183 protein-coding genes and 10 pseudogenes are annotated in these 202766 nt (G+C 68.6%); 96 read left to right on the plus strand and 97 right to left on the minus strand.

The features are described from left to right. A partial coding sequence (locus C1I89_RS16725; RefSeq protein WP_102773805.1) for a helix-turn-helix domain-containing protein occupies window positions 1-660 on the plus strand: 660 nt, incomplete at its 5' end. A gap of 87 nt (window positions 661-747) precedes the next feature. Next, window positions 748-1644 carry a DMT family transporter gene (locus C1I89_RS16730; protein WP_102773806.1) on the plus strand — a complete coding sequence of 299 codons (897 nt, stop codon included), beginning with the start codon at window positions 748-750 and terminating at the stop codon, window positions 1642-1644. Between the two features lie 19 nt (window positions 1645-1663). Here C1I89_RS16730 and C1I89_RS16735 read toward each other — a convergent pair whose 3' ends face one another. Both C1I89_RS16735 and C1I89_RS16740 read right to left on the minus strand, forming a co-directional pair. After that, the gene (locus C1I89_RS16735; RefSeq protein ID WP_102773807.1) at window positions 1664-2146 is read right to left on the minus strand and encodes a MarR family winged helix-turn-helix transcriptional regulator; all 483 of its coding nucleotides are present in this window, start codon (window positions 2144-2146) and stop codon (window positions 1664-1666) included. 100 nt (window positions 2147-2246) lie between these two features. Next, window positions 2247-3146: a LysR substrate-binding domain-containing protein gene (locus tag C1I89_RS16740; protein WP_102773808.1), complete on the minus strand. Its 900-nt coding sequence runs from the start codon at window positions 3144-3146 to the stop codon at window positions 2247-2249. A 151-nt stretch (window positions 3147-3297) separates the two neighbouring features. On the opposite strand from C1I89_RS16740, the gene C1I89_RS16745 reads away from it, so the two are divergent. Next, window positions 3298-4068 (plus strand): sulfite exporter TauE/SafE family protein, encoded by a 771-nt coding sequence (locus C1I89_RS16745; RefSeq protein WP_102773809.1) that lies wholly within the window; start codon window positions 3298-3300, stop codon window positions 4066-4068. Between the two features lie 19 nt (window positions 4069-4087). Here the strand turns inward: C1I89_RS16745 and C1I89_RS16750 are convergent, their stop codons facing one another. Together C1I89_RS16750 and C1I89_RS34550 are read right to left on the minus strand one after the other, a co-directional pair. After that, window positions 4088-4867, minus strand: coding sequence for an SDR family NAD(P)-dependent oxidoreductase (locus C1I89_RS16750; protein WP_102773810.1), 780 nt, complete (start codon window positions 4865-4867; stop codon window positions 4088-4090). A gap of 162 nt (window positions 4868-5029) precedes the next feature. Further along, entirely contained in the window at window positions 5030-5185 is a 156-nt protein-coding gene (locus tag C1I89_RS34550) for a hypothetical protein (protein ID WP_181390972.1), read from the minus strand. A 148-nt stretch (window positions 5186-5333) separates the two neighbouring features. Here C1I89_RS34550 and C1I89_RS16755 point away from each other — a divergent pair, with 148 nt between their 5' ends. After that, entirely contained in the window at window positions 5334-5666 is a 333-nt protein-coding gene (locus tag C1I89_RS16755; protein WP_102773811.1) for a hypothetical protein, read from the plus strand. Window positions 5667-5669: 3 nt separating this feature from the next. Here the strand turns inward: C1I89_RS16755 and C1I89_RS16760 are convergent, their stop codons facing one another. Together C1I89_RS16760 and C1I89_RS16765 are read right to left on the minus strand one after the other, a co-directional pair. Further along, window positions 5670-6206, minus strand: a complete 537-nt coding sequence (locus C1I89_RS16760; RefSeq protein ID WP_102773812.1) for a GNAT family N-acetyltransferase — start codon at window positions 6204-6206, stop codon at window positions 5670-5672. A 7-nt stretch (window positions 6207-6213) separates the two neighbouring features. Then, window positions 6214-6786 carry a helix-turn-helix domain-containing protein gene (locus tag C1I89_RS16765; RefSeq protein WP_102773813.1) on the minus strand — a complete coding sequence of 191 codons (573 nt, stop codon included), beginning with the start codon at window positions 6784-6786 and terminating at the stop codon, window positions 6214-6216. An 80-nt stretch (window positions 6787-6866) separates the two neighbouring features. Here C1I89_RS16765 and C1I89_RS16770 point away from each other — a divergent pair, with 80 nt between their 5' ends. The 4 genes from C1I89_RS16770 to C1I89_RS16785 all read left to right on the plus strand — a co-directional run bounded on the left by C1I89_RS16770 (window position 6867) and on the right by C1I89_RS16785 (window position 10955). Further along, entirely contained in the window at window positions 6867-8411 is a 1545-nt protein-coding gene (locus tag C1I89_RS16770; RefSeq protein WP_102773814.1) for a phospholipase D family protein, read from the plus strand. Window positions 8412-8419: 8 nt separating this feature from the next. Then, a complete protein-coding gene (gene alkB / locus C1I89_RS16775) occupies window positions 8420-9079 on the plus strand; it encodes a DNA oxidative demethylase AlkB (RefSeq protein WP_102773815.1) in 660 nt (219 codons plus the stop codon). Window positions 9080-9170: 91 nt separating this feature from the next. Further along, a complete protein-coding gene (locus tag C1I89_RS16780) occupies window positions 9171-10160 on the plus strand; it encodes a formylglycine-generating enzyme family protein (protein ID WP_102773816.1) in 990 nt (329 codons plus the stop codon). 48 nt (window positions 10161-10208) lie between these two features. Next, complete coding sequence (locus C1I89_RS16785; RefSeq protein ID WP_102773817.1) at window positions 10209-10955, plus strand: SDR family oxidoreductase; 747 nt, start codon at window positions 10209-10211, stop codon at window positions 10953-10955. Window positions 10956-10962: 7 nt separating this feature from the next. Here the strand turns inward: C1I89_RS16785 and C1I89_RS16790 are convergent, their stop codons facing one another. Then, window positions 10963-11481, minus strand: a complete 519-nt coding sequence (locus C1I89_RS16790) for an MgtC/SapB family protein (RefSeq protein WP_102773818.1) — start codon at window positions 11479-11481, stop codon at window positions 10963-10965. 130 nt (window positions 11482-11611) lie between these two features. Between C1I89_RS16790 and C1I89_RS16795 the strand changes: the two genes are divergently transcribed. Further along, window positions 11612-12394, plus strand: coding sequence for an SDR family oxidoreductase (locus C1I89_RS16795; protein ID WP_102773819.1), 783 nt, complete (start codon window positions 11612-11614; stop codon window positions 12392-12394). A 4-nt stretch (window positions 12395-12398) separates the two neighbouring features. On the opposite strand, the gene C1I89_RS16800 is transcribed toward C1I89_RS16795, so the two are convergent. From C1I89_RS16800 to C1I89_RS16810, 3 genes are all read right to left on the minus strand, one after another. Then, on the minus strand, window positions 12399-13091 hold the full coding sequence (locus tag C1I89_RS16800) for an HAD family hydrolase (protein ID WP_102773820.1): 693 nt from the start codon (window positions 13089-13091) through the stop codon (window positions 12399-12401). Window positions 13092-13157: 66 nt separating this feature from the next. Continuing rightward, complete coding sequence (locus C1I89_RS16805) at window positions 13158-13400, minus strand: hypothetical protein (protein ID WP_102773821.1); 243 nt, start codon at window positions 13398-13400, stop codon at window positions 13158-13160. Between the two features lie 198 nt (window positions 13401-13598). Continuing rightward, window positions 13599-14486 (minus strand): prohibitin family protein, encoded by an 888-nt coding sequence (locus tag C1I89_RS16810; RefSeq protein ID WP_102773822.1) that lies wholly within the window; start codon window positions 14484-14486, stop codon window positions 13599-13601. Window positions 14487-14838: 352 nt separating this feature from the next. On the opposite strand from C1I89_RS16810, the gene C1I89_RS16815 reads away from it, so the two are divergent. Both C1I89_RS16815 and C1I89_RS16820 read left to right on the plus strand, forming a co-directional pair. Next, entirely contained in the window at window positions 14839-15900 is a 1062-nt protein-coding gene (locus C1I89_RS16815; protein WP_102773823.1) for a M4 family metallopeptidase, read from the plus strand. After that, window positions 15897-16226 carry a protealysin inhibitor emfourin gene (locus tag C1I89_RS16820; RefSeq protein ID WP_102773824.1) on the plus strand — a complete coding sequence of 110 codons (330 nt, stop codon included), beginning with the start codon at window positions 15897-15899 and terminating at the stop codon, window positions 16224-16226. Before C1I89_RS16815 ends, C1I89_RS16820 begins: the two co-directional genes overlap by 4 nt. A gap of 15 nt (window positions 16227-16241) precedes the next feature. Here the strand turns inward: C1I89_RS16820 and tam are convergent, their stop codons facing one another. Both tam and C1I89_RS16830 read right to left on the minus strand, forming a co-directional pair. Next, on the minus strand, window positions 16242-17015 hold the full coding sequence (gene tam, locus C1I89_RS16825) for a trans-aconitate 2-methyltransferase (protein WP_102773825.1): 774 nt from the start codon (window positions 17013-17015) through the stop codon (window positions 16242-16244). 120 nt (window positions 17016-17135) lie between these two features. Next, window positions 17136-18134 (minus strand): TerC family protein, encoded by a 999-nt coding sequence (locus tag C1I89_RS16830; protein ID WP_102773826.1) that lies wholly within the window; start codon window positions 18132-18134, stop codon window positions 17136-17138. Between the two features lie 108 nt (window positions 18135-18242). Between C1I89_RS16830 and C1I89_RS16835 the strand changes: the two genes are divergently transcribed. The 3 genes from C1I89_RS16835 (at window position 18243) to C1I89_RS16845 (ending at window position 20270) form a co-directional block, all read left to right on the plus strand. After that, on the plus strand, window positions 18243-19136 hold the full coding sequence (locus C1I89_RS16835; protein WP_102773827.1) for a LysR family transcriptional regulator: 894 nt from the start codon (window positions 18243-18245) through the stop codon (window positions 19134-19136). 83 nt (window positions 19137-19219) lie between these two features. Continuing rightward, entirely contained in the window at window positions 19220-19618 is a 399-nt protein-coding gene (locus C1I89_RS16840; protein ID WP_102773828.1) for a hypothetical protein, read from the plus strand. Window positions 19619-19670: 52 nt separating this feature from the next. Further along, entirely contained in the window at window positions 19671-20270 is a 600-nt protein-coding gene (locus C1I89_RS16845; RefSeq protein ID WP_246842445.1) for a hypothetical protein, read from the plus strand. A 28-nt stretch (window positions 20271-20298) separates the two neighbouring features. Here the strand turns inward: C1I89_RS16845 and C1I89_RS16850 are convergent, their stop codons facing one another. Beyond that, window positions 20299-20700 (minus strand): hypothetical protein, encoded by a 402-nt coding sequence (locus C1I89_RS16850; protein WP_102773829.1) that lies wholly within the window; start codon window positions 20698-20700, stop codon window positions 20299-20301. A 122-nt stretch (window positions 20701-20822) separates the two neighbouring features. On the opposite strand from C1I89_RS16850, the gene C1I89_RS16855 reads away from it, so the two are divergent. Then, the gene (locus tag C1I89_RS16855; RefSeq protein WP_102773830.1) at window positions 20823-21416 is read left to right on the plus strand and encodes a hypothetical protein; all 594 of its coding nucleotides are present in this window, start codon (window positions 20823-20825) and stop codon (window positions 21414-21416) included. Further along, a complete protein-coding gene (locus C1I89_RS16860) occupies window positions 21410-22453 on the plus strand; it encodes a histone deacetylase family protein (protein WP_102773831.1) in 1044 nt (347 codons plus the stop codon). Before C1I89_RS16855 ends, C1I89_RS16860 begins: the two co-directional genes overlap by 7 nt. Here C1I89_RS16860 and C1I89_RS16865 read toward each other — a convergent pair. Further along, window positions 22441-23340, minus strand: coding sequence for a LysR family transcriptional regulator (locus C1I89_RS16865; RefSeq protein WP_102773832.1), 900 nt, complete (start codon window positions 23338-23340; stop codon window positions 22441-22443). The two genes, C1I89_RS16860 and C1I89_RS16865, sit on opposite strands and share 13 nt — an antisense overlap. 142 nt (window positions 23341-23482) lie before the next feature. Here C1I89_RS16865 and C1I89_RS16870 point away from each other — a divergent pair, with 142 nt between their 5' ends. The 3 genes and pseudogenes from C1I89_RS16870 to C1I89_RS35600 form a co-directional block, all read left to right on the plus strand. Next, on the plus strand, window positions 23483-24811 hold the full coding sequence (locus C1I89_RS16870; protein WP_102773833.1) for an aspartate aminotransferase family protein: 1329 nt from the start codon (window positions 23483-23485) through the stop codon (window positions 24809-24811). Window positions 24812-24863: 52 nt separating this feature from the next. Next, window positions 24864-25814, plus strand: a pseudogene (locus C1I89_RS16875) (amino acid ABC transporter substrate-binding protein); the annotation flags it as partial. Continuing rightward, window positions 25807-26163 (plus strand): annotated as a pseudogene (locus C1I89_RS35600) (amino acid ABC transporter substrate-binding protein); the annotation flags it as partial. The pseudogenes C1I89_RS16875 and C1I89_RS35600, both read left to right, overlap by 8 nt. Before the next feature lie 95 nt (window positions 26164-26258). On the opposite strand, the gene C1I89_RS16885 reads toward C1I89_RS35600, so the two are convergent. Further along, window positions 26259-27593, minus strand: a complete 1335-nt coding sequence (locus C1I89_RS16885; protein ID WP_102773834.1) for an MFS transporter — start codon at window positions 27591-27593, stop codon at window positions 26259-26261. Window positions 27594-27815: 222 nt separating this feature from the next. Between C1I89_RS16885 and cyoA the strand changes: the two genes are divergently transcribed. The 7 genes from cyoA to C1I89_RS16920 all read left to right on the plus strand — a co-directional run bounded on the left by cyoA (window position 27816) and on the right by C1I89_RS16920 (window position 35373). Further along, entirely contained in the window at window positions 27816-28859 is a 1044-nt protein-coding gene (cyoA, locus tag C1I89_RS16890) for a ubiquinol oxidase subunit II (protein ID WP_102773835.1), read from the plus strand. A 48-nt stretch (window positions 28860-28907) separates the two neighbouring features. Then, window positions 28908-30914, plus strand: coding sequence for a cytochrome o ubiquinol oxidase subunit I (cyoB, locus tag C1I89_RS16895; RefSeq protein ID WP_102773836.1), 2007 nt, complete (start codon window positions 28908-28910; stop codon window positions 30912-30914). Beyond that, complete coding sequence (gene cyoC / locus C1I89_RS16900; protein ID WP_102773837.1) at window positions 30907-31548, plus strand: cytochrome o ubiquinol oxidase subunit III; 642 nt, start codon at window positions 30907-30909, stop codon at window positions 31546-31548. The genes cyoB and cyoC overlap by 8 nt, the downstream gene beginning before the upstream one ends. Continuing rightward, window positions 31545-31946, plus strand: a complete 402-nt coding sequence (cyoD, locus tag C1I89_RS16905) for a cytochrome o ubiquinol oxidase subunit IV (protein WP_102773838.1) — start codon at window positions 31545-31547, stop codon at window positions 31944-31946. The genes cyoC and cyoD overlap by 4 nt, the downstream gene beginning before the upstream one ends. After that, a complete protein-coding gene (locus C1I89_RS16910) occupies window positions 31946-32722 on the plus strand; it encodes an SURF1 family protein (protein WP_102773839.1) in 777 nt (258 codons plus the stop codon). The genes cyoD and C1I89_RS16910 overlap by 1 nt, the downstream gene beginning before the upstream one ends. Before the next feature lie 102 nt (window positions 32723-32824). Next, window positions 32825-33931, plus strand: a complete 1107-nt coding sequence (locus tag C1I89_RS16915; RefSeq protein ID WP_102773840.1) for a porin — start codon at window positions 32825-32827, stop codon at window positions 33929-33931. Window positions 33932-34050: 119 nt separating this feature from the next. Then, window positions 34051-35373, plus strand: a complete 1323-nt coding sequence (locus tag C1I89_RS16920; protein WP_102773841.1) for a ParB/Srx family N-terminal domain-containing protein — start codon at window positions 34051-34053, stop codon at window positions 35371-35373. A 96-nt stretch (window positions 35374-35469) separates the two neighbouring features. Here the strand turns inward: C1I89_RS16920 and C1I89_RS16925 are convergent, their stop codons facing one another. Next, window positions 35470-36099 (minus strand): DNA-3-methyladenine glycosylase I, encoded by a 630-nt coding sequence (locus C1I89_RS16925; RefSeq protein ID WP_102773842.1) that lies wholly within the window; start codon window positions 36097-36099, stop codon window positions 35470-35472. A 13-nt stretch (window positions 36100-36112) separates the two neighbouring features. Then, window positions 36113-36538 carry a lysozyme inhibitor LprI family protein gene (locus C1I89_RS16930; RefSeq protein ID WP_102773843.1) on the minus strand — a complete coding sequence of 142 codons (426 nt, stop codon included), beginning with the start codon at window positions 36536-36538 and terminating at the stop codon, window positions 36113-36115. Window positions 36539-36653: 115 nt separating this feature from the next. Here C1I89_RS16930 and C1I89_RS16935 point away from each other — a divergent pair, with 115 nt between their 5' ends. Further along, window positions 36654-37472: a metallophosphoesterase gene (locus C1I89_RS16935; RefSeq protein WP_102773844.1), complete on the plus strand. Its 819-nt coding sequence runs from the start codon at window positions 36654-36656 to the stop codon at window positions 37470-37472. A gap of 36 nt (window positions 37473-37508) precedes the next feature. On the opposite strand, the gene C1I89_RS16940 is transcribed toward C1I89_RS16935, so the two are convergent. Continuing rightward, window positions 37509-37940 carry a YciI family protein gene (locus C1I89_RS16940; RefSeq protein ID WP_102773845.1) on the minus strand — a complete coding sequence of 144 codons (432 nt, stop codon included), beginning with the start codon at window positions 37938-37940 and terminating at the stop codon, window positions 37509-37511. 109 nt (window positions 37941-38049) lie between these two features. Next, window positions 38050-39099 (minus strand): NADP(H)-dependent aldo-keto reductase, encoded by a 1050-nt coding sequence (locus C1I89_RS16945; RefSeq protein ID WP_102773846.1) that lies wholly within the window; start codon window positions 39097-39099, stop codon window positions 38050-38052. Window positions 39100-39232: 133 nt separating this feature from the next. On the opposite strand from C1I89_RS16945, the gene C1I89_RS16950 reads away from it, so the two are divergent. After that, window positions 39233-40009: a hypothetical protein gene (locus C1I89_RS16950; protein WP_102773847.1), complete on the plus strand. Its 777-nt coding sequence runs from the start codon at window positions 39233-39235 to the stop codon at window positions 40007-40009. Here C1I89_RS16950 and C1I89_RS16955 read toward each other — a convergent pair. From C1I89_RS16955 to C1I89_RS34555, 3 genes are all read right to left on the minus strand, one after another. Continuing rightward, entirely contained in the window at window positions 39981-40976 is a 996-nt protein-coding gene (locus C1I89_RS16955) for a Dyp-type peroxidase (RefSeq protein WP_102774156.1), read from the minus strand. The two genes, C1I89_RS16950 and C1I89_RS16955, sit on opposite strands and share 29 nt — an antisense overlap. 96 nt (window positions 40977-41072) lie before the next feature. Beyond that, entirely contained in the window at window positions 41073-42056 is a 984-nt protein-coding gene (locus C1I89_RS16960) for a tripartite tricarboxylate transporter substrate binding protein (RefSeq protein WP_181390973.1), read from the minus strand. 14 nt (window positions 42057-42070) lie between these two features. Continuing rightward, the gene (locus C1I89_RS34555; RefSeq protein WP_181390974.1) at window positions 42071-43057 is read right to left on the minus strand and encodes an esterase; all 987 of its coding nucleotides are present in this window, start codon (window positions 43055-43057) and stop codon (window positions 42071-42073) included. Between the two features lie 124 nt (window positions 43058-43181). On the opposite strand from C1I89_RS34555, the gene C1I89_RS16965 reads away from it, so the two are divergent. Beyond that, window positions 43182-44117: a LysR family transcriptional regulator gene (locus C1I89_RS16965; protein ID WP_168202174.1), complete on the plus strand. Its 936-nt coding sequence runs from the start codon at window positions 43182-43184 to the stop codon at window positions 44115-44117. Here C1I89_RS16965 and C1I89_RS16970 read toward each other — a convergent pair. The 5 genes and pseudogenes from C1I89_RS16970 to C1I89_RS16995 all read right to left on the minus strand — a co-directional run bounded on the left by C1I89_RS16970 (window position 44114) and on the right by C1I89_RS16995 (window position 47935). Then, window positions 44114-44896, minus strand: coding sequence for an alpha/beta fold hydrolase (locus C1I89_RS16970; protein WP_102773850.1), 783 nt, complete (start codon window positions 44894-44896; stop codon window positions 44114-44116). The two genes, C1I89_RS16965 and C1I89_RS16970, sit on opposite strands and share 4 nt — an antisense overlap. Window positions 44897-44957: 61 nt before the next feature. Next, window positions 44958-45557 carry a DUF1634 domain-containing protein gene (locus C1I89_RS35905; protein ID WP_440130642.1) on the minus strand — a complete coding sequence of 200 codons (600 nt, stop codon included), beginning with the start codon at window positions 45555-45557 and terminating at the stop codon, window positions 44958-44960. After that, a pseudogene (locus C1I89_RS16985) lies at window positions 45537-46373 on the minus strand (sulfite exporter TauE/SafE family protein); the annotation flags it as partial. The pseudogene C1I89_RS16985 and the gene C1I89_RS35905, both read right to left, overlap by 21 nt. After that, window positions 46370-47110 carry a GntR family transcriptional regulator gene (locus C1I89_RS16990; protein ID WP_102773851.1) on the minus strand — a complete coding sequence of 247 codons (741 nt, stop codon included), beginning with the start codon at window positions 47108-47110 and terminating at the stop codon, window positions 46370-46372. The gene C1I89_RS16990 and the pseudogene C1I89_RS16985, both read right to left, overlap by 4 nt. 60 nt (window positions 47111-47170) lie before the next feature. Beyond that, window positions 47171-47935 carry a class II aldolase/adducin family protein gene (locus C1I89_RS16995; RefSeq protein ID WP_102773852.1) on the minus strand — a complete coding sequence of 255 codons (765 nt, stop codon included), beginning with the start codon at window positions 47933-47935 and terminating at the stop codon, window positions 47171-47173. A gap of 175 nt (window positions 47936-48110) precedes the next feature. Here C1I89_RS16995 and C1I89_RS17000 point away from each other — a divergent pair, with 175 nt between their 5' ends. Further along, a complete protein-coding gene (locus C1I89_RS17000; protein ID WP_102773853.1) occupies window positions 48111-48821 on the plus strand; it encodes a hypothetical protein in 711 nt (236 codons plus the stop codon). A 4-nt stretch (window positions 48822-48825) separates the two neighbouring features. Here the strand turns inward: C1I89_RS17000 and C1I89_RS17005 are convergent, their stop codons facing one another. From C1I89_RS17005 to C1I89_RS17015, 3 genes are read right to left on the minus strand one after another with little or no spacing between them, the layout of a single operon-like run. Further along, entirely contained in the window at window positions 48826-49764 is a 939-nt protein-coding gene (locus tag C1I89_RS17005; protein ID WP_102773854.1) for a VOC family protein, read from the minus strand. 30 nt (window positions 49765-49794) lie between these two features. Further along, complete coding sequence (locus C1I89_RS17010) at window positions 49795-51570, minus strand: FAD-dependent monooxygenase (RefSeq protein WP_102773855.1); 1776 nt, start codon at window positions 51568-51570, stop codon at window positions 49795-49797. 54 nt (window positions 51571-51624) lie between these two features. Continuing rightward, window positions 51625-52464 (minus strand): fumarylacetoacetate hydrolase family protein, encoded by an 840-nt coding sequence (locus C1I89_RS17015; protein WP_102774158.1) that lies wholly within the window; start codon window positions 52462-52464, stop codon window positions 51625-51627. Between the two features lie 210 nt (window positions 52465-52674). Here C1I89_RS17015 and C1I89_RS17020 point away from each other — a divergent pair, with 210 nt between their 5' ends. Next, window positions 52675-53391, plus strand: a complete 717-nt coding sequence (locus C1I89_RS17020) for a GntR family transcriptional regulator (protein WP_102773856.1) — start codon at window positions 52675-52677, stop codon at window positions 53389-53391. Between the two features lie 8 nt (window positions 53392-53399). Here the strand turns inward: C1I89_RS17020 and C1I89_RS17025 are convergent, their stop codons facing one another. The 5 genes from C1I89_RS17025 to C1I89_RS17045 all read right to left on the minus strand — a co-directional run bounded on the left by C1I89_RS17025 (window position 53400) and on the right by C1I89_RS17045 (window position 60543). Then, window positions 53400-54485: a formylglycine-generating enzyme family protein gene (locus tag C1I89_RS17025; RefSeq protein WP_102773857.1), complete on the minus strand. Its 1086-nt coding sequence runs from the start codon at window positions 54483-54485 to the stop codon at window positions 53400-53402. A gap of 13 nt (window positions 54486-54498) precedes the next feature. After that, window positions 54499-56217 carry an arylsulfatase gene (locus tag C1I89_RS17030; RefSeq protein WP_258231462.1) on the minus strand — a complete coding sequence of 573 codons (1719 nt, stop codon included), beginning with the start codon at window positions 56215-56217 and terminating at the stop codon, window positions 54499-54501. A gap of 209 nt (window positions 56218-56426) precedes the next feature. Next, entirely contained in the window at window positions 56427-57035 is a 609-nt protein-coding gene (locus tag C1I89_RS17035) for a LysE family translocator (RefSeq protein ID WP_102773859.1), read from the minus strand. A 90-nt stretch (window positions 57036-57125) separates the two neighbouring features. Further along, window positions 57126-59609 carry a carbohydrate-binding family V/XII gene (locus C1I89_RS17040; protein ID WP_102774159.1) on the minus strand — a complete coding sequence of 828 codons (2484 nt, stop codon included), beginning with the start codon at window positions 59607-59609 and terminating at the stop codon, window positions 57126-57128. Window positions 59610-59694: 85 nt separating this feature from the next. Next, window positions 59695-60543: an IclR family transcriptional regulator gene (locus C1I89_RS17045; protein WP_102773860.1), complete on the minus strand. Its 849-nt coding sequence runs from the start codon at window positions 60541-60543 to the stop codon at window positions 59695-59697. 324 nt (window positions 60544-60867) lie between these two features. Between C1I89_RS17045 and C1I89_RS17050 the strand changes: the two genes are divergently transcribed. From C1I89_RS17050 to C1I89_RS17070, 5 genes are read left to right on the plus strand one after another with little or no spacing between them, the layout of a single operon-like run. Continuing rightward, complete coding sequence (locus C1I89_RS17050; RefSeq protein ID WP_102773861.1) at window positions 60868-61623, plus strand: substrate-binding periplasmic protein; 756 nt, start codon at window positions 60868-60870, stop codon at window positions 61621-61623. 51 nt (window positions 61624-61674) lie between these two features. After that, window positions 61675-62334 (plus strand): amino acid ABC transporter permease, encoded by a 660-nt coding sequence (locus C1I89_RS17055; RefSeq protein WP_102773862.1) that lies wholly within the window; start codon window positions 61675-61677, stop codon window positions 62332-62334. Then, the gene (locus tag C1I89_RS17060) at window positions 62331-63062 is read left to right on the plus strand and encodes an amino acid ABC transporter ATP-binding protein (protein ID WP_102773863.1); all 732 of its coding nucleotides are present in this window, start codon (window positions 62331-62333) and stop codon (window positions 63060-63062) included. The genes C1I89_RS17055 and C1I89_RS17060 overlap by 4 nt, the downstream gene beginning before the upstream one ends. A gap of 21 nt (window positions 63063-63083) precedes the next feature. Further along, a complete protein-coding gene (locus C1I89_RS17065; RefSeq protein ID WP_181390975.1) occupies window positions 63084-64370 on the plus strand; it encodes an NAD(P)/FAD-dependent oxidoreductase in 1287 nt (428 codons plus the stop codon). A gap of 33 nt (window positions 64371-64403) precedes the next feature. Then, complete coding sequence (locus tag C1I89_RS17070) at window positions 64404-65672, plus strand: NAD(P)/FAD-dependent oxidoreductase (RefSeq protein ID WP_102773865.1); 1269 nt, start codon at window positions 64404-64406, stop codon at window positions 65670-65672. Here the strand turns inward: C1I89_RS17070 and trpA are convergent. Both trpA and trpB read right to left on the minus strand, forming a co-directional pair. Beyond that, window positions 65663-66463 (minus strand): tryptophan synthase subunit alpha, encoded by an 801-nt coding sequence (gene trpA / locus C1I89_RS17075; RefSeq protein ID WP_102773866.1) that lies wholly within the window; start codon window positions 66461-66463, stop codon window positions 65663-65665. The two genes, C1I89_RS17070 and trpA, sit on opposite strands and share 10 nt — an antisense overlap. Then, window positions 66460-67668 carry a tryptophan synthase subunit beta gene (gene trpB, locus C1I89_RS17080; protein ID WP_102773867.1) on the minus strand — a complete coding sequence of 403 codons (1209 nt, stop codon included), beginning with the start codon at window positions 67666-67668 and terminating at the stop codon, window positions 66460-66462. The genes trpA and trpB overlap by 4 nt, the downstream gene beginning before the upstream one ends. 118 nt (window positions 67669-67786) lie before the next feature. On the opposite strand from trpB, the gene C1I89_RS17085 reads away from it, so the two are divergent. From C1I89_RS17085 to C1I89_RS17155, 15 genes are all read left to right on the plus strand, one after another. After that, window positions 67787-68659, plus strand: a complete 873-nt coding sequence (locus C1I89_RS17085) for a LysR substrate-binding domain-containing protein (protein ID WP_102773868.1) — start codon at window positions 67787-67789, stop codon at window positions 68657-68659. A gap of 100 nt (window positions 68660-68759) precedes the next feature. Further along, complete coding sequence (locus C1I89_RS17090) at window positions 68760-70841, plus strand: PIG-L family deacetylase (RefSeq protein ID WP_102773869.1); 2082 nt, start codon at window positions 68760-68762, stop codon at window positions 70839-70841. A 51-nt stretch (window positions 70842-70892) separates the two neighbouring features. Beyond that, on the plus strand, window positions 70893-71657 hold the full coding sequence (locus C1I89_RS17095; RefSeq protein ID WP_102773870.1) for a class I SAM-dependent methyltransferase: 765 nt from the start codon (window positions 70893-70895) through the stop codon (window positions 71655-71657). A 133-nt stretch (window positions 71658-71790) separates the two neighbouring features. Next, the gene (gene apbC, locus C1I89_RS17100) at window positions 71791-72879 is read left to right on the plus strand and encodes an iron-sulfur cluster carrier protein ApbC (protein ID WP_102773871.1); all 1089 of its coding nucleotides are present in this window, start codon (window positions 71791-71793) and stop codon (window positions 72877-72879) included. Between the two features lie 13 nt (window positions 72880-72892). After that, window positions 72893-73456, plus strand: a complete 564-nt coding sequence (locus tag C1I89_RS17105) for a DUF3305 domain-containing protein (RefSeq protein ID WP_102773872.1) — start codon at window positions 72893-72895, stop codon at window positions 73454-73456. After that, entirely contained in the window at window positions 73453-74019 is a 567-nt protein-coding gene (locus C1I89_RS17110) for a DUF3306 domain-containing protein (RefSeq protein ID WP_102773873.1), read from the plus strand. The genes C1I89_RS17105 and C1I89_RS17110 overlap by 4 nt, the downstream gene beginning before the upstream one ends. Continuing rightward, window positions 74016-76121 (plus strand): 4Fe-4S dicluster domain-containing protein, encoded by a 2106-nt coding sequence (locus C1I89_RS17115; protein ID WP_102773874.1) that lies wholly within the window; start codon window positions 74016-74018, stop codon window positions 76119-76121. Before C1I89_RS17110 ends, C1I89_RS17115 begins: the two co-directional genes overlap by 4 nt. Beyond that, window positions 76118-76747: a TorD/DmsD family molecular chaperone gene (locus tag C1I89_RS17120; protein ID WP_102773875.1), complete on the plus strand. Its 630-nt coding sequence runs from the start codon at window positions 76118-76120 to the stop codon at window positions 76745-76747. Before C1I89_RS17115 ends, C1I89_RS17120 begins: the two co-directional genes overlap by 4 nt. Before the next feature lie 130 nt (window positions 76748-76877). After that, window positions 76878-77081: a formate dehydrogenase gene (locus tag C1I89_RS17125; RefSeq protein ID WP_102773876.1), complete on the plus strand. Its 204-nt coding sequence runs from the start codon at window positions 76878-76880 to the stop codon at window positions 77079-77081. 13 nt (window positions 77082-77094) lie between these two features. After that, complete coding sequence (locus tag C1I89_RS17130; RefSeq protein WP_102773877.1) at window positions 77095-80061, plus strand: formate dehydrogenase subunit alpha; 2967 nt, start codon at window positions 77095-77097, stop codon at window positions 80059-80061. Between the two features lie 10 nt (window positions 80062-80071). Next, complete coding sequence (fdh3B, locus tag C1I89_RS17135; RefSeq protein WP_102773878.1) at window positions 80072-80713, plus strand: formate dehydrogenase FDH3 subunit beta; 642 nt, start codon at window positions 80072-80074, stop codon at window positions 80711-80713. Continuing rightward, the gene (locus C1I89_RS17140) at window positions 80713-80943 is read left to right on the plus strand and encodes a hypothetical protein (protein WP_102774160.1); all 231 of its coding nucleotides are present in this window, start codon (window positions 80713-80715) and stop codon (window positions 80941-80943) included. The genes fdh3B and C1I89_RS17140 overlap by 1 nt, the downstream gene beginning before the upstream one ends. Window positions 80944-80956: 13 nt before the next feature. Continuing rightward, the gene (locus tag C1I89_RS17145; RefSeq protein ID WP_102773879.1) at window positions 80957-82114 is read left to right on the plus strand and encodes a formate dehydrogenase subunit gamma; all 1158 of its coding nucleotides are present in this window, start codon (window positions 80957-80959) and stop codon (window positions 82112-82114) included. Between the two features lie 22 nt (window positions 82115-82136). Beyond that, complete coding sequence (locus C1I89_RS17150) at window positions 82137-82517, plus strand: hypothetical protein (protein ID WP_102773880.1); 381 nt, start codon at window positions 82137-82139, stop codon at window positions 82515-82517. Window positions 82518-82527: 10 nt separating this feature from the next. Then, complete coding sequence (locus tag C1I89_RS17155) at window positions 82528-83382, plus strand: formate dehydrogenase accessory sulfurtransferase FdhD (RefSeq protein WP_102773881.1); 855 nt, start codon at window positions 82528-82530, stop codon at window positions 83380-83382. On the opposite strand, the gene C1I89_RS17160 is transcribed toward C1I89_RS17155, so the two are convergent. Next, window positions 83383-84486: a substrate-binding domain-containing protein gene (locus C1I89_RS17160; protein WP_102773882.1), complete on the minus strand. Its 1104-nt coding sequence runs from the start codon at window positions 84484-84486 to the stop codon at window positions 83383-83385. A gap of 155 nt (window positions 84487-84641) precedes the next feature. On the opposite strand from C1I89_RS17160, the gene C1I89_RS17165 reads away from it, so the two are divergent. The 3 genes from C1I89_RS17165 to C1I89_RS17175 are packed head-to-tail and all read left to right on the plus strand — an operon-like array spanning window position 84642 to window position 86898. Continuing rightward, the gene (locus C1I89_RS17165) at window positions 84642-85379 is read left to right on the plus strand and encodes an ABC transporter permease (RefSeq protein WP_102773883.1); all 738 of its coding nucleotides are present in this window, start codon (window positions 84642-84644) and stop codon (window positions 85377-85379) included. Beyond that, window positions 85376-86086: an ABC transporter ATP-binding protein gene (locus tag C1I89_RS17170; protein ID WP_102773884.1), complete on the plus strand. Its 711-nt coding sequence runs from the start codon at window positions 85376-85378 to the stop codon at window positions 86084-86086. The genes C1I89_RS17165 and C1I89_RS17170 overlap by 4 nt, the downstream gene beginning before the upstream one ends. Then, a complete protein-coding gene (locus C1I89_RS17175) occupies window positions 86083-86898 on the plus strand; it encodes a substrate-binding domain-containing protein (protein WP_102773885.1) in 816 nt (271 codons plus the stop codon). Before C1I89_RS17170 ends, C1I89_RS17175 begins: the two co-directional genes overlap by 4 nt. Here C1I89_RS17175 and mobB read toward each other — a convergent pair. The 5 genes from mobB to C1I89_RS17200 form a co-directional block, all read right to left on the minus strand. Next, window positions 86892-87428 (minus strand): molybdopterin-guanine dinucleotide biosynthesis protein B, encoded by a 537-nt coding sequence (gene mobB, locus C1I89_RS17180; RefSeq protein WP_102773886.1) that lies wholly within the window; start codon window positions 87426-87428, stop codon window positions 86892-86894. The two genes, C1I89_RS17175 and mobB, sit on opposite strands and share 7 nt — an antisense overlap. Before the next feature lie 8 nt (window positions 87429-87436). Continuing rightward, window positions 87437-88717: a molybdopterin molybdotransferase MoeA gene (moeA, locus tag C1I89_RS17185; protein WP_102773887.1), complete on the minus strand. Its 1281-nt coding sequence runs from the start codon at window positions 88715-88717 to the stop codon at window positions 87437-87439. Then, window positions 88714-89307, minus strand: a complete 594-nt coding sequence (gene mobA, locus C1I89_RS17190; protein WP_102773888.1) for a molybdenum cofactor guanylyltransferase MobA — start codon at window positions 89305-89307, stop codon at window positions 88714-88716. The genes moeA and mobA overlap by 4 nt, the downstream gene beginning before the upstream one ends. 72 nt (window positions 89308-89379) lie before the next feature. Beyond that, on the minus strand, window positions 89380-90543 hold the full coding sequence (locus C1I89_RS17195) for a putative sulfate/molybdate transporter (RefSeq protein ID WP_258231464.1): 1164 nt from the start codon (window positions 90541-90543) through the stop codon (window positions 89380-89382). Between the two features lie 9 nt (window positions 90544-90552). Then, entirely contained in the window at window positions 90553-91314 is a 762-nt protein-coding gene (locus C1I89_RS17200; RefSeq protein ID WP_258231465.1) for a Crp/Fnr family transcriptional regulator, read from the minus strand. 149 nt (window positions 91315-91463) lie between these two features. On the opposite strand from C1I89_RS17200, the pseudogene C1I89_RS17205 reads away from it, so the two are divergent. The 6 genes and pseudogenes from C1I89_RS17205 to C1I89_RS17230 all read left to right on the plus strand — a co-directional run. Then, window positions 91464-91985, plus strand: a pseudogene (locus C1I89_RS17205) (ABC transporter substrate-binding protein); the annotation flags it as partial. Between the two features lie 13 nt (window positions 91986-91998). Continuing rightward, window positions 91999-92829, plus strand: a pseudogene (locus C1I89_RS17210) (ABC transporter substrate-binding protein); the annotation flags it as partial. A gap of 10 nt (window positions 92830-92839) precedes the next feature. Beyond that, window positions 92840-93754, plus strand: coding sequence for a 3-keto-5-aminohexanoate cleavage protein (locus C1I89_RS17215; RefSeq protein WP_102773889.1), 915 nt, complete (start codon window positions 92840-92842; stop codon window positions 93752-93754). A 14-nt stretch (window positions 93755-93768) separates the two neighbouring features. Beyond that, on the plus strand, window positions 93769-94545 hold the full coding sequence (locus C1I89_RS17220; RefSeq protein ID WP_102773890.1) for an SDR family oxidoreductase: 777 nt from the start codon (window positions 93769-93771) through the stop codon (window positions 94543-94545). A 97-nt stretch (window positions 94546-94642) separates the two neighbouring features. Beyond that, complete coding sequence (locus C1I89_RS17225; protein ID WP_102773891.1) at window positions 94643-96763, plus strand: LamG-like jellyroll fold domain-containing protein; 2121 nt, start codon at window positions 94643-94645, stop codon at window positions 96761-96763. A 104-nt stretch (window positions 96764-96867) separates the two neighbouring features. Then, window positions 96868-97134, plus strand: coding sequence for a hypothetical protein (locus C1I89_RS17230; RefSeq protein ID WP_102773892.1), 267 nt, complete (start codon window positions 96868-96870; stop codon window positions 97132-97134). Window positions 97135-97153: 19 nt separating this feature from the next. Here the strand turns inward: C1I89_RS17230 and C1I89_RS17235 are convergent, their stop codons facing one another. The 10 genes from C1I89_RS17235 to C1I89_RS17280 all read right to left on the minus strand — a co-directional run bounded on the left by C1I89_RS17235 (window position 97154) and on the right by C1I89_RS17280 (window position 107458). Then, on the minus strand, window positions 97154-98776 hold the full coding sequence (locus C1I89_RS17235) for a methyl-accepting chemotaxis protein (protein ID WP_102773893.1): 1623 nt from the start codon (window positions 98774-98776) through the stop codon (window positions 97154-97156). Between the two features lie 118 nt (window positions 98777-98894). Then, the gene (locus C1I89_RS17240; protein ID WP_102773894.1) at window positions 98895-99680 is read right to left on the minus strand and encodes an HpcH/HpaI aldolase family protein; all 786 of its coding nucleotides are present in this window, start codon (window positions 99678-99680) and stop codon (window positions 98895-98897) included. Between the two features lie 27 nt (window positions 99681-99707). Next, window positions 99708-100694 (minus strand): Bug family tripartite tricarboxylate transporter substrate binding protein, encoded by a 987-nt coding sequence (locus C1I89_RS17245; RefSeq protein ID WP_102773895.1) that lies wholly within the window; start codon window positions 100692-100694, stop codon window positions 99708-99710. A gap of 73 nt (window positions 100695-100767) precedes the next feature. Continuing rightward, entirely contained in the window at window positions 100768-101781 is a 1014-nt protein-coding gene (locus C1I89_RS17250; RefSeq protein WP_102774163.1) for a LacI family DNA-binding transcriptional regulator, read from the minus strand. Beyond that, a complete protein-coding gene (locus C1I89_RS17255; protein WP_102773896.1) occupies window positions 101778-102545 on the minus strand; it encodes an SDR family NAD(P)-dependent oxidoreductase in 768 nt (255 codons plus the stop codon). Before C1I89_RS17255 ends, C1I89_RS17250 begins: the two co-directional genes overlap by 4 nt. Continuing rightward, the gene (hisD, locus tag C1I89_RS17260) at window positions 102542-103861 is read right to left on the minus strand and encodes a histidinol dehydrogenase (protein WP_102773897.1); all 1320 of its coding nucleotides are present in this window, start codon (window positions 103859-103861) and stop codon (window positions 102542-102544) included. The genes C1I89_RS17255 and hisD overlap by 4 nt, the downstream gene beginning before the upstream one ends. A 145-nt stretch (window positions 103862-104006) precedes the next feature. Then, the gene (locus C1I89_RS17265) at window positions 104007-105089 is read right to left on the minus strand and encodes a flavodoxin family protein (RefSeq protein WP_102773898.1); all 1083 of its coding nucleotides are present in this window, start codon (window positions 105087-105089) and stop codon (window positions 104007-104009) included. Continuing rightward, complete coding sequence (locus C1I89_RS17270; protein WP_102773899.1) at window positions 105086-105556, minus strand: low affinity iron permease family protein; 471 nt, start codon at window positions 105554-105556, stop codon at window positions 105086-105088. The genes C1I89_RS17265 and C1I89_RS17270 overlap by 4 nt, the downstream gene beginning before the upstream one ends. A gap of 26 nt (window positions 105557-105582) precedes the next feature. Then, window positions 105583-106341, minus strand: coding sequence for an alpha/beta hydrolase family protein (locus tag C1I89_RS17275; protein ID WP_102773900.1), 759 nt, complete (start codon window positions 106339-106341; stop codon window positions 105583-105585). After that, window positions 106328-107458 carry a DUF3182 family protein gene (locus C1I89_RS17280; protein WP_102774164.1) on the minus strand — a complete coding sequence of 377 codons (1131 nt, stop codon included), beginning with the start codon at window positions 107456-107458 and terminating at the stop codon, window positions 106328-106330. The genes C1I89_RS17275 and C1I89_RS17280 overlap by 14 nt, the downstream gene beginning before the upstream one ends. A 226-nt stretch (window positions 107459-107684) precedes the next feature. Between C1I89_RS17280 and C1I89_RS17285 the strand changes: the two genes are divergently transcribed. Continuing rightward, a complete protein-coding gene (locus tag C1I89_RS17285; protein ID WP_102773901.1) occupies window positions 107685-110042 on the plus strand; it encodes a mechanosensitive ion channel domain-containing protein in 2358 nt (785 codons plus the stop codon). 19 nt (window positions 110043-110061) lie between these two features. On the opposite strand, the gene C1I89_RS17290 is transcribed toward C1I89_RS17285, so the two are convergent. Beyond that, entirely contained in the window at window positions 110062-111075 is a 1014-nt protein-coding gene (locus C1I89_RS17290; protein WP_102774165.1) for a helix-turn-helix domain-containing protein, read from the minus strand. A gap of 190 nt (window positions 111076-111265) precedes the next feature. On the opposite strand from C1I89_RS17290, the gene C1I89_RS17295 reads away from it, so the two are divergent. Continuing rightward, entirely contained in the window at window positions 111266-114583 is a 3318-nt protein-coding gene (locus C1I89_RS17295) for an autotransporter outer membrane beta-barrel domain-containing protein (RefSeq protein WP_181390977.1), read from the plus strand. A gap of 75 nt (window positions 114584-114658) precedes the next feature. Here the strand turns inward: C1I89_RS17295 and C1I89_RS17300 are convergent, their stop codons facing one another. The 8 genes from C1I89_RS17300 to C1I89_RS17335 all read right to left on the minus strand — a co-directional run bounded on the left by C1I89_RS17300 (window position 114659) and on the right by C1I89_RS17335 (window position 125809). Continuing rightward, entirely contained in the window at window positions 114659-115876 is a 1218-nt protein-coding gene (locus tag C1I89_RS17300) for a hypothetical protein (protein WP_102773903.1), read from the minus strand. Between the two features lie 412 nt (window positions 115877-116288). After that, entirely contained in the window at window positions 116289-118499 is a 2211-nt protein-coding gene (locus C1I89_RS17305; protein ID WP_102773904.1) for a TonB-dependent receptor, read from the minus strand. 100 nt (window positions 118500-118599) lie between these two features. After that, a complete protein-coding gene (locus tag C1I89_RS17310; RefSeq protein ID WP_102773905.1) occupies window positions 118600-119607 on the minus strand; it encodes a siderophore ABC transporter substrate-binding protein in 1008 nt (335 codons plus the stop codon). Then, window positions 119604-120380: an iron ABC transporter ATP-binding protein gene (locus C1I89_RS17315; RefSeq protein ID WP_102773906.1), complete on the minus strand. Its 777-nt coding sequence runs from the start codon at window positions 120378-120380 to the stop codon at window positions 119604-119606. The genes C1I89_RS17310 and C1I89_RS17315 overlap by 4 nt, the downstream gene beginning before the upstream one ends. Further along, a complete protein-coding gene (locus tag C1I89_RS17320) occupies window positions 120377-121324 on the minus strand; it encodes an iron chelate uptake ABC transporter family permease subunit (RefSeq protein ID WP_102774166.1) in 948 nt (315 codons plus the stop codon). The genes C1I89_RS17315 and C1I89_RS17320 overlap by 4 nt, the downstream gene beginning before the upstream one ends. Then, entirely contained in the window at window positions 121324-122265 is a 942-nt protein-coding gene (locus C1I89_RS17325) for an ABC transporter permease (protein WP_102773907.1), read from the minus strand. The genes C1I89_RS17320 and C1I89_RS17325 overlap by 1 nt, the downstream gene beginning before the upstream one ends. After that, window positions 122265-124019 carry an ABC transporter ATP-binding protein gene (locus C1I89_RS17330; protein WP_102773908.1) on the minus strand — a complete coding sequence of 585 codons (1755 nt, stop codon included), beginning with the start codon at window positions 124017-124019 and terminating at the stop codon, window positions 122265-122267. The genes C1I89_RS17325 and C1I89_RS17330 overlap by 1 nt, the downstream gene beginning before the upstream one ends. Beyond that, complete coding sequence (locus tag C1I89_RS17335) at window positions 124013-125809, minus strand: ABC transporter ATP-binding protein (RefSeq protein ID WP_102773909.1); 1797 nt, start codon at window positions 125807-125809, stop codon at window positions 124013-124015. The genes C1I89_RS17330 and C1I89_RS17335 overlap by 7 nt, the downstream gene beginning before the upstream one ends. Before the next feature lie 140 nt (window positions 125810-125949). On the opposite strand from C1I89_RS17335, the gene C1I89_RS17340 reads away from it, so the two are divergent. After that, entirely contained in the window at window positions 125950-126642 is a 693-nt protein-coding gene (locus C1I89_RS17340; RefSeq protein ID WP_102773910.1) for a TetR/AcrR family transcriptional regulator, read from the plus strand. Here C1I89_RS17340 and C1I89_RS17345 read toward each other — a convergent pair. Continuing rightward, on the minus strand, window positions 126639-126965 hold the full coding sequence (locus C1I89_RS17345) for a putative signal transducing protein (RefSeq protein ID WP_102774167.1): 327 nt from the start codon (window positions 126963-126965) through the stop codon (window positions 126639-126641). The two genes, C1I89_RS17340 and C1I89_RS17345, sit on opposite strands and share 4 nt — an antisense overlap. A gap of 145 nt (window positions 126966-127110) precedes the next feature. On the opposite strand from C1I89_RS17345, the gene C1I89_RS17350 reads away from it, so the two are divergent. Both C1I89_RS17350 and C1I89_RS17355 read left to right on the plus strand, forming a co-directional pair. Next, complete coding sequence (locus C1I89_RS17350; protein ID WP_219929590.1) at window positions 127111-127983, plus strand: LysR family transcriptional regulator; 873 nt, start codon at window positions 127111-127113, stop codon at window positions 127981-127983. Window positions 127984-128045: 62 nt separating this feature from the next. After that, the gene (locus tag C1I89_RS17355) at window positions 128046-129152 is read left to right on the plus strand and encodes a hypothetical protein (protein WP_219929591.1); all 1107 of its coding nucleotides are present in this window, start codon (window positions 128046-128048) and stop codon (window positions 129150-129152) included. Window positions 129153-129250: 98 nt separating this feature from the next. On the opposite strand, the gene C1I89_RS17360 is transcribed toward C1I89_RS17355, so the two are convergent. Beyond that, on the minus strand, window positions 129251-130207 hold the full coding sequence (locus tag C1I89_RS17360; RefSeq protein ID WP_146196917.1) for a LysR substrate-binding domain-containing protein: 957 nt from the start codon (window positions 130205-130207) through the stop codon (window positions 129251-129253). 120 nt (window positions 130208-130327) lie between these two features. Between C1I89_RS17360 and C1I89_RS17365 the strand changes: the two genes are divergently transcribed. From C1I89_RS17365 to C1I89_RS17375, 3 genes are read left to right on the plus strand one after another with little or no spacing between them, the layout of a single operon-like run. Further along, window positions 130328-131461, plus strand: a complete 1134-nt coding sequence (locus tag C1I89_RS17365; RefSeq protein WP_102773913.1) for an ABC transporter substrate-binding protein — start codon at window positions 130328-130330, stop codon at window positions 131459-131461. A gap of 26 nt (window positions 131462-131487) precedes the next feature. Beyond that, on the plus strand, window positions 131488-132702 hold the full coding sequence (locus C1I89_RS17370) for a thiolase family protein (RefSeq protein ID WP_102773914.1): 1215 nt from the start codon (window positions 131488-131490) through the stop codon (window positions 132700-132702). Then, window positions 132699-134210 (plus strand): AMP-binding protein, encoded by a 1512-nt coding sequence (locus C1I89_RS17375; RefSeq protein WP_102773915.1) that lies wholly within the window; start codon window positions 132699-132701, stop codon window positions 134208-134210. The genes C1I89_RS17370 and C1I89_RS17375 overlap by 4 nt, the downstream gene beginning before the upstream one ends. A gap of 54 nt (window positions 134211-134264) precedes the next feature. Here the strand turns inward: C1I89_RS17375 and C1I89_RS17380 are convergent, their stop codons facing one another. From C1I89_RS17380 to C1I89_RS17410, 7 genes are all read right to left on the minus strand, one after another. Next, complete coding sequence (locus C1I89_RS17380; RefSeq protein ID WP_102773916.1) at window positions 134265-136496, minus strand: heavy metal translocating P-type ATPase; 2232 nt, start codon at window positions 136494-136496, stop codon at window positions 134265-134267. Window positions 136497-136508: 12 nt separating this feature from the next. Continuing rightward, window positions 136509-137591 carry a c-type cytochrome gene (locus C1I89_RS17385; RefSeq protein ID WP_258231466.1) on the minus strand — a complete coding sequence of 361 codons (1083 nt, stop codon included), beginning with the start codon at window positions 137589-137591 and terminating at the stop codon, window positions 136509-136511. A 23-nt stretch (window positions 137592-137614) separates the two neighbouring features. Next, on the minus strand, window positions 137615-138409 hold the full coding sequence (locus C1I89_RS17390) for a c-type cytochrome (RefSeq protein ID WP_102773918.1): 795 nt from the start codon (window positions 138407-138409) through the stop codon (window positions 137615-137617). Window positions 138410-138421: 12 nt separating this feature from the next. After that, window positions 138422-139087, minus strand: a complete 666-nt coding sequence (locus tag C1I89_RS17395; protein ID WP_102773919.1) for a cbb3-type cytochrome c oxidase subunit II — start codon at window positions 139085-139087, stop codon at window positions 138422-138424. Then, complete coding sequence (locus C1I89_RS17400; protein ID WP_102773920.1) at window positions 139080-140654, minus strand: cbb3-type cytochrome c oxidase subunit I; 1575 nt, start codon at window positions 140652-140654, stop codon at window positions 139080-139082. Before C1I89_RS17400 ends, C1I89_RS17395 begins: the two co-directional genes overlap by 8 nt. Window positions 140655-140990: 336 nt before the next feature. Next, the gene (locus C1I89_RS17405) at window positions 140991-142346 is read right to left on the minus strand and encodes an ATP-binding protein (RefSeq protein WP_102773921.1); all 1356 of its coding nucleotides are present in this window, start codon (window positions 142344-142346) and stop codon (window positions 140991-140993) included. Continuing rightward, entirely contained in the window at window positions 142343-143011 is a 669-nt protein-coding gene (locus C1I89_RS17410; protein ID WP_102773922.1) for a response regulator, read from the minus strand. Before C1I89_RS17410 ends, C1I89_RS17405 begins: the two co-directional genes overlap by 4 nt. Before the next feature lie 157 nt (window positions 143012-143168). Here C1I89_RS17410 and dsbD point away from each other — a divergent pair, with 157 nt between their 5' ends. Genes dsbD through C1I89_RS17430 form a run of 4 tightly spaced genes read left to right on the plus strand, consistent with a single transcriptional unit; the run spans window position 143169 to window position 146900 of the window. After that, window positions 143169-144962: a protein-disulfide reductase DsbD gene (gene dsbD, locus C1I89_RS17415; protein ID WP_102773923.1), complete on the plus strand. Its 1794-nt coding sequence runs from the start codon at window positions 143169-143171 to the stop codon at window positions 144960-144962. After that, window positions 144959-145783, plus strand: a complete 825-nt coding sequence (locus C1I89_RS17420) for a TlpA disulfide reductase family protein (RefSeq protein WP_102773924.1) — start codon at window positions 144959-144961, stop codon at window positions 145781-145783. Before dsbD ends, C1I89_RS17420 begins: the two co-directional genes overlap by 4 nt. 1 nt (window position 145784) lies before the next feature. Continuing rightward, window positions 145785-146558 carry a thiol:disulfide interchange protein DsbG gene (gene dsbG / locus C1I89_RS17425; protein ID WP_102773925.1) on the plus strand — a complete coding sequence of 258 codons (774 nt, stop codon included), beginning with the start codon at window positions 145785-145787 and terminating at the stop codon, window positions 146556-146558. 33 nt (window positions 146559-146591) lie between these two features. After that, window positions 146592-146900 carry a hypothetical protein gene (locus C1I89_RS17430; RefSeq protein ID WP_102773926.1) on the plus strand — a complete coding sequence of 103 codons (309 nt, stop codon included), beginning with the start codon at window positions 146592-146594 and terminating at the stop codon, window positions 146898-146900. A 176-nt stretch (window positions 146901-147076) separates the two neighbouring features. On the opposite strand, the gene C1I89_RS17435 is transcribed toward C1I89_RS17430, so the two are convergent. The 3 genes and pseudogenes from C1I89_RS17435 to C1I89_RS35310 all read right to left on the minus strand — a co-directional run. After that, window positions 147077-147760, minus strand: coding sequence for a carboxymuconolactone decarboxylase family protein (locus tag C1I89_RS17435; RefSeq protein WP_219929594.1), 684 nt, complete (start codon window positions 147758-147760; stop codon window positions 147077-147079). Between the two features lie 97 nt (window positions 147761-147857). Then, window positions 147858-148352 (minus strand): (R)-mandelonitrile lyase, encoded by a 495-nt coding sequence (locus C1I89_RS17440; protein ID WP_102773928.1) that lies wholly within the window; start codon window positions 148350-148352, stop codon window positions 147858-147860. A 27-nt stretch (window positions 148353-148379) separates the two neighbouring features. After that, window positions 148380-148472 (minus strand): annotated as a pseudogene (locus C1I89_RS35310) ((R)-mandelonitrile lyase); the annotation flags it as partial. An 85-nt stretch (window positions 148473-148557) separates the two neighbouring features. On the opposite strand from C1I89_RS35310, the gene C1I89_RS17450 reads away from it, so the two are divergent. Beyond that, complete coding sequence (locus tag C1I89_RS17450; protein ID WP_102773930.1) at window positions 148558-149466, plus strand: LysR family transcriptional regulator; 909 nt, start codon at window positions 148558-148560, stop codon at window positions 149464-149466. Here C1I89_RS17450 and C1I89_RS17455 read toward each other — a convergent pair. Continuing rightward, window positions 149459-150109 (minus strand): annotated as a pseudogene (locus C1I89_RS17455) (LysR substrate-binding domain-containing protein); the annotation flags it as partial. The gene C1I89_RS17450 and the pseudogene C1I89_RS17455 overlap by 8 nt on opposite strands. A 45-nt stretch (window positions 150110-150154) precedes the next feature. Between C1I89_RS17455 and C1I89_RS17460 the strand changes: the two are divergent. Beyond that, window positions 150155-151426, plus strand: coding sequence for an IS256 family transposase (locus C1I89_RS17460; RefSeq protein ID WP_047350851.1), 1272 nt, complete (start codon window positions 150155-150157; stop codon window positions 151424-151426). A gap of 65 nt (window positions 151427-151491) precedes the next feature. On the opposite strand, the pseudogene C1I89_RS17465 reads toward C1I89_RS17460, so the two are convergent. Beyond that, a pseudogene (locus tag C1I89_RS17465) lies at window positions 151492-151794 on the minus strand (LysR family transcriptional regulator); the annotation flags it as partial. Between the two features lie 251 nt (window positions 151795-152045). Between C1I89_RS17465 and C1I89_RS17470 the strand changes: the two are divergent. The 7 genes from C1I89_RS17470 to C1I89_RS17500 all read left to right on the plus strand — a co-directional run bounded on the left by C1I89_RS17470 (window position 152046) and on the right by C1I89_RS17500 (window position 160341). After that, window positions 152046-153194, plus strand: coding sequence for an MFS transporter (locus tag C1I89_RS17470; protein ID WP_219929595.1), 1149 nt, complete (start codon window positions 152046-152048; stop codon window positions 153192-153194). A gap of 114 nt (window positions 153195-153308) precedes the next feature. Continuing rightward, on the plus strand, window positions 153309-153782 hold the full coding sequence (locus C1I89_RS17475; RefSeq protein WP_102773932.1) for a (2Fe-2S)-binding protein: 474 nt from the start codon (window positions 153309-153311) through the stop codon (window positions 153780-153782). Then, complete coding sequence (locus C1I89_RS17480; RefSeq protein ID WP_102773933.1) at window positions 153779-156070, plus strand: xanthine dehydrogenase family protein molybdopterin-binding subunit; 2292 nt, start codon at window positions 153779-153781, stop codon at window positions 156068-156070. The genes C1I89_RS17475 and C1I89_RS17480 overlap by 4 nt, the downstream gene beginning before the upstream one ends. Before the next feature lie 54 nt (window positions 156071-156124). Then, window positions 156125-157150, plus strand: coding sequence for an XdhC family protein (locus C1I89_RS17485; RefSeq protein ID WP_102773934.1), 1026 nt, complete (start codon window positions 156125-156127; stop codon window positions 157148-157150). Window positions 157151-157278: 128 nt separating this feature from the next. Next, window positions 157279-157566 carry a co-chaperone GroES gene (gene groES, locus C1I89_RS17490; RefSeq protein ID WP_006221616.1) on the plus strand — a complete coding sequence of 96 codons (288 nt, stop codon included), beginning with the start codon at window positions 157279-157281 and terminating at the stop codon, window positions 157564-157566. A 37-nt stretch (window positions 157567-157603) separates the two neighbouring features. Next, complete coding sequence (gene groL, locus C1I89_RS17495) at window positions 157604-159244, plus strand: chaperonin GroEL (RefSeq protein WP_102773935.1); 1641 nt, start codon at window positions 157604-157606, stop codon at window positions 159242-159244. 188 nt (window positions 159245-159432) lie between these two features. Then, window positions 159433-160341, plus strand: a complete 909-nt coding sequence (locus C1I89_RS17500) for a YihY/virulence factor BrkB family protein (protein WP_102773936.1) — start codon at window positions 159433-159435, stop codon at window positions 160339-160341. Between the two features lie 12 nt (window positions 160342-160353). Here the strand turns inward: C1I89_RS17500 and C1I89_RS17505 are convergent, their stop codons facing one another. After that, entirely contained in the window at window positions 160354-160842 is a 489-nt protein-coding gene (locus tag C1I89_RS17505; RefSeq protein WP_102773937.1) for a MarR family winged helix-turn-helix transcriptional regulator, read from the minus strand. A 139-nt stretch (window positions 160843-160981) separates the two neighbouring features. Between C1I89_RS17505 and C1I89_RS17510 the strand changes: the two genes are divergently transcribed. The 5 genes from C1I89_RS17510 to C1I89_RS17530 all read left to right on the plus strand — a co-directional run bounded on the left by C1I89_RS17510 (window position 160982) and on the right by C1I89_RS17530 (window position 165578). Beyond that, window positions 160982-162439: a 2-hydroxymuconic semialdehyde dehydrogenase gene (locus C1I89_RS17510; RefSeq protein ID WP_102773938.1), complete on the plus strand. Its 1458-nt coding sequence runs from the start codon at window positions 160982-160984 to the stop codon at window positions 162437-162439. Between the two features lie 22 nt (window positions 162440-162461). After that, window positions 162462-162911, plus strand: a complete 450-nt coding sequence (locus C1I89_RS17515) for a RidA family protein (protein ID WP_102773939.1) — start codon at window positions 162462-162464, stop codon at window positions 162909-162911. 3 nt (window positions 162912-162914) lie between these two features. Then, entirely contained in the window at window positions 162915-163880 is a 966-nt protein-coding gene (locus C1I89_RS17520) for a LysR substrate-binding domain-containing protein (RefSeq protein WP_102773940.1), read from the plus strand. A 127-nt stretch (window positions 163881-164007) separates the two neighbouring features. Beyond that, the gene (locus tag C1I89_RS17525; protein ID WP_102773941.1) at window positions 164008-164553 is read left to right on the plus strand and encodes a 3-hydroxyanthranilate 3,4-dioxygenase; all 546 of its coding nucleotides are present in this window, start codon (window positions 164008-164010) and stop codon (window positions 164551-164553) included. Between the two features lie 23 nt (window positions 164554-164576). After that, on the plus strand, window positions 164577-165578 hold the full coding sequence (locus C1I89_RS17530) for an amidohydrolase family protein (protein ID WP_102773942.1): 1002 nt from the start codon (window positions 164577-164579) through the stop codon (window positions 165576-165578). Between the two features lie 22 nt (window positions 165579-165600). Here C1I89_RS17530 and C1I89_RS17535 read toward each other — a convergent pair whose 3' ends face one another. The 11 genes from C1I89_RS17535 to C1I89_RS17585 form a co-directional block, all read right to left on the minus strand. Continuing rightward, on the minus strand, window positions 165601-166665 hold the full coding sequence (locus tag C1I89_RS17535; protein ID WP_102773943.1) for an Ldh family oxidoreductase: 1065 nt from the start codon (window positions 166663-166665) through the stop codon (window positions 165601-165603). Between the two features lie 39 nt (window positions 166666-166704). Continuing rightward, window positions 166705-168258: a mannitol dehydrogenase family protein gene (locus C1I89_RS17540; protein ID WP_102773944.1), complete on the minus strand. Its 1554-nt coding sequence runs from the start codon at window positions 168256-168258 to the stop codon at window positions 166705-166707. Window positions 168259-168261: 3 nt separating this feature from the next. After that, window positions 168262-169473: a D-mannonate dehydratase ManD gene (gene manD, locus C1I89_RS17545; protein WP_102773945.1), complete on the minus strand. Its 1212-nt coding sequence runs from the start codon at window positions 169471-169473 to the stop codon at window positions 168262-168264. Between the two features lie 46 nt (window positions 169474-169519). Beyond that, window positions 169520-171055, minus strand: coding sequence for a UxaA family hydrolase (locus C1I89_RS17550; protein WP_102773946.1), 1536 nt, complete (start codon window positions 171053-171055; stop codon window positions 169520-169522). 29 nt (window positions 171056-171084) lie between these two features. Then, window positions 171085-171951 carry a fumarylacetoacetate hydrolase family protein gene (locus tag C1I89_RS17555; RefSeq protein ID WP_102773947.1) on the minus strand — a complete coding sequence of 289 codons (867 nt, stop codon included), beginning with the start codon at window positions 171949-171951 and terminating at the stop codon, window positions 171085-171087. 29 nt (window positions 171952-171980) lie between these two features. Further along, window positions 171981-172727 carry an SDR family oxidoreductase gene (locus tag C1I89_RS17560; protein WP_102773948.1) on the minus strand — a complete coding sequence of 249 codons (747 nt, stop codon included), beginning with the start codon at window positions 172725-172727 and terminating at the stop codon, window positions 171981-171983. Between the two features lie 13 nt (window positions 172728-172740). Beyond that, window positions 172741-174147 carry a TRAP transporter large permease gene (locus C1I89_RS17565; protein WP_102773949.1) on the minus strand — a complete coding sequence of 469 codons (1407 nt, stop codon included), beginning with the start codon at window positions 174145-174147 and terminating at the stop codon, window positions 172741-172743. 27 nt (window positions 174148-174174) lie between these two features. Beyond that, window positions 174175-174804, minus strand: a complete 630-nt coding sequence (locus C1I89_RS17570; protein ID WP_102773950.1) for a TRAP transporter small permease — start codon at window positions 174802-174804, stop codon at window positions 174175-174177. A gap of 62 nt (window positions 174805-174866) precedes the next feature. Further along, window positions 174867-175841, minus strand: a complete 975-nt coding sequence (locus C1I89_RS17575; RefSeq protein WP_102773951.1) for a sialic acid TRAP transporter substrate-binding protein SiaP — start codon at window positions 175839-175841, stop codon at window positions 174867-174869. 58 nt (window positions 175842-175899) lie between these two features. Then, window positions 175900-176934 (minus strand): L-idonate 5-dehydrogenase, encoded by a 1035-nt coding sequence (locus tag C1I89_RS17580; protein ID WP_102773952.1) that lies wholly within the window; start codon window positions 176932-176934, stop codon window positions 175900-175902. After that, window positions 176931-177683 (minus strand): FadR/GntR family transcriptional regulator, encoded by a 753-nt coding sequence (locus C1I89_RS17585; protein WP_102773953.1) that lies wholly within the window; start codon window positions 177681-177683, stop codon window positions 176931-176933. Before C1I89_RS17585 ends, C1I89_RS17580 begins: the two co-directional genes overlap by 4 nt. A gap of 169 nt (window positions 177684-177852) precedes the next feature. Between C1I89_RS17585 and C1I89_RS17590 the strand changes: the two genes are divergently transcribed. Genes C1I89_RS17590 through pyrF form a run of 3 tightly spaced genes read left to right on the plus strand, consistent with a single transcriptional unit; the run spans window position 177853 to window position 180444 of the window. Beyond that, the gene (locus tag C1I89_RS17590) at window positions 177853-178251 is read left to right on the plus strand and encodes a diacylglycerol kinase (RefSeq protein WP_063960534.1); all 399 of its coding nucleotides are present in this window, start codon (window positions 177853-177855) and stop codon (window positions 178249-178251) included. 49 nt (window positions 178252-178300) lie between these two features. Then, window positions 178301-179620 (plus strand): NAD(P)/FAD-dependent oxidoreductase, encoded by a 1320-nt coding sequence (locus tag C1I89_RS17595; protein ID WP_102773954.1) that lies wholly within the window; start codon window positions 178301-178303, stop codon window positions 179618-179620. 5 nt (window positions 179621-179625) lie between these two features. Then, a complete protein-coding gene (gene pyrF / locus C1I89_RS17600; protein ID WP_102773955.1) occupies window positions 179626-180444 on the plus strand; it encodes an orotidine-5'-phosphate decarboxylase in 819 nt (272 codons plus the stop codon). A gap of 15 nt (window positions 180445-180459) precedes the next feature. Here pyrF and C1I89_RS17605 read toward each other — a convergent pair whose 3' ends face one another. The 6 genes from C1I89_RS17605 to ribBA all read right to left on the minus strand — a co-directional run bounded on the left by C1I89_RS17605 (window position 180460) and on the right by ribBA (window position 184857). Further along, entirely contained in the window at window positions 180460-180996 is a 537-nt protein-coding gene (locus C1I89_RS17605) for a CinA family protein (RefSeq protein ID WP_246842456.1), read from the minus strand. Then, complete coding sequence (locus tag C1I89_RS17610) at window positions 180993-181499, minus strand: phosphatidylglycerophosphatase A family protein (RefSeq protein WP_102774169.1); 507 nt, start codon at window positions 181497-181499, stop codon at window positions 180993-180995. Before C1I89_RS17610 ends, C1I89_RS17605 begins: the two co-directional genes overlap by 4 nt. A 63-nt stretch (window positions 181500-181562) precedes the next feature. After that, window positions 181563-182528 (minus strand): thiamine-phosphate kinase, encoded by a 966-nt coding sequence (gene thiL / locus C1I89_RS17615; protein WP_102773956.1) that lies wholly within the window; start codon window positions 182526-182528, stop codon window positions 181563-181565. A 158-nt stretch (window positions 182529-182686) separates the two neighbouring features. Further along, window positions 182687-183178, minus strand: a complete 492-nt coding sequence (nusB, locus tag C1I89_RS17620; RefSeq protein WP_102773957.1) for a transcription antitermination factor NusB — start codon at window positions 183176-183178, stop codon at window positions 182687-182689. Then, complete coding sequence (gene ribH / locus C1I89_RS17625; RefSeq protein ID WP_102773958.1) at window positions 183147-183671, minus strand: 6,7-dimethyl-8-ribityllumazine synthase; 525 nt, start codon at window positions 183669-183671, stop codon at window positions 183147-183149. The genes nusB and ribH overlap by 32 nt, the downstream gene beginning before the upstream one ends. A gap of 10 nt (window positions 183672-183681) precedes the next feature. Continuing rightward, window positions 183682-184857 carry a bifunctional 3,4-dihydroxy-2-butanone-4-phosphate synthase/GTP cyclohydrolase II gene (gene ribBA, locus C1I89_RS17630; protein WP_102773959.1) on the minus strand — a complete coding sequence of 392 codons (1176 nt, stop codon included), beginning with the start codon at window positions 184855-184857 and terminating at the stop codon, window positions 183682-183684. 147 nt (window positions 184858-185004) lie between these two features. Here ribBA and C1I89_RS17635 point away from each other — a divergent pair, with 147 nt between their 5' ends. The 6 genes and pseudogenes from C1I89_RS17635 to phnE (C1I89_RS17660) all read left to right on the plus strand — a co-directional run. Continuing rightward, on the plus strand, window positions 185005-185805 hold the full coding sequence (locus C1I89_RS17635) for an HAD-IIB family hydrolase (RefSeq protein WP_102773960.1): 801 nt from the start codon (window positions 185005-185007) through the stop codon (window positions 185803-185805). An 11-nt stretch (window positions 185806-185816) separates the two neighbouring features. Beyond that, window positions 185817-186635: an IclR family transcriptional regulator gene (locus tag C1I89_RS17640; RefSeq protein ID WP_168202179.1), complete on the plus strand. Its 819-nt coding sequence runs from the start codon at window positions 185817-185819 to the stop codon at window positions 186633-186635. 145 nt (window positions 186636-186780) lie between these two features. Continuing rightward, window positions 186781-187779: a phosphate/phosphite/phosphonate ABC transporter substrate-binding protein gene (phnD, locus tag C1I89_RS17645; protein WP_102773961.1), complete on the plus strand. Its 999-nt coding sequence runs from the start codon at window positions 186781-186783 to the stop codon at window positions 187777-187779. A 7-nt stretch (window positions 187780-187786) separates the two neighbouring features. Then, window positions 187787-188557, plus strand: coding sequence for a phosphonate ABC transporter ATP-binding protein (gene phnC, locus C1I89_RS17650; RefSeq protein WP_102773962.1), 771 nt, complete (start codon window positions 187787-187789; stop codon window positions 188555-188557). Continuing rightward, entirely contained in the window at window positions 188554-189441 is an 888-nt protein-coding gene (gene phnE, locus C1I89_RS17655; RefSeq protein WP_102773963.1) for a phosphonate ABC transporter, permease protein PhnE, read from the plus strand. The genes phnC and phnE (C1I89_RS17655) overlap by 4 nt, the downstream gene beginning before the upstream one ends. Beyond that, window positions 189438-190253 (plus strand): annotated as a pseudogene (gene phnE / locus C1I89_RS17660) (phosphonate ABC transporter, permease protein PhnE); the annotation flags it as partial. The gene phnE (C1I89_RS17655) and the pseudogene phnE (C1I89_RS17660), both read left to right, overlap by 4 nt. A 540-nt stretch (window positions 190254-190793) precedes the next feature. Here the strand turns inward: phnE (C1I89_RS17660) and C1I89_RS34110 are convergent. Together C1I89_RS34110 and C1I89_RS35605 are read right to left on the minus strand one after the other, a co-directional pair. Next, window positions 190794-197909: an autotransporter-associated beta strand repeat-containing protein gene (locus tag C1I89_RS34110; RefSeq protein ID WP_146196918.1), complete on the minus strand. Its 7116-nt coding sequence runs from the start codon at window positions 197907-197909 to the stop codon at window positions 190794-190796. Next, window positions 197908-199737: pseudogene (locus C1I89_RS35605) on the minus strand (autotransporter-associated beta strand repeat-containing protein); the annotation flags it as partial. The gene C1I89_RS34110 and the pseudogene C1I89_RS35605, both read right to left, overlap by 2 nt. 313 nt (window positions 199738-200050) lie before the next feature. On the opposite strand from C1I89_RS35605, the gene C1I89_RS17735 reads away from it, so the two are divergent. Continuing rightward, window positions 200051-201709, plus strand: coding sequence for a CYTH and CHAD domain-containing protein (locus C1I89_RS17735; protein ID WP_102773964.1), 1659 nt, complete (start codon window positions 200051-200053; stop codon window positions 201707-201709). Window positions 201710-201728: 19 nt separating this feature from the next. Here C1I89_RS17735 and ftsY read toward each other — a convergent pair whose 3' ends face one another. After that, window positions 201729-202730: a signal recognition particle-docking protein FtsY gene (gene ftsY, locus C1I89_RS17740; protein ID WP_440130643.1), complete on the minus strand. Its 1002-nt coding sequence runs from the start codon at window positions 202728-202730 to the stop codon at window positions 201729-201731. Window positions 202731-202766: the final 36 nt, after the last annotated feature.

Below are 202766 nucleotides of genomic sequence, written 5' to 3' on the forward strand. Positions count from 1 at the left end.
AGCGGCCGCGGCCAGGTCGAGGCCGGCCCGGGCCACGTCATCACCGTCAATCCGGGCGAAGTGCACGACGGCGCGCCGCTGGGCGACGGCCTGCGCGCCTGGCAGATGCTGTACCTGGACCCGCAGGTGGTGGCCGAAGCCGCCGCCGGACTGCCCGCCGCCCTGCGCGGCTACGAATTCGAACACCCCGCGCAGGACCGCCCCGAACTGGCCCGCGACGTGCTGGCGCTGTACGCGCAGGCGACGGCCGGCGCCGCGCCGCTGGCTTGCGACGTGCTGCTGCTGCGCATCCTGGCGCGGGCGGGCGCGGCGCCGGCGCGCGTCCGCGACCGGCCGCGCGGCGCGCCCGACGCGATCCGCCACGCGCGCAGCCTGATCGACGACGATCCGGCCGCCGCGCTGTCGCTGGCCGACCTGGCCGCGGCCAGCGGCCTGAGCCGCTATCAGGTGCTGCGGGCCTTCTCCCAGGCCACCGGCCTGACGCCGCATGCCTACCAGATGCAGCGCCGGCTGCTGCTGGCGCGCAGCCTGATCCGCCAGGGCACGGCGCTGGCCGCGGCCGCGGCGGCCGGCGGTTTCGCCGACCAGAGCCACATGACCCGGCTGTTCGTGCGCGCCTACGGCGTCTCGCCGGCGCGCTACGCCCGGGCCGCCGGCTGAGCGCGGGCCGGGCTGCAATTTCGTTCAAGACCTCGCGCGGCCGCCGCGCCTACGCTGCGGTTTTCCTGACTTCAAGCGTATCGAGACATGAACAGCCGGATGCAAGGCTATTGCTGCCTGGCGGCCGCCATGGCGCTGGTGGGCAGCACCGTGGTGGCCAGCAAGATCATCGCCACGGGCCTACCGCCCTTTACCGCCACCGCGCTGCGGTTCGCCCTGGCCCTGCCCTGTTTCGCCCTGCTGATGGCGCTGTCCGGCGCGCGGCTGCCGCGGCTGGACCGCCGCGACTGGCTGCTGCTGGCGGCGCAGGCCATCGCCGGCAGCGTGGGCTACACCGCGCTGCTGATCGCCGGGCTGCAGCGGACCTCGGCCGTGGACGGCGGCATCATCCTGGGCACGCTGCCGCTGGTGTCGGCCGCCATCGCCGTCGTGCTGCTGGGCGAGCGCCCGGGCAAGGCCACGCTGGCGGCCATCGCCGCCGCCGCTTTCGGCGTGTGGCTGATGACGCGCCACGCCGCCGATGACGGCGGCGGCTCGTCGCTCGCGGGCAACGCGCTGATCCTGGGCGCGGTGCTGTGCGAAGGCCTGTTCATCCTGCTCAACAAGCGGCTGCGCGTGCCGGTGGCGCCATTGGCGCTGTCGACCATCATGGCGGCCTGCGGCCTTGCCTTCTCGGCGCTGGCCAGCCTGGCCGAGGCGCCGTGGACCCTGTCCCTGCCCGGCCCGGCGCTGGCGGCCACGGCCTATTACGCCCTGGTGCCCACGGTGGGCGGCTTTCTGCTCTGGTATGCGGGAGCGGCCCGCGTGAAGGGCGCCGAGGCCGCGCTCTTCACGGCGCTGGCCCCGGTGGCCGCGGTGGCGCTGGCCGCCGGCCTGCTGGGCGAGACGCTGGCCGGGCAGCAACTGGCCGGCATGGCCTGCGTGCTGGGCGCCGTTGCGATGCTGGGCATCGGGGCAAGGCGGACCAGGGCCGGCTCACCCTGACTGGAGCCACGCACAGGCCCTAGCCGCGGCTGAAGGCCAGCGCGAACTCCTCGGAGAAGATCTCTGCCAGCGCGCGCCGCAGGGCGGCCGCGCGCTCGGCGCCATAGGCGGCCTCGAAGCGGCGCTGCGCCTCGCGCCACAGGCGCCGGGCCTGCGCCAGCTTGGCGCGCCCGGACTCGGTCAGCGCCACGCGGCGGCTGCGGCCGTCCAGCGGATCGCGCGAGGTCTGCACGTAGCCGTCGCGCTCCAGCGGCTTGAGGTTGTGGGCCAGCGCGGAGCGGTCCAGCACCATGGCCCGCGCCAGATCGGTCAGCGAGGGCGTGCCCGCCCGCGCGATGTGCAGCAGGATCGAATGCTGCGACACCTTCAGCCCGCAGGGCGCCAGCACCGAGTCGTACAGCTGCGATACGCGCCGCGTCGCCTTGCGCAGCGCGGCGCCGTTGCAGAGCTGCGGATCGGGCGCATGGAACGGGACGGCGGCGGGGGACGGATCGTCGGGCATGGCGGGCGCGAAAGAAAACCGGGGAGCGGAAGCCGGCCGCGGCGGCCGGCAAGGCCTTAACGCTAACGCCGGCTGGCGTCCGCGTCCAGCCGGGCGGCGTTCAGCCGGCCCGCGCGCCAGGCGCGTCGCGCAGCGCGTATTCCACCAGCTCGGCGGCATAGGCTGGCAGCGCGTCGCGCGTGCACAGCACCAGATCGCGCGCGGCCCAGCCGTCGGCCAGCGCCACGCGCCGCACGCCGGCCGCGCGCCCGTAGCGCGCCGCCGCCACGCGCGGGACGATGCCTATGCCCACGCCCTGCCCCACCATCCGGCACACGGCGTCGAAGCTGCGCAGCCGCACGCGGTAGGACAAGGCCTTGCCGCCGCGCCGCGCGTGATGCGCGATGTGCTCCTGCAGCGCGCTGCCTTCCACCAGGCCCACGAACTCCTGATCCGCCACCTCCGCCAGCGTGAGCGAGGCGCGCGCGGCCAGCGGATGGCCGGCGGGCACGATGAGGGCCAGCGGATCGTGGCGGAAGGTGACCGTGCGCAGGCCATGCAGGTCGGCCGAGTCCGCCAGCACGCCGATATCGCAGGCGCCGGCGCGCAGCGCGTCGGCGATCTCGTGGCTCAGGCGCTCTTCCAGGTCGACCGACACGCGCGGATGGTTCTTGAGGAAAGCGCCCAGCACCGGCGGCAGGTACTCGCTCATCGCGCTGGTGTTGCACAGCATCCGGACGTGGCCCTTGAGGCCCTGGCCGTAGTGGTCGAGTTCGCCGCGCATGCGGTCCATCTGCGCCAGCACCACCCGCGCATGGTGCGCCAGCGTGCGCCCGGCCGGCGTCGGCTCGACGCCGCGCGGGCCGCGCAGCAGCAGGGGCACGCCCAGCGTGTCCTCCATGCCGCGGATGCGCTCGCTGGCCGAGGCCAGCGTCATGTGCGTGCGCCGCGCGCCGGCCGTGATGGAGCCGGTCTCCTGTACGTTGAGGAAAAGCCGCAGGTCGGTCAGGTCGAATCGCATGCAAAAAGCGTAGCACGCCAGCCTCAGGCCAACCCATAGGCTTGCTACGCGAGATCCCGATTCCGGCCCGGCGATCTCCGGCGGAGAATGAAGTCCCTGCCACTCGAATGGCCCGCCCGACGCCCCTCGCCTCAGGCGCGGGCATAGCCTCATGACGACCTACGATCTGCTGCCCGGGGCCACGCCCGCCCTGTTCGCCGCCACCCTGTCCATCTTCATCCTGGCCGGCGTGGTCAAGGGCGTGGTGGGACTGGGACTGCCCACGATTTCCATGGCGCTGCTGGCGCTGCTGATGGCGCCGGCCCAGGCCGCCGCCCTGCTCATCGTGCCTTCGCTCATCACCAACCTGTGGCAGGCCCGGCCGTGGCCGTCGCTGCCGGCCGTGCTGCGCCGCGTCGCCGGCATGCAGGCGGGCATCTGCGTCGGCACGATAGGCGCGGCGCTTTGGCTGGGCGCGCCTTCCGGCCGCTGGGCCGGCGTCTGCCTGGGGCTGGCGCTGGTGGCCTATGCCGCCTGGGGCCTGTTCGGATCGCCGCCCAGCGTGCCGGCGCGGCGCCAGGGCTGGCTGGGCGCGGCGGTCGGCGCCGTCACCGGCGTGATCACCGCGGCCACCGGCGTGTTCGTGATTCCGGCCGTGCCCTACCTGCAGGCGCTGAACCTGGGCAAGGACGGCCTGATCCAGGCCATGGGGATTTCGTTCACGGTCTCGACCGTGGCGCTGGCCGCGGGGCTGGCGATCAACGGCGGCTACACGCCCGAGGCGGCCGGCGCGTCGGTGCTGATGCTCGCGCCCGCGCTGGCCGGCATGGCGCTGGGCCAGTGGCTGCGCGCCCGGCTCTCGGCGCGCGCCTTCAAGCTGGTCTTCATGATCAGCCTGGCGCTGCTGGGCGCGTACCAGGCCGCGCGCGGGCTGGCGGGCTAGCGTCCTGTCCCATCCCGTTTCAGGCGGCGATCCGCCTTTCGTCGGCCAGGCCGATGGACACCGACATCTCGCGCCAGCGCGCCAGTTCCTGCTGCACCGCGTGGATCTTGGCGCGCGCCTGGTCGAAGGCGTCGCGCCCCAGGAACAGATGCAGCGGCGCGTACTGCGCCTGGGCCGCGTCGATCAGCACCTGCGCCATCTTGGCCGGATCGCTGCCCTGCCCATGGGGCGCATCGGCCGCGCGCATCGCGCCCGGATACACCAGCGTCACGCGCAAGCCGTCGGGCGCGGCCTGCGCCGCCAGCGCCTCGGTCAGGCCGCTGACCGCGAACTTGGCGGCGCTGTAGGCGCCCCAGTCCGGATGGCCGCCGTCGAAGCCCAGGATCGACGAAATATTGAACACATGCCCGCCGCGCTGCGCGCGCAGGTGCGGCAGGGCTGCCCTGAGCACGTTCAGCATGCCGAACACGTTGACGTCGAAACTGCCGCGCAGCTCCCGGTCCGACAGGCCGTCCAGCGCGCCCTGCAGGCCGCAGCCGGCGTTATTGACCACGACGTCCAGGCCGCCGAAGGCGACCGCCGTGGCTTGCACCGCCCGCCGCACGCCGCGCTCGTCTGCCAGGTCCACCGTCAGCGGCAGAAAGCGGCCTTCCAGCTTTGCGCCCACCGCGTCCAGCAACGCGTCGCCGTCGCGCGAGGTCGCCGCCACTTTGTGTCCCTGCTCCAGCAACAGCCGGACCAGGCTCAGGCCCAGCCCCTTCGACGCGCCCGTCACCAACCAGATTTTCTCGGTATTCATGCAACCCCCTGCGTTTGCGGGCCCCGCCGGCCACATGCCGCGGGGCTGACGGACCGGGAGTCCCGATTCCGTACAGGGATGGTAAGAATCGCGAGCCGGGGCGTACAGGCTCGTTCTTGCTTGAAATCTGCCTATTCCTGCGCCGTTGCGGCGCAGGTTCCATCAGCCCAGCGCGCTGCGGTAATGCTCGCGATCGAAGCTGGGCGCCGTGCCCGGCCCCTGCGCCTCGGGCGCGGCGGCGGGTTCGTCGAAGACGGGCGCGGCGACGCCGAAAAGAGTCAGTTCCGCGCTCACCAGCGCCAGGATCAGATTAGACATGACAGCTCCTTGTCCAGGGTTCGAGGTGTCATGGTGCGCGCCACGGCGCGACGCGTCCATTTGGTTTGTTCAATGGCGGCGATTGGCGCAGGGCAAGCGCGCGGAATGGCGGATAATTCGGACTGAAACCAGATTTTGGAGCAACGCCATGTATCGCGGCATCGAGGCGATCGAACATTTCATGGAATCCATCGGCCTGCAATGGCGTCCGGGCGCGACCGAGCGCGCCGAGCTGAAGGCCAGCTACCGCATCGGCAATACGCGGCCGCTGGGCATCGACCGCACGCTGGTGGAGTTCCACTGCGATCCCAAGCGGCCCAAGGTCTGGGTGCCCGAGTTCTCGCGCACCAGCTTCCACCAATGGTTCGAAGTGCCCTACCAGGAATTCGAATTCACGCCCGGCGGCTCGATGCTGAAGATCAAGGCCGCCGCGCGCGGCAACGCGCCGCCCTACAGCGTGGGCATCAAGCCCCTGGCCTGAGCGTCACAGCTGCTTGTACATGACCGTGGTGGCGTCCAGCCTGGACGGGTCGCGCGGATCGCGGCTGAATCCCGGAATCCTGCCCGCCGTCCGGTAGCCCGCGGAAGCGTACAGCGGCTCCGCCTTGTCGCCGGTGCGCGTATCCAGCGTGATCAGGCTGCGGCCGCGCCGCGCCGCCATGGCCTCGGCCTCGCGCAGCAGCGCGCGCGCCAGGCCGCGGCGGCGGAAATCCGGATGCACCAGCAGCTTGCGCAGTTCGGCGCGGTGGGGCTGGTTGGGCGGCATGTCGCAATCGAGCTGCACCGATCCGGCGACCCGCCCGTCCAGGCGCGCCACCCACAGCGCCAGCGTGCCGGCGGCGACGCCCGGCAGCACCTTGGCGCGCCAATAGGCCTGCGCATCGGCCGGCGCGTAGGGCAGCACGAAGCCGACGCTGGCGCCGTCCTGCACGCAGGCGCGCAGCAGCTCGGCCAGATCGGCCAGCAGGGTCTCGGCGGCGTCGGCCGGCAGCAGCGTCAAGTCATATGTCGATTCGGGCATGGCGGCCTCAGACGATGAAAAGCAGATAGCGGGCGCCGGCGTCCGGCGGGGTGGAGAATTCGCTGGCGCCGAACAGCTGGTAGCGCAGGCAGTCGCCGGGAGCCAGGCGGTAAGCCTGGCCGTCCACGGTCAGGTCCAGCCGGCCCTCCAGCATCAGCAGATGGTGCTCCAGGCCCGGGCGCGGCGAGCGCTCGTAGGCGATGCGCGCGCCGGCCTGCAGCTCGCAGGCCAGCACTTCGCCGGCCAGCTGCTGCGCGGGCGGCGACACCGAGCGCCGGCGAAAACCGGCGCTCTCGTCCGTCCACACGGCCTGCGCCTGCTGCGGCACCAGCGGCGCGAAATCGTCCTCGACCATCAGCATCAGCCGCGACATGGTCAGGCCGTAGGCCGCGCACAGCTTGCCCAGCACGCTGGCGGTGGCGCTGACCTCGGCGTTCTCCAGCCGCGACAGCGTGGCGCGGCTGACGCCGGCGCGGCCGGCGAGTTCGTCCAGCGACCAGCCGCGCTCCTGGCGCAGCGTCTTGAGCCGGGCGGCGATGCGCCGGTCCAGCCCGGCGTCGGCAATCGGTGAATTTTCCATATTCGGGAATTTCTCTCAAATCAGGAATTCCGTCAAGAACCGGAGCGGGCCCGCCGCGCGATTTCGGCACAATACGGGGCATGCACCTGGCCAAACCCCTGATCATGACCGCCCTCTGCCTGAGCTTTCTGAGCGGCTGCGGCCTGCCCTCCCTGGACAAACGCAGCGAATCCCGCGCCCTGACGCCCGAGGCGTCGCAAGACACCGCGCTGGGCCGCGGCATCGCGCCGCTGGCCGCCCCCCATCCCGGCAAGTCCGGCATCCATCCGCTGGCCGACGCGCACGACGCCTTCGCCGCGCGCATGATGCTGGCGCGCGCGGCCCAGCGCAGCCTGGACGTGCAGTACTACATCTGGCACAAGGACATGACGGGCACCATGCTGCTGCAGGCCCTGCACGAGGCCGCCGGCCGCGGCGTGCGGGTGCGGCTGCTGCTCGACGACAACGGCACCTCGGGGCTGGACGAGGAGCTGGCCGCGCTGGACGCCCACCCCAACATCGAGGTGCGGCTGTACAACCCCTTCGTGCTGCGCTGGCCCAAGCCGCTGGGCTACGTGACGGAATTCCGCCGCCTGAACCGCCGCATGCACAACAAGTCCTTCACCGCCGACAACCAGGCCACCATCGTCGGCGGGCGCAACGTCGGCGACGAATACTTCGGCGCGACCAGCGACGTGCTGTTCACCGACCTGGACGTGCTGGCCATCGGCGCGGCGGTCAACGACGTCTCCACGGATTTCGACCGCTACTGGGCCAGCGAATCGGCCTATCCGGTGGACCGCCTGCTCAAGCGGCCGGAGCCCGGCAGGCTGGAGGAACTGGCGCAGGCCGCCGCAAGCGTCGAACGCTCGCCCCAGGCCGCCGCCTACGCCCAGGCCATGCGCGAGCTGCCCTTCATCCAGGATCTGCTGCAAGGCCGGCTGGAACTGGAATGGGCCGACACGCGCATGGTCAGCGACGATCCCCGCAAGACCCTGGGAACCGCGCCGCCCGAAGCCATGCTGCCGCATCAGCTGCACGAGATCCTCGGCGCGCCGGCCACCGACATGGAACTGGTGTCGCCCTATTTCGTGCCCACGGCCAGCGGCACGGAGGCGTTCGCGCAGATGGCGCAGGGCGGCGTCAAGGTCAGGGTGCTGACCAACGCGCTCGAAGCCACCGACGTGGCGGTGGTGCATTCCGGCTACGCCAAGCGCCGCAAGGACCTGCTGGCCAGCGGCGTGGAACTGTTCGAAATGAAGCGCATGGCCGGCGACGTGGAGCGCAGCAAGGGCGTGGGGCCGTTCGGCAGTTCCGGCTCCAGCCTGCACGCCAAGACCTTCGCCGTCGACGGCCGCCGTATCTTCGTGGGCTCGTTCAACTTCGACCCGCGCTCGGCCAAACTGAACACCGAGCTGGGCTTCGTCATCGACAGCCCTACGCTGGCGCGGCGCATCGCCGAATCCTTCGATCGCGACATGGCCAAGGTGGCCTACCGGGTCTGCCTGGACGACCGGGGCGGCCTGTACTGGCTGGAACAGCGCGACGGCCAGACCGTGCGGCACGATACCGAACCGGGCACCACGCTGTGGCAGCGCGTGTCGGTGTGGTTCGTGTCGCTGCTGCCGCTGGAGCCGCTGCTGTAGGCGCGCGCATGGCCCCGAACCTGGACCTCTTCGCCGACGACGCGCCCGCGCAGGGCGGCCGCGTCGTGCTGGGCCCGCAGTCGGTGGTGCTGCGCGGCTATGCGCTGGCGCGGGCCGAGGCCCTGCTCGCCGGCGTCGACGCCGTGACGGGCGAGGCTCCGTTCCGGCAGATGCAGACGCCGGGCGGCTACACCATGTCGGTGGCGCTGACCAACTGCGGCAGCCTGGGCTGGACCAGCGACGCCCACGGCTACCGCTACACCCACCGCGATCCGCTGTCGGGCCGGCCCTGGCCCGACATGCCCGCGGCCTTCGCCGAACTGGCCCGCGACGCGGCCGCCGAAGCCGGTTTTCCCGGTTTCGCGCCGGACGCCTGCCTGGTGAACCGCTACGAACCCGGCTCGCGCCTGTCGCTGCACCAGGACCGCAACGAGCGCGACTACGGCGCGCCCATCGTGTCGGTATCGCTGGGCATGCCGGCCGTGTTCCTGTTCGGCGGCCTGGCGCGCGGCGACAAAACCTCGCGCACCACGCTGTTCCACGGCGACGTGGTGGTCTGGGGCGGCGTCGACCGGCTGCGCTACCACGGCGTCATGCCCATGCAGGCCCTGCCGCACCCGCGGCTGGGCAGCCTGCGCATCAACTTCACCATCCGCAAGGCGGGCTGAGCCCGCCGGCGCGGCATGAGGGTTGTCCGCGGCTGGCCGGCGCGCCGCGGCCGCTCTACCATTGCGCACCTCCCCGCCGAGCCCCACGCCCATGCGATCCCTGTTGGCCCTGCTTTGCACCCTGATCCCCGCCTGCGCCTGGGCCGCCGCCCCGCCCGCGGCGCAGGTCGAGAACTCGCTGGGCATGACGTTCGTGCGCATCCCGGCAGGCAGCTTCCAGATGGGCAGCGACGAAACGCCCGAGGCGCTGGCGCGCGCCTATCCGCAGTACCCGCCCGACCGCTACGCCCAGCTGTCCGACGAGGCGCCGGTGCACACCGTGCGCATCACGCGCCCGTTCTACCTGCAGCGCACCGAGGTCACGGTGGGGCAGTTCCGCCGCTTCATCGAGGCCTCGGGCTACGTGGCGGAATCCGAGGCCGACGGCACCGGCGGCTACGGCTACAACCCGCAATACGATCCCGCCCGCTCGGAAAGCGGCGACGCCTTCGAAGGCCGCGACCGCCGCTATTCCTGGCGCAAGCCTGGCTTCGCGCAGGACGACGACCATCCGGTCGTGAACATCAGCTGGAACGACGCCGTGGCGCTGGCCCGCTGGCTCACCCAGCAGGAAGGCCGGACCTACCGCCTGCCCACCGAGGCCGAATGGGAATACGCCTGCCGCGCCGGCGCGCGCACGCGCTACCAGAACGGCGACGATCCCGCCGCCATGCCCGAAATCGGCAACGGCTTCGACGCGCAGGCCGCGCCGCGCTGGCCGCAATGGGCCGCGTTCGCCTCGGTCCGCGGCGACGGCCACGCCTTCACCGCGCCGGCGGCCAGCTACGCGCCCAACGCCTTCGGCCTGTACGACATGCACGGCAACGCCTGGGAATGGGTGGCGGACTGGTATGGCGAGGACTACTACGCGCAATCCCCGACGGACGATCCGCAAGGCCCGGACAGCGGCAACGTGCGCGTGCGGCGCGGCGGCTCGTGGCACACCTGGGCGCTGTACACGCGCGCCTCGTTCCGCAACTGGAATACGCAGCAGACCCGCTACCCGCTGGTCGGCGTGCGGCTGCTGCGCGAGGCCGACTGAACTTGCGGTTAGCATAGCCGCAGCACCGGATACGACCAGGAGAAAGCCATGTCCAAAGTCATGCTCGTCACCGGCGGCAGCCGCGGTATCGGCGCCGCCATCGCCAGACTGGCCGCGCGCCGCGGCTACGCGGTGGGCGTCAACTACCATGCCCAGGCCGGCGCGGCCCAGGCGGTGGTGGACGCCATCCGCGCCGAAGGCGGACGCGCCGTCGCGCTGCAGGCCGACGTCTCGCAGGAGGCGCAGGTGCTGCGCATGTTCCAGGCGCTGGATGACGAACTCGGCCGCATCGACGCGCTGGTGAACAACGCCGGCATCCTGGAGCAGCAGATGCGCGTGGAGGCCATGAGCGCCGAGCGCCTGCAGCGCGTGCTGGCCACCAACGTGATCGGCGCCTTCCTGTGCGCGCGCGAGGCCGTGCGCCGCATGTCCACGCGCCACGGCGGCCCGGGCGGCGCCATCGTCAACGTGTCCTCGGCCGCCGCGCGCCTGGGCTCGCCCAACGAATACGTGGACTACGCCGCGTCCAAGGGCGCGCTGGACACCATGACGATAGGCCTGTCCAAGGAAGTCGCGCCCGAGGGCATACGCGTCAACGGCGTGCGCCCCGGCACCATCTACACCGACATGCACGCCAGCGGCGGCGAGCCGGGCCGGGTCGACCGGCTCAAGAGCGCGATCCCGCTGCGCCGCGGCGGCACGGTGGAGGAAGTCGCCGGCGCGGTGATGTGGCTGTTCTCCGACGAAGCCGGCTACACCAGCGGCTCGTTCATCGAAGTGTCCGGCGGCAACTGAGGCGCGCCTATCCGGAGCCCGAGGAGATCACGCGCTTCTCGTGCCTGGACGAGATGCGCGCTTCGACCCGGCGCAGCACCGCCAGCACGAACAGGGCCAGCAGCGTGCTGAGCACGGCGGTGGCCTCGCGCCCCATGCCCGCGGCCACGCCGATGGCGGCCGTCATCCAGATGCCGGCCGACGTGGTCAGGCCGTGGATTTCGCGCTCCGAGCCGAGCTTGATGATGGCGCCTGCGCCCAGAAAGCCGATGCCGGCGATCACGCCTTGCAGCACGCGGCTGAGGTCGCCCACCGCCATGCCGCCCTGCAGCGGCACCAGCACGAAAATGGCGGCGCCCAGCGCCACCAGCATGTGGGTGCGCAGGCCGGCCGCCTTGCCGCTGCGCTCGCGCTCGTAGCCCAGCAGGCCGCCCAGCAGCACCGCCATGCCCAGCCGCAGCACGATGCGCGTGGCCTCGGTCACATCCGGGATGTCGGAGAACTCGCTGCGCGCCGCGGACCAGATTTCCAGCCAGACTTCAGACATCGCCGCCTCCTCGTGGGCCTCGATGCAGGCAGCATAGCAGGCGGCGCGCGCGCTGGCATGCCCGGCCCAACTGGTTTACAACCGACAGGTGTCCCGCAATGCCGCGGGCGCGTATCGACCGGAGGACTACATGGATCTGCAGCTGGGCGGTAAACGCGTGCTCATCACGGGCGCTTCCAAGGGCATCGGGCTGGCCTGCGCCATCGCGTTCGCGCGCGAAGGCGCGCAACCCATACTGGTGGCGCGCGACGACGCCGCGCTGCGCGCCGCCTCCGAGGCCATCGGCGAGCACACCGGCGAGCCGGTGCAGGCGCACACGCTGGACCTGGCGCAGACGGGCGCGGCGCAGCGCCTGGCCGAGATGGCCGGAGACGTCGACATCCTGGTGAACAACGCCGGCGCGGTGCCGGGCGGCGCGCTGGAACAGGTGCAGGACGAGCGCTGGCGCGCCGGCTGGGACCTGAAAGTGCACGGCTACATCGACCTGGCGCGCCACTACTATCCGCGCATGCGCGCGGCCGGCGCGGGGGTCATCGCCAACATCATCGGCATGGCCGGCTCGGCGCCGCGCGCCGACTACATCTGCGGCGCGGCGGCCAATGCCTCGCTGATCGCCTTCACCCGCGCGCTGGGCGGCGAGGCGCCGCGCCACGGCGTGCGGGTCTTCGGCGTGAATCCCTCGCGCACCCGCACCGACCGCGTGCTGACGCTGGCGCAGCAGCGCGCGCAGGCCCGCTGGGGCGATGAAAGCCGCTGGCAGGAAACGCTGACGGACCTGCCCTTCGGCCGTCTGATGGAGCCCGCGGAAGTGGCCGACATGATCGTCTTCGGGGCCTCGCCCCGCGCCGGCTACCTGAGCGGCACGGTGATCGACCTGGACGGCGGCGGGCAGTACGCCAACCAGGCGCGCTGAGCGCTCAGGCCGCGCGCCGGCCCCAGTCGGCCAGCAGCGCCGGCAGCTGCGCCATGTCGGTGAACACCTGCGCCACGCCCACGCCGCGCAGCGCCTCGGCGCCGCTATGGCCGTTGGCGCTCGGGCTGTAGCCGAACACCGTGGCGCCGGCGGCCACCCCGGCGGTCGCGCCGGTCACCGTGTCTTCCACGACCGCGCAGCGCCGCGGGTCCACGCCGAGCGCCTCGGCGGCGGCCAGGTACACGTCCGGATGCGGCTTGCTGCGCGGCATTTCGTGGCCGCTGAACACGCGTCCGTCGAAGCAGTCGGCGATGCCCACCTTGGCCAGCTGCAGCTCCACCTTGCGACGGTCGGCGCCCGAGGCGACCGCAATGCGTCCGCCCAGCGCCCCGTGCAGGGCGCGCACGGCGTCCGGCGCGCCGGGGATTTCCAGCAATTCCAGGTCCAGCGCGTCGTTGCGCCGCTGGCGGAATTCGGCGAACCATTCCGGGCCGAGCGCGGCGCCGGTGCGCGCCTGGATCAGCGGCAGTTCGTCCTTCACGGCCTTGCCGGTGAAGATGCGCATGGTTTCGTCGTGCGCGATGTCCCAGCCCAGCTCGTTGAGCATTTGGGTCAGCACGCGGCAGGTAATGGGTTCGGAATCGACCAGGACGCCGTCGCAGTCGAACAGCACGGCGTCAAAGGGAAAATCAGTCATCGGGGCCAGCCGGAAATAAGCGGAACAAGCGCGTAAGCATACTTCAGCCGCGGCGCGCGGCCGGCCCTAGTAGTCCATCGGCACGTGGCATTGCGCGGCCCGCAACGCCTCGATGTGCCTTTCGGCCTCCTGCCGCTCGGCCTCCGGCGGCAGCGCGCGCCAGCTGATCATGGTGCCGCTGGCCTTGGCCGGCATCCAGCCCAGCACGCTGTACAGCGTGATCGCGGTGTATCCGGTGTCGAACCGCGTTTCGTAATAGCCGTGACGGTCCGGCAGCGTATCGCCGGGCGTCCATTCCATTTGAGACATCCCCGTCTCCTTGTTGCTGAAGCTTATCGACCCCGCGGGATCGTGGCTATCGTATCGCCGCCCACGGCGGCTCGTGACACCACGATGCGCCGGCTTTGCCATTCTTGACAGAGGGATATCCCCTAGCTTGGGGACGGCCGCGGGAGAACCCCGCGGCCGGTGTGGCGAAAATCGGACGGAAACGCCCGACGCCGATGCTTACTTGATGCCGATGAACGGCAGGGCCGCGCCCGGAACCTGCGTGGCCGGCAGCACGCCGTCCCACTTTTCCACGGCATTCAGGCTCACCAGATTGGTGTTGGCGGCCAGCGCCTCGGCCTTGGCGCGGATCGCGGCGGCCTCGGCCTCGCCGCGCATGCGGATGCCGTCGGCCTCGGCGGTGAACTGCTGGCGGCGCGCGTCGGCCTCGGCCTTGGCCTTGACCACCTGGATCTCGGCGTTGATGGTCGCCGTTTCCTTTTGCTGGCGGGTCGTCTCGATCTGCACCTGGGCCAGCATGCGCTGCTCGATGGAATGTTCATAGGCCTGCGAAAAGCCCACTTCCTCGATCTGCACGCCCACCACCTGCACCGGCGCGCCTTCCATGGTCTTGCGCACGGACTCGTTCACGTCCAGGCCCAGCTTCTGGCGTTCCTGGATGGCGCGCACGGCCGTGTACTGGCCGAACACGTTCTTCACCGAGTCCGGCGTCTTGCGTTCCAGCACCCGCATCTGCAGATTGCTGATGGTGCCGTACTCCGAATACAGCTCGGCCACGTGCTCGGGCGGCACGCGATAGGTCACCGAAACCCGCAGCGTCGCCGGCTGCTGGTCATAGCTGTAGGCCTCCAGCTTTTCGAACACGAACGTGTGGTCGCGCACCGACACCATCATCACGTTGTCGATGAACGGCGTCTTGAAATCCAGGCCGGGCTCGGAAACGCGCACCAGCTTGCCGTTGCGCAGCACCACGCCGCGCTCGCCCTGGTCCACCTGGAACCACGAATCGAAGGCCAGGAACAGGATCAGCAGGAACAGCACCGCCGCGATCGCCGCCACCTTGAGGCTGCGCGGCTTGACCGCGCCTATCGATTTGACCACTTGCATGTCTGTCGGCTTCACTTCAAATCCCTTTCTGTTTTTGAACGTTTACGGTCCGAGAGCACGGCGGCTATGCCCCGCGCCAGCAAGTAAGCGACGACAGCCGCTCCCACCAAGATCAGGAAATACCTCATCGAGCGTCCCCCCCGGAAAAGAAGCACCGGATTCTAGCGGAAGTCCGCGCCGCGCCGAATTGTGACGATTGTTGCGCCGCGCCCCTTCGACGCCCGGTAAAGTTCCTAGCATCAGGCCGCAACCTGTTACGTCCCTGCGGCCGGCCCATCTGCTACCGTTGTCTGGCTTAGACCCTGACCTACGCGCCGCGGCCCCGGTCCGGCGCTCAAGACGGAGACCGCGCATGCCACGACCTTCCCAGTCCGCGCCCCTGATCGGTGTGATTCCCCCCTTCATGCTGGACCGCCTGGCGCAGCACGCCGACGCCCGGGTCAGCATGCCCGCCGTGAAGACGCTGATCATCGACCAGCAACAGCGCAGCCTGCGCGAAATGGCGGTGCAGCCGCCCCGCGCCAAGCCGGCGCCGGGCGCGCGCGCGGGTCCCGCCGGCAAGCCGCAGCGGTCCGTGCACGACGCCGGCAACAGCACCACCCTGCCCGGCAAGCTGGTGCGCGCCGAGGGCCGCCCTGCCACCGGCGACGCGGCGGTGGACGAAGCCTACGAGTACCTGGGCGCGACCTACAAATTCTTCTGGGAGGTCTACCAGCGCCATTCCATCGACGGCCAGGGACTGCCGCTGATCGGCACCGTGCATTACGGCGAAGACTACGACAACGCCTTCTGGAACGGCGCGCAGATGGTGTTCGGCGACGGCGACGGCGAAGTGTTCAACCGCTTCACGCTGGCGCCCGACATCATCGGCCACGAACTCACCCATGGCGTGATCGACGCCGAGGCCGCCCTGCTCTACCAGGGCCAGTCGGGCGCGCTGAACGAATCGCTGTGCGACGTCTTCGGTTCGCTGGTCAAGCAATACGCCCTGGGCCAGGACGCGCGCCAGGCCGACTGGCTGATCGGCGCCGGCCTCTTCACCGACAAGGTGCGCGCAAAAGCGCTGCGCTCCATGGCCGAGCCCGGCAGCGCCTACGACGATCCGGCGCTGGGCAAGGACCCGCAGCCCGCCCACATGGACAACTACGTGGACACGCCCGACGACAACGGCGGCGTGCACATCAATTCCGGCATCCCGAACCGCGCCTTTTACCTCGCCGCCACGGCCCTGGAGGGCCCCGCCTGGGCCGGCGCGGGCCGCGTCTGGTACGACGCGCTGCGCGACGAGCGGCTGCGCCACGACGCCGACTTCAAGCAGTTCGCCGCGCTGACGCTGCAGGTCGCGCAGAACCACGACGCCGCGGTGCGCGACGCCGTCGCTCAGGCCTGGCAGGCCGTGGGAGTCCGGACATGATCGAACTGCCGCCGCTGGACCTCGCCCACCTGGTGCGCCTCACGCGCCAGGGCGGCCTGGCATATCTGCCGGGCCTGGCGCGGCCGCGCACCATAGACCTCGCCACCTGCCCGCCCGACGTGCGCCAGGAGGCCTGCGACGCGCTGGAACGCGCCGCGCCCGTGGCCGTCGCGCGCGACGCCGGCGGTGGCGGCGACCAGCGCTATTTCCATGTGGAAGTGCTTTACCGCGGCGCCGGGGTCGCGGACGTCAGCTTCGACGTGCCGGAAAGCGAGGCGCCCGACACGCTGGTGCGGCTGTGGAAGGACAAGGCGCGCCAGGAATGAAGGGCTGGCCCGCGCTCAGCCTTCGCGCGCCGTCGCCACGATGAACAGCCGTGGGAACGGCAGCAGCACCGTGCCGTCGGCCAGCGCCGGGTAGGCCTCTTCGATCAGCGATTGATAGCGGGCCAGGAAGCCGGCCTGCCCGGCGTCGTCCAGCCTGTCCAGGTAGGGGCGCAGCGCCGTGCCCTTGAACCACTCCACCACGGCCGCCGCGCCCGCCAGCGGGTGGTGGTAGGTGGTGCGCCACACGTCCAGCCGGCCGCAATGCGGCTTGAGCAGTTCGTAGTACCAGGCCGCGCTATGCCGCGGGGGATGCTTGAAGCCTCCGATGCTGGCCGCCCACGGAGCTTCGCCGGCGACCTGGCGCGCCAGGCGATGGGCCGGCTCTTCCATGTTGTCCGGCGTCTGCACCGCCAGGCTGCCGCCCGGGGCCAGCTTGCCGAGCAGGCGCGGATACAGCGTGGCGTGGTCCGGCACCCACTGCAGCGAAGCGTTGGCCAGGATCACGTCGTAGGCCTGCGGCGGGTCCCAGGTGGCGATGTCGGCCAGTTCGAACTGCAGCGCGGGCAGGCGCTTGCGGGCGGCCTGCAGCATGTCCTCGGAATTGTCCATGCCGCTCAGCTCGGCGTCGGGGTAGCGCGCGGCCAGCACCTCGGTGGAGTTGCCCGGGCCGCAGCCCAGGTCCACCGCCCGCTGCGCCTGCAGGTTGGGCAAGGCGGCGACCAGGTCGCGCACCGGACGGGTGCGCTCGTTCTCGAAGGCGGAGTATTGCTTTGCTGACCAGGTGTTCATGGCGGTTCCCGACGGTGGAAAGACTCCTGGCCACTCTACGCCTGCCGCCTGCCGCCGACAAATCCCGGATGGGCGAGGCCGCCATATCCGGCGGATATGGCGGCCTCGCCGCGCCCGGGTTTACTCGGCCGCCAGTTCGGCCTTGCCGCGTTCGCCGCGCGTCTTCCACAGCGAGAACAGCACGCCGCCCGCGATCAGGCCGAAGGTCACCGACAGGGACACCACGGCCGGCACCTTGCCGATGAAGCCGACCAGGAAGATCTTGGTCCCGATGAACACCAGCACCAGGGCCAGCGCGTACTTCAGGTAGTGGAAGCGGTGGATCATCGCCGCCAGCGCGAAGTACAGCGCGCGCAGGCCCAGGATGGCGAAGATGTTGCTGGTGTACACGATGAACGGATCGGTCGTGATCGCGAAGATCGCCGGCACCGAGTCCACCGCGAACAGCAGGTCCACGAACTCGATCAGCACCAGCGCCAGCAGGAGCGGCGTGGCCCAGCGCACCGGCCTGGAAGTCGCCGGGTCCACTTCGCGCACCCAGAACGCGTTGCCGCGCAGGCCGTCGGTCACGCGCATGTGGCGCTTGAGGAACTTGAGGATGGGGTTGGACGCGATGTCCGGCGTCTGGTCGGCGATCATCCACATCTTGATGCCGGTGAACACCAGAAAAGCGCCGAACAGGTACAGCAGCCAGCCGAAGTTGCTGACCAGCGCGGCGCCCAGGCCGATCATGGTGGCGCGCAGCACGATCACGCCCAGGATGCCCCAGAACAGCACGCGATGCTGGTACTGGCGCGGGATCGCGAAGAAGCTGAAGATCAGCGCGATGACGAAGACGTTGTCCATGGACAGCGACTTCTCGATCATGAAGCCGGTGTAGTAGGCCATGCCGCTGGCCGCGCCCATCTGCCACCAGACCCAGGCGCCGAAAAGCAGCGCCGCGCTGATGTAGCCGGCCGACAGCAGCAGGCTCTCGCGCACGCCGATCTCGCGGTCTTCTTTGTGCAGCACGCCGAGGTCGAAGGCCAGTAGCGACACCACGATGCCGATGAAGAGCAGCCAGCTCCAGGTGGGGGTGCCGAGGAAATCGGCGGCCAGAAAGGTCAGTAGGGTTTCCATAATGTCCCGCTCGTGTTCGAAGGCCCTCATGATCCGGATCGCGCGCTTCCGTAAAAATCAGCCTGAAATTGAGTTATGGTTCGAAAAAACCGAAGCGAGCCCGAAGCCATGCTGAACTACCGCCACCTTTATTACTTCTGGATGGTCGCCAAGGAAGGCGGCTTTTCGCGCGCCGCCGAAAGGCTGGACATGGCCATACAGACCATCAGCGCGCAGGTCCGGGAACTGGAGAAAAGCCTGGGCCACCAGCTGCTCAAGCCGGCCGGGCGCGGCGTGGCGCTGACCGACGCCGGCCAGGCCGCCTTCGCGCGCGCCGAAGAGATCTTCCAGATCGGCCACGCCCTGCCGCAGGAAGTGCGCGCCGCCGCCACCAAGCCGGTGATGCGGCTGGCGGTCGGCCTGTCGGACGGCATTTCCAAGCTGGCCGCACACGCGCTGCTGGGACCGGTGCTGCACACGCCGGACCTGCGCCTGACCTGCCACGAGGGCGAGGTCCAGGAACTGCTGGGAGAACTGGCCCAGCACCACTTGGACCTGGTGCTGGCGGGCCAGGGCGCGCCGGCCAACCCCAACCTGCGCCTGACCAGCGACCGGCTGGTGTCCTCGCCGGTGGACTGGTATGGGCCGGCCAAATGGGTGCGCAAGGCCGATGCGCGCGATTTTCCGCGCTGCCTGGAGCGCCTGCCGGTGCTGCTGCCGACCGGGCATTCGGTGCTGCGCCAGACGCTGGACCGCTGGTTCGGCGAACAGGGCGTCCACCCCAACGTGGTCGGGGAGTTCGAGGACAGCGCGCTCATGTCGGTATTCGCCGCCCGCGGCCTGGGGGTGTTTCCGCTCAGCCGGCTGGGCGGCGGCGATATCGGACTGCTGCGCGGCCTGCGGCCGCTGGCCCGCTGCGACGACGTGCACGAGGAAATCCACGCCATCCGCAACCGCCGGGGCCAGCACCATCCGCTGGTGCAGGCCGTGCTGACGCATGCCCGGACTTCGGTTTTTTCTTAACGTTTGTCACATAGGCGCTGGTTTTTTAGAAATAGAATCGGCTTTATCGTGGCTTTCCCTTGAAATATCGGAGTACCACTTCAATGAAAAAAATTATCTGGCTCGCCTTTGCCGTGCTCGCCGCACTCTGGACCGGGCTGGTGGCGCTGACCCTGCAGCTGACCGATTGGGTGCTGGCCTCGGTGGCCTCGGCGCAGGTGCCGGGCACCGCGCTCGACACCTCGCAGTGGGTCGCGCCCGCGTGGGCGGCCGCCTGGGTCGACCCGGCCTGGCTGCAAGGCCTGCAATCCGCGCTGGTCTGGGCCGCGCAGGGCCTGAACCAGGTGCTGCCCATGGCCGGCAGCCTGGGCACGCTGATCTCGGTCCTGGGCTGGATCTTCTGGGGCTTCATCATGGCCGGCCTGCTGGTGGTGGCGCTGATCCTGCATTGGCTGGCGGGCAAGCGCGAACAGGCCGCGCCCGCCGGCCGTCAAGTGGTGTAATAGGGCAGGCAACGCGGCCGCCCCGGCGCGCTGCCCCGCAAAGGAGCCCGCCGTGTTCGCAGTCCGCACCCCCACCCTGTTCCCGTTTCTGGCGGCGCTGTGCGCCGTCGCCGCGGCCGGCGCCGCCCGGGCCGCGCCGGCCTACGGCGTGGCGGTGTGCACGGTGGCCGGCGTCGCCGGGGAATACAGCGTGCGGGTGCGCAACACGGGCAGCGCCGCGCTGCCGCGCGCCGACGTCGCCGGCGTGCGCCTGAACGCCAGCGGACAGGCCGGCGACACCATCGGCGCCACGCTCGATGACATCCCGGCCGGCAAGTACAAGACCGCCGTGCTGGGCCGCCGCGGGGATTCCGTCGCGCTGGCCAGCATCTCGACCTATGTTTCCGAACAGGGCGCCGAAACGCGCCGCGAAACCCTGTACGCGGGCAAGGTGGCGCACGTTTCCCCCGGCTCCGCCCTGCCCTATACGCTGGCGCCGCTGGCCGTGCGCGGCTGGACCGTGGCCTATGGCGCCAAGTCCGGCCCCGCGCTGGAGGCGGGCAGCGCCGTCCTGCTGGTCTATCCCGCGCGGCCGGGCAAGAAGCCCGATCCCTTGCAGCCCGAAGCCGGCCGCGCGCCGGCGGAGGTGGTGCCGCTGGAGGTGTGCCGGTAGCGGGGAAGATGGCGGCCCTGGCCGCCCCTCAAGTACCGTGCAGCAGATCGCGCTCGTTCAACAACGCATAAACGATTTCAGGACGGGTGTCGAAGCTGCGGCGGATGGCCGCCGGGATGGCGGCGCGCGTCTTGCGGCACAGGCCCGGCTGGTCGTCGAGCTGGATGGCGATGCCGCGCGAGGTGCGCACTTCGTTGTCGCTGGGGATGATCGTGACCACGATGCCCAGCTGCGCCTGCATGCGTCCCTGCATGGCCCGCAGGTCCTCCAGGCTGGCCAGGTTTTCCAGCCGCGCCACCAGGCGCTTTTCCTCTTCCCGGGTCAGGCGCAGCACGCGGATGTCCGCGACCGGATCGGCCAGCAGCCGCTCGCGGTCGCACACACAGGCGCCCGGCGGGCATTCTTGGCGGATGGGAAACGGAAAATTCATGGCGCGGGCGCGCTCCGTGTCTGGCCTTTCCGGAATTCTACCCACGATCGCGCGCGGCTCGTAAACCCTCGGCCGCCTGCGGCATAATCCCCGGCACGCCTGCCGGCGCCGAGGATAGCCACATGAAAACCATATTGCTGGGAGCCGTGCTGGCCACGATCGCCCAGAACGCCTGCGCCCGCGACTACCCGTACGAGATCGCCCCCGGCCTGCCCGCGGTGGTGAGCATCGCCGACCTGCCGCGGCAGCAACTGAGCGTGCGCGCCGGCAAGGGCCCGCGGCAGGCGCTGGCGGACTTCGGCGGCGACGAGGAAGTCGACCAGTTCCAGGACGTGGACGTGGACCACGACGGCTACCGCGATTTCGTCGTCGGCCAGAGCGGCGGCAGCGGCCAGGTCCACGCCCGCATCTTCCTGTACCGGCCCGGCGAGGGAGGATTCCGCGAGCTGCGGCATCCCGACAGCGCCGCCAGCCCCTGCCGCGGCTTCGTCAATCCGGTTTTCGACCCGGCCCGCCCCGCCTTCGCCGTGGCCTGCCGCTACGCCGCGGACAATTTCGGTTTCGAGGAATACACGGTGTGCCCCGACGGCACGGCGCGCGCGACCTCGTGGTCGCGGCGCAGCGGCGAGGACGAAACGCCCCTGCCGCTGCCGCCCGGGCCCGGCGCCCGCTATAGTGGCGCATCGCCATCGAACAGGACCGCCTCGCCGTGCTGATTTTCCATAACCCCGTCCATCACAAACATGCCGGCCGCCACGAAATGTTCCGCGGCAGGCTGGTGCCCTGCCATGAAACCCCGGCGCGCCAGGAGTACGTGCTGCAGGCGCTGCGCCAGCGGGGCATCGGCGAGCTGCGCGCGCCGTCGGCGCCGGACATGGACCTGATCGGGCGCGTGCACGCCCCGCGCTACCTGGATTTCCTGGCCGGCGCCTGGCAGGAATGGATTGCGCTGGACCCGGCCAACGCCGAATTCGACGTGCTGCCGTCGATCTGGCCGGTGCGGGGTTTCCGCCACGATGTGTCGCCCACCAACTTCGCGGCCCGGGTCGGCCTGTTTTCGTTCGACAGCGGCTGTCCGCTGACCGCCGGCACCTGGGAGGCCGCGCTGGCCGGCGCCGCCTGCGCCATCGACGCCGCGCGCGCGGTGACGGCCGCCGGCGGGCCGCGCGCGGCCATGGCGCTCACGCGGCCGCCCGGCCACCACGCCGGCCCGGATTTCTTCGGCGGCTACTGCTTCCTGAACAACGCGGCGCTGGCCGCGCAGGCGCTGCGCGAGGCCGGCGCCGCGCGCGTCGCCGTGGTGGACGTGGACTACCACCACGGCAACGGCACCCAGACCATTTTCTACGAACGCGGCGACGTGCTGACCGTGTCGGTGCATGGCGATCCGACCACGGAATATCCGTTCTACCTGGGCTACGCCGACGAGCGCGGCCAGGGCGCGGGCGCGCAATGCAACCTGAACCTGCCGCTGCCCGCCGGCACCGGCTTCGCCGGCTGGACGCAGGCGCTGCAACAGGGCCTGGACGCGGTCCGCGCCTTCGGGGCGGACGCGCTGGTGGTGGCCCTGGGCGTGGACACCTATGAAGGCGACCCGATCTCGCGCTTCAAGCTGCGCAGCGAGGACTACCTGGAAGTCGGCCGCCTGCTGGCCGGACTGGGCCTGCCGGCCGTGTTCACGCTGGAAGGCGGCTACGCCGTGGCCGAAGTGGGCGTGAACGTGGCCAACGTGCTGCAGGGCTACGCCGGCTGAGCCGAGGCCCGCATGCGGTCCCATAGCTGCTGCGCCGCCGCGCGCGTGTCGGCGCGGTCCTTGTAGGCCAGGATGGACACCTCGATGTCCCAGCCGCGGTTGGGCAGGGGCACGAGGTCGGCGCCGGCCAGGCGCTGCAGCGCGCTGTCGGCCAGCCAGGCCACGCCGAGCTCCTGGGCGGCCATGTCGCCCAGCACGTCCGACATCTCGGCCTCGAACACCCGCACGCCGTGCAGCGGCTGCGCGGCCGCCTCGATGGCGGCATCGATCAGGCGCGCGAAATACACATTGGCCGAATACATCAGCAGCGGCACCGGACTGGCCGCAGCGCCGGGCAAGTCCAGCCCGGTGCGCTCGACCAGCGCGCGGGCGGCGTACGGCCGGATCAGCTCGCGGCCCAGCGTCAGGCAGTCGTAGCGCGCCGGGTCCAGCGGCAGCGGCTGGGCCACCTGGTGAAAGCAGATGAGGATGTCCGCCGCGCCCGAGGTGAAGGCGGAGACGGTGTCGTGCACGTTGCCGGTCTGCAGGCTGCAGCTGAGCACGCGGCCGTCGCTCCAGGCACGCCACCATTTCGGCAGGTGGGTGGTGGCCAGCGCGTAGGAAGTCGCCAGCCGCAGCTGGTTCTGGGCCGGCACGCCGGCGATGCCGGCGCGGGCCTCGGCCAGCTGGTTGACCAGCTCTATCGCCGCGTCGCGAAAGCGCTCGCCGGCCTCGGTGAGCTGGGTCGGGAAGGCGGAGCGGTCGATCAGGCGCGCGCCCACCCAGTTCTCCAGGCTCTGGATGCGGCGGCTGAACGCGGCCTGCGAAAGATTGCGTGCCTCCGCGGCGCGCGTGAAATTGCGCACCTCGGAAAGCGTGATGAAGTCCTGCAGCCATCGGGTGTCCATGAGGCTCCTTGCATATCGCACATGGGCCATGCGCGCGACGCATCGCCGCGCATGCTTACTTCGCATTGGACGGTCTGGGCGTCCTGCCGGACACTGCCTCCGTCGGTTCCGCATTGGAGCCCACCCGCCACGGAGTGTAAACATGGATAAAACCCTGCGCGACGCCGCCCGCGAGTACCTGGTCCGGTACGGCGGCGATACCTTCCCCAACCTGTTCACCTCGGCCAAGGGCACGGTGGTGCGCGACGATACCGGGCGCGAGATCCTGGATTTCACATCGGGCCAGATGTGCGCCACCATCGGCCACAACCACCCCGACATCGTCGCCGCCGTGCACCGCGCGGGCGAAACCGCCTTCCATTTCTTCAGCGGCATGATTCCGGAAACCGTGGTCCAGCTGGCCGCCACGGTGGCGCGCGACTGGATGCCCGCCGGGCTGACCAAGTCCATCTTCGTCAACACCGGTTCGGAGAGCAATGAAATCGCCTTGCGCATGGCCAAGATGCACAAGAACGGCTTCGAGATCCTGGCCATCGGCGGGTCATGGCACGGCGTGACCAGCGGCGCGGGCTCGGTGTCGTACGCCAGCGACCGCAAGGGCTACGGCGTGCCGCCGGCCGGCGTGTTCGTCATGCCCGAGCCCAACGCCTACCGTCCGTACATCGCGGGCCTGGACCCGGAGCAGTCGGCGCTGGCCTGTCTGGAGATCGGCCTGAAAATGTTCGACATGGCTTCGGCCGGCAGGCCCGCGGCCATCATCGTCGAGCCGGTCATCAGCGCCGGCGGCGTGCTGGTTCCGCCCAAGTCCTACATGCAGGCGCTGCGCCAGGCCGCCGACGCGCGCGGCATGCTGCTGATCTTCGACGAGGCGCAGACCGCGTTCGGACGCATCGGCTACCGCAGCGGCGCGGAACACTTCGGCGTCACGCCGGACATCATGAGCGTGTCCAAGACGCTGGGCGGAGGCCTGCCGCTGGCGGCCACCATCACCACGCCCGCCATCGAGCAGGACGTGCACGAAAAAGGTTTCACCTTCTACACCAGCCACGTATCGGACCCGCTGCCGGCCACCGTGGGCCTGGCGGTGCTGGAGGTCATCCAGCGCGAAAACCTGATCGAACGCGCCCGCACGCAGGGCGACTACCTGCGCCGCGGCCTGCTGGAACTGCAGCAGCGCCACGAGGCCATCGGCGACGTGCGCGGCCTGGGCCTGCTGCTGGGCGTGGAGCTGGTGCAGGACCGCGGCACGCGCCAGCCCTTCCACGAACTGGGCGCGCTGACCACCCAGCGCTGTTTCGAGCTGGGCCTGTCCATGAACATCCGGCGCCGCCCCGAACGCGGCTCGGTCTGGCGCATCGCCCCGCCCCTGACGGTGAGCAACGCGGAAATCGACCGCGCCATCGCCATCCTGGACCAGGCGCTGACCGAGAGCCTGAAAAAAGTGTCCCGGCCCGCGGCCCGCGCCGCCTGAGGCGCGCTTTTCCAACCCCCCGGCGCCGGGCCGGTCCCGGCAGGAGAACGACATGTCGCAACGCAAACTCGCCGCCTGCGCCCTGGCGCTGGCCGCCGTGTCCGGCCAGGCCCTCGCCGGCCCCACGCTCGACGCCGTCAAGAAACGGGGATACCTGCAATGCGGGGTATCGACCGGCATCCAGGGCTTTTCCGCCCCGGACAGCAAGGGCGTCTGGCATGGGCTGGACGTGGACATGTGCCGCGCCATCGCGGCCACCGTGTTCAACGATGCGTCCAAGTTCCGCCTGACGCCGCTCACCACCCAGGCCCGCTTCACCGCGCTGCAGTCCGGCGAGGTGGACGTGCTGACCCGCAACGTCACGCCCACCATGGCGCGCGACAACACGCTGGGCCTGTTGAGCGTGGCCGTCAATTTCTACGACAGCCAGGGCGTGATGGTGTCGCGCAAGCTGGGCGTCAAGAAGCTGACGGAACTGGAAGGCGCCACCATCTGCGTGCAGCCGGGCACCGTGACCGAGCTGGACCTGGCCGACTGGTTCCGTTCGCGCTCGCTGAGCTTCAGGCCCGTGGTGATCGAAAAGTACGATGAAATCGTGCGCGCGTTCGCGGCCGGGCGCTGCGACGCCTTCACCTCCGACAAGTCGCAGCTGGCCGCCACCCGCATGACGCTGGAGAACCCCGACGGCTACGAGATCCTGCAGGAGAACATCTCGAAAAGCCCGCTGGGCCCGATGGTGCGCCAGGGCGACGACAACTGGGTCAACGTGGTGCGCTGGTCGTTCTACGCCATGCTGGAAGCCGAGGAGTTCGGCATTTCGTCGGCCAACGTGGAAGCGCAGCTCAAGGCCGTCAACCCCAACGTGCAGCGCATCCTGGGCGTGACGCCCGGCATGGGCCGCAACATGGGCGTGGACGACCGCTGGGCCTACAACATCATCAAGCAGGTGGGCAATTACGGCGAGAGCTACGAGCGCAACCTGGGGATGAGCNATCTCGAAAAGCCCGCTGGGCCCGATGGTGCGCCAGGGCGACGACAACTGGGTCAACGTGGTGCGCTGGTCGTTCTACGCCATGCTGGAAGCCGAGGAGTTCGGCATTTCGTCGGCCAACGTGGAAGCGCAGCTCAAGGCCGTCAACCCCAACGTGCAGCGCATCCTGGGCGTGACGCCCGGCATGGGCCGCAACATGGGCGTGGACGACCGCTGGGCCTACAACATCATCAAGCAGGTGGGCAATTACGGCGAGAGCTACGAGCGCAACCTGGGGATGAGCAGCCCGATGAAACTGCCGCGCGGCCTGAACGCGCAGTGGCGCGACGGCGGGTTGATGTATGGGTGGCCGGTGCGGTGATGGCGCGCGGCCGATGGGTGCAGCGCGAGACATTCGACGCGGAAAATCAGCGGTAAAGCGCGCGAAACCCATCGGGCGGCCCCGGCCGCCACATTTCAATCCCGCGTTTCCAGCACCCGGTTGATGCGCAGCGCCAGCAGCGTGCAGGCCGCCCCCGACAGCAGATAGATGCTGACCGCCACCAGCCCGAAGCGCGCCGACAGCCCCAGGGCCACCAGCGGCGCGAAGGCCGCGCCGATCAACCAGGCCATGTCGGAGGTCAGCGCCGCGCCGGTATAGCGGAAGCGCCGCGCGAAGTTGGCCGTGACCGTGCCCGAGGCCTGGCCATACGACAGCCCCAGCAGCGCGAAACCCACCAGGATGAAGGCGTCCTGCGCCTTCGGCCCGCCGCCCAGCAGCCACGGCGTGAACAGCGCGAACACCGCGATCAGCGCGGCCAGCAGGCCCAGCGTGGTGCGCCGGCCGATGCGGTCGGCCAGCCAGCCGGAGGCGATGGTGCCCAGGATCGCGAGCGCCGCGCCGGCGATCTGCACCACCAGCACGTCGGGAATCTGCTGCGTGGCGCTGACCGCGATCCATGACAGCGGAAACACCGTGACCAGGTGGAACAAGGCATAGCTGGCCAGCGCGGCGAACGCGCCGATGAACAGGTTGTAGCCCTGCTCGCGCACCATCTGGGCGGTGCTGATGGGTTCGAGCTCGCCCTCTTCGAGCAGCTGGGTGTATTCCTCGGTGACCACCAGGCGCAGCCGCGCGAACAGCGCCACCACGTTGATGGCGAAGGCCACGAAGAACGGATAGCGCCAGCCCCATTCGAGGAAGTCGGCCTGGGTCAGCGTGACCAGCAGGAACAGGAACAGCGCGCTGGCCACCATGAAGCCGACCGGCGCGCCGAGCTGGCCCAGCATCGAATACCAGCCGCGCCGGTGCGGCGGCGCGTTCAGCGCCAACAGCGACGGCAGCCCGTCCCACGAACCGCCCAGCGCCAGGCCCTGCAGGCATCGGAACACCGCCAGCAGCACGATGGCATGCCCGCCGATGGCGTTATAGCCCGGCAGAAACGCCATGCCCACCGTGGCCGTGCCCAGCAGGAACAGCGCGATGGTCAGTTTCGTTGCGCGGCCCCAACGCCGCTGCGCGGCCATCGACAGCGCGGTGCCGATGGGCCGCATGATGAACGCGAAGGAGAAGATGACGAAGGACCACAGCATGCCTTCGAGCGGCGCTTCGAACGGGAAGAAAACCTGCGGAAACACCAGCACGCAGGCGATGCCGAAGACGAAGAAATCGAAGTACTCGGAGGCGCGTCCCACCACCACGCCCACCGCGATTTCGCCTGGCGCCACCTTGGCGTGGCTGCCTGCGCCGGCGGGCGCGGCCGGCTGCGGAAACGGGGATGCGTGGCCCGGATATTGCGTGGTGCTCGCCATGTGACTGCTCGCTGAAAGGAGGTTTGGAATACGCCTTGTCTACGATCCTGCATCACACCCGGATGCGGCTTGCGCGCCGCGTTCAGCGCTGCTTCCATACCAGAATGCAGCCCTTTCCCGCATGCGCTTTCCGCATACTTTTGTTCTTTTTACCCTAGATTTTTCGCGCCTTCCAGCGTAGTGTTGCGTTTACTTCCCACGGTTACGTTTCGGGGTGTGGTCATGCCGTTCTTCCAAAGGCTGCGCGGATTGATCCTGGTTCCTGCCCTGCTATTGCTCGCCGGATGCAATGCAGTGCTGCTGTCGCCATCGGGCGACGTGGCCTTGCAGCAGCGCAACCTGATCCTGATCTCGACGGGCTTGATGCTGCTCATCATCGTCCCGGTCATCATCCTCACACTGCTGTTCGCGTGGCGCTACCGCGCCAGCAACAAGACCGCCCGCTACGACCCGGAATGGAACCACTCCACGGTGCTGGAGCTTCTGATCTGGGCCGCGCCGCTGCTCATCATCATCGCGCTGGGCGCGCTGACCTGGGTGAGCACGCACCAGCTCGACCCCTACCGTCCGCTGGCGCGCCTGTCCGAAGGCCGCGAAGTGCCGCCTGACACCAAGCCGCTGGTGGTCGAGGTCGTGGCGCTGGACTGGAAATGGCTGTTCGTCTATCCCGAGCAGGGGGTGGCGGCGGTCAACGAAATGGCCGCGCCGGTGGACCGCCCGATCCAGTTCAGGATCACCTCGTCGACGGTGATGAACTCCTTCTTCATCCCGGCGCTGGCCGGGCAGATCTACGCCATGCCGGGCATGCAGACGACGCTGCACGCCGTCATCAACCACCCCGGCGAATACGAAGGCCTGTCGGCCAACTACAGCGGCTCGGGATTCTCCGGCATGCGCTTCAAGTTCCACGGCGTGGACCAGCAGGGCTTCGACAAGTGGATTGCCGAGGCGCGCGCCGCCGGCGCCACGCTGAGCCGCGAGACCTATCTGCAGCTGGAGCAGCCCAGCGAACGCAATCCGGTGCAGCGCTACGCCTCGGTCGCGCCCGGCCTGTTCGAGGCCATCGTCAACCGCTGCGTGGAGCCCAACCGCATGTGCATGCGCGACGCGATGGCCATCGACGCGCAGGGCGGCATGGGTATACCGGGCGCGCTCAACGTCACGACCCTGGACCCGCAGACGCGGGAGCGCCTGGGGCTGACCGGCACGCCGCCGCGCAAGTACGTGGGCGCGATGTGCACGGCCACGCAGGGGCTGGTGCTGTAGCGCCGCGGCGCGGAATTCATGAACTCCGGTCTTTATGGTGGAATCGAGATGCCCGATCAAGCTGAGCTCACCAAACTGATCTTCGGTCGACTGACCTGGGAAGCCATTCCGTACCACGAGCCGATCCTGCTGGCCACCTTCGTCGTGGTGGCCATCATCGGCATCGCGCTGCTGGGCGCAATCACGTACTACGGCAAGTGGGGCTATCTGTGGCGCGAGTGGTTCACCAGCATCGACCACAAGAAGATCGGCATCATGTACGTGATCCTGGGCATCGTGATGCTGCTGCGCGGCTTCGCCGACGCCATCATGATGCGCCTGCAGCAGGCGGTGGCCTTCGGCGACTCCGCCGGCTACCTGCCGCCCCACCACTACGACCAGATCTTCACCGCGCACGGCGTGATCATGATCTTCTTCGTGGCCATGCCGCTGGTCACGGGCCTGATGAACTACATCGTGCCGCTGCAGATCGGGGCGCGCGACGTGGCTTTCCCGTTTCTGAACAACTTCAGCTTCTGGATGACCACCGGCGGCGTGATCCTGGTGATGATGTCGCTGTTCGTGGGCGAATTCGCGCGCACCGGCTGGCTGGCCTATCCACCGCTTTCAGGCATCGCGCACAGTCCGGACGTGGGGGTCGACTACTACATATGGGCCTTGCAGATAGCGGGGGTGGGAACGCTGCTTTCAGGCGTCAACCTGCTGGTCACCATCGTCAAGATGCGCGCCCCCGGCATGAGCATGATGCGCATGCCCATCTTCACCTGGACCGCGCTGTGCACCAACGTGCTGATCGTGGCGGCCTTTCCGGTGCTGACCGCGGTGCTGGCCCTGTTGTCGATGGACCGCTACGTGGGCACCAACTTCTTCACCGCGGACTTCGGCGGCAACGCCATGATGTACGTGAACCTGATCTGGATCTGGGGCCACCCCGAGGTCTACATCCTGATCCTGCCGGCCTTCGGCATCTTTTCCGAAGTGGTCGCCACGTTCTGCCGCAAACGCCTGTTCGGCTACGCCTCGATGGTGTACGCCACCGTCGTGATCACGGTGCTGTCCTACCTGGTGTGGCTGCACCACTTCTTCACCATGGGATCGGGAGCCAGCGTGAACTCGTTCTTCGGGATCACGACCATGATCATCTCGATCCCGACCGGCGCCAAGATCTTCAACTGGCTGTTCACCATGTACCGCGGCCGCATCCGCTTCGAGGTCCCGATGCTGTGGACGGTGGGCTTCATGGTCACCTTCGTGATAGGCGGCATGACCGGCGTGCTGCTGGCCGTGCCGCCGGCCGATTTCGCGCTGCACAACAGCCTGTTCCTGATCGCGCACTTCCACAACGTGATCATCGGCGGCGTGCTGTTCGGCCTGATGGCCGGCATCACCTACTGGTTCCCCAAGGCCTTCGGCTACAAGCTCGATCCGTTCTGGGGCAAGTGCTCGTTCTGGTTCTGGCTGGTGGGCTTTTACGTCGCCTTCATGCCGCTGTACGTGCTGGGCCTGATGGGCGTGACCCGCCGGGTCAACCACTTCGAGGACATGTCGCTGCAGATCTGGTTCCAGGTGGCGGCCTTCGGCGCGCTGCTGATCGCCTGCGGCATCGCCAGCTTCCTGATCCAGCTGGTGGTGAGCTACCGGCGCCGCGAATCGCTGCGCGACGACACCGGCGACCCCTGGGACGGGCGCACGCTGGAATGGTCCACCTCGTCCCCGCCACCCAACTACAACTTCGCCTTCACCCCGCGCGTGCATGACCAGGACGCGTGGTGGCAGATGAAGCAGCACGGCTACGAGCGGCCGCGCCAGGGTTTCATTCCCATCCACATGCCGAAGAACACCTGGGCCGGCATCGTGCTGGCCGGCATCAGCGTGGTGATGGGCTTTGCGCTGATCTGGCACATGTGGCCGCTGACGGTGCTGTCGTTCGCGGCGCTGATCCTGGTATCCATCGTTCACACCTTCAACTACAAGCGCGACTACTACGTGCCGGCCGACGAGGTCGTGCGCACGGAGGATGCGCGCACGCAATTGCTGGCGAAAAACCATGTCTGATACCGTCGCTACCTCCCTGCCCGGCGGCGCCGCGCCGCCCGCGCAGCCCGTGTTCTACGTTCCGGTCGAACACCATCCCAAGAACGGCACGCTGCTGGGCTTCTGGGTCTACCTGATGAGCGACTGCCTCATCTTCGCCTGCCTGTTCGCCACCTACGGCGTGCTCGGCCGAAGCTATGCGGCGGGCCCCTCGGGCGCGGACCTGTTCGACCTGCCGCTGGTGGCGGTCAACACCTCGCTGCTGCTGCTGTCGTCCATCACCTACGGCTTCGCCATGCTGGAGATGCGGCGCAACCGCATCGGCGGCACGCAGCTGTGGCTGGCCGTCACCGGCATTCTCGGCCTGGGCTTCCTGTCGCTGGAACTCTACGAATTCGCGCACCTGATCCACCAGGGCGCGGGACCGCAGCGCAGCGCCTTCCTGTCGTCCTTCTTCACCCTGGTCGGCACCCACGGCCTGCACGTGACCTTCGGCATCGTGTGGCTGGTGACCATGATGATCCAGGTGCAGATGCACGGCCTGATCCCCGAAAACCGCCGGCGCCTGATGTGCCTGTCCATGTTCTGGCACTTCCTGGACCTGATCTGGGTGGGCGTCTTCACCTTTGTCTATCTCATGGGAGTGCTGCCATGACCGCGCATACGGACCACCTGGCCCATCCGGGCGGCGACCACGGGCACCATGACGACGACGACGGCGCCGCCCACGGCACGCTAAAAAGTTACGCCACCGGCTTCGTGCTGGCCGCCATCCTGACCGCCATTCCGTTCTGGCTGGTCATGGACCGGGTGTTCGAAGATTCGCGCACCACCGCGCTCATCATCCTGGGCTTCGCCGTGGTGCAGATCGTGGTGCACATCGTGTACTTCCTGCACATGGACACCAAGTCCGAAAGCGGCTGGAACATGTTGGCGTTAATATTCACGCTGGTGCTGGTCGTCATCACGCTCAGCGGATCCATCTGGATCATGTATCACCTGAACTCCAATATGATGCCCATGTCGACGCACGACATGCGCAAAATGCCCTGATGCCCGCAGTAACAGACTCTTCTTCCGGCGACACCCCCCGTAATCCGCGCAGCGCAACCACCCTGGTCATCCTGGGGCTGGTTGCCGCCGCCATTTTCGCGGGCCTGTGCGCGCTGGGCACCTGGCAGGTGCACCGCCTGGCCTGGAAACGCGCCCTGATCTCCCAGGTCGAATCGCGCGCCCACGCGCCCGCCGCGCCCGCCCCGGGCCGCGCCGAATGGCCCGCGCTGACTTCCGACAACGCCGAATACCGCCGCGTCTTTGCTTCCGGCACGTTCCAGTACGACCGCCAGACGCTGGTGCAGGCCGCCACCGAGCTGGGCAGCGGCTACTGGGTCATGACGCCGCTGCAGCTGGACGGCGGCGGCACCGTGCTGGTCAACCGCGGCTTCGTGCTGCCCGAATGGCGCAAGGCCCAGGCGGGCGCGGCGCAGCCGCCGGCGCAGGCTAGGGTCAGCGGCTTGCTGCGCATGGGCGAACCGGGCAGCGGCTTTCTGCGCAACAACGATCCCGCGGCCAATCTCTGGTATTCGCGCGACCTGCCCGCCATCGCCGCCGCGCGCGGCCTGACCGACGTGGCGCCGTATTTCATCGACGCCGACGCCGCGGGCGGCGCGGCCGATGCCCGCAAGGCGCCGGTGGGCGGCCTGACGGTGCTGTCCTTCCCCAACAACCACCTCATGTACGCCATCACCTGGTACGCGCTGGCGGCCATGGTGCTGGTCGGGGTGTTCATCTTCGTGCGCGAAGAAAAGCGCGCGCGCCGCAAGGGCTGAACCCCGCGCCGCACCGCGATCACCACCGGGAACACCGTCGGGCGCCTGCGCCGCGTGGTGTTCCCTTTGTTTTTTCCAACCCCCAAAAAGGAGTCCCCAAGGATGAAAAAGACGCTGCTCGCAGCCGCAATGCTCACTACTTTTGCAGGCCTCGCTCAGGCAGAAACGTCGGTAACTCTCTATGGTGTCATCGACACCGGCATCGGCTACAACAAGATCAAGGGCGATGGATACGACGGCAGCAAGCTCGGCATGATCAACGGCATCCAGGCCGGCTCGCGCTGGGGCCTGCGCGGCTCCGACGACCTGGGCGACGGGCTGCGCGCCGTGTTCACGCTTGAAAGCGGCTTCGATTCCGCCAACGGGCAGCGCGGGCAGTCCGGCCGCCTGTTCGGCCGCCAGGCCACCATCGGGCTGGCCAACGACGCCTGGGGCAAGCTGGAATTCGGCCGCCAAGCCACGGTCGGCTCGAACTACCTCGCCGACATCGACCCCTTCTACACCAGCTATACCCAATCCAACCTGGGCCTGGGCTTCAGCGCCGCCAACACCATGCGCTGGGACAACATGGTCATGTACCGCACGCCCTCGGTGAACGGCTTCGAGCTGGGCGTGGGCTATTCCTTCAACGTCGACGACACCGACGCCGGCCAGAGCGGCTTTCGCACCGCCGACAACGCGCGCGGCATCACCGCCGGCCTGCGCTACGTGCAGGGCCCGCTGAACGTCGCGCTGACCTACGACCAGCTCAACGGCTCGAACCGCGCCGCCATCGACCACGACGCCACCCCGCGCCAGTACGCGCTGGGCGTGTCCTACGACCTGCAGATCGTCAAGCTGGCGGCCGCCTACGGCCGCACCACCGACGGCTGGTTCGTGGGCCAGGACCTGCCCGCGGGCACCCCGTTCAGCGACGAGTTCGGCACCTACCGCTACGTCGACGGCTTCAAGGCCAACGCCTACATGCTGGGCGCCACCGTGCCCGTAGGCGCCACCGGCAGCCTGTTCGCCTCGTGGCAGCACGTCTCGCCCAACAACGACAGCCTGACCGGCGGCGACGCCAACATGAACGTCTGGAGCGTGGGCTACACCTACGACCTGTCCAAGCGCACCAACCTGTACGCCTATGCGTCCTACGGCAAGGACTATGCCTTCATCGACGGCCTGAAGAGCACGGCCGCCGGGGTGGGCGTGCGGCATACGTTCTAAGCGTCTCCGCGTCCCGACCGGTCGCGGCCGGGACGCGGCGCATGGGCGGTGCAATCTGCGCGCAACAAGCGTCGGCCATCATCGGCTACCTTTGAACGCACGGACCCGTAACCGCCACCATGCACTCGACCTTCCCGACTTCGCCGCCCCCCACTCTGCTGCGCCTGCTGGCCGCGGCCCTGCTGCCGCTGGCCCTGGCTGCCTGCAACGGCGGCGACGACGATGATGGCGACGCAGGCGGCGGCGAGCCTCCCGCGGTGATCGCGCCGCTTCCCACCGAACCGGAGACGCCCGAACCCGAAACGCCTGCGCGCAACAGCGCCTACCTCGACACCAGGCCCGGCCAGGTGATCCAGGTGCGCATCGAAGAATTGCGCCCGACCCAGGCCGCCGTCGGCTACGACCAGATCTACTACAAGCTGGGCCGCTGGCAGGGCGACTTCGACCGTCCCACCTGGGCGGCCGATCCCACGCGCCAGCTCGACTACCTGAACCGCACCGTCGGCAAGAAGTTCGACGACTACTGCGAGGACATGGGCGGCGCCGAACGCGCCCGGGATTTCCAGAGCATCGCCGAGGCGCGCGCCGCCCGCCTCGACCAGCCCGACACCTACGCCTGCAAGGACGCCCCCGGCACGCATACCGCCAACCTCAAGACCGTGGTGGTGGGCTGGGACGGCAACCTCTACCTGACCGACGGCCACCATACCTTCTCCTCGCTGCGCGAGATCGCCGACGGCGGCCCCAAGCTGCCGGTGTGGGTCAAGGTGGACGCCAACTACAGCGACGTGCCCAACGCCGCGGCCTTCTGGCAGCGTATGATCGACGAGCGGCGCACCTGGCTGCGCGACGGCGCCAACCAGCCCATCACCGTCGACCAGCTGCCCACGCGCCTGGGACTGGCCAGCGCCGACGAAGCCGGCGGCATGCAGGAAGACCGCTACCGCTCGCTGGTGTACTTCACCCGCGACATCGCCTACCAGAACGGCGGCCTGCCTGAATTCGCGGAATTCCTGTGGGGCGACTGGCTGCGCCGCGAGGCCGCCGGCGGCCGTCTTCCGGGCCTGGACGCCTACCGCTTGGCCCCGCCCGCGGCTACGACGCAGATTCTTGCGCCCAGCACCCTGGGCAAGGACCTGGCGCCGGCCGGCGCCGGCGACAGCTACGCCGCCGCGGTGCGCGACGCCGCGCTGAAGATGAGCGCGCTGGCCGACACCGACATCGTGTACGGCGACCGCGACGCCGCCAGCCTGGGCCGCATCGCGCTGGTGCCCGACGCGGCCGGCGACTCGCCCACCAAGAAGGCGCGCGACACGCTGGAAGAGCTGACGCGCGACGACGTGAAGAAGGACGGCAGCCCGCGCGGAGCGGGCAAGCTGTGGTTCGCGGTCAATTACCGCAGTTGCGGCCGGCCGGCGGCGGGAAGCTGCTGGGGGTGGTAGTTGTTGCTTGCTGTCTGATGGGTTGCGCGCGTCGAGCGGTCGATTTCTTTTATCGAGTCTCTCGCGCTGCACCCATCCTACGAGCCGCAACCGCCATCACCCCGGCCGCTTGAACCCGGCCCGGGCGCGCTCGACCTCGCCGCGGCACGCGCAGCCGTGCAGATGGTCGTTGACCATGCCCACCGCCTGCATGAAGGCGTACATGGTGGTCGGCCCGACGAAGGTCCAGCCGCGCTGCTTCAGCGCGCGCGACAAGGCCTTGGACGCGGCCGAGCTGGGATTGTTGTTCCAGTAGTCCAGGTCCACCGTGGCCGGGCGCTCGCGCGGCGGCGGTTCGTGGCGCCACAGCCAGCCCGCCAGCGTGCCGGTTTCGTCGGCCAGGTCGCGCGCGCGGCGCGCATTGTTGATGGCCGACACGATCTTGCTGCGGTTGCGCACGATGCCCGGATTGCCCATCAGCCGCTCCACGTCGCGTTCGGTATAGCGCGCCACGCGCTCGAAATCGAAGTCGTCGAACGCTTCGCGAAACGCCTCGCGCTTGCGCAGGATGGTGATCCAGGCCATGCCGGCCTGGAAGCCTTCCAGGCAGATTTTCTCGTACAGCCGGCGATCGTCGGCCACCGGGCGGCCCCATTCGCGGTCGTGGTAGTCCGGCATGGACGGCTGCCAGAAGCAGCGCGCCACGCCGGCGGCGTCCGTGATCAGGCCCGATGCCTTGTCGTCCATGCCCTAGCCGCCGTCACGGTCTGCCCGGCACCGGGCAGGTCAGGTCGCCCTCTTCGCATTCGAGGTAGGCGCGCAGTTCCTTGGTGCGGGCCTGGGTCAGCTTGTCCAGGCAGGCGCTCTGCGCCATCGGGTAGGCGCTGCTGCCCGAGGTGCCGCCCGCCGCGAACGCGCATTCGGCGTCGCGGAAAGACAGCCAGGCGCGCTGCGCGGCATGGAACTGGGTGGCGGCGGTCTTGTCGTCCTTCAGGCGCGCGTTGATTTCCTTGTAGGCGGCGTTCAGGTCCGCATCGGACTTGCGGTAGGCCTGGTCGGCGCACATGCTCATGTCGGTTTGCGTGGCCGCCTTGCTGCAGTCGAGCGGGCGCGACTGCGGCTGCGGCTGCGCATGGGCGCCGGCCGCCAGCGCCAGAATGGCCGCCGCCGTGATCGCGATACGCATGGGGTTTCTCCTGTTGGTTCTATGCGGTCGGGGCGCGCGTGCGCGCGTCCCGGCTCATAGGAGAAAGTGTCTCATGGAACGACAGGCCTCGCCGCACTCGCCTAAGATTACGGGTATGAAAATCCAACTGCTGTCCGACCTGCACCTGGAAACCGACCCCGACTTCGTGGAACGGCCCGCGCCCGGCGCCGAACTGCTGGTGCTGGCCGGGGACATCGGCTCGTACCAGCGCGGCTCCCGGCTGGAGCGCGACGACTTCGGGCTGGGCAGTTATTCGCCGCGCAACGGCTGGCCCACGCCGGTGGTGTACGTGCCGGGCAACCACGAATACGACAACCTGGATTTCGACGAGACCCACGAACGCCTGCGCGGCCTGTGCCGGGAACTGGACATCCACTGGCTGGAGCGCGAGACGCTGGTGATCGGCGGCATGCGCCTGGTCGGCACCACGCTCTGGAGCGATTTCGACGCGCTGGCCAGCGACGCCGACACCCTGGGCGCGGCGCTGAAAAAGCGCGCCAAGGCATTCCGGGCCGCCGACTTCTACCTGGAAAAGGCGGCCATGCGCCGCCACGGCGAGCCCTTCCTGGCCGAGCAGATGCGCGAGCAGGGGCTGCTCTGCCAGCAGTGGCTGGAAGCCGCGCTGCGCGTACCGTTCGACGGCCCGACGGTGGCCATCACCCATTTCGCGCCCACCCTGGCCAGCGCCGATCCGCGCTACGGCATCACCCCCGGCACCGCGGGGTTCTGCAACGCGCTCGACCGCCTGCTGCCGCTGGCCGACTACTGGCTGCACGGCCACCTGCACTGTCCGCAGGACTACGTCAAGGACGGCTGCCGCGTGATCGCCAACCCGCTGGGCTACGCGCGCAAGGGCGAACAGCAGGGTTTCGAGCCGGCGCGCGTGTGGGACCTGGGCGCGCCCGCCGGCTGACAATCCGCGCCGGCGCCGCGCTCATGCTGCGCCGCATCAGGGCGCGGGCTTGCCCGCCATCTGTTCGCGCAGCCGCTCCTCCTGCTCGCGCAGCTCGGGGGTGAACGCTGCACCGAAATCGTCCGCCTCGAAAATCTGGCGGATTTCTATCTCGGAGTCGCCCGGCATCGGGTTGGGGCAGCGCTTGACCCAGGCAATCGCCTCGTCCAGGGACGCGCACTGCCAGATCCAGAAACCCGCGACCAGCTCCTTGGTCTCGGCGAACGGCCCGTCGATCACGCGCCGGCCACTGCCCGAAAACGCCACGCGCACGCCCTTCGAGCTGGGATGCAGGCCTTCGCCGGCCAGCATCACCCCCGCCTTCACCAGTTCCTCGTTGTACCGGCCCATGTCCGCCAGCAGCTGCTCGCTGGGCATGAGCCCCGCCTCGCTGTCGGCCGTCGCCTTCACTAGCACCATGAATCGCATATCCGTCTCCTTGAGTGTTTGTCGGAACATTCTCGCTCCAACAGGACGACGAACGACAGGGCGCCGGATCGACAATGGCCTTCAAACAAAATGTATCGGCGAACGGCGCTCAGGGCGCCGGGTTGGGCTGGCGCGCGTGGATGCGCTCGATTTCCTCCAGCACCTCGGCCGGCAGCGCCACGTCCACGCTGTCGATGTTTTCCTTCAGCTGTTCCAGCGTGGTGGCCCCGATCAGGTTGCTGGTGACGAAGGGACGCTGGTTGACCCAGGCCAGGGCCAGGTGGGTCGGCGGGATGCCGTGCGCGCGCGCCAGCTCCACATACGCCCGGGTGGCGGCCTCGGCCTGCGGGTTGCTGTAGCGGGTGAAGCGCGTATAGAGCGTCAGGCGGGCGCCGGCCGGGCGCGCGCCGTCCAGATACTTGCCGCACAGCATGCCCATCGCCAGCGGCGAATAGGCCAGCAGCCCCACGTCTTCGCGGTGGGCGAATTCGGACAGCCCGCTCTCGAAGACCCGGTTCAGCAGGCTGTACGGGTTCTGGATGGAGGCGATGCGCGGCAGGTCCCGGCTCTCGGCATGGCGCAGGAACTGCGCCACGCCCCACGGGGTCTCGTTGGAGACGCCGACGTGGCGCACCTTGCCGGCGCGCACGAAGTCCTGCAGCACTTCCAGCGTTTCTTCGATGGGCACGGTGTGCTCGTCCTGCACCCAGGGATAGGCCAGCTTGCCGAAGGTGGCCGTGCTGCGGTCCGGCCAATGCAGCTGGTACAGGTCCAGGTAGTCGGTCTGCAGGCGCTTGAGGCTGGCGTCCAGCGCTTCGGTCAGGTTCTTGCGGTCCAGGAAGGTCTTGCCGTCGCGGATGTGGCCCGGGCGCTTGGCGTCGCGCACGGGGCCGGCCACCTTGCTGGCCAGCACGATCTCGTGGCGGCGCTTGCTGCGCGCCAGCCAGGTGCCGATATAGGTCTCGGTCAGGCCCTGCGTTTCCGGCTTGGGCGGCACCGGGTACATCTCGGCGGTGTCGACCAGGTTGACGCCGCGCTCCAGGGCGTAGTCCAGCTGCTCGTGGGCCTGGGCTTCGGTGTTCTGCTCGCCCCAGGTCATGGTGCCCAGGCCGATCAGGCTGACGTCCAGGCCGGTGCGGCCGAGTTTGCGGTATTTCAAATTCTGCTCCGTTCGGGGTCGCTTACAGGAAAGACGAACCTTACTCCCGGGCGGCCCGCGGGTAAATCGCCCTTGCCCGCGGCGTCCGAATCGGCATACGCTTGATGCCCCACCGACAGCCAAGAACAACGACGTGCTACAGCAAATCGATGAGGTCTACATCTTTTTCATTTGCGTGGCCGTCTTCCTGACGGTCATCGAGCTGGGATATCGCCTGGGGCGCAAGCTGCGCCGCGCTTCCGACGAGTCGGCCAAGGCCCATATCGGCGCGCTGCAGACCGCCCTGCTGGGCCTGCTGGCGCTGCTGCTGGGCTTTACCTTCGCAATGTCGGTCACCCGCTTCGAGACGCGCAAGAACCTGGTGCCCGAAGAGGCCAACGCCATCGGCAACGCCTACTGGCGCTCGCAGCTGCTGCCGCCCGCGGCGCGCGAGCCGATCGCGGCGCTGCTGCGGGAATACGCCGACACCGCGCTGGAGTTCCACGACGCCGACAACGACAGCGCACGGCTGGCGCTGGCCGGCGCCGCTTCGCGGCGCATCGAGCGCCAGATCCGCTCCACCGCGGCCGGCGTGCTGGAATCGCCGCCGTCCATGGCTTCCGTCCTGTTCATCCAGGCCATCAACGACATGGCGCAGGTCAACGAAAAACGCCGCGTCGCGCTGGAGAACCACGTGCCCGAGCCGGTGTTCTACCTGCTCTTCATCGTGACCACCGGCGCGATGGCGTTCATCGCCTATGGAACCGGCCTGCAGAAACGCAGGCGGCTCATCTCGACCGGCCTGTTCGCCACCTTGATATCGCTGGTCCTGACCTTCATCCTGGACATAGATCAGCCGGCCTCCGGTCTCATTCAGGTCAACCAGGACAGCATGCTGCGGATCAAGGCGACGCTGGAGCAGGAGCGCTAGGGGCGGCGGCCTCGCTGGCGGCCGGGGCGCGCTCGGCCAGCGCTTCCAGCAGGTCGGCCGACGGCACGAAGAACAGCCCGCCCGTGACCGCGTGGCTGAAATCCAGCAGGCGGTCGTAGTTGCCGACGGGCCGTCCGACGAACATGTTCTCCAGCATCTGCTCGATGGGCGCCGGCGAGCGCGCGTAGCCGATGAAGTAGGTGCCGAACTCGCCCGAGCCGGCCCGGCCGAAAGGCATGTTGTCGCGCAGGATCTTCACTTCCTGGCCGTTCTCTTCGAGGGTGGTCAGGGAACTGTGCGACGAAGACGGCTTGATGTCGTCGTCCAGCTCCACGTTGGACAGCTTGTGGCGGCCGATGATGCCTTCCTGGTTTTCCACCGTCAGCGCGTTCCAGCCGTCCATGTCGTGCAGGTATTTCTGCACCAGCACATAGCTGCCGCCGGCGAACTCCGGGTCCTCGTCGCCGATCACCGTGAAGTCCACGGCCTCGCGTCCTTGCGGATTCTCGGTGCCGTCGACGAAGCCGATGATGGCGCGCCGGTCGAAATAGCGGAAACCGTGGACTTCGTCGACGACCGTCACGGCATCGCCCAGGTCGTTGAGCAGCAGGGTCGCGAGCTCGAAGCACAGGTCCATGGAATCGGCGCGGATGTGCAGCAGCAGGTCGCCGGGGGTCGCGACGGCGACGCGTCCGGGCGGCCCGAATTCGCGGAACGGATGCAGGGCCGCCGGGCGCGGCGCGCCGAAGACGCGGTCCCAGACGGCGGAGCCGAACGCACAGACACAGGAGAGGTTTTGTTGCGGCGCGCGGGTCGCCACGGTGCGCACGCGGGCGGCGACGTCTTCGCACCAGCCCCGCAGCGTTTCGGCGGAGCCGGCGCCCTCGTTCAGGGTGGCGACCAGGAAGATCGCGTGGCGGGTGGCCGGGTCGTGGACGGCTTGGGGAAGAGGCGGAATTTCGGGCATGGGATCGGACACCTGGTAAACGGACATGGCCCGGAAACGCCGGGCCAGTCCGATTCTAAGCACGGATCGCGGCGCTGTGAACCGCGCCGCCGCCCTTTACGAGCCCGGATTGAAGCGGGTGCGGCCGATATCGCTCTTGAGCTTGTCGGTCTGGCCGGCGATGAAGGCGGAGAACTGCGCCAGGGTCTGGGGCGGCGCGACCTCCACGCCCATCTTGCGGTAGCCCTCGATCACTTCCGGCGATTGCAGGATGGCCTGGATCTCCTGGTGCAGGCGCTGGCGCACCGGCTCCGGCGTGCCCTTGGGCGCGAACACGCCGGTCCAGATGTCGTAGTCGATGCCTTCCAGGCCCGCGGTTTCCGAGGCCGACGGAATGTTCTTGTCGCCCACGTCCCGGTTCCTGCTCATCACGGCCAGCGCCTTCATTTTGTGATTGGCGATGTGCGGCAGCATGGCCGGCAGCCCCAGCAGGGCCAGGTCGATCTGCCCGCCCATCAGATCGATGCTGGCCTGCCCCGCGCCCTTGTACGGCACGGCCACGATATCGGTTCCCGTGTCGGACTTGAGCGCCTCCATCGCCAGATGATAGAGCGAGCCCGTGCCCGGAATGCCGTAGGACAGGCTGCCGGGTTTCTGCCTGGCCAGCGCCAGCGCGCCCGCCAGGTCCGAGACCGGCAGGTCGGGCCGGGCCACCAGCACCAGGCCGCTGGTGCCGACCATGGAGATCGCGTCGAAATCCGCGGCCTGGTATTGCGCCTGCGGCGTGACCAGCGGCGCCAGCGACACGTTGGAGGTGATGCCGATCAGCAGCGTGTAGCCGTCGGGATTGGCCTTGGCCACGCGGTTGGCGCCCAGCATGCCGCCGGCCCCGGCCACGTTCTCCACCACCACCGGCTGCCGCAGGCGGCGCGACAGTTCCTCGCCCAGCACGCGCCCGATCGGATCGAGCGAGCCGCCCGGCGCGTAAGGGATGATCATGCGGATCGGGCGGTCGGGATAGGCGGCTTCGGCGTGCGCGGCGGCGGCGCCGGCCAGCAGGGCGGCCGCGGCCATCAGCCTGGCGATTGCGGAAATTTTCATGGTGGGTCTCCTGTTCATATGGAATCGTTGTTGGTGTCCTGGATCCACGCGTCCAGCATGGCGGCGAGTTCGGCGTTGTTGCGGTCCATCATCGGCAGGTGCGAATTGCCGGCGATGCCCAGGGCCGGCAGGTCCATCCGGGTGACGCTGCCGCCGGCCCGCGCCAGGCCGTCGAGCCAGGCGTCGGTCTGCTCGCGGTAGCGCCGCCACAGCGGGCTGCGGTCGAAGTAGTCGCCCCACAGCACGCATACCGGCACCGCCGCCATGCGCGCGAACGCCGCGGCGTCGGCCTGCACGCCGCCGGCCGGCTCCACCAGCACCAGCGCCTTGATGCGGTCCGGCACGGCCTGCAGCACGCTTTGCGCGAGCCGCCCGCCCTCGCTGTGGGCGATCACCACGCCCGGCCCGGCGCGGCCCAGCAGCTCGGCATACGCGGCGATGGCGCGCTCGCGGTTGCTCACCCAGCGGCCGACGAACTGGCGCGCCAGCTGCGGCATGCAATCGGCCGGAAACTGCTGGCCCGGATAGCCCTGCGCCGCGCCGGGTTCGCCGATGCGGAACAGATCCCAGGCCTGCTCGATGCTGCGGTGCTCGGCCTGCCCGCCGGCCACGAGCTCCGGCGCCGGCCAGGAAGCGCGCCCGCGCTCGACCGCGTCGCTGACGTAGGTGTCGTAGCCCGCGCGCATGAAGTAGTCGTGCCAGCCGGGGCGGCCGTCCGGCGTCTGCTCCCAGGTGCAGCCGGTCATGCCGCCGCCGTGCCAGAGGAACACCGGATAGGGATGGGCCGGCCGCGCCAGCGCGAAATGCTGCACGTACAGCTGGCCGACCGCGTGGCGGCCGTTGGGGTCGGAGGCGCGCGCCTCCAGGCCGGGCACGGATTGCAGCGTCCTCGCGGGCGCGTCGCTCAGTTCGACGATAGACCCGCCGACATGGAAGCCGCGTATCGACTTGAGCGGCGGCAGTTCGGCTCCGGACTGCGGGGCCAGGCTTGCTTGGGACATGGGGATTTCTTCCGGGCGACAACGTATCGGACCGCAGTTTGCCGTCGCGACCCCTATCCGTAAAATATCTTTACCCTATACCGCCATATTGCTGAATTATGGCCATCCTCCACCCTGCCGCCCCATGCACAACGCCCGCCAGCTCGACATCCCCCGCCTGATCGCCTTTATCGCGGTCTGCGAAGAAGGCAGCATCTCGGCCGCCTCGCGCCGGCTGCACATCGCGCAGCCGGCCCTGACCGTGACCATGGCGAAGCTGGAGGCGGCGCTGGACGCGCAACTGCTGGAACGCGACATACGCGGGGTTGCGCCCACGCCGGCCGGCGTCGAGCTGCTGGCGCGCGCCTACGACATCGTGGGCCGCACGCAGGCCGCGTTCGAGGACATCCGCGGCAGCGCCCAGGAACCGCAGGGCGAAGTCTCCATCGGGCTGCCGGCTTCCGCGGCGGCGGTGCTGGCCCTGCCGCTGATCGCGCGGCTGTCGCAGGACTATCCGCGCATCCGGCTGCGGGTGGTGGACGGGTTCTCGGGCTATCTCTGGAGCTGGCTGCTGGCCGGCGAGCTGGACCTGGCGCTGGTGTTCGACCGGCCTTCCACGTCCGGCGTGCACAGCGAACCCATCGCGCACGAGGACATGCACCTGGTGGGCGTGCCGCAGCGCCTGAAGGCCGGCAAGACCGTGTCCGTGGCGGCGCTGGCGGACTATCCGCTGGCCATCTCGTCGCGCCGCCACGGCATCCGCGCCGCGCTCGACGACTACGCGCTGCGCCACGGAACCGCGCTCAACGTGGGCATAGAAATCGACGCCGGCGCCTACCTGATCCAGCTGCTCAGGACCGGCGCCTGGTTCAGCCTGCTGGCGCCCTGCGCCGTGGCCCGCGAGGTGCGCGAAGGCGCGCTGGCCACACGCCGGCTGTCGCCCACCTTCACCCGCTCAATCTGCCTGGCGCAGCGCCGCAGCGTGCTGGGCGACGCCGCCGCGCGCAGCGTGGCCGGCACGCTGCGGCAGGTGGTGCGCGGCCTGATCGACGACCGGACCTGGGACGCGCGGCCGGCCTAGGCCTTCAGCCACTGGCCGACCAGGTCCAGCACGATGCGGCTCTGTTCGCGGTGCGGCACGTGGCCGCAGTTCTCCAGCAGCACGCTGCGCCCGCCGGTCAGTTCCGCGATGCGCTCGGGATGCCGGCGCGAGCCGTATTCGTCCAGCTCGCCATGCAGCGCCAGCACCGGGCAGCGAACCTGGCGCAGGCGCGCGTCGAGATTCCAGTCGGCGAACGCCGGCGACAGCCAGGTATCGACCCAGGCGCGCAGCACCCAGGCGGCCTTTTCGCCGTGGTACTTCTTCAGGCGGTCCAGCTGGCCGGGTTCGGCGAAGTTGCGGCTGGCGGCGCTGATGCCGGACAGCGTGAGGTCTTCGGCGAAGGTCTGCGCCGACTCGGTGATCAGGGCCCGGCAATCGGCGGCGTACTCGCCCGCGCTGCAGATCGCCATGCCGCCGCCCACGCTGTGGCCGAAGGCCACGAACGGCCCGATGCCCAGCGCCTCGCGCAGCAGGCGGAAACCGTCGCGCGCCTCGGCCTCGACGAAGCCGGGGTCGAAGACGGCGTCGTTCGGGTCCGAGCGGCCGAAGCCGAGCCGGTCGTAGGCGATGACGCTGCGCCCGGTCTCCTGCGCCAGCTGTTCGGGAAAGTCGCGCCACAGCTCCACGCAGCCCAGCGAGTCGTGCATCAGCACGATGGGCGCGCCGGCGTCCTGCGCGCCGGCCGGGTCCCAGCGCCGCGCAAACAGGCGGCCCTGGCTGGTGGGCACGTAGACATCCTGGGGGGTGATGGAATGCATGTATCCGTCCTGGAAGGAAAAAGGCGCCCGGGGATTATAGGAAAACCGGCCGCGCCGGCCTTCAGCGCAGGCCGAACAGCACGCCGGCCGCGATGATGAGCAGCACCAGCGCGGAGATCGCGCTGTAGGCGTAATCGCGCTCGCGCAGGAAGATCGCCAGCATCAGCGCCACCCGCGCCACCGGCAGCAGGATGAAGAGCGCCACGCCGGCCTGCACCAGCCGGTAGCCGCCGGCCGGCAGCAGCAGGTCCAGCGCCATGCCGATGGCGATGCAGGCCGAGGCCGCCCAGGTGCCGTACCAGAGCAGCGCCGCGATGCGGCGGTCGCGCCGCGCCTGAAGGTCCGTCGCAGCGCTCATGCCGCGCCTCCCGGAAAAGACACGCCCAGCGCGCTCAGCAGCATCTGCACCGCCAGCAGCGCCAGCACGATGACGAAGAACAGGCGCAGCTTGTCCGCCGGCAGCCCGAGCAGCACGCGCGCGCCCGCCAGCGCGCCGGCCACCGAGCCCAGCGCCACCGGGCCGGCGATGCCGATGTCGATGTCGCCGCGCACGAAATACGCGCCCGCGCTGGCCGCGGCGGTCACCCCTATCATGAAGTTCGACGTGGCCGAGGACACCTTGATGGGCAGCCGCAGCGCNGCCCAGCGCGCTCAGCAGCATCTGCACCGCCAGCAGCGCCAGCACGATGACGAAGAACAGGCGCAGCTTGTCCGCCGGCAGCCCGAGCAGCACGCGCGCGCCCGCCAGCGCGCCGGCCACCGAGCCCAGCGCCACCGGGCCGGCGATGCCGATGTCGATGTCGCCGCGCACGAAATACGCGCCCGCGCTGGCCGCGGCGGTCACCCCTATCATGAAGTTCGACGTGGCCGAGGACACCTTGATGGGCAGCCGCAGCGCGGCGTCCATCGCCGGAATCTTGAGCACGCCCGAGCCGATGCCCAGCAGCGCCGAGACCAGCCCGGCCGCGTACATCAGCGACAGCCCCAGCGGCACGCGGCCGACCTGGTAATGCACCTCGCGGCCCAGCGCCCTGTCGGGGAAGCTGGAATGCAGGCGCAGCGCGGTGGCCCAGCTCGCGGCCCCGGGCGCGGCGACCGCGGCGACCTCGCGGCGGCGCGCCAGCATCTGCTGCGCCGACAGCGCCAGGATGACGGCGAACAGGCCGTACAGGAACGCCGTGGGCACGATGCCGATCAGGAACACTCCGGTCAGCGCGCCCAGCGTGGTCGCGGTTTCGAGCACGATGGCCAGCCGTACGTTGGTCAGCCTTCCCTTCAGAAACGGCGCGGCGCTGCCGCAGGAACAGGCGATCACCGAGACGATGCTGGCGCCGATGGCCAGGTGGATGTCCACGCCGAACAGCAGCGTCAGGATGGGCACGATGAAAATGCCGCTGGCCATGCCCAGCACGCCGCCGAGCGCGCTGGCGCCGAAGGCCGCGGCAAACAGCCAGAGGATCTGCGCGCTGTCCGTCATGGCCGGCGGGGCGCGCGCGCCAGGCGGGTGGAGAACCGGATCAGGTCGCCGCGGTAATAGAGTTTTTCGTAGTCGACGGGCCGCTGGCCCTCGGTGTAGGACGTGCGCTCGATCAGGAAGATCGGGCTGCCGGGCGGCACGCCCAGCGCCTGCGCCACGTGCGCGTCGGCGGTGACGGCTTCGAGCTGGTACTGCGCCTCGATCAGCGGCAGCGCGTAGCGCAGCTCCAGCAGGTCGAAAATCGGCTCGGCTTCCAGGTCGTTGCTGGCCACCTGCTCGCCGATCTCCAGCGGCAGATAGGTTTCGTCGAACGACATGGCCACGCCGTCGGCCAGGCGCACGCGCTCGATGCGGTAGACCTGCGTGCCCTGCGCCACGCCGAGCTGGCGGGCGACGGCCTCGGAGGCCGGCACCGGCCGCTTGTCCAGCAGGCGCGCGGTGGCGTGGCGGCCCAGCGCCGCCATGTCCTCCACGAAGCCGCTCAGCCCCGTCAGCGGCTGGGTCAGCTTGGGTTCGGCCACGAACGTGCCCCTGCCCCGCCGGATCTCGACCAGCCCGCGGGCCACCAGGTGTTCGATCGCCTTGCGCACCGTGGTGCGGCTGACGCCGAAGCGGGCGATCAGGCCGTCTTCGGGTGGAAGCTGGCTGCCGGGCGGCAGGCCGCCGGCCGCGATTTCCGCGGCCAGCGCGTTCTCGACCCGGGCGTAGAGCGGGGCGTAGTCGGTTTCATTGGGCATGCCGGCATCATAACATCAAGACATCATGATGTCGTGATGTCGTAATGATGTCCCGCCGCCCTACTCCGCGTAGCCGGGGTTGCGGCGGTCCAGCCGGCGCAGCAGCCCGGGCCAGGCCAGCGCCGCCTTGTGGGCGCGGTCGGCCGGCGATTCGACCGCGGCGCGCGCCAGCACCTCGGGCGGAATGTGGGTCAGTTCGCCGCCGCCGGCCTGGGCCCGCACCTGGACCATGCAGGCCGCTTCCAGGCGGTGCATGGCCTGGAACGCCTCCGCCATGCTCTGCCCCACGGTCAGCAGGCCGTGGTTGCGCAGGATGAGGTAGTTGTTGCTGCCCAGGTCGCGCACCAGGCGCGGCTGCTCGTCGGGGTTGAGCGCCAGGCCCTCGTAATCGTGATAGCTGAGCGAGCGCAGCACGATGAAGGCGAACTGCGACAGCGGCAGCAGCCCTTCTTTCTGCGCCGAGACCGCCACGCCGTTGATCGAGTGCGTGTGCAGCACGCACATCGCGTCCTTGCGGGCCGCGTGGATACAGCTGTGGATGGTGAAGCCGGCGGGATTGATGTCGTACTCCGACTCCATCACCTTGCGGCCGTGCAGGTCGATCTTGACCAGGCTGGACGCCGTGATCTCGTCGAACATCATGCCGTAGGGATTGATGAGAAAGTGCTCGGTGCCGGGCACCTTGGCGGTGATGTGCGTGAAGATCAGGTCGTCCCAGCCGAACAGCGCCACCAGCCGGTACAGCGCCGCCAGATCCTTGCGCACCTGCCATTCCGCCTCGCCGACGCGCTCGCGCACGCTGTTTGTCTTGCCTACCGTATCCATGCCGTCTCCTGATCTGTGCTGTGAAATGCCGCCCGCGGCAACCGCGCCCGGGCCTGCCCAGCACTGTATTCGGTTTGCGCGCAAACGGCGCGCCCGGCGTCCGCCGGCCGGTCATCGCCGCCGCCGCGGCCAGGCAATGCTATGGTTGGCCGCTGCCACCTCCCCATCGCTCCCCATGACCCGCGCCCCCGACTCCCTCGCCGTCCATTACCTGAGCGGCGCAGCCATGCGCAGCCGCGGCGTGGCCGCCGCGGCGCTGACGGCCACACTGGACGTGCCGCCCGCGCCGGCGCGGGCGGCGGCGGACTGGGAGCGCGAGATCGCGACGCGGCTGTGCCTGGAGCCCGGCGACGTCGAGCAGATGCCGCTGGCCCGCACGCGGGCGCGCTGGCCCGGCTTCGGGCGATGCCTGGATGCGATGCGCGGCTGGACCGGCGCGCTGGGACTGGCGGCGGCGCTGGACGAGGCCGACATGGCGCTGATGGCGTGCCGCGGCGCGCGCTTTCATCACGACGCCGGGCAGTACGGCGACGCGGTCTTCTGCAATCTGTTCCTGAGCGAGGACAAGGGGCTGGACGTGGTCTTTCCGGGCAGCGGCCAGCGGATCGCGCTGGCGCGCGGCACGGCCATGATTTTCGACACCGCGCAGCCGCACGCCGTGGTGCCGCGCGGCCGCGACCGGTTCCGCGAGTCGGACTTCGCCGGCGGTGCGGACCTGTCGCAGCTGTTCCTGACCTGGGAGCTGCCGGTCGAGGCGCCCGGCGTCGCGCAGGCGCTGGGCATTGTTTTCGACGTCGATGCGCCGCAGGACGAGGAACAGGTGCGCCGGGGCGGCGCGCGCGTGGAAGTCGACCCGGCATCGGGGCGCTGGCGCGCCCCGGCCTGAACGCTTACTGCCTTTCGGTGTTCTGCACGAAGTAGGCCGGCATTTCCGGCCCCCACATGTAGAGCGCGTCTTCCGGCGGGTAGTCGCCCGCGGGCCAGTCGAAACCGGCCGGCACGTAGTCGATGTGGGCCGAGTACTCCCAGAACGAGCCCCAGGGATCGCGCACGTAATAGAAGTAGTTCGATCCCAGCGTATGGCGGGCCACGCCCCAGCCTTCCTTGTAGCCCGCGTCGCGCATCTGCTCGGCGCCGCAGCCCACGTCCTCCAGGCCGGGCACGTCCCAGGCGCTGTGGTGCCAGCCGCGGGCCGCGTCCTTGACGAAGGCGACCAGGTGATGGTCCGAGCCGTGGCGCGCGTGCATGAAGGCCACGATGTCGCGCGAGCGGTCGGACAGGTACAGCCCCAGCGCGTCGCTGTAGAAGCGCAGCGAGCGCTCCATGTCGGTGGTGAACATCAGCACGTGCGACAGGCGCGCCGGCCGCGCGCGCGGCCGCTTGCCGCGCCCGGCCGAGCCGCGCTGGCCCGGCGCCACCTGCACGCTGGCATTGCGGCTCTTGGTGTCCGGGCTGGTCTTGGGGCCGGGCTTGAGCTGCAGCAGGTTGCCGTCCGGGTCCAGGAACCAGAATCCCCCGGACTCGCCATGCGCGCCGGGCGCGGCGGGACGCGCGCCGGCGGCCAGCGCCTGCTCGCGGATGGCGTCGAACTCGTCCTCATAGCAGTTCAGGCTCAGATAGGCCAGCTGCTTGGGGCCGCCGCCGACGATGCGCGACCAGCAATGGTCGTCGCCCGCGCAGCGCAGCTCCAGCGCGCCGCCGGCGTGCGCGACCTCCAGGCCGAAGGCGCGCAGGAAGCGTTCGGCCTGCTCCAGGTCGGGGACCTGGAGCGCGAAATGATCGATCGAGTGCACGCCGTAGCGGGCTGAGTCAGGCTTGTTGAACGACATTCTTGTCTCCTCGGGACCGACTGGTTTCGATTATGCGAGCGCCGGCTGCGGGACGGAAGCCCGGTCCACGACGCGCGCGAACACCTCCAGCAATTGCGCGCGGGCGGCTTCGGCCGTGGGCGCGGAATCGGCGCGCCAGGCGACGTGGCGGTCCGGGCGGACCAGCACGCAACCCGACTCGGAGACTTCGCGCAGGCGCGCCCAGGCGCCGTAGACGTCGGCCACTTCGCAGCCGGCGCCGATGGTGTGGACCGCGAGGTCCAGCCCCAGGGTTTGCCGGACCGCCTCGGCGGCTTCGCGCCACACGGCGTCGGAACGGCCCAGCAGCAGGGTGAAGCGGCCATGGCCGACCAGGTCCAGGGTGGAGACGCGGCGCCGGTCCAGCTCGACCCATGCATGCGGCAACGAGGCGCCGGGGAAGGTGGTGGGCTGGTGGTACAGCTCGGCGTCGCGCTCGAAGGGCTTGCGCTTGCTGCCGTCGGCCACCACCGCGGACGAGGCGTAGACCTGACCCAGTTCGACGCCGTGGCAATTGAACTGGTAGTTCTGCAATTCCACCGCCGCATCCAGCTGGGCGCGGCGTTCGCGCCCGCGCGGCGTGTCGCCGAACAGTTCGTCGATATTGGCCCAGCCCTCTTGCGCGCTCTGGCCGGGAATGAAGCCCAGCGCGTCGGCGATGGCCTTCATGTCCTGCACCGATTTCATGGCGCGGTCGACCACGCCGCGCGCCACCGGCTGGCGTTCCTGGGAATAGGTTTCCAGCAGTTGCGGGCCGGCCTGGCCCTTGAGCACCATCGCCAGTTTCCAGGCCAGGTTGAAGCCGTCCTGGATCGAGGTATTGGTGCCCAGCCCGTTGGCCGGCGGATGGCGATGCGCCGCGTCGCCGGCCAGGAACACCCGGCCCTTGCTCATCTGGCGCGCGGCGATATGGTTGATCTGCCACTTGTTGGCCGACTTGACCCTGACCTGGATGTCGGGCACGCCGATCACGCTGCGGGCATGGGCGATGATGGCCGCTTCGCTCAGGTCCGGCTCGCCCTTTTCCTTGTCGTACATGTAGAGCATGATCCATTCGTTCCACGGCTTGACGCAGACGAAGGTGCCGCTGCCGAACCAGTAGGTGTTGCCGGGTTCGGTCATCCAGTACAGCACGCCGGGGCGGTGCTGCACGTAGGGCGTGAGGTCCACCTCCAGCCAGCAGCTGACCGCCGCGCCCAGGCCCATCTGGCCGTCGAACTCGAAGCCCAGCTGCCGGGCCACGATGCTGTTGCCGCCGTCGGCGCCCACCGCGTATTGCGCGATGACGCGGATTTCCTCGCCGCTGAGCTTGTCGACCAGGTGCGCCACGACTTCGTCGCCCTGCTGCGCGATCGAGGTCAGTTCGGTGTTGAACAGGAAATGCGCGCCATGCTCGCGCGCCGCGCCCAGGATGATGGGCTCCAGGATGTGCTGCGGGATGTTGCACATCTCGCAGGGGCTCGCTTTTTCGTAGTCCGCCTTGCGCTCCCCGCCCGTGCCCCAGGTCTGCAGGCGGGCCAGTTCCTTGCCGGCGAAACTGGTGGCCCAGACGTTGTTCGACATCTGGAAGTTGGGCGTGGCCTGGGCGCGCACGCGGTCCTCGATGCCGAGGTCGCGCATCACTTCGATGGTGCGCTGGTTGGTGATGTGCGCGCGCGGCGAATTGGCGGTGCCGGGATAGCGCGTGACCGTCAGCGTTTCAATGCCGTACTTGGCCAGCAGCGCCGTCACGCTCAGGCCCGCCGGACCTGCGCCCACGACCAGCACGGGGGTTCTGAGTTCTTTCATTGGAATGTCTCCGTCCTTTTTTCGTCGGCCCGGCGCGCCGGGCCCGCGCGCGGCTCAGCGCTCCAGCCGAACCGGATTGGTCAGCGTGCCGATGCCTTCGATGGACACCTCGCACACATCGCCGTCCTGCATCAGCAGGCGCGGTTGGCGCGCCCAGCCCACGCCCGAGGGCGTGCCCGAGACGATCACGTCGCCGGCTTCCAGCGAGAACGATTCGCTCAGGACCGAGATCAGCGTGGCCACGTCGAACACCATGTCGCGGGTGTTGGCCGACTGCACCACCTTGCCGTTGAGGCGGGTCTCCAGCGCCAGGCCGCTGCCGCCGGCGGGCAGTTCGTCGGGCGTGACCAGCACGGGGCCGAAGCCGCCGGTGCCGTCGAAGTTCTTGCCCACGGTCCATTGCGGCGACTTGAACTGGTATTCGCGCACCGAGCCGTCGTTGAAGACCGAGTAGCCGGCCACGTACTTCAGCGCCTCGGCCTTGGAAATGTAGCGGCCGCCGCCGTTCAGCACCACCGCCATCTCGCCTTCGTAGTCCAGCGAGTCCGAGGCCTTGGGCCGGATCATGGGGTCGCCGTGCGCGATCAGGCTGCTGTTGAAGCGGTTGAACACGGTCGGATAGTCGGGCTGCTCGAACTTGCTTTCGGCCGTGTGGTCGCGGTAATTCAGGCCGATGCAGATGATCTTGCCGGCGTTGTCCAGCGGCGGCAGGTAGCCGATTTCGGCCAGCGGGATCGGACGCCCGCCCGCGGCGCGTTCCTTGGCGAAGGCGGCCAGGTCCACGCCCTGGCGCAGCAGGTCCAGCACCTCGTGCCGGCCCAGGCTGACCACTTCGTCGCCCCGCAGAATGCCGAGGTGACGCTCGTTGTTGTGGGTAAAGCGTATGAGTTTCATGATGTCCTTGATGACCGCAAGAGCGCCGCGCAAAGAGCGCCGCGGCAGGGCGGCGCCGCACGGGATGGGCTACGCAGCGTCGGGCTCCATCCTTGCAGGCCAGTATAGGCAGTTTTATCTACAAAGCAAGAAAAATATATATTTTTTGGTTTGTCTACTTTCATGGCCGAGCGTAGAATCCCCCTAACCCAATGCGGATACCCCTAACCAATGAGCCACCCGACAGGCGGCGAGCCCGCCCGTGCCGCAACCCAGCAGCGTACGCAGGCCTCGCTGCTGACCGATACCGTCCTCGACGACATCATCGCCGGGCGCCTGCTGCCCGGCGCCAAGCTCAAGCTCAAAGAGCTCGCCGAACGCTACGACACCGGCGTCAATCCGCTGCGCGAGGCGCTGTCGCGCCTGGCGACCAGCGGCTTCGTCAACGCCGAAGACCAGCGCGGCTTCAGCGTGGCCAAGACCTCGCGCGAGGAACTGCTGGACATCACGCAGACGCGCCAGCGCATCGAATGCGATGCGCTGCGGGCCTCCATCGCGCACGGCGACATCGAATGGGAAGGCCGCGTCATGGCGGCGCTGCACCGCCTCAAGCGCCAGTCCATGATGGCGGCCAGCGGCGTGGGACTGGACCCGCAATGGGAAGCCGAGCACGACGCCTTCCACGAGGCGCTGCTGTCGGCCTGCCCGTCCAAATGGAGCCTGCGGTTCTCGCTCATCCTGCGCGACCAGACCTCGCGCTACCGCAACCTGTCCGTGATGGGACAGAACGAAGCCGGCGCGCGCGACGTGCATGCCGAGCACGAGGCCATCGCGAAGGCGGCGCTGGCCAAGAACGCCGACCTGGCCTGCGCGCTCCTGGCCGAGCACCTGCGCATCACCACCGCGCTGGTGCTGGAACACAGCCGGTTCGGCCGCGGCGCGGCCTGATCCGCGGCCTACCGGCCGCCCCGCCACTGGCCCGCGCTCAGCGCCAGCCGGAAGCCGACGTTGGCGGCGCTGCTGTACGGGTCCTGCCCCTGCCGCGCGCTGACGCGGTAGCCTTCGCAATAGGTTTCGCTGCACAGGAACGATCCCCCACGGATGACGCGCTGCGGCGCGTCCGGCCGGACCAGGGTGGCGTCGAACGAGGCCTGCGGACCGGCAGGGTCGAAAATCGCCCCGCCCTTGGCCGCCTGGCGCGCGAACGCATCGGGGCGGTACCAGTCGGCCACCCACTGCCAGGCGTTGCCGGCCATGTCCTGGATGTTGTAGCCGTTGGGCGGATACGCGCCCACCCGCTCGGTGCCCGGCATGATCTTCGGCGATTGCATTGGGAAAGGCTGGGCCGAATCCCAGGTGCGGGCCATGCTTTTGCCCTCGGGCTGCAGCACCCCGCCCCAGGCGTAGCTGGCCTGGTCCAGCCCGCCGCGCGCCGCATATTCCCATTCCGCTTCGGTCGGCAGGCGCTTGCCGGCCCAGGCCGCGTAGGCCTGGGCGTCCTCGTACGAAACCTGCACCACCGGGTGGTCTTCCTTGCCCGTGAGATCGGACGCGGGGCCTTGCGGATGGCGCCAGTTCGCGCCCGGCGCGTAACGCCACCAGCGCGCATATTCGCGCAGGTCCACCGGTTTGTCGGCGCCGACGAACACCAGCGCGCCCGGCACCAGCGCCGAAGCCGGCGGACGCGGCGTGCCGGGCGGCAGCTGGGCGCGTAGCGTCTCCCAGTCGGGCGCCCGCTCCGCGGTGGTGACGTAGCCGGTGGCCGCCACGAAGCGGGCGAAGTCGCGGTTGGTGACGTGGTGGCGGTCGATCCAGTATCCCGGCAACCGCACCTTGTGGGCCGGCCGCTCGTTGGCCTGCGCGCGGCTGCTGTCCGAACCCATCAGGAATTCGCCCGGCGGCACCCACACCATGTCGGGCGGGGCGTTGCGCCCGTCGCCGGGCTGCCCGGGCTGGGGGCCGGCCGCAATGGCCAGCCAGCCCGCCGCCACCGCCGCCGCGCCGATCGCGGCGGCCGCCACCAGGCGCATGGACATCTTCATCGCGTGGCTCCGTCTAGCGCTCGGCGGGAATGATGACCTGCCGGGGCATGTTCTTGCGCCAGTCGAAGTAGCCGAACAGCTCCCTGTCCAGGTAATCGGTGTCCCAGCGGATCACCCTGTTGGCCTGGGCCCAGGCCTCGTACTTGGCGGCCATTTCCTTGACGCGCTGCGGCTGCCGCGAGGCAAGGTCCGTGGTTTCGCCACGATCGGCCTCGGTATCGAAAAGCTGCCACTGGCCGGCGCCGAACGGCTTGGGTATCCAGCTCAGCTTCCACTTGCCCTGGCGGTATTCCTTGTTGCCGAACAGCTCGCCGCCGCGTTCGAAATCCGCAGGCCGGGCCGACGTGGCCGTGCCTTCGAGCACATCCAGGAACGACACCCCCTTGAGCGGCGCCAGCGGCACCCCGTCGCGCTCCTGTCCGCGCGCCGCGCCGGTGATGGCCGTGATGGTGGGGAAGATGTCCTCGACCGCCAGGTAGCCGTCGTTGATCGAACCGCGCTTGGCCACCATCGAGCCCTTCACGATCAGCGGGGAAATCGTCCCGCCTTCGCTCATGAACAGCTTGAACAGCCGGAACGGCGCCGAACTCGCATAGGCCCATCCCGGTCCGAGGCCGGCGAACGAACCCGGCGCGCCCATGTTGTCGAACGAGGTGTCGAACTCCTTCGCGATCCAGCTGCCGTCCTTGTTGCCCGGATAGAAATCCATGTAGGCGCCGGAAGGCCCGTTGTCGGAGAAGAAGATGATCACGGTATTGTCGTACTGGCCGCTGCGCTTTAACTGGTCGATCACGCGGCCGATGTTGCTGTCCAGGTTGCTCACCATGCCCGCGTAGATCTCCATCAGGCGCTCCTGGTGCGCCCGCTCCTGCGCCGTCAGCTGGTCCCAGGGCTTGAAGAGCGGCGTGGTCTCGGACATCTTGGTGCCCGCGGGCACCACGCCCGCGCGCAGCATGTTCTTGTACATGGTCTCGCGGTGTTCGTCGTAGCCGCGGGCGAACTTGCCGCGGTACTTGGCCACGTCGGCCGCCGGCGCGTGCAGCGGATCGTGCACGGCCTGGAACGCCAGATAGCCGAAGAAAGGCTTGCCCGCATCCTCGGCCGACTTCATGTAGCCCAGGAATTTGTCGGTATAGAGATTGGAGGAAAACTCCCCCGTGTCGCGCGGCACCGTCTTCTCGTTCTCGACGAAGCGCGTGCGCGGCTGGACCGCGAGCAGGCCCTTGTTGTCCCAATGGCTGCCGCCCGGGTTGATCAGCGCGAACGAATTCTCGAAACCGCGCGCCGCCGGCAGTTGTTCGGGCTTGCCGCCCAGATGCCACTTGCCGGCCATGAAGGTCGCATAACCCCGGTCCTTGAGCACTTCGGCGATGGTCTTGACCCGGTCATTGAGGGAACCGATGTAGTTGCCCGGGTACTTGTCCATCTCGGGTGCGTAGTACTCGCCCATCGAGCCCATGCCGGCCAGGTGGTTGTCCACGCCGGTCAGCAGCTGGGCGCGGGTCGGCGAGCAGGTGGGATTGACGTGGTAGTTGGTGAAGCGCATGCCCTCGGCGGCCAGCTGGTTCAGCGCCGGGGTCTGGATGATGTCCTGCCCGAAGGGCTGGATGTCGTTGTAGCCCAGGTCGTCGGCCAGGATGACGAGCACGTTGGGCGGGCGCTGCGGGGCGGCCTGGGCGAACGGCGCGACTGCCAGCGACGCGGCCATGGCCATGATGGAAAGGCATTTCACATTCATCTCCTCGATGTACGGGCGACGGCCGGTCGCCATCAGGGATCGTCTGCGCGATCATTGCAGCGGCAGCATAGCAAATATATATATTTTTAAAAAGAAAATATTTTATTTGCCGATCGGACAGCAGACGGGCGGACGCGCGCCGCCGCGCGCGGGGCTCGGCCCGGGCGCGGCAAGCGAGGAGGACGGGGAGACGAGAAGGAGGATCAGGAGCCCGGCAGCGCCGCGCCCATCGCGGCGAACAGGCCGCCGCAGACCTTGTTGAAGCGCCGGCCGGCGCGTTCCAGCCAGGGGCGCACACGGTGCGCCAGGCGCGCCAGCACGTATTCGACCAGGAACTCCACCAGCGCGAAGGTGGCCGCCATGATGGCGAACTGCGTCAGCAGGCTGCGGGCCGGGTCGATGAACTGCGGCAGGAAGGCGCCGTAGAACAGCAGCGCCTTGGGATTGGAGATGGCCGACAGGAAGCCCTGGCCGAACATGCGCGCGCCGCGGGCCTTCGGCATGTCGGGCGGCGGCTGCAATTGCACGCCGGGCGAGCGCCACAGCTGGATGCCGAGCCAGATCAGGTAGGCCCCGCCGCCCCACTTCAGCACGGTGAGCGCCGGGCCCCAGGCCTTGAGCAGGGCGCTGATGCCCAGCATCGACAGCGCGATCAGCGCCACGAAGCCGACCGCGCCGCCGGCGATGGTGCACAGCGCCTTGCGGTGGCCGTGCAGCGCGCCGTGGGTGAGCGCGAGCAGCGTGTTGGGCCCGGGCGTCACCGACAGGCCGATGACCGCAACCAGATAGATGAGCCAGCTATGCAGGGCCATGGCGTAAGGCAGGAAAGAAATGGGGAAGCAGGCAGTCTAGCGCCCGGCGCGGGCGCGGCGCAAACGGCCGCCCCCGCGCAGGAGCGTGTCTCAGCGGCGGAACCCGCCGCGGAATCCGCCGAAGCCGCCGCCCCAGCCGCCGCGTCCGCCCATGCGGTCGCGCCAGCCGCCGCCGCCTTCCATGCCCCGGTCGCGCCAGCCGCCGCCGGAATCGCCGCCGCCCATGCGGTCCTGCCAGCCGCCGCCCTGGAAATCGCTGCGCTGGCTGGAATAGTCCCGCGCCTGGCGCTGGCCGTTCAGGTAGCTGGAGTCGCCGCCTTGCACCGGCTGCCAGCCCGACGAGGTGTGCTGCTGCCAGCCGTTGTCGTTGTGCTCGTAGACGTTGCCGTTGTGGTCGGCGTAGACGTTGCCGTTGTTCCAGGCCATGCCGCTGTTGGTGTTGCGGTTGTAGGTCGCGCCGCGCCGGTCCACGTTGTCCACGCCCTGCCCGGCCGTGCCGGAGGCGGTGGCCGAGGACACCGTCGTGCGGCCGGTGCGGGCGTTGGTGCGGGCGTCCTGGCGGCCTGCGGCCCATTGGCCGTCGTCGTTCTCGACCACGCCGGCGCGGCCCGCGCCGGACGCGCCGGTGACCGGATTGGTGTAGGCGCCGCGCCGGCCGGCGGCGGCATTGCCGGTGTATTGGTTATAGGCCGCGCCGCGCGTGCCCTCGAACGCGGCGCCGGTCTGCGGGTTGTAGCCCTCGGCGTGCGCGCCCTGCCATTGCGTGCCGGTCCAGCCGTTCCAGCCGGCCGCGTGCGTGACCACGCCGGACCCGCCCCAGGCGCCATAGACGTCGACCCGGTTGACGTCCACGCCGCGCCAGTACGGCGCGCAGCAATAGGGTCCCCAGTACGGCGCGGCGCCGCCCCAGGCTTCGGCCGCGGCGAATCCGAAGGCGAAGCCGGCCGCGGTGTCGAAGGCCGCGTCGTAGCCGTAGCTGGGCGGATAGCCGACCCAGGTGTCCTGCACGATCACGGGCGGATATGCGTAGCCGGTGCCGTAGACCACCGTGCCGTCGGGCGCGACCACCACGCCCATGTAGCCGGGCGTGTAGCCGAACACCACGTTTTGCGCCGTGGAGCCGTAGACCTGCACGTAGGTCACGTAATGCAGCGGCGAATTGGCGGGAATGGCGTAGATGGCCGCCGGCACGCGGTCGGCCACGCGCCACGGGCCGAAGGCCGAGTCGGACACGAACCAGACCGCGTGCGACAGCGCGTAGTAACGCCCTTCGGCCTGGATCACCGGCACCTGCGAATTGGCGGCGTAGTACAGCGCGGTGCCGGCGATGGGGCGCAGGGTCGGCGAGCCGCCGCCGTACTCGACCTTCAGGGTCGCGCCGCGCGATACGGTCGCGGTCTGGGGAATGGTGGAAGCGATGACCGCCTCTTTGGCCTGCGGCGTGCCCGGCACCGAGGCCAGCACGCCGGATTGCGGGTCCCGCGCCGGAATGCGCGCGAAATCGCGCGGCAGGCTCTTGCCCGGCACGTAGGTCCAGGGCCCTTCCAGCCCCGCCCCGCGGAACCAGCGTCCCGACACCAGCAGGTAATAGCGGTTGTCGCCGGGGTTCATGAACAGGGCGTGGTCGGCGTTGGCCACCGACAGCAGCGAGGTGCCCGGCACCGGCCGCAGTTCGGGCTGGCCCACGGTCACCAGCAGCTCCGCCGGGACGGTGGACACCACGACGGCCGGCGCGCGGTACGGCGCCTTGCCGTCATGCGGCAGCAGCGGGTCGGGCGCGGCCTTGCGCCGCGCCGCGTCGGCGGCGGCCTGCAGCGCGGCGGCGGGATGCTCGACCGCGGTCCAGGGGCCGTCGATGCCGCCGGCCTCGTACCAGTGCCCCGCGGCCTGCAGGAAATGGCGGCCGGCGCCGTCGCGCAGGATCAGCGCGCGCGTGTTGACCACGCGGCGCCAGCCCGAGGCTTCAGGCACGTCGGCCCATGCCGGCGCGCCGTCGACCAGCACCAGCACGGTCGGCACGGTGCGGTAGACGATGCGCGGCGGCGCGTTGTCCACGGCCACCGGCCTGGCGGCCGGGTTGTTGCGCGACAGCGTGTAGCTGAGCTGCAGCGCGTCGAGCGGCGTGACCACGCCCTCGGCCGGCAGCCGCGCCTGCAGCGCGGCACGCAGCCTGTCGGCCTCTTGCGGCGCGGTCGGCACCTGCACTTTTTCGATCCGGATGTCCGACAGATGCACCAGCCCCGCCGGCTTGTTGACCTCGGCGCGCGCCGAGAAATCCACCGTGCCGTAGGTCGGGTTGCCCTTGGCGGGGCCGACCGCCACCGCCATGCGCCCGCCCAGGCGGTCCGCCGTCCAGGTGTCGATCTGCGGCTGGTAAAGCTCGATGCGCGAGCCGTCGGGCGCATCGAAACTGCGCGGCCATTGCAGCGCGCGCGCCGCGTCGGCATGCGCCGCCTGCGGCGCCGATGCGCCAGGGTCCTGCGCCTGCGCCGCGCCGGCCAGCGCCAGGCTGGCGCCGATCGCCAGGGCCAACGGCCGGGAACGAAGACGCCACCATCCGAACAAGCCTTCCATCATGTCGAGCTCCTTAAGGGATGCGCCGGCCGGACGGGTGTCGGATGGGCGTCGCTACGCTTTATACGCCAGCTGCCCTGGCGATTCAATCGCGCGTGCGGCCGGGGGGCTGGGCGTGCAGATCGCGGGCCGCGCCGCCGCCGTACGGCGCCAGCGGGCGCGGCGTGGGCGGCGAGGTGGAAATCTGGCGGGCGGTTTCCTGCATCATCGGAATGAAGCGCGACAGCGCGCGCTTGACCGTCCACTTGGCCGCGGACACCGAAAGCTGCAGGCCGGCCACCACGCGCCCGTTCAGGTCGTGGACCGGCACGGCCAGCGCCAGGTCGCCGCGATAGTACTCCTCCTTGCAATAGGCGTAGCCCTGCTCGCGCGCTTCGCGCACCTGCGCCATCAGCGCATCCACGTCGGTCAGCGTGTTGGCGGTGTACTTCACGCGGTCGCTGGCCGCCAGCGCCTCGTAGGCCTCGTCGTCTCTCAGGCCAGCCAGGTAAACGCGCCCGGTGGACGAGCAGTACATGGGAATGCGCCGGCCCACAGGCATGTGCACCAGCAGCCGCAAGGGGCTGGGAAAACGGCCGATGTAGATCATGTCCTGCCCCGCCGGCTCGGCCAGGTTGACGGTTTCGCCGGCGTTGCGGTTGAGCTCGAGCAGGAAGGGATTGGCGCGGTCCAGCAGCGCGTGCGACTCCAGGTAGCGGCAGCCGCTGTCCAGCGTGCGCGAGGACAGCGAGTAGCGCTTGCTGACCGGGTCCTTGTTGAGCAGGCCCAGCGCCTCAAGCGTGAAGGCGAAACGCTGGGCGGCGCTGCGCGTGATGCCGGCGGCCGCGGCGATCTCCGGCAGGCTCATGGAGGCGCGCTCGGCGGTGAAGGCGTCGAGCACGGCGATGCCGGTCGCAAGCGACTGGACGTACAGGGTGGAGGATTCCGGGTTCATGGTCGGTCGGGCGGTGCTGGCCGCCCCGCATTCTTATTCGATACGCACAGATTGCATTCCAATGGAAATGAATGCAAGAAAAAGCACGTGATTCTTCGGGATATGCCTGCGTAATCGCAAACATGCATTTCGGGAAAACCCCTAATTAAAAAAGCACTTAGGAGACAAGCCTGCTTGTTGACAGGTTTTCCTGGGCCAGATTATAAAATCTACCTGCGATATAAGCATATCGCTATTCGATACGATAATGCACGCCAGGGCGGGACGAACTTGCACGTCCACCAGCCATCCAGGCGCGCGATTCTGGCCTCCCAGGGGATTCCGATGCTGCATAAAACCGTGAAATCGTTGTTGGCTGCGGCGCTGTGCGCCGCCGCGCTGTCGGGCGCGCACGCCCAGACCGTGAAGGTCGGCTCCACGCCGACCGCGGTGCCGTTCAACTTCCTGGACCCGAAGACCAACACCCTGCAGGGCGTGATGATCGACATCGCCAACGCCGTGGGCAAGCAGGCAGGCTTCGCGGTCGAAGTCACGCCGATTCCGTTCGCCTCGCTGGTGCCGGCGCTGCAGACCGGCAAGATCGACATCATCGCCTCGGCCTTCGCCAAGACGCCGCAGCGCGCCGAGGTGGTGGACTTCACCCAGCTGGTGGTGGAGTACGGCGAGGCGCTGATCGTGCCCGCCAAGGACCAGACCGACTACAAGAGCATCGCCGACCTCAAGGGCAAGACCGTCGGGGTCCAGATCGGCACGCTGTACGTGGAGCCGCTGAAGTCCGCGCCCGGCCTGAAGGAAGTGAAGATGTACGAAACCATGTCCGACCTGGTGCGCGACGTGGCGCTGGGACGGCTGGACGCCGCCTTCGGCGACGGCCCGGTGATTTCGTACCAGGTGCGCACCCAGGGCGTGCGCAACGTGCGCTACGTCGAAAGCTACCAGCCGTCCATGCCGACCAACATCGCGCTGGCCGTGCGCAAGGGCGACGCCGAACGCGCCCGCCAGCTCGACGCCGCCATCGACGCGCTGCGCCAGGACGGCACCATCGCCGCCATCATGAAGAAATGGGGCGTTTCGCGCTGAGCGCCATGGATCCGCGCGCCGCGCGCCGGCGCGCCCTAACGGATAAGCAAGATGTTCCAGTCTTTTTTCAGTGACGCCTCGGAGTTCTTCCCTGTGCTGATGCAGGGGGTGCTGACCACCGTCTCCATCACCGCCGCGGCCCTGGTGATCGCCACCGTGCTCGGGCTGTTCTGGGCGCTGCTGCGGGTCAGCGGCATCGCGCCGCTCTCGCACGCCAGCCGCATCCTGACCAACATCATCCGCGGCGTGCCCATCATCGTCGTGCTGTTCTACATGTACTTCGTGCTGCCCGAGATCGGCGTCGGCCTGACGGCCTTCCAGGCCGGCGCGCTGGGACTGGGCGTGGCGTATTCCTCGTATATGTCGGAGGTGTTCCGCTCGGGCATCGACGCGGTCGATCCCGGCCAGTTCGAGGCCGCCCAGTCGCTGGGCATGTCGCGCGCCAAGCTGATGCGCCGCGTGGTGCTGCCGCAGGCCTTCAAGGTGGCCCTGCCGCCCTACGGCAACAACGTGGTCATGATGCTCAAGGACTCGTCGCAGACCGCGGTGATCACCGTGGTCGAACTGTCCATGCAGAGCAAGCTGATCGCCTCGTCCACCTTCAAGAGCGCCACCATCTACACGCTGGTCGCCCTGATGTACCTGGCCATGAGCCTGCCCATGATGTATTGCATCGGCAAACTTGAACGCCGCCTGGGACGCCGCCAATGATCAAGATCGAAAACCTCAGCAAGTCGTTCGGCGCGCACCGCGTGCTCGATGGCATAGACGCCGAAGTGCGGCCGGGCGAAGTGGTCTGCCTGATCGGGCCGTCCGGCTCGGGCAAGTCCACGCTGCTGCGCTGCATCAACGGGCTCGAACGCTACGACGGCGGACGCATCACGGTGGACGGCGTGACCGTGGACGCGAGCAGCAGGGAGATCCAGGCGATCCGCCAGCGCGTGGCCATGGTGTTCCAGCGCTTCAATCTGTTCCCGCACCGCAGCGCGCTGGAAAACGTCATCGAAGGCCCGGTGCACGTCAAGGGCGAAAGCGTGGCGTCGGCCACCGAGCGCGCCCGCGAGATCCTGGCCTCGGTGGGCCTGGCCGAGAAAATGAACCACTATCCGCAGCAGCTTTCCGGCGGGCAGCAGCAGCGCGTGGCCATCGCCCGCGCGCTGGCCATGGAGCCCGAGGCCATCCTGTTCGACGAGCCCACCTCCGCGCTCGATCCCGAACTGGTGGGCGAGGTGCTGTCGGTGATGCGCACGCTGGCCGAGAAAGGCATGACGATGGTGATCGTCACGCACGAAATGGACTTCGCCCGCAACGTGTCCGACCGCGTGCTGTTCCTGGAAGGCGGCCGCATCGCCGAACAGGGGCCGTCGCGCGAAGTGCTTACCTCTCCCCGCAACGAACGCATGCGCGATTTCCTCAAGCGCGTCACGCACGCCCAATAACGCCCCGCCATGAACAACCCTGTGTTTACGCCCGCAGCCACGCTGTGGGCCGCGACCGCGCCTGCGCGCGCGGCCGCGCCGGCGCTTGCCGCGCCGCTGGAGATCGAGGCCGCCGTGGTCGGCGGCGGTTTCACCGGCCTGTCGGCCGCGCTGCACCTGGCCGAGGCCGGCCTGCGCGTGGCGCTGTTCGAGACCCATGAAGTCGCGCACCGCGCCTCCGGCCGCAACGGCGGCCAGGTGGTGCCCGGCTTCAAGCCCGGCCCCGCCGCGCTTGCGCGCCGCTTCGGCGCCGAGACGGCCGCGCGCATGACGCGCTTCGCCTACGGCAACGCGGACTACCTGTTCGAGCTGGTGGAACGCCTGCGCATCGATTGCGCCCCCACCCGCAACGGCTGGATACAGGGCGCCTTCTCGGCCGCGTCCGCCGATTATCTGCGACGGCGCGCGCAGGAACTGAACGCGCACGGCGGCGAGGTGGAATACCTGGACGCCGAGGCCATGCGGGCCGCCACCGGTTCGTCGTTCTGGCCCGCCGGGCTGCGCGAGAAACGCGCCGGCGCGGTACAGCCGCTGGCCCTGGCGCGCGGCCTGGCGCGCGCGGCCGCGCAGGCCGGCGCCACGCTGTACGAGCGCTCGCCGGTGGCCGCCATCGTCCCGCGCGACGGCGGCGGCGCCACGCTCAGCGTCAACGGCCATGCCGTGCAGGCGCGCCACGTGGTGCTGGCCACCGACGCCTACACCGACCGGCTGTGGCCCGCGGTGGCGCAGTCCTACGTCAACGTGGCCAGCGCCCAGATCGCCACCGAGCCCCTGCCCCCCGCGCTGCAGGCGCGCCTGATGCCGCTGCGCGCCGGCATTTCCGAAACCCGCAAGATCACCTACTACTGCCGCATCGACCCCGAAGGCCGCTTCGTGATCGGCGGGCGCGGACATTCCAGCGAACAGCTCGATCCGTCCACGCGCGACCAGTTGCGGCGCGCGGCGGTGGCGCGCTTTCCCGAACTGGCCGACGCCGCCTGGCGCTACGGCTGGGCCTGCCGGGTAGGCATGACGCTGGACGACCTGCCGCGCCTGCATCGATTGGCGCCTGGCGTCTGGACCGCCTACGGCTATTGCGGGCGCGGCGTGGCCATGGGCACGGCCCTGGGGCGCGTGCTGCGCGATGCGATCCGCGGCGTGCCGGCGGAAAGGCTCGATTTCCCGGTCACGCCGATTTCCCGCATGCCCGGCTATCCGGCCCGGCAGTTCGGCGCTACGCTGGCCATCAACTGGTACCGCCTGCGCGACGCGCTGGGCTTTCCCGCCTGAACACCGCCGTCCGGCCGACACGCACTTATCGTCATGAACACTCAAACGCAGTTTCCCGCCACCGTGGACGTGGCGATCATCGGCGGCGGCATCATCGGCGCGAGCACCGCGCTCGCGCTGGCGCGCGTCGGCGTGCGCACCGCCCTGTTCGAAAAAGGCACGCTGGGCTGCGAACAGTCCTCGCGCAACTGGGGCTGGGTGCGCACCCTGGGCCGCGACCAGCCCGAAGTGCCGCTGGCGCTGCGCGCCAACCAGCTGTGGAGCGAGATCCAGGCCCAGGTCGACGTCGGCTACCGCCGCAACGGCCTGGTCTACCTGCAGGAAAACGAGGCCGACGCCGTCGGCCACGAGACCTGGCTGCGCGAGGCCCGCGCCCACGGCGTGCGCGCCGAGATGCTGGGACGCGAGGCGGCGCTGCGCCTGCTGCCGCGCACCGAACGCCCCTGGACCGGGGCGCTGTACAGCGCGGCCGACGGCGTGGCCGAACCGCAGCTCGCGACCCTCGGCGTCGCGTCGCTGGCGCGCCAGGCCGGCGCGCAGATCTTCGAACACTGCGCCGTGCGCGGCCTGGAGACCAGCGCCGGCCGCGTCGACACCGTCGTCACCGAGCGCGGCGCGCTGCGCGCGCAGGCCGTGCTGGTGGCCGCCGGCGGCTGGTCGCGGCTGTTCTGCGGCAACCTGGGCGTGGAATTCCCGCAGCTCAAGGTGCGCGGCTCGGTGCTGCGCACCGAGCCCTTCGACGCCGGCATGGCGCTGGCCGTCAACGGCAAGGACTTCACCTGCCGCAAGCGCGCCGACGGCGGCTATACCGTGTCGCAGTTCTCCGCCTCGCTGGCCGAGATCGTGCCCGACAGCTTCCGCCTGATGGGCAAGTTCATGCGCGCCTGGATCGAGAACAACGCGCTGGTGCGCCTGCGCTTCGGCAAACGCTTTTTCGAGGAACTGGCCACGCCGCGCCGCTTCCCGGCCGACCGCCCGACGCCGTACGAACGCTGCCGCGTGCTCGACCCCGCGCCCTACGCGCGCGGCATAGACCAGGCCTGGACGCGCCTGCTGCACGCATTCCCGGCCTTCCGCCAGGCCCGCATCGCGCAATCCTGGGGCGGCTATATCGACGTGACGCCGGACGCGATGCCCGTCATCGCGCCGGTGGCGCAGGCGCCCGGCCTCTACCTGGCCTCGGGATTCTCCGGCCACGGCTTCGGCATCGGCCCGGCCGTGGGCGAAACCGTGGCCGCCCTCATCCGGGGCGCGCCCACGCCGGTGGACATCCGCCCCTTCCGACTCGAACGCTACGCCTGAGCCGCGGGCCGGCGCAGCGCGGCCGCCAGCCCGCGCACTTCTTCCAGCGCGGCCTTCACGCCGCCTTGCGCCAGCACCTCGGCCAGCCGCGAGCCCACCGCCACCAGGTCCGCGTGGCGGCCGATGCGCCGCGCGTCTTCCGGCGAACGCACGCCGAAGCCGGCGGCCACCGGCAGCCGCGTATGCGCGCGCACCCGCGCCAGGTCCTGCGCGATGCGGCGCTCGTCGGGCAGCGACGCGCCCGTGGTGCCGGCCAGCATGACGTGATAGACGAAGCCGCTGGCCTCGCGCAGCGCCCGCGCCAGCCGCTCCTCGTCGGTGGTGGGCGCGGACATGCGGATCAGGTCGATGCCGTGCGCGCGCGCGTGCCGCTCCAGCTCGCCGGCGTGTTCCGGCGGCAGGTCGACCACGATCAGCCCGTCCACGCCCGCGGCCGCGGCATCCGCCGCGAAGGCCGCCGCGCCGTAGCGGAGTATGGGATTCAGGTAGCCCATCAGCACCACCGGCGTGGCCTCGTGGCCGGATCGGAATTCCCGCAGCAACGCCAGCGTGCCCGCCAGCGTCTGGCCGGCCGCCAGCGCGCGGCGGTTGGCCTGCTGCAGCACGGGGCCGTCGGCGACCGGGTCGCTGAACGGCATGCCCAGTTCGATCACGTCGGCGCCCGCGGCGGGCAGGCCGCGCAGCAGTTCCAGGCATGCGCCGGGGTCGGGGTCGCCCGCCGCGAAGTAGGTCGCCAGGCCGCAGCGGCCCGACCGGCGCAGCGCCGCGAAAGTGTGTTGCAGCCGTGTCATGTCGTCGCCTCGTCGAATTGCGTCACCGTGTCCATGTCCTTGTCGCCGCGTCCGCTCAGGCACACGACGAGGATCTCGCCGCGCCCCATGCGCGGCGCGAGTTCGCGCGCCCAGGCCAGCGCGTGCGCGCTTTCCAGCGCCGGCAGGATGCCTTCGGCCCGCGTCAACCAATGAAAGGCGGACACCGCCTGCGCGTCCGTCACGGACACATAGGCCACCCGCCCGCTGTCGTGCAGCAACGCATGCTCCGGTCCCACGCCGGGATAGTCGAGCCCGGCCGAGATGGAGTGCGCGTCCAGGATCTGCCCGTCGCCGTCCTGCAGGTAGTAGCTGCGGCAGCCATGCAGCACGCCGGCCCGGCCCGCGCCGAGGCTGGCGGCGTGCGCGCCGCTGGCCAGCCCGCGCCCGCCGGCCTCCACGCCATAGAGGCGCACGCCGGGCTGGTCCAGGAACGGGTGGAAGAACCCCATCGCGTTGGAGCCGCCGCCGACGCAGGCGACCATCGCGTCCGGCATGCGTCCGGCCTTGGCGGCGATCTGCTGGCGCGTCTCCATGCCTATCACCTTCTGGAACTCGCGCACCAGCCAGGGATAGGGATGCGGACCGGCGCAGGTGCCCAGCAGGTAATAGGTGTCGGCCGGATGCGCGATCCAGTCGCGCAAGGCCTGGTTCATCGCGTCCTTCAGCGTGCCGGTTCCGTCCGTCACGGCGCGCACCTCGGCCCCCAGCATGCGCATGCGGCGCACGTTGACCGACTGGCGCGCCATGTCCTGCGCCCCCATGTAGACCACGCAGTCCAGGCCCTGCTGCGCGCAGACCGTGGCGGTGGCCACGCCGTGCTGCCCGGCGCCGGTCTCGGCGATCACGCGGCGCTTGCCCATGCGCCGGGCCAGCAGCGCCTGGCCCAGGCAGTTGTTGATCTTGTGCGCGCCGGTGTGGTTGAGGTCTTCGCGCTTGAGGTAGATCTGCGCGCCGCCCAGTTCCCCGGTGATGCCGCGCGCCAGGAACAGCGGGCTGGGGCGGCCGACGTAGTCGGCCAGCAGGCCGCGGAAGTCCTGCCAGAAGCCCTTATCCGACAGCAGCGCCCTGAAGGCGCGCTCCAGCTCGTCCAGCGCGGGGATGAGCGTTTCGGGCATGTAGCGCCCGCCGTAAGGGCCGAACTGGCCCAGGCTGTCGGGCGTGGCCGGATGGATGGCGGATGGCATGGCTGGCGGTTTCCGTATTGCAGTGTATCGGGATGTTTTGCTTATGCTATCTTCGATAAAAACTTATTTGAATCAATGATTTGTTTAGCACCAATGTAAGTACAGCTAACATCCAGCCATGCGACGACTCCCCTCTCTCAATGCGCTGCGCTTTTTCGACAGCGCCGCCCGCCACGCCAGTTTCAGCCTGGCGGCCAGGGAGCTGTGCGTGACGCACAGCGCCGTCAGCCAGCAGGTGCGCCAGCTGGAAGACTGGCTGGGCTGCGCGCTGTTCGAACGCCGCGCCGGCGGCGTGCGCCTGACCGCGGCGGGCCTGGACCTGCAGCGCGCCGCCCAGGAGGCATTCGACACGCTGGAGCGCCGCTGCGACGAATTGCGGCGTAGCACGCAGCCGGCGGAACTGACGCTGGGCGCGCCCGCCAGCTTTCTATCCAACTGGCTCATCGCGCGGCTCGAACGCTTCGAGGCCCTGCATCCGGATATCCGCATCCGGCTGCAGACGGCCGCCGACGCGTCCCTGCTGGACACGCAGCGCGTGGACGCGCTGATTCTTGCCGGCCGCGACTGGCCGCGGGACTGGGACGTCACCCCGTTGTTCGCCGAAACCATCGGCCCGGTCTGCGCCCCGGCCCATGCCGCGCAGATCCGCGCGCCGGCCGACGTGGCCGGCGCGCCGCTGCTGCACACCAGTTCCAGGCCCGATGCGTGGCGCGACTGGGCGGCGCGCCAGGGCATTGCGCTGGCCCCGCGCCTGCCCGGCCGCGAGTTCGACCACCTGGGCCACATGCTGGAAGCCGCGGCGGCCGGCCTGGGCGTGGCCATCGCGCCCGCGGTGCTGGTCGAATCCGAACTGCACCGCGCCCGCCTGGCCGCGCCGCTGGGTTTCGTCGCCAGCGGCGCCTCGTTCTGCCTGTGCACGCGCAAGGGCGCCAGGCGCGCCGACGAGGCGCTGTCGCATCTGCGCGACTGGCTGCTGGAAAGCGCGGCCTAATCCGGCCCTATATCTTGCCGACAACGCGCGGCGGCTCGCCGCTATACTTTTCGCACTCTTCAACCCCTGCCGTGCGACGCCTTTTCTGCCGCGCCCCGCTATGTTCGTTCCGACGGCCTTGTTGCGCCCCCTAGGCCAGGCGCTATTGTTCGCGTTCGCCGCGCTCTTCTCCCTCCAGGCCCACGCCGCCCCGCCCACGCTGGCGCAGTGCCACGGCATCAAGGATCTCGCCTTCGTCGCCCACCTGGACGACGACCTGCTGTTCATGAATCCGGACATCGCCTCCAACATCGAGGCCGGCGGCTGCGTGCGCGTGGTCTACCTGACCGCCAGCGACGCCGGCGAAGGCGAAGGCTACATGCTCGGCCGCGAGCGCGGCGTGCGCGCCGCCTACGCCTACATGGCGCACCAGCCCGACGTGTGGAAAGAAGACGCCGGCACCGCCGGCGGCCGCCATTTCGCGCGCTTCACGCTGCAGGGCAACCCGCGCGTGCAGCTCTGGCACATGCGGCTGAAGGACCCGTGGCTGGGCAAGGGCTGGGGCAGCCTGACGCCGCTCAGCCGCACCGAGTCCGAGCCGGGCCAGAGCGTGGACACGCTGGGCCAGTACGCCGAGGTCTACACCCGCGAGCAGCTGATCGACACGCTGGCCGACGTGATCCGCCAGTACGCCCCGACCACCGTGCGCCACCTGGACGACACCATCGCCGTGCCCTACACGCAGCTGTGCTGGCGCTGCGCCGGCCACGGGCACCCGGACCACATCGCCAGCGCGCGGCTGGTGCGCGAGGCCATGGTGCGCGTACCCGGCAATTACGCCGAAACCGGCTATATCGACTATCCCAGCCAGGAGCGCGCCAGCAACCTGACCGAAGCCGAGATCGCCAGCAAGTCGGTGATCTTCCAGCACTACGCCTGGAACGACTACCACTACTGCGCCGGCCCCACCGGCTGCAAGGAACCCGCCGGCCCCGCCGCGGCCTGGGTGCAGCGCGCCTATTACGTGTCGCGCCAGGACATGGCGCCGCAACTGTACCCCGACGGGCGCGGCGGGCTGGTGGTGTTCGCCGCCGGCGAAACCAACGCCGCCGTCAACCGCTGGGACTCCGGCCATCGCAAATGGCAGAGCCTGGGCGGACGCACCAGCGGCCCGCTGGTTTCCTTCACCCATGCGGACGGCACCGCCGGCCTGATGGCGCGCGATCCGCTGGGCGGCGTATGGGCCAACAAGCAGCGCCACGACGGCACCTGGCAGGGCTGGCAGGCGCTGGGCGGCGTGCGCGTGACGCAGATTCCGGCGGTGGCGCCGCGCGGCGAAGCGGCCGCCGTGGCGCTGGGCTACGACGGCCGGCTGCACTGGATCGCGCCGACCGGCATCGACGGCGGCTGGAGCACCTGGCAGGAACTTCCCATGCTGGAAGACGCCACCGGCGCGCCCGCCGCCGCGCGCGGCGCCGACGGACGCTACGTGGTGTTCGCCCTCACCTCGGCGGGCAAGCTTTTCTATACGCGCCAGCTGCCGGCCGCCCAGGGCCATCGCCCCGAATGGCAGGGCTGGCGCCCGGTGCCGGCGCCCACCGCCGCCGGCGGCCTGGCCGCCATCCGCAACCGCGACAACCGCATCGAACTCTATTTCCGCCAGCGCGGCGACAACCACCTGACCCGCCTGCTGGAAACCGGCGACACCACCGACCTGAACATCGACTGGAGCGCGCCGGACGACCTGGGCGTGCCCTACATCGGGCGTCCGGCGGTCCACGCCGACGCGCAGGGCAAGGTGGTGCTCGCCATCCTGGAACGCGCCGGCGGAAAACTATGGCTGGTCGAAGACGGCAAACCCGCGCGCCTGGACGCCGCGGCCGCCTCGCCGCCGGCCATCAACATCATCGACGGCACGCTGTATGTGGTCGCGCGCGCCGCCGGCGGCCCGCAGCGCTACGAAGTGCTGTCGCGCCACGACGGCGTGTGGGCCGCCAACCTGACGCTGGACGGCGTGCCGGCCATCGGCGGCAGCGCATTCACGGCGGTGGCCGCGCGTCCGTCGGACCTGCCCAACCTGGGCGCCAACAGCGCCAACACGGCCGCCGTCGTGCGCCCTTCGGCCGAACAGCCGGGCAAGCTGAGCGTGGGCCGCATGCCGGCCCAGGCAACGCAGACGGCCGCGCCGACTGCGTTGCAGTAAGCGGCGCGCGACGGCGGACGGCCTGCCCGGCCGTGGTTTAAGCTCGACGCCATGAAACCGTTTGACCGACTCGTCGCCGAAGCCGAAGCCGCCGACGTCACCGGCTGGGGATTCGGCTGGCTGGCCGGACGCGCCACCGAGGAACGCCCGCCCTGGGGCTATGCTCGCCTGCTGGCGCAGCGCCTGGCCCAGGCGCGCTCCGCGCTCGACCTGGACACGGGCGGCGGCGAAGTCCTGGCCGAAGCGCCGCGCTTTCCGCCGCGCATGTGCGCGACCGAAGCCTGGCCTCCCAATGCGCGCCAGGCGCATGCGCGGCTCGCGCCGCGCGGCGTCGACGTCGTGCAGGTGGCCGCGGGCGCGCCGCTGCCGTTTGCCGACGCCTCGTTCGACCTCGTCAGCGCGCGGCACCCGGTATGTCCCGACTGGCGCGAGATCCATCGCGTGCTGGCGCCGGGCGGCCGCTATTTCGCGCAGCACGTGGGCCCGGCCTCGGCGTTCGAGCTGATCGAATATTTCCTCGGGCCGCTGCCGCGCGAACGCGCGCTGCGCGACCCCGCGGACGAAGCGGCCGCCGCGCGGGAGGCCGGGCTGTCCATCGTCGAGCTGCGCAGCGCGCGTTGCCGCATGGCGTTCCACGACGTGGGCGCGGTCATCTGGATCCTGCGCAAATGCGTGTGGTGGGTGCCCGATTTTTCGGTGGCCAAATACCTCGACCGGCTGCGCGAAATGGACCGCCGCATGCGCCGGGGCGCGCCGTTCGTCGCCCATTCCACGCGCCATCTGATCGAAGCCGCGCGCGTGCAGGGAAAACCCTAGGGAAGCGTCGCGCCGCGGCGCTTGGACTTGCCTGGTTTGAGCGGCATCATGCAGGGATGCGGCGCGTCGCTGCACACTGCGCCCTCTGCTAAGATGGGTCGTCCAGGTCACCCTTTATATATATAGAAGCCCGATGGTTGCCTCAGATATCCTGCTCAATACGCTGCAAGCCTGCCTGGACCCCAATACCCGCAAGGACTTCGGTTCGTCGCGCGCGATCAAGAACCTCGAGATCGGCGCCGACGGCGATGTCTCGTTCGACGTGGAATTGGGCTACCCGGCCAAGAGCCAGATCCCGGCGCTGCGCCGCGAACTGATCGGCGCGGCCAAGTCGGTGCCCGGCGTGCAGAACGTCTCGGTCAACGTTCATAGCGTGATCGAAGCGCACGCGGTGCAGCGCGGCGTCGCGCTGCTGCCCAACGTGAAGAACGTGATCGCCGTGGCCTCCGGCAAGGGCGGCGTGGGCAAGAGCACCACGGCCGTCAACCTGGCGCTGGCGCTGGCCGCCGAGGGCGCGCGGGTCGGCCTGCTGGATGCCGACATCTACGGCCCCAGCCAGTCCCTCATGATGGGCATCGAAGGCCGCCCCCAGAGCGAAGACGGCGACACCATGGAGCCGCTGGAGAACTACGGCGTGCAGGTCATGTCGATCGGCTTTCTGGTCGACCCCGACGAAGCCATGATCTGGCGCGGTCCGATGGCGGTGCAGGCGCTGGAACAGCTGCTGCGCAAGACCAATTGGAAGAACCTCGATTACCTGGTCGTCGACCTGCCGCCCGGCACCGGCGACATCCACCTCACGCTGAGCCAGAAAGTGCCGGTCACCGGCGCGGTGGTGGTCACCACTCCGCAGGACATCGCGCTGCTGGACGCGCGCAAGGGCGTGAAGATGTTCGAGAAGGTCGGCGTGCCCATCCTGGGCGTGGTCGAAAACATGGCGGTGCACGTCTGTAGCCAGTGCGGCCACGTCGAGCACGTGTTCGGCTCGGGCGGCGGCCAGAAAATGGCGGCCGACTACGATCTGGCCTACCTGGGCGCGCTGCCGCTGGACATCAACATCCGGCTGCAGGCCGACAGCGGGCGGCCCTCGGTGGTGTTCGATCCCGACGGCGAGGTGGCCGGGCTGTACAAATCGCTGGCGCGGCAGGTGGCCGTCGCCGTGGCCGGCATGGACAAGGACTATTCCTCCAGGTTCTCGTCCATCGCCATCAAGCGGGCCTGAGGCGGGGCGCGCCATGGAAACCGACTCCCTGCCCCTGACGCTGGAGACCGCCGTGGTGATGCGCAAGGAACGCATCACCGGCGCCATGAGCCGCTGGCAGGATTGGCGCTGGGTGCTCGAAGACGTGGTCGCCAACGAGCCGGGCTTCGGCGCGGCGCCGCGCCTGCTGTACCGCGACGAAACCCAGGAACGCTGGCTGCATCCCGGCTTCACCGTGCGCCTGTTCAAGGACGACGCCGAGGGCTATCTGCTCAACGCGTCGGCGCCCGCGCCGTGCTGGTTCGTGCTGTGGCGCATGGAGGAAAGCCCCAGCGTGGCCGCGGAGCCGCTGGCGCGCCCCGAAATCGTCACCCTGAGCTACCACGACGCCGGGCGCTGGCTGGACGCGCAGGAAACCGTGGAGCAGGTGCCGGCGCCGCCGGCCATCGTGGCCTGGCTGCAGGCCTTCGTGGCCGCCTATTACGTGCCGGAGCCCAAGCGCCGCCGCCGCCCCGTCAGTTTCCAGTCCCTGCAGGACCGCTTCGGCAATCCTGCCTCCGTGAGCACCGTCAAGAAATTCGGCGGCGATCCGTCATGAGCGAAACGCGTCATCAGGGCTTTCTGCAGCGCTGGTCGCGCCGCAAGATCGAGGCTCGCGAAGGCGGCCCCGAGGAACCCGCGCCCGCCGCTGAAGCGCCCGTCCCGGCGCAGGAAGCCGCGACGCCGCCGGCCGGACTTCCCGAGGCCGCGCCGGCCGAGCCGGAACTGCCCACCATGGACGACGTGCTGAAGCTCACCGCCGATTCCGATTTCAGCCGCTTCGTCACGCAGGGCGTGGCGCCCGACGTCAAGAACGCGGCGCTGAAGAAGCTGTTCGCCGATCCGCACTACAACGTGATGGACGGGCTGGACGTGTATATAGACGACTATTCGCAGCTGGCGCCGCTGCCGCAATCCGCGCTGCGCAAGATGGCGGTCTCGCGGGTGCTGGGCTTTTTCGAGGAAGAAGCGCGCTGCGCCGCCTCGGCCCTGACCGACGCCGTCACTGAAAACCCCGCGCCCGAAGCCGCGCCCGCCCTGCCCGCCGATTCCGGCGCCGCCGATCCCACCGCCGAAGCGCCGGCCGCCGTGCCGGCGCCGGCCGCAGGAACCAAGCCATGACGACACTCATCTGCGACTGCAACCGCACCATGCCGCTGGCCACCGATGCGCTCGGCCAGGCGCTGGGCGAGAACCTGCACCTGCATTCCACGCTGTGCCGCCGCGAGGCCGGCGCCTTCCAGCAAGCCATCCGCGGCGGCGACGACGTGGTGGTGGCCTGTACCCAGGAACAGCGCCTGTTCGGCGAACTGGGCGCGGCCACCGAAGGCGCCGTCGCGCCCGTGAAGTTCGTCAACATCCGCGAGACCGGCGGCTGGAGCCGCGACGCCGCCCAGGCCATGCCCAAGCTGGCCGCGCTGCTGGCGGCCGCGCACCTGCCCGATCCCGATCCGGTGCCGACCGTCACCTACAAAAGCGCGGGCCGGCTGCTGATCGTCGGGCCGCTGGACCGGGCCGAACAGGCCGGCGCCCTGCTCGACGACGTGCTGAACGTCACTATTTTCGCCCAGGGCCAGGGCGAACGCGGCGGCGCGCAGGGCCGGCGCTTTCCGGTCCTGTCGGGCCGGCTGGACGCGGTGAACGGCTGGCTGGGCGCGTTCGAAGTGCAATGGACGCAGCACAACCCCATCGACCTGGATCTCTGCACCCGCTGCAACGCCTGCCTGGCCTCCTGTCCGGAAGGCGCGATCGGGCTGGACTACCAGATCGACGCCGGCCTGTGCCGCTCGCACCGCGATTGCGTGGCGGCCTGTACGGTGGCGGGCGCGATCGACTTCGACCGCCCGCCCCAGACCGGCGCCGAGACCTTCGACCTGGTGCTGAACCTGGGCGCGCAGCCCCTGTTCACGCGCCATGCCCCGCCCCAGGGCTATTTCACCTGGGACGGCGCCGACCCCTCGGTGCTGCTGCGGCTGCGCGACATGGTCGGCGAATTCGAAAAGCCCAAGTTCTTCGACTACAAGCAGAAGCTCTGCGCCCACAGCCGCAACGCCACCGTGGGCTGCGACGCCTGCGTGCAGATCTGTTCGGCCGAGGCCATCTCCAGCGACATCCGCAACCAGCAGGTCAAGGTCAATCCCAACCTCTGCGTGGGCTGCGGCGCCTGCACCACCGTCTGTCCCACCGGCGCGATGAGCTACAGCTATCCGCGCATCACCGACCAGGGCGCGCGCCTGCGCACCCTGCTGTCGACCTACGCGCAGGCCGGCGGACGCGACGCCATCGTGCTGCTGCACAGCCAGGACCGCGGCCAGGCCATGATCGAGCGCCTGGGCCGCGCAGCCGGCCTGGGGCTGGCCCACGGCGTGCCGGCCAACGTGATTCCGCTGGCGCTGTGGCACACCGCCAGCCTGGGCCTGGACCTGTGGCTGTCGGCCGTGGCCTATGGCACCAGCCAGATCGCCGTGATGACCACCGGCGAAGAGGCGCCGCAATACCTGGACGGGCTGGAGGCGCAGATGGAAACGGCCCAGGCACTGCTCAACGGCCTGGGCTACGAAGGCCGGCACCTGCACCTGCTGCGCGTGTCCGAGGCCGCCGAACCGGCCGACCTGGACCGCAGCCTGCAGGCCCTGGCCGCGGGCAAACCCGCCGCGCCGGCCGCGCGCGCCCGCCACGCGCTCGCGCCCGAAAAACGCAGCACCCTGGACCTGGCGCTGGACCACCTGATTGCGCACGCCCCCGCGCCGCTGCCGCAGGCCATCGCCCTGCCGGCCGGCGCGCCCGGCGCGGGCGCCCCGCTGGGCGGGCTGGAGGTCGACAGCGCGCGCTGCACGCTGTGCATGAGCTGCGTCAGCGCCTGTCCGTCCAGCGCGCTGATGGACAATCCGCAGGCGCCGCAGCTGCGCTTCCTGGAAAAGAACTGCGTGCAGTGCGGGCTGTGCGTCACCACCTGTCCCGAGCAGGCCATCACGCTGACGCCGCGCCTGCTGCTGACCCCGCAGCGCAAGGAAGCCGTGGTGGTCAACGAGACCCAGCCCTTCCATTGCGTGCGCTGCAACAAGCCCTTCGGCACGCTCAAGGGGGTCGAGACCATGATAGGCAGGCTGGCGGGCCACGCCATGTTCCAGGGCGCGGCGCTGGAACGCCTGAAGATGTGCGGCGACTGCCGCGTCATCGAGCTGTACTCGTCCGAAAACGAAACCAAGATCACCCAACTATGACCGGTCCCGCATCCGCCGCCATCATGCCCCCGTCGGATTTCGACGAGGAAGTCGCCCGCGCCGAACTGTACGGCCTGCTGGCCCAGCTGTTCTACGCGCCCCCGCCGCCCGAACTGCTGCAGGCGCTGCGCCAGGCCGAAACGCACGCGCCAGACGCCGGCGGTTTCCTGGAGGCGCCTTGGCAGGAACTGGTGGCCGAGGCCCGCGCGATGGGCGACGACGCCATCGCGGCCGAATACGACGCCTTGTTCGGCGGCATGGGTAAACCCGAGGTCTATCTGTTCGGCTCGCATTACCTGACGGGCTTTCTCAACGAAAAGCCGCTGGTCGGCCTGCGCAACGACCTGCAGGCGCTGGGCCTGGCGCGCGGCTCGGCGGTGTCCGAAACCGAGGACCACATCGCCGTGCTGTTCGAGGTCATGCGCTACCTGATCGCCGGCGAGGACGCCGGCGTGTCGAACCTGAGCCGCCAGCGCGAGTTCTTCGCCGCGCACGTGCAGCCCTGGATCGACGATATGTGCGCCGCCATCGCCGCGCATCCGGCGGCGCGCTTCTATGCACGGGCGGCCGCCTTTTGCCAGGCCTACGCCAGCGTCGAGGCCCAGGGTTTCGACATGCTGGGCTAGCCGCGCACGCAACATAGGACGCGCCGATGCTGCGGCGCAATCGGGCCCGGGCCGTACGGCGGTTGTCCTGCCTGGGGTCACGGGGTACATTATGCAAAGAATTTCATACCTAGAAGCCAGGAGACGAGCCATGTCGCAAAGCCCGACCAATCGTTCGCGCCGCAAATTCTTCGCGGGTTCGGCGACGCTAGGCGCCGCCGCAGTCGGCGTCGCCGTTCTCCCCGGCGCACAGGCCAAACCCGCCGCCGCGCAGCCCCAGGCCGCGCCCGAGAAGGGCGGCGGCTACAGGCTGAGCGAACACGTCAAGCGTTACTACAAGACCACCCTCGTTTGATAGGGAGCCCGGCATGTTGCTGACCAAGAAAACCAGCGGAGCCGCCGGCGGCTCCGAGTCCAGATTCGTCCAGAGCCTGCGCCGCGGCATGGCCCAGGCCCTGCCCACCATGGACCGGCGCGCCTTCCTGCGCCGTTCCGGCCTGGGCGTGGGCGCCGGCCTGGCCGCCGGCCAGTTGACGCTGCTCACGCGCGCGCAGGCCGCCGAGGGCAAGAACGGCGTGGCCGTCGGCAACACCAAGATCGAAGTCCGCCGCACCGTCTGTACCCACTGTTCGGTCGGCTGCGCGGTCGACGCCGTGGTCGAGAACGGCGTCTGGGTGCGCCAGGAGCCGGTGTTCGATTCGCCCATCAACTTGGGCGCGCACTGCGCCAAGGGCGCCTCGGTGCGCGAGCACGGGCACGGCGAGCACCGCCTGCGCTATCCCATGAAGCTGGTCAACGGCAAGTACCAGCGCATCAGCTGGGACACCGCCTACCAGGAAATCACCGCCAAGCTGATGCAGCTGCGCAAGGAAAGCGGCCCGGATTCGGTGTACTGGATCGGCTCTTCCAAGCACAACAACGAGCAGTCGTACCTGCTGCGCAAGTTCGTCAGCTTCTGGGGCAGCAACAACTGCGACCACCAGGCGCGCATCTGCCACTCGACCACCGTGGCCGGCGTTGCGAATACATGGGGCTACGGCGCCATGACCAATTCGTACAACGACATGCAGAACGCCAAGGTGGCGCTGTACATCGGCTCGAACGCGGCCGAGGCCCACCCGGTGTCGATGCTGCACATGCTGCACGCCAAGGAAACCGGCTGCAAGATGATCGTGGTCGATCCGCGCTTCACCCGGACCGCGGCCAAGGCCGACCAGTACGTGCGCATCCGCTCGGGCACCGACATCCCCTTCCTGTTCGGCCTGCTGTACCACATCTTCAAGAACGGCTGGGAAGACCAGGCCTACATCGATGCGCGCGTCTACGGCATGGACAAGGTCAAGGCCGAAGTCCTGGCCAAATGGACGCCCGACAAGGTCCAGGACGCCTGCGGCGTAGACGAGGCGACCATGTACCAGGTGGCCAAGACCATGCACGAGAACCGCCCCGGCACGCTGGTGTGGTGCATGGGCCAGACCCAGCACTCAATCGGCAACGCCATGGTGCGCGCCTCCTGTATCGTGCAGCTGGCGCTGGGCAACGTCGGCAAGTCCGGCGGCGGCGCCAACATCTTCCGCGGCCACGACAACGTGCAGGGCGCCACCGACGTGGGCCCCAACCCGGATTCGCTGCCGGGCTACTACGGCCTGGCCGAAGGCTCCTGGAAGCACTTCGCCCATACCTGGGGCGTGGATTACGACTGGATCAAGAGCCGCTACGCCTCGCCGGGCATGATGACCAAGCCCGGCATCACCGTGTCGCGCTGGATCGACGGGGTGCTCGAAAACCCCGACCTGATCGACCAGGAAACCAACCTGCGCGCGGTGTTCTATTGGGGCCACGCGCCCAACTCGCAGACCCGCGGGCTGGAAATGAAGCGCGCCATGGACAAGCTCGACCTGCTGGTGGTGGTCGATCCCTATCCGTCGGCCACCGCCGCCATGGCCGCCATGCCCGGCAAGCCGGAAGACCTCAATCCCAACCGCGCCGTGTACCTGCTGCCGGCGGCGACCCAGTTCGAGACCAACGGCAGCTGCACCGCCTCGAACCGCTCGCTGCAATGGCGCGAGAAAGTCATCGAGCCGCTGTGGGAGAGCCGCACCGACCACATGATCATGTACCAGCTTGCCGAGAAACTCGGGTTCGCCAAGGAACTCTGCAAGAACTACAAGATGCAGAAGGTCAAGGACATGGACGAGCCGGTGGTCGAGGACATCCTGCGCGAGATCAACGCCACCTGCTGGACCATCGGCTACACCGGCCAGAGCCCCGAACGCCTGAAGGCGCACATGCGCAACATGCAGATGTTCGACGTGAAGACGCTGCGCGCCAAGGGCGGCAAGGACGCCGAGACCGGCTACGACCTGACCGGCGATTACTTCGGCCTGCCCTGGCCCTGCTGGGGCAATCCCAGCCTGAAGCACCCGGGCACGGCCAACCTGTACGACACCAGCCTGCACGTCATGAACGGCGGCGGCAACTTCCGCGCCAACTTCGGCGTGGAGCGCGACGGCGTGAACCTGCTGGCCGAGGACGGCTCGCACTCCAAGGGTGCGGAGCTGACCACCGGCTATCCGGAATTCGACCACGTGCTGCTCAAGAAGCTGGGCTGGTGGGACGACCTCACCGCCGAGGAAAAAGCCGCGGCCGAAGGCAAGAACTGGAAGACCGACCCGTCCGGCGGCATCATCCGCGTGGTCATGCAGGTGCACGGCTGCTACCCGTTCGGCAACGCCAAGGCGCGCGCCGTGGTCTGGAACTTCCCCGACGCCATCCCACAGCACCGCGAGCCCATCTACGGCACGCGGCCCGACCTGGTCGAGAAATACCCGGCCCAGGCCGACCTCAAGACCTTCTGGCGCCTGCCCACGCTGTACACCTCGCTGCAGCAGAAGAACGTGGCCGAGAAGCTGTACGAGAAATTCCCGCTCATCCTCACCTCGGGCCGCCTGGTCGAATACGAGGGCGGCGGCGAGGAAACGCGTTCCAACCCGTGGCTGGCCGAGCTGCAGCAGGAAATGTTCGTCGAGCTCAACCCCAAGGCGGCCGCCGACCGCGGCATCCGCAACGGCGACCGCTGCTGGGTCCACACGCCCACCGGCGCGCGCCTGAACGTGCAGGCCCTGGTCACCGAGCGCGTCGGCCCCGACACCGCCTTCATGCCGTTCCACTTCTCGGGCCGCTGGCAGGGCCAGGACATGCTGGCCCACTACCCGGAAGGCGCCGCGCCCATCGTGCGCGGCGAGGCGGTCAATACCGGCACCACCTACGGCTACGACTCCGTGACGATGATGCAGGAAACCAAGACCACCATCTGCAACATAGAAAAGGCTTAAGGAGAGCGCCATGGCCCGTATGAAATTCGTCTGTGATGCGGAACGGTGTATCGAGTGCAACAGCTGCGTCACCGCCTGCAAGAACGAGCATGAAGTGCCCTGGGGGGTCAACCGGCGCCGCGTGGTCACGCTCAACGACGGCGTGCCCGGCGAGAAGTCGATCTCGGTGGCCTGCATGCACTGCAGCGACGCGCCCTGTATGGCGGTGTGCCCGGTGAACTGCTTCTACCGCACCGACGAAGGCGTGGTGCTGCACAACAAGGACACCTGTATCGGCTGCGGCTACTGCTCCTACGCCTGTCCTTTCGGCGCGCCGCAGTTCCCTTCCGAGGGCAATTTCGGCGTGCGCGGCAAGATGGACAAGTGCACCTTCTGCGCCGGCGGCCCGGAAGAACACGGCAGCGCGGCCGAGTTCGAGAAGTACGGGCGCAACCGCCTGGCCGAAGGCAAGCTGCCGGCCTGCGCCGAAATGTGCTCGACCAAGGCGCTGCTGGCCGGCGACGGCGACGTGGTGGCCGACATCTTCCGCAACCGCGTGGTGCAGCGCGGCAAGGGCGCCGAAGTCTGGGGCTGGGGCACCGCCTACGGCTCGCAGCAGGCCGGCCAGCCGTCCCAGCAACAGCAGCAGCAACCTGCAAAGGCCAAGCCATGATGATTGCGCGCATATCCCTGCTGGCCGCCGTCGCGCTGCTCGCGGCCTGCAGCGAACCGTCGCAGGCGCTGATGACCGGCAAGAACAATAATGCCGGCAAGCCCTACTACGACGGCACGGGCAGCAATTTCGTGGCTTCCGGCTGGAAACCCGGCGACAAGAACAGTTGGCAGCAAGAGCTGAAGACCCGCACGCAGCGTGGCCAGAACGAATACACGCGCGTGCATTGATCGGGAGCTTGCCATGATACGGTCACTACTCGCGGCACTGGTGATAGGCCTGGCGGCGCTGGCGCCGGCGGCCGCCCAGAATGCGGCGCCCGCCGGCGGCGGCCTGGGCAACATCCAGAGCGCCAACATCTTCGAGGTCAAGCCCGACGCCAACGAGTTGCCGGGCTATGCCGAGCAGACCAACGCCGAACGCGCCAAGGTGCAGCCGGGCAACAACGCGCCGATGTGGCGCCAGGTCAATTCCGGCGAACCCGGCTATTCCAGCCTGCCGCGCAGCCAGGCGCCCGAGGCCGGCGTGCTGATCCAGCGCTTCGTGCAGTACCCCGGTTCGGACTACACCACCGCCGGCGAGGCCTGGCGCCAGGTGCGCAACAACTGGATCATTCCGTACGGCGGCGGCCTGCTGCTCATCATGCTGGTCGCCATCGTGCTGTTCTACCTGGCCAAGGGCAGCATCAAGGTGCACGAGGCCCCCACCGGCCGGCGCATCGAACGCTTCACGTATTTCGAGCGCGCCGCGCACTGGGTCAACGCCACCGCCTTCGTGATCCTGGCGCTGTCCGGCATCGTGATGGCCTTCGGCAAGTTCTTCCTGCTGCCCATCATGGGCAGCGCGCTGTACGGCTGGATGACCTGGGTGCTGAAGACCGTCCACAACTTCGTCGGGCCGGTGTTCGCGGTGTCGCTGGTGGTGGTGCTGCTGACCTTCATCAAGGACAACATCCCGCGCCGCTACGACCTGATCTGGCTCAAGAAGGGCGGCGGCCTGCTGCGCGCCACGCACGTGCCTTCGCACCGCTTCAACGCCGGCGAGAAGATCATGTTCTGGGGCGGCATGCTGTTCCTGGGTCTGATCGCGGTGGTGTCGGGCCTGTTCCTGGACAAGGTGGTGCCCGACCTGGACTATTCGCGCGGCAACATGCAGATCGCCCACATGGTCCATGCGGTGTCCGTCGTCCTCATGACCTGCATGATCATGGGTCATATCTACCTCGGCACCATAGGCATGCAGGGCGCGTTCAAGGCCATGAAGACCGGCTACGTCGACGAAACCTGGGCGCGCGAGCACCATCAGCTCTGGTACGACGACATCGAGGCCGGCAAGATCCCCGCGCAGCGCACGCCGGACAAAGGCGCCAAGACGCGCCCCACCCGCCCGGCCGGCGTCTGACGGCCCGCCACCAGGAGCCCGCATGAAAAAGCTCGCTGCAATACTGATCGCGCTGGCCGCCGTGCCGGCGGCCTACGCCAAGCTGCCTCCGCCCAGCGCCGAGGCCAAGGCCCGCGCCGACGAGACCGCGGCCAAGGCCGCCTGGTCGGCCAAGGTGGACGCCTACCGGCTTTGCCAGGCGCAGGACCGCGTGGCAGCCGCGTATTACGCGCAGGCCAAGGCCGCCGGCAAGACTCCGCGTCCGCCCGTGGCCACCGCCGGCTGCCAGGACCCGGGGCCTTTCGCCTACGTGCGCCCCGAGGAAAAACCGCGCGAGACCTCCGGCGCGCATTCGCCCGCCGGCACGGCCACCCAGCCGCCCAGCACCGCCACGCCCGCCGCCGACAGCAAGCCCAAGCCTTGATTCCGTACCGATGACCGCGCCGTTGCCCCGCATGACCGCCGCCCGCGCCCCGCTGACCCGCGAGGTGTGGGTGATAGACGAACACGGCCGGCGCGAGGCGCTGTCGATCCCGGCCGAACGGCCGCTGACCGTCTACGTGGACCGCCGCGAAATCGTCACCCTGATGACGCTGGGCGCCCTGCCCGAGCTGCTGGTGCTGGGCTACCTGCGCAACCAGCGCCTGGTGCGCGGGCTGGACGAAGTCGTCAGCGTGACCGTGGACTGGGAGGTCAACGCGGCCGCCGTCGAAACCCGCAACGGCATCGCCGACATCGAGGCCCGCACCAAAAAGCGCGTGGTCACCACCGGCTGCGGCCAGGGCAGCGTGTTCGGCGACCTGATGGAAGAGATCGACAGCATCCGCCTGGCGCCCGAGGCGCGCCTGGGCCAGGACGAGCTCTACGGCCTGCTCAACGCCATCCGGCTGCAGGAGACCACCTACAAATCGGCCGGCTCGGTGCATGGCTGCGCGCTGTTTCGCGGCGCCGACATGCTGATGTTCGTCGAGGACGTCGGCCGCCACAACGCCATCGACACCATCGCCGGCTGGATGTGGCTGCAGGGCGCGCAGGGCCAGGACGGCGCCGACAAGGTGTTCTACACCACCGGGCGGCTGACGAGCGAAATGGTGATGAAGTCCGCGCAGATGGGCGTGCCCATCGTGGTCTCGCGCAGCGGCATCACCCAGATGGGTTATGAAATCGCCCAGCAGCTGGGGCTGTGCGCGATCGGACGGGCGATCAACAAGCGCTTCATCTGCTATACGGCGCCGGAGCGGCTGCGGTTGCAGCCGGAATTGGCGGGGGAGCGGGTCGGGGCCGCCTGATCACCGCCGCTTCGGCTTCCCCCCGAAATCCCACCAAGGCAGGCTCCGCCGCAGCGACAACACCTGCCCGCTATCCGTAGGCGTATACCCCGGCATTCCCGCCAGCAGCGCCTGCCATTGCGCGCTGCGCAGGATTTCCATCAAGGCCAGCGTGGACGGCTGCTCCAGCGTGGACTTCAGGCACACCAGGAAATAGTTCTCCCGCACCAGCGGCACGAAATCCAGCCGTTCGCGCACGGCGGCCGAGGCGATGCCCAGGCCGGCGTCGGCGCTGCCCGAGGCCACCGCATGCGCCACCGCCTTGTGCGAAGGCTCGGTGCGCTGGTAGCCGTCGACGGCGCGGGGGTCTATTCCGGCCTCTTCGAGCAGCTCGTCGAACAGCACCCGGGTGCCCGTGCCCAGCGCCCGGTTCACGTAGCGCAGGCCCGGCTGCGCCAGGTCCGCGACGCCGCGCAGCCGGCGCGGATTGCCGCGCGGCACGATCAGGCCCTGGTCGCGCTGGGCGAAACCGATGATCTTGTGCAGCCCCGGCCGCAGCAGCGGCTTGTAGGCCCGCTCGCTGCGCGAGCCGGGCGGCGGCTGCTGGCGGGCATGGAAGCCGGCCATCACGCAGCGCCCCTCGTTGAGCGCGCTGATCGCGTCCAGGCTGCCGGCGTAGCGCACGTCCAGGTGCAGCTTGGCCGAGGCGACCGCGTATTCCTGCAGCGCCGCCAGCGCGTCGTCGTGGCTGGCGTACAGCGGCACCACGTGGGCGGCGTTGTCGAAAGCCACCGCGAAGGTGCGCTCCAGCTCGGCGCGCAGCGCGCTGATCTGCGGCGCCAGCCTGGCCTGCGCCTGGCGCTCGGCCCATAGCAGCTTTTCGCCGAATTCGTTCAGGCGCGCGGGCTGGCCCTTGTCCCAGACGATGAGGGTGCGGCCCAGCGTCTGCTCCCAGCGCTTCAGTTCGCCCCAGACGTGACGGTACGACAGGCCCAGGGCCTTGGCCGCGGCCGAGATCGACCCGTGCTCGCGCACCGCGAACAACAGGTCCATGAGGGCGTTGCGGATCTGGGCTGGTTGCGCGCCTTGGGCGCCCAGCAGATAGGTGAGTTCTATGCTGTGCACGGCGGCGTAGTATGCCTTAAAACTGCCTCGAAAACCCGGGAACGGGTTGCAGGAAAGCGTAGCGCAAAGCCGCGTGCGGCGCTATGCAATTCCCTTCATATGGCTCGGCGCCAAGGCATGCGATACCCTCGTCCGGGGAGACAGGGACAACACGCATGAATACTCTTACGGAGAGCGTGCAGACTGCGCTGCGGCTCATCGTTTCGCTCGACTCTACGCTGCTGGCCATCGTCGGGCGCTCGCTCGCCGTCAGCGTGACGGCCTGTATCCTGGCCTGTACGCTGGGCATGGCCGCCGGCGCGTGGCTGAGCGTGGTGAACTTCCGCGCCAAGCCGGCCGTGCTGACCCTGCTCAACACGTCGCTGGCCCTGCCCTCGGTGGTGGTCGGCCTGATCGTCTACCTGCTGCTGTCGCACTCCGGCCCGCTGGGTTTCCTGGGCTGGCTGTTTTCCTTCAAGGCCATGGTGCTGGCCCAGACCATACTCGTGCTGCCCTTCGTCACCGCGCTGGTGCGCCAGACCGTGGGCGACGCCGAAGCCGACCACGGCGAACAGCTGCGTTCGCTGGGCGCGCCGCCGCCGCTGCGCGGCCTGCTGCTGCTGTGGGACGAACGCTTCGCCCTGGTCACCATCGTGATCGCGGCCTTCGGGCGCGCGATCTCCGAGGTCGGCGCGGTCATGGTGGTGGGCGGCAATATCGACGGCTATACCCGCGTCATGACCACCGCCATCGCGCTGGAAACCAGCAAGGGCGACCTGCCGATGGCGATGGCGCTGGGCCTGGTGCTGCTGGCCGTGGTGCTCGCGCTCAACGTCCTGGGTGCCATGGCGCGGCGCTGGCACGAGCAGCGCGACGCCGGCGTCGCCGCCGCGCTGGCGCGCGAGGCGCTATGAACGCGCTGTTCGACCTGGACGGCGTGGACCTGCGCTACGGCGCCGTGCAGGCCCTGCGCGGCGTGCGCCTGAGCATCGCCGCCGGCGAACGCGTGGCGCTGGTTGGAGCCAACGGCAGCGGCAAGAGCACGCTGCTGCGCGTGCTGCACGGCCTGGCCCGCCCCAGCGCCGGAAGCGCGCGCTGCCTGCCCACGACGCGCCAGGCCATGCTGTTCCAGCACCCCTACATGCTGCGCGCCTCGGCCCTGAACAACGTCGCGCTCGGGCTGTGGCTGCGCGGCACGCGCTGGGGCCAGGCGCGCGAGCGCGCCGCCCAGGCGCTGCGCCAGGTCGAGATGAGCGAGCTGGCCGAGCGCAACGCGCGCAGCCTGTCCGGCGGGCAGAAGCAGCGCCTGGCGCTGGCGCGCGCCTGGGCGCAAGCCCCCGAAGCCCTGCTGCTGGACGAACCCACCGCCAGCCTGGACCCGCACTCCAAGCGCGAGGTCGAGAACCTGATGCAGCGGTTCAGCGCCGACGAATCGGCCACCGGAAAAGCAGCCACCATGATCTTCGCCAGCCACAACCTGGGCCAGGTGCAGCGCCTGGCCGACCGCGTCATCTACCTGGACCACGGCCGGGTGCTCGTCGATCTGCCCGTGCACGATTTCTTCAACGGCCCCCTGCCCGAAACCGCAAGCCTGTTCCTCAAAGGAGAACGTATCCTATGAATCCGCTCAAACCCTTGCGCTGCGGCGTCGCCCTCATCGGCCTGGCGGCCGCGCTCGCCGTGCTTCCCGTGCGGGCCGAGACCATCACCATGGCCTCGACCACCTCGACCGAACAGTCGGGCCTGTTCGCGCACCTGCTGCCGGCGTTCAAGGCGGCCAGCGGCATCGACGTCAAGGTGGTGGCGCAAGGCACCGGCCAGGCCCTGGACACCGCGCGCCGCGGCGACGCCGACGTGGTGTTCGTGCACGACCAGGCGGCCGAAGAGAAATTCGTGGCCGACGGCTTTGCGGTCAAGCGCTATCCGGTGATGTACAACGACTTCGTGCTGATCGGCCCCGCGCCGGACCCGGCGGGCGCCAAAGGCAAGGACATCGTCGCCGCGCTCGGCAAGCTGGCGGCCGCCAACGCGCCCTTTATCTCACGCGGCGACAAGAGCGGCACGCACGCGGCCGAGCTGCGCTACTGGAAACAGGCCGGCCTGGACGACAAGGGCGGCGGCTACAAGGAATGCGGCTGCGGCATGGGCCCGGCCCTGAACATGGCCTCGTCGATGGACGCCTATGTGCTGTCCGACCGCGGCACCTGGCTCAGCTTCAAGAACCCCGGCGACCTCAAGGTGCTGGTCGAGGGCGACAAGCGGCTCTTCAACCAGTACGGCGTGATGGTGGTGAACCCGGCCAGGCATGCGCACGTGAAGGCGGCGGCGGCCCAGAAGTTCGCCGACTGGGTCACCTCCAAGGCCGGCCAGGACACCATCGCCAGCTACAAGATCAACGGCCAGCAGCTGTTCTTCCCCAACGCGAATCAGTAGGCGCCGGCGGTGGCCGCCAGCACCTTTTCCAGGGGCCAGGCATGCGCCTGGACCAGGTCGGCCACGGCTTCGTAGTCGTCCAGGCCGACCCAGGGCAAGCCGGTTTCGGCAGGCGGCGGCGCGTCGCTGGCGATGGCGCCGATGCTGGGGTCGTCCGGATACAGCCAGGGCTTGGCGTTGGCGGCCCGGTGCACTTCGATCTTCAGGTGCGGGCTGCGCTTGAAGCCCTCGACCAGCACCAGGTCCACCGCGCGCATATGGCCCAGCAGCTCGCCCAGCCCCGGCTCGGGCGCTCCGCGCAATTCGTGCATCAGCGCCCAGCGCGTCGAAGACGCCACCAGCACCTCGCAGGCGCCCGCCTCGCGATGCTGGTAGGAGTCCTTGCCCGGGTGGTCGATATCGAAGGCGTGATGGGCATGCTTGAGCGTGGATACGCTCAGGCCGCGCGCCTTCAGCACGGGAATCAGGCGCGTGAGCAGCTGGGTCTTGCCCGCGCCGCTCCATCCGGCGAAACCTATCACTCGGGTCATGCGGCGCCTCAGATCAAGCCGTCGAAAGGCAGCACGTCCACGTAGGCGCCCGCGGCGATGTCGCCCTGCTCGTGCCCCAGCACCAGCAGGCCGTTGGCCTGGCTCATGCTGCGCAGAATGCCCGAGCCCTGCGAACCGGTGATGTGCGCCTGCCAGCCGCCGTCCTCGGCGCGCGTGACGATGGCGCGCTGGTATTCGGTGCGGCCGGGCTTTTTGCGGATGGCCTTGGGCGTCACGCAGCGCAGCAGCGGCAGGGCCTGCGGCGCGGCCCCGCCCATGGCCAGGATCGCGTCGCGCACCAGGGCGTAGAAAGTGACCATCACGGCCACCGGATTGCCCGGCAGGCCGAACAGGATCGCCTGCCCGATGCGGCCGATGGCCAGCGGCCGCCCCGGCCGCATGGCGATGCGCCAGAACAGCACGTCGCCCAGGCGCGCCATGACTTTCTTGGTGTAGTCGGCCTCGCCCACGCTCACGCCGCCGGACGTGATGACCACGTCCGCGTTGGCGGCCGCGGCGGCGAAGGCGGCTTCGAGCGAGGCCTCGTCGTCGCGCACCACGCCCATGTCCAGCACTTCCACGCCCAGGCGCTGCAGCATGCACCACAGCGTGTAGCGGTTGCTGTCGTAGACGCAGCCTTCGTCCAGCGGCTGGCCGACGGAGCGCAGTTCGCTGCCCGTGGAAAAGAACGCCACGCGCACGCGGCGGCGCACGGCCACCTCGCCGCGGCCCAGCGAGGCCAGCATGCCGATGTCGGCGGGCCGCAATATGCGCCCTGCCGCCAGCGCCGGCTCGCCGCGCGCCAGGTCCTCGCCGGCCAGGCGGCGGTTGTCGCCGGCGCGCAGCATGCCCGCGGGCACGGCGATGGCGCCGTCTTGCACCTGCACGAATTCCTGCGGCACCACGGTGTCCAGCCCGGCGGGCATCACCGCGCCGGTCATGATGCGCACGCATTCGCCCGGCCCGGCCTGGCCCGTGAAATTCTCGCCCGCGCGTCCGCTGCCGGCGATGCGCAGCACGGTGTCGCCGTCGGCGCGCAGGTCGGCGCCGCGCAGCGCGTAGCCGTCCATGGCGGAGTTGTCGTGCGCCGGCACGTCGATGTCGGAGATGATGTCGGCGGCCAGCGTGCGGCCCAGCGCGGCGCGCAACGGCAGCACCTCGGTGGCGCTCAGGCGCGGCACCAGCCGGTCGATGAATTCGCGCGCCTGCCCGATGGGCAGGGCGTTCGGGTCATAGCCATCGACACAGGAAGCGATGGCCGCGAGGGTCGCGGGACGATCGGTGCTCATGATTGAAGCTGCTGCAGTTCGGTTAGGGTGTTGGCGCCGGCGAACGCGTGCGCGTCCTCGAACAGCACCTCGACACAGACATGGCTGGCGGTCCAGACGTCGATCTTGCGCTGGCCGCTGTCGAGAAACGCCAGCAGGCTGCCCAGCAGCGAGGTCTTGAGCAGGCAGAACACCGGCTGCGCGCGGACCGCTCCGCCCTCGCCCGTGGCCACCATGGCGATGTCGGCCCCGGCGTGCTCGAGCCCGGCCGCCAGCCGCTCCACCATGTCCGGCGGAAACAGCGGCGAATCGCAGGGCACGGTGACCAGGTATTCGGTTTCGCAGCGCTCCAGCCCGGCGGCGAAGCCCGCCAGCGGCCCGGCGAAATCGGCGCTGGCGTCGGGCCATACCGGCGCGCCCAGCGATTCGTAGGCCGCCAGGTTGCGGTTCGCGTTGATCATGATCTCGCCGACCTGCGGCCCCAGGCGCAGCAGGGCGTGCATGGCCAGGGGGATGCCCTGGAAATTCTGCAAGCCCTTGTCCACGCCTCCCATGCGGCTGCCTCGTCCGCCGGCCAGGATCAACCCAGTGATTTGGCTTTTATTTATCATCGTACTCACGAGTTCCGGCCGCTGAGCGAGCGGCCTTGCGGTCATGGCGCCAGTATAGCGGCTGGCGTCCGTCTACAGGCGCAGCCAGCCGCGCCGCACCGCGTAGTGCAGCGCACAGCCCAGCAGGAAGCCGGCGGCCACGTTCCAGATGCAGACGGCGGCGCCGGCCAGCACCACGGCGCGTTCCTCGCGCGCCTCGGGCAGCGCGCCGTTGCCCACCGCCAGCTGCAGGCCGGTGATGAACAGCAGCACCCCCAGCACCGCCGGCGGAAACAGCTCGAACAGCGTCGCCACCGCGCCGCTGAAAAACAGCGCCAGCGCCAGCAGCAGCCCGCCCAGTATCACCACCGAGCCGCCGGTGCGCGCGCCGAACGCGACGTGGCCGGCCATGCCGCCGGCGCCGTGGCACATCGGCACGCCGCCGCTCAGGCCGGAAAACAGGTTCATCAGCCCCGTGGAAAAAGCCATCGTGCCCTCGGACACCGGGCGTTCGGGAAAAAGCCGGTTGTTCTCGTGGCTGATGGCCAGGATGGCGTTGCCCAGCGTCAGCGGAATCTGCGGCAGGACCAGCAGCACGATGGCCACGAACACCTGATCCCAGCCCACCTCCGACAGCGTCCATTGCGGCAGGCGCAGGGCCGGCGGCGTCGCCAGCAGGCGGTCCAGCAGCTCGGGCTGGCGCCACAGCCCCAGCGCCGCGCCGAACAGCAGCAGACAGAACATGGCGGGCATGCGCCGGCTGCGCAGCAGCGCCAGCGCCATCGCCCCCGCGGCCAGGGCCACCAGCAGGTCGCCGTGCATCATCTTCACGCCCTGCAGCATGAAGCCCACGCCCAGCCCCAGCAGGATCGCGTAGACCACCGTGGCCGGCACCCAGCGCGCCACGTGGCGCATGACGCCGCTGAGCGCCAGCGCCAGCCACACCAGCCCGGTCACCAGCGCGGCCACCTGCACCGCGCCCGGCGTGACCACCGCCGTCTGCACCGCCTGGATCGAGGCCGCGGCGCCGATGGCCTTCATGGGCTGCACCGGAATGGGCGTGCGGTAATACAGGCCGCAAGCCAGCATCGACACCCCGAAGGCGAACAGAATGCCGAACGGGTCCATGCCCAGCACGCCGATATAGGCCGCGATGAACGGAATCAGGGTGCCCAGGTCGCCGAAGGCGCCCGCCCACTCCATCTTGTCGTAGCGATTGGACGGCGAAACCGCCCGCGTAGCATCTGAATCGGTCATGTGAACAGGTTACGGCAGATTTTCCGGCCCGTCTCCGCGTCCGATCTGCGCGTATTGATGCAGCGCGTCGCGGTCCAGGATGGTCAGCCCGCCGTAACGCGTCTGCAGCACGCCGGCGCGCGCCAGGCGCGTCAGGGCGGCGTTGCAGCGCTGACGCGACACGCCGCACAGGCTGGCGATTTCTTCCTGCGAGATCTTCAGGCGCCCGCCGGTGTCGGAGTGCGATTCCGCCGCGAGCTGCGCCGCCACCGCGCGCGCCACCATCGTGTCCACGTCCAGCAGCACATTGCCGCAATAGCTGGCCATCAGCCAGTCCACGCGCTGCGCCAGATGCAGCATCAGCGCCTGGGTGAACGCGATGTTCTGCTTCCACAGCCGTTCGCACAGGTCGCGCGGCAGCACCACCACGCGGCTCGGCCGCAAGGCCATCACTTCGTACTCGAAACGCGCGCCGCGGATCATGGTGGCCTCGCCGAACCAGCTTCCGGTGCTGAAGCCGGCCAGCGACAGCGTCTTTCCCTGCGCGCCGCTGGACGACCACTTCACCAGGCCGTCCACCACGCCGTACCAGCCCGGCGAGCGCGAACCCGCGCGAAACAGGTATTCACCCTTCCTTAGCGACACCACGCGCAGCGCGGCGCGGATCTCCTGGCGCTCGGCCGGCGGCAGGCCGTTATACCAGGGCACCACCTCCAGCATCCTGTCCACCGCCGCCTGCGCCTGACGTGGCCCGGCGCGCAATGGCTGGTCCCCCTTGTCCGCAGACGCCATGCCCATTATTTCCTCATCAGGCTGTGGCGCCCGCCCAGGTAAACCCTAGGCTTCTTTGTCACCATGGTGACTGTCCGCGCGGCGGGTCCGACCACAGAATAAGAATGCTCATCGGCCAAAAAACATAAGAGGAGACATGAATGTTGTCAATGTCGCACGCGATGTCCGCCGCAGCCGCCTGCGGCGCCCTCCTGCTGGCCGCGCCCGGCGGCGCGCAGGCGCAGTTCTCGGATGACGTCATCCGCATCGGCTTCATCACCGATCTTTCCGGCGTGTATTCGGGCCCGGACGGCCCCGGCGGCGCCCAGGCCATCAGGATGGCCATAGAGGAAATGGGCGGCGCGATCGACGGCAAGAAAATAGAGCTGCTGGTGGCCGACCACCAGAACAAGCCCGACATCGCCTCGGCCAAGGCGCGCGAATGGTTCGACCAGCGCGGCCTGGACATGCTGATAGGCGGCACGAATTCCAGCACGGCGCTGGCCATGTCCAAGGTCGCCGCCGACAAGAAAAAGCCCATCATCGTGGTGGGAGCGGGCTCGCCCGCGCTGACCAACGAGCAGTGCACGCCCTACACCCTGAACTACGCCTACGACACCGTCGCCCAGGCGCGCGGCACCGGCGGCGCGGTGGTCAAGGCCGGCGGCAAGTCCTGGTACTTCCTGACTGCGGACTACGCCTTCNGTGGGAGCGGGCTCGCCCGCGCTGACCAACGAGCAGTGCACGCCCTACACCCTGAACTACGCCTACGACACCGTCGCCCAGGCGCGCGGCACCGGCGGCGCGGTGGTCAAGGCCGGCGGCAAGTCCTGGTACTTCCTGACTGCGGACTACGCCTTCGGCCACGCGCTGCAGGCCGATACCACCACCGTGATCGAGGCCGGCGGCGGCACCGTGCTGGGCGCGGTCAAGCATCCGCTGTCGTCGGCCGACTTCTCCTCGTTCCTGCTGCAGGCGCAAAGCAGCAAGGCCGAAATCCTGGCCCTGGCCAACGCCGGCGCCGACACCATCAACGCGATCAAGGCGGCCAACGAATTCGGCGTCACCCAGACGATGAAACTCGCCGGCATGATGATGTTCATCAACGACGTCCACGCCATGGGCCTGCCCACCGCCCAGGGCATGTACCTGACCGACAGCTGGTACTGGAACGCCTCGGACGACGCCCGCGCCTGGGGCCGGGAGTTCTACAAGCGCCAGCAGGCCATGCCCTCCTCGCTGCAGGCGGCCGACTACTCGGCCGCGCTGCAGTACCTGCGCGCGGTCAAGGCCACCGGCACCGACGACGCGGACAAGGTGCTTGCCCACCTGCGCGCGAACAAGCTGAACGACATGTATATCAAGAACGGCGTGGTGCGGCCCGACGGCCGTGTCGTGCACGACATGTATCTGTTGCAGGTCAAGACGCCGGAGCAGTCCAAGGAACCCTGGGACTATTTCAAGGTCGTCCGCACCATCGACGGCAACGAAGCCTTCACCAAGCAGTCGGAAAGCCGCTGCGCCCTGTGGAAATAGCGAGCACGCCATGGCAAAACGCAAAGTGATCGTGACCATCGCCCCGACCGGCGGCATGGCGTTCAAGAGCCAGAATCCCCATCTTCCCACCCAGCCCCGCGAAATCGCCGAGGACGTCTACCGCTGCTACAACGCCGGCGCCAGCGTGGCGGCCCTGCACGCCCGCCGGCCCGACGACCAGGCCACCTGCGACGCCTCGATCTACCGCGAGATGAACCGGCTCATCCGCGACCGCTGCGATATCGTGCTGAACAACTCCACCGGCGGCGGCGTGCACGGCGACATGGTCAGGGAGACCACGCCCGGCACCTGGGAGATCCTGTGGGAGGAACGGCTCAAGGGCATGGACGCGGGCGCGGAAATGTGCACGCTGGACGCCACCACGCTGAACCTGGCCTTCGACGGCCGCGAGTACCTGATGAACACGCCGCTGAGCCGCGCGCGCGAACTGGCCGCCGGCATGAAGGCGCGCGGCATCAAGCCGGAATGGGAGGTTTTCAGCCCCACACACATCATCCAGGACGCCGCCACGCTGATCGGCGAAGGCCTGGACGACGGCCCGCCTTTCATCAACCTGGTCATGAACGTGCACCGCAACTTCCAGAACGCCATGCCGTTCTCGCCGCGCCACCTGCAGATGATGGTGGACCTGCTGCCCAAAAACAGTGTGTTCTGCGTCAGCGGCATCGGCCCCTCGCAGCTGGAGGCCAACATCAGCGCGCTGCTGCTGGGCGGCCATGCGCGGGTCGGGCTGGAAGACAACCTGTACTACCGCCACGGCGAGCTGGCCACCAACGTGCAGCTGACCGAGAGAATCGTGCGCATCATCCGCGAACTCGACATGGAGCCGGCCACGCCCGCCGAAGCGCGGGAGATCATGGGACTGCCGCGCGCCGGCGGCGTGCGGCCCGAATTCGCGGCATGACGGAGACCCCCACCATGAATGCATCGCTCAAGGGCAAGCGCGTCCTGGTCACCGCGGGCGCGAACGGCATCGGGCTGGCGATCGCGCGCCGGTTCCTGCAGGCCGGCGCCGAAGTGCACGCCTGCGACGTGGACGAGGCCGCCTGCCGCGCCGCCGCCGACGGCCATCCTGGGCTGGGCATGAGCGTGACGGACGTGTCTTCCGAAGCGCAGGTCCAGGCCCTGTTCGGCGTGCTGAAGGACAAATGGGACGGGCTCGACGTGCTGGTCAACAACGCCGGCGTCTCGGGCCCCACTAGCCGGCTCGAAGACACCACGCTGGAGGCCTGGCGCAACACGCTGGACGTGAATCTGACCGGCACCTTCCTGTGCGCGCGCAGCGCGGTGCCGATGCTGCGCGCGGCCGGCGGCGGTTCCATCGTCAACATCTCTTCGGTGGCCGGCCGTCTTGGATTTTCGCTGCGCACGCCCTACAGCGCCAGCAAGTTCGGGCTGGCCGGCCTGACCCAGACCTGGGCCATGGAGCTCGGCCCGTCCAACATCCGCGTCAATTCGGTGCTGCCCGGCGTGGTGGCGGGCGAACGGGTCGAACGCATCATCGCCGCGCGCGCCGCCGCCGGCGGCGTCAGCAACGACGAGATGCGCGCGCAGCTGCTGTCCGGCGTATCGCTGCGGCGCATGACCCGTCCCGAGGACATCGCGAACCAGGTGGCCTTCCTGTGCTCGGACGAAGGCGCGATGATCAGCGGCCAGAGCATATCGGTCTGCGGCAACGTCGAGCACCTGGGCTGAAGCCGGAGCCTCATCGTTATCTAGGACAAATCCTGTCATTGGCGCGTCACTCCGCACGAATATAAATGCGGCCTTTCACGTGCACTCAGGATTTGCGATGTCCACCTTCGATGACGAAACCGGCCTGCCGGCGCCCACGCGCCGCAACTTCCTCCGCGGCGGCCTGGCCGCGGCGCTGATCCCCGGCGCGGGGCTGCTGACCGCTTGCGGCGGCGACGACGACGATGACGATTCCGCCGCCGGCGGCGGCGAGAGCGGCGGCGAAACGCCGCAGCCCCAGCCCGAACCCGGCCCCGACGCCACCCAGGGTTCGCGCTTCGCGCTGGCGGTGCTGCCCGACACCCAGTTCTACGCCCGCTACGCCACGCTGGCGGAAAGCAGCCAGTACAGCCGCAAGTTCGGCAGCGAACCCTACATGGCGCAGACCTACTGGATCGCCGCCAACGCGGCCGCGCTGAACATTCCCTTCGTGACCCATCTGGGCGACGTGGTGGACCAGGCCGGCAAGCCCGACCAGTGGAAAGTGGCCGACCAGGCCATGCGGGTGCTGGAAACGGCCAAGGTTCCGTACTCGGTGCTGGCCGGCAACCACGACGTGCTCCGTTCGCTGGAATACGTGGACGCCTCCAGCCAGGCCAGCGGCACCGAAGCCCAGCGCGTGCTGGCCGACGAGCCCTATCTGCAATGGTTCAACCCCGCCCGCGCCAAGCGCATGAGCACCTTCCGCGGCCGCGACGCCAGCGGCTTCCACGAATACCACGTGTTCGAAGCCGAGGGGCAGCAGTTCATGGTGCTGTCGCTGTCGTGGCGCATCTCGGACGACGGCATCGCGTGGGCGCGCCGCGTCATCCAGGAAAATCCCGGCCTGCCCGTCATCCTGGTCAACCACCAGTTGCTGAACATCGACCGCGACGGCGTCAGCCCGCTGGAGACGGCCTACGGCAACATGCTGTGGGAGCGCCTGATCCGCGACAACGACCAGATCTTCATGACGCTCAACGGCCACCATCACGGCGCGGCGCACCAGACCCGCGTCAACGATTTCGGCAACAAGGTCGAAATCATGGTGGTCGACTACCAGATGGCCTACCAGGGCGGCAACGGCCTGATGCGCCTGTATGAATTCGACCTGACCCACAACCAGATCCACGTGCTGTCGTTCTCGCCGTGGGTGGTGCAAAAGCCGCGCGACACCCTGACGCAGTTCGACCAGGCCGTGCTGAAGACGGCCAACGAGCAGTTCACCATCGAGATGGACTTCGCCGCCCGCTTCTCCGGATTCAACAAGCAGTTCAAGCCCGGGGCGCAGCTGCGCGGCTCGCTGGTGGAGGCCGCCAGCGCGATGATACTGGCCGGCTACACCGAGCCCGAGGTCGAGGTCGCCCGCGCCCCGGCCGATCCCGAGGACTATCCCAAGGTGGCCAGCACCGTGGCGCACTGGCGCTTCACCGGCGGCGCGGCCGGACAGGCCGTGGCGGCCGGCCAGGTCATCGAGGACCGCGCCGGCCAGAACCCGCTGCGGCGCGCGGCCCTGAACGCCGAACCCGGCGTGCGCACGGCGCAGCTCGAAGACGTGCGCTGGAGCGACGACAAGCACTTCCTGTCTGCCGCCCCCGGCTCGGTGCAATTCGCCAACACCGACAAGAACGCCCAGCGCCTGAGCTACTTCCTGACCGACGCCGCCGCGCCGCTCAACGCCATGGACTTCGCCGCCACCGGCTACACGGTCGAAGCGTTCGTGAAGATCGACAAGAACTGGCGTTCCGACCTGCACGCCTGGATGAACATCATGACCCGCGACGGCCGGCGCGACGCGGTGCCGGGCTTCTCCGGCGGCGATGGCGAATCGCCGCCGCTGCTGTTCGCGGTCTCCAGCCTGCGCGAAATCCAGTGGGAAGTGGTCACGCCGCAGGCGGGCGCGCGCGCCCCGCAGGCCAGCTGGTCCGGCGAGATCATGGCCGACAGCTGGGTGCACATCGCCGTGGTGGCCGACCCGGCCGCGAAGGAAAGCATCATGTACATCGAAGGCGCGCCGGCGCTGCGCAACTCCGGCAACGCCACCGGCCTGGCCCCGGTGTCGGCCGCCATGCCGTGGGTGGTGGGCGCCGGCTCCTGGGACGGCGAACGCAGCGACGGCTTCTTCGGCAGCATCGGTGAAATCCGCATCGCCGCCGAGCCGCTGCCCTCGCAGCAGTGGCTGACCGCAAGACGCGGCTAGGCCACGGCGCGATCATCCGCAAGGCCGGCGCCGTGGCGCCGGCCTTGCTGCTTTTAAGGGCCATATCGACCGCAGTAGCATGAAAAACGTCGACAGGAGGCACCATGGAACAAGCAAAGTGGGATTTCCAGATCGAACATCCGGTCAACCAGGACGGCGCCTGGAGCATAGGCTACATGCTGATTCCGCCGCCCGGCGCGGCCGCCGAAGAGCGGATCGCCATCGACGAGCGCTTTCCGTCCGCGCAGATCGCGATCGAAGAGGCGACGCGGCTCGCGCAGATCCACGTCGCCGACCTCAACGGCGATACCGCCACCTTCGAAAAACCGACGGACGACGAGGTCCCGTTCGGCAAGAATCCGCGTTTCTAGCGCGCCCGCGGCCGCCCGCCTAGGCCGGCAACAACCTGGCTCGCAGCCGCGCCGGCGCGTCTTCCTGGCCGCGGCCGGCGTCGTCCGTCAGCCGGAACACGCCCACCGCGCCCACCAGTTCGCGCGCCTGGTCCTGCATCGACCCGGCCGCCGCCGCGGCCTGCTCGACCAGCGCGGCGTTCTGCTGCGTGACAACGTCCATCTGCGCGACGGCGCGGTTCACCTGCTCGATGCCGCTGGCCTGTTCGCGCGAAGCCGCCGCGATCTCTCCCATGATGTCGGTCACGCGCTGCACCGAAGCCACCACTTCCTGCATCGTGGCGCCGGCCTCCTGCGCCTGGCGCGAGCCGTCGGCGACCTTGCCGGCGGAATCCTCGATCAGCGCCTTGACTTCGCGCGCGGCCTGCGCGCTGCGCTGCGCCAGCGAACGCACCTCGCCCGCCACCACCGCGAAGCCCTTACCCTGCTCGCCCGCGCGCGCGGCCTCGACCGCGGCGTTGAGCGCCAGGATGTTGGTCTGGAACGCGATCGCGTCGATCACCGACACGATCTCGGAGATCTTGCGCGAACTGGCGGAAATCTCTTGCATGGTGCCGACCACCGCCGACACGGCGCTGCCGCCGCGCTCGGCAATGGCGCAGGCGCCGGCCGCGAGGCGGTCGGCCTGGCTGGCGTTGTCGGCGTTCTGCTTGACGGTCGAGGCCAGCTCCTCCATCGATGCGGCGGTCTCTTCCAGCGAAGCCGCCTGCTCCTCGGTGCGGCTGGACAGGTCGGCATTGCCCGCCGCGATCTGGCCCGAGGCGCTGGAGATGGTTTCCGCCCCGCCGCGGATGGCGCGCACGGCGCCGGCCAGTCTGTCCTGCATGTCCTGCAGCGCGTGCAGCAGGCGTCCGGTTTCGTCGCCCGCGCCCGCTTCGATGCGCTGGCTCAGGTCGCCGCCCGCCACCGACTCGGCCGCCTTGACGGCGCGCGCCAGCGGCCGCGTGACGGACCGCGCGACCCGCCATGCGAAAAGCGCGCCCAGCGCCAGCGCGATGCCCGCCAGGGCCAGATTCAGCCGCTCCGCCTGCCGCGTGATCTCCTGGCTGGCCTCGCCGGCCTGCCGCATCTCGGCGGCCTGCAGCCGCGACAGTTCGACGATGTGGTTCTGCAGGCTGTCGAGCAGGGGCAGCGTTTCTTCCAGCAACCGCTGCCGGGCCGCATCGCGCTCGCCATTCTTCAATTGCGCGCCCACCGCCTGGAACGACCGCACGTAGCGCCCGCGCACCTCTTCCAGCGCGCGCAGCCGCGCGCTGTCCTGCGCCGACGCGTACAAGGGCCGCAGCGCGGCCAGCGCCTGGTCTATGGTGCGGCGGTTCTGGTCGATCTGGACAAAGCGCTTTTCAGAAGCGGCCGGATCGGCGTCGACGATCAATTCCAGATTGGCGCGCGCGTTGGCGCGCGTCGTGACGTCGATGACCGATACCGCGCTGGCGCCCGCCCAGGTCTGCTGGATGATCGCCTGATTGATGCGCTCGATCTGCGCGAGCTTGTACTGCGCCGTGCCGGCCAGGGCCAGCAGCAGGGCGAGCACCGCGCCAAAGCCCAGGGCCAGGCGGGCGCCGATGGAGAGATTGCCGAAATTGATGCGAAAAACAGTCATGGGGTTCCAAGGTTGAACCAAGGGAAAACCCCAGTCTAAGTTTTGTGAAATATTTCACAATGTTTTTATCGCGTGGATTTGCGCGTCATCAAGGACGGCCGATACGACTCGGAATGCTTCAATACCGCAACGCCGCGTCGCGCCCGGCGCTGGCGGCCTGCGCCAGCGCGCGCGTGATGATGCTGGTCGACACATTGGCGAAATAGCGCGCGCCGAGCGCCCCGTATTTTTCCTCGTCGGCCGGCGTCAGCGCGATGATGCCGGCGCACTTGCCGGCCGCCGCGATGGCCCGCAGCCCCTGCTCGATGGCGCGCTGCACCGGCTCGGCGTTCCAGTCGCTGCCGTGGCCCATCGCGTGCGCCAGGTCGTTGGGGCCGATGAACACAGCGTCCACGCCGTCGACCGCCGCGATCTCCGCCGCCGCGGCGATCGCCTCGGGAGTTTCGATCATGGCGATGAAGGCTATGCCCTCGTTGCTGCGCTGCGTATGCCCGGCGCCGCCGAACGCGCCGTAGCCGGCTGCGCGCGTGCTGAAGGCGCTGCCGCGCCTGCCCAGCGGCGGATAGTGGATCAGGTCCGCCAGGCGGCGCGCCTGCGCGGCGCTTTCCACCATGGGCACCTGCACCGCGCTGGCGCCCATGTCGAGCACGCGCGGCAGGTCGTGTTCGAAGCAGCGCACCACCGGCACGATGCCGGCGGCCCGCGCCGCGCGCAGCATGTGCTCGGTGGTCCCGAAATCGGCGCTGCCGTGCTCGTTGTCCAGGATGATGAAATCGAATCCCGCATACGCGCACATTTCGACGATGGCCGGGCTGGGCAGGCCGTTGAACAGGCCGCGCAAGGGCTTGCCGCTGCGCAGCATGGCCGGCAGGCGGCCATCCAGAGGGTATCGGGGTTCGTTCATGTCAGTCTCCTGGATGCGGTTGGGGAATCAATCGGCCTGGATGCCGGCGTCCTTGATCACTTTGCCCCATTTTTCGATTTCGCTGCGCTGGAACTGCGCGAACGCGGCCGAGCCGCGGCCGTCCGGCGCCACGCCCAGCATCAGCAGCTTGGCGCGGACCTCCGGCGTTTCGACCACGGCCGCGATCTCGCGCGCCAGCCGGTCCACCACCGGCGCCGGCGTGCCGGCCGGCGCGAAGATGCCCTGCCACGACTGCATCTGGAATCCCGGCAGCCCCAGCTCGGCCAGCGGCCTGGCCTGCGGCAGGTCGGCCAGCGGCGCGGCCGACGTCACGCCCAGCACCTTGACCCGCTTCGAATCGATCATCGGGCGCGCCGCGGCCACGGTTTCGAACACCATGTCGATCTGTCCGCCGATCAGGTCCACCATGGACTGCGAACCGCCCTTGTAGACGATCTGGCGCAGCCGCGTGCCGGAGATCGACTGGAACAGCTGGCCCGACAGATGCTGCGAGGTGCCCGCGCCGGCGGTGCCGTAGGTCAGGCCGTCCGGCTGCGCGCGCGCCGCGTCTATCACCTGCTGCACCGTGTCGAACGGGCTGTCGGCGCGCACCACCAGCGCGTTGCTGACCATGCCCACCAGCGCCACCGGCGTGAAATCCTTGACCGGGTCGTAGCCCAGCGACTTGATGAAGAACGGGTTGACGGCGTGCGTGGTGATGGTGCCGCCGACCACCGTATAGCCGTCCGGCTCGGCGCGCGCCACCTGCTGGGTGCCGATGATGCCGGAGACGCCCGGCTTGTTCTCGACCACGACGGGCTGGCCCAGGCGGGCCGACAACTGCTCGGCCATCAGGCGCGCCACGCCGTCGGACACCCCGCCCGGCGAGAACGGCACGATGTAGCGGATGGTCTTGGCCGGCCAGCCGGGCGCGGCCTGCTGGGCGTGGGCCAGCGTGGCCGTCAAACCGAACGCCGCGGCGGCGGCCAGGGTGCGTATGAAGGTGCTGCGCATTCGAAAGTCTCCTGTCGATGATGTCTGGACGGAATCTGCGTCCGCCTTGCTGAGTTGCCGGTATGAAAGAAATTCAGGGGCCGGCGCGGACGGTGCCGCGCTCGACCAGGGTGCAGGGCACGACGATGTCGCGCGGCCGCAGTTCGGAATGCATCTGTTCGCGCAGCAGGCTCACGGTGGCCTCGACCATGGGTTCGACCTGCTGGCGCACCGTGGTCAGGCGATAGGCGCCCCAGGCGGCCTGCGGCACGTCGTCGAAGCCCACCACGGCCACGTCCTGCGGCACGCGCAGGCCCAGCTCCAGGCGCAGCACGTCCAGCGCCGCGATCGCCATATGGTCGTTGCCGGCGAACAGCGCATCCGGCGCATCGCGCTCGAACATCCGCCGCACCGCCTCCTGGGCCTGGTCGAAGTTGTAATGGCCCACCGCGCGGCTGTGCAGCGCGTGGCCCAGCTCGCCCAGCGCGTCGCGGTAGCCGCGTTCGCGCTCGATGCTGGTGGACGAATCCTCCAGGCCCGCCAGGTAGCCGAAGCGCCGGTAGCCGCGCTGCGCCAGCAACTGCGCCACCAGCCGGCCGCCCTCGTAATTGTCGGAAGTGACCGAGCTGCTGGCATGGCGCGCCAGCCCGCCCAGGATGGACACGCGGTTGAACTGCACCACCGGCACGCCCACTTCGGCGCAGCTGCGCGCCACGTTGGACGACAGCATGGCCGAGGCCATGACGATGCCGTCCACCTGGTATTGCAGGATCTCGGCCAGCACGCCGTCGGCCGCCTCGTCCACCTCGGCGATGAACATCAGCACGTGGTAGCCCTCTTTCTGCAGCTTCTGCGACAGCCGCTCTATCACCAGCGGATAGAACTGGTTTTCCAGATAGCTCATCACCAGCGCCACGATGCGGCTGCGGCGGGTGATCAGGCTGCGGGCCAGCGCGTTGGGCCGATAGCCCAGCTTCTGCGCCGCGGCCAGCACCTTGCGCCGGGTCTGCTCCGACACGCTGGCGCCGGGCGTGAAGGTGCGGCTGACGGCGGACTGCGAGACCTCCGCCAGATCCGCCACGTCCTGGGCGCGCGGCGTGGTCCTCATGCGGCGGTCCATCCCGCGTCCAGCATCAGCGCGCTGCCGGTCACCAGGCTGGACGCGTCGCTGGCCAGGAACACGATGGCGCCCATGATCTCCTCGACCTGCCCGACCCGGCCCAGCGCATTGCGCGCACAGACCCAGGCGCGGAATTCCGGGTCGGCCAGCATGCCGGCCGTCATGGGCGTTTCGATGAAGGTGGGGCACACCGTATTGACGCGGATGCCGGCCGCGCCCAGCTCCCAGGCCAGCGCCTTGGTCATGCCTTCGAGCGCATGCTTGCTGGCGCAGTACAGGGTGCGGCGCAGGCCGCCCACGTGGCCCATCTGCGACGACACGTTGATGATGGACCCGCCCTGCCCGGCCTGCAGCAGCCGGCGCGCGACCGCGCGGCAGACGTAGAAGGCCGCCTTCACGTTCAGGTCCATCACCGCGTCGATGTCCTCGTCGGACTGCTCCACCAGCGGCTTGGGGCGGTTCATCCCGGCGTTGTTCACCAGAATGTCGAAGGGCGCGCCTTGCGCCAGCGCGGCGTCGACCGCGGCCGAGTCCGTCACGTCCAGCACCAGCGCCGCGCACTGCACGCCCTCGGCCCGCAAGGCCTCGCAGGCCTGTTCCAGTTCGGGCGCGCGGCGCGCGGCCAGCGTCACGTGCGCGCCGGCGCGGCCCAGCGCCGTCGCCGCTGCCAGCCCGATGCCGCCGGAGCCGCCGGTCACCAGCGCGCGGCGCCCGTCCAGCCGAAAATCCGGTCCCTTGGGCAGCGCGATCATGACCGGGCCTCCACCGGCTGGTACCAGGGCAGTTCGGGCCGGCCGCCGTAGCGGCGCACGCGGATATTGGCCTGCTCGCCGTGGCCGGCGAAGTTCTCCATGTGGCACAGGCGCGAGCAATATTCGCCCATGGTCGCGCTGGCGGCGTCGGTCAGCACGCGCTGGTAGGTGCAGGTCTTGAGGAACTTGCCCACCCACAGCCCGCCCGTGTAGCGCGCATTGCGGTTGGTCGGCAGCGTGTGGTTGGTGCCGATCACCTTGTCGCCGAAGCTGACGTTGGTGCGCGGCCCCAGGAACAGCGCGCCGTAGTTCGTCATGTTGTTCAGAAAGTAGTCGGGATCGCGGGTCATGACCTGCACGTGCTCGAACGCCAGTTCGTCGGCCACCTGCAGCATTTCCTCCAGGCTGTCGCAGACGATGACCTCGCCGCAGTCGGCCCAGGCCTGGGCCGCTATGGCGGCGGTCGGCAGGATGGCGAGCTGGCGCTCGACCTCGGCCAGCGTGTCGCGCGCCAGCTGTTCGCTATTGGTCAGCAGCACCGCGGGCGAGGTCGGGCCGTGCTCGGCCTGGCCCAGCAGATCGACGGCGCACAGTTCGCCGTCCACGCTGTTGTCGGCGATCACCAGGGTTTCCGTGGGACCGGCGAACAGGTCGATGCCGACCCGGCCGTACAGTTGCCGCTTGGCTTCGGCCACGTACATATTGCCCGGGCCCACCAGCATGTCCACGGGCGCCACGCTGGGCGTGCCCACGGCCATCGCCACCACCGCCTGCACGCCGCCCAGCACCAGGATCTCGTCGGCGCCGGCCATGTCCATCGCGGTCACGATGGCCGGATGCGGCTTGCCTTGATAAGGCGGCGCCGTCGACACGATGCGCTTGACGCCCGCCACCTTGGCCGTCAGCACGCTCATGTGCGCCGAGGCCAGCAGCGGATACTTGCCGCCCGGGATGTAGCAGCCCACCGCGTTCATGGGCACGTGGCGGTGGCCCAGCACCACGCCGGGATAGGTTTCCACCTCGACCTCGCGCATGGAATCGCGCTGGATCTGCGCGAAATTGCGCACCTGGCTCTGCGCGAACGCGATGTCCTCGATCTCGCGCGCCGACAGCTGCTTGCGGGCGGCTTCGATCTCCGCGCGCGACAGCCGGAAGTCCTGCGGGTCCCAGTTGTCGAACTTGCGGCTGTAGTCGCGCACCGCCGCGTCGCCGCGCGTCTCGATGTCGCGGATGATGTCTTCGACGGTGGCGCGCACCTTGGCGTCGTGGTCGGTTTTAACGGCGGCCGTGCGGCCGCGCTTCAGATACCGGATCATGGTTTTTCCTGCCCTGCAAACGTAGGTGAGTCGATGAAGTGCAGCCACTTTCAAGCGCTTGCATACGTATGCAAATCAGGGAAAACCCGTGGAATCCGGACTGGAAGGTGCCGGCCGTCGATCCGGGACCGGCCCTCGCCGACGCTCACTTCGGCCGCGGCTGCTCGATCCCCCGGTCCAGCCCGGCCATCTCGCCGCGCCGCAGCCGCGGCAGCACATTGAGCACGGCCCGCGCCACGTTGCGCACCTCCTGCTGCACGGCCGTGTCGCGGTCCAGCTCGTCGTGGCTGGTGGCATAGGGGCGGTAATAGCCGATGTAGCGGTCCAGCCGCGAGGCCGCGCCGGCGTCGATCAGGCCCATCCAGTCCAGCCAGTCGCTCAGCGCGCGCCGCTGCGCCTCGATGCCGGCCACGTCGCCATGCACCACCAGCCCATAGGCGCGGCCGGCCAGGTGCTTGGGATACGGCCAGCCGGCAAGCTCAACCTGCTTGGCCTTGAGCGGGTCCTTGCCGCCGGTCAGCGTCGGATCGGGGTTGCCGCCGTCGGCGCACACCAGCCGGTCGATCATCAGCTTCAGCGGGCAAGGCGATTGATACCAGTAGGTGGGCGCCACCAGGATCACGGCGTGGGCCGCGACCCATTGTTCGTAGATGCCGGCCATGGCGTCGTTGACCTGCCCCAGCGCATGGTTCGGATAACAGCTGCAGGGCCAGTGGCACAAGGGCATGGCGGTCGAAACACAGCCCTTGCACGGATGGATCTGGTACTGGTATTCGGAGGCCAGGCGGCTGAGGTCCAGCATGTCGGTCTGCACGCCGCCGGCGCGCAGCTCGTCCAGCACGATGCGCGCCAGCCGCCAGGTCTTGGAGACTTCGCCCGGACAGGTGCCGTCGTTGCGCGACGCGCCGGCGATCACCAGCACGCGCGAGGGCGTGCCCGGATCGCGCTGCACTTTTTCGGCGACGGCCAGCCGGTCGCGCGTCTGCTTCCACTCGGCCGCCAGCTCGTAATCGGGATCGGCGAACTCGGGGCCGGCCTTGACGGTCACGGGCGACTTGCGGCCCGCTTCGTAGGCCTGCCAGGCGATGGTCTCCAGCCGCTCCAGGGCGTCGTTTTCGGCCTGGAAAGCTGGATCGTAGAAGCGCTGCATGAAGCGTTCGCGGAACGCCTCGCGCGCCAGCGCGCCGGGATACTGTCCCTTGCGCACGGTGGGTTTGGGATGGTTCATTGCCGCCTCCGGCTGCGTGCGCGCTGGCGGTGTTGCTTCCTGGCGCGCGCCGTGCAGGCCGCCGCCAGCGCCAGCAGCTTGTCCTCGTCCAGGCTCTCGGCGTCGACCAGGCCTTCGTCGGCGCCCTTGAGCGCGATCAGCAGTTCATCGAGCTTCAGGTGCAGCGCCTCGCTGTCCTTGTTCTGGCTTTGCTGAATCAGGAACACCATGAGAAAGGTCACGATGGTGGTGCCGGTATTGATCACCAGTTGCCAGGTTTCGGAGTAACCGAACACCGGGCCGGTCAGCGCCCATGCGAGCACCGCCATCAGCGCCAGGCCGAACGTCACCGGCGTTGCGGTCCATCGCTTCACGCGCGTGGCGAAACGGTCGAAAGCCCTGAACAGCGCGCCGCCGCGCTCGGCCTGTTCCTTGGACGGCGATCGCTTCGGGCGCGGACGCCGCGCCGGTATGCTGGTGCTCGGCATGACTTCTTCCTGTCCTGCGCGCGCGCTCATAACCCTGCCCGCCCGACTCCCATGCGCGCGCCCATGACCATTTCGGTCACCCAGTTCACAAGGATCGAGGTGTAGGCGCGCTGCGCCGGCTTCTCGGTCAGGGCGTGGTCGGCGCCGTCGATGATGCGGTGCGTCAGGGAATGCGAGCGTCGAAACGCCCCCCGGTAGCTCATGATGGTGGAATGCGGGATGTAGATATCGTGCTCGGCCTCCACCAGCAGCACGTCGCCGGCGAAGTCGGTGCACGCCTGCAGCGCGCGGTTCTCCTCGGGCGGCACATAGGCGCTGCGGTAGGCGCGCAGCGTGTCGCGGTTGAGCTGGTTCTTGGGCACCAGCCACTCGTCGTCGCGATACAGCGCCGGCACGTGCAGCGCCAGCCAGCGCACCGGCCGCAGCGTGCACAGCAAGGCCGCCAGATAGCCGCCGTAGCTGCTGCCCACCACCGCGACCGAGCCGGAATCCAGGGAGGGATGGGCGGCCAGCCTGTCATAGGCCGCCACCACGTCGCGCAGATTGTCTTCGCGCGTCACCTCGCGCTGCCGTTGCAGGGTGGCGGCATGGCCGCGCAGGTCGAACGTCAGGCAGACGCAGCCCAGCGCGGCAATGCCCTTGGCGCGCGACAGGTCGAACTCCTGACTGCCGCCCCAACCGTGGATGAAAAGTACGCCAGGCACTTTGTCCTCCGGGGTAAGAAAGGTCGCGTCCAGCGAGACGTCGTCCACTTCCAGCGCAAACGGTTTGCTATGCGCCGCCATCGTCCGCCTCCACGATTCCTCCCGATTTGCTGATCGGGCCGACCGCCCGGTCGTGCCCGTGGAACACCAGCCGCTGGGCGATCGGCACCGGCTCGTCGGCGCCGTAGCGCTCGCGCGTCTCGGCGCGCACCTCGCACAGCGCGGGCGACAGTGCGAACGCCTGCATGGCGGCAAGCTCGGCGATGCTGGCGCCGCCGGCGCGCCACGACTGTTCCAGCACGCCGGCGCGCGCGCCCCCGTCGGCCCCGCGCCCGAACGCCACGTCGTAATTGCGACGCGAGGCGATCAGGTCCGGATATGCCGTGGAAATCGCCGTGTCGTAATGGCAGGCCATGTCGATGGCATGGCGCTCTTTCGCGCCCAGGCGCAGCGCGCGCAAGGCGTCGAAGCCGCCGCGCACCACGCGCAGCTCGGAGCCGCCATACACCTGGCTGCCGTCGTTGGACGGGGTCAGCGACTGGGTGCCGACATAGGAGATCTCCAGCTTGCCCACCTTCGACCAGCCCACGCTGTAGGTCTCGACGTCTTCCAGGTCTTCCTCCAGCACCAGGCCCAGGCGCGCCATCGCCGCCGGCGACTGCGCGGCCAGCGCGGCGCGCAGCGCGTCCAGGTCGCGCACCACCTGCTGCCCGCGCCCGCCGGTTCCGTCCGCCGGCTTCAGCCGCAGCGGACCGCGGGCCAGCAGCAGCCGGCCCGCGACCAGCGCGTCTTCGCGGCAGAAAGCCGTATAGCCCGACAGCACCACCGCGCGCAGCGCGGCCGGCAGCGACGCGACCCAGCCCGCCGGCGCGCGGGCCTGCGGCCCGGCGAGCTGGTGGCTGATGGATTTCGTCGCCACGAAGGCATGCGGCACCACGCCGCCGTACAAGTCCGCCGCCCTGCTGATGCCGAGCACGGCGGCGCGCGCCATGCCGGTGATGGTGCGATCCGGCACGTAATACGGCGCGGGGCTGCCGCGATGGCGGCTGGGCCGGTAATCCGGCACATACGTCCGGCCCAGCAGCGCGGCCAGGCGCAGGGCCAGCGCTTCCTGGGAGGCCGCTTCGTGCTCGGACGCCTGCAGGCGCCGCGGATAGGCCGCCACGATGCCGTCGGAGTGATTTGGTCTGGATGTCATAGCCGCCGAAAGCAGCAAGCGGCGTTCCCGGCTCGCGCGCCATGGGGCTTTATCATTCAGGCAGAAGAGGCGACGCCGCCCGCGCGGCCCGCTTTCCATGTCACGCCTTGCTCGCAGAGGAGATTTACCAGTGGTTCGATCCGCGACGACAGCACCCATCGCCCCCCTGCCCCGCAAACCAGCCGCCCATCCCTGGCGGCGCCTGACGCACTGGCTGCTGGCGGCGATGCTGTGCTGGCTGTCGCTGGCCTGGCAATCCGCGGCCCAGGCCGCCAGCCCGCTGCTGCCGCAGCAACCGGCCGCCGCCTCCACCGAACTGACCCCGGCCGCCCTGGCCGACCTGCTGGAAAACGCCGAGGCACGCAAAGCCCTGGTGGACCAGTTGCGCGCGCAGGCGTCCGGCGCCAAGCCCGCCGCGCCCGCCGCCGCCGAGGCGCCGGCGGAGCCCGGCCTGCGGGAACGCATGGCCGACGGGGTGCAGCGCTTCCTGACCGGCCTGGCCGCCGATATGGGACAGGGCGTGGACGACATGCGCAGCCTGGCCTCGGGGCGCAGCCTGCGCATGGACGGCGACGCGGCCAGCAGCGCGCTGCTGCCGCTGGCGCTGGCCGCCGCGGCCACGATCATCGCCTTTCTGCTGCTGCGCGCGATCGCCATGCTCGTCTACACGCGCATCGACCGCTGGGTGGCCGAACACGGCTGCGAGGCCGAGGCCTCGCGCAAGCCGGGCGCGCCGCTGACCATGCGCGTGCTGTCGCGGCGCGCCGGCGCCATCGTGGGCGCGGTGGCCATAGACGCGGCGGTGGTGCTGCTGGCGGCGATGGCCGGCGCGGCCGCCGCCCTGTGGAGCACGCCCGGCCGCGGCACGCTGGACCCGCTGGCGACCGTGTTCCTGCAGGCCTTCGTCTACGTGGAGATCGTCAAGGTGCTGGTGCGCACGGTGTTCGCGGTGCGCCATCCGCACCTGCGCCTGCTGCCCATGACCGACGAGCTGGCCCGGTACTGGGCCGCGTGGCTGCAGCGCATCGTCACGGCGGCCGGCTACGGCACGCTGCTGATCGACCCGGTGATGTCGGCCGCGCTGTCGCCCGCGCTGGGCCGGCTGGCCAGCATGGTCATCATGCTGGCCGTGTACGTCTACGCGGTGCGCGTGATCTGGCAGAACCGCCAGCCGGTGCGCGAACGCCTGGAACGCCGCGCCGCCAACGCCGCCACCTTCATGGGCTCGCGCCTGCGCATTTTGGCGCGCGTGTGGCACGTGCTGGGCATCGGCTACTTCACCATCCTGCTGGTGGTCAGCCAGATCGACCCGATCAACGCCCTGCCCTTCATGGCGCACGCCACCGCCCAGACCCTGCTGGTCATCGGCGTGGGCAGCCTGCTGATCCTGCTGCTGAACACCATGCTGGCCAAGCCCATCCGGCTGGCCGACGACCTGCGCCGGCGCCTGCCGCTGCTGGAGGCGCGGGTCAACGCCTACGTGCCGGCGGCCCTGAAACTGCTGGGCTGGATCATCCGCATCGTGATCCTGCTGCTGATCCTGGACGCGTGGCACGCATTCGACCTGTCGCGCTGGCTGGCCTCGGACGCCGGCGCCGCCGCCATCAAGGTGGTGCTCAACATCGTCATCGTGCTGCTGATCGCGGCGCTGGCCTGGACCGTGATCGCCAGCATCATCGAGCACCGCCTCAGCCAGCGCGAGGGGCGCGGCATGCCCAGCGCGCGCGAGCGCACGCTGCTGGCGCTGTTTCGCAACGCCGCGCTGATCGTGATCGTGGCCATGACGCTGATGGTGCTGCTGTCGCAGATCGGCATCGACGTGGGGCCGCTGATCGCCGGCGCCGGCGTGGTGGGCCTGGCCATCGGCTTCGGCGCGCAGAAGCTGGTGCAGGACATCATCACCGGGGTTTTCATCCAGCTTGAAAACGGCATGAACGAGAACGACGTGGTGCAGGTGGCCGGCGTGTTCGGCACGGTCGAGAAAATGACCATACGCTCGGTCGGCATCCGCACGCTGGACGGCGGCTACCACCTGGTGCCGTTCTCCTCGGTGGACGTGGTGGCCAACCACATGCGTGACTTCTCCTACCACCTGGGCGAATACACCATCGCCCACCGCGAAAGCGTGGACGACGCCATCGAGCATCTGCGCGCGGCCTTCGCCGAACTGATGACCGACACCGTGCTGGGGCCGGAAATCCTGGAGGAAATGACCGTGGCCGGCGTCACCGCCGTGAACGAAAAGGGCGTGACCATCCGCATCCTGATCAAGACCACCCCGGGCATGCAATGGGCGGTGCAGCGCGGCTACAACCGGCTGCTGAAAAAGCATTTCGACGCCGCCGGCATCGAGCTGCCCTACCCGCACACCGTGGTGTACTTCGGCCAGGACAAGCGCGGCTACGCGCCCCCGGCCAACGTGTTCATGCAGACCGAACGTCCCGACGAGGGCGACAACGCCCGCGCCGCCGGCCACACGCGCCGCCGCCTGGAACCGGAAACCCCGGGCGGGGACGCGGCCGAGGTGCTGGGCAACGAACTGGAGGCCCGCGCCGAACCCGAGGACGACACGCCGCGCGCCTAGCGGCGGCCGGGCGGGCCCGTCAGCCCGACAGGCCCGAGACCCAGGCCTTGAACACGTTGTCGGCCATGGCCTGGTTGCGCTCGCCCAGGCGATGCGCGCGGGCGCCGGACAGCGCGTCGGCCCGCAGCTCGCTGGGCGAGCAGCCGAAGCGCTGCTTGAACGCGCGGCTGAAATAGGCGTCGCTGGAGAAGCCGCAGCGATGGGCCGTCATGGCGATGGTCGAGGTGTTCGACGGGTTCGACAGCATGGCGAACGCGCGCACCAGCCGCCTTTCCTGCACATATCCGGCCACGCCGCCGTGGTCGGCGAAAAGCCGGTACAGGCTGGAACGCGAGATCGAGCACGCCCCCGCGATCCCTTCGGGATTCAGCGCCGGGTCGGCCAGATGCGCCTCGACATGGCGCCGCGCCCGCATCAAGGCCGTGGCCTTGCCCGCCGCGCGGGCCTTGGCCGGGCCGCCTTGCAGGCCGCCCACGCAGGCCGCGATCAGGCCCTCGGTCGCCGACAGGATGCCGCTCACCTGGCCGGCGTCGATCGAGCCAATGGAAGTGGACAGCGCGCGCAGGTATTCGTACAGCAGCGTGATGCTGCCGCCCTCCACGAACTGGCCATGCAGCCGTTCGGGCTGGCGGACCAGCCCGGCCATCGTGGCGCGCGGCAGGATGACCGATAGATTGCGCGTGGAGATGGGCGCGCGTTCCAGCGGCTGGCCCAGGTCCATGGTCAGCATCCGGGGCTTCTGGCCGGCGTGCGCGGGCGCATCGAACCGCAGCATCACGTGGTCCAGCATGTCGGCCCGGACCTTGCGGGCGGAACGCTCGAACACGAAGGGGTCCACCTCCATGTTGCTGAAGATCATGCCGCCCAGATTGAAGCTGCGGACGTCGACGCGGAGATCCCGCCGGCCGTCGATCGTATCGATGTCGAACATCGCGCCCATGCGATCGCGCCAGATCTCGAACCTGGCCTCTACGGGCAGTGCCGAGGTCTGAAAATGCCGCTGAGGAATGCCCACCACGCTCCTCCGTTTCATTTTGTATCAGACGGAATGTAGCACGCAGGGTTGCGCCCGCATGGCATTTTGGGACGCCGGGACAACAACCCGGCCGTCGATTGGGATGGACGTACTAACGGCCCGCTTTTCATCCGGCCTAGACTCGTCCCGCCTGCTCGACCTACGCGCCGGCGACGCCCGGCTTTCGCCTTCCTGTCCGATTCCGCTTATGTCCCGCACATCCAGATTCACCCGCCCCCTGCTTGCCGCCTCGATCGCCGCCCTGCCGCTGTCCGGCCACGCGCTCGACATCGTTCCCATCAAGAACAAGAACGGGCAGACCGCCTTCGAAGCCCGCTTCTTCGGGCCGGGCGACGGCCCCTTCGCCGTATTCGACGAAGGCCCGGGCGAATACTCCACCTTCACGCTGTCGCCCGAACAGAAACGCAAGATCGTCTCCGGCCTGGAATTGTGGGCCGAGATCGTCACGCTGCGGCCCGGCCACGTGCCGCCGGTCCTGCACATCGGCACCTACGACGAAGCCAACGCCGGCGCGATGAGCCCCGACGCGCCGGTCGCCGGCCGCGATACGCTCACGACCAGGCTGCTTGCCGCCATGGCGCGCGACGGCGGCCCCGAACCCAACGGCCATGCCAACATCGCCGTGGGCCGCCTCGACTTCGACGAGCTGGAACACGTGCCTTCGCAGCTGCCGCGCGACCCGTCCCGGCTCGATTTCTCCGGCGTCATGTTCCATGAGCTCGGGCATGCCCTGGGGATCCACAGCGGCGTGCAGGATGACCTCGAAGGCTCGCCCACGCCGCGTTTCGGCGAGCGCCTGAACCAATGGTCCGAGCACCTGCGCGACGACAACGGCAACCCGGCGCGCGCGGGCCAGGCCATCATGTGCAGCCAGTGCGACCACCCCTATAGCGCCGATGCCTTCGACGTGCGCAAGGACCAGGGCTATTTCTCGGGCCGGCACGTCGACGACGTGCTGGCCGGCGCCATGCCGGGCCTGCCGGTGCGCATGCTGTCGGCCGGCGTACTGGACGAGGACTACATGAGCCACATCGAGCTGCGCAACAGCCTGATGAGCCACCAGGACTACCGCAACTACACGAACTTCATGGAGGCCGAACTGGCCGCCATGCAGGACATGGGGCTGCAGCTGGACCGCCGCAACTTCTTTGGGTTCTCGATCTACGGCGACGGCCTGACGCTGGACAACCGCAACCCGTACGCCGCCCGCAACGCGGCCGGCACCGCGTACGTTCCCGGCGCGTACAACACCGCCACGCTCGGCCTGGGCCTGCACATCTACGGCGAACGCAACCGCGTGACCCAGTCGGCCGACCTGCTCAGCGCCGGCGACGGCGGCGCCGGCATCCGCGTGGACGGCAGCGCCAACACGCTGGCCATCGCGCCCGGCGTCCGCGTGCACGGCAACGGCTGGAACGGGCGCGGCATCATGTTCAGCTACGGCAGGGACCAGGTGCTGATCCAGCGCGGCGACGTGCAGGCGCTGGGCCGCGACGGCATCGCGCTGGCCTTCGACTTCGGCAACAACAGCATGGGCTCGGCGTCGGAATACCGCGGCTCCTACATCCGCGAAACCGAGGACGGGCCGCTGCCCCTGCTGCCCGAACTGGAAGGCCCGCTGGCCAGGCGGGTCGACATCAGCGGATCGGTCGCCGGCCGCCGCGCCGCCATCTACATGTCCGACAACGCCCTGGTCGGCGAAATCAACGTGCTGCGCGGCGCCTCCATCCAGGGCGACATCGTTTCCCTGTACGGGCGCGTCGACGAACAGGGCCGACAACGCCTGACCTCGCTCAACTTCGGCAGGCAGGCCGATGCGCAGGGCCGCGCGCTGGACGCGCCGGACGCCGGCTTTACGTTCCGCTACGACGGCAATATCCAGGGCATCCGCAACCTGCGCGTCGGGCTCGCCGGCGGGCAGACTTCCCTGAACGGCGAACACCGGCTTTATTCGCTGGACATCGCGCCGGGCGCCACGCTGTCCGGCAACAGCCGCTACACCATGAACGACGCCGGCGCGTTCCGCAACCGCGGCACGCTCAGCCCCGGCAACTCGTTCGGCAGCATCGCCATCGCCGGCAACTACGTGCAGGAATCCACCGGCCGGCTGGTGCTGGAAACCAACGCCAGCGGCGGGCGCGACACGCTTACCGTCAGCGGCCTGGCCTCCGTCGCGGGCGAACTGCACGTGGCCTTGCAGCCCGACTGGTACGCCGACGGCTGGACGGTGCGCTCCGCCGAGCTGTTCCAGCCCGCGCGCCAGGAAGGCGATTTCGACGTGCTGGTCGCCAGCATCGCGTCGCCCACGCTGCTGGTCGACACCCGCGACGACGCCGGCTCGCCGCAAGGCTACGCCTGGTCAGTCATGCGCGGCAGCGACGCCTACTCGCAATTCGCCCGCTCCGGCAACGGCGCGGCGCTGGGCCGGGCCCTGGGCCAGGCCTCCTCCGGACAACAGCTGCCCCTGCGCGACCTGTACCGCTCGCTGGACTTCTCCCGCATGGACGGCGCCGACGTCGCCACCGCGCTGGAACAGCTCGGCCCCGGCGCCTATGGCGCGCTGACGGCCGACGCCATCCAGCGCGACCACCGCGTGGGCGCGCTGCTGGGCACGCGCGGCCTGTTCACCGCCTTGCCGGCCACGCGCCCGTCCGGCTGGCAGGCCTTCGTGCAGCCCTACGGATACCACGCCACGCAGGACCGCCGCGAGGGTCTGGCCAGCCATCGCACCAGCGAAACCGGCGTGCTCGTCGGGCTCGAACGCAACACGCGCCAGGACTGGACCTACGGCCTGAACCTCAGCATCTCCGAACTCGACAGCACCAGCCGCTCGCCCCACAACGGCAAGGGTTCCAGCACGGCCTTCCAGCTGGGCGTGCACACGCGCTACCAGGCCGCGCAAGATCCGCGCCTGCATTTCGCCGCCTACGCCAGGGCGGGCGCCGAACAGGGCAGGATGAAACGCGGCGTCGGCTTCTCCGACTACCAGGCCAGCCACGATAGCGACTGGAACGGCGCCAGCTTCAACGCCGGCCTGGCCACCGCCTACGCCTGGCCGCTGAACCGGGCCGTTTCCGTCGGTCCCGTGCTGGGCCTGGACTACGTGCACGCCTATCGCCCGGGCGTGGACGAATCGGGTCCCGCGGCCAGCAGGCTGAACCTGTCCTCGCTCAAGGCCGACAGCCTGCAAAGCAGCCTGGGCCTCATGGCGCGCAGCGATTGGCAGCTGAAAAACGCCCGGCGCCTGCAAGGCTACATGGCCGTCACCTGGGAGCATGAATGGCTCTCCCGCTACGCCACGCAACAGGCCCGCTTCGCGGCCTCGCCCGGCATCGCCTTCGGGCAGCGGATCGCCGTCGGCGCGCCGGACGCCATGGGCCTGCGCGCCGGCCTGGATTTCGCGCCGCAGCCCAACGTCGCGGTGCGCGCCAGCGTGGCGACCCGGCTGTTCAGCCCGGGCCAGCAGGACGTCGGGGCGGACGTGTCGGTGTCGTGGGCGTTTTGAAGCGGTGCGGCAAAGGCAGGCGCAGCGTCGGGCTACGCCTGCCCTTGCGCTGCCTTTGGGCCGGCCGCTGCCCACTCAATTGGCCAGCAGCCTCACCGTCTGCGGGTTGTAGCCGGCATACGCGCCCCCGCAAGCCGAATACGGCTGCACCGCCGCGGGCATGCCCGTGGCGCGGATCGCCAGGTCTTTGCCGCCGGCGCGGATTTCCTTGTAGCGCTCGGCGGCCACGGCCCCGTCGGGCAGGAAGTAAAGAAGCACGCGGGTCAGGCCGCCGTCCGGATCGTTCCTGCCGGCGGCGCCGAAGGCCGGCACCGACACCGCCGCCTCGCGCCAGGCCTGCGGCGCTTCCTGGGTCTGCCAGCGCACGCGCAGCGGCTGCTCCAGGTCGAGCAGCATCGGGCTGCCGCCGCGCCCCGGGTCGCATGGCTGCGACAACAGGCTGCCCGCGGCATACGGCCCCATGTCGTAGGCCAGGCCATTGATCTCCACCCGGGCGATGGTCTCGGGCGTGTAGTTCTCCATCCCGACGATCGCCAGGCCCGGAATGCGAGCCGCCGCCATCCGGTCCTCGGTCATGCCCGAAAAGCGCGCCAGGGTCGGCGCCACCTCGACATGGTCGGCATAGTGGTAGTACTGGTACACCAGCAGCCCGGCCTCGCCGTATCCGTACGCGGGCAGCAGCTTGTCCAGTTGCGGATACGGCAGGCGGCGCAGCGGCAGCGAGGCAGCGCGCTTGCCGTCCGCGTCGGCGTATTGGTAGCGCTCGACTGTCTGCTTCAGGCGCGAGCCCTCATACGGAAACGCCGCGCCGGAGGCCGGCCCCGGATAACGGCGGAAACTGGAAAACGCCCGGTTCCCGGCCGAGGCCGGCTCCAGGTACGGCGAGGCGCCCATCGACGTCGAAGCCTGGCGCATATCCAGCCAGACCGTGTCCCCGCTCAGATTCACGTGCGTCTCGGCGATCGCGGGATGCGCCTCGCTGAAGCGGTCGCGCCGGCCCTGCTCGATGGCGTCGCCGACCGGCACGATCAGGAGCGCCAGCAGCGTCGGCAGGAAAAGCAGCGCGTGCACGCGCCCGGGCACATGGCCCCGGCCGCGCACCATGTACACGATCCAGGTCAGCGCCAGCACCAGCGCCAGGGGACCGCCGAACAACACGCCATAGCTGAGCAACGCCGCCATGCCCCAGCCCAGGTTGTCGCTGGACACGGCCACCACGCCCAGGAAGGCCACCAGGCCCGCCAGGAGCAAGGAAACCGCGATGCCAAACCAATAGCCCCGAATGTTCTTCAACTGGACAGTCCTCTTCAATAGGCCCGGCCGCGCGCCATCGCGCCGCGCATCCGTTTCCAGGCTTTTCGGGGACAGTTTAAGCTCAGGCGGCAGCCGACGCGACTGCCCGCTACTTTTGCGCCGGGGCCGCGCACGCAACCCTGCGTGGTATTGACGTCGCTCTCCTCCTCCATTCCCATGGGCAGTCACGGGCTGCCTGATGGACGTGCGCGGCGGGCTGTGACTCCCGCCGGCGTTCACGCCGCCGCCGATGCCCGGAGACGATGCACGGCCTGAGGGTCCTTGCCCTGGTCCAGCGCGTTCAACACGAAGTCGAATGACGATAGCCGCGAGCTGAGGCAGTTTCTGGCGCTGGTGGACGAAGCGCAGGAGGACACAAACGCGTTCCGGGCCCGCTCAGGCGCGACCGGCTTCAAAAGTCCATTGAAGCGGACAGCATGAACGTGCGCGGCGCGCCGAGCGCCAGGCTCGACAGCTGAGGCATCGCCCAATAGGCCTTGTTCGTCAGATTGGTAATGCTGGCTCGCAGCATGACGGGATGGTCGGCCACCCTGGTCGCGTAACGCGCGCCCACGTCGTAGGTCGTGTGCCCGGCGACCGACAGGGAATTGTCGGCGCTAATGTATTGCTTGGACACGGACGTCGCATTGGCCGTCAAAGTCAGGCCCTGCACCGCCGGCACGTCCCACTCCACGCCCAGCTTGCCCTGAAGCCTGGGAATCCCTGTGGCCTGCCTGCCCTCGTTGGCGGCAATAGCGGCTTTCGTGACCTTGGCGTCGATGTACGCGACGCCGCCCATGAGGCGCACGCCCGGCATCGGCTCGCCGAAGAAGCCCCATTCCACGCCTTGATTGCGTTGTTTGCCGCCGAACGAAAATACGTTGGTGACGGGATCCACATAGCTGTTCGGCCTGTTTATCTCGAACAGCGCCAGCGTATGGGTGAAGTCGCCCAGGTCGACCTTGAGGCCGACTTCCTTCTGCTTGGTCTTGTACGGCGGAAAGAGCTGCCCCGCATTGGCGGCGGTTATCGGCGCGGTCTGGCCCTTGCTCAGGCCCTCGATATAGTTCGCGTAGAAGGAGACATTGTCCGTCGTCCTGATCAGCAGCGCGGCGGCCGGCGAGTTGGCGCCCGCGTCATAGCGGCCGGTCAACGCCCCGGTCGTCGGATTCAGGGTATCGCTGCGGACTTCCTGCCGACGCACGCCCAGGGTGAGCTGCACGCGGTCTTCGGCGAAGGACAGGGTGTCGGCCAGGCCGTAGCTGACCAGGCGCGTCTTGCTGCGCAATATCGGCGGCCAGAAGCCGGCGGGAGCCGGCCCCCAGTCCGGGTCATAGATATTGGTGACCCAATCCGCCCCGGGCACCGAGCGGCGGCCATAGTCCCGCTGGTCGTCAGAGTAGTACGTGGCGTTGAGCACCCACTGGTGCCCGATCGCGCCGGTCCGCAGCTTGCCCCGCAACCCGGCTTCGCCCGACGTCTTTTTCAGGTTCATGTTCAACTGGCCCATCGAAGTGCGCAAGTCGCCCGCGTCGTTGAACACCTGCGCCGACATGGCGCCGCTGTAGGTGTACTCCGTTCTGCTGGTGCCGATCGCCGCGTAGGCCATCAGGTTGTCGCCGACGTCGAACTCACCGCGGATCATGGCCCCCCTGTCCTGGTTCTTCGCGTAACCCCAGTTTGGATTCAGCAGGGTGTCGGCCTTGGGCGGCCTGGGCACGCCGATGCCGGGCGCCAGGTTGATGCCGCGCGTCACGCCGTCTATGCGCTCATCGCTGTCGTACAGGTCGGCGGAAACGCGCACGCGCTCGCCGCGCCAGTCCAGCCCCAGCGCCGCCAACTGCGCGCGTCTCTTTTGATGGTCGATGGGGCCGTCTCCATTCCGGTACACGCCGTTAAAGCGCAGGCCGAACTGCTGGTTCTCGCCGAAGCGCCGGCCCAGGTCCACGTGTCCGCCGAACTGCGCGTCCGACATATAGGTCGCGCTCAGGCGCGTCAGCGGCTCCGCGCCGGCGCGCTTGGGCACCAGGTTGACGGTCCCGCCCACCGAGCCCCCGGGAGGCATGCCGTTCAGCAGGGCGGACGGCCCCTTCAGGACCTCGATGCGTTCGAACATGTCGGGCATGGTCCGGTAGTACGGGGCCATGCCGAACAGCCCATTGAACGACGTATCCGTCGTGCTGGCGTTGAAGCCGCGTATCGAGTAGGCCTCGCTCCATGCGCCCGCCACGCCATTGGTGAAAACCGACGGATCGGTCCTGGCGATTACGTCGGTGATGTCCCTGGCCTGCAGGTCCTCGATGTATTTTTCCGTATAGCTGATGACGGAAAACGGCGTCTCCATGAAATCCTTGTCGCCGAGAAAGCCCACGCGGCCGCCATACGTGACCTGTCCGCCCGCGTATGGCGTCGCCGACGCCTCGGCCTGCCCCGAGACCGTCACCGCCGGAAGCGTCTTCACCCCCGTCTCGGCGGCCTCCTGGGCCAGCGTCGCCGGCGCGACGGCGCCCAGCATCAGGCCGGACAGGGTTGCGGTGAGACGGTTGAAGAAAAGTATGGGGTCTGCCCGCAGTGCTTGCGGCGAAGGCAGTGCGACGCGGCCGCTATGGCGACGTTTGCTCATGGAATGCTCCGTTCGGTTGAGCTTGGATCGCCTGGAAACATCAGGCGACTGGGAATCATTTACATCTGGACCGGCAAAGACGCGCGCGGCGTCGAACGAATCAGTTCCGGTAGGCCTGCATCACGTCGTCGATCATGAGTTCGAGCGATTTCACGCTGGCGGCCGTGACGTACCACGCCTGCGCGTCCGCAAAGACCACGCGGCCGTTGCGCCACGCGGCGGTGTGGCGCAGCAACGGATTGCCCAGCGTCTCGGCGTCCATGACCGGACGGCGCTCCATCACGGCGCTGCGATCGACCACATAGACGATGCCGGGGTTCGCCTGCTGGATGAATTCGCTGGATATCGGCTGGCCATGCAGGCCGGCCTCGGCCGACGGGCTGGCGGGCTTGACGCCCAGCGCCTTGAAGATGAAGCCATAGCGCGACTGCGTCCCGAACGAACTGAACGCGCCGTTGTTGTGCAGCACGATCAGCGCCGTCTCCGGCCGGCCGCGGATGAGGTTTCTCGCCTGCTCGACCTTGGCGTCGAGTTCGGCGGCCCGCTGGCGCGCGAGGCCTTCCTTCTGGAAGATCCGACCCAGGGTCACGAGGTGATTCTTGACGATCTCGATGTGATCGGCCTGGCTGTCGCGATAATCCACGTCGAAATGGATGGTCGGCGCGATCTGGCTCAGCTCTTTGTAGTGGTTCGCCTGCAATGACGTGATCAGGATCAGGTCCGGCTTGGCCGCATGCACGCGCTCCAGGTTGGGCTGGACGATCGCGCCCATGTCCTGCACCTGCGCATTCTTGTAGCGGGCAAGAAAGTGCGGCACGAAGTCCTTCGGCATGCCGGCGACCGGCACGCCCAGTTCGTCCAGAAAGTCGACCTCGTTCATATCCAGGGCGACCACGCGCTGCGGCAGCTTTTCGATGACGGTCGTGCCCAGCTTGTGCTGGACCGTGATGCTTGCGTAGGCCGGGGACGCCGGCTGGCCGGCGGCGGCCGGCGGCTGCGCCTGGGTCGACCCCGAGGCCTCCTGGCCGCAACCCTGCAGCGCGGCCATCGCGCTCATCGATAGGGCGAGCGATACGGCCAGCGCCCGCGGCCTTTGCGTGAGGATCATGTCAATTCTCCCGGTGGATTGAAGTAGTTGCACAGGCGTCCCCGTTCGCCCTGCGCGATCTCGAAATCCAGTCCATACAGCTCGCGCAGGCGGTCCTCGGTCACCACCTCGGGGACCGGGCCGGCGCAATGCACCGCGCCATGCTTCATCGCCACGATGTGATCGGAGTAGCTGGCCGCGAAATTGATGTCATGCACCACGAGAATCACGGTGCGGCCCTCCTCATCGCACAGCCGGCGCAGCGCTCGCATGATCTGAACGGCGTGCCTGATGTCGAGGTTGTTCAGCGGTTCGTCGAGCAGCAGGCAATCCGTCTGCTGCGCGATGGTCATGGCCAGGAAGGCCATCTGGCGCTGGCCGCCGCTCAGTTCGTCGAGATACGAGCCTCGCAGGCGATCCAGCGAGAGAAACGCGATGGCCTCGTCGATCTCCCGCAGATCGAGTGGCGTCAGTGCCCCGCGGCTGTAGGGAAAGCGGCCGAAGGCGACAAGTTCTTCCACCGTCAGGCGCAGATTGAATTCCGGGGCCTGGCGCAAGGTGGCGACACGCCTGGCGTATTCCGCGTTGCTCATGCCCGCGACGCTGGTGCCATCCAGCAGGATGTCGCCGCCGGTCGGCTCCAGCAACCGGGCGATCATCATCAGCAACGTGGTCTTGCCCGCGCCGTTCGGACCGATAAGCGAAGTCAGCGCGCCCGCGGGAAACTGCAGGTTCACATCGCGCAGGACGGACTTCGCGCCGTAGGTTTTCGAGAGGTGTCGGGTGGTGATCATGCCGTGCCCCGCGTGCGCGCCATCAGCGCGAGAAACCATCCGCCGCATACCAGGTTGACCAGGATGCCGACGGTGGTCTTGTAGTTGAAGAGATGCTCGACCGCGAGCTGGGCCAGGATGAAGATGCCCACGGCGATGGCGCAGCCCGTGGGCAGGGTGATCCGGTGCCTGCGCGTGCGCGCCAGCGCATAAGCGGTATTGGCGACGAAGATTCCCATGAAGGCGGTGGGCCCGAGCAGGCTGGTCGAGACAGCGACCAGCACGGCGATCAATGCGAGATGCAGGCGGACGCTGCGGTAGTGGTCCACCCCGAGCGAAATTGCCTGGTCGCGCCCCAGCGAAATCACGTCCAGCGTCGGCAGGTGTCTTTGGCCCGCCAGGCACACCGCCGCGACGACGGCGGCGGACACGAGCAGCAGCCCGGGCTCCGCCCGGCCGAACGACGCCTGGGTGAACCCGAGCAGAATCGAGAACTCGCCGGGGCTGGTTTTAAGCTGCACGAACTGCGTGAACGTGCCGATCACCATCGTCAGCACGAGCCCCACCAGCAGCAGGAAGTACACGTTCTGGCCGCGGCGGCGGAACAGCCAGCGATGGAGAGCCCACGAGTAGCCCAGCATCAGCAGCACGGACAGGAAAAAATTGCCGTTCGCGCCCAGCGCCACCAGGCTCTGCGTTCCCATGGTCAGGACCATCAGGGACTGCAGGAACAGGTAGACCGCCTCATAGCCCATGATGGCCGGCGTGAGGATCCGATTGCCGGTAAGCGTCTGGAACACGATCGACGACCACGCGATGCAGACGCCGCCGATGATCATCGCCGCCAGCCGGCCGAGCCGCTTCGGGATGACGTAATCGAAGTCCAGGCCGGAGCGGAAGAACAGAAAAGCCGCCGCCAGCGCGAGGACCGCGGGCCAGATCATTTTCAGGGAAACGGCGCGCATCATCTGCGCTTCCACAAGATGAGCCCGAGAAACAGGGCTCCGCCGATGCCGCCGGCCGTCAGGCCGATGGGCACTTCGAACGGATGCATCAGCACGCGGCCGAGGATGTCGCACAAGAGCAGCAGCGACGCCCCCGCCAGGGCCACGACGGGCAAGGTCCGGCCGAGGTTGTCGCCATAATGGAGCGCGACCAGATTGGGAACGACCAGCCCGACGAACGGAATCGCCCCCACGGTGATGACGGTGACCGACACGGTGACCGCCACCAGCATCAAGCCCAGCGCGACGGTGGCCGCATAGTTCAGCCCCAGGCTGGACGCCATGCCCTCGCCCATGCCGGCCACGGTGAAGCGGTGGGCATACAGATAGGCCAGCGCGACGACCGGCAGAATCAGGTAGATGACTTCGTAGTTGCCCTGCACGATCCTGGAGAAGTCGCCCAGCAGCCAGCCCTGCATGCTCTGCAGGATGTTGTGGCGATAGGCGTGGAATTCCGCCAGCGCGCTCAGCACGCCGCCGTACATCAGGCCGATGACGGGGATGAGAATCGTGTTCTTGAATCTCACGCGGCGCACGATCGCCACGAAGCCCAGGCTGGCCGCGAAGCAGAAGCCCAGGGCGAACAGCATCCGCCCCGGCGTTCCGGTGGACGGCGCCAGCGTCAGCGCCGCCAGGATGCCGAGCTTGGCGGCGTCCAGCCCGCCCGACGTGGCCGGTTCGACGAATTTGTTGCGGACGATGTGCTGCAGGATCACGCCGCAGACCGACAGCCCGATGCCGGTGAGCACCAGCGCCGCCAGCCGCGGCAGCCGGCTCGCGGTCAGCGTCAGCCACGCGTCGCCGGACAGCGAGAACAGATGCGACCAGGCCATCTGCCGGGCGCCGACCAGCAGCGATATGCCGCAGAGCGCGACGAACAGCGCCGACAGCCCCGCACGCATCAAACGCGCTCCCCGGCGATGCGCCAGCCCTTGGCGGCCTGCCGCTGGCTGAGGAAGCGCGCATACCGCCCCTGGCTCTCGCGCAGCGCCGCGGGCGCGCCCTCTTCCACGATCCGGCCGTGCTCCATCACCGCGATGCGATCGGCCATCGCCACCGTGGAAAGCTGGTGCGCGATCACCACCAGCGTACGCCTGCCGCGCAGGCGCGCCAACGTATCGGCGATGACGGCCTGGTTCTCCGCGTCCAGGGCCGCGGTGGCCTCGTCCACCAGCAGGATGGGCGCATCGCTGAGCAGCGCCCGCGCGATGGCGACGCGCTGCCGCTCGCCGCCGGACAGGCTTGCGCCGCCCTCGCCCACGGGCGTGTCGAGGCCCTGCGGCAGGCGCGAGGCGATTTCGGCCAGGCCAGCCTGGCGCGCGGCCTGCAGGAGTTCGGCTTCGCTGCAAGCGGGTTTGCCGGCGCGGATGTTGTCGGCGATGGTCCCGGTGAACAGATAGTTGTCCTGGAAAATCTGGCTGATCTGACCGACCAGCCGCGCGCTGGAGATCTGCCGCACGTCCACGCCGCCGACCCGCACGCTGCCTTCGTCCGCATCGAAAAAGCGCGCGATCAGCCGCGCCAGCGTGGTCTTGCCGGAGCCCGATTCGCCGATCAGGGCGATCATGCTGCCCGGTTCGACGCGCAGGTTCACGCCATCCAGCACATAGGGTTCGTCCGGGGCATAGCGGAAACGAACATCGCGCAGTTCGACCGACGCATCGCGGGGCGCCTGCGGCGCATCCGGCTCCGGCAGGGGAGCGACCGCAAGCAATGCCGCTATCGCATCGAGCTGGGCGCGCGCGCCGCGCAGGACCTCGCCATAGCCCGCCACCTCCAGCAGCGCGTCGACGTAACGGCTTGCCAGCAGCATCGCGACGACGGCCGCCACCAGTTCCGCGGCCCCCGCGCCGCCGCCCAGCAACGCGTTGATCCACCAGGCCGCCGCGATCAGCAACGCGGCGAAGGCGGCCTGGACGGCCCAGACGTTCACGACGGCTGCGCCCGCCGACAGCCAGATCAGCCGCGCGCCCGAGCGGCGCTGCCGTTCGACGGCCTGCTCGAAGTGGCGCATCGCGCCGCCCTCCGCGCTGAAGGCGCGCAGCACCGATTGCGCCTGGGCGAACTCCACCACACGCTGGCTGGCGTCGGCAAAGTGTTGGTGAAAAGCGTTGTCGGCGCGCCGCGCCAGCCGCGCCGTAAGCAGCAGGACGCCCGCCAGCAGCGGCAGCGCCGCCAGGGCGATGGCGCCCAGAACCCAATGCTGCGCGAACAAGGCGAACGCCAGCGCCACGGGCGTCGTGACGCCGGCGATGACGGGCGTGAACACATGCGCGGGAAGCTGGGCCACGGACATCATGCCCTGCGTGACGATATGCCCGAGGCGGGCCGTGTTCCGCGGCGTGAACCAGCCCACGGGCAGGCGCGCCACATGGTCGCCGAGCCGGTGGCGGCCGCCTTGCAGAAGGGCCACGCCCACGCGCACGCCGGCGCGCTCGACGCGGCCTCGCAGCGCCCAGCACAGCCCCGTCCCGGCCAGCAGCGCGGCCAGCCACGGAGCGGCCGCCCCTGCATTTCCCCCCAGCAGGTGGGTAAGCGCCGGCGCGACGCAGGCGATCGTCAGGCCGCACAGCACGCCATAGGCGACGGCCAGCCAGGCGTAGCGGCGCAGGACAGCGGCGTTCCCGCCCAGCAACGATATCAAGGACTTCAGCATGACGGCTCCTCCTGCGCCACGGCGTTTTCATGGCCGCCCAGCTTCCAAAGCCGCGCGTAGCTGCCGCCCTGCGCCAGCAGATGCTCATGCCGGCCTTGCTCGGAGATGACGCCGTCGTCCAGGACGAGGATGCGGTCGGCGTGCATCACCGTGTCCAGCCGGTGCGCGATCACCATCAGCGTGCGTCCCTGGGCGAAGCGCGACAACGCGGCCTGGATCGCCGCCTCGTTGCCGGCGTCGGCCGATGCCGTGGCTTCGTCCAGCACCAGCACGGGCGGGTCCAGCAGCACGGCGCGCGCGATGCTCAGGCGCTGCCGCTCGCCGCCGGACAGCTGCGCGTCCTCGCCGATCACCGAGTCATAGCCGCGCGGCAGGGCCAGGATGCGCTCATGGATGTTGGCCGCGCGCGCGGCGGCCTCGATCTCATGCTGGCTTGCGCCGGGCCGGCCCAGCGCGATGTTGTCGCGCACGCTGGCATGGATCAGGCGCACTTCCTGCAGTACGAAGCCCACCCGCCGGTAGAGCTGCGCGCTTTCGATCTGGCGCAAGTCGGCGCCGCCGAGCGTGATGCGGCCCTCGTCCGGATCAAAGAATCTGAGCAGCAGCCGCGCCAGCGTGGATTTTCCCGCGCCGGACGGGCCGACGATGGCGGTAACGGTGCCGGGCTCCAGGGTGAAACTGATATTCGACAGGGCCGCGCGCCCGGCGTCGTAGGAGTAGCTCACGTTCTCGAATCGGACTTCATGCCCCGCGGGCGTCTGCTGGCGTCCAGGCGCCGGCGCTTCCAGCACCGGGGTTTCCAGCAATGCCAGCACGCGCTGCGCGGCTCCCGTGGCGCTGCCCAGGTCGTGCACCAGCGTGTGCAGCAGCAGCAGCGGGCCGCAAATGCCCGGGGCCACCAGGGCGAATGCCAGCACGTCCACCGGCGCCATCCATTCCAGGCCCACGAACAGCGCGCCGAACCCCAGCACCACGCCCAGCACGGTGACCGGCGAGATCATTGCGTGGGCATGGGCCATGGCCGCGACCAGCGGACGCGTGAAGTCGGCGAAAGCCTCGGCGAATCCGTCGACCGCCTCGCGGTAGCCGCGATGCGCCCGGCCGGGGTCGCCGAACGCCTTGGCCACGGCGATCCCGTTGACGAACTCGACCGTCGCGCCATTGAGGCGCCCAAGCTGGGCGACGAAGGCCTGCATATTCGTTCCGCTGGCCTTCATCGCCCGGCGCAGGAACAGGAAGAAGCCGGAGAACGGCGCCAGCACCACGAGGGCGAGGCGCCAGTCCTGCCAGAACAGATAGATGGCGGAGACCCCGACGACGCCGGCCGCGCGCGCCACCGCCGTGAAGAAGTGCGCCGTCAGACTGTGCAGGGTTCCCATATCGTCCTGCAGCGCCTGCTTCACCTCGCCGGACGCCTTGCCCGTGAACCAGCCCAGCGGCGCCAGCGCCAGCCGCCGCGCGCCGGCCAGCCGCAGGCGATGGGTGATGCGGTTGTCGGCCAGGTGGACCGTCAATTCACCGGCGGAAATCAACAGCATGCCGGCGAACATGGCGGCGATGCCGACGACGAGGGTCCACCAGATCTGGGGCCAGGCGTCGGCCGCGCTGCCGGCGCTGGCAAGAACGATGCGCGCGATGTGCGCGATGGCCGCCAGTGGCGCCAGCGTAAGCATGGCGCCCGCCGCGGCCAGCACGCACGCGACGATGAGTTGCCCGCGGATGGGGGTCAACACCAGACTGAGCGGGCCGGCATGGCGAGGGGCGGCCGGCGCGGCTCTGGAAGTACTCATGAACGAAATACCAAGACGTTGGTGATAATTATTTGCATTACTATAAACTAAATTCTCGAATTAGTTTCATGACTACAAACTAAATATTCGCCAGGCAGGTTAAAGTGCCGGGTACGCGACATCACGAACCGGGAACAGACATGCAGCAGCCAGCGCGCCGCGCCACGCGGGGACGCCCTCCCACCATCACCCGCGAGCGGATCGCCGATGCCGGCATCGCGCTGGGCCTGCCCAACATCACCTTCGTCGGCCTGGCGGCGGCCATGGGCGTGAGCCACATGGCGCTCTACAAGCACGTGGCCGGTCTCGAGGAGCTCAAGCGCCTGGTGGCCGACGAGATCTTCCGCCGCTGGCAGATCCCGCAAGCCTGTAGCAACGACGTCGGCGAGCTGAAGCAATACCTGACCCTGTTCGCCGCGTCGGTGCGGGAGTTCGTGAAGTCCCACCCGGGCGTGACGCCCTACGTGATCCGCAGATTGGCGGCGACGCCGGCCATGGTCGCGAAAATCGAGGGACACCAGCGCCATATCGCCGGCGCGTACGGAATTTCGATGGAACAGTCCCGGATTCTGCTGGCGACCGTGGCCTTCCACGGCATGGCGGTAGCCGATACCGTGTATTCCGTCGCGGGCCGGGAACCTGCCGTGGAGGCCGCGCGCGCGGCTGAAGAATCAGAGATGGAAACGGAACTCGATCAAGGCATGCAGGCCCTGATCATCGGTTTGCTCGATATGCTGGAGAACGACTTGCCACGAAAGGCGGCGGCCCGCCGAAAGACGGAATCGAGCGGGACGGACTCCGACCGCCGTGACGAGGCCGCGCTCGACGGCTAGCCGCCGGACGCCTTGGCGGGACGCGCGGCCCCGCACTGCCAGCAGGTAGAGAACTGCGGCTCCAGCCATTCGCCGCAGGCATCGCAGTACCAGTGCGGCAGGTCGCGCGCCGCGGCGCCGTACCCCTCGATGAGACGCATGGCGGCGGCGCGATCGTCCTCGCTCTCGATCCACAGGTCGGGGCCGCACTGGTCGACCGGGATCTCCCCCGCCGCCCCCTGCAGGTAGCGGCCGCTCACGTGGCAGGCGATGCCCGCCTGCTCCAACAGGTTGGCCCAATGCTGGCCGAGGAGCAAGTCTGGCGCGCGGATCAATCGGATCATGAGTGCCACCACTGGAAGAAGGACTACTTGCATCATAAAAGCAGATGTAAGCTGGTGTCCCGCGCTGGCGCCGCCGGCCTTCCAACTCTCTTCAGATCGAATCTGCATGTCCGCTGGGAAGAATTTCGCTGGAATCATTGCGTTCATGAAGGTCGCCACCCATGGCGGTTTCAACGCGGCGGCCCGCGAGCTGGGCATTTCGGCGCCGGCGGTCAGCCGTAGCGTGGCCCGGCTCGAATCCCGCCTCAACGTGCGCCTGCTGGATCGCTCCACGCATCACGTTTCACTGACGCCCGAGGGGCTGCAGTTCTTCGAAGAATGCCTGCCCAGCGTCGACCACCTGACGCGCGCGGTGGAAAACATGAAGGACGCCGGCGACGTGCCGGCGGGGCTGCTGCGCGTCAGCGCAACCGTCGGATTCGGACGCAAGTGCGTGGCGCCGCTGTTGCCGGCCTTCTGCCAGCGGTACCCCCGGATCCGCCTCGAATTCGACCTGGACGATCGCCACACGAATTTCGCCGGCGACCAGGTGGACGTGGCCATACGCAACGGGCGCATCCAGGAGGCGGACATCGTCGCGAAGAAAATCGCGCCGATGCGGCTGATCGTATGCGCGGCGCCCGGCTACCTGGAGCAGGCCGGCGCGCCTGCCGCCATCGACGACCTGAAATCGCACCGGATCATCGCCTTCCGGCTGAAGGACTCCGGCAAGCCGCACGAATGGGAGTTCAAGGTCGACGGCAAGCTGGTCAAACTGGCGCTGCCCGGGCACCAGGTCTTCAATGACCCGGAACTGGTGGCGCAAGCGGCGCTGGCAGGCAACGGCCTTGCCCAGCTCGCCAACTACCAGGCCGATCCGCATATTGCCAGCGGACGCTTGATCCCCCTTCTGGCCGACCTCGTGGCCGATGGGCGCGGGCATTACGCGTGCTATCGCAACCGCAGGCAAATGCCGTTGCGGATCAGGCTGTTCATCGATTACCTGCAAACGGCGCTGGGCGGCGCGACGCCGGCGTGATCCGATGGACAGCGCGGTAATAACCCGATGGCAGCTTCCGCCAGGCAGCCCGGTGCGCCAACATGCGGTACCGCATCCCATCGAGGTTCACCATGCAGGAAATCATCGCCCCTCCACTGCCGGCCCGGGCGCCGCTGCCCGCCGGGCGCGCCCAGGCGTCCACGGCCAGGCTTGAATGGCTATGGCTGCTGCCGTTCGCCGCGGCGCTCTATTACCCCTGGGCGCTACGGTGGGCCCATGCGGGATTCGTGGCCCGGGACGGCTCGGGCGTCGCGCCCCTGCTCAGCCTGTTGACCGCCTACCTGGTGCCGCTGGCCGGATTCCTCGCCCTGTACGCCTTGGGACGGCAGGCGGCGCTGACCGATCGCCTGGTGCTGGCAAGACGGTTGGCCCATTTGGCTGTCGCCGCGCCGCCCGCCTATACCTTGCTGGGCGTGCTGCTCTACCTGATGAAAATCAACGGTCACGATATCGCCGTATGGACCGGGCTGTGGATCGCGCTGGCGGCCCTGTCGGCCATGACGATGCGCACCACGTTGCCGCGTCCGGCCGTGCTTGACGACCCCGCTGTCTATTCCAGGCTGAGAGTCGGTCACGGCATCGCATCGCTGGCGCTTCTGCTCGCCTTTCTTGCGCCGCACCTTTTCAACCACATGCTGGGCGTCTTGGGCAACGACGTGCATATGGCGGCCATGGACGTGTTGCGGGCCGTCTACCGCCACGGCGCCGTCGAGCCCGTCCTCATCACGCTGTTCTTCCTGCAGATTCTCAGCGGGTTGGTGCTGCTCAAGCCGAAAACCGCGCGGCGCGCCGACATGCTGGATTCCCTGCAGACCGCCTCGGGCATCTACCTGGCGCTCTTCATTGCTTCGCACATCAACTCGGTATTCGTCCTGGCGCGCTACTTCGGCACCGACACCAACTACGCATGGGCCATCGGCGAGCCCGTCGGGCTGGTCGGAGACGCCTGGAACATCCGGCTGCTGCCGCACTATTCGATCGCAGTCTGGCTGCTCATCGTCCATCTCGCCTGCGGGCTGCGGGTCGTCATGCGCGGCCATGGCGCATCCGAATCACGGTCGGCCGCGGCGGCCTTGGGCGTCATCGGCGTGGGCAGCCTGGTGACCATGGTCATCACGGCCGGCATGACCGGCCTGCGCCTGGCATAGGCCGGCCGCGCGCCGCGTGCTTGCAACGGGCGCGCTTCAAGCCGTTTTCACTATTTGCGCGTCCGCGGCCTCGAAAACATCCAGCCCTGGAGCGATTTTTATGGACCGGAGTCGGCCCGCACCACGGTCGCCGCCTCGCGCAGCGCGTTCAGGAACAACGTAGCGGCCGCCGCGGCGCGGGCATCGCGCCGGGTCATGATGCCGACCGGATGCAATCGCGCCTGCAATGCCAGCGGCAGGATCGCCACCTGCCCGTTCTCGGCGAGCGCCCGCGCCACGCGCAACGGAATGGCCGACAGCAGCGAGGTCCGCTGCAGCAGCGAGACGATGGTCAGAATGGCGCTGGATTCGATGGCGACTTGCGGGAAGCCGGCGCCGCGCGCCGAAACGGCGGCGGCGACCATGCTGTACAGCGCGGCATTGCGTGACGGCAGCACCCAGCGGCAAGCGTCCAGGGCGGCGCCGCTCAGCCGGCTGCGCGAGGCCAGGGGATGCGCCGGTCCGCAGACGACGGCGGTCGCCTCGTCATACAGGATCTCGCACTGCAGGTCCGCGTCCGCGCCCTCCACGCCCAGCCGCCCGACGACGCAATCCAGTTCGCCCGCGCGCAAGGCCGGCAGCAGCTGCTGCTCCAGGCCTTCGAACAATTCGATGCGCAAAGCGGGGTGGGCCGCCTGCAGGCGCTCGACCGCCAAAGGCACCAGCAGATGCGCCACCACCGGGAAAATACCCGCCCGCACCTTGCCCGTCGCGCCGTTGGCCGCGGCGGCGAGCTCGGCATGGGTCGCGTCCAGTTCATTCAGCAGCAGGCGAGCCCGGTCGATCATCAGCAGCCCCAGCGCCGTTGGCGCGACGCCGTGATGCGAACGTTCGAATAGGGCCTGCCCGGCCAGCGCCTCGGCCTCGCCAAGCAGCTTGCTCAGCGCCGGCTGGCTGAGGTGCATCGCTTCGGCCGCGCGGTGCAGATTCCCCACTCGCCCCAGTTCATCCAGCAACACCAGGTGGCGAATGCGCAAGCGCGACCGCAATTGCTGCAAAGTGGGAATTTCCGACATGGGCCGCACCCGCAAACTGGTTATCGAACGATAAGGAATCGCAATTATCCAGTTATCGCCGACCCGCCCATACTAGGGTCATCCCGCTAGCCGGGCCATATCCAGAAAAGGGGAATAGCCATGTATCGTCGTCTTGCCGCGCTGGCGCTGGCCTGCGCCCTGGCGCCCAGCGCCGCCCTCGCTGACATCCGCATCGGCGTGATCGCCAGCAGCACCGGGCCCGGCGCTTCCATGGGCTCGCTGTACCGCAGCACCGTGCCGCTCCTGCCCAAGACGCTGGGCGGCAGGGCCGTGGAGTACATCGCCCTGGACGATGCGACCGACCCCTCTTCCGCGGTCAAGACGGCGCGCAAGCTCGTCACCGAGAACAAGGTGGACGCCATCATCGGCCCGAGCAATGTGCCGACCTCGATGGCGGTCACGGAAGTCGCTCGCGAAGCGCGCACCCCGCAGCTGTCGCTGGCGCCCATCGTGGTCAGCCCTGACCGCGCCGAATGGATATTCGTGGTGGCGCACGGCATCGACCTGATGGTGGATTCGCTGACCGCCGACATGGTCAAGCGCGGCGTGAAGACGGTGGCGTACATCGGCTTCTCGGACGCCTGGGGCGACGCCGTGTACCGCGCGTTGCAGGAATCGGCGGCCAAGCGCGGCATCAAGGTGCTCAGCAACGAGCGCTATGCGCGCACCGACAATTCGGTCACCGCCCAGGTGCTGAAGATCGTGTCGCTGGCGCCGGACGCGGTGCTCGTCGGCGGCTCGGGCACGCCAGGCGCCCTGCCCCATCTGTCGCTGCGCGAGCGCGGCTACCGGGGGGTCCAGTACAACACCCATGGCGTCATCAACAAGGACTTCCTGAAGCTCGGCGGCAAGGGCGTGGATGGCGTGATCGTGCCCAGCGGCCCGGTGCAGGTGGTGGAACAACTGCCTGCCGACAGCCCGATCAAACCGGTGGCCAGCCGTTACGCCCAGCAGTACGAATCGACCTACGGCGCCGATTCGCGCAATGCCTTCGCGCCCTATACCTACGACGCCTACCTGCTGCTGGACGCCGCCGTCGCCAAGATCCCCGCCGACGCCCCCGCCGGCACGCCGGCCTTCCGCCAGGCGTTGCGCGACGCGCTGGAAAGCCTGCAAGGCACGGTGGGCACTCAGGGCATCTACATGATGTCGCCCACCAACCACAACGGCCTGGACGAGCGCGGCGTCGTGCTGATGCAAGCCCGTTCCGGCGCCTGGCAGTTCCTGCCCTGAACCGCCTCTTTGCATCAGGAGTCCGCATGACCGGCGTACACATTCCCTATGGCGTGTATTGGAGCACCCCGTTTTCGCGTTGGCAGGGCAGCCTGTCACGCCTGCATAGCCTGCGCTTCGCGGCCTGGACCGCGCGCCGCGAACTGGAACGCCGGGGCATCGCGTCCACGGCGCTGCAAAGCGCGGTGCTGGGCTGCTCGGTGCCGCAGCAGGGGTCGTTCTACGGCCTGCCCTGGGTGGCCGGCATGCTGGACGCGCCTCAACTGGCGGGGCCGGTGGTGTCGCAGGCCTGCGCCACTTCCGTGCGCGGCCTGGCGACGGCCGCAGCCGAACTCATGCTCGGCCACGCCGAGACCTCCCTGGTACTGATGGCCGACCGCGTTTCCAACGGCCCGCAGCTCTACTATCCCGATCCTGCCGGCCCCGGCGGTTCCGGCTCGCATGAAAACTGGGTGCTGGACAATTTTTCGCACGACCCGTGGAGCGGGCTGTCCATGCTGCAGACCGGCGAGCGCGTGGCCGAACGCCACGGCATCTCCACCGAAGAGCAAAATGCGGTCACGCTGCGCCGCTATGAGCAGTACGCGCAGGCCTGCGCCGATGGACGCCGGTTCCAGCAGCGTTACATGACGCTGCCCTTCGAAGTGCCCGATGCGCGCTACGCCAGGATCGCGTCGGTGATGGAAGGCGACGAAGGCGTCCACACCACGACGGCGGACGGCCTGGCTCGCCTGGCCCCGGTGCTGCCCGGCGGCACCATCACCTACGGCGGCCAGACGCATCCGGCCGACGGCAACGCCGGCATGATTCTGGCGACCGCCGGGCGGGCCCGCGAGCTGTCTCGCCGTCCCGAGATCGGCATCGAAATCCTGGCCTTCGGCCAGTCGCGTACCGAAAAGGGCTACATGCCGCAGGCGCCCATCGAGGCCGCCAGCCGCGCGCTGGCGCGCGCCGGCCTTGCGGTCGCGGACCTGCATGCCGTGAAGACGCACAATCCCTTCGTGGTCTCGGACATCGCGTTGGCGCGCGCCACGGGCTTCGATGTCATGGCCATGAACAACAACGGCTGCTCGCTGGTGTGGGGCCACCCCCAAAGCCCGACCGGCCTGCGGTCCGTCATTGAACTCATCGAGGAACTGGCCGAGCGCGGCGGCGGCCTGGGCCTGTTTACCGGCTGCGCGGCCGGCGACAGCGCCATGGCGGTGGTGTTGCGGGTGGACGCCGCCGGAGGCGCACGATGAGCAACGCCGCCCTGAAAAACGCGCCGCGCATTCCCGCGCTGCTGGCGCGCGCGGCCCGCGACTATCCCGAGCGCACGGCGCTGGTCTACGGCGCGCTGCGCCTCGACTACCGGCGCTATGCGGCCCGGACCTGGGCAGCGGCCAGCCGCCTGTGCGAGGCCACGCGCCCGGGTGACCGGGTCGCCACCCTGCTGGGCAACTCCGACCTGGCCTGCGTGATGACGCTGGCGCTGCAATGCGCCGGCAACCAGCACGTCCCCCTCAATCCGCTCTATACGGCCCGCGAACTCGAATTCATCCTGCGCGACGCGCAACCCGCGCTGCTCATCGCCGATGACGCTTGCGCCGCCGTGGCCGCCCCGCTGGCGACGGCGCTAGGCATCCGGCTGGTCATGGAAAACGAGGCCCGCGCCTGGATGGAGCGTGCGCCGGGCATGGCGGACGTGCCCGTGGACGACGCCGACGCCCAGGCGCCCGCCCTGCTGCAGTACACCGGCGGCACGACCGGGCAGCCCAAGGGCGTCATTCTCGGGCGCGACGCCATCGCCACCAATGTGCTGCAGCGGGAACTGGCCCTGCCTACCCGTTACGGCGCCGACAGCGTGCTTTGCGCCATGCCGCTGTTCCATTCCTATGGCATGGCCATGGGCCTGTTCCTGGCCGCCAGCGCGGCGGCGACGCTGGTGGTGCTGCCGCGCTACCGGCCCGACGATGTCTGCGACGCCGTCGAACGCGAGCGCATTACCCTGTTTCCCGGCAGCCCCACCATCTATACCGGCCTGCTGGGGCACGCCCGCTTCGCGCTCACCGACTGGTCCAGCGTGCGCGTCTGCTATTCGGGCTCCGCGCCGCTGGCCGAAGAGGTGCACCGGCGCTGGGAGGCCGCGGTGGGCGCGCCCATATACGAAGGCTACGGCCAGACCGAAGCGGGACCGATCCTCACCTACAACGGCCCGGCGGGAACGCGTCACGGATCGGTGGGCACGCCGGTGGCGTGCACCGAGGTGCAAGTGGTCGATCTGGAATCGGGAACGATGGTGCTGCCGCCCGGCCAGCGCGGCGAAATCCGCGCGCGCGGGCCGCAGATCATGCAGGGTTACCTGGCCAGGCCCGACGCCACCGCCGAATCCCTGCGCGACGGCTGGCTGTACACCGGCGACATCGGCGAATTCGCCGAGGACGGCTTTCTGTACATCCGCGACCGCAAGAAGGACCTGGTGATTTCAGGGGGCTACAACATCTACCCGCGCGAAGTCGACGAGGTGCTGTATCTGCACCCGGACGTGGCCGAAGCGGCGGCGGTGGGCTGGCCGGACAGCTATCGCGGCGAAGTCATCCGCGCCTTCGTGGTCCTGCGGCCGGGCGCGGCCATCGACGAGGCCGGCCTGATCGCGCACTGCCAGTCCAATCTGGCGCGCTACAAGGTGCCGGCGGTCATCAGCATTCTCGACGCCCTGCCCTACACCGGCGCCAACAAGGTCGACAAGAAGGCGCTGCGCGCCACGTAGGGTTCTCGTGGCGGGCGCCGAGCCGGCGACCCAAACCTCGCGCCGCATAACCGACTAAGTCACGGAACTGGCGACACGGGGCTGGGACGGCCGCTGTTTCGGCCCTTGCGCCAGCCGAAGCGCGTTGAGACAGACCGAGGCGCTGCTCAACAGCATCGCGACGGCGGCGGCGAGAGGCGTCGCTCCGCTTGCAAACAGGGCAATTACCACGACCGCGTTGTACGAAATCGAAAACACCAGGTTCTGCTGCATGATTCTGTACGTCCGCCGGGCCCAGGACCTGGCGCTTGCAATCTGTTCCGCGCCGCCCTGAGTGATGACGATGCCGGCCGCGGACGTGGCGACAGCCGCGGCGGACGACACTGCAACCCCGCACTGGGCGCTGGCAAGCGCAAGCACGTCATTGACGCCGTCCCCGACAAAGGTGACGCCGCCTCGCGCCTGACCCAGCGCGTCCGCCTTCTCATCCGGCCCACATCCGCTCAACACCCGCGAGAATGGAACGCGCATGCCAGCTGTCAGCTTTTCAGTCGCGGCGGCGGAATCTCCGGTGAGCAGCCACAGTTCTACGCCCTCGTCCGCCAGGACTTTCAACGCGGATCGGACCCCGGCGCGGAGGGTATCCTGGAAGCGTATGGAACCGATCCACACGCCGTTGCGAGCAATATGGACCACGCCCGGACGATCCTCACCTGCCGGCAGAAATTGGACCTCAAGCCGTTGCAGCCACGAGCGGGCGCCGACCAGGACTTGCCCCTCGTCCGTCTCGAAGCTCACGCCACGGGGGTGCCTTTGCGCCGCCAATGAAGCACCCGCCGCTTCGGCACGCCAGCCATTGCGATCCGCGTGGCGGCGAAGCGCGTCCGCGATGGGATGGACAATGCCATACTCCGCCTGCCAGGCCAGACGAACCACGCCGGCTGGATGGCCGCCCTGCGCAACCTCGACGCCCGCGATTTCCAGTTGTCCGGTCGTGAGCGTGCCAGTCTTGTCGAACGCAATCGTGCTCGACTTTGCCAGCGCTTCGACGCTGGCCGGATCGCGCCACAGCGTCCCGCTCTGTGCGGCTCGTTTGGCTCCAAGCGCATATGCCAGCGGCATGGACAACCCGACCGCGCAGGGGCATGCGGCGACGAACAGGCTCAGCGCCGAGATCAATGCATTGCTGATCGGGTGCCCCGTGCTCAGGTAGTAAAGAAAGGAAAACGCGGCGACCAGGCTCACAATCGGGAACAGCCACCGGACGAATCGTTCGGCCGCCATGGAAAGGGACGGCCGGGCGCCGAACAACTCCAGCATGCGCAGGCCGAGCAGGTCAATGCGCCTGGCGCCGTGACTGGCCACCACCTTTACCTGCAAGGGGGAACCGAGATTGACCGTCCCCGCCATCACATTGTCTGCCGGTCCCACTCTGCCGGGCATGGACTCCCCGGTGAGCAGCGACAGGTCCACATCCGAGTGTCCGCTCACGACGACGCCATCGACCGGAACTCTCTCGCCGGCACGCACCAGGACGAGGTCTCCCGCGCCGACCTGCGAAATCGGCCGCGGTTCAGCGGCGCCCCGCTCGTCCACCACGCTCGCAATCTCGGGCGCCAGTCGCGCCAGGGCACGCATCGTGACGCCGCTTTCCTGGCGGGCGTGGATCTCGATCAACCGGCCCGCAAGCAGGAAGGTGATGAGCATAGTGGCCGCGTCCATGTAGATTTCGGTGCTTCCCGCCAGAAGATTCCACACGGAAACGAGTAGCGCGCCCAATGCGCCGATACTGACGAGCGCGTCCATGCCGGCAAAGCCCGCGCGCAGCGTGTTGAACGCAGCACGAAAGAAGTCCTGGCCGGAATAGAGCATGACGGGCAGCCCGGCGGCCACGCTCAGCCATGCGATCACATTGCCTTCGGCACTGCCGTTGAGCCCGGGATCGAGGTAAAGCACCCAGGCGCCCAACATGCTCCACATGCCGAAGACGACCGCTACGACAAGCTGAAAACGTATGCGCTGCGCCTGCGCGCCGAGCGCCTCGTCGGCGCTCTCATCGTCGCGCATGAACGAAAGCTCGTAGCCCAGCTTATCCGCTCGGCTGGAAATCTCGTCCAGCCTTGCCGACGCGGGGTCCCAGCGCAGAAGGGCTGACCCCGAGATGAAGTTCACGGCGACGTCCCGAACGCCGGGGACCCGCGCAAGCGAGCGCTGCAGCGCCATCGCGCAGCTCGTGCACCACATCCCCCTGACGGCCAGCACCGCCCTGCCGGCCAAGCGTATGGGTTCCAGATCGATAGCAGCCATCGGTTCCCCCGGTTAATCGCGGCTGGCCCCCACGCCCGAGCCCAACAAGTGTCCTTCCAGTGTTTTTCCATAGAAGGACTCGCCGCCGTGAAACGCTTTGGCAGCCTGCGCAACCGTGCCGGTCTGTCGCGGGTCCTTGGGCCTCTCGTGGCTATTGATGAACGCGGCCACGTCCCAGGCCTCCTGATCCGTCAGGGAAAAGGGCTTGCCGTAAGGCATGTTCGCCTTGATGAACCCCGCGGCCGTATTGATCCGGGCCATGCCCGCCCCCCAGTTGTACGAGTCCGGCCCCCACAAGGGCGGAAAACGTACTTTTCCCTCCGGGTCCGTCGTGCCCTGGCCATCTCCGCCATGGCACAGCGCGCAGTTCTGCTGGTAAACGGCCAGGCCGCGCATCAAGTCGTATCCTTGCTCGGGTTTGGGCACCTTGGGGTACAGCGCGCCCGGCAGCTTTTGACCTGCGGGCGCGCCATCGGACAACCAGGCCATGTAGGTGATGAGATCCCGGTAGACGTCGCTGCCGGCTTCCGGCGGCTTGCCGGATGGGGACCCCTGAGCGTTCATGGAATAGGTGAAGCACCCCATTATTCGATCCTCCAGGGTGCTGATCGATTTCGTCTTGCTTCGATAGGCGGGATAGGCGCCGTACGCCGCCCACATCGGCGCCGCGTTCTCCCGCCGGCCGGCGTCCAGGTGGCAGTTCACGCACGCCATTGCATTTCCGACGTGGTCCTTTACATGCGTCCCGGTCTCCGTAAAGATGGCTCGCCCGCGTCGTACCGCATCGCCGTACGGGTTGTCCGGAATGGCGCTTTCCGGCGGCGGCGCGTAGTAGCCGTCAGCGTCGACAGGCATCCTGGGCAGTTTCGCAGCCCGGTCTGCTTTATACGCTTTCCGGTCGGCCTCCATATGCGCCCGCTCGTATGCGGACGAAAGCGCCCTGGTCTCGGGCTTTCCACCGAGCGCCTGATAGACGTGGCCGATTCCTCCGCTCTGGTAGACGGTGTACCCGATGCCAAAAAGCACCAACCCGAGCACGCCGGCATAGACGATCCTGCTTCTCGCCGAGTTCTTCGACCGGCTGGAATTTTGCATAGTCATTGCTGTCCGCTTCCTTCTTATTTCGAGTGCGCTGTCCGCAGAGAACCGAAGTACTGCGCTGCGGCCCACATGTCTTCTTCGCTCATGCGGGAGGCGATATCCTCCATCAGCGACTGCGGCGAGTTGTGGCGTCTGCCGCCCTTCCACGCGGTCAGCTGGCTGAACAGATATTCGGGCTGCTGGCCCGCGAGGCGGGGAAATGTGGCGCCCAGGCCCTCTCCGGCCTCGCCGTGGCACGTCGCGCATGCCGGCACATCCCTATTCCAGTCTCCGCGCAGGTTGAGCTCGCGCCCTCGGTTGAAGCGGCCATCTCCCGAGGGCGAAGGCGCGGCGGGTATCGATAGCGCCGAGTAGTACTCGGCGACTTCATTCATCTCGGACGGGCTGAGCTGCGAGGCGACGTATCGCATCGACTCATTGGTGCGAGCGCCCGAGACGAAATCCTGAAGCTGCTTGACGATGTAAGCGCTGTTCAAGCCCGCGAGCCGGGGCGTCTGTCCCGCTCCTTGTCCGGCGGCGCCGTGGCACGACGCACAGCTCCACACCTCGGCCGAGCCGCCATGAATCAAACGGGGAGCATCGTTCGCGGCGCCGGCAGGCTGATTCACCGTGCTCGCCGCAGGCGTGACCGTATCGCCGGCCGCCACGCGTTCCGGCACGAGGTCACCGACATAGCTGAACCCACCCCAGACGGCCAGGGCGATGAAAATCCCTAGAACAAATATGGGGATAGGCCGGGATGGCTCCCATGGATCGAATGCGGGGTCGACGTCCTCAACACGCTCGACAGAGCGCTTTTCACGAGTTGGCATTTGGCTGATTCCCTAGTGCTGTACGCCGCGACCCGACTGAGCGCCGTTCTGTTTATCGACAGTCCGGTCGTATCCCCTGTCTCGCATTGCCGCTTCACGGTCACTGACCGAATAGGAGCGGTTCAAGCTGAGGAGATATGCAACCAGATCCAGTGCCTCCTTGCGCGCAACAACGACTTTTCCGTCAGCTGGCTGATAGTCCTTGGGCAGCTTGACCACGACGTCGCCCGCCTGCGCCTTGTCCTTGGTCTCGAAAAGATAAGGGTAGGAAGGCATGATGCTCCAGTCGAATATTGCGCGCGGCTGATAAAGATGGGTCAGATGCCAATCCCTGCTGGGAAGCCTGCCGCCCACGTTCAGCAAGTCCGGGCCCGTACGCATGGTGCCCAACAGATGCGGCTCGTCGTATGCGTAGTCGCCCGGCGTCGACGCCCTCCCCCAGCCTCGCGCCAGGTCCGCGAAGGTCTGGCCGGTCGAGCGTGGCTGCTGGCTATGGCAGTACACGCAACCATTGGCGATGTACTGCTGGCGGCCGCTCAGTTGTTCCAGCGTGTATGGGCTCAGCGCTTTCGGCGGCTCGATGGTGCGCACCTGCCAGCCAGGCAGAATCACCAGCATCAGCGTCGCAAACGCGAGGATGCCGGTCGCCACCAGCAGAAGCGGGGTGATTCTATTCATGCTTGCCCCCTACCAAGGGACGTTTGGCGATCAACAGGCCAAAGAAGTGAATGCCGAAAACGATGTGCCCCAATGTCATCAATGCCCCTCCCAGAGACCGCCCCTCCAAGTAGGGAATGATGTGCCGTGTGATATCCGCGAATGCAACGTCGGGGTCGAGTAGCTCGACACCCTGAAAAAAGCCGCCGATGGTCAAGGCCAAGAAATAAATGAGGAAGCCCGCGACGGTCAGCCAGTAGTGCAAGGCGATGAGCCTCGGCCACGGCCATCGCTGTCCGGTCAGATGGGGCATCATGTAATAGAAGGCGCCGAACAGCACGACCGACACGAACGCATAGGCGCCCAGATGCGCGTGGCCCACCGTGTAATGCGTGAAATGGGTGATCGAGTTGACCGCCCGGACCGCCTCCAGCGAGCCCTGAAAGGACGCCGCCGTATACATCAGGGCGCCGGTCCATACGAACCGCAGCGCCATGGACTGCTTGAAAGCCCAGATGTTTTGAGCAACGGTTACGTGCTGGTTTACCGCCACCGCGATGACCGGGATGAACATCATCACGCTGTGAACGATGGACAGCGTCACCACCCACGTGGGGATGGGGCCACCGATCAGGTGGTGAATGCCAACCTGGCTATAGAACAGCGCCAGCCCCCAGAATCCCAGCAGCGAGACGCTATAGGAATAGACCGGCTTGCCGATGATCTTCGGAATCAAGTAGTAGGCGGTTCCGACGCCGAGGGGCGTCAGCCACAACCCGAGCACGTTGTGCGCGAACCACCAGTTCATGGTCGCCTGCTGCACCCCCAGATGAAGGCCCGGTATGTTCGCGATGAAAAACAGTATCGGAAACCAGGCCAGCCCCGCCAGGAAGTACCACCCGGATACGTAGAGATGGTGGACGGTGCGATGCAAGGCCGTATCGATCGCGGACCACGCCATCAGTGCTCCGCCCAGGGCCAGGAGCAGATCGACCTGCCATGGAATTTCAAGCCATTCCAGTCCGTCGGACCACCCGCCGCCAATCGCAATCACACCGCACACAACGCCGATCGACCACAGCACCGCGCCGGCGCGGGCAAATGCCGGACGTCTGAGCGGGGTGTGGAAGATGCGAGGCAGGATCCACAAGGCGACTCCGATGCCGGCAGCCGACAGCCAACCATAGGCCACCATGTTGAGGTGTATCGTTCGCGCCCGCCCAAACGTCGTGAAGGCGACCTCCGCGAGCCAGTCAGGCATGTGCAGCTTGAGGGACGCGACGAGGCCGAATAGGGAGCCGACGATCAGAAACAGGATCGAAACCGTGGAGAGCAGCAGCACCACGCCCGATCCAGGCGCGTCGATTCCGGCGCGTTCGACGTCGAATCGATGCGCGGCCTCGGCAGCTTCGCCGCTGGTGGAAGAGGGGTCGTCAAGAACGCCCGCTTCCCCGCCGAGAAAAATGGAGGACGCTTCCTTTTTCCCCGCGCTGATCTGCTTGTTCGCAATGGCCCAGATGAGCGCGCCCAGCGCGACCAGGGACACGACGAAACTGAGCGCCAGCAAGAACCCGAGTGTTGAGGACATGCTATTTTTTTCCGATAGCCCAAGAGGCGCCGGCTTCGACGGCGTTGCGCGCCCGGAAAGGCGCCCCTATGAGTTCGGACGGTGTCACGTGTGTCTGCTTGCGCCTCACGGCTCCCACTCCCTGCAGTTGTTCTTGTAAGAAAAATGGGCGTATGTTTGCCGACGACGATTAAGTGAGAATTAAGAACGCCCCTGCAGGGAGCTTTGCCCGTTGCGCGCGGCAATGGGTCGCGGCAAGCGCGCAAACCGCCGCCACACCGGGCGCGCGGTTCGGACTTTCTGTTGGAATTTCGTGGTCCCGCCCGGCGCGCGCAGAACGCGCGCGCCCCTACGGTCTTAACGCGGTTTTTCCCGCGAGTCGTCGACGCATAGCGGGACCGAGATTTCGGCGACGAGCCCGCCGCCCGGCCGTGGGCCTAGTTTCAGTTGGGCGCCGAACCGGTCGGAAATCGCGCGCACGATTGAAATGCCGAGTCCCGATCCATCGCCCTGTTTGCGGCCCTGGTCACCGCGCCAGAACCGTCGTCCGACCTGGGCGATCTGCTCCTGGCCCAACCCAGGGCCGCGATCGGCCACGGTAATCCGGCAACGGGCGGCTTCCTGGTCGAAGACGACGGCGACATCGACGCGCCGTTCCCGCGGAGAATAGAGAACGGCATTCTCGGCGAGGTTGCGCACAGCCGTTTCCAGCATCGATTTCGGCATCGCCGCCCGCCGGTCGTCGCCCTCTATGGTCAGGTCCACGCGATCGCACGCGCCGTCGCCAAGGCGGCCCAGTGCGGTTTGGACCGCTGATACGATGGAAGTGCAATTTCCTTCGACTTGGGTGACGTCCGCCTCCGTGCGGGCCAGGATCATCATCTGGTCCAGCGTTCGCCGCAAGCGCCGCACGCCCTCCTCTGCGCTCCGAAGTGAAAACTCCGCGTCTTCGCGGTCGGTGATCCGAATCACCTGCAGGTGCGTGTCGATCACGGTCAGCGGCGTTCGCAGTTCGTGCGCGGCCGCGTCCGTAAATGCCCGCTGACTGGAGAGCGCGGACGCAAGCCGCCCCAGCAGCCCGTTCATGGCGTCGAGCACCGGCCGCAGTTCCGAAGGCGAGCGATGGACCGCAATCGGAGACGTGTCCTCGGTCTGCCTCGCCCTGAGCTGATGCCGCAAGTTCTTTAGCGGAGCGAGCCCCCTGCCGATGCCTATCCATAGCGCGCCGAGCCCGCCAAGCACCGCGATGAGAAACGGGATGCCAGCGGCCCGCAAGAGATCCTCGATCAACAGATTCCGTTGATCGATGCGGTCGGCGGTGGTGATCTGGTAACCGTTAGCGTTCAGCACGTAGACACGCCATTTCTGCCCGCGCTCCTCGTGCACGCTGTATCCGGTGGCGATACTGTCTATGCCTGTGGGGCTGTCGTTGGTCCGCGCCAGCACCTCTCCATGCAGCCCTCGGATCAGGCAGCTGATTCCTTCTCCGCCATCTACGCGCACCGCCTCGGCCAGGTCTCCGTCCGGCTTCGCGGGCTCCAGGGCGCCGCGCTCCAGCAGCCCGGCGACCATCCGGGCGGACATCGCGAGGCGGCCATCGAGCGTACGATCGAGATCGGCGCGCACGCCCTGCATCATCCAGGCGGCCGCCGCGGCCCAAAGCACCGCGATGGAAATCCCGGCGATCAGGACCGCGCGAAACCTCAAGCTCATGATTCCGATCTCCAGCCCAACCGATATCCCAGGCCGCGAGCCGTCTCTATCGCAGCGGCTCCCAGCTTGCGCCGAATGTTGTGAATATGCACGTTCAAGGCGTTGCTGTTGATCTCCTCGCACCCTCCGTACAGTCTTTCGTTGAGGACATCCGGCATCACCCATCGGCCGTCTGCAGCCGCCAGGTGCGTCAGCAGATCGACTTCCCGGCGCGAAAGCAGAATCGGGGCGCCGTCGAACCACGCAAGTCCGCTATCCGGCTCAAGCCGCAACGGGCCGGCGTTGATGACCTGGGTCGTCCGGCCCTGCGTGCGCCGCACGAGCGCATGCAGGCGGGCGGCCAGCTCACGCAGGTCGAAGGGCTTCGTCATGTAATCGTCCGCCCCGCCATGCAGGCCCGCAAGCCGATGCTCCATGGCGTCTCGCGCCGTCAGAACCAGGACGGGCATGTTTGGATCCACGGCCCTGGCAATAGACAGCAACTCCATGCCGTCGCGATCGGGAAGGCCCAGGTCCAGTATCAGGGCATGGTAGGCGGCCTCCGCCTGCGCGGCCTCCGCTTCGGCGGCCGTGCATACGTGATGCGCGGTAATGCCGTGCGGCCTGAGGCCGGCCACAATTCCTTTACCGATCAGATCATCGTCCTCGACCAAAAGTACCCGCACAGCAGTCTCGATTCCTGTAAACAACAGGGAATATGTTAGGCGAGTTTCCCGACACACATGGCGCATGGCTGCAACCCGCCAGCCGCCTTGCGCGCCCTTTAGTCTCGCTTAATCGGGATGTTGCAACATGGCGGGATAGCGGTTGAAGGAGCGGGATTTGATTCGGTTTGGGCGGCTCATTGCAGTTTTCCTGGTGTGCTGGTTCGCCATCGGTGGCGCACGGGCGGACAGCGGCTGGCTGTCATCGTCGGAAGACGTGGAATTCCTGGAGCCGGACGAGGTCTTCAAGCTCGAGCCGGTTTATCGGGAAGGGGACTTCCTGTCGGTTCAAGGCCACATCGCGAAAGGCTACTACGTCTATCGGCAGTCGCTGAAGATCGTCGGCGGCGATGGCAGCGAAGCCGCCGTCACCCTACCTGAAGGCGTCACCCAGCACGACGAATTTTTCGGCGAAACAGAGGTCTACACCGGAGACGCCCTGCGTCTGCGCTGGCAGGGCGCCGGCGCGCAGGCCACGCTGCACTGGCAAGGTTGTGCCGAGGCGGGCATTTGCTACCCTCCCCAGACGGTGGCGCTGAGCTTGCCGGCCGCCAGCGCCGATGCCACGGCAAAGGGCGGATCGCCGGCAGCGGCAGGCACTTCCGCCGCGCAGGACCAGAGCGCCGCCCAGCGCCTGGCGGACCTCGGACCGATTTGGGGACCCGTGCTGTTTTTTGGATTTGGCCTGCTATTGGCGTTCACGCCCTGCACGCTCCCCATGATCCCGATCGTTTCCTCTATCGTCGTAGGAAGCCAGGCGAAGTCGAGGCGCGCCTTCGCCCTGTCCCTGTCGTATGTCCTGGCGATGGCCGCAACGTACGCCGTCGTCGGCGTGGCGGCCGGGCTCGCCGGCGCCAATGTGCAGGCCACGCTGCAATCCCCCTTGCTGCTTGGGGCATTTGCCGTTTTGTTCCTCGTTCTCGCCAGTTCCTTGTTCGGCATGTTCGAACTGCGCCTGCCTTCAGCGCTGGTCAGCCGCGTCGAGTCCGCAGGCAGAAAAAGCGGCGGCGGCAGCCTGCCCGGGGCCGCAGCCCTGGGGTTCCTGTCGGCGCTGCTCGTCGGGCCTTGCATGACGGCGCCATTGGCCGGGGCGCTGCTGTACATCGGACAGACAGGCAGCGCGCTGCAGGGGGGAATCGCCTTGTTTGCCCTGGGAATGGGCATGGGCCTGCCCCTGTTGGCGATCGCGGTGTTCGGCGCCCGCGTGCTCCCCAAGCCCGGAGCATGGATGGACCGCGTCAAAGTGGCATTCGGCTACGTCATGCTGGGAATGGCCGCGCTGATGCTGGACCGCTTCGTGCCGGCCACCATCGGTCTCGTGATCTGGGCAATTTGGGGGCTGTCCGTCACCCTCGGTCTATTGGCGTGGGCGAACGCCGTGGCGGCCCGGCACCGCCTGCTGTGGACCCTCCGGACCACGGCGGCGGTATCCGGCCTGTGGTCGATTCTCATGCTGGTCGGCGGCGCGTCCGGCGGAACCTCAACCCTTCAGCCGCTGAATCATTTACGCGGCCTGCCGGAGAATTCCGCCGCCGGAAATTCCAGGCCAGCATACGTTGCCGCCAAGTCGGTCGCCGATGTGGACAGGCTGTTGGCCCAGGCCGGCGAGCAAGGCAAATGGACCTTGATCGACTTCTATGCCGACTGGTGCATCAGTTGCCACGTGATCGAGCGCAACGTCTTCGGCGACCCGACCGTGGCGGCCAGGCTTGGGCGCATGCAGGTCGTACGCCCGGACGTCACGCATAACGACGCAACCGACCAGGCATTGCTCAAGCATTGGAAAGTGCTGGGGCCGCCCACGCTCATTCTCATAGGGCCCGACGGCAACGAGCGTCGGGAACTGCGCATGATCGGCGAGATCGACGCGGATCGGTTCCTGGCCCACTTGGACCGGGCGGGCGCGCCATGATCGGCCTGGGACCGTTTTCGATTCACCTGGTGGCGATCGCCATTGGCGCGATCGTTTCCCTGGGGGTAGCAAGCGCCCTGGCGCGCAGGCTTGCGCAGCACCCGTCCGCATCGGCAGGCTGGGCGCTGCTGGATGCGTTTTTCTGGGGGCTGCTCGCGGCGCGATTCGGATACATCGTCCGAAACTGGGAGGACTACGCAACGACGCCCAAGGCCGTTCTGGCCGTCGGGGATGGCGGATTCACCTGGTGGGTTGGCTTGTTCGCCGCGGCGATTGCCCTGTGGTTGAAAACCCGTTCGGCGCCCGCGCTGCGCAAGCCGGCATTTGGCGGCATGCTGGCCGGGATAGCCATCTGGCTGGCTGCGATGGGCGCGGTGGATTCGATGTATCGCTACGCCCCGCCCCTGCCCGATTCCTCGCTGATGACGATGGCAAACGAACCCATTTCTCTGAAGGCGTATACGGGCCGGCCTGTCGTTCTCAACCTGTGGGCCAGCTGGTGTCCTCCGTGCAGGCGCGAAATGCCCGTTTTCGAGATGGCGCAAAAGACCTACCCCGACATTGCCTTCGTCGCCGTCAACCAGGGCGAGTCCCAGCAACAGGTGAAAGCGTTCATCGAACATAACGGCCTGACGCTGGACCACGTCCTCTTGGACCCGTTCTCGACAATCACGCGAACCATGAGCGCCCGCGGCCTTCCCACCACCTTGTTCTTCGATCCCGAGGGAAGGATGGTGGACTCGCACGTCGGCGAACTGACATCCGCGACGCTCAGAGACAAGCTATCCCGCCATGACTTCATTAACAGAAAGGAGGACTGATATGCGCACCAAGCCTTTGGCGCGTCCGCTCGTCGCCGCGGCCTGTGCCGCACTGCTGGCCGCGCCCGTCCATGCCGGGGAACCGGCCCGGCCGCCCGTGCTCAAGGCCTTGGAAACCCAGGGACTTACCGTTATTCAGGAATTCAAAGTGGCGGACGGACTGCGCGGCTTCGCCGGCGCCATCCAGGAGCGCCCCGTCGCCATTTATGTCACCCCGGATGGCACGGCGATCGTCGGCACGCGAGTGGACGTGGAGGGCCGCCCCATTGACGCAGCCACGCTCCAAGACCTGGTGGCCAAGCCAATGGGAAAGAAAGTCTGGTCGCAGCTGAGCGAATCCTCCTGGGTGCTGGACGGCCGCTCCGAAGCGCCGCGCATCGTCTACACGTTTTCAGACGCTAACTGCCCCTATTGCCATCAGTTCTGGGAAGCGTCGCGCCCCTGGGTTGAGGCAGGCAAAGTGCAGCTCCGGCACATACTCGTGGGGGTCATCCGCGACGACAGCCCCGCCAAGGCGGCAGCGATATTGCGGGCTCCGGACCCCTCGGCCGCCCTGCAGAAGAATGAGCAGCGCTTCGACCAGGGCGGCATCGAACCCGCCTCCGAAGTTTCTGATGACGTACTGGAAGTGCTGGCGCGCAACCAGATGCTGATGGTGTCGACGGGCTTCCGGGGAACGCCGGGAATCGTCGTACGCGAGGAGGACGGCACCGTGAAAAAGTTCAGGGGCATGCCCCAGGGCGATCAGTTGAACGAAGTACTGGGGCCTCGTTGACCTGCTGACAAATAGACCCATAGCGAGACCCATATGGAACCGAAACTGAAAGTCATCCTGCACGCCCCCTCGCCGGCTGCCCTTCAACGGGCACGAAACAACGCACTGAACTTGAGAAATGGCATGCCTGCCGCCGAAGTGCGCATCATCGCCAATGCGCAGGCTGTCGAAGCCGCGTTGGACGTGGCGCATGAGCGCCTGGATGCCTCGACGTGGATCTGCCCCGTCAGTCTGGAACGACTGGGCAGGGGCAACAGGGAACCACTGCAAGTCCTGGGAGGCTCGGCTGTTCTTGAGATCGCAAGAATGCAAGTGACGGGATGGGTGTACATACGCGCGTGAATGCGCCGCCATCGGCGTGGCCCGCGCGTAGTACCGTTCTTCAGGCGCCTGGACATCCCGAACCGCATTTACCAGGGCTGCCTGGCCGTCGCCTCGCCGATGCCGGACGACGCGCCGGTGATTACGATGACTTTATCGTTGATCATGGGATCCTCTGCCTTCGTCTATTCGAACGGCTACTGCTTGCCGGCGGGAAGCGTTGCCAGATGCCGATCCAGCGCCTTGCTGGCGCGGCGGGCCATGTCGGCATCGACGCGCGACGACAGCACCTGGGTGAGCTGGCGCAACTGGCCGGCCGTGATGCCGACGTTCATGCTGATGCGCATGTGCGCCTGCAACTGCGACTCGGCGCCGGGCAGCGCCGAGAGCATGCCCACGGTGGCCAGCTCACGGCTTTGCCAGTCCAGGTTGTCGCGCTCGAAGATGTCGCCGAAAAGGTGCGCGCGCAGGTACTCGTTGGCGATGGGCGCGAAGTCGAACAGCGGCCCCTGCACCGGGCCGCCAGACAGCTTGGTCTGGTTGGCCGTACCGGCGGCCAGCAGCGCATCGCCCTTGGGGATGGGTCGGCTGGGTTCTCGCCCCAGGGCATCCTGGATGCCGCGTTGCTTGCGCGCGTCCAGCACCTTCATCAGCTCGCCCAGCGCATTGAGGCTGCGAGGGAAGCCGGCATAGGCGTAGAGCTGCACCAGGATCTCTCGGGCGTCGCTCACCATCATGCCGGCGTCCAGCCCTTGGTTCAGCGCGGCAGTCAGCCTGGCCATGTCTCCCGCGGCGGCAAATGCGGCGATCGGCACGATGGCTTGCTGGTGGGCGGATAGGGTTTCAGAAGCGCTTGATGCTTTCGTTTGAGATTGGGTCATGGATTTGGCGTCCTTCTCGTTCGCTGCGTGTCCCAGCATGGCGGACAGGCTCAGCGCCACGGTCAACACACCGGCTTGAAGCCGGGTGCGGCGGGACTTAGCGGGCGTTGTATTGCTCATCGGTCACTTTCTCCATCCAGGTCACGTTCTTGCCGTCCACGGTGCCCGTCACCGCCAGGTGCGTCATGGCGGTATCGGGCGCGGCCCCGTGCCAGTGCTTGACGCCGGGCGGGCACCACACCACGTCGCCGGGGCGGAGGACCTGCACCGGCTTGCCCCATTCCTGCGTCAGGCCCACGCCGGCAGTCACCACCAGGCGCTGTCCCGCGGGATGCGTGTGCCAGGCGGAACGCGCGCCGGGCTCGAAGGTAACCAGCCCGCCTGAGGCGTTGATGGTCTTGTCGGCGGGCCAGACCGGATCGATGCGCGCGCGGCCGGTGAAGTATTCGGCGGGACCGGCCATCGAGGCCTGCTCTCCCGCCCGCGTGATCTGCTGTGCGCCGGCGGGTGGATTGGCCTGCGGCCCGGCGGCCAGCGCCGCGTTGGCGTTCAGCGCTGTCGTGCACAGCGCAAGTCGGAGAACTGGGTGCATGGGGTTCCTTTCTTGAGGTGAAGCGGCTCAGCCGCGGGGCCGGCCGGCAAGATCCTGTTCATCGCTGACGTGCTCCATCCATTCGACGTTCTTGCCGTCCAGCGCCTCCTGGATGGCGATCTGGGGTCCGTACGAAACTGTATTGTTCGGTAGATTGGTTGAGAAGACCGTAAAATTGATATACGGTGGTGCAACGGATTCACCAATGGGAAAAGAGAATCTCAACGACCTGCAAGCTTTTGTAGCCGTGGCCCGTGAACGCAGCTTCACCCGGGCGGCGGCTCAACTAGGCCTGTCACGCTCGGCGCTGAGCCACGCGATGCTTGCGCTGGAAGCCCGGCTGGGCGTGCGGCTATTGGCGCGCACCACGCGCAGTGTCTCCACCACAGAGGCCGGCGCAAGGCTGCTGGACGCCGTGGCCCCCCGCATCGACGAGATCGAACTGGAGCTGGGCTCGCTCACGGCGCTGCGCGACAAGCCGGCCGGCACGGTGCGCATCACGGCGCACGACCATGCCATCACCACTGTGCTCTGGCCGCGGCTGCTGCCGCTGTTGCAGGAGTACCCCGACATCCACGTCGAATTCAGCGTGGACTATGCGTTCACCGACATCGCGGCGCACCGCTTTGATGCAGGCGTGCGCGTGGGCAATCGGGTGGACAAGGACATGATCGCCGTTCGCCTCGCGCCGGAACTGCGCATGGCCGTGGCCGCATCACCCGGCTATCTCGCGGGAAAGCCGCTGCCCAAGACGCCCCGCGATTTGACCGAGCACCGCTGCATCAATCTTCGGCTACCCACGCATGGGGGGTTGTATGCCTGGGACTTCGAGAAGGACGGACAGTCCATCAATGTGCGTGTGAGCGGCCAGACCACGTTCAACAACACCTTTCTGATGCTTCAGGCTGCGCTCGACGGCATGGGCTTTGCCTTCGTGCCGCTGGACACCATGCAGCCGCATATCGAGGCTGGCCGGCTGGTGCCCGTGCTGCAGGACTGGTGGCCGACTTTCCCGGGCTATCACCTGTATTACGCCAACCGCAAGCAAATCGCTCCGGCTTTGGCGCTGGTCATTGAGGCATTGCGCTGGCGCGCCAACGAACCGGTCAAGTAATGCCATTGACCGTGCCTCGGGGCGACGGCTTGGCGTTGCTTACCCGCAGCGCATTGAGCACCAACGCGAATGCGGGCGAAGGCTGTCGCTGGCTGGGGTAGTACAGGTAGTAGCCAGGGAACTGCGGGCACCAATCCTCCAGGACTCGCACCAGACGCCCCGCTTCGATGTGGGGAGCGAACTCCTCCTCCGGGAGACTCGCGATCCCCAAGCCCGCCACCGCCGCATCCACCATACTGAGCGATGTATTGAAGATGAGCTGCCCATTCACCCTCACGCTCAGCGCCTGCCCTCGGCGCTCGAAATCCCAGGTGTAAAGACCGCCCGCCGTCTGCATGCGCATATTGATGCAGTTGTGCTTGAGCAAGTCGCGCGGCGATTTGGGGATGGGCCGTGTTTTAAAGTACGCGGGTGACGCGGCAATCGCCATCCGCAATTTCGGCCCGATCGGCATGGCGACCATGTCCTTGTCGATCGTGTCGCCCAGGCGCACACCCGCATCGAACCGGTCCGCGACGATGTCCCGGAATCCATAGTTGATGTCGAACTCGACGTTGATGTCCGGGTACTCGAGCATCAACGGCGTGAGTTTAGGCAACAGCGTGGTGCGTAGGATGTGCTCTCCGCAGGTGATGGAGCTTGTCAGAAATTTTGTGTGTGAGGCATAGCATGTCGACAAGGAGCATGAATGCCACGCAAGACCAAACCCACCGCTTTGGCGGACCAGGCGGCACAGCCGCAATTTCACATCCCGGCCGAGCTGCTTGACCAGTTGGTGACCGGGCCCATGACGCCGGGCCAAGTCCAAGGGCTGTTCGATCAGTTCAAGAAGTCAATTCTTGAGCGGGCGCTGGGCGCCGAGATGAGTCATCACCTAGGCTATGCGCCCGGCCAAGCCAAGCCCACAGGCGGATCAGCCAACCACCGCAACGGCAAGAGCACCAAGACCGTACTGACCGATGTGGGGGCGCTGCGCATCGATGTCCCACGCGATCGCGAAGGCAGCTTCGAGCCGCAGCTCATTGGCAAGCACGAGCGGCGCTTTACGGGTTTCGACGACAAGATCATCGCCATGTACGCACGCGGCATGACGGTGCGCGAGATCCAGGGTTTCCTGGCTGAGATGTACTCGGTGGACGTCTCGCCCGAGCTCATCAGCCGTGTCACCGATGAGGTGATGGGCGAGGTCACGGCCTGGCAGACACGGCCGCTGGAGGCGATGTACCCGGTGGTGTTCTTCGATGCGCTGCGGGTCAAGATTCGCGAGGATGCGGTGGTGCGCTCCAAGGCCGTCTACCTGGCGCTGGGCGTACTGCCTGACGGCTCGCGCGACATCCTGGGAATCTGGATCGAGAACACCGAGGGGGCGAAGTTCTGGATGAAGGTCTTCAACGATCTGAAGACGCGCGGGGTGCAGGACATCCTGATTGCCGTCACCGACGGCCTCAAGGGCATGCCAGAGGCGCTGGGCGCAGTGTTCCCGGCGACGACGCTGCAGACCTGCATCGTGCACCTGATCCGGGGTGGCCTGGACTTTGCGTCATGGAAAGACCGCAAGGCGCTGGCCGCAGCCATCAAACCCATCTACACCGCGGTGAGCGCCGAGGCGGCCGAGGCCGAGTTGGATGCGTTTGCGGCCGGCCCCTGGGGGCAGCGGTTCCCGACCGTGGTCAGCGCCTGGCGCCGGGCCTGGGACAAGGTCATCCCGTTCTTCGCCTTCCCGCCCGAGGTGCGGCGCGTGATCTACACCACCAACGCCATCGAGAGCGTGAACGCACGGCTGCGCAAGATCATCAAAACGCGCGGCCACTTCCCCAGCGACGAGGCGGCCACCAAGCTGATCTGGCTGGCGCTGCGCAACATCACCGCGGACTGGGGGCGGGCGGCCAACCACTGGAAATCAGCGATGAACCAATTTGCGATCCTCTACGAGGACCGATTTACCAGATCGGGCCAGTAAGATCACCAAGCCGCCTCACGATTGAGTGACGGATTCAACAGCCTCACACACAGAAATCCTGACACTCCCCAGGTGATGCGCACCGTGCCGGCGGGCTTGTCCCGCATTTCGGTCAGCTCATCAAGTTCCGCGTCAATCTCGTCGAATCGGTGGCCTATCGCATTGAGCAGACGCTCGCCAGCGGTCGTCGGTGACACGCTGCGCGTGGTCCGGGTGAGCAGCCGAATCTCCAGTTGAGCCTCCAGGCCGCTGATCGCCTGGCTGATCGCAGACTGGGTGACGCCCAGCAGCGAGGCCGCACGTGTGAAGCTGCCTTCCCGCGCCACGGTCACGAAATACAGCAGATCGTTGAGGTTGCGTTTGGCCATCGCATCAGCCCGCCATATTGGATTAATTAGTTTTTCTAATATAGCTTAGTAGCTTTCATTAGCTAGTAACTCAAGCCTTGACGCGCCAATATTCAGTTTTGCCGTGTTCCTGAAGAGTACGGCGTTCCAGTGATTTCCGCCCAGATAGGCACCGCTTCATGACAAGCGACACGGCTGGGACTCCAGCGTCCACACTTCACGTTCAATCCAATACCGAAGCGCAGCCCGCCCACTGGAGCGGCGTGTTCGCCATGTCGCTATGCGTTTTCGCGCTGATCGCTTCGGAATTCATGCCCGTCAGTCTACTGACGCCGATGGCCGCCGACCTGCACGTTACCGAAGGGATGGCCGGACGAGGCATCGCGATCTCCGGCGCTTTCGCGGTACTGGCCAGTGTTTCGATCTCGTGGCTTGCCGGCGCGATGAATCGCAAGACACTGCTGCTGGCGCTGACGGCACTGATGGCTGTCTCTGCGGCCGTCGTAGCGCTGGCGCCGAACTATCCCGTCTATATGCTGGGCCGCGCACTCATCGGTATCGTGATCGGCGGATTCTGGTCGATGTCCGCAGCGACGGCCATGCGCTTGGTTCCCGGAGATCAGGTGCCGCGCGCCTTGGCGATCTTCAATGGCGGGAATGCGCTGGCGACGGTCCTCGCCGCGCCGCTTGGCACCTACCTCGGCTCGTTGATGGGTTGGCGTGGCGCCTTCTTCTGCCTGGTTCCGGTGGCCGCGCTGGCCTTGGTCTGGCAATGGGCCACCCTCCCGTCCATGCCAACCCGAGAGCGAACCGCGGGTTCGAAGAACGCCTTCAGGATACTGAACAGCCGTCCCGTGGCCCTGGGCATGGCCGCCTGCGGGGTGTTCTTCATGGGGCAGTTCACCCTGTTCACCTATGTGCGACCGTTTCTGGAGACCGTGACCGCAGCGGACGTATCCACACTATCGCTCACCCTGCTGGCGATCGGCGTGGCCGGCTTCATTGGTACGGCCCTGATTGGCACCGTCCTCAAGCGCAGTCTTTACCGGACGCTGATTGTCATCCCCAGCCTCATGGCGGTGATCGCGCTGACGCTGATTCCACTCGGCTCGTGGCTCGCCCCGACCGTCGCCCTCCTGAGTCTGTGGGGCCTGCTTGCAACTTCGGCCCCGGTGGGTTGGTGGAGCTGGATTGCCAAGGCGATGCCACACAACGCGGAAGCGGGCGGAGGCCTGATGGTGGCAGTGATCCAGCTGGCGATCGCCCTCGGCTCGTCCGTTGGCGGCGTGCTGTTCGATTCCACCGGCTACCGCGGCACCTTTGTAGCGAGCGCCGCCATACTCCTGAGCGCCACCCTCCTCGCGTTCTTCACCTCCCGTGCGCAACTGCGTCAGGCACACCAGGCCACCGACCACAGATAGGGGAACTCATGAATTTATTTCGTAGTCCTGAGCGAAATTCCGATATAAATAGCTGGCTCAGTCACGCACGAGGCGAGATACCGCCTGCCCTACGCACCCTCTAAGGATTCCGCGATGACCCAACTCCAAATCAACGGCCAAGCGAAGAACGTCGACGTCCCGGGCGAAACACCCTTGCTCTGGACCTTGAGAGACGAGCTCGGCATGACCGGTACCAAATTCGGATGCGGCATGGCGCTGTGCGGCGCCTGTACCGTGCACATGGACGGCGCGCCAATCCGTTCCTGTATCACCCCCCTCTCAGCTGCGGCCGGCCACCATATCACCACGATCGAAGGGATAGAGGCCGATGCGGTCGGCCGGGCGGTGCAGCAAGCCTGGATAGAGCAGAATGTCGCCCAGTGCGGCTATTGCCAGGCCGGTCAGATCATGACGGCGGTAAGTCTGCTCAAAGCGACGCCGCAGCCTACCGACCAGGAGATCGAGGACGCCATGAGCGGCAATATCTGCCGCTGCGGCACGTATCCCCGCATCCGGGCCGCCATTCAGCAGGCAGCCAAGCACCTGGCCCAGGGAGGCAAGCAATGACGCGCACCACTCAACTTTCCCGGCGCGGCTTTCTGCAAGGCGGCCTGGGCGCGCTTACCCTGGCGATCACATCGAAGGGGTTCATCACGACAGCCTGGGCGGCGGAGCCAGCCGCCCAGAAGTATGGCGCCGACAGCATGCCCGGCGGCACTGTCGACGACCCCCTGGTATTCGTCAGCATTGCCGCGGACGGCGCCGTTACCATCGTTGCGCATCGCGCTGAAATGGGCACGGGAGTCCGCAGCAGCCTGCCCATGGTGGTAGCCGACGAGATGGAAGCGCGCTGGGATCGCGTCAAGGTCATACAGGCACCGGCTGACGAAGTGCGCTACGGCAACCAGAACGTGGATGGTTCGCGAAGCATGCGCCACTTCCTGATGCCCATGCGGCGCGTCGGCGCGGCGGCCCGGCAGATGCTGGAGGCGGCAGCGGCGGCGCGGTGGTCCGTTCCGCTTGCCGAGGTCAAGGCGGTTCAGCATGAGGTGCTGCACCGGCCGTCCGGGCGCCGTCTGGCCTACGGCGAACTTGCCGCCGACGCGGCCAGGCAGCCTGTTCCCACGGGTGACGCACTCAAGCTCAAGGATCGCAGTGAGTTCCGCTACATCGGGAAAGGTCAGGTCCGGCTCGTCGACCTGGAAGCCATCGGGAAAGGCCAGGCGACCTACGGCATGGACATGCGCCTGCCCGGCATGGTCTATGCCGTCGTGGCGCGCCCGCCTGTCGTTGGAGGCAAGCTGCGTCGCTTCGACAGCACGCGGGCGCTGGCCGTCCCCGGGGTGCTGAAGGTCGTGGAGATTCCCCCGATGCAAGGCGCGCCGGCATTCCAGCCTCTGGGCGGCGTCGCGGTCGTCGCGCGCAACACCTGGGCAGCCCGCCAGGGCCGCGACGCGCTGGAAATCGAATGGGACGATGGACCCAACGGCAGCTACGACTCGGCCGCCTATCACCAGGCGCTGGAGTCGGCCGCACGCAAATCCGGCAAGGCGATACGCAATCAAGGCGACGTAGCGCAAGTCTGGGCCAAGGCCCCCGACACCGAGCGCCTGGCCGCGGAATACTACGTGCCCCATCTGGCCCATGCCTCGATGGAGCCGCCGGTCGCCACCGTCCAGATCAAAGGCGGCAACGCCGAAGTCTGGACCTCCATCCAGAACCCCGTCGCGGCGCGAGACGCGGTGGCGGCTCGCCTGAAGCTGGACCCAAACAAGGTCAAGGTGAATGTCCTGCTGCTGGGAGGAGGGTTTGGCCGCAAGTCCAAGCCCGACTTCGTGGACGAGGCCGCCATTGTCGCCCACGCCATGCCCGACGGTACGCCGGTCAAGCTGGTATGGACGCGCGAAGACGACATCCACCATGATTATCTGCACACCGTGTCGGTCGAACGTCTGGAGGCCGTCCTGGACAAGAGCGGACAAGTCCAATCCTGGCTGCACCGCAGCGCCGCGCCTACCATCGCCTCTCTCTTCTCCGAGGGAGCCAAGGGCCAGCAGATGTTCGAGTCGGCCATGTCGGCCATCAACATGCCGTACCGCATTCCGAACGTCCTGGTGGAAACGGCCGAAGTAGAGGCCCATGCCCGCATCGGATGGTTCCGCTCGGTCGCCAATATCCCCCACGCCTTCGCGGCGCAATGCTTCATTGCCGAGTTGGCCGAGCGCGCGGGCAAGGACCACAAGGATTTCGCGCTCGACCTGATCGGTCCGGCGCGCCGAATCGATCCGGGCACGCTGGCCGACACCTGGAATTACTCGGAATCGCCCGAACGCTACCCGTACGACACGGGCCGCCTGCGCGGCGTGATCGAAGCAGCGTGCAAAGGCGCCGAATGGGGCAGGACACTGCCCAAGGGCCATGGCCTTGGCCTGGCATTCTGCTATAGCTTCATGAGCTACACAGCCACCGTAGTCGAGGTGGCCGTAGACGAGAAGGGCGAGGTTCGCATCGTTGCGGTGGACATGGCGATGGACTGCGGCCCGCAGATCAATCCCGAACGCATACGCGCGCAAATGGAAGGCGGCGCCATCATGGGCCTGAGCCTTGCGCTAACCGGCGAAATCACCTTCGAGAAAGGCCGCGTGAAGCAAAGCAATTTCCACGACTACGAAGTGCTGCGCCACAACGCATCGCCGCGCGTGATCCGAACGCATCTGGTCAACGACGACCACGCGCTGCCCCCTGGCGGCGTGGGCGAACCCCCGGTTCCGCCCGTGGCGCCGGCGCTGTGCAATGCCATATCCGCCGCAACCGGAAAGCGGATCCGTAATCTGCCCGTGCGCAGAGTCGCCTGACGCCACGCGCATGAAACCGCTTCCGACCCGCCTGTCCAGCTAAGGAATATCAGCGTGGAAACCGTCGACGTTCGCGTATTGCGGGAAGCCCGTTCGTGGCATGCCGAGGGGCACCGGCTGCTGCTGGCTACGGTGGTCAAGACCTGGGGGTCGTCTCCGCGCCCTGTCGGCTCCATGATGGCGCTGCGTGAAGACGGGCGCTGCGTCGGCTCCGTATCCGGCGGCTGCATCGAAGACGATCTGGTCCACCGGTACACCCGCGCCTACGGCGACGGCGCCATTGCGCAAAGCAGCCCCGAACTGGTGCGCTATGGGGTTACCGCCGACGAAGCACACCGGTTCGGCCTGCCCTGCGGCGGCACGCTGGAGCTGTTGTTGGAGTTTCAACCGGATTTTGAGCCGCTTGACGCCCTGGTCCGACAGCTGGAGTCGGGGCACCTCGTCCAGCGCACCGTCGACGTGGCCACGGGCGCGGTGACCTTGGCGCCGACCGCGCAGCCAGAGGCAGTACAGTTCGATGGCGTGACGCTTTCCTGCACATTGGGACCGCAGTACCGAATGCTGCTCATCGGCGCCGGTGTATTGGCGGAATACCTGGCCACCATGGCGCTGTTCAACGACTTTTCAGTGACGGTGTGCGACCCGCGGGTGGAACACCAGGGAAGCTGGTCCGTGTCCGGCGTGCATATCACCCGCGAAATGCCTGATGACGCCGTGCTCGCTTTTGTCCCCGACGCGCGTACCTGCATCGTCGCCCTGAGCCACGATCCCAAGCTGGACGATCTTGCGCTGTTGGAAGCGCTTCACAGTCCCGCCTTCTACGTGGGCGCAATCGGATCGCGCCGCAACACCAGCAGCCGCAGGGAACGGTTCATTGAGCATTTTGGCGAAACCACCCAATCCCTAGAACGCTTGCATGCGCCGGTTGGTGTCTATATTGGGAGCAGGACGCCAGCCGAAATCGCAGTGAGCATCATGGCCGAGATCATTGCCGTCAAGAACGGCGTCGTTCTGCCGGCCGGGGTTTCTGTCGAACAGGGGACAGAACTGCGGCGCCCGGCTCATACGCTCAAAATGTAACAACCTCCCCGCCCCCCTTGAAGCCCCGGACATCATCCCTATAATTAGCACTCGACACCGGTGAGTGCTAACAACATTCCCGGGCTCAACTGAACATTCTCTTCTTCTTTTTGTAACAGGAGTTCCACATGGCCTTGCGTCCCCTGGGCGATCGCGTGATCGTCAAACGCCTCGAAAACGAGCGCAAGACTGCCTCGGGCATCGTCATCCCCGACAGCGCCGCCGAAAAGCCTGACCAAGGTGAAGTCGTGGCCGTCGGCCCCGGCAAGAAGACCGAAGACGGCAAGATCCTGCCCGTCGACCTGAAGGCTGGCGACAAGGTTCTGTTCGGCAAGTACGCCGGCCAGTCCGTGAAGGTTGACGGCGAAGAGCTGCTCGTCATCCGCGAGGACGAAATCCTCGCCGTGGTCCAGTAAACCCTGCCTCAAACGAATTTTCGAAGGAAGCTAAGAAATGGCTGCCAAGCAAGTATTGTTCGGTGACGACGCCCGCGTGCGCATCGTCCGCGGCGTGAATGTTCTCGCCAACGCTGTTAAAACCACCCTCGGCCCCAAGGGTCGCAACGTCGTGCTGGAGCGCTCGTTCGGCGCCCCGACGGTGACCAAGGACGGCGTGTCCGTGGCCAAGGAAATCGAACTGAAGGACAAGTTCGAGAACATCGGCGCCCAGCTGGTCAAGGACGTCGCCTCGAAGACCTCCGACAACGCCGGTGACGGCACCACCACCGCCACCGTGCTGGCCCAGGCCATCGTTCAGGAAGGCCTGAAGTACGTTGCCGCCGGTTTCAACCCGATCGACCTGAAGCGCGGCATCGACAAGGCCGTCGCCGCCGCCGTCGCCGAACTGAAGAAGCAATCCAAGCCGGTCACGACCAGCAAGGAAATCGCCCAGGTCGGCTCGATCTCGGCCAACAGCGACACCTCCATCGGCCAGATCATCGCTGACGCGATGGACAAGGTCGGCAAGGAAGGCGTCATCACCGTCGAAGACGGCAAGTCGCTGGAAAACGAGCTGGACGTCGTCGAAGGCATGCAATTCGACCGCGGCTACCTGTCGCCCTACTTCATCAACAACCCGGACAAGCAAGTCGCCGCTCTGGAAGATCCGTTCGTTCTGATTTTCGACAAGAAGATCAGCAACATCCGTGACCTGCTGCCGGTGCTGGAACAAGTCGCCAAGTCGAGCCGTCCGCTGCTGATCATCGCCGAAGACGTCGAAGGCGAAGCCCTGGCCACCCTGGTCGTCAACAACATCCGTGGCATCCTGAAGACCACCGCCGTCAAGGCGCCGGGCTTCGGCGACCGCCGCAAGGCCATGCTGGAAGACATCGCCATCCTGACGGGCGGCACGGTGATCTCCGAAGAAACCGGCATGTCGCTGGAAAAGGCCACGCTGGCCGAGCTGGGCCAGGCCAAGCGCATCGAAGTGGGCAAGGAAAACACGACCATCATCGACGGCGCTGGCGACAGCAAGTCGATCGAAGCTCGCGTCAAGCAGATCCGCGTCCAGATCGAAGAAGCCACGTCCGACTACGACCGTGAAAAGCTGCAGGAACGCGTGGCCAAGCTGGCCGGCGGCGTTGCCGTGATTCGCGTTGGCGCTGCCACCGAAGTCGAAATGAAGGAAAAGAAGGCCCGCGTCGAAGACGCCCTGCACGCCACCCGCGCTGCAGTGGAAGAAGGCGTGGTGGCTGGCGGCGGCGTTGCGCTGCTGCGCGCCAAGCAGGCCATCGCCGACCTGAAGGGCGACACCGCTGACCAGAACGCCGGCATCAAGCTGATCCTGCGCGCCGTCGAAGAGCCGCTGCGCACGATCGTCACCAACGCCGGCGAAGAAGCCAGCGTGGTGGTCAACACCGTGCTCAACGGCAAGGGCAACTATGGCTACAACGCCGCGACCGGCGAGTACACCGACCTGGTCGAGCAAGGCGTGCTGGATCCCACCAAGGTGACCCGCACCGCCCTGCAGAACGCCGCCTCCGTCGCCAGCCTGCTGCTGACGGCCGAAGCCGCCGTGGTCGAACTGGCCGAAGACAAGCCCGCTGCTCCGGCCATGCCCGGCGGCATGGGCGGCATGGGCGGCATGGACTTCTAAGTCCCGCCATCCGGCCTCCCCGGCCTCGGCCGGGGATTGCAGTACCCCGAAAAACCCCCGGTCCTTCGCCCCGGGGGTTTTTCTTTTTTGCGCGCGCCCCAGGCGCGGACACGTTTGCCAACAGTCTGGCGGTTTGCCCGCCGAGCATGCGTCCCTACAATAAGGGTTCCCCAGAAAGAGCCCTGCCCATGCGTTTCACGAAGACCCTGCTGCGAGCCCTGCGCCCGTCCGAGATCTACGGACTGCTGGTCGATTCGGCCAAGCAATGGTCCACCCACCGCGCCTCGAGCAAGGGCGCGGCGCTGGCGCTGTACATGGTGTTTTCGCTGGCGCCCATGCTGATCCTGGTGATCGCGGTGGCGGGCGCTTTTTTCGGCGAGGAGGCGGTGCGCTCGGAGCTGTTTTCGCAGCTGACCGACCTGACCGGCGAACGCGGCGCCGAGGTGATACAGACGGTGCTGGCCAGCGCGCACGAGTCCGGCGGCGGCTGGATCGCGGCGCTGATTTCGATATTCGTGCTGATTTTCAGCGCCACCACGGCCTTCGCGGAGCTGAAGGCCAGCCTGGACGATCTGTGGGAAGTGTCGGCCAACAAGGGCGGGCTGCACGGCATGGTGCGCAGCCGCATGCTGTCGTTCGGGCTGGTGCTGGTGCTGGCGCTGTTCCTGCTGATTTCGCTGACGGTGAACGCGGCGCTGGGCGCGGCCCGCGGCTATTACGGCGAACTGTGGACGGCCTCGTCGTTCGCGCTGGTGGCCGAGTGGATTTCCAGCTTGTTTTCGTTTTCGGTGGTGGCGGCGCTGTTCGCGGTGATTTTCAAGCTGCTGCCCAGCGCCAGGATTTCCTGGCGGGACGTGATTCCCGGCGCCATCGTGACGGCGGCGCTGTTCCTGGTGGGCAAGTGGGGCATCGGACTGTACCTGAGCCGCGGCGCGGCGGTGTCGGCCTATGGCGCCGCCGGCTCGCTGATCGCGCTGCTGCTGTGGATCTACTATTCGGCGCAGATCTTCTTTTTCGGCGCCGTGTTCACGCGCCAGTTCGCGCTGCGCTTCGGGCGCGAGCAGGCGGCTGACGCCCCCGCCGAATCCGATACCTGAGCCGGGCGCGGCTCAGGCCGCTTCCTTCTCCAGCCCGGCCATCAGGCGCAGGCATTTCAGGAACACCGGCCGCAGGTCCTCGGGTATCGGGGCCAGCACCTGCGCCTCCACCTCGACGTCGCCGGGCAGGATGCGCGCCAGCACTGCAATCCCCTCTTCCGTGATTTCCAAGGCATAGGCGCGGCCGTCCGCGGCCGAGCGCGTGCGCCGCACATAGCCCTTGCGGGTCATGCGCGCGATCATTTCGGCGAATGAGTTGCGGTCCAGCGCGATCAGCTCGGCGATGCGGTTCTGGGTGGCGCCCGGGTTCTGGTAGACGGTGATCAGCAGGGCTTTCTGGCGCGGCGTCAGGTCCTCGTCGGGAAAGGCCTGGGCGAACAGGGCCTCGGCCCGGAAATGGGCGCGGCGCAACAGGTGCGAGGCGACCTGGCTCAGGTCGAATTCCTCGAGGGCGCGCAGCTTGGCCTGGCTGGCGCGGGCAGGTCTGGCTTTGGCGGTCATCGGGCTTCCATGAAGTCGGCCTGGCGATTGTAGGCCTGCATTGACTTGGCGCGTGCGGCTGCCTATGATGCGCCAATATAGTACGTATACGTATTTATTTATCGGCAATTATTCATTGGCGACTACCGGAGACAGGGACATGACGATCCGCCAGCTACGCAATTACATCGACGGCCGTTTCGAGGATGGCGCATCGACTTTCGACAAGCACAGCCCGGTGGACGGGCGCCGGGTGGCCCAGGTCCACGAGGCCGGCCGCGAGCAGGTCGAGCGCGCCCTGCGGGCGGCGCAGTGGGCACTGCCGGCCTGGGCCGCGCTGCCGGTGGCCGAGCGCACCGACTACCTGCTGGCGCTGGCCGACGGCATCGAGCGGCGCTTCGACGACTTCCTGCAGGCCGAGATCGGCGACACCGGCAAGCCGGTCGGCTGGGCCGGCAAGATCGACATCCCGCGCGGCGCGGCCAATTTCCGGACCTTCGCCGAACTGGCGCGCACGCTGGACATGGAAAGCTACATGACCGATACGCCGGACGGCGGGCAGGCGCTGAATTACGCCTACCGCAAGCCGCTGGGCGTGGTGGGCGTGATCTCGCCCTGGAACCTGCCGCTGCTGCTGCTGACCTGGAAGGTGGCGCCGGCGCTGGCCTTCGGCAATACAGTCATCATGAAGCCTTCCGAGGTCACCCCCTCGACGGCCACGCTGCTGGCGGAGGTGGCGGGCGAGGCCGGGCTGCCGGCCGGCGTGCTGAACCTGGTCCACGGGTTCGGACCGGGCTCGGCGGGCGAGTTCATCACCACCCATCCGGACATAGACGGCATCACCTTCACCGGCGAGTCGGCCACGGGTGCGGCCATCATGCGGGCGGTGGCGCCGGGGGTGAAGCCGGTGTCGTTCGAGCTGGGCGGCAAGAACGCGGCGCTGGTGTTCGCGGACGCGGACTTCGAGGCCGCGGTCGACGGCGTGACGCGTTCCGTCTTCGCCAATTGCGGGCAGGTCTGCCTGTGCACCGAGCGCGTGTACGTCGAGCGCCCCATCTATGAACGCTTCGTGCAGGCGCTGGCCGAACGCGCGCGCAGCCTGCGCATCGGCTGGCCGCTGGAGCCGGACACCGAAATGGGGCCGCTGGTGTCGCGCGAGCATCGCGAGAAGGTGCTGTCCTATTTCGAGCTGGCGCGCCAGGAAGGCGCGACCGTGGTGGCCGGCGGCGGCGTGCCGGAATTCGGCGACGCGCGCGACCAGGGGGCCTATGTGCAGCCCACCATCTGGACCGGCCTGCCCGAGCATGCGCGCTGCATCAAGGAGGAGGTGTTCGGGCCGGTGTGCCACGTGGCGCCCTTCGACACCGAGGAAGAAGCGATCCGGCTGGCCAACGACACGCGCTATGGCCTGGCGGCGGCCGTGTGGACCCAGAATCTCAGCCGCGGCCACCGGGTGGCGCAGGCCATGAAGGCCGGGCTGGCCTGGGTCAATTGCTGGTTCCTGCGCGACCTGCGCACGCCCTTCGGCGGCAGCGGCCTGTCGGGCATCGGCCGCGAAGGCGGCCGCCATTCGCTGCATTTTTATACCGACCCCACCAATGTTTGCGTCAAACTCTGATTTCCCGCACCAGGAGCCCAAGATGAATCCTACCCAGACAGGCCAGTCCGCAACCACCGGCGCCACCGTGGTGGCCGGCAAGGCCACGCCCCGCGGCAAGTATCCGCACATCAAGCGCGCCGGAGACCTGCTGTTCGTCTCCGGCACCAGCTCGCGCCTGCCCGACAACCGCATCGCGGGCGCCGAGGTCGACGCCATGGGCACCGCGACGCTGGACATCCGGGTGCAGACGCGCGCGGTCATCGAGAACATCCGCGACATCCTGGCCACCGCCGGCGCCACGCTGGCCGACGTGGTCGAGATCAGCACGTTTCTCGTGAACATGAACGATTTCGGCGGCTACAACCAGGTCTACGGCGAATTCTTCGACGCCGACGGCCCGGCCCGCACCACGGTCGCGGTGCACCAGCTGCCGCACCCCCAGCTGCTGATCGAGATCAAGGCCGTCGCCTACAAGCCGCTGGCGCGCTAGGGCATGGCGAACTTCCGCATCACGCCGCACGCGCTCAGCCACAAGCTGAAGCTGCACCAGCTGCAGATTTTCGAGCGCGTGCTGGCGCGCCGTTCGCTGTCGCGCGCGGCCAGCGAACTGCACCTGACCCAGCCCACCGTCACCCGCGCCATCCACGACCTGGAGGCCTTTTTCGGCGCCACGCTGTTCGACCGCTCCAACCGGGGCGTGGCGCCGACCGAGCTGGCCCTGGTGCTGGGCCGGCGCGTGCACGCCATGATGGCCGAGATCCGCTACATGGCCGACGACATCGACGCGGTGCTGGGCGGCACCAGCGGCCACGTGGTGGTGGGCACGCTGATCGCCGCCTCGGCCAAGCTGCTGCCCGAGGCCATCGCCCGGCTGATGAGCGAACACCCCGGCATCCAGGTCACGGTGCGCGAGGGCCCCACCGCCCAGCTGCTGCCGGCCCTGGCCACGGGCGACCTGGACATCGTGGTCGGCCGCCTGCCCGGCACCGACATGGCCTCGATTTCCGGGGTGGCGGTGGACCACCACAAGCTGTACCGCGAGGAGCTGTGCCTGGTGGCCCGCGCCGGCCATCCGCTGGCCGGCGAGCGCCAGGTGGCGCTGGCCGACCTGACCGACTGCATCTGGATCCTGCCCGCGCCGTCCTCGCCCTTGCGCGCCTCGATCGAGCGCATCTTTTTCGACGCCGGCCTGCGCCTGCCCGTGCGCCACATGGAATCGCTGTCGCTGTTGACCAATATCGGCGTGCTCATGCACAGCGAGGCGCTGGCGCTGATGCCCTACGACGCGGCGGCGCAATTCCTGTCCATGGGCCTGCTGGCGCGCCTGCCCACCGACGCCTTCGGCGCGTTCGGCGACGTGGGCTATTCGGTGCGCGCCGACCGGCCGCTGACGCCGGCCTGCCAGCGCCTGGTGGAGTATCTGAAGCGCAGCGCGGCACAGCGCGAAACGGCGCGATAGCGCCCTCAGGGTTATCCCGCGATAGATGGACGGTATGGCCGGCCGCACAATTTCTATTGTGCAGTCCCTGCCCGAGCCGCCTAGACTCCAGGGGAGAGCGCAGTTCCCCCAAATCCTGGAGGTCTCCATGCTGGCCTACGGCCCCCCCTTCAATTTCCAGCGCTGGATCGACGACAACGCCCACCTGCTCAAGCCGCCGGTGGGCAACAAGCAGATCTGGCAGGACGCGGATTTCATCGTCACCGTGGTCGGCGGCCCCAATGTGCGCACCGACTACCACGACGATCCGCTCGAAGAGTTCTTCTACCAGTTGCGCGGCAACGCCTGGCTGTCGCTGTGGATAGACGGCAAGCCCGAGCGCGTCGACCTCAAGGAGGGCGACGTCTTCCTGATGCCGCCGCACGTGCGCCACTCGCCGCAGCGCCCCGAAGCCGGCAGCGTCTGCCTGGTGATCGAACGCCAGCGCCCGGTCGGGCTGCTCGACGGCTTCGAATGGTATTGCCCGCAATGCCATCACCTGGTGCACCGCGCCGAGGTCCAGCTGCAAAGCATCGTCACCGACCTGCCGCCGCTGTTCCAGGCCTTCTATTCCAGTCCGGAAAAGCGCCGCTGTCCGAGCTGCGGCGCGATCCATCCGGGCAAGGACCCCGTGCCCGCGACCGCCCCCGCCTAGCATCCCCGACAAGCTCCCTGAAGATGATCCAGAAAATCGACATGCACGCGCACTTCTTCCCGCCGATCACGCGGGAGGAAGCGGCAGCGCTAGACCCCGTCAACGCGCCCTGGCTGCGGCCCGAAGGCGACGGCTCCACCGGCCAGATCATGGCCGGCGACCGGCCGTTCCGCCCGGTGGACGCCACGCTCTGGGACCCGGCGCTGCGCCTGCGGCAGATGGACCGCCACGGCGTGGACGTGCAGATCCTGTGCGCCACCCCGATCATGTTCGGCTACAGCTATCCGGCGCGCGCCGCGGCCGACTGGGCGGCGCGCATGAACGACCTGGCGCTGGAGCATTGCGCCCATGCGCCGGCGCGCCTGAAGGCGCTGGCGCAGGTGCCGCTGCAGGACCTGGAGCTGGCCTGCCGCGAGGCGTCGCGCGCCCGCGCCGCCGGCCACCTGGGCGTGCAGATCGGCAACCACGTCGGCGAGCGCGACCTGGACGACGAAACGCTGGTGCAGTTCCTGATCCATTGCGCCGGGAACGACATACCGGTGCTGGTGCATCCGTGGGACATGATGACCGACGGCCGCATGAAGCGCTGGATGCTGCCGTGGCTGGTGTCCATGCCGGCCGAGACCCAGCTCGGCATCCTGTCGCTGATCCTGTCGGGCGCGTTCGAGCGCATTCCGCGCAGCCTGAAGCTGTGCTTCGCGCATGGCGGCGGCAGCTTCGCCTATCTGCTGGGACGGGTGGACAACGCCTGGCGGCACCGCGACATCATTCGCCAGGACTGCCCGCAGCTGCCCTCTTCCTACACCGACCGCTTCTATACCGACAGCGCGGTGTTCGATCCGGCCGCGCTGCGCCTGCTGATCGACGTGATGGGCGAGGACCGCGTGCTGCTGGGCTCGGACTACCCGTACCCGCTGGGCGAGCAGGAAGTGGGCCGGCTGGTGACCCACGCCGGGCTGTCGCCCGAGGTGCAGCGCAAGATCCTGGCGCGCAACACCATGACGTTCTTCGGCCTGGACCACTGAACGCAGCGGGGGCACATCCCGCCTACACCGCTTCCTGGCGCGTCCTGCACGGCGGCAGGAACAGGCCCAGCCTGCCGCTCCATTCGGCCATCTCGGCCTTCAGCGCCGGCGGCACCGGGACGCCGCCGGCCTCGCGTTCGGCCTGGGCGGCCAGTTCCGGATCGCCCGGCGCGCGCGGCGAACCCGGCTGCGCCGCCAGTTCGGCCGCCATGGCCGCGGCCACCGCGGCCAGCGCCGCCCCGCCGGCGAACCGCGCGGGATCGATGACGATGAAGAAGGCGCCCAGCTCGCGCGCGCGGCCCAGTTCCTCGTACATGGGGCCGATGTGCGGGCCGTAGGGATTGCCGTTGAGCGGCCCGCACAGCAGTTCGACCATCATCGCCAGGCCGTAGCCTTTGTGTCCGTATTCGCCGCCCAGCGGGGCCAATGCGCGCACGCGCGCGGCGTCGGTTTCGCCGCGGCCGTCGGCGTCCAGCGCCACGCCCCCGGGTAGCGCCGCGCCGTCGCGCCGCGCGTTCATGACCCGGTTCCACGGGATGGCCGTGGTCGCCATGTCCAGGCATAGCGGCGCCCCGCCCTGCCGCGGAAAGGCGAAGGATAGCGGGTTGGTGCCGAAGAACGGCCGGCGCCCGCCGAAGGGCGCGGCGATCGCGTCGGAATGCGTGAACGCGATGCCGATCAGTCCCGCGTCGGCGGCCGCGCGCGTGTACAGGCCGATCGCGCCGCAGTGCGAGGAATCGCTGACGCCCACGGCGCCCACGCCGGCCTCGCGCGCCAGTTCCATGGCCACCGCGTTGGCGCGATGCGCCACCACGATGCCGTGACCGCGCCCGCCGTGCACCTGCGCGGTGGCCGGTCCGCTGCGTTCGATACGGATGTCCGGACGCGCCAGGATGGAGCCGTGGGCTACGCGGTTCAGGTAGTGCGGCAGCCGGGCGATGCCGTGGGAATCGATGCCCCACAGGCTGGTCTGGGCCAGGCTCGCTGCCACGCAGCGGGCGTCGGCCTGGCTGAATTCCAGGGCTTGCAGGCAGGCTTCGCCCCATTGCCGCCACTGCGCCGCGTCCACGGTTTGCCAACTTGCCATGCTGCGCTCCTCATCTGTCGTGGCGGCGCGCCGCCGGGTTCAGTCCGCGGGCGCGGGCTGTTCCGCCGCGTCCCGCTCCAGTGCCGCCAGCGTCCCCAGCACGCCCAGCGTGCGCAGCCGTTCCAGGTGCTCGGCCAGCGCGTCGACGAAGGCGGGCTGGCCGGCCAGCTTCCCGAACACGGGCTTGTAACCGGCCACCACCAGGGCGCGCCGGTGCGCCGCCCGGCCCGGAGAAGCCGACGCGGCGGCCGCGTCGGCGCGCGCCAGCAGTTCTTCCAGGGCGGCGGCCAGCGGGTCCTGGATGGCGTAGGCCTGGCCTTGCTCGTCGCGGCCGCGCAGGTAATGCAGCCAGGCGGCCACGGCCAGGGCCAGCCGGCTGAAACCCTCGCCGCGCCGCAGCCGGTCGCGTATGACGGCGAGCAGGCGCTGCGGCACCTTCTGCGAGCCGTCCATGGCGATCTGCTGCGTCAGATGCGGCAGCGCCGGATTGGCCACGCGCGCCAGGAAGCGCTGGCGGTACTCGTCCAGCGTCGCTTGCGGCATACCGCGCAGCGTGGGCGCGACTTCCAGCCGCAGCATGTCGTCGACGTAGCCGCGCAGCGCCGGCGTGGCGGCGGCCTCGCTGTTGGTGCGCAGGCCCAGCATCGCGCCCAGGTACGCAAAGGCGGAATGCGGGCCGTTGACCATGCGCAGCTTGAGGCGCTCGTATGGCGCGGCGCGGCGCACGAAGCTGACGCCGGCGGCGGCGTCCCACGCGGGCCGGCCGGCCGCGAAGCGGTCCTCGATGACCCAGTTCAGGTAGGGCTCGCCCACCACCGGCCAGGCGTCGTCCACGCCCAGCCGCTCGGACACGCGCGCGCGGTCCTCTTCGCGGGTGCGCGGCACGATGCGGTCCACCATGGAATTCGGGAAGGTGCAGTTGCCGTCTATCCAGGCGGCCAGACCGGCGTCCTGCAGCAGCGCGTAGGCCAGCACCAGGCGGCGCAGCGTGTCGCCGTTGGCGTGCAGGTTGTCGCAGGACAGCAGCGTGAGCGGCCCCAGGCCGCGCTCGCGCCGCAGGGCCAGCCCGCGCGCCAGCATGCCTATGGCGCTGCGCGGACGCGCCGGATGCGCGAGGTCGTGCCTGATGTCGGGATCGTCCCAGCGCAGCTGGCCGGTGGCCGGCTCCAGGCTGTAGCCTTTTTCGGTGACGGTCAGGCTGACGATGCGGATCTGCGGATGGGCGATGCGCTCCAGCACCGCGCCCGGGTTTTCCGGGGCCACCAGCACTTCCAGCAGCGAACCTATCACCCGCAGCTGCTCGCGCGGCTGCCCGTCGGGGCCGGCGTCGCGCAGCGCCAGCGTGTACAGGCCGTGCTGCGGCGCCAGCGCGTCGCGCGTGTCGGGGCTGCGCAGCGAGACGCCGACGATGCCCCAGCTCAGGTCCCCGCTTACGGCCATGGCCAGGTCCGTCACCGCCGCCTGGTGGGCGCGGTGGAACGCGCCTATGCCCAGGTGCACGATGCCGGGCGTGACGCGGCCGCGCTCATAGGCGGGCCGCGCCACCGCCTCGGACAGGCGCGGCAGGGATTGCGGGTTCAGGCGCGCGCGCATGGCTCACCAGTGCCAGAGCGTGCCGTCATGCGCCTGCCGGTTGACCGGCAGGTAGGCGCGCTGGTAGGGATAGCGGGCGGCCAGGTCTTCGTCTATGTCCACGCCGTGGCCCGGCGCGTCGCCGGGATACAGCATGCCCTGGTCGAAGGTGTAGGCGTGGGGGAACACCGCGTCGGTCTCGTCGGTGTGCCGCATGTATTCCTGGATGCCGAAGTTCGGCACCCACAAGTCGAAATGCAGGGCCGCGCCCATGCACACCGGCGACAGGTCGGTGGCGCCGTGGCAGCCGGTGCGCACCTGGTAGAGCGCGGCCAGGTCGGCGATGCGGCGCAGGTGCGTGATGCCGCCGGCATGGACCACGGTGGCGCGGATGTAATCGATCAGTTGGTGTTCGATCAGGTCCTTGCAATCCCAGATGGTGTTGAAGATCTCGCCCACGGCCAGCGGCGTGACCGTGTGCTGGCGGATCAGGCGGAACGCCTCCTGGTTTTCGGCCGGAGTGGCGTCCTCCATCCAGAACAGCCGGAACGGCTCCAGCGCCTTGCCCAGCCGGCCGGCCTCGATGGGCGTGAGCCGGTGATGCACGTCATGCAGCAGGTGGGTCTCCCAGCCCACGGCGTCGCGCACGCGCTGGAACAGGCGCGGGGCATGGTCCAGGTATTTTTCGGTGGACCAGTCGTGCTCCGACGGCAGCGAAGCGTCGGCCGGTTCGTAGAACATGCGGCCGCGGCCCACGCCGTACACCGCGTTCAGGCCCGGCACCCCGCTTTGCGCGCGGATCGCCCGGTAGCCCATTTCGCGGTAGCGCAGCACCTCGTCCACGGTTTCGTCGATGTCGCGGCCGTTGGCGTGGCCGTAGACCAGGACGCCCGTGCGGCTCTTGCCGCCCAGCAGCTGGTACAGCGGCATGCCGGCGGCCTTGGCCTTGATGTCCCACAGCGCCGTGTCCACGGCGGCGATGGCCGCCATGGTGACCGGCCCGCGGCGCCAGTACGCGCCGCGATACAGGTATTGCCAGATGTCCTCGATCTGATGCGGGTCGCGGCCGATCAGGCAGGGAATGACGTGCTCGGTCAGGTAGGCGGCCACGGCCAGCTCGCGGCCGTTGAGCGTGGCGTCGCCGATGCCGTGCAGGCCCTCGTCGGTTTCGATCTTGAGGGTGACGAAGTTGCGGCCGGGGCTGCAGACGATAACGCGCGCTTGGGTGATCTTCATGAATGGTCCTGTGGAATGCCGGAAAACCCTGGCCGCGGCCGGGCGCCTACATCACCGCGCCCAGCTGCCAGGGAACGAATTCGTTCTGGCCGTAGCCGTGCTCCTCGCTGCGCGTGCGCCGTCCCGACGCCGTCTCCAGCATCAGGGCGAAGATGCGCTCGCCCATCTGGGCCACGCTTTGCGCGCCGTCGACCACTTCGCCGCAATTGATGTCGATGTCGTCGGACTGCCGCTGCCATAGCGCCGTGTTGGTCGACAGCTTCAGCGAGGGCGCGGGCGCACAGCCGTAGGCCGAGCCGCGGCCCGTGGTGAAACAGATGAGGTTGGCGCCGCCCGCGACCTGGCCGGTGGCCGACACCGGGTCGTAGCCCGGCGTGTCCATGAACACCAGCCCGCGCTCGCGCACGGTCTCGGCGTATTCGTATACGTCGGCCAGGCGCGTGGTGCCGCTCTTGGCGATGGCGCCCAGGGACTTCTCCAGGATGGTGGTGAGCCCGCCGGCCTTGTTGCCGGCCGAGGGGTTGTTGTCCATCTCGGCGTCGTTGCGGGCGCAGTAGTCCTCCCACCAGCGCAGCCGCGCCAGCAGCTTGGCCGCGACCTCGGGCGTGGCCGCGCGCCGCGTCAGCAGGTGCTCGCCGCCGTAGATCTCGGGCGTCTCCGACAGAATGGCGGTGCCGCCGTGGCGCACCAGCAGGTCCACCGCCGCGCCCAGCGCGGGATTGGCGCTGATGCCGGAATAGCCGTCGGAGCCGCCGCACTGCAGGCCCACGGTGAGATGGCTGGCCGGCACGGGCTGGCGGCGCACGCGGTCCGCCTGCGCCAGCATGGCGCGCACCAGCTCGATGCCGTGCGCCACCGTCTTGCGCGTGCCGCCGGTTTCCTGGATGTTGAAGGTGTGCAGCAGCCCGCTTTCGCGCAGGCCTTCCTGCTCCATCAGGCCGCCGATCTGGTTGGTCTCGCAGCCCAGCCCCAGCACCAGCAGGCCGGCGAAGTTGGGATGCCTGGCGTAGCCGCCCAGCGTGCGGCGCAGCAGGCGCAGCGGCTCGCCTTCGCTGCCGGTGGCGCAGCCCGCGCCATGCGTCAGCGCCACCACGCCGTCCACGTTGGGATAGGCGGCCAGCGCTTCGGGGTGGATGTCGCGGCGGAAATGGTCGGCGATGGCGCGGGCCGCCGTGGCCGAGCAGTTCACGCTGGTGAGGATGCCGATGTAGTTGCGGGTGGCGACGCGGCCGTCGGCGCGCACGATGCCGTCGAACTGCGCCGGCGCGTCCACGTAGTCGGTGGGCCGCGCGTCGGCGCCCACCGCGTAGTCGCGCTCGAAGTCGGAGAACTCCAGGTTCTGCGTGTGCACGTGCGCGCCGGCGGCGATGTCGCAGCGCGCCACGCCGATGATCTGGTTGTAGCGCCGCACCGGCTCGCCGGCGGCGATGGCCCGCGTGGCGATCTTGTGGCCGGGCGGCACCAGTCCGCGCACGACGATGTTCTCGCCGGCCAACGGCGTGCCGCCGGCCAGCTGGCGGCGGGCGATCACCACGTTGTCGGCCGGGTGGATGCGTATGAACGCGGTATCGGTCTCAGGCATGGATGGCTCCTGGCGGGCGCGACTAGGGCCTAGGCGTCGATCAGCTCGGGGGCCCAGGCATGGACGGACTGTTGCTGCTCGCCCAGGCCGGCGATGCCCAGGCGCATCCGGTCTCCCGCCTTCAGGTACACCGGAGCCGGCTTCTGGCCCATGCCCACGCCCGGCGGCGTGCCGGTGCTGATCAGGTCGCCCGGGTATAGGGTCATGAAGCGGCTGACGTAGGACACCAGCTGCGCCACGCCGAACACCATGGTGCGGGTGCTGCCGTTCTGGTAGCGCTTGCCGTTGACTTCCAGCCACATGTCCAGCGCCTGCGGGTCGGCGATTTCGTCGGCCGTCACCAGCCAGGGGCCGACCGGGCCGAAGGTGTCGCAGCCCTTGCCCTTGTCCCAGGTGCCTCCGCGCTCGATCTGGTATTCGCGCTCGGACACGTCGTTGACCACGCAGTAGCCGGCCACGTGCTTCATGGCGTCGGCTTCGCTGACGTAGCGGGCGCGCTCGCCGATCACCACGCCCAGCTCGACTTCCCAGTCGGTCTTGACGGATTCCCGGGGCAGCACCACCGGATCGTTGCAGCCGACCACGGCCGAGGTGGGCTTCATGAAGATCACCGGTTCGGCCGGCACCGGCAGGCCGGACTCGGCCGCGTGGTCGGCGTAGTTCAGGCCGATGCAGATGAATTTGCCCATGCCGCTCCAGGGCGGGGCCATCCGGCCCGGGCGGTCGACCCGCGGCAGGCTGTCGGGGTCCAGCGCGCGCAGTTTCGCCAGCCCGGCCTGCGTGAGCGTGGCGGCGGTGATGTCGGGCAGCGCCGCGGACAGGTCCCGCAGCTGTCCGCGGGCGTCGATCATGCCGGGTTTTTCCGCGCCTTTCGCGCCATAGCGCACCAGTTTCATCTCGGTTTCCTTGAGAGGTGTGTGAGAGTTCAGTTGGACCAGCCGCCGTCGATGACCTGGGCGGTGCCGGTGGTGAAGGCGGATTCGTCGCTGGCCAGGTACAGCGCCAGCGCCGCGATTTCGGCGGTGGTGCCGATGCGGCCCATGGGCTGGCGGGCGACGAAGGCGGCCTCGACGGCGGCCAGCGTCTGGCCGCTCGCGGCGGCCTGGGCCTCGATGCGCTGGCGCAGCGAAGGCGATTCCACGGTGCCCGGGCAGATGGCGTTGCAGCGGATGCCCTGGCCGATGTAGTCGGCGGCCACGGACTTGGTCAGGCCGATCACCGCCGCCTTGGTGGCGCCGTAGACGCAGCGGTTGGGCGCGCCCTTGATGCTGGAGGCCACCGAGGCCATGTTGACGATGGAGCCGCCGCCGCGCGCCAGCATGCCCGGCAGGCAGGCCCGGATCATGCGGTACATGGTTTTCACGTTCAGCTCGAACGAGAAATCCCAGGCCGGTTCGTCGCAGTCCAGGATAGTGCCGGCGTGCACGAAGCCCGCGCCATTGAAGAGCACGTCCACCGGCCCGGCCTCGGCGGCCAGTTCGGCCGCGGCCGAGGCGCCGGTCAGGTCCAGCGTGCGGCGCCGGCACCCGGCCAGCGTTTCCAGCGCCGCGCCGTTGATGTCCACGGCCAGCACGTCGGCGCCTTCGCGCGCATAGGCCTCGGCCACGGCGCGGCCTATGCCCTGCCCGGCGGCGGTGACGATGGCGGTCTTGCCTTGCAGTCTTCCGGTCATTGCGGGGGTCTCCTTATTTGGCCATGCCCAGGAAGGTGGGCAGCCAGAGCGTGATCTGCGGGATGTAGGTGATGGCGATCAGCGCCACGAAGAGCGGCGCCAGCCACGGCAGAATGGCCATCGTCGTGCGTTCGACCGACAGCTTGGACACGCGCGCCAGCACGAACAGCACCATGCCCAGCGGCGGATGCAGCAGGCCTATCATCAGGTTCAGCGTCATGATGAGCCCGAAGTGGATGGGGTCGATGCCGAGCTTGAGCACGATGGGCAGCAGGATGGGCACGAGGATGGTGATGGCGGCGATGGTGTCGATGAAGCAGCCCACGATCAGGATCAGCACGTTGGCCATCAGCAGGAACACCCACTTGTTCTGCGTCACGCTGAGGATGCCGTCGGTCAGCGCCTGCGCGGCCTGCGAGGTGGTCAGCAGCCACGCGAACACCGACGCGGCGGTGACGATGAACAGCACCGAGGCCGTGGTCTCGATGGTGTCGAAAGTGGCCTTGGCCAGCGTGCGCAACGTCATGGAGCGGTAACGCACCAGCCCCAGGAACAGCGCCCAGATCACGGCGGCCACGGCGGCCTCGGTGGGCGTGAACCATCCCAGGGTCATGCCGCCGATCAGGATGACGGGCGCCATCAGCGCCATCACCGCCGAGAAGTTGTAGCGCCAGTCCAGCAGCAGCAAGGCCGCGAAGGCGATGCCGGTGGCCATGTTGGACGACAGGCCGGCCTCGGTCATGGCCCAGATCGCCAGCGGAAAGGCCAGCACCACGGCCACTTCCAGCGTGGCGCCGCCCAGCCGCTTCCAGTCGAACGACACGTCGCCGCCCCAGTTGTTGCGCCGCGCGAAATAGGCCACGGTCAGCATCATCAGCACGATCAGCACGGCGCCCGGGACCAGGCCGGCCAGGAACAGCGAGCCGATGGACACGTTGGCCATCATGCCGTAGATGACGAAGGGCAGCGACGGCGGGATGATGGGGCCGAGCGTGGCCGAGGCGGCGGTCACGCCCACCGCGAACTCGGTGCCGTAGCCGTGGTCCTTCATGGCCTTGATCTCGATGGTGCCCAGGCCCGCGGCGTCGGCGATGGCGGTGCCCGACATGCCGGCGAACACCACCGAGCCGATGATGTTCACCTGCCCCAGCCCGCCGCGCATCCAGCCCACCAGCGCCACGGCGAAGTTGTAGATGCGCCCGGTGATGCCGGCGATGTTCATCAGGTTGCCGGCCAGGATGAAGAACGGCACGGCCAGCAGCGGGAAGGATTCCACGCCCGCGATCATGCGCTGCGCCACCACCACGTCGGGCACGCTGCCCGAGATCAGCACGAACAGCAGCGACGCGCCCGCCATGGCCACCGCCACCGGCAGGCCGAAGATCATCAACAGCAGAAAGGTTCCGATCAGTATGCCCATGTCTCGTTTCCGGTTGTGGTTGTCGGATCAGTCCAGCGACGCGTAGGCCTCGGGGTTTTCGAGGATGGAATAGCCCTGGCGCCAGTTGGCGACGGCCACCTGCGCCGAGCGCAGGAACATCAGGGCGAAGCCGGCCAGCGCCACCCAGTAGACATAGGCCTTGTTCCAGAACAGCGTGGTCATGGGCTCGTCGCCCACCAGCGTGATGTAGCGGTAGGTGAGCCATACGGCGTAGCCGAAGAACACGGTGCGCAGCAGGTCGATGACGGTGGCCAGCACGCGGCCCGCGGGGCGCGGCAGGTAGCGGTATAGAAAATCCACCTGGATGTGGCGGCAGGCCCGCACGCACATGGCCGAGCCCAGGAACACCACGCCGATCAGGCAATAGACGGCGAGCTCCTCGGTCCAGGCATAGGAATCGTTGAGCACGTAGCGCGAAAAGAACTGCAGAAAAACCAGCAGCGCCATGATCCAGAATATGGCCAGGCAGATCCAGTCTTCGGGCTGGTAGCCCGCCAGGCTGACTTCATGGTGGTCGGCCTCTTCGAAGCTGTGGACGATTTCTTCGGCGGTGGCCAGCGGCGGCGGCTGCGTGCCGGGCCGGACAGGGTCGTGGCTGGCCGCCGCCATGACGGCGGCCTTGGCATCGGAATGCATGGCGTTCCCCTAGTGCGAAGTCGGGAGGGTCGGGACCGCCGGCGGCGGCCCCGCGGGCGCGTTCACTTCACGGCCTGGATCCGTTCCCAATCCGATTTTTCGTAGCCGTACTGCTTGAACGGCACTTTCTCCAGCACGGTGTCGCGGAAGTCCTGGACGTTGACCTCCGCCACGTTCAGGCCGCGCTTGCGGAACACCTCGACCATTTTCTTTTCGCTCTCGGCGACTTCGCCCGAGGCCTTCTCGGCCGCCTGCTGCGCGACCTCGGTGAAGATCTTCTTGTCCTCGTCGGACAGGCTCTTCCAGAGCTTGCCCGAGATCACCGTGTTCAGGTGGTCGACGATGTGGCCGGTGAGGATGATGTTCTTCTGGACTTCATAGAACTTCTTGGCCTCGATGGTGGTGAGCGGGTTCTCCTGCGCCTCGACGGTGCCGTTCTGCAAGGCCAGGTAGACCTCGGCGAAGGCGATCGGCGCGGTATTGGCGCCGCAGGCGCGCGGCATGGCCAGGTAGGCCGCCACGTCCGGCACGCGGATCTTCAGGCCCTTCATTTCGGCGCACTTGGTGAAGGGGCGGTTGGAGGTGGTCTGGCGCGTGCCGTAGTACGTGGTGGCGACGATGTGGTTGCCGCTTTTCTCGTCGTAGCCGCGGGTGAGCTCTTTGTAGATGTCGCTCTTGGTGTAGGCGATCAGGTGCTCGGGGTTGCGGAAAATGTAGGGGTAATAGGTGACGCCGATGCGCGGGAAGGTTTTCGCGGCGAAGCTGGAGCCGGAGATGATGATGTCCACCGTGCCCAGCGTCAGGCCCTGGTTGATGTCGTTTTCCTTGCCCAGCTGCGAGGCCGGATACACGTCGATCTGGTAGCGGCCGTTGGTGCGCTTGCCGATTTCCTGCGCCGCCCAGACGGATGCGGTATGGAAGGGTTCGGACGTCTCGTATACGTGGGCCCACTTGAGCTTGGTCTGCGCCAGCGCGCTGCTGCTGGCGGCCAGCGCCAGGGCGGCGATCAGCGCCTTGAGGGCGTTGCCTGGGTTCATGTCGTCTCCTCGTTGTTTTGAATGATCCGCCTGGCGACCCTGCTGTGCCGCCCGGAGGTCATGCTTCGACTACAAGTTGCACCTTGGTACTGCGACTGCGATCCGCTGCCAGTTCGAAGGCCTCGAATGCGCGCGACAACGGCAGTTGCGCGCTCATCAGGGGCCGCACGTCCACCTTGCGCGTGCGCAGGTAGGAAACGGCCCAATCGAACTCCACGTCCGCGCGGAACGCGCCGACGTAGTCGAGCTCCCGCGCCATGATGTTGTTGGCCGGGAACGCGATGCCTTCGGCCGGCAGCGTTCCCACTTGCACGATGCGCCCGCCGCGGCGCGTGGCCGCCAGGCAGGTGGCCAGCGCGGCCGGGCTGCCGGCCGCCTCGATGCTGACGTCGGCGATGTCGGCCAGGTCGGCGGGCGCGGCCCGGTCGCCGCGCACGGTTTCGTCGGCGCCGACGGCCAGCGCCATTTCCAGCGGGCGGTCGGCGACGTCGGCGACGATCACGCGCGCCGCGCCGGCCAGCCTGGCGGCCAGCACCGTCATGCAGCCGATGGTGCCGCCGCCCGTCACCAGCACGGTACGGCCCATCAGAGGGCCGGCGCGGTTCACGCCGTGCAGGCCGATGGACAGGGGCTCGGCGCAGGCGATCTCGCCCAACGAGACGTCTTCTTCGGGCACCGGCGTGAGCTGGCGCTCGGCCATGACGAAGCGTTCGCGGAACATGCCCTGCACGTGCGGATACACGCTGGCGCTGCCCAGAAAGCGCATGTTGCGGCACAGATTGGCGCGGCCGGCGCGGCAGTAGTCGCACCTGCCGCAGGGATGCGAGGGATTGATGGCGACCTTCATGCCGGGCGCCACCGAGGCCACGGCCGCGCCGGTGCGCAGCACCACGCCGGAGGCCTCGTGGCCGGGGATGAGGGGTTCGCGGATGACGAAGGCGCCGACGCGGCCATGCTGGAAATAATGCAGGTCGGAACCGCAGATTCCGGCGGCGCCCAGCCTGAGTTCGACTTCGTGCGGCGCCAGCGGCGCGGTTTCGTCGGGTTCGAGGCGCAGGTCGCGCGCGCCGTGGATGCGGCAGGCCAGCGTCATGGTTCGGTCTGCTCCCGGTGGGCGGCCGGCGCGGCCTCGGCATGCTGGCCGGGCGCGTCGGCGCCGGGCCAGCTTGCGGTGAGGCGGTCGTGCGAGCAGGCCAGGTGATGGTGCATGGCGGCGCGCGCGCCGCGGTCGTCGCCGGCGCGGATGGCGTCGATCACCTTGCGGTGCTCGGCGATGGCCGAGGCCCAGCTGGCGGGATTCTCGAAGTAGTCGCCCAGCTTCACGGACAAGGGGTTGTGGCGCTCGTCGAAGAGTTCGCTGACCACGCGCACCAGCACCGCGTTGTTCGCCATTTCGGCGATACGCGTGTGGAACAGGCGGTCGCCGCGGATGGGCACGTGGCCGGCGAGCGCCTCGTCTTCCATGGTTGCCACCGCTTCGACCAGGCCGTCGACCAGCGCGGGCGCGTTGCGCAGCGCGGCCTGCGCGGCCAGTTCGCCTTCGATCACCTGGCGCGCGCGTATGGTTTCCAGCGGGCTTTCCGCCGTGAGGCTGGCGCGCGGCACGCCGGTCAGGCTTTGCACGTAGACGCCGGAGCCCATGCGGACCTCGACCCAGCCTTCGACCTCCAGCGCGATCAGGGCCTCGCGCACCGAGGGGCGCGACACGCCCAGCTTGAGCGCCAAGTCGCGCTCGGGCGGCAGGCGCGCGCCGACCGGGAACTCGCCCGCCTCGATCAGCAGCCGGAGCTGGTCGGCGATCTGGCGGTACAGGCGGCGGGGTTCGATGGTCTGGATGGGCATGGACTGCGTTGCTGGAGGAAGTGCGGGGAAATTCGGGCCAGAAGGTAAAGTGGCCTTACCAATTGACCGGAATCTTGCGCCCGCCCCGGATGAGTCACAATTAGGGTTTGCCCGCCGCGGGTAGCCCATATCTGTTAAAAAGCCGCCACCCGGTCCACTATTCACGCCCATGTCCCCGAATCCGCACCACTCGCCCTACAAGAGCACCGGCGGCCTGCGTCGCATCCTGAACGCGCTGCGCTACTCGCTGCAGGGCCTGCAGGCCGCGATCAAGTACGAGGCGGCCTTCCGCCAGGAACTGGCGCTGGCCGTGCTGATGATTCCGGCCGCATTCTTCCTGGGCCGCACCACGGTGGAGGTGTTCTTCCTGGTGGGCACGGTGATCATGGTGCTGGCCGCGGAGCTGCTGAATTCCGCCATCGAGGCGCTGGCCGACGCGCTGTCGGTCGAATCGCATCCGCTGCTGGGACGGGCCAAGGACCTCGGCAGCGCGGCGGTGATGCTGTTGCTGATCTTCGCCGGCACGGTGTGGGTGGGCGTGGCCATCAGCCGTTTCGTCATGCATTGACACGGCTGGTCATGCCGCCGCCCCGGCGCGGCTATTTATACTGGGAGCCATGATGCCTAGATCGACGTCGGACCCCTCGCAGCGCATCGTCATCGTCGGCGGCGGCGCCGGCGGCCTGGAACTGGCTTCCAAGCTGGGCCGGATCCACGGACGCCAGCACATCACGCTGGTCGACAGCCGCCCTTTCCACATCTGGAAGCCCTCGCTGCACGAGGCCGCGGCCGGCACGCTGGACATCCACCAGGAAGGCCTTTCATACCTGATGCTGGCGCACCTGAACGGGTTTTCGTTCGCGCAGGGCCGCCTCGAACAGGTCGACCGCGAGCACCGCAGCATCACGCTGGACGCGGTCAGCGACGCGCAGGGCATGGAAGTGCTGCCGCGCCGCGAACTGGCCTACGACACGCTGGTGCTGGCCCTGGGCAGCACGTCCAACTTCTTCAACACCCCCGGCGCGGCCGAACACGCCGTCACGCTGGACACCACCGAAAACGCGGAACAGTTCCGCCTGACCATGCTCAAGGCCATGGCGCAGGTGGACCTGGCCAAGGTGCGCAATCCTTCGGCGCGACTGGATCTGGTGATCGTGGGCGGCGGCGCCACCGGCGTCGAACTGGCGGTGGAGCTGGTCGAGGCCAGCCACGTGGTCAGCGCCTACGGCCTGCCGAACTTCCGCGCCGAACGCGACCTGGCGATCACGCTGGTCGAAGGCGCGCCGCGCATCCTGTCGGCGCTGCCCGAGAAGATTTCTGTGGCGGCCACCCGGCGGCTCACCGAACTGGGCATCCGCGTGGAAACCTCGTGCCGGGTGTCCGAAGTCACCGACAGCACCGTGCGCACCGCGGACGGCCGCGAAATCCCCGCCCAGCTCTGCATGTGGGCCGCCGGCATCCAGGGTCCCGCCCTGCTGGCCGACCTGGGGCTGCCGCTGAACAAGCTGGGGCAACTGGAGGTCAACGACAGGCTGGAAACCCCGGACCCGCACATCCTGGCGCTGGGCGACTGCTGCGCCGCGCCGTGGCGCGAGGGCCGCACCGTGCCCGCCCGCGCCCAGGCCGCCCACCAGCAGGCCGACTACCTGGCCAGGAAGCTCACCGCCCGCCTGCGCCACGCGGCCGAGCCCGCCGAACCCTATGTCTACCAGGACCACGGCTCGCTGGTCTCGCTGGGCCAGGACGCCGGCGTGGGCAGCCTGATGGGCAAGCTGGCCGGACGCGGCCTGTTCGTAAGCGGTACACTGGCGCGCCTGATGTACATGAGCCTGCACCTGATGCACCACAAAGCCGTGCTGGGCATCTCGCGCACCGCCTCCCTGGCCCTCGCCCGCCTGCTCATGCGGCGCACGCGTCCACGGGTCAAACTGCACTGAATCCCATGAACTTCATCCAAAAACTCGAACACGCCTGGACCGCCAGCAACTCGCTCCTGCAAGTCGGGCTGGACCCCGACCCGCAGCGCTTTCCGCGCGAATTGCAGGGCAAGCCGGACGCCATCTTCCAGTTCTGCCGCGACATCGTCGACGCGACCGCGCCGTACGCATGCAGCTTCAAGCCGCAGATCGCCTACTTCGCCGCCCACCGCGCCGAGGACCAGCTCGAAGCGCTGTGCCAGCACATCCGCGACAAGCATCCCGACCTGCCCATCGTGCTGGACGCCAAGCGCGGCGACATCGGCTCGACCGCCGAGAACTACGCGCGCGAAGCCTACGAGCGCTACCAGGCGCATGCGCTGACCGTCAGCCCCTACATGGGCCTGGACTCGGTCGAGCCCTACCTGGCCTGGCGCGACCGCGGCGTGATCGTGCTGTGCCGCACCTCGAACCCGGGCGGTTCGGACCTGCAATTCCTGAAGATGGATAACGGCGAGCCGCTGTACCTGCATGTCGCGGGCCTGGTGGCCGACAAGTGGAACGCCGACGGCCAGTGCGGCCTGGTGGTGGGCGCCACCTTCCCCAACGAGCTGGCCGCCGTCCGCCAGCGCATCGGCGACGCCCTGCCCCTGCTGGTGCCGGGCATCGGCGCCCAGGGCGGCGACATCACCGCCACCGTCAACGCCGGCGCCAACGCGGCGCGCAGCGGCATGATGATCAATTCCTCGCGCGCCATCATCTACGCCAGCGGCGGCGACGACTGGCGCGAGGCCGCCGGCGCCGCGGCCCAGGGCCTGCGCGACGCGATCAACGCGGTGCGCTGAACGCCGCGCCGGGGTTCAGCCCCGGCCGGCGGGCGCGCCCACGAATTCCAGCAATCCCCGCAGCGCGAATTCCACCGCGGCCTGACGCACCTGCGTCCGGTCGCCGGGGAACACGTGCGTCATCGCGCGGCTGGTGATGCCGTCGCCGGTGCGCATGGCGAAACCGAAGCACACCATCCCCACCGGCTTGCCGGGCGTGGCCCCGCCCGGGCCGGCGATGCCGGTGGTGGACGCCGCCACCCGCGCGGCGCCGGAGGCCAGCAGCACGCCGTTGGCCATTTCCAGCGCGACCGGCTCGCTTACCGCGCCGAAGTGGTGCAAGGCGTCGGGCGAGACGTCCAGCTCGGCCACCTTGGCGTCGTTGCTGTAGGTGACGAAGCCGCGCTCGAACCACTCGCTGGACCCCGCCACCGCCGTGATCGCGCCGGCCAGCAGGCCGCCGGTGCACGATTCGGCCGTGCCCAGCATCCAGCCCTTGCGGCGCAGGGCCTCGCCCAGCGTTGCGGCCAGCGCTTCCGTGCCGGACCCGATATTGCGTTGTGCTTCGCTCATCCCAAGACTCCTGTGCGCACGACCAGCGCCATGACCAGCAAGGCGTATCCGGCCGCCACGATATCGTCCCACATTACGCCGAAACCGCCCTTGATGTGGGCGTCGAAGAACTTGATGGGAGGCGGCTTGACGATGTCGAAGGTGCGAAACAGCACGAACGCCAGCGCCTGCGCCAGCCAGCCCGACGGCGTGAGCCACAGCACCAGCCAGAACGCCACCATCTCGTCCCAGACCATTCCGACATGATCGGGTTGCTGGAGTTCGCGCCCGACGCGATGACAGGCCCAGCAGCCGTACAGGAACGCCAGCGCCAGGAACACGCCGATGGCCAGGTCCGTGGCGGCCGGCGCGGCGGCGACCCAGATCGCCCAGGCCAGCAGCGTGCCCCAGGTGCCGGAGGCCGGCCGGATCAGCCCGCTGCCGAATCCGAAGGCGATCAGCCGGCCGGGATCGCGGCACACCCAGGACAGGGCGGGATAGGCAGCCCGGCTGCGGTCGCGCATGGAAGGGGAGCGGGTGTCGGCGGGAGGCATGGCGTCCAGGAGGATGAGGCAAAAACGCGGCGCTCAGGCCGCGGGAAAGTGGTCGAAGCCGGCGGGCAGCGCGTCCAGCGGCCGGCCCTGCGCGTCCAGCACGTCCAGGCCGGCACGCTCGCGGATCCGGCCGATGCGGGTGGCGCGCGCGCCGGCCTCGCCGGCGGCGGCCAGCACGGCTTCGCGGCGGGACGCCGGGGCGGTGAAACACAGCTGGTAGACGTCGCCCCCGCCCAGCACGGCGCGGCGGCGCCGCGCCGGGTCCAGGCCGGCCAGCGCGGCGGCCACGGGCATTTGCGGGTAATGCAGATCGGCGCCCACGCCGCTGGCGGCCAGGATATGGCCCAGGTCCTGCAACAGGCCGTCGGAGACGTCGATGGCGGCATGGGCCACGCCGCGCAGCGCCAGGCCGAGCGCCACCTGGGGCCGCGGCCATTCCAGGGCCTCGCGGGTCGCGGACAGCAGCGCGGGGTCGGCCGGATACTGGCCGTCGAGCAGCCGGTAGGCCACGTCGGCCGCGCCCAGCTCGCCCGATACCCAGACATCGTCGCCCGGCCGGGCGCCGTTGCGGCGCAGGGCCTGCCCCGGCGCGACCGCGCCGAACACCGTGACGCTGATGGCGAGGTCGTGCGCGCTGCGCGTGGTGTCGCCGCCGATCAACGGGCAGCCGTGGACGGCCGCCAGATCGTGGAAGCCCTCGGCAAAGGCGGCCAGCCACGCCTCGTCCAGCCTCGGCAAGGCCAGGCCCAGCACGCAGCCGATCGGGCGCGCGCCCATCGCGGCCAGGTCCGACAGATTCACCGCCAGGGCCTTGTGCCCCAGCGCCCTGGGGTCCACATCGGGAAAGAAATGGCGCCCTTCCAGCAGCAGATCCGTGCTGGTGGCCACCTGCTCGCCGGGCGGCACCGGAAACAACGCGCAATCGTCGCCCACGCCCAGCAACCCTGCCGGCGCAGCGCGATTGAAATAGCGCGCGATCAAATCAAATTCGGACGCCAACGCAACTCCGCAATCCGGCAAGAACAAGCGTAAGAAACAGGAAACAGCTGCCCGCACATAACGGGTGCCCCCCAATCCGGGCCGCACGGATCCGGCTCCGCCGGTCCGTAGCGGCGCCCCCCCGGGGGGGAAGCGCCAAAGGCGCTTCGGGGGGGAGCCTACTTCCGCATTTCGTGCGGACGCACGTCCGCGGCCAGCTTGTCGAGCACGCCGTTGACGAACTTGAAGCCGTCCGTGCCGCCAAACGACTTGGCGAGTTCGACGGCCTCGTTGATGGCGACCTTGTACGGCACTTCGACGTGATGGATCAGTTCGAAGCTGCCGATCAGCAGGATGCCATGCTCGACGGGCGACAGCTCGGCCAGCGGGCGGTCGATGTAGGGCGTGAAACGCTCACGCAACGCGGGCGCTTCGCGCAGCACGCCATGCAGCAAGGTCTTGAACCATTGCGCGTCGGCCTCGGAGAAATCCTCGGTGTCGCGCAGATGGGCGTCGATCTCGCCGGCGTCCTGCGTGCCTTCGCCGCCGCGCAGCAGCCACGCGTACACGCCCTGCAACGCGAATTCGCGTGCACGGCGCCGCGCGCTGCGCGCGTTGGCGCGGGCCTGCGCCGCGCTATCAGCGCTGGTCGTCGTCTTCTTCGTCGTCAAAATCTTCGTCCTCGTCGTCTTCGTCGTCTTCCTCGGGTTCCAGCGCCGCCACCAGGTTGGCCATTTCAACGGCCACCTGGGCGCAGTCGCGGCCCTTGCCGGCGGCGCGGGCCTGGGCCTGCTCGTCGGTGTCCACGGTCAGCACGCCGTTGGCGACGGGGATGCCGGTTTCCAGGGAAATACGGGTGATTGCCGTGGCCATTTCATTGCTGACCACTTCAAAGTGATAGGTTTCGCCGCGGATGACGGCGCCCAGCGCGATCAGTGCGTCGAATTCGAACGTTTCGGCCATGTGGGACAGGGCCACGCCCAGTTCCAGGGCGCCGGGCACGGTGGCGACCATCACGTCGCGCTCGTCCACGCCCAGTTCGGCCAGTTCCTTCAGGCACGCTTCGAGCTCGGCCTGGCCGATTTCTTCATTGAAGCGGGCGCGTACGATGCCGATGTGCAGCCCTTCGCCGTTCAGGTCGGGGGTAAGGATATAAGGGTTCATTTGTCGGCCTTCAGTGTGTTGCGGGAGTGTTCGGAGGGTCGCAATCGTAACCCGTAATGGTGAGCGAAAAGCCCGCCATGCTGGGCATCTTGCGCGGACGGGCCAGCAGCTTCATCTGGCCCACGTTCAGGTCGCGCAGGATCTGGGCGCCGATCCCGTAGGTACGCAGCCCGAAGCGGTCGGCGTTGGCGGGATTGGCGGGGGTTTTCGGATCGGACCAGGCGGCGATCTGGCCGAACAGATGCTCGGTGGAGGACTGGCAGTTCATCAGCACCAGCACGCCGGCCGGGGCGGCCGCGATGGCCGCGAGCGCCTGCGCCACGCCCCAGCTGTGCGGGCTGGCGCCGGTATCGAGCACGTCCAGCACCGAGGCCGGCTCGTGCACGCGCACCAGCGTTTCGGCGTCGGGCCGCACGTCGCCATGCACCAGCGCCAGGTGGGCCGAGCCGGTGGCGGCGTCTTCGTAGGCCACGGCCTCGAACTCGCCCCAGGCGGTCTGCATGGTGCGCTTGCCGACGCGCTTGACGATGGATTCGTGTTCGCTGCGGTACTGGATGAGGTCGGCGATGGTGCCGATCTTCAGGCCGTGCTGGCGGGCGAATTCCACCAGGTCGGGCAGGCGCGCCATGGTGCCGTCGGGCTTGAGGATCTCGCAGATCACCGCGGCCGGCGTCAGCCCGGCCATGGCGGTCAGGTCGCAGCCGGCCTCGGTGTGGCCGGCGCGCACCAGCACGCCGCCGGGCACCGCGCGCACCGGGAAGATGTGGCCGGGCTGGACCAGGTCGGAGGGCTTGGCGTCGCGCGCCACCGCCACCTGGATGGTGCGGGCGCGGTCGGCGGCCGAGATGCCGGTTTCGACGCCTTCGGCGGCCTCGATGGACTGGGTGAAGTTGGTGCCGTAGCGCGTGCCGTTGCGCGCCGCCATCAGGGGCAGGTCGAGCTGGCGGCAGCGGTCCTCGGTCAGCGTCAGGCACACCAGGCCGCGGCCGTGCGTGACCATGAAGTTGATGGCCTCGGGCGTGACGAATTCGGCCGCCATGACCAGGTCGCCTTCGTTTTCACGGTCTTCTTCGTCGACCAGGATGACGATACGGCCGGCGCGCAGCTCGGCGATGATCTCGGAGACCGAAGCGATACCGAAGGATTCCGGCTCGGAGCCGGGCAGGGAGGACAACTGGACGGACATGGCGGACACGCAAACCAGGCAGGAAAGCCCGGATTTTACCGCCCCTGGCGTCCGAATCCCTATCCGGGCCGCCCGGCCCCGCCAAAAGGGGGCCGTCCGGTTAAACTTCCCGCCAAAAACTCCCCCTGGAAACGAGGAAAAGCCCCCATGCAAGCCCTTGCGGCCATGCCCCTGAGCGTCGCGGCTGCCGTCCGCGTCGTGCTGACCGATATCGACGACACGCTGACCACCGAGGGCCGCCTGCCGGCCGACGCCTACGCGGCGCTGGAACGCCTGGAACAGGCCGGCATCCAGGTGGTGCCCATCACCGGCCGCCCGGCCGGCTGGTGCGACCACATCGCCCGCATGTGGCCGGTGCGCGCCGTGGTCGGCGAGAACGGCGCGTTCTATTACGCCTACGACCGCCAGGCCCGCCGCATGCGGACGCATTACTGGACCGACGCCGCCTCGCGCCAGGCCAGCCGCCGCAAGCTCGACGCGATCCGCGACCGCGTGCTGGCCGAAGTGCCGGGCGCGGCGGTGGCCAGCGACCAGGACTACCGCGTGGCCGACCTGGCCATCGATTTCTGCGAGGACGTGCCCGCCCTGCCCGACTCGGCCGTCAGCCGCATCGTCTCGATCTTCGAAGCGGCCGGCGCCCAGGCCAAGGTCAGCTCCATCCACGTCAACGGCTGGTTCGGCGACTACGACAAGCTCACCATGACCCGCACCATGTTCGAACGCGAGTTCGGCGCGGATGTGGCCGGCGCGCTGGACAGCACGCTGTTCATCGGCGACTCGCCCAACGACGAGCCCATGTTCGCGTACTTCCCGGTCTCGGTCGGCGTGGCCAACATCCAGGCCCAGCTGCACCGCCTGACGCACCGTCCGGCCTATGTGGCCGCCTTCCACGGCGGCGCGGGCTTCGTGGAAATGGCCGAGCGGCTGCTGGCCGCGCGCCAGCCCTGAGGAGCCCCGCCGTGGCCACGTCCAAGACCCCCGCCTCTGCCGCCGCCAACGACGGCCGCCGCAGCATCCAGTCCATCGAAGTGGGCGTGCCGCTCCTGGCCGCCCTGGTCGACGCCGCCAAGCCCCTGACCCTGCGCGACCTGGCCGCCGGCGCCGGCATGACCTCGGCCAAGGCCCACCCCTACCTGGTCAGCTTCATCCGCGTCGGCCTGGTGCAGCAGGACGCCATCACCGGCCAGTACGAACTCGGCCCCTTCGCCCTGCAGATGGGGCTGGTCAGCCTGCAGCGGCTGGACCCGGTGCGCATCGCCATGCCGGAGATCGCCCGGCTGCAGTCGGAAATCGGCCATACCCTGGGCATCGCCGTGCTCGGTTCGCACGGCCCCACCATGATCCACATGACCGAGGCGAGCTACCCGGTGCACGTCAACATGCGCAAGGGCACGGTGATGTCCATGCTGCACACGGCCACCGGCCTGGTGTTCGCCGCCTGGCTGCCGCCCAAGGTCAGCGAGCACTACATCGAGCGCGAAGAAGGCGACACGGCCGTGGTGCCCGGCAAGCCGCCGGCGCGCAAGGCCACGCGCGCGCACATCGAGGCCCAGCTGGCCGACATCCGCGTGCATGGCATGGCGCGGGCGCTGGGCAACCCGCTGCCCGGCGTGGACGCGCTGTCGGTGCCGGTGTTCGACAACACCGGCAACATCGTGCTGGCCCTGACCAGCCTGGGCCCCACGGGCCTGTTCGACGTGTCCTGGGACGGCGCGATCGCGCGTCCGCTGCTGGCATGCGCGCAAGAAATCTCCCGCAAGCTGGGATACCGCGCCTAGGCGATCGCGCAAAAACGAACACAAAGCGAACATTTCGAACAAAAGGCGAAAAAAAAGACAGGGACTTTCCCGAGGTGTGCCTCCCGCGCTTGTATGTTTGAATTCAGTTACTAGTCATATTCAGACCTACAAGAGGAGACATACGATGCGCGCCTTGCGTCTACTGCAAGCGGCCGCCGTTGCCGCATTCGCATTCGGGGGGCCTGCCGCCCAGGCCGCAGACAGCTGTTCGAACCGGGGCGACCTGGACCAGATGTACTGCGACGCCAACAAGGACCTGGTGGCGGACACGCCCGCCGACGCGTCCAAGCTCAAGACCCCGTCCACGCTGGTGTTCACCTATACCCCGGTGGAAGATCCGGCGGTCTACGAAGACATCTTCAAACCCTTCACCAAGCACCTGTCCGAGTGCACGGGCAAGCGCGTGGTGTTCTACCAGGTGCAGAGCAACGCCGCCGAAATCGAGGCGATGCGCTCGGGCCGCCTGCACGTGGGCGGCTTCTCCACCGGTCCCACCGCCTTCGCGGTGAACATCGCCGGCGCCGTGCCGTTCGCGGTCAAGGGCTACGCCGACGGCTTCCAGGGCTACAACCTGATCGTCATCGTCAAAGAGGACAGCCCCTACCAGAAGCTGACCGACCTGAAGGGCAAGAAGCTGGCGCACACCGCGCCCTCGTCGAACTCCGGCCACATGGCGCCGGTGGCGCTGTTCCCCAAGGAAGGCCTGACGCCGGACAAGGACTACAAGGTCATCTTCTCGGGCAAGCACGACCAGTCCGTGATGGGCGTGAACTCCGGCGACTACGACGCCGCCGCCGTGGCCTCGGACGTCTTCAAGCGCATGGCCGAACGCGGCCAGATCAAGGAATCCGACTTCCGCGTGATCTACCGCAGCGAGAAGTTCCCGACCTCGTCGTTCGCCTACGCCCACGACCTGGAGCCGAAGTTCCGCGACCAGATGCTGAAGTGCTTCTACGACTACCGCTTCCCGGCGGAAATGTCCAAGGCCTTCGACGGCGCCGACCGCTTCTATCCGGTGACCTACCAGAAGGACTGGGCCATCGTCCGCCAGGTCGCCGAATCCGGCGGCGAAAGCTTCAACCGCGCCGCCTACGACCGCGAAACCGCCAAGAGCAAGAAGTAAGTCCAGTATGACGACGTCGCTACGCATTTCCGGCCTGGTGAAGGAATACCGGGCCGGCCAGCCTGTACTCAATGGCATCGACCTGCAGATCGCGGGACAGGGGCTGACCGCCATCATCGGCCCCTCGGGCACCGGCAAGAGCACGCTGCTGCGCTGCATCAACCGGCTGATAGAACCCACCCGCGGCGAGATCGTGCTGCAGTCGCAAGACGGTTCGGTGGACCTGGCGCGGGTGCGCGGCGCGTCGCTGCGCCGCGCGCGCCGCCGCATCGGCATGGTGTTCCAGGAATACAACCTGGTCGAACGCCTGACCGTGATGGAAAACCTGCTGACCGGACGGCTGGGCTATACCTCGGCCGTCAAGGCCTGGATGCGGCGCTTCGAGGCCGAGGACATCGAGCATGCCTACAAGCTGCTCGACACCGTCGGCCTGGCGGGATATGCCGACCAGCGCGCCGACGCGCTGTCGGGCGGCCAGCGCCAGCGCGTGGGCATCGCCCGCGCGCTGATGCAGCGCCCGCAGCTGCTGCTGGCCGACGAGCCCACTTCGTCGCTGGACCCCAAGACCTCGGTCGAGATCATGGAACTGCTGTCGGCGCAGGGCAGCGCCACCGGCATACCGGTGATCGTGAACATCCATGACGTGGATCTGGCGCGCCGCTACGCCAGCCGCATCGTCGGCATGTCCGGCGGGCACGTGGTCTACGACGGCGACGGGCAGGGCCTGGACGCCGCCATGCTCAAGACGATTTACGGAGGCGAGTCTTGGCTGGAATGATTCCCCCCGGCGGCCGCACCCGGCCGTTCGCCATGTCCGGGCGCGCCAAGGCCGGCGTGCTGTTGCTGCTGGCCTACACAATCTACGCCGGCGCGCAGCTGGATTTCAGCTGGGCGCGCTTCGAAAGCGGCATGGGACACGCGTCCACTTTTCTTTCGCGCATGTTTCCGCCCAATTTCGAAAAGCCGGACACCTTGTGGAAAGGCATCGCGGAAAGCCTGGAGATCGCGGTGCTGGCCTCCATGCTGGGCGTGCTCATCGCGCTGCCCATCGGCCTGCTGGGCGCGCGCAATATGATGCCGGCCTGGGTCTCGTGGCCGGCGCGCGCCGTCGTGGCGCTGTGCCGCGCCCTGCACCCGGTCATCGTCGCCATTCTGTTCGTCAAGGCGGTGGGCTTCGGCGCGCTGGCCGGCATCCTGGCGCTGACGGTGGCGTCCATCGGCTTCATCGGCAAGCTCTTCACCGAGGCCATCGAGGAGATCTCGCTCAAGCAGGTGGAAGCCGTCAGGGCCTCGGGCGCCTCGTTCGCCAACGTCATCATCTTCGGCGTGCTGCCGCAGGTGTTCGCGCGCTTCATCGGCTTCGCCACCTACCAGTTCGACTCCAACCTGCGCAACTCCACCATGGTGGGGATCGTGGGCGCGGGCGGCGTGGGCGGCACGCTGTTCTCGGCGTTCCAGCGCTTCGACTACGACTTCGTCAGCGCCATCCTGCTGACCCTGATCGCCATCATCATGCTGGGTGAAATCCTGGCCGGCTTCGTGCGCGCCGTGTTCCTGGACAATCTGGGCTTCGAGCGCATCCTGCAGGGCCGCATGGCCGGCGCCCGCGGCGTGGGCTCGACCCGCGCCCCGGTCGCGCGCAAGGCGGAGGTGGAAGAATGAACGCCACCGCTTCCACCCTGAACCCGGCCGGCGCCCCGCGCGTCTGGCAGCGCTACAGCATGGGCCAGCGCCTGCTGCGCTTCGCGCTGTACCTGCTGGTGGTCGCCGCCATCGTGCAGGCCATTCGCGGCGTGGAGATCATTCCGGAGTTCCTGTATGACGCGCCCGAGCAGATGGCCGATCTGTTCCGCCGCATGTGGCCGATCGACTGGGCCTACTACCCGGAAGGCGTGCACGCCGCGCTGATCGAAACCCTGCACATCGCCACCCTCGGCACCATCCTGTCGGTGGTGATGGCGGTGCCGGTGGGCCTGCTGGCGGCCAACAACCTCACGCCCAGCAAGACCGTCAACATGCTGGCCCGGCTGATCCTGGTGTCCAGCCGCTCGGTCAACTCGCTGGTGTGGGCGCTGCTGTTCATCGCCATCTTCGGGCCGGGCGCCCTGGCCGGCACGCTGGCCATCGCGTTCCGCTCCATCGGCTTCGTCGGCAAGCTGGTGGGCGAGGCCATCGAAGAGGCGCAGCGCGGCCCCATCGAAGCCGTCGCCGCCACCGGCGCCAGCAAGGCCTCGGTGATCTGGTACGCCTACTGGCCGCAGATCCGCCCCGCGTTCTGGTCCATCGTGCTGCTGCGCTGGGACATCAACGTGCGCGAATCCGCCGTGCTCGGCCTGGTCGGCGCCGGCGGCATCGGCATGGCCCTGGACACCGCGCTGAACCTCTTCCAGTGGGACCGCGTATCGCTGGTCTTGGCCGCCATCTTCGGCGTCGTGGTGCTGGCCGAGATCATCATCACCCAGGCCCGCAAACGCANGGCCCTGGACACCGCGCTGAACCTCTTCCAGTGGGACCGCGTATCGCTGGTCTTGGCCGCCATCTTCGGCGTCGTGGTGCTGGCCGAGATCATCATCACCCAGGCCCGCAAACGCATACTCTGACCGCGCCTGCGCCGTACCGTGTTCCTTTGCGCCGCCCGGCAACGGGCGGTTTTTTTTTGGAGGGCGATCTTGCGGCCCGCATGGGACGTAGGATGGGTGCAGCGCGAGAGTCCTTGAGCAAGAACTCATATCTCAAACGCGCGAAACCCATCAGGCGGCGCCAGCCGCCGTTTTTCGTGGCAAGAGCCAAACAGCCGGCTCCCGCCGGCCGATGGGTTACGCGCGTTGGGCGTCGGCGTTCTTGCCTGGCCCCCAGCGCGCTGCACCCATCCTACGCAATGATTGGCGATTACGCATCGAACCGCTCCATGGTGACCGCTGGGCTATGCGCAGGCGGCGCCAGCCGCCGTTTTTCGTGGCAAGAACCAAAACAACCGGCTCCCGCCGACCGATGCATTACGCCCCATCTCCCCATCAGAACCGGATATTCAACCCCGCCCTCACCCCGTGGTCCTGCGCCGAACCGGCAAGCTGCCCCTGATATGACAGGCCGAACGACGCCCTGCGGTTGATCCGCACTTCCAGCCCGGCCTCGACCACCGCGCTGTTCTTCGCGATGGGCACGCCCGCCACGGTGAACGACTCGCCGGCCGAGAACGCCTGGACGGCCACCGGCTTCACGTCGCCGAAGGCGTGGCGCCAGCCCAGCGAACCGCGCGCCGCGGCCTGCGCGCCGCCCAGCTCGAAATCGGTGGAGGCGCGCGCGCCCAGCGTGGTGTAGGTGGTTTCGTTGGTCTGGCTCTTGCCGCGCAGCGCGGCCGCGCCGCCGCTTTCGCGATAGCCGTCCGTCTTGAGGTTGACGTAGGCCGCGTTGGCGAAAGGCTCGATCGCCGCGGCCGGCGTATCGATGCGGTAGCTCAGGTCGGCGTAGACCTGGGCCGTGCGGCCGTCGTAATCGGCCTTGAGGCGCTCGGACATGCCGGACATGGAAACCGACCGACGGGTCGTGATGTCGTGCCAGCTGTAGGCAAGTCCGCCGCGCAGGCCCAGCTTGCCCCACTGTCCGCCGCCATAGGCGCCCAGGTGGTAGTTGTCGCTGTCGCCCGAGGACGAACGCTGCTGCACGTCGAAGTCGGTGCGGCTGTAGCCGGCCATCAGGCCCAGGCGCCAGGCCTCGGACACCGGCGTATCCACGCCCATCACGAAGCCGCCGCTGGAACTCTTGGCGCGGGCCGCGTTGCCGTCGCCGTCGATATGGCTCCACGACCCCGTGGCCTGCAACCAGGTTGCCGGCCCGCGCGCATCGGCCGGCGCCAGGCGCGCGCCGTCTCCGGCCGAGGCCAGCACCGGCGCGGACACGGCGCCCACGCCGCCGGCCGCCGCGCGCAGGCGCTCGGCCACCGCGTCGCGCACGTAGCGGCTGTCCTGCAGCAGCACCGTCCTGGCCGAGGCATGGATCTCGCCGGACAACTGGTCGAAGGCGCCGCGCAGCAGCGGCGCGTCGTCCGGCAACTGGGCCACCGCGTCGTAGACGCGATGGCCGCCGGCCATGCCGATGCTGTCGATGGCGCCGGCGGCGGCGCGCTGGTTGCGCGTGGCCGCGGCCGAGATCATGGGCGTATCGTTGCGCGCCAGTTCCAGCGACACGCGGCGCGCGTCGTAGTCATAGGCCAGACTGGGCGTGAGGAAAGCGAAATCGGAGGTGACCGCGTCGAACTGGCCGGAAAGCGTGCCGTCCGCCGACAGGATGGTATAGCGCGAGCGCAGCCCGTAATTGCCGTTGGCGCCGATATGGGCCACCGATCCGCCGTCCAGCGCGGCGTTGCCGGTGACGTGCACGAGGTCGGCCTCGGGCCCCGCGGGGTTGGTTTCGACGGCGAAGCGCGCGCCGCGCTGCACCGCCAGATCGCCGTCTATGGTCAGGGCGCCGATGGAGTTGCCCGGCGACAGCACGCCGCCGGCGGCCACCGTAATGGTCGACCCCGCGCCGGAACCGACGGTGCCGTTGCCGCCCAGCACACCGCCCGCGCCGATGCTGATCGAACCGCCCAGCCGGCCCTGCATGGCCAGCCGGCCGCCGTTGACCGTAGTGGTTCCGCGGTAGCCAGAACTGTCGCCGGTCAGGCCCAGCGTGCCCGCGCCGTTCTTGACGAACGAGCCGGTCCCCGACATCGCGCCGCCATAAGACGCGTCGGCCGCCTGCTCGAACACCAGCGTCCCGGCGTTGTCGATGTCGCCGCGGATGGTGGCCGCATTGCCGACCAGCGTGCCCGCCAGGATGCGCGTATTGCGATAGGCGTTGCCGGCGTTGTCCAGCCGCAGGATGCCCGCGCCGGACTTGACCAGATCGCCGGCGCCCGTCACCTCGCCGGTCAGTCCCAGTTCGGTGCCGCCGGCCACCTCGAAGCGGCCGGCCTGGGCCAGCGTGATCGAACGCGCGATGTCGAACGAGCCCATCGTCGCCAGCGTGCCGCCGCTGAATCTCAGCGCGCCGGCCGCCGCGCCCAGGTTCGCGTCGCGGTCGATCTGCAGGGCGCCTCCGGCGATATTCGTGCCGCCGGTATAGCGGTTCTCGCCGCTCAGCACCAGCGTGCCCGCGCCGGCCTTGGTCAGCGTCTTGCCGTTCCAGCCGGTGGCGGCGTTGGGTGCCTGGTCGGCCAGCGCGGTCGCGACGACAAAACGGTCGCCGGCGTTGGCCTGCGTGAACGTACCATGCGCCAGATTGTTGCCGGCGCTCCATGCCAGGCTGTGGCTGGCAAGGTATTGCCGGCCATCGGCCGACTTGCGGGTCTTGACGGACAAATAGTCCACCGCGCCGGCGAATCCGCCCACGCTGACCGATGCGAAGTCGCCCCTGATGCCGCCAAGCGTATCGATCAGCACCTGGTCGAGCTGGCTGGCGTCCGAGATGCCGCTCAGGTTGAACGCCACGCCCGCGCCCAGCGTGACACTGCCGGCCGTCAGCGACGGCGCGGCCGCGCCAACCCCGATATCCAGCGCGGTTCCGTCGCCCATGGCGACCTCGCCCGCCACGTCCAGCGTCGCCGGGCCTTGCACCGACAGGCCGCCGCCCGTCACCTTCAGATTGCCGGCCAGGCGGTTGGCCGCGCCCGCCACGCCGTTGCCGTATTGCAGGACGCCGCCAGCCACTTCCGCCAATCCGCCCAGCACGCCCTGCACCACCAGCCGGCCTTGATCGACCGTGGTCTTGCCCGCGAAGCCGGCATGATTGCCGCTCAGATCCAGCGTGCCCGCGCCGCGCTTGAACAGGTCGCCGGTCCCCGAGATGGAGCCGTTAAAGACGCCATCGGCCGACTGCTCGAACACCAGGACGCCGGCATTGTCGACGTTGCCCGAGATCGAATTCGCATCGCCGATCAGCGTGCCCGACTGGATCCAGGTGTTGCCATAGGCGTTGCCGGCATTGCTCAGGCGCAGCGTGCCCGCGCCCGCCTTGACCAAATCGCCGCTGCCCGTAATACCGCCGGTCAGGCCCAGGGACGTGCCAGCCATGACATCGAAACGCCCTGCCTGCGCCAGCGTAAACGTGCGCGACGTATCGAAGCTGCCCATCGTGGCCAGCGTACCGCCGCCGAACGCCACGGCCCCCGCGATATCGCCCAGGTTGGCGTCGCGTTCGATCCGCAGGACGCCGCCGTCGATGCGCGTGCCGCCGCCATACGTGTTGCCGCCGGCAAGCGCCAGCGTGCCGGCCCCGTCCTTGACGAAGGCGCCGGTTCCGGACACCGCGCCGTTCAGGCCCAGCGTGGTGCCGGCCGCCACGTCGAAGCGGCCCGACTGCGCCAGCGCCACTGCGCGCGACGTGGAGAACGTTCCCGTCGTCGCGAGCGTACCGTCGTTGAAACTCAAGCCGCCCGCCGCATCGCCCAGGTTGGTGTCGCGCGAGACCTGCAAGACCCCGCCCTCGATGCGCGTGCCGCCGCCATACGTGTTGCTGCCGGCAAGCGCGAGCGTGCCGGCCCCGTCCTTGATGAAGGCGCCGCTTCCGGACACCGTGCCGTTCAGGCCCAGCGCCGTGGCCGCGGCCACGTCGAAACGCCCGGCCTGCGCCAGCGTCACGCCGCGTGCGGTGTCGAACGTGCCGGTGGTGGCCAGCGTGCCGCCGTCGAAGCTCAGGCCGCCAATGGCGTCGCCCAGGTTCGCGTCGCGCGCGACCTGCAGCGTGCCGCCGGCCAGCGTCGTGCCGCCCTCGTAACTGTTGCTGCCGGCAAGCACCAGCGTGCCCGCGCCGTTCTTGACCAGCCCGCNCGTGCCAGCCATGACATCGAAACGCCCTGCCTGCGCCAGCGTAAACGTGCGCGACGTATCGAAGCTGCCCATCGTGGCCAGCGTACCGCCGCCGAACGCCACGGCCCCCGCGATATCGCCCAGGTTGGCGTCGCGTTCGATCCGCAGGACGCCGCCGTCGATGCGCGTGCCGCCGCCATACGTGTTGCCGCCGGCAAGCGCCAGCGTGCCGGCCCCGTCCTTGACGAAGGCGCCGGTTCCGGACACCGCGCCGTTCAGGCCCAGCGTGGTGCCGGCCGCCACGTCGAAGCGGCCCGACTGCGCCAGCGCCACTGCGCGCGACGTGGAGAACGTTCCCGTCGTCGCGAGCGTACCGTCGTTGAAACTCAAGCCGCCCGCCGCATCGCCCAGGTTGGTGTCGCGCGAGACCTGCAAGACCCCGCCCTCGATGCGCGTGCCGCCGCCATACGTGTTGCTGCCGGCAAGCGCGAGCGTGCCGGCCCCGTCCTTGATGAAGGCGCCGCTTCCGGACACCGTGCCGTTCAGGCCCAGCGCCGTGGCCGCGGCCACGTCGAAACGCCCGGCCTGCGCCAGCGTCACGCCGCGTGCGGTGTCGAACGTGCCGGTGGTGGCCAGCGTGCCGCCGTCGAAGCTCAGGCCGCCAATGGCGTCGCCCAGGTTCGCGTCGCGCGCGACCTGCAGCGTGCCGCCGGCCAGCGTCGTGCCGCCCTCGTAACTGTTGCTGCCGGCAAGCACCAGCGTGCCCGCGCCGTTCTTGACCAGCCCGCCCTCGTATGACACTGTGCCATTCAGGCCCAGCGCGGTATCCGCGGCCACGTCGATGCCGGCCGTCTGCATCAGGATGACAGCGCGCGACATATCGAACGTGGCCGTGGTCGCCAGCGCTCCGCCGAAGAACACCAGCTCGCCCGAGCCCAGGTTGGCGTCGCGGCCGATGCGCAGGACGCCGTTGTCGATATAGGTGCCGCCGTAGTCGTTGGCGCCGCTCAAGGCCAGCGTGCCGCNGCGCGCGACCTGCAGCGTGCCGCCGGCCAGCGTCGTGCCGCCCTCGTAACTGTTGCTGCCGGCAAGCACCAGCGTGCCCGCGCCGTTCTTGACCAGCCCGCCCTCGTATGACACTGTGCCATTCAGGCCCAGCGCGGTATCCGCGGCCACGTCGATGCCGGCCGTCTGCATCAGGATGACAGCGCGCGACATATCGAACGTGGCCGTGGTCGCCAGCGCTCCGCCGAAGAACACCAGCTCGCCCGAGCCCAGGTTGGCGTCGCGGCCGATGCGCAGGACGCCGTTGTCGATATAGGTGCCGCCGTAGTCGTTGGCGCCGCTCAAGGCCAGCGTGCCGCCGCCTTGCTTGAGCAGCACGCCGTTGCCCGACACCCTGCCGTTCAGGCCCAGCGTCGTGCCGCCCTGGACGTCGATGATGCCGAATTGCTCCAGCCGGACCGTGCGCGAGGTGTCGAAGGCGCCGGCGGTCGCCAGCGTGCCGCGGTCCAGGGTCAGGCCGCCGGCCGCCGCACCCAGATTGGCGTCGCGCGTGACCCGCAGCGTGCCGTCTGTGACCGTCATGCCGCCGCCGAAGGTATTGGTTCCCGTCAGCTCCAGCGTGCCCCAGCCGCTCTTGACCACCCTGCCGGCGCCGGATATGGCGCCGCCGAAGATGGCGCTCGGACTCTGTTCGAATTCCAGCGTGCCGGCGTTGTCGACATTGCCCGAGATCGAATTCGCATTGCCCGCCAGCGTGCCCGCCAGGATCGAGGTATTGCCGTAGGCGTTGCCGGTATGGCTCAGGCGCAGCGTGCCGGCGCCGGACTTGATCAGGTCGCCGCTGCCCGAAACGATGCCGCCCAGCCCCAGCGTGACGCCCGCGGCCACGTCGAAACGCCCTGCCTGGGCCAGCGTGACGGCGCGCGAGGTGTCGAACCTGCCCGTCGCGGCCAGCGCGCCGCCGTCGAGTTTCAGTGCGCCGGACGGATAGCCCAGATTCCGGTCGTGATCGACTTGCAGGACGCCGTCCAGAATCGTCGTGCCGCCGCCATAGTAATTGTCGCCGCGCAGCGCCAGCGTGCCGGCGCCGGCCTTGACCAGCATACCGGCGCCCGAGATCTGGCCGTTCAGGCCCAGCGTCGTACCGCCAGCCACATCGAAGCCCGCCATCGCTGTCGCATCGAGGACGACCCTGCGCGAGATGTCGAAGGTCGACGTGGTCGCCAGCGCGCCGCCGCCGAGCAGCAGGGAGCCGGCTCCCGTGCCGAGGTTGGCGTCCTGATCGATTCGCAGCGTGCCACCGGTAAGCACCAGCAAGCCGGCGTAGCTGTTGACGCCGCGCAGGGCCAGGGTGCCGGCGCCGTTCTTGAAAAACGGGCCGGCGCCCAGCAGCGGACCGTCCAGCCCCAGTGTGGAGCCGGCCGCCACGTCGATGCTGCCGCCAGTATCCATCAGGACGGCGCGCGAGGTGTCGAAGGAACCCGTGGCCGCCAGGGTGCCGCCATTGAATGTCAGCCCGCCCATTGGCGCGCCCAGATTCGCATCGCGGTCCACCTGCAGCGTGCCGCCGTCCAGCACCGTGCCGCCGGTGTAGCGGTTGTCGCCGCTCAGCACCAGCGTGCCGGCGCCGCGCTTGGTCAGCGTCCTGCCGTTCCAGCCCAAGGCGGCGTTGGCCGTCTGGTCGGCCAGCGCCGCGTTCACCTCGAACCTGTCGGCCGCGCCGCTCAGCGTGAACGTACCGTGCGCCAGACTGTTGTTGGCCATCCATCTCAGGCCGTAAGACGCCAGATAACGCCGGCCGTCCTCGGACTTGCCGGCATTGACGCCCAGATAATCCACGCCGCCGCCGTTGCCGCCCACGCTCACCCGGCCGAAGTCGCCACTGATGCCCGAGCGGGTGTCGATCAGCACTTGCTCGGCCGGCCCCGCGCCGTCGATGCCGTTGATGGCAAGCGCCACGTCCGCGCCCAGCGTGACGCTGCCGGCAGTGATGGCGGGTCCGCCCGCGCCCGCCCCGATATCCAGGGTAGTGCGATCGGCCATGCCGATGTCGCCGTCCACCGTCAGGGTCGCGGGGCCCTGCACCGACAGCGAGCCGCTGTAGACCGGCAAATTGCCGGTCAGCTTGCTGGCCGCGCCGCTCGCGCCATTGCCGAACTGCAATACGCCGCCGTTGACGACGGCCGAGCCGCCCAGCGCCCCCAGCACCAGCAGCCGGCCCTCCGACGCCACGGTGCTGCCGGCATACGCGGCGTGGTTGCCNGTTGACGACGGCCGAGCCGCCCAGCGCCCCCAGCACCAGCAGCCGGCCCTCCGACGCCACGGTGCTGCCGGCATACGCGGCGTGGTTGCCGGTCAGGCTCAGCGTGCCGGCGCCGGTCTTGACCATTGTTCCGAATCCAGTGATGGAACCGCCGAAAACCCCGTCGGCGACCTGCTCGAACACCAGGATGCCGCCATTGTCGACGTTGCCGCGGATCGAACTCGCGTTGCCGAGCAGCGCGCCCGACTTGATCCAGGTATTGCCATAGGTGTTGCCGGGATTGCTCAGGCTCAGCATGCCCCGGCCGGTCTTGACGAGGTCGCCGCCGCCCGATATCTCGCCGGTCAGGTCCAGCGTCCGGCTTTGCTCCACGTCGACACTGCCGGTCTGCAGCAACGTGATGGCGCGCGAACTCGTAAAGGACTCCAGCGCCCGCAGCGCGCCGCCGTCGAACACCACCTTGCCGTTGGCGTCGCCCAGGTTCGCGTCGCGGCTGACCTGCAGCATGCCCCCCGCGAGCACGGTGCCGCCGGTATAGCTGTTGTTGCCGTCCAGGGTCAGCGTGCCTTCGCCCGCCTTGGTCAGCGTCCTGCCGTTCCAGCCCTTGGCAGGATTGGGCGCCTGGTCGGAAAGCCCCAGGCCCAGGGCGAAGAAATCCTGCGCATTCTCCAGCGTGAACGTGCCGTGGGCCAGGTTGCTGCCGGCCGTCCAGCTCAGGTCGTAGGTGGCGCGATACTGCCGATTGTCCGCCGACTTGCCGGTATTGACGGTGAGATAATCCACCGGCCCCGAAAACCCACCTACATTCACCGTGGCGAAATCGCCGCTGATGCCGCTGGCAGTGTCGATCAGCAGCGCATTGAGCTGGCTCTCGTCGGCGATGCCGCTGAGCTTGAACGCCACGCCCTGGCCCAGGGTCACGGAATCGGCCCACAAGACGGGGCCGCCTGCGCCGGCCATCACGTCCAGGACAGCGCCGTCGCCCAGGCCGATGTCGCCGCCCACCGCCAGCGTCGCGGGGCCTTGCACCGACAGCGTGCTGCCGGCCCCCGACACTTTCAGATCGCCGCTGAGGCGGCTTGCCGCGCCGGACACGCCGTCGCCGTACTGCAAAGTCCCGCCGGTCACTTCGGCCGAGCCGCCGAGCGATCCCAGCACCAGCAGCTTGCCGCCCGACACCGTGGTCTTGCCATTGAACCCGCCGTTGGCGCCCGTCAGGACCGTCGTACCCGCGATCTGGTTCAAGCGGTGGACGCCCGAGCCGGTGCTCTTCAGGCCCGCGGAAAACGGGTGGAGCGTCTCGGTGTGATTGAAGTTCAGTGTGGCGTCGCCGCCGCCGAAGCGGATTTCGTTCGCAAGCAGGGCGCCGCCGGTCTCGGCCGCGAAGCCGAGCAGCCCGCCGATATTGATCGTGCCCATCCCGCCCGCGACGGGCGCCAGCATGACGGTTCCCGTACCGCCGCCTACCTTGACATACCCGCCGTCGACGAGGCTCAGCGTGCCGGCGCCGCCCGCACCGATGGACAGGCCGCCGTGCAACAGCCAGTTAGAACCCGGGTCCTGAACGGTCACCATGCCGAAGCTGCCGGGTGCGTTGCCGATGACGCCCTGCGCATTCTCCATGCCCGAGCCGTCGGTGATGGACAAGGTGCCGGCGCGGGTATTGCCCACGATCAGAGCGACGGCGGGATCGTTCCAGGCGAGCGGATCGTTCGGGAAGACATCACCGAAGCGGATCCACGCCGCTCGCGATTCGCCAGCCAGCAAGCCTGCCGCCACGGCAAGCGCGGCAACCAGCAGCAAGGGCCGCGCACCGCCCTTGCCCCGCCCTCGGGCATGTTCGCTCGCCACCTGCCACACGCCTGCACTGCGGTTGAAAACGATACGAAACGTACGGTTCATGGGGCTCTTCTAATTTGTAGCGCGGCCTCCGGGCGCGGAGCCGGAAGACGCGGAGATGATCGGCGCCGCGCGCGGGGTCGTCCGGCCGGCTTATTACAATTAGAAAATCTATTCGTAACATTGCATATCACTGAAACTGGGTAATTACCGGGTCCGCGTTGCGCGGCCGTTTGCCCTCCCGGTTGCGGCTCGCGCCGGTTGTTGATGCGCCGCAAACACGTCTATGCTCCGTGTGAAATAAATATGACCGGTCATCAAATCACCGCCCCCGTTTAATTAAGATCTCGGCTTTTGCCGTTGGACAGCCGCCGCCATGTCGGAACAGGAACTGAAACTGCACGTGCCCGCGGCGTCCCGCCCGGCCGTATTGCGAGAGATCAAGCAACGCGAGGCGACCCGCATCCGCCTGCATGCGATGTATTTCGACACGCCCGAGCGCGAACTCGCGCGGGCCCGCATCGCGATCCGGCTGCGCCAGGAAGGCCGCGACTGGGTCCAGACCCTGAAGATGCCCGGCATCAACGCCATCACCCGGATCGAACTCAACCATCCGCGCCCCGGCCCGGTGCTGGACCTGTCGGTGTACGCGGGCACAGAGGTCGAGGCCGCGCTGGTCGCGGTCAAGGGCGAACTGGGCCTGCGCTACGAAACCGACGTGCAGCGCCTGCTGCGCAAGGTGCGCACGCGCTACGGCACGGTCGAGCTGGCCTACGACACCGGCATCCTGCGCGCCGGCGCGCTGGAACTGCCGATCTCCGAACTGGAATTCGAACTGGTTTCGGGCCGCCCCGCGGCCATCTTCGCGGCCGCGCGCGGCTGGCAGCAGCGCCACGCGCTGGTGCTGGACCCGCGCAGCAAGTCCGAACGCGGCGACGCGCTGGCCCAGCTGGCGCAGCGGCTGGCCGACGCCGACGCCATCCCGGGCGATGACCTGGAGACACGCCGCGCGCAGGCCATCGCCCAGTTCTGGGCGCCGCGCGGCGCGGCCGCGGTCAAGCTGCGCGAGGACATGACGGCCCCGCAGGCCATGGCCCGTATCGCCGCCGAATGCCTGGACCAGATCGCGCGCAACGCCTCGGTCCTGGCCGAGGTGGACACCGAGGACGTCTACCGCGCCGGCAATTCCGAACACGTGCACCAGCTGCGCGTGGGCGTGCGCCGGCTGCGTTCGGCATGGAAACTTTTCGACGGCTGGATCGCGCCGATCCCGGCCTCCCTGCTGGAAGGCGTGCGCACGCATTTCGGCGCCTTCGGCGCCAACCGCGACCAGGACGTGCTGAACGAAACCGTGGCGCCGGCGCTGATGCGCGCGGGCATGCCGGTGATCCCCATGGAAGCCGCGCCGCCCGAGCAGGACGCGCGCAGCATCGCCGGCGGCAAGGCCTTCCAGGGCTGGCTGCTGGATCTGCTGGAATGGAGCCTGGACGTGCCGGCCGCGCCGCCCGCCTCGGACGGGCAGCCCGTCGCCAACGGCACGCCCAGCGACGCCGCGCCCGAACCCGCCATCCGCCTCGAAGGCGGCGTGGCCGGTCCCAGCGTACGCCCCACCATCATCCCCATGCTCGCGCCCGAGCCCGATCCGCAGCGCCTGCGCAAGCAATTGGCGCGGCGCCTGCATCGCTGGCACAGCAAGGTGGCCGACCAGGGCACGCAGTTCGCGGCGCTGGACATTCCCGCGCGCCACGAATTGCGCAAACGCGGCAAGCGCCTGCGCTATAGCCTGGCCTTCGCCGAATCGCTGCTGCCCGCGGCCAGGCTGCGCGGCTATCGCAAGCTGCTGTCGCGGGTCCAGGACATTCTTGGGGAAATCAACGACCTGGCGGTCGCCAAGGACTACTACGAGTCGTGCACCGCCACCCATCCGCAGGCGTGGTTCGCGCTGGGCTGGATCAGCGCCCGGCTGCAGGAACTGGCCGAGGACGCGCAGCGCGCGTTCGACGACCTGGCCGCCAGCAAGCCGTTCTGGAAGTAGCGGGGCCGCGGGGCCGGAATCACTCCGCCAGCAAGGCGCCGGCGAACTCGTCCGCGACGAAGGGCTGCAGGTCTTCCAGGGCTTCGCCCACGCCGATCCAGTACACCGGAATCGGGCGCACGCCCTGGCTGCCCGCGGCCACCGCCGCCAGCGTGCCGCCCTTGGCGGTGCCGTCCAGCTTGGTCACGACCAGCCCCGTCAGGTTGATGGCCGCGTCGAAGGCGCGGATCTGCGCCAGCGCGTTCTGGCCGGTATTGCCGTCGACCACCAGCAGCACCTCGTGCGGCGCGGCGGCGTCGGCCTTGCCGATCACGCGGCGGATCTTCTTCAGCTCTTCCATCAGGTGCAGCTGCGTCGGCAGGCGGCCGGCGGTATCCACCATCACCACGCCCATGCCGCGCGCGCGGCCCGCGTTGACGGCGTCGAACGCCACCGCCGCCGGATCGCCGCCGTCCTGGGAAATCACCGTGACGTTGTTGCGGCTGCCCCATTCGATCAGCTGTTCGCGGGCGGCGGCGCGGAAGGTGTCGCCCGCCGCCAGCAGCACGCTGGCGCCCTGGCGCTGGAAGGTGTGCGCCAGCTTGCCGATGGAAGTGGTCTTGCCCGCGCCGTTGACGCCGGCGATCATGACGACCAGCGGCTGGGTGCGCTTGAGGTCGAACGCCCGCTCCAGCGGACGCAGGTGGTCGGCCAGCAGCTGGCGCAGGGCCGCCTTGACCTTGGCGGGGTCCTCGATGCGTTCTTTCTTGACGCGCGCGCGCAGCGCGGTCAGCAGCTTCTCGGTGGCCTCCAGGCCCGCATCGGCCATAATGAGCGCCGATTCGAGTTCCTCGAACAGGTTTTCGTCGACCTTGACGCCGACGAAAATGCCGCCAATGCTTTGGCCGGTGCGCGACAGGCCCTGCTTGAGCCGGGCCAGCCAGGACGCCTTCTTGGGCGCTTCGGCGGCCGGCGCGGGCTCGGCCACGGGCTCGGGTTCAGGCTGGGGCGCGGGCGCGGCGACCGGCGCGGGTTCCGGCACGGGCGCCGCGGCGACCGGCTCGACCGGCGCTGCGGG

This window comes from Achromobacter pulmonis, from assembly GCF_002885955.2.
GTDB lineage: Bacteria > Pseudomonadota > Gammaproteobacteria > Burkholderiales > Burkholderiaceae_B > Achromobacter > Achromobacter pulmonis_A.

Coding starts and splice junctions, on each gene's coding strand:
- C1I89_RS17550 (WP_102773946.1), bottom strand. CDS start 171,055: ATGCCTGAGACCGATACCGCGTTCATACGCATCCACCCGGCCGACAAC.
- C1I89_RS17590 (WP_063960534.1), top strand. CDS start 177,853: ATGTCCCCGAATCCGCACCACTCGCCCTACAAGAGCACCGGCGGCCTG.
- C1I89_RS16995 (WP_102773852.1), bottom strand. CDS start 47,935: ATGGATACGGTAGGCAAGACAAACAGCGTGCGCGAGCGCGTCGGCGAG.
- C1I89_RS16735 (WP_102773807.1), bottom strand. CDS start 2,146: ATGCCCGACGATCCGTCCCCCGCCGCCGTCCCGTTCCATGCGCCCGAT.
- C1I89_RS17525 (WP_102773941.1), top strand. CDS start 164,008: ATGCTGGCCTACGGCCCCCCCTTCAATTTCCAGCGCTGGATCGACGAC.
- mobA (WP_102773888.1), bottom strand. CDS start 89,307: ATGATAAATAAAAGCCAAATCACTGGGTTGATCCTGGCCGGCGGACGA.
- trpB (WP_102773867.1), bottom strand. CDS start 67,668: ATGCCATCCGCCATCCATCCGGCCACGCCCGACAGCCTGGGCCAGTTC.
- C1I89_RS16745 (WP_102773809.1), top strand. CDS start 3,298: ATGACGACCTACGATCTGCTGCCCGGGGCCACGCCCGCCCTGTTCGCC.
- C1I89_RS16865 (WP_102773832.1), bottom strand. CDS start 23,340: ATGGACACCCGATGGCTGCAGGACTTCATCACGCTTTCCGAGGTGCGC.
- C1I89_RS17435 (WP_219929594.1), bottom strand. CDS start 147,760: ATGACCCAATCTCAAACGAAAGCATCAAGCGCTTCTGAAACCCTATCC.
- C1I89_RS17145 (WP_102773879.1), top strand. CDS start 80,957: ATGATACGGTCACTACTCGCGGCACTGGTGATAGGCCTGGCGGCGCTG.
- C1I89_RS17200 (WP_258231465.1), bottom strand. CDS start 91,314: ATGGCGTCTGCGGACAAGGGGGACCAGCCATTGCGCGCCGGGCCACGT.
- C1I89_RS17370 (WP_102773914.1), top strand. CDS start 131,488: ATGACCGGCGTACACATTCCCTATGGCGTGTATTGGAGCACCCCGTTT.
- C1I89_RS17365 (WP_102773913.1), top strand. CDS start 130,328: ATGTATCGTCGTCTTGCCGCGCTGGCGCTGGCCTGCGCCCTGGCGCCC.
- C1I89_RS17395 (WP_102773919.1), bottom strand. CDS start 139,087: ATGAATAGAATCACCCCGCTTCTGCTGGTGGCGACCGGCATCCTCGCG.
- C1I89_RS17735 (WP_102773964.1), top strand. CDS start 200,051: ATGTCGGAACAGGAACTGAAACTGCACGTGCCCGCGGCGTCCCGCCCG.
- C1I89_RS16970 (WP_102773850.1), bottom strand. CDS start 44,896: ATGCATTCCATCACCCCCCAGGATGTCTACGTGCCCACCAGCCAGGGC.
- trpA (WP_102773866.1), bottom strand. CDS start 66,463: ATGACACGGCTGCAACACACTTTCGCGGCGCTGCGCCGGTCGGGCCGC.
- C1I89_RS16750 (WP_102773810.1), bottom strand. CDS start 4,867: ATGAATACCGAGAAAATCTGGTTGGTGACGGGCGCGTCGAAGGGGCTG.
- C1I89_RS16850 (WP_102773829.1), bottom strand. CDS start 20,700: ATGAATTTTCCGTTTCCCATCCGCCAAGAATGCCCGCCGGGCGCCTGT.
- C1I89_RS17035 (WP_102773859.1), bottom strand. CDS start 57,035: ATGGCCCTGCATAGCTGGCTCATCTATCTGGTTGCGGTCATCGGCCTG.
- C1I89_RS16925 (WP_102773842.1), bottom strand. CDS start 36,099: ATGGACGACAAGGCATCGGGCCTGATCACGGACGCCGCCGGCGTGGCG.
- groES (WP_006221616.1), top strand. CDS start 157,279: ATGGCCTTGCGTCCCCTGGGCGATCGCGTGATCGTCAAACGCCTCGAA.
- C1I89_RS17215 (WP_102773889.1), top strand. CDS start 92,840: ATGGCAAAACGCAAAGTGATCGTGACCATCGCCCCGACCGGCGGCATG.
- C1I89_RS16780 (WP_102773816.1), top strand. CDS start 9,171: ATGCGATCCCTGTTGGCCCTGCTTTGCACCCTGATCCCCGCCTGCGCC.
- C1I89_RS17555 (WP_102773947.1), bottom strand. CDS start 171,951: ATGAAACTGGTGCGCTATGGCGCGAAAGGCGCGGAAAAACCCGGCATG.
- C1I89_RS17025 (WP_102773857.1), bottom strand. CDS start 54,485: ATGAAGATGTCCATGCGCCTGGTGGCGGCCGCCGCGATCGGCGCGGCG.
- C1I89_RS17015 (WP_102774158.1), bottom strand. CDS start 52,464: ATGAAACTCATACGCTTTACCCACAACAACGAGCGTCACCTCGGCATT.
- C1I89_RS16870 (WP_102773833.1), top strand. CDS start 23,483: ATGGATAAAACCCTGCGCGACGCCGCCCGCGAGTACCTGGTCCGGTAC.
- C1I89_RS17265 (WP_102773898.1), bottom strand. CDS start 105,089: ATGAACCATCCCAAACCCACCGTGCGCAAGGGACAGTATCCCGGCGCG.
- hisD (WP_102773897.1), bottom strand. CDS start 103,861: ATGATCCGGTATCTGAAGCGCGGCCGCACGGCCGCCGTTAAAACCGAC.
- C1I89_RS16790 (WP_102773818.1), bottom strand. CDS start 11,481: ATGTCTGAAGTCTGGCTGGAAATCTGGTCCGCGGCGCGCAGCGAGTTC.
- C1I89_RS16770 (WP_102773814.1), top strand. CDS start 6,867: ATGCACCTGGCCAAACCCCTGATCATGACCGCCCTCTGCCTGAGCTTT.
- C1I89_RS17005 (WP_102773854.1), bottom strand. CDS start 49,764: ATGTCGTTCAACAAGCCTGACTCAGCCCGCTACGGCGTGCACTCGATC.
- manD (WP_102773945.1), bottom strand. CDS start 169,473: ATGAAGATCACCCAAGCGCGCGTTATCGTCTGCAGCCCCGGCCGCAAC.
- C1I89_RS34550 (WP_181390972.1), bottom strand. CDS start 5,185: ATGTCTAATCTGATCCTGGCGCTGGTGAGCGCGGAACTGACTCTTTTC.
- C1I89_RS17240 (WP_102773894.1), bottom strand. CDS start 99,680: ATGAACGAACCCCGATACCCTCTGGATGGCCGCCTGCCGGCCATGCTG.
- C1I89_RS17470 (WP_219929595.1), top strand. CDS start 152,046: ATGTCGCTATGCGTTTTCGCGCTGATCGCTTCGGAATTCATGCCCGTC.
- phnE (WP_102773963.1), top strand. CDS start 188,554: ATGATTCCCCCCGGCGGCCGCACCCGGCCGTTCGCCATGTCCGGGCGC.
- apbC (WP_102773871.1), top strand. CDS start 71,791: ATGGTTGCCTCAGATATCCTGCTCAATACGCTGCAAGCCTGCCTGGAC.
- C1I89_RS17540 (WP_102773944.1), bottom strand. CDS start 168,258: ATGCGCGCGCGCCTGAACCCGCAATCCCTGCCGCGCCTGTCCGAGGCG.
- C1I89_RS17280 (WP_102774164.1), bottom strand. CDS start 107,458: ATGACATCCAGACCAAATCACTCCGACGGCATCGTGGCGGCCTATCCG.
- C1I89_RS16810 (WP_102773822.1), bottom strand. CDS start 14,486: ATGCAAGTGGTCAAATCGATAGGCGCGGTCAAGCCGCGCAGCCTCAAG.
- C1I89_RS17255 (WP_102773896.1), bottom strand. CDS start 102,545: ATGATCGCGCTGCCCAAGGGACCGGATTTTCGGCTGGACGGGCGCCGC.
- C1I89_RS17085 (WP_102773868.1), top strand. CDS start 67,787: ATGCGACGACTCCCCTCTCTCAATGCGCTGCGCTTTTTCGACAGCGCC.
- C1I89_RS17250 (WP_102774163.1), bottom strand. CDS start 101,781: ATGAGGACCACGCCGCGCGCCCAGGACGTGGCGGATCTGGCGGAGGTC.
- C1I89_RS17170 (WP_102773884.1), top strand. CDS start 85,376: ATGAACGCGCTGTTCGACCTGGACGGCGTGGACCTGCGCTACGGCGCC.
- C1I89_RS17115 (WP_102773874.1), top strand. CDS start 74,016: ATGACGACACTCATCTGCGACTGCAACCGCACCATGCCGCTGGCCACC.
- C1I89_RS17405 (WP_102773921.1), bottom strand. CDS start 142,346: ATGAGCTTGAGGTTTCGCGCGGTCCTGATCGCCGGGATTTCCATCGCG.
- C1I89_RS16820 (WP_102773824.1), top strand. CDS start 15,897: ATGATCGAACTGCCGCCGCTGGACCTCGCCCACCTGGTGCGCCTCACG.
- dsbG (WP_102773925.1), top strand. CDS start 145,785: ATGCGCACCAAGCCTTTGGCGCGTCCGCTCGTCGCCGCGGCCTGTGCC.
- C1I89_RS17130 (WP_102773877.1), top strand. CDS start 77,095: ATGTTGCTGACCAAGAAAACCAGCGGAGCCGCCGGCGGCTCCGAGTCC.
- C1I89_RS16990 (WP_102773851.1), bottom strand. CDS start 47,110: ATGCCCAATGAAACCGACTACGCCCCGCTCTACGCCCGGGTCGAGAAC.
- C1I89_RS16795 (WP_102773819.1), top strand. CDS start 11,612: ATGGATCTGCAGCTGGGCGGTAAACGCGTGCTCATCACGGGCGCTTCC.
- C1I89_RS17360 (WP_146196917.1), bottom strand. CDS start 130,207: ATGTCGGAAATTCCCACTTTGCAGCAATTGCGGTCGCGCTTGCGCATT.
- C1I89_RS16960 (WP_181390973.1), bottom strand. CDS start 42,056: ATGAAAATTTCCGCAATCGCCAGGCTGATGGCCGCGGCCGCCCTGCTG.
- C1I89_RS17350 (WP_219929590.1), top strand. CDS start 127,111: ATGAAGGTCGCCACCCATGGCGGTTTCAACGCGGCGGCCCGCGAGCTG.
- C1I89_RS17385 (WP_258231466.1), bottom strand. CDS start 137,591: ATGCAAAATTCCAGCCGGTCGAAGAACTCGGCGAGAAGCAGGATCGTC.
- C1I89_RS17380 (WP_102773916.1), bottom strand. CDS start 136,496: ATGGCTGCTATCGATCTGGAACCCATACGCTTGGCCGGCAGGGCGGTG.
- C1I89_RS17285 (WP_102773901.1), top strand. CDS start 107,685: ATGCTGTGCTGGCTGTCGCTGGCCTGGCAATCCGCGGCCCAGGCCGCC.
- alkB (WP_102773815.1), top strand. CDS start 8,420: ATGGCCCCGAACCTGGACCTCTTCGCCGACGACGCGCCCGCGCAGGGC.
- C1I89_RS16765 (WP_102773813.1), bottom strand. CDS start 6,786: ATGGAAAATTCACCGATTGCCGACGCCGGGCTGGACCGGCGCATCGCC.
- C1I89_RS17310 (WP_102773905.1), bottom strand. CDS start 119,607: ATGATCCTCACGCAAAGGCCGCGGGCGCTGGCCGTATCGCTCGCCCTA.
- C1I89_RS17090 (WP_102773869.1), top strand. CDS start 68,760: ATGTTCGTTCCGACGGCCTTGTTGCGCCCCCTAGGCCAGGCGCTATTG.
- C1I89_RS17355 (WP_219929591.1), top strand. CDS start 128,046: ATGCGGTACCGCATCCCATCGAGGTTCACCATGCAGGAAATCATCGCC.
- C1I89_RS17150 (WP_102773880.1), top strand. CDS start 82,137: ATGAAAAAGCTCGCTGCAATACTGATCGCGCTGGCCGCCGTGCCGGCG.
- C1I89_RS16855 (WP_102773830.1), top strand. CDS start 20,823: ATGAAAACCATATTGCTGGGAGCCGTGCTGGCCACGATCGCCCAGAAC.
- C1I89_RS16835 (WP_102773827.1), top strand. CDS start 18,243: ATGCTGAACTACCGCCACCTTTATTACTTCTGGATGGTCGCCAAGGAA.
- C1I89_RS17535 (WP_102773943.1), bottom strand. CDS start 166,665: ATGGCAAGTTGGCAAACCGTGGACGCGGCGCAGTGGCGGCAATGGGGC.
- ribH (WP_102773958.1), bottom strand. CDS start 183,671: ATGAACCCTTATATCCTTACCCCCGACCTGAACGGCGAAGGGCTGCAC.
- C1I89_RS17375 (WP_102773915.1), top strand. CDS start 132,699: ATGAGCAACGCCGCCCTGAAAAACGCGCCGCGCATTCCCGCGCTGCTG.
- C1I89_RS17605 (WP_246842456.1), bottom strand. CDS start 180,996: ATGAGCGAAGCACAACGCAATATCGGGTCCGGCACGGAAGCGCTGGCC.
- C1I89_RS17175 (WP_102773885.1), top strand. CDS start 86,083: ATGAATCCGCTCAAACCCTTGCGCTGCGGCGTCGCCCTCATCGGCCTG.
- C1I89_RS16915 (WP_102773840.1), top strand. CDS start 32,825: ATGAAAAAGACGCTGCTCGCAGCCGCAATGCTCACTACTTTTGCAGGC.
- C1I89_RS17070 (WP_102773865.1), top strand. CDS start 64,404: ATGAACACTCAAACGCAGTTTCCCGCCACCGTGGACGTGGCGATCATC.
- C1I89_RS16965 (WP_168202174.1), top strand. CDS start 43,182: ATGCACAACGCCCGCCAGCTCGACATCCCCCGCCTGATCGCCTTTATC.
- cyoA (WP_102773835.1), top strand. CDS start 27,816: ATGCCGTTCTTCCAAAGGCTGCGCGGATTGATCCTGGTTCCTGCCCTG.
- C1I89_RS17040 (WP_102774159.1), bottom strand. CDS start 59,609: ATGGAAGGCTTGTTCGGATGGTGGCGTCTTCGTTCCCGGCCGTTGGCC.
- C1I89_RS17460 (WP_047350851.1), top strand. CDS start 150,155: ATGCCACGCAAGACCAAACCCACCGCTTTGGCGGACCAGGCGGCACAG.
- C1I89_RS17320 (WP_102774166.1), bottom strand. CDS start 121,324: ATGCGCGCCGTTTCCCTGAAAATGATCTGGCCCGCGGTCCTCGCGCTG.
- C1I89_RS17520 (WP_102773940.1), top strand. CDS start 162,915: ATGGCGAACTTCCGCATCACGCCGCACGCGCTCAGCCACAAGCTGAAG.
- C1I89_RS16930 (WP_102773843.1), bottom strand. CDS start 36,538: ATGCGTATCGCGATCACGGCGGCGGCCATTCTGGCGCTGGCGGCCGGC.
- C1I89_RS16920 (WP_102773841.1), top strand. CDS start 34,051: ATGCACTCGACCTTCCCGACTTCGCCGCCCCCCACTCTGCTGCGCCTG.
- C1I89_RS16940 (WP_102773845.1), bottom strand. CDS start 37,940: ATGCGATTCATGGTGCTAGTGAAGGCGACGGCCGACAGCGAGGCGGGG.
- C1I89_RS17480 (WP_102773933.1), top strand. CDS start 153,779: ATGACGCGCACCACTCAACTTTCCCGGCGCGGCTTTCTGCAAGGCGGC.
- C1I89_RS17565 (WP_102773949.1), bottom strand. CDS start 174,147: ATGGGCATACTGATCGGAACCTTTCTGCTGTTGATGATCTTCGGCCTG.
- C1I89_RS17045 (WP_102773860.1), bottom strand. CDS start 60,543: ATGAACCCGGAATCCTCCACCCTGTACGTCCAGTCGCTTGCGACCGGC.
- moeA (WP_102773887.1), bottom strand. CDS start 88,717: ATGAGCACCGATCGTCCCGCGACCCTCGCGGCCATCGCTTCCTGTGTC.
- C1I89_RS17275 (WP_102773900.1), bottom strand. CDS start 106,341: ATGGCGGCGCATAGCAAACCGTTTGCGCTGGAAGTGGACGACGTCTCG.
- C1I89_RS17440 (WP_102773928.1), bottom strand. CDS start 148,352: ATGCACCCAGTTCTCCGACTTGCGCTGTGCACGACAGCGCTGAACGCC.
- C1I89_RS17505 (WP_102773937.1), bottom strand. CDS start 160,842: ATGACCGCCAAAGCCAGACCTGCCCGCGCCAGCCAGGCCAAGCTGCGC.
- C1I89_RS16840 (WP_102773828.1), top strand. CDS start 19,220: ATGAAAAAAATTATCTGGCTCGCCTTTGCCGTGCTCGCCGCACTCTGG.
- phnC (WP_102773962.1), top strand. CDS start 187,787: ATGACGACGTCGCTACGCATTTCCGGCCTGGTGAAGGAATACCGGGCC.
- C1I89_RS17050 (WP_102773861.1), top strand. CDS start 60,868: ATGCTGCATAAAACCGTGAAATCGTTGTTGGCTGCGGCGCTGTGCGCC.
- C1I89_RS17635 (WP_102773960.1), top strand. CDS start 185,005: ATGCAAGCCCTTGCGGCCATGCCCCTGAGCGTCGCGGCTGCCGTCCGC.
- C1I89_RS17000 (WP_102773853.1), top strand. CDS start 48,111: ATGACCCGCGCCCCCGACTCCCTCGCCGTCCATTACCTGAGCGGCGCA.
- C1I89_RS16760 (WP_102773812.1), bottom strand. CDS start 6,206: ATGCCCGAATCGACATATGACTTGACGCTGCTGCCGGCCGACGCCGCC.
- C1I89_RS17270 (WP_102773899.1), bottom strand. CDS start 105,556: ATGCCGAGCACCAGCATACCGGCGCGGCGTCCGCGCCCGAAGCGATCG.
- C1I89_RS16805 (WP_102773821.1), bottom strand. CDS start 13,400: ATGTCTCAAATGGAATGGACGCCCGGCGATACGCTGCCGGACCGTCAC.
- C1I89_RS17055 (WP_102773862.1), top strand. CDS start 61,675: ATGTTCCAGTCTTTTTTCAGTGACGCCTCGGAGTTCTTCCCTGTGCTG.
- C1I89_RS34555 (WP_181390974.1), bottom strand. CDS start 43,057: ATGTCCCAAGCAAGCCTGGCCCCGCAGTCCGGAGCCGAACTGCCGCCG.
- C1I89_RS17020 (WP_102773856.1), top strand. CDS start 52,675: ATGAGCCACCCGACAGGCGGCGAGCCCGCCCGTGCCGCAACCCAGCAG.
- C1I89_RS17105 (WP_102773872.1), top strand. CDS start 72,893: ATGGAAACCGACTCCCTGCCCCTGACGCTGGAGACCGCCGTGGTGATG.
- C1I89_RS17155 (WP_102773881.1), top strand. CDS start 82,528: ATGACCGCGCCGTTGCCCCGCATGACCGCCGCCCGCGCCCCGCTGACC.
- C1I89_RS17390 (WP_102773918.1), bottom strand. CDS start 138,409: ATGCCAACTCGTGAAAAGCGCTCTGTCGAGCGTGTTGAGGACGTCGAC.
- C1I89_RS17315 (WP_102773906.1), bottom strand. CDS start 120,380: ATGATCACCACCCGACACCTCTCGAAAACCTACGGCGCGAAGTCCGTC.
- C1I89_RS17580 (WP_102773952.1), bottom strand. CDS start 176,934: ATGACGCTGGCCTGCCGCATCCACGGCGCGCGCGACCTGCGCCTCGAA.
- C1I89_RS17515 (WP_102773939.1), top strand. CDS start 162,462: ATGAATCCTACCCAGACAGGCCAGTCCGCAACCACCGGCGCCACCGTG.
- C1I89_RS17560 (WP_102773948.1), bottom strand. CDS start 172,727: ATGACCGGAAGACTGCAAGGCAAGACCGCCATCGTCACCGCCGCCGGG.
- C1I89_RS17510 (WP_102773938.1), top strand. CDS start 160,982: ATGACGATCCGCCAGCTACGCAATTACATCGACGGCCGTTTCGAGGAT.
- C1I89_RS17290 (WP_102774165.1), bottom strand. CDS start 111,075: ATGAAACGGAGGAGCGTGGTGGGCATTCCTCAGCGGCATTTTCAGACC.
- C1I89_RS16910 (WP_102773839.1), top strand. CDS start 31,946: ATGCCCGCAGTAACAGACTCTTCTTCCGGCGACACCCCCCGTAATCCG.
- C1I89_RS17575 (WP_102773951.1), bottom strand. CDS start 175,841: ATGAACCCAGGCAACGCCCTCAAGGCGCTGATCGCCGCCCTGGCGCTG.
- C1I89_RS16955 (WP_102774156.1), bottom strand. CDS start 40,976: ATGCCCGAAATTCCGCCTCTTCCCCAAGCCGTCCACGACCCGGCCACC.
- C1I89_RS17500 (WP_102773936.1), top strand. CDS start 159,433: ATGCGTTTCACGAAGACCCTGCTGCGAGCCCTGCGCCCGTCCGAGATC.
- C1I89_RS17195 (WP_258231464.1), bottom strand. CDS start 90,543: ATGACCGATTCAGATGCTACGCGGGCGGTTTCGCCGTCCAATCGCTAC.
- fdh3B (WP_102773878.1), top strand. CDS start 80,072: ATGGCCCGTATGAAATTCGTCTGTGATGCGGAACGGTGTATCGAGTGC.
- pyrF (WP_102773955.1), top strand. CDS start 179,626: ATGAACTTCATCCAAAAACTCGAACACGCCTGGACCGCCAGCAACTCG.
- ribBA (WP_102773959.1), bottom strand. CDS start 184,857: ATGTCCGTCCAGTTGTCCTCCCTGCCCGGCTCCGAGCCGGAATCCTTC.
- C1I89_RS17530 (WP_102773942.1), top strand. CDS start 164,577: ATGATCCAGAAAATCGACATGCACGCGCACTTCTTCCCGCCGATCACG.
- C1I89_RS17475 (WP_102773932.1), top strand. CDS start 153,309: ATGACCCAACTCCAAATCAACGGCCAAGCGAAGAACGTCGACGTCCCG.
- phnD (WP_102773961.1), top strand. CDS start 186,781: ATGCGCGCCTTGCGTCTACTGCAAGCGGCCGCCGTTGCCGCATTCGCA.
- C1I89_RS17325 (WP_102773907.1), bottom strand. CDS start 122,265: ATGCGTGCGGGGCTGTCGGCGCTGTTCGTCGCGCTCTGCGGCATATCG.
- groL (WP_102773935.1), top strand. CDS start 157,604: ATGGCTGCCAAGCAAGTATTGTTCGGTGACGACGCCCGCGTGCGCATC.
- tam (WP_102773825.1), bottom strand. CDS start 17,015: ATGAACACCTGGTCAGCAAAGCAATACTCCGCCTTCGAGAACGAGCGC.
- C1I89_RS17595 (WP_102773954.1), top strand. CDS start 178,301: ATGATGCCTAGATCGACGTCGGACCCCTCGCAGCGCATCGTCATCGTC.
- C1I89_RS16730 (WP_102773806.1), top strand. CDS start 748: ATGAACAGCCGGATGCAAGGCTATTGCTGCCTGGCGGCCGCCATGGCG.
- C1I89_RS17610 (WP_102774169.1), bottom strand. CDS start 181,499: ATGCGCGACCGCAGCCGGGCTGCCTATCCCGCCCTGTCCTGGGTGTGC.
- C1I89_RS17340 (WP_102773910.1), top strand. CDS start 125,950: ATGCAGCAGCCAGCGCGCCGCGCCACGCGGGGACGCCCTCCCACCATC.
- C1I89_RS17345 (WP_102774167.1), bottom strand. CDS start 126,965: ATGATCCGATTGATCCGCGCGCCAGACTTGCTCCTCGGCCAGCATTGG.
- C1I89_RS16935 (WP_102773844.1), top strand. CDS start 36,654: ATGAAAATCCAACTGCTGTCCGACCTGCACCTGGAAACCGACCCCGAC.
- C1I89_RS17430 (WP_102773926.1), top strand. CDS start 146,592: ATGGAACCGAAACTGAAAGTCATCCTGCACGCCCCCTCGCCGGCTGCC.
- C1I89_RS16885 (WP_102773834.1), bottom strand. CDS start 27,593: ATGGCGAGCACCACGCAATATCCGGGCCACGCATCCCCGTTTCCGCAG.
- C1I89_RS16785 (WP_102773817.1), top strand. CDS start 10,209: ATGTCCAAAGTCATGCTCGTCACCGGCGGCAGCCGCGGTATCGGCGCC.
- C1I89_RS17335 (WP_102773909.1), bottom strand. CDS start 125,809: ATGAGTACTTCCAGAGCCGCGCCGGCCGCCCCTCGCCATGCCGGCCCG.
- C1I89_RS17225 (WP_102773891.1), top strand. CDS start 94,643: ATGTCCACCTTCGATGACGAAACCGGCCTGCCGGCGCCCACGCGCCGC.
- C1I89_RS17585 (WP_102773953.1), bottom strand. CDS start 177,683: ATGCCCATCCAGACCATCGAACCCCGCCGCCTGTACCGCCAGATCGCC.
- C1I89_RS17400 (WP_102773920.1), bottom strand. CDS start 140,654: ATGTCCTCAACACTCGGGTTCTTGCTGGCGCTCAGTTTCGTCGTGTCC.
- C1I89_RS16800 (WP_102773820.1), bottom strand. CDS start 13,091: ATGACTGATTTTCCCTTTGACGCCGTGCTGTTCGACTGCGACGGCGTC.
- C1I89_RS17120 (WP_102773875.1), top strand. CDS start 76,118: ATGACCGGTCCCGCATCCGCCGCCATCATGCCCCCGTCGGATTTCGAC.
- C1I89_RS17570 (WP_102773950.1), bottom strand. CDS start 174,804: ATGCATTCCGATGCCAAGGCCGCCGTCATGGCGGCGGCCAGCCACGAC.
- C1I89_RS17125 (WP_102773876.1), top strand. CDS start 76,878: ATGTCGCAAAGCCCGACCAATCGTTCGCGCCGCAAATTCTTCGCGGGT.
- C1I89_RS17010 (WP_102773855.1), bottom strand. CDS start 51,570: ATGAAAGAACTCAGAACCCCCGTGCTGGTCGTGGGCGCAGGTCCGGCG.
- C1I89_RS17305 (WP_102773904.1), bottom strand. CDS start 118,499: ATGAGCAAACGTCGCCATAGCGGCCGCGTCGCACTGCCTTCGCCGCAA.
- C1I89_RS17060 (WP_102773863.1), top strand. CDS start 62,331: ATGATCAAGATCGAAAACCTCAGCAAGTCGTTCGGCGCGCACCGCGTG.
- C1I89_RS17420 (WP_102773924.1), top strand. CDS start 144,959: ATGATCGGCCTGGGACCGTTTTCGATTCACCTGGTGGCGATCGCCATT.
- C1I89_RS17235 (WP_102773893.1), bottom strand. CDS start 98,776: ATGACTGTTTTTCGCATCAATTTCGGCAATCTCTCCATCGGCGCCCGC.
- C1I89_RS17095 (WP_102773870.1), top strand. CDS start 70,893: ATGAAACCGTTTGACCGACTCGTCGCCGAAGCCGAAGCCGCCGACGTC.
- cyoC (WP_102773837.1), top strand. CDS start 30,907: ATGTCTGATACCGTCGCTACCTCCCTGCCCGGCGGCGCCGCGCCGCCC.
- C1I89_RS17110 (WP_102773873.1), top strand. CDS start 73,453: ATGAGCGAAACGCGTCATCAGGGCTTTCTGCAGCGCTGGTCGCGCCGC.
- C1I89_RS17295 (WP_181390977.1), top strand. CDS start 111,266: ATGTCCCGCACATCCAGATTCACCCGCCCCCTGCTTGCCGCCTCGATC.
- cyoD (WP_102773838.1), top strand. CDS start 31,545: ATGACCGCGCATACGGACCACCTGGCCCATCCGGGCGGCGACCACGGG.
- C1I89_RS17230 (WP_102773892.1), top strand. CDS start 96,868: ATGGAACAAGCAAAGTGGGATTTCCAGATCGAACATCCGGTCAACCAG.
- C1I89_RS16755 (WP_102773811.1), top strand. CDS start 5,334: ATGTATCGCGGCATCGAGGCGATCGAACATTTCATGGAATCCATCGGC.
- C1I89_RS17165 (WP_102773883.1), top strand. CDS start 84,642: ATGAATACTCTTACGGAGAGCGTGCAGACTGCGCTGCGGCTCATCGTT.
- C1I89_RS16830 (WP_102773826.1), bottom strand. CDS start 18,134: ATGGAAACCCTACTGACCTTTCTGGCCGCCGATTTCCTCGGCACCCCC.
- C1I89_RS16815 (WP_102773823.1), top strand. CDS start 14,839: ATGCCACGACCTTCCCAGTCCGCGCCCCTGATCGGTGTGATTCCCCCC.
- C1I89_RS17245 (WP_102773895.1), bottom strand. CDS start 100,694: ATGCGCAGCACCTTCATACGCACCCTGGCCGCCGCCGCGGCGTTCGGT.
- C1I89_RS17220 (WP_102773890.1), top strand. CDS start 93,769: ATGAATGCATCGCTCAAGGGCAAGCGCGTCCTGGTCACCGCGGGCGCG.
- C1I89_RS17140 (WP_102774160.1), top strand. CDS start 80,713: ATGATTGCGCGCATATCCCTGCTGGCCGCCGTCGCGCTGCTCGCGGCC.
- C1I89_RS17330 (WP_102773908.1), bottom strand. CDS start 124,019: ATGCTGAAGTCCTTGATATCGTTGCTGGGCGGGAACGCCGCTGTCCTG.
- cyoB (WP_102773836.1), top strand. CDS start 28,908: ATGCCCGATCAAGCTGAGCTCACCAAACTGATCTTCGGTCGACTGACC.
- C1I89_RS17450 (WP_102773930.1), top strand. CDS start 148,558: ATGGGAAAAGAGAATCTCAACGACCTGCAAGCTTTTGTAGCCGTGGCC.
- mobB (WP_102773886.1), bottom strand. CDS start 87,428: ATGACCCGAGTGATAGGTTTCGCCGGATGGAGCGGCGCGGGCAAGACC.
- C1I89_RS16740 (WP_102773808.1), bottom strand. CDS start 3,146: ATGCGATTCGACCTGACCGACCTGCGGCTTTTCCTCAACGTACAGGAG.